We start from the raw sequence: 228,775 nt of genomic DNA on the forward strand, positions 1-228,775 counted from the left end.
GAAATGCGGGCCGGGTCGGCCAGGGGCGAGAACAGGGCGAACAGCACCAGCAGGGTGACGCCGGCAGTGGCCACATTGACGTTGGCGATCAGGTGCAGCCAGTCGCCATACTTGCTGGCCGCCCAGGCATAGCCGGCGGCGTAGCAGGTGGCGACCAGCAGGCAGGCGGCAGCGATCAGGCGGTCGGACGTCCAGCCATGCGACATCACGCGCAGGGTCAGCGCATAGATGGCGATGCCCACCACCCATGGCAGCAGCAGGCAAGCCAGGCGCGTGCCCAGGCGGATGCCGCGCGCCACGCCATGGCCCACTTCGCCATTCTGGAAGGCGGCATTGATCAGCACCACCAGCACGCCGGCCATGCCCAGCAGCACGGACGCCGCATGGCGCGTGGCCCACAGGCGCTCGAAGCCGATGAAGGGCAAGGTCAGCAGGAAACCGGAGACGAGCACGGCGGCGATCGGCATCAGCCACGACAGCAGCACCAGCAGCAAGGTGCGGATGCCGCGCACGATGGACGGACGCACGTCCGTGATGTGGATGGCAAACGAAAACGCGAAACAGATGACGGGAATCACGAACCAGGCCTGGCCCAGCAGTTTTTTCAGGAAACTCAGTTTGATGAGCAGGAACAATTGCCCACCCAGCCACAGCACCAGCCACAGGCCCAGCACGAACAGCAGGGAAAACAGCAGCTGGATGCCGAGCTTCCAGGCGATTTCAAAATAGGTCGGGTAGCGGGCGATGCGCTGGCCATCCTGGGCGCTGGCCAGCACCAGCGCGTGGGCGATATAAAAACCCACGACGCAAAAACCGAACAGCTGGGCGGAGATCACGCGCAGCGGTGCGCCCGGCTTGTAGTTGCCCCATATCACGTGCTCGGCGCCGCGCGCCACGTCATGCCAGGCCAGCACGGCCATCACGACGGCGGCGCCCGCCATCCACAGGCCGATGCGCTTGATCGACATATGGCCCAGGCTGGACACCAGCAGGATCGGTAGAAGCAAGCTGATCAGCATCAACGGACCGAGCAGGTAGGCTTCCGTGGCGGGCCACACCTTGTCTTGCGCCGTGCTGTACAGCCAGTACAGCAGCAAACCTTGCAGCAGGCCCGTCACCAGGCGCGTCACCGCGATGCGCGGCGCCACCACCGGATCGAGCAACGCCATGTTTTTTCCTGCGACATCCTGCTGCATAATCATCCTCTTAATAGTCGTTCATTGCAGTCATTGCTGTACTGCGAGCACGGCCATTATTGCATTTCGTTATCGTCATCTCAACAGCGATTCGCGCGCATGCCCTCCCCGCGCGTCTTCGCTGCGGCGCAATGGCAGGCTTTGCGCGAGGCCCCAGGCCAGTTCCGGCACGAGGAACAGCCACAGCACGGGTTGGCCCGTCACCAGCAGCGCCCACGCCATCCAGGTGGAAAACATATAGCGCGCCGCCGCGTCGTAGCGGCCGAAGCGCGGCTGCGGGTCCAGCATGCGCAGCACCGACCAGACCATCACCACGCTGCCGAACAAGCTGCTGATGAGCAGATGAAACGGTCCGAAGACGGGCAGCGGCAGGCCGCCCAGGCTCACGTTGAGCGCGTTCAAGTGTTCGCGCAGCAGCAAAAATGTCCATGGCGTGGTAAACGGGGCAATCATGAGCACATCATAAATGGCGCTGGCGCGCACCACGCGGCGGAAGGCGGAAACGGACAACATGGGAACTCCTGGTTATGGAAAGCACCCATGATCGAGCTTGGAGTACACTCCATGGTCAAGCATTTTATGAAAGAAATTCCATGCAGATCGGTGAGATGGCGCAGGCGACGGGCTTGAGCCGCGATACCCTGCGCTTTTACGAAAAGCGGGGCTTGCTGCGCGCGCGCCGTGGCGCGAATGGCTACCGCGACTACCCGCCCGAGGCGGCGGACTGGCTGCGCTACCTGCGCACGGCGCAGCAACTGGGTTTTACGCTGGCCGAAATCGAGGCCGACATGCCGCTGCTAGCGGCCGCCGGCGATCCCGCCACGGCGGACCTGCTGCGCGCGGCCTTGGCGCGCAAGCTGGGCGAAATCGATGCGCGCATCGCCGGATTGACGCAATTGCGCGGCGAACTGGTGCTGCGTATGGGGCCGCAGGCGGCCGCGTGTCCATTGCGGGGCGATACCGTTGCAGCGCACTAAATTACTGCCGTGGCTCTTCCTGCTGGACGCAGGCGGCGCGCAGGGCGCCGAACTGGCCTGCGGCGACTTCCTGTCCCGGCTGGGCAAGAAGCCCGCGTATCTCGTCTACCTGGGTTGCCAGCAAAACAGGGAGCGCCAGGACCAGCTGTTCGAGGCCCGCTACGAAGTCGATGGCAAGCATGCGCAGCAGGCGGAAGCGTATCTGCGGCGCTGCCCTGGTGGGATAGGCTCTTAGTCGAGTTCCTGCCGCGCCACCAGGATGCCATCCGCATCGGCGTAGATCCAGTCGCCCGGATGCACGGCCACGCCGCTGATCTGCACGCGCACGTCGCGCTGGCCGGCGCCCGTCTTGTTGCTCTTGCGCGGATGCGTGGCCAGGGCGCGCACGCCGATCTGGCAGACATTGATTTCCTCGCTGTCGCGGATGCAGCCATCGACAACGATGCCGGCCCAGCCGTTGCTTTCGGCCAGCACGCCCAGCTGGCCGCCCACCAGCGCGCGGCGCAGGCTGCCGCCGCCATCGATCACCAGCACATGACCCTGGCCCGGCGTCTCCAGGGTGCTGCGCACGAGGGCGTTATCTTCGAACACGTGCAAGGTGGTGGCGGGGCCGCTGAAACGCACGCGCTGGCCAAAGGCGCGGTACACGGGCGGCAACACGGCCAGGGTGCCGTCGTCCAGCATGGCCGCATAGTCGTCGCACAGGTCGGTGGTGGCAAAGGTCATGGGAATTCCTTTCGTGGCAGATGGCAACGATTCTATGCCTTTTGCAACGCCGCGGCACGTGTTTTGCCGCCCACGCCCACGGCCGTGGCAATCGCCAGCGCCTGGAACAGGCCGATGAAGACGAACAGCATGGCCGGATGGTCGCCATCCATCAGCGCGCCAAAGAACAGGGGGCCGACGGCCAGGCCGCTGTCGAGGCCCGAATACACGACGCCGTACACGCGCCCGGTGGCATTTTTCGGCGCCGCCGCGCGTATCATCAGGTCGCGCGACGGCCCCGCCACGCCGGACGTCAAGCCGATGGCGCCCATCAGCACCACTGCGCCCCAGGCCGGCACGACGGCCATGGCCAGCAGCACGGCCAGCAGCGCGGCGGCGGAAAAGGCGATCGCCACGTTGCGGTCCGGCTGCTTGCTGCGCGCACCCACCACGCCGCCGGCCAGCATGCCCACGGCCGAAGCCAGCATGTAGGCCGTGTAGGCGCTGGTGGCCAGCGCCAGGCTCATGCCATACAGCTTGACGAGGGCCACGCTGGCAAAGCTCTGGATGCCGCCCAGGGCGATGGCGGTAATCAAAAAGAAGGCAAAGCACATCCACACGGCCGGCAGGCGCAGGAAGTCCAAGGTGCCTTCGCCGCCAGCCGCCTGGCCTGGCGCGGCCTTTTTCACGGGCTCGGGGCGGATGGCGTGGCGGTTCAGGAACAGGATCAGCAGCACGCCAAACGGCAGCACGGCCGCGCATTGCAGCGCCACCCGCCAGTCATAATGGGTGGCAACATACGTCATGAACAGGGGCGCCAGGGCCCAGCCGATGTTGCCGCTGATGCCATGCACGGAAAAGCCGTAGGCCACGCGGGCCGCCGACACGCGCTGGTTGAGGATGGTGTAATCGGCCGGATGGAACACGCTGTTGCCCATGCCTGCCAGCATGGCGCCCAGCATCAGCGCCGCATAGCTGTGCGCGGTAGACAGGGCCAGCGCCGACACGCCCAGCAAGAAGATGCCGGAAAACAACACGGCACGGGCGCCGAAGCGGTCGACGACAAAGCCGGCCAGCGCCTGCCCCACGCCCGAGATGATGAAGAACACCGTCATCAGCAGGCCCAGCTCGGCATACGACAGGCCGAAGGCCGGTTTCAGCCAGACGAACAGGGCCGCGAGGATCAAATGGTAGAAGTGCGACACGCCATGCGCCAGCCCCACCAGGCCGATGACGCGGGCGTCGCTGCGCAAGGTGGGAATTTCGGATGCCGAGTGAGTTGTGATCATGTCATACCCTGTCTTATACTGGTGAAGCTCAAGTGTATGCAAAATACCATCGTCTGTTTTCCGACAGAACGACATAATTTATCGAATTAAGGCCAAGCTGATGGGTGTACCTATCCTCCACCATACCCGCATGTGTCCGCCGCGGGAAGCGCCCAGCGCGACCATCCCCGTGACGATGGTCGCGCGCGACCTGCAAACCGATGAATTTCTCTTGCCGCACAGCCATCCATGGGGCCAGGTGACCATGGCGCTCGAAGGCGTGCTGCGCATCACCGCCAACAACAGCAGCTGGGTGCTGCCACCCATGCGCGCCATCTGGATCGCGCCCAACGTGGAGCATGCCGTCACGATACTGGAAAAAACCCGTTTGCGCCCCCTGTGCATCCATGCCGCGCGCGCGCCGTTCGCGGGCCGCGACTGCAAGGTGCTGGAAGTGTCGAACCTGCTGCGCCAGCTGATCATGGCGCTGGAGCAATTGGACCCGGGCCAGGAACCGGCGCGCGAGGCGCTGCTGGCCGAACTGATCCTCGATGAATTGAAACGCTCGGCCACGCATCCCATCCGCGTGCCCTTGCCCAGCGACAAGCGCCTGAAAACCCTGTGCGACAGCCTGATCGAGAAACCGGGTTCGCACCAGACCCTGGAACACTGGGCGCAGCAGGTCGGCGCCTCGGAGCGTACCCTGGCGCGGTTGTTTGAACGAGAATTGGGCATGAGTTTTGGCCAGTGGCGCCAGCAGGTGCGCCTGGCACACGCGGCGCCCCTGATCGCGCGCGGCGTGCCGCTGTCGCAGGTGGCCGAAGAACTGGGCTACGCCAGCCAGTCAGCCTTTTCCGCCATGTTCAAGAAGACTTTCGGCAGCTCGCCGTCAGCCTTCTTTGCCCAGGGCGGGCGCCCTTAGGCCATGAAGTCGAATAAAGAGTTCTTGCCCGTATAACCCGGCAAGGCCGAGTTCGTTCCCATCTGTTCCTGCGCCGAATACGCTTTCACCAGCGCCTGCGCCTGGGCCGTCAGCGCCTTGGCCAGCACGGCTTTCTTGTTGGTCAGGGTGGTGATGTCCTTGCCGACCGTCTGCACTTCCTTGCGGATGATGCTCGTTTCGCCCGTCAGCTCGCCGATCTTGCTGACGAACTGATCCGCCACACCCTTGCCGTTATTGGTAAACATCTTGCTGACGGCGTCCGGATCGGCCGCGATGGCCGCCTTGAGTTTTTTATCGTCGAGCACCAGCTCGCCACTCTTGCCCAGGGTCACGCCGGCGCTGCCCAGCACCGACGAAGGCACACCCGTGCTGGCCGTGCGCAGCACTTGCTCCATCTGCGAACGCACCTGGCCCAGGGCCGTATCGGACTTCAAGTCACCCTGCTGCAGGCTCTGCAGCTTGCTGTTGAGTTCATTGTAGGCCGTGACGAAGCTGGCCACGTTGGTCGCGATCTGACTGCTGTCCTTGGCGATGACGAGGTCCGTCACACCCTTTTTCTTCAATTCGATGGTGGCGCCCTCGACAGCCGTCGTCAGAGTATTCGTTGCGCTCTTGATCCCCTTGCCGTCGACGGTCAGCAGCGCATCCTGCGCCGCGGCCGTCTGCTGCATGCCCTTGCCGGCGCCAGGCGCATAGCTGAGCAGGTTGCTGACGGCCGCGTCGCCGGACACGCTGATGCGCATGCTGCTGTCGGCGCCGCTCTTGCCGTTCAAGGCCAGCGAGTAGCCATCGGGACCCTTGACCACGCTGGCGTCGATGCCCTGCTGCTTGAGCGCGGCGGCGATGCCGTCGAGGCTATTGTTGCTGCTGTCAATCGTCAGCGAAATGATCTTGCCGCTGCCTGGCGTAAATTGCTTGCCGTCAGCCGAGCCCACTTCGATCTTGACCAGCGCGGGCGCACCGGTGCCGATCGGCGCGCTCGAGGATTTCTGCGCGCCGCTGAGCAGGGTCTGTCCCTGCGCCAGTTGCTTGACGTTCAGTTCATGGCTGCCGCTGGCGGCCTTGTCGGTGGTGGTGGCGCTCAGCACATCCTTGCTGCTGGACGTGGCCGACGTGGCCAGGCCGCTGCCGGCCATGTTCTTGGCCACGGTCTGAAATTTCGCCAGCGCCGATTGCAACTGGCCCAGGCCCGAGAACTTGGCCTGGTCGCGCGCCAGGCTGGCGTTGAGCTTGACGACGCCCGTGTTCTGCGACTGCATCTGGCGCTCCACCTTCGCATACACATCGGCCGAGATATTGCCCTGCGTCGTCTGCTGCGTGTTGTTGGTGTAAGCCCTGCTGTTGATGGTCGAATTAAACATGGTAGGCGTTCCCGTCGGGTGTAAGGTCAAGGCACACGGTTCAGGTCGTGACCGTGCTGCGCTGGAGACGGACGGCAGGCGCGCATGGCGCGGCGGCGTCCCTCTTCTGGTTGATAATTATGCAGTATTACCGGAATATCAAAACAGCGAACAGAACAAGTTTTTCCTGACTGCAAACCCATATGCACCATTTTAGCGCATTTCACCTGCAGCACGCTCCCGGCTTTCCTCAGCGCATGAATTTCGAAATGGCGCTGCTGACGGCCATGTCCAGGTGCAGGAAAGTGAGTCCCACCTTGAAACCTGCGCTGCTGAAAATGCAGTGCGAGACGGACACGCGCGCCTCGATGATGTGCGCCGCGCCATCGTAAAACAGCTCGAACAGCACCTTGCCCTGCTTGCCTGTCGGCACCGGCTCCGCGATGACGGCCGCCATCCCGCCCGGCCCCACATCAAGCGTGCGCGCCGCCACGGGACCCGCGCCATCCATTACCAACATTGCCTTGGCACGCAATATCTTGCGTGCGCCCTGCCTTTGCTCAACTGACACTATATTCCGCTTCTCTAACTATGCATTGTCGATGCGGATTCACGGGGTGAATCCATCGGACAAATATTATAGTTCCAAACGGAAATTTTGTTTGACTTGTCTCAAGCTTGGCATTTAAACCATACCAACTGTTACTCCAGATCGCGCAATTTATTGAATGCTTCGTCGATGCGCTCGACGCCGATGACCTTGAGGCCTTCAATGACTTGCTTGGGCAAGTTCGACTTGGGCACCACGGCCAGGGTAAAGCCCAGCTTGGCCGCTTCGCGCAAGCGCTCCTGCCCCCGTGGCGCGGGGCGGATTTCGCCGGCCAGACCCACCTCGCCAAACACGACCAATCCCCGTGGCAGCGGTTTGTTGCGCATCGACGAGTTAATCGCCAGTAACACGGCCAGGTCGGCCGCCGGCTCCGTGATTTTCACGCCGCCGACGGCATTGATGAACACGTCCTGATCAAACGCGGCGATGCCCGCGTGGCGGTGCGCCACGGCCAGCAGCATGGCCAGGCGGTTCTGCTCCAGGCCGACGGACAGGCGGCGCGCATTCGGCAAGTGGCTCGTGTCGACGAGGGCCTGAATTTCCACCAGCAGCGGACGCGTGCCTTCCTGCGTCACCATCACGCAGGAACCGGGCACCTGGTTATCGTGCTGCGACAGGAACAGCGCGGACGGGTTCGACACCCCCTTCAAGCCCTTTTCCGTCATGGCAAACACACCCAGTTCGTTGACGGCGCCGAAACGGTTCTTGATGGCGCGCACCAGGCGGAAGCTGGAATGGGCGTCGCCCTCGAAATACAGCACCGTGTCGACGATGTGCTCGAGCACGCGGGGACCGGCCAGCGCGCCCTCTTTTGTCACGTGGCCGACCAGAATGATGGTCACGCCCGTCTGCTTGGCCGCCCGCGTCAGCTGGGCAGCGCATTCGCGCACTTGCGCCACGGAACCGGGCGCCGAGCTGAGCGCGTCCGAATACACGGTCTGGATCGAATCGATCACCACCACTTCCGGTTTCAGGTCGTTCAAGGTGGACAGTATCTTTTCCAGCTGGATCTCGGCCTGCAATTTGAGTTCCTTGGCGTCGATGACGAGGCGCTTGGCGCGCAGGGCGATTTGCGCGCCGGACTCTTCGCCGCTGACGTACAGCACACGCTTGTGGTGCGACATGTTCGCCAGCGCCTGCAGCAGCAGGGTCGACTTGCCGATGCCGGGGTCACCGCCGATCAGCACGACGCCGCCAGCCACCATGCCGCCGCCCAGCACACGGTCGAATTCCTCGATGCCCGTGCCGAAACGGGGCACGTCGATGGCGTCGATATCGTCAAGCGACAGCACGGGCGCCGTCTGCGCCAGCGACATGTGCTGCGGATTCGAATAGCGGTTGTTGCCGCCCGTTTCGGGCAGGCTTTCCACCATGGTATTCCACTGATTGCACGAGGTGCATTGCCCCATCCATTTATTGCTGACGGCGCCGCAGTCGCTGCAGGTGTAGACGGTCTTGACTTTTGCCATGGTGTACTTTGCCCGGGTAAGGAATAATGCTGTTTATATATACAGTAGAATCACAGTATATACAAACAAGGCGGCGAGGTCACGCCTCGATCACCGGAACGCGGGGCGCCAGTGCGCACATCAGCTCGTAGCCGATGGTGCCCGCGGCCAGGGCCACCTCGTCGATCGGCATGCCCTCGCCCCACAAGGTGACGGCACTGCCGACTTTTGCGCCAGGAACCTGCGTCAGATCGACCATCAGCATGTCCATCGAGACCCTGCCGATGAGTCCCGTGCGCACGCCGTCAACCAGCACGGGCGTGCCTTCAGGCGCGTGGCGCGGGTAGCCATCCGCATAGCCGCAGGCCACCACGCCCACCTTGATATTGCCGGCCGCTTCGTAACGGCTGCCATAGCCGACCACGTCGCCAGCGGCGATATCCTGGATGCCGATGATGCTGCTGCGCAAGGTCATGGTGGGCAGCAAGCCAAACGCCTGCGCCGAGGTGCCGCCTGGAGCGCCACTGGGCGTGCCGCCATACAGCATGATGCCGGGACGTACCCATTCGCTGTCCAGATGGTGCATCAGCAGGCCGGCCGAATTGCACAGGCTGCGCGGCAAGGCTGTGCCAATGCTGGCCGCGCCGGCTTCAAAACGCAGCATCTGCTGCTCCAACGGCAAGCGCGTGGGCGCCGCCTCGTCCGCATTGGCGAAGTGCGTCATCACGGTGATCGTGCCGACGTGCGGGATGGCGCGCAGGCGCGCATACGCACCCGCCACGGCATCCGGCGTGAAACCCAGGCGGTTCATGCCCGTGTTCATTTTCAGGTGCACATCGATGGCGTGCGGCAGGCGCGCCGCTGCCAGCATGGCAATCTGCTCTTCGCAATGCACGCTGCCATTCAGTTTGTGCTGCGCCATGACCAGCAAATCGCTGGCGTCGAAAAAACCTTCCAGCAGCAAGATGGGCTTGGTCCAGCCCAGCTCGCGCAAGCGCACGGCGTAGTCGACCTCGACCAGCGCCAGACCATCGGCCTCGGCAAAGCCCCGCATGGCCCGTTCCAGGCCGTGGCCATAGGCATTCGCCTTGACGACGGCCCACACCTTGGCGCCGCGGGCGCCGGCACGGGCGCGCGCCAGATTGTGTTGCATGGCATCGAGATGGATGGTGGCGATGAGGGGCCTGGGCATATGCGTCGTGTACGGCGAGTGGGAAAGCCGTATTTTACCGGATGCACCGTATGGTGACATGGCAGGCGCCGACGGTCGTGTGCAGAGGACATCATTTATAAAATGCTTACATGTATGTGTATTTTTCTACGGCAGAAAAATTAAGCTTCGCTTAGACAAGACTATGCAAAGCAGCCCCTTCCAAACTTGGGGTTTGCCGTTTTTTCGTGGTATAAAGCAAGCCAGATATGATTTCAGGCATTCCAGAATGAATCGTGGTTTTTATACCATCATGGCGGCGCAGTTCTTTTCCTCGCTGGCAGATAACGCCCTCTTTTTTGTCGCCGTCGATTTATTGGTGTCCATGAAATCACCGGCGTGGATCACGCCGCTGCTCAAACTGTCATTCGTGCTGTTTTACGTGCTGTTGGCCGCTTTTGTCGGCGCCTTCGCAGATGCATTGCCAAAAGGCAAGGTCATGTTCATCGCCAACATGGTCAAGATTTTCGGCTGCGCCCTCGTCTTCTTCCACGTACACCCGCTGCTGGCCTACGCCGTCGTCGGTTTTGGCGCGGCCGTGTACTCGCCCGCCAAGTACGGCATCCTGACGGAACTGCTGCCGCCGGAAAAACTGGTGGCGGCGAATGGCTGGATCGAAGGCTTGACTGTCACCTCCATCATCCTCGGCACCGTCATGGGCGGCGCACTCGTCAGCGGCCACGTGTCCGACATGCTGCTGTCCTTCGACTTCCCCCTGATCGACACGGGCATCACCAACAAGACGGAAGCGGCCCTGTGCGTGGTGGTCGGCATTTATGTGCTGGCAACCCTGGCCAACCTGAAGATTCCCGACACGGGCTGCGTGTATCCGCACCAGGAACGTAATCCTATCAAACTGATTACCGATTTTGCCAATTGCTATTCCATCCTGTGGAAAGACAAGCTGGGCCAGATCACCCTGGCCGTGACGACCCTGTTCTGGGGCGCTGGCGCCACCTTGCAACTGATCGTGCTGGAGTGGGCCAAGCAATCCTTGAACATGCCATTCGACAAGGCGACCAGCCTGGTGGGCGTGGTCGCCATCGGCGTGGCCGCCGGCGCCGTGCTGTCGGCGCGCTTCATTCCGCTGCGCAAATCGCTGACAGTCATTCCGCTGGGCATCGCCATGGGCGTCATCGTCATGATGATGACGCAAGTGCATTCCGTGTGGATCGCCTACCCGCTGCTGATACTGATCGGCGCCCTGTCCGGCTTCTTCGTCGTGCCAATGAATGCTCTGCTGCAACACCGCGGCCACGTGCTGATGAGCGCAGGCCATTCCATCGCCGTGCAGAACTTCAATGAGAACCTGTCGATTCTCACCATGCTGGCCGTGTATTCCATCATGATCCGTCTGCACCTGCCGCTGAACATCATCATCACCCTGTTCGGCCTGTTCGTCGCCGGCACCATGTACATGATCATGCGCAGGCACAAGCTGAACCAGCTGGAGCACGACAATCTGTCGCTGATTGGCGAGCAGAAACATTAATTAGAGTGGTGTCGGATTACGCGGCGTGCCGCCGCTAATCCGACCTACACGACCTACACGACCTAAGCTGGTAGCGCGCCGGTAATCCGCCGCGCGGCAGCCTGCTCAATCCAGGTAGCGGGCACGACAAAACCGCGCGTGCGCTCCACTTCCCAGCCTTCGATAGTATCCACTGTGGCCACCATCACCGGTTGCGCCAGATCAAACAAGCGCGCCCGCAAGGCATCCACGTCCAGCACTTCCTCGTCGCGCCCCTTGAATGGCGCCAGCCATTGCAATCGCGGCAGCACGACGTAGCGCTGCTGCGGCAGTTGCGCCGGCGTGCACCAGAAGCCGTGTCCATGTTCCGGGGAAATACCGTCCATGGCGGGCGTGGCGCCCGGTGCATAAAACAGCCAGCCTTTGACCAGCGCCTGCGCCGCGCGCACGGGCTGCGACAGCAAGCTTTGTGCGGCCGGATGGCGGGACAAGGCCAATTGCTTGTCGAGAATCTTGCGCATCTTCAAGCCCAGGGTATCGGCCAGGTTGGGGCCGATCAAGTGGTTGAAGACACCCGGATCGGGCGCGCCTTCGAGCAGGTAGAACTTGGTGGCGAATTCCCAGTGCAGCAAGCCATCTCCATCATGCAGCAGAAAATCGAATTCGCCCACCGTGTCGTTGCGGTTGACCTGCACTTGCAAGCCATGCGCAGCGAGCACGCCGTGCTGCTCGAAATAAAAGGCCAGCAGCTTTTCAGCATACAGGCCCAGGCGAGAATAGAATTTCGGCCCCAGCGCCGCATCGAGCGGCGACGGGTCATCCTGCAGCGCCCCCAGCCAGACAGCCACGGCAGGCGTGACGGGCGCAAGGCTGGCGATGCGTCCGCCCCAGTGGGGGCTGGACGGATCGAGCAAATCGGGCGAGTCGAGCAGCCAGGCCAGCGCGCGCACGCGAGGATGCGTCAAATGTCCCCAGCGGCGCTCGAAACGGGCCTGGAAGCTGCCGACGTCCGCCTCAATCACCGTGCGTGCTTTTCGCCAGGCACAGGTCGGTCCAGGCACGGGCCTTGGCCTTGCCCGTCTCGTCCTGCAGCAACATTTCCGGATGGAAGGTGGCCACGACGGACGCATTGCCCAGCTGGCGCACCGTGCCGCGCACGGGCTTTTCGCCGGGATTGATGCCGGCGGCGGCCATGGAACCCAGGGTGACGATGGTGCGCGGCTGCAGCAGGGCCAGTTCGCGCTCGAAGTACGGACGGCAAGCGGCGGACTCCGATTCAGTGGGTAGGCGCTCCTGCCCCGCCTCGTCGAGCGGACGGCATTTCAGCAAGTGCGTGATGTACACGCCGCTGCCGGCGTCGACTTCGATGGCCTTGAGCATATTGTCGAGCAATTTGCCCTGCTCGCCCGGCAAGGCGCGCCCTTCGCGCTCTTCCAGGCGCGAGGGACTGCTGGCCAGCATCAGCCAGGCACCCTGGCGGTCGCCACGGCCCATGACGACGCCCTTGCGCGTCTTGCACAAGTCGCAGCGCGCGCACTTGGCGACGGCCGCCGTCAAACCATCCCAGTCGAGGGCGGCGATATCGGCATCGCTCAACTGTTTGACGGGCGGAGGTGGTGGCGCATCGTCGAACCAGGCCGTGTCGTCCGGCTCGGCGGCGGGAACTGGCAGCACGGCAACAGCGACTGGCGCTTCGGCCGGCACCTCGGCGACCGCCTCAGCAACCACCTCATTCACGGCTTCTACGGCTTCTGCCACAGGCGCCGCCACGACGACTTCCACCTCCACGGGAGCTTCGACGACATCAACGGCCTCGGCTGCGGCACCCTGGCGCAAGCGCCACAGGGGACCGACGCCCATTTCATCGAGGAAAACGGCGCTGCGGCTCATAAGGTATAACGCATCACGATGGCGTCCTCACGTTGCGAGTTACTGGCCGGATAGTATCCCTTGCGCCGGCCGATCTGTTCAAATCCATAACGCTGGTAGATGTCGAGCGCGCGCACGTTCGACGGGCGCACTTCCAGCAGCATCGATTCCATGCCCAGCTGGCGCGCGCAGGCGCAGGACTGGTTCAGCAGGAAGCGGCCCAGTCCCTGCCCCTGGATGGCGCCCTCGACGGCCACGTTGAGCAAGTGCGCCTCGTCGACGACCAGCATCAGCAAGAAGTAGCCAAGCAAGGTGCCATCCACGTCGCGCAGCACCCAGGCAGGATAGCCGCTCTTGAGCGAATCGACAAAGTTGCCATGCGTCCAGGGATGCGGATACACGCGCTGCTCCAGCCCCAGCACCTCCAACAGATCCGCTTCCTGCATCGGCTGATAGTCGAGGCGCAGCAAGTCCCAGCCTGCCGCGCTGTCCTTGTCCTTGCCCGCTTCCATCATTGCGCCGACTCCGCAGCGGCCTTGGCGGCCTGCATGTCGAGGCGTTCCGCACTCGTGTAAGCGATCTTGTTGCGCAAATACAGAGGCTGCGCCTCGGCCGCCGTCACAAAATGTCCGGCGGCAAAGGCGATGCGCGCCAGCTGCGCCACTTGCACGGCGTGCGGCATGATGGCGGCGTCAGCCTTGGCGGCGCACGGCAGCGCTGCCAGGGCGTCGGCATAGGCGCTAAAACCGTTGCCACAGCCGGCAACGTCGCCTTGCGGCGCCACGCCGGCCGGCGCGCTCAGGGCCGGTGGCGAAACAATCTGCAAGCCATCCTGGTAATCGTATTGCGCCCAGTACACCTCACTCATGCGGGCGTCGAGCACGGTCACGATGCGTTGCGCGCCATGCTGCTGGTGGCACGCGAGGGCCATGGCGTCGAGCGTGACGACGGGCACGACGGGCAGATTGGCGCCGTAGGCCAGGCCTTGCGCGATGCCGCAAGCCGTGCGCACGCCCGTAAACGAGCCGGGGCCGGAGCCGTAGGCGACGGCGTCGACATCGGCCAGGGTCACGCCCGCTTCGGCCAGCAATTCCTGCACCATGGGCAAGATGGACTGGGAATGGGTGCGCACGCCCGACGAGGCGCGGGACAGGACGACATCGCCGCGCAACAAGGCGCAGGAGGCGAGTTCGGACGAGGTTTCAATAGCAAGCAGTGTGGGAAGTAAGGTAGACATAGCGTATTTTACCTTGCCAGGCCCGGAAGCGGCATGCCGTGCAGGTCAACAACAGCCTACTTGCACAGCCCGTGCGCGAGGACGGCTATAATAAAAGGCTAAGCTGATTGCTTGACCGGCGTCATTGCGCCATGCCCGGCAATCCATACGCGACACTATCACCCCACTCTTGCCCTGGTCCGTTCCGTGAATCCACTTCTTGCTAAACTGCAACCATACCCGTTTGAAAAGCTGCGCCAGCTGTTTGCCGGCGTGACGGTCAACCCCGAATATGCGCCCATCAGCCTGGGCATGGGTGAACCCAAGCACCCGACGCCGGCCTTCATCGAGCAGGCATTGACCGACAATATCCACGGCCTGGCCAGCTATCCGACCACCATCGGTTCGGAAGCCTTGCGTACCGCCATCGCCGGCTGGCTCGAGCGCCGCTATGGCATCCCCAAGCTCAATCCTGCCACGCAAATCCTGCCCGTGAACGGTTCGCGCGAAGCGCTGTTTGCGCTGGCGCAAACGGTGATCGATCCATCGGCCGGTTCGCTCGTGATCAGCCCGAATCCGTTTTACCAGATCTATGAAGGCGCGGCCTACCTGGCCGGCGCCGAACCGTATTTCGTCAATTCCGACCCGGCGCGCAATTTCGGCTGCGACTACGACAGCGTACCGACCAGCGTGTGGGAAAAGGTCAAGCTGCTGTTCCTGTGTTCGCCCGGCAACCCGACTGGCGCCGTGCTCACCCTGACGGACTGGGAACACCTGTTCGCCCTGTCCGAACGCTACGATTTCGTCATCGCCGCCGACGAATGCTATTCCGAGATTTACCACGGCGACACGCCACCGCTGGGCGCGCTGCAGGCGGCGCACATGCTGGGCCTGTCCACCATCGAGCGCCCGTATGCGCGCCTGGTGGTGTTTTCCAGCCTGTCGAAGCGCTCGAACGTGCCGGGCATGCGCTCGGGCTTTGTTGCCGGCGACGCGGAAGTACTGAAAAAATTCCTGCTCTACCGAACCTACCACGGCGGCGCCATGAGCCCCGCCGTGCAGGCGGCCTCCGTCGCGGCCTGGAACGACGAAACCCATGTCGAGGAAAATCGCGCCAAGTACCGCGCCAAGTTCGACGCCATCACGCCGCTGCTGCAATCGGTGATGGACGTGCAATTGCCGGACGCCGGCTTCTACCTGTGGGCCGACGTCAGCCGCACGGGACTGTCCGACACCGAATTCGCGCAACGCCTGTACGCCGAATATAATGTCACGGTATTGCCTGGCAGTTACCTGGCGCGCGACGCGCACGGCATCAATCCGGGCCGCAACCGCATCCGCATGGCCCTGGTGGCCGAAACGGCCGAAGGGCTGGAAGCCGCACTGCGCATAGTAAAATTCTGCCAGCAGCTTTCCGCATCCGCATCAACCAACTAAATAAACAAGACATCATCATGAGCCAACAACTGCAAACCATCATCGACCAGGCCTGGGAAAACCGCGCCGAGATCAATCCAGGCAACGGCACGGCCGAACTGCGCGACGCCGTTTCCCACGTCATCAATGGCCTGGACAACGGCAGCATCCGCGTGGCCGAGAAAACCTCGGGCGACTGGGTGGTCAACCAGTGGGTCAAGAAAGCCGTGCTGCTGTCGTTCCGCCTGGAAGACAACGTCGTCCTGCCGTCGGACGGCACGATGCAGTTCTACGACAAGGTGCCGACCAAGTTCGCCAATTACACCAAGGAAGACTTCGTCAAGGGCGGTTTCCGCGTGGTGCCGCCAGCCGTCGCCCGCCGCGGCAGCTTCATCGCCAAGAACGTCGTGCTGATGCCGTCCTACGTCAACATCGGCGCCTACGTCGATGAAGGCGCCATGGTCGACACCTGGGCCACCGTCGGCTCCTGCGCGCAGATCGGCAAGAACGTCCACCTGTCCGGCGGCGTCGGCATCGGCGGCGTGCTGGAACCCATGCAAGCAAACCCGACCATCATCGAAGACAACTGCTTCATCGGCGCCCGTTCGGAAATCGTCGAAGGCGTGATCGTCGAAGAAAACTCGGTCATCTCGATGGGCGTCTACATCGGCCAGTCGACCAAGATCTACGACCGCGCCACGGGCGAAGTGACCTACGGCCGCGTGCCAGCCGGTTCCGTCGTGGTGTCCGGCAACCTGCCTTCGGAAGACGGCAAGTACTCGCTGTACTGCGCCGTGATCGTCAAGCGCGTGGATGCAAAAACCCGCGCCAAGACCGGCATCAACGAGTTGCTGCGCGGAATTTAATCACTGCACAGTAAAGCATTCGCAAGACCTGAATGTCCCGCTTCGGCGGGACATTTTCATTTCCGCCCAACAACTTCAATCGTCGTGCAGCCATCCCCCATCCTGTCCTATACTGGATGGCATGAATACACCTCCCGTATTGATCGTCGGCGCCGGTCCTACCGGCCTCATGCTTGCCTTGCGCCTGGCGCGCCATGGCGTCGATTGCCGCATCATCGACAGGAACAGCGGTCCGGGACAGGCGTCGCGGGCCATGGCCGTGCATGCGCGCACGCTGGAGTTTTACCAGCAGCTGGGCTTTGCCGACGAGCTCGTCAGCCTGGGCATCAAGATCAATGCCATGCACATCCATGAAGGCGGCGAGGAGCTGGTGAAACTGGCGCTGGGCGAGATCGGCGAAGGCCTGAGCCCCTACCCTTTCGTGCTGAGCCTGCCGCAGGACGAGCATGAGCGCTTCCTGATCAGCAAGCTGGCGGCGGCCGGCGTACACGTGGAATGGAACGTGGCGCTGGACCTGTGGACACAGGACGATAGCGAAGTGCAAGCTATCCTGCTCAAGGACGGCGAACGCCAATATTGCACGTTTAACTATATTTGCGGCTGCGACGGCGCCCGCAGCAAGGTACGCGAGATCGCCGGTTTCGACTTTTCCGGCGGCACCTACGACCACCTGTATTACGTGGCCGACGCGCAAGTGGCGGGCAAGAATACGGATTTGCACGCCCACCTGGGCGCGAACTCGTTTGCGCTGATGCTGCCCGTGCGCACCAGTGGCATGCAGCGCCTGATCGGCATCCTGCCCGACCGCCCCGATGGCGCAGCGGCACCCGTGTTTGACGACGTGCGCAGCGACGTGGAAACCTTGCTGGGCGTCCAAGTCGAGCACGTGAACTGGTTTTCCACCTATAAAGTCCACCACCGGGTGGCCGCGCAATTTCGCGAGCGGCGCTGCTTCATCCTCGGCGACGCGGCCCACCTGCACAGCCCCGTGGGCGGCCAGGGCATGAACACGGGCCTGGGCGACGCCGTCAACCTGGCGTGGAAACTGGCGCAAAAGCTGCGCGGACAAAGCAACGACGCCCTGCTCGACACCTATGAAAGCGAGCGCATCGTGTTTGCCCGCAAGCTCGTCGCCACCACCGACCGCGCCTTCCAGGCCATCGTCGCGCAAGGCATCGCCGGGCAATTCCTGCGGCGCTGGCTGGTGCCGCACGCGCTGCCCTTCCTCTCGGGCTTCGCGCGCGCGCGCCGTTTACTGTTCCAGACCGTGTCGCAAATTCAGATCCATTATGAAGACAGCGCCCTGTCCGCCGGCCATGCGGAATACCTGCGCGGCGGCGACCGCCTGCCGTGGTTCTCGGACGGCACGCAAGACAACTTTCTCGCCCTGCGCAGCATGGATTGGCAATTGCACATCTATGGCGAAGCGGCGCCCGAACTGCTGGACGAGGCGCGCGTGCTGAAACTGCCCGTGCACTGCTACACCTATAACGTGGCCGCCAAGCTGGCCGGCCTGGGCCGCGATGCGGCCTACCTGGTGCGCCCCGACGGCCACATTGCGCTGGCCCTGCACCAGCAGGAAAGCGGCGCCCTGCGCGCCCTGGCCTTGCGACTTGGCCTGCATTTCGGCCCGGCCGACTCGAACAAGGCGGCGCCACGGCCTGTGTAGGCCAGCCAAGGTTTGTGGCAAATCAAAGTGGGGAATTTAATTTCCTTGCTTTGTTTGCTTTGTTTGACTTCGTGTCCTATGCTGAAACATGCGTTTCAAGGAGACAGCCATGTCGAACACATCGAACACACGCTCCCCTGTCAGCGATGGCGACACCAGCACGATTGATGAGGCCGCCACCGGCAGCGGGCATGCTTCAGCCGCGCCCTCGCTGGCCAGGCAGCTGGCGGATGCACTCGCTCCCAATGGCACGGGCTTGCGTTTTAACATTGCACAAGATACGTTCCAGGAAGCCTATGCATCGCTGCTGGACGCCGTGCCGCGCGACGACCGGCCCGCGCTGCTGGCGCAAATGCGGCGCGACCTCGATATCGTCGCCGAACGCGAGCTGAACCTGGCCTCTGATATCGGCGCGCATGCAGGACACATCAATACCCGGCAATTCATGCGCGGCCTGGAAGAGCAGGAGCGGCAGCAGCGTCAAAAAGACCTGGCCTCGCACAGCTTGCTGTCTGGCCCCGAACTGCGCGCCCGGCTGAAAGTCACGCCGCAGGCGCTCAGTGCGGCACTCAAAGCCAGACGCCTGTTCGCCTTGCGCGGCGCTTCGGGCGAATATGTCTATCCGGCATTTTTCGCCGATCCCCGCCACGACCGCCACATCCTGGAAAAAATCAGCAAAATCCTCGGCGACTTGCCGGGCGCCGCCAAATGGGATTTTTTTATCGCTCCGCGCCTGTCGCTGGGCGGCAAGTCGCCGCTCGAAGCCCTGGCCAAAGGCAAACTCGATGCCGTGATGGCGGCCGCCCGCGCCTACGCTGACGAATAACCGCGCGACCGTGGCAACCTTGCGCCTGCCCCGTCTGCCGCAACTGCCCGCAGCGCTACAGACGGTGCGCTGCGATCCCGCAGCGCTGTACCGTGTCTCCGGCCACGCCACGGGCGAACCGTATTTCGGCAGGGCGAACACCTACCGCTTCGACGATCCCCACCCACAGGCGGCGGCCCGCTTCGGCACCTGCTACCTGGGCACGTCGCTGGCTGTGGCGCTTGCCGAAACCTTGCTGCATGACCGCAAACCCATCCATAACCGCTTCGTGATCGAGCTGGCCGTGATACAGGCACGCTTTGTGATTCGCTTCGCCGGCAAACCGCTTATCGTGGCTGATCTGACTGGTGCCGCCCTCAGGCAACTGGGTGGCCATGCGGGGCTCAGCGGCACGTCGTCGTATCAAACGACCAAGGCCTGGTCGGCCGCCATCCATGCGCATCCGGACGCGGTCGACGGCATGCTCTACATGTCACGCCACAAGAATGATGAAACGGCGCTGGTACTGTTCCACCGCGCCGCGCCCAAGCTCGCGATGAAGTCCGCCACGCCGCTTTCTGTCCATCCGGACTTCGGCCAGGTCGCCACACTGCTTGGCATCCGCAGCGCCTGGCACTGAATCTGCCAGGATCATGCAACCTTGTTGCACCGCCGCATCGACTACGCATCGACTGTATAATGTCGGCTAACATCGTATTTTTCCCTGGCGCAAGCGCCGCGATCAAGCGAACCGCATTCATTCCCCTTAGCCCTACCCATGACGACCATTACACTCTACGGTATCCCCAACTGCGATACCGTCAAAAAGGCCCGCACCTGGCTGGCCGCGCAGCAACTCGATTTCACCTTCCACGACTTCAAGAAGCAGGGCCTGGAACGCGCCACGGTCGAGGCCTGGCTGACGCAATTGCCGTGGGATGTGCTGGTCAACAAGAAAGGCACGACCTGGCGCGCCCTGTCCGACGAGCGCAAGGCCGCCACCGTCGACGCGGCCAGCGCGCTGGCCCTGATGCTGGAAAACCCATCCATCATCAAGCGCCCCGTGCTGGACAAGGATGGCAAGTTCAGCGTCGCGTTTTCCGATGCGCAGTACAAAACCATTTTCTCGCTGTAACCCCCTAGTTGACCACGATGTTGCCGGCACGACCATACCCATGACCACCTCCAAAACCCTCGCCCTGACCGAAAAACTGATCGCCCTGTCCTCGGTCACGCCTGACGACAAGGGCTGCCAGCAGCACCTGATCGACATCCTCACGCCGCTGGGCTTTGTCTGCGAGACGATACAGTCGAACGACGTCACCAACCTGTGGGCGCGCCGCGGCACGACGTCGCCCGTGTTCGTCTTTGCCGGCCATACGGACGTGGTGCCGACCGGCCCCGTCGAGCAATGGCGCTCGCTGCCCTTCATTCCCACGCACCGCGACGGCAAGCTGTACGGCCGTGGCGCGGCCGACATGAAGACCTCGATCGCCGCCATGGTGGTCGCCTGCGAGGAGTTCATTGCCGCCACGCCCGGGCACACGGGTTCGATCGCCTTTTTGATCACCAGCGACGAGGAAGGCCCGGCCACGGACGGCACCGTCATCGTCTGCGACAAATTGAAAGAGCGCGGCGAGCAGATCGACTATTGCCTGGTGGGCGAGCCGACCTCGAGCGCGCAGTTGGGCGACATGATCAAGAACGGCCGCCGCGGTTCGCTGTCGGGGCGTTTGACCATCAAGGGTGTGCAAGGCCATATCGCCTACCCGCACCTGGCAAAAAACCCGATCCACGAAGCGGCGCAGGCGCTGGCCGACCTGGTCGAAGAGAAATGGGATGCCGGCAACGAGTATTACCTGCCGACCTCGTGGCAAATGTCCAACATCAACGCGGGCACGGGCGCGAATAACGTGATTCCCGGCGACATGGTGATCGACTTCAACTTCCGCTTTTCCACGGCCAGCACGGCGGAAAACCTGCAGGAGCGGGTGCACGCCATCCTCGACAAGCATGACTTGCAGTACGATTTGCAATGGACCCTGAGCGGCCTGCCCTTCCTCACGCCGCGCGGCACCTTGAGCGACGCGCTGTCGTCCGCCATCCAGGAAGAAACGGGCCTCACGACGGAGCTGTCGACCACGGGCGGCACCTCGGATGGCCGGTTTATCGCGCAAATCTGCCCCCAAGTGATAGAATTCGGGCCGCCCAATGCCAGTATTCACAAGATCGACGAGCACATCGAACTGCGCCACATCGATCCCCTGAAGAATATTTACCGGCGCACGCTGGAGCATTTGCTGCCCGTCTGAACCAGAATACCGAGGCCCGTCACGGCGGGCCAGAACACCGTCTTTTCGAGAATGCCATGACCCCGAACCCGTTTTCCACGCCACGCGACCTGCTGCGCTACGCCGTTACCCGTTTTAATACCGCCAAGCTGTTTTTCGGCCACGGCAGCGCCGAAGCGTTCGACGAAGCGGCTTATCTGATCCTGCACACGTTGAAGTTGCCGCTCGACAAGCTCGAACCTTTCCTCGACGCCAAGCTGCTGCCGTCGGAAGTGGCCAGCGTCATGAGCGTCATCGACCGCCGCAGCATCGACCGCGTGCCGGCCGCCTACATCACCAAGGAAGGCTGGCTGGGCACGTACAATTTCTACGTCGACGAGCGCGTGATCGTGCCCCGCTCCTTCATCGCCGAGCTGATCCCTGAATATTTTTCGCCATGGGTGGCGGAACCGGAAGCGGTGGAAAACATCCTGGAACTGTGCACCGGTTCGGGCTGCCTGTCCATCATGATGGCCGACGCTTTCCCGAACGCCGCCGTCGACGCCGTGGACATTTCCGCCGACGCGCTGGCCGTGGCCAAGCGCAACGTCGACACCTACAAACTGCAGGACCGCGTCACCCTGATCGAATCGGACCTGTACACGAACGTGCCGGCCAAGAAATATGATTTGATCATCAGCAACCCGCCATACGTGAATTCCGCGTCGATGGGCGCCCTGCCCCAGGAATACCTGGCGGAACCGCAAATCGCCCTCGACGGCGGCAGCGACGGAATGTACCTGGTGCGCAAGATCATCGCCGGCGCGGCCGAACGCCTGACGGACGACGGCATCCTGATGATTGAAATCGGCAACGAACGCGAATACGCGGAAGCGGCCTTCGGCGAGCTGGGCCTGACCTGGCTGACGACGAGCGCCGGCGACGACATGGTCTTCCTGCTGACGGCCGAGCAGCTCAAGCTGGCGTAAGCGCAGGCTTCAGCACGCAGCGCCTTAATTTACAACACAAAGAAAAAAATGATACGTTTCCTACAAGTAAGCCTGATGCGCGGCATCAAACCGTTGCTCGAACAAGTCGATGTCACCCTCAATCCGGGCGACAAGATCGGCCTGATCGGCGCCAATGGCGCGGGCAAATCGAGCCTGTTCGCCATGATGCGTGGCGAATTGCACCCTGACCAGGGCGAGATCGATTTCCCGGCCAAGTGGCGCGTGGCTTACGTGGCGCAGGAAACGCCGCCGCTGGACCGTGCCGCGCTCGACTATGCGATCGATGGCGACATCACCCTGCGCAAACTGGAAGCGGAACTGGCGCGCCTGGAATCGGAGCCAGCCACGTCGGAAAACGGCATCGCCATCGGCGAAATCTACAGCGCCATGGCCGATGCGGACGCATATACCGTGCAGTCACGCGGCGAGCAATTGCTGCTGGGCCTGGGCTTTACCCTGGACCAGATGCAGCAACCAGTAGCGAGTTTCTCAGGCGGCTGGCGCATGCGCTTGAATCTGGCGCAAGCGCTGATGTGTCCGTCCGACCTGCTGCTGCTCGATGAACCGACCAACCATTTGGATCTGGACGCCATCATCTGGCTTGAAGACTGGCTCAAGCGCTACGCCGGCACCTTGCTGATCATTTCCCATGACCGCGACTTCCTCGATGAAGTGGTCAACGTGGTCGTGCACATCGACGAGCGCAAGCTGAAACGCTATTCGGGCAACTATTCGAGCTTCGAGCGCCAACGCGCGGCGCAGATGATACTGGCCGCCGGCGCGCTGGAAAAGCAGCAGCGCAAGCGCGCCCACCTGGAATCGTTCGTCAACCGCTTCAAGGCGCAAGCGTCGAAGGCCCGCCAGGCGCAAAGCCGCATGAAGGCGCTGGCGAAGATGGAAGAACTGGCGCCGTTGCGCGCCGCCGCCGAATTCTCGTTCGAATTCCGCGAGCCGCTGAGCGCGCCGAACCCGCTGCTGGTGATGGAAGACGTCGATGCTGGCTACAAGATCGAGAACGAAGCGACGGGCGAAATCACGCATAAAACCATCGTCAACGGCATCAAGTTTTCGCTGCAGATCGGCCAGCGTATCGGCCTGCTGGGCCAGAACGGCGCCGGCAAATCGACCCTGATCAAGACCATCGCCGGCGAACTGATGCCACTGACGGGCGACGCCACCATGGGCAAGGGCCTCAACATTGGCTACTTCGCCCAGCACCAGGTGGAAATGCTGCGCCATGACGAATCGCCGCTGTGGCATCTGGCCAAGATCGCCCCGACCGTGCGCGAGCAGGAACTGCGCAACTTCCTGGGCGGCTTCAACTTCCCCGGCAACATGGTCACCGCCTCGATCGCACCGTTCTCGGGCGGCGAAAAAGCCCGTCTGGCGCTGGCCCTGATCGTCTGGCAGCGCCCGAACCTGCTGCTGCTCGATGAACCGACCAATCACCTGGATCTGGAAACGCGCGAAGCGCTGACGGAAGCGCTGGCCCAGTTCGAAGGCACGCTGGTCGTCGTGTCCCATGATCGCCATTTGCTGCGCGCCACCACCGACGAATTCATCATCGTTGCCGACGGCAAGCTGCAGCCGTTCGACGGCGACCTGGACGACTACAAGGACTGGCTGTTCAAGACCAAGCTGGGTAAAGGTACCGATGTGCTGCCGGCCGCCGGCAAGGCCAACAAGACCGATTTCCCCGTGGTCTCGCCCGTCGTTGCCGCAGCAGCCCCTGCCGCGCCCGTGCGCGACAAGCGCAAGGAAGCGGAAGAGCGCCAGAAAACGGCCGCCCTGCGCAAGCCGATCGAAAACAAGATCAAGCGCCAGGAAGAGCAGATCGCCAAGCGCAATGCGCAAAAGGCGGAAACCGACGCCAAACTGGGCGAGCCGACCATCTATGACGCCGCCAACAAGGCGAAATTGAAGCAATTGCTGGCCGACCAGACCTTCTTCACCAAGGACCTGGCGCAACTGGAAGCGGAATGGCTGGACTTGCAGGACCAGTTAGAGAAACTCGGCTAACGCCAAACACAAAGACGACTCACGGGTCGTCTTTTTTTTAGGCCGCCTGCATGGGGCTGGGGCTGCGGATCGCCATCAGGCGGTCGATGTCGACGAGGATCAATCGGCGCCCCGCCACCGTGCCTAGGCCCAGCAGATAATCGGCTTCCGCCTCGCCCAGGCCTGGCACGGCGGCGATATCGGCGGGCGCCAGGCTGACGATATCGGTGACGCCATCGACCACCATGCCCATCACGCCATTGCTTAGCTGCAAGATGATCACGTCCGTGGCCGGGTCGGGCGCGCCTTGGGCGCTGCCGAACGCGGCGCGCATGTCGACAATGGGGATAATCACTCCGCGCGAGACGGCCACGCTGTGCAGCACTTCCCCTTCCGAGGAAAAACGGTCGAGTTCCTTCAGCGGACGCAATTCCCGCACGCGGCGGTAATCGAGGCCGTATTCCAGGCCGCCCAGCCGGAAGCTCAAGTACTGCGTCAGGTATTGCGCGGTTGCGGCGCCAGGCGTGGTCGTGGGCTGCATGATGTTCCTTTCGTCCGGTAAGCGCTGCCAGGATGCGCAGTGGCGCAATGTTGGCCCCATGCTAACCAGCATCACCGCGAGCGGCGTTGAGAAACATCAACTTTCCCGGAAGACATCATCGGCTGGCCACCCCGCCCTTGCGCCGGCGCAGCCATCTTCCCTTACAATACCCCCATCGTTTCCCCACAGGCAGGCCATGCAACACCTCGTCAATCCCGCTGAAGTTGAATTTTCCGCCATCCGCGCCCAGGGCCCGGGCGGGCAGAACGTCAACAAGGTGTCCAGCGCCATCCATTTGCGCTTTCCCATCGCCGCCTCGTCGCTGCCGGAAGCGTACAAGGAACGGCTGCTGGCCCTGCGCGACAGCCGCATCAGCAAGGATGGCGTGCTGGTGCTCAAGGCGCAGCAGTCGCGCAGCCAGGAGCAGAACAAGGAAGAAGCGTTGCGGCGCTTGCAGGAAATCATCGACAGCGTGACCTTCCTGCCCGCCGTGCGCCGCGCCACCAAGCCCACGCGCAGCTCGCAGCGGCGCCGCCTCGACAGCAAGAGCACGCACAGCGTGCTCAAGCAATCACGCGGCAAAGTCACGGATTGACTAAGGCGGTGGCTGGTAAGTCCAGTCCAGGCTGCCCGTGCTGTCCGCAAACACGGGCTGCGTGGCCGGCGTGGCGCTGCGCAGCAAGGCCTTGATTTCCTTTGGCGGCCGGTCGTAGACCTTGGCCGGTCCAGGCGGCACGACCAGGGCGCGCACCGTCGTCTCGCCATCGATCAGGCCCAAGGTGCAGCGCGACTGGCCCGCCGTTGCCTGCCGTTCCTGGCGCAGCTGCGCCACCAGCGCCAGCATCTGCGCGTGCAGGATTTCCGACTGTTTTACTTCCACGCGCAGGCGCGCCACCTCTTTCAGGACGGGAGCAATGCGCGCGGCCAGCTTGTCGTACTGCACCTGTTGTGCCGGCTGCAACTGCAATTCGCCGCGCCGCAGCTGGCCCGCCAGGGTCAGGTAGTTGCGCACCTCGGGCAATTGCGCGATGGCATCGATCTCCTGCTGGCGCTTGTGCTGCACCTGCTGGTACTGCGTTGCCTTCGCCAGGCTTTCCGCAATCTTTTGATCGAGGGCGCTCAGGTCGGGTACCAAGGGAAAGAGCAGCATCTCCACCTGCCTGCGAGGGCCGGCGCTGCCGATGCGGATGGTGCGCGCCGCCACAGCGCAGCCTTCGGCCAGTTCGATGACGACCTCGTCGGCGATGATTTCGCAATTGCTGGCGCTGTCGATCACCACGCGCGTGCCGGCGATGACGCAGCTTTCCGCGCGTTTTACGTGGATTTCACCGCTCAGCGCCTGCAGCACGGAACCGGACGCGACGCCCTCGACGCGCACGTCGCCATGCTCATTGAAGGCTGTGCCGCCCACCAGGTTGCGCTGCAACCATATCAACCCGCCATGCGAGTGCAAATGGCCATACACGTCGCCATGGATGGTGATGTCGCTGCCGTCGAGCTGGCGCTGCTCCTGCACTTCGCCATATTCCTCGTAGGCGGCGCGCAGCTTCAGATTGCCCGTGGTGCGGCTGCTGACGCCTTCGCGGCTGACGATCTTGTTTTCGATCGACATCTTGCCGTGCTCATCGACATTCACGTAGCCATCCTGGGTGGCGACGAGGAAAGCGCCATCGCTGAAATGCTCGACCGCCGTGCCTGGCCCCGCCACCGTGGCCAGGTCCAGTTCCAGCGGCGCGGGGGGCGGCAGCGCCTTGCCGGCCAGGTCGTAGCCAGGCAAGCCGGGCGTACCAGGCAGCAGACGCAGCAGGCGCGCGTATTTTTTCACTTGCGGAAAGCGGTTCTTGAAACTGAGCAAATCGAGGCGGCCATCGGAGCGTTCGCGCGGCGCATCGTCGCGGTGGATGCCTTGCGACACTTCGACCAGCTGGGCGTCGCGCCCAGGCTGCGGCGGCAGCACCCGCGCCACCGTGATGCGCTCGGCCTTGCCGCTGGCGAGCATGGCGCGCACGGCCACGCTATCGATGCCGTAGTGCACGCCCTTGCACCACAGGTCGGCCACCAGCTCGTCAAACTCGCGGCGCGCCGGCACCTGGCCATCCGCGTCCGCCGTCAACGCTTCAAAGTAAAACTCGGCGCTGTCGCCACGGATCTTGATTTGCTGATACAGCGCGCGGCGCGGGGGTGGGAATGGCGACACGCGCACGGCGATGCGCAGCAAGGCGTCACCCTTGGGTGCGGCGCGGGGAGCGGGGGCATGGAACAGGGTCAGCAGGAACAAGCCGTAATCGAGGCCGGCCAGCAGTTGGCCCGACTGGAACAGCTGGTCGACGGCGGCGCGCAGTTGCGCCGGCGCCAGCGACAGATCCAGGAACACGCCCTCGTCGCGCTGGAGCAGGCCGTGCGGCAGGCCGCCTGCGGGGGCCGCATCCGGAACGCGTGTGTCGTCGTCGCTCACCACTTGCCTCCCCAAAAACCGAGAATTGCCTCATTGCGTTAGAACAATATCACGGGGCGGGGCCGTGTGCCTGACTGAGCAACAATGTTGGCGGCCAAATGCAAACAGGGCCACCTCTTGCGAGATGGCCCTGTCGGAGGGGGATGGATGCCTAGCGGCGCGGCGGATTCGAGTAAATGTCCTGGCCCACTTCGTTGATCTGGCGGCGCAGGTCACGCCGCTCGTCGGGCGTCATGCGGCCCGTGCGGCGCGAAGCGTCGGCGCCTTCGTTGGCGCGGCGCTGCTCTTCGGCACGCGTGTCGAAACTGCGTGCGTCACGCTGTTCGCGCAGTCGCGTATCATTGCTGTTGCTGCGCTGTACCTGCTCATACCGCTGGGCCTGCATTTGCTGCTGGTCGTCACGGCGTGGCGGCGGCTGGTTTTGCGCCGATGCCAGGCTGGCGGCAAACACGGAACAAATGGCAAATGCGGACAGCACAGTCGTGCGTGCGGCGATAGCTGCGCTGGGAGCGGCGTGAATTTTTTTAGTAAAGATATTCATTGAGTTCCTCTTCCGCGATGCCGTATAAACTAAAGCTGATTTCCACTGTGGCCCCAGTGTATGATGCTTTACACGGTGCAGTAAGAGTAATTGGGTAAAGTTTGTAACACTTTGTAATGGGTCGCCACAGCCCCTTGCCGACGCCGCGCGAGGCGTTACTATAGCAACTAATATAAGATAACACGACACCCTAAATGACCACAACCTCCACTTCCGGCAGCAACACAACAACGCAATCGATTCACGGCCACCAGGCAAAAATCATGGTGGTCGATGACGATGTGCGCCTGCGCGACCTGCTGCGCCGCTACCTGACCGAACAGGGCTTCAATGTCTTCACGGCAGAGAGCGCGACGGCCATGAACAAGCTGTGGCTGCGCGAACGCTACGATCTGCTGGTGCTCGACCTGATGCTGCCGGGCGAAGACGGCCTGTCGATCTGCCGCCGCCTGCGCGGCGCGGGCGACCAGACGCCGATCATCATGCTGACGGCCAAGGGTGAAGACGTGGACCGTATCGTGGGCCTGGAAATGGGTGCCGACGATTACCTGCCGAAACCGTTCAATCCGCGCGAGCTGGTGGCCCGCATTGGCGCCGTACTGCGCCGCAAGGGTCCCGATGAAATCCCCGGCGCGCCGTCGGAAACGCCGCAAACCTTCGAGTTCGGCGACTTCGTGCTGGACCTGGGCACGCGTACCCTGAAAAAGAATGGCGAAACGGTGCCGCTGACGACCGGCGAGTTTTCTGTGCTGAAAGTGTTTGCCCGCCATGCGCGCCAGCCGCTGTCGCGCGAAAAATTGATGGAACTGGCGCGCGGCCGCGAATACGAAGTGTTCGACCGCAGCCTGGACGTGCAAATCTCGCGCCTGCGCAAACTGATCGAACCCGACCCGTCGAGCCCGCTGTTCATCCAGACCGTGTGGGGCCTCGGCTACGTTTTCATCCCGGACGGACAGCCGCGCTGATCGCAGGCGAGGCATGATGAAGCTTGTTCCCGATATCAGCCTGGCGCGGCTGAAAAGCGGCCTGTTCTGGCGCACCTTTTTGCTGCTGGGTACTTTGACCACCGTCAGCATGATCACCTGGATCGGCATGATTTCCGTCATCCAGCGCGAACCGCAGGCGCAGCAGATTTCCGCCCAGATCATTTCCGTCGTCACCATCACGCATGCGGCATTGACGCACTCGGCGCCCGAGCTGCGCCGCGAGCTGCTGTTCGACCTCGTCAGCAATGAAGGCATCCGCATCTTCTCGCTGGAAGAGGACGACCGCATCGAGCCGCCGCCCGACAATTACCTGATGCCCGAGATCGAGGCGCAGGTGAAAGCCAAGCTGGGCAAGGACACGCGCTTTTCCGCGCGCGTCAACGGCGTGGCCGGCTTCTGGGTCAGCTTCAAGATCGACGACGACGAGTACTGGCTGATGCTGGACCGCGAGCGCCTGCGCGGCCTGACGGGCTTCCAGTGGCTGGGCTGGGCCAGCCTGGTGTCGCTGCTGTCCCTGCTGGGCGCAGCCATCATTTCCAGCCTGATCAATTTACCGCTGTCGCGCCTGACGGCGGCCGCGCGCGACATCGCCAAAGGCAAGCAACCGGCGCCGCTGCCGGAAAAAGGCCCGATCGAAATCATCGAGGCGAACCGCAGCTTCAACCAGATGGTCGATGATCTGAAACAGGTGGAATCGGACCGCGCCGTGATTTTGGCCGGTATCTCGCACGATTTGCGCACGCCGCTGGCGCGCATGCAGCTGGAAGTGGAAATGGCGAACCTGTCGGACGAGGCGCGTGAAGGCATCCAGTCCGACATCGGGCAAATGGACGCCATCATCGGCCAGTTCCTCGACTATGCCAAGCCGACGGAAGCGTCGAGCTTTACGGACGTCGACCTCAGTGGCTTGCTGACTGACATGACGCGCGAAGCGATGCGCCTGCCGGACGTGAAGATCAACGCCAGCATCGCCGACGGCGCGCATGCGATGGGCAACCCCACCGACCTGCGCCGCGTGCTGAACAACCTGATCGAAAATGCGCGCCGCTATGGCAAGACGCCCGGCAGCGACGTGACGGAAATCGACATCGCCTGCCAGGTGCGCACCAGCCACGGCGCGAAAAAGGTGATCATCGAGGTACAGGACCATGGCACGGGTGTGCCGGCAGAAAAGATCGAGCAGTTGATGAAGCCGTTCACCCGCCTCGACACGGCGCGCGGGCAGGCAAACGGCGCCGGCCTGGGCCTGGCCATCGTCGACCGCGTGCTGCTGCGCCATGGCGCCGATTTACAAGTGCGCAACCGCGAAGGCGGCGGCCTGGCGTTTCAGATCAGTTTGCCAGCGGCGTAAGCGGCGTAGGTCGGCTTAGCGCAAGGCGCGTAAGCCGACACCACCAGTGGCCTTGGCCAACAATGTTGTCGGATTACGCGAGGCAAGGCCTCGCTAATCCGACCTACGCCGCCGGACCGCGGTCAAGCCGACGCCTGCTCCTGCGCCAGCAATTTATTCATCAACAATTCCGTCGCCCCGTAGCCGTACAGGGAATCGCTTTCCATGCCCGGCGTGTCGAAGGGGATCGATTCCTCGCGATTCAGCTTGGCAGGATCGGCGTCCGCATAACTGGCGCGCCAGGCGCGCTGCAGGGATTCATTGCGGCGGATAAAGGCCGGCATGGGCCAGTCGTCGCGGTTCCAGTGGGGGCTGTCGCCCAGCAGGGGCCAGCGCTCGTTGAGCAGGGCCATGTCGCCCGTGCGCAGGCGGCGCACGGCCTGTTCCGGCCGCAAGCCTTCCAGCTCTTCCAGCGTGGGCAAGCTGTCGCGCTTCGGCCCGAACATATACGCCAGCATGATGCGCCCGGCAGGCGCCCTGCGCGCCACCACGCCGACGGCATAACCGCCGCCCGGCAGGGGCACGGCAAACCAGCTGCCTTCTCGGTATGGTAATGATTTCATTTCTGCAAACTCCCCCAAAATCGTGTTCGGGGCACAGTCTACGCGAAGCAAGGCGAAAGTGGCGCATGGTACGCCACGACAACAAACCAATAGTTACAATATTTTCTCGTCATAGTGATACTGGGCAACAATTGGCCCCGCCTTGAACAGCGCTTCCTTCATGGCCGTGTCCAGGCGCGCGTCGCGGCGGCGCATCCATTCGAGCAGCATGGCCGCTTCCTTGCGGCTGGTGTCGCCCGCATGCGCGAGCACGCGGCGCAGTTCCGGGTCCGTGCACGCCTCGAAGCGCTGGCTGTTCAGGTCCAGCGCCTGCAGCGCGGCGATGGTGGCGCCGATGGCGCGGTGCATGTCGAGCGCGGTGGCCGGCAAGCCGGATTCTTCCAGTGGGACGTTGGTCATGCGCATTCCTTTTCGCGTAGTGGTGACATCGGCTGCATTCTCCACCGCGCGGACGAAAAGCTCAAGCGTCCACGACACGTTTCCACCCGTTCGGCCATAATCATGGCTCAGCAACAGCCTAAACCCCAGCGGCAGGAGTCCCATGTTCAATTTCGACTTTTACAATCCGACGCAAATCCTTTTCGGCCAGGGCCAGATCGCCGCCATCACGGCGCTGATCCCGCCGCAGGCCAGAGTGCTCATGACGTATGGCGGCGGCAGCATCAGGCAGAACGGCGTCTATGATGAAGTCAGGGCGGCGCTGGCCGGCCATACGGTGCTGGAATTTGCCGGCATCGAACCCAATCCCAGCTATGAAACCCTGATGCAGGCCGTGGCCATGGTGAAAAGCGAGCGCATCGATTTCCTGCTGGCCGTCGGCGGCGGATCCGTGGTCGATGGCACCAAGTTCATCGCCGCGGCCGCCCTGCACGAAGGCGAGGCGTGGGACATCCTGGCCAAGGGCGGCAAGATCGTCGAGGCCGCCCTGCCCTTCGGCACCGTCTTGACGTTACCTGCCACGGGGTCCGAAATGAATGGTTCGGCCGTGATCACGCGCAAGGCGACGCAGGAAAAGCGCTCGTTCATGAGCCGCAAGGTATATCCGAAATTCTCCGTGCTGGATCCGTCGAAGACCTTTACATTACCGCTGCGCCAGGTGGGCAACGGCGTCGTCGATGCGTTTGCGCATGTGATGGAGCAATACCTGACTTACCCTGTGAACGCGTCCGTGCAGGACCGCTTTGCCGAAGGCATTTTATTGACCCTGATCGAGGAAGGCCCGAAGGCGCTGTCGCACCCGGACGACTACGACGTGCGCGCCAACGTGATGTGGAGCGCCACCCTGGCCTTGAACGGCCTGATCGGCGTGGGCGTGCCGCAGGACTGGTCCACGCACGCCATCGGCCACGAATTGACGGCCTTGTACGAGCTCGACCACGCGCAGACCCTGGCCATCATCCTGCCCAGCATGCTGCGCGTGCGCAAGCAGGCCAAGCGCGCCAAGCTGCTGCAGTACGCGGCCCGCGTGTGGGGACTCGACGGCGGTGACGAGGATGGACGCATCGAGGCCGCCATCGCGCGCACGGAATTCTTCTTCCGGCACATGGGCGTCAAGACGCGCCTGGCCGACTATGGCCTGAACCACGCCAGCGTGGATGCCGTCGTGTCCGCCCTGGAAGCGCACGGCATGACGGCGCTGGGCGAGCAGCGTGAAATCACGCCCGCCGTCAGCCGCAAGGTGCTGGAACTGAGTTTATAGATTCCAGCCACACTGTTGTAAAACGGTCAGCCGGGTGGGACAGCTGGCCGTGGTTCATGCTAAGCTGTCAGTTCGCTAGGGGTCCTGGAGCAGTCATCCGGGTGAGAGATACCCTTCGTACCTGATCTGGATAATGCCAGCGAAGGAAAGCGCAAAGTACCTCCCTCCTTTGATAGCTCCTGCGTTGGCGCCAGCCGAACAAGCAGCCTGCCGTGCTCTTTACCGAGTCGGCTTGAACCACGAGCAATCTATGTCCACACCGAATTTATCTGTTTCTGTATTGACCCTGGCGATCCTGCACGCGTTTGCCGTACCCGCCCTGGCCGCGAATGACACCGCCGAAGCCGTCGACCCGCAGGCGCAAAGCATGGCCGAAGTCGTCGTCACGGCCAGCAAGGCGCCGGCCGCCAGACGCGCCTCCGTCGGCGGTTTTTCCGACGCGCCGCTGCTGCAGACGCCGGCGTCCGTCACCGTCATCGGGCAGAAAGAAATACAAGATCTGCAGATCCGCAACCTCAGCGACGCCGTCAAGCTCGACGCCAGCATCAATGAATCGTACAACGCCGTCGGCTATGCGGAACAGTTCACCATCCGGGGCTTCAAGCTCGATACGAACTCCAGCTACCGCAAGGATGGCGTGGCGATCCCCGGTGACACGCAAATTCCGTTGGAAAACAAGGAACGCATCGAAGTATTGAAAGGCCTGGCCGGCTTGCAGGCAGGCGTGGCCGCGCCGGGCGGCGTGATCGACTTCATCGTCAAGCGCCCGACCGCCGCGCCATTGCGCACCGTCACCGTGGAAACGCGCGAACGGGGTACCCTGTACGGCGCCGTCGACCTGGGCGGCCGCCTGGAAGACACGCGCTTCGGCTACCGCGTCAACGTGGCGGCCGAGCGCCTGCGCTCCTACATCAAGGGTGCCGACGGCAACCGTAAATTCATTTCCGGCGCCTTCGACTGGCAGATTTCGCCGCAAGCGCTGCTGCAACTCGACGCCGACTACCAGGACAAGGCGCAAGTAACGGCGCCCGGCTTCCAGCTGCTGAGCAATGGCAAGCTGCCTTCCAACGTCAGCGCCGACACCATGCTCAACAAGCAGCCCTGGACGCACCCGGTGGAAACCGTCACCAGCAACCTGGGCCTGCGCTTCCAGTACGCCTTCAACGAGGATTGGCGCGCCACCGTGTCGGCCAACCAGCACACGTTCAAGCGCGACGACTACACTGCCTACCCGTATGGATGCAGTCCGGAAGGCTGGATGCCTGTGTTCTGCAGCAATGGCGATTTCTCCGTGTGGGACTTCCGCAGCCTGGGCGAAACGAAAAAGCCCCTGAGCGCGCAAGCCATGATCCAGGGCAAGTTCGCCACGGGCAGCTTGCGCCATGAGGTCACGGCGGGCGTGTCGTATTTCAACCGCAAGGACCGGGCCGGCAAGTATGTGTATGACGAAGTGGGCATCAGCAATATCTACCGCCCCGTCATCGTCGCCCCATCCGACGGTGTCACGGGTCCCGTGCGCCTGGTGCGCAACGACAAGGAAAAATCCGTCTTCGTGCAGGACATCGTCAGCCTGGCACCGAACTGGAAGCTGCATGGCGGCGTGCGCCACATCGATGTCGATGGCTATCAGTACGTGCTCAAGGCCGACCAGGAAATCCGCGCCAGGCACGACTTCCTGCTGCCGAACGTGGCGCTGGTGTACAACCCGCAAGACAATATCGCTGTCTACGCATCGTACTCGCAGGGCATGGAACACGGCGGCACGGCCGACCGCTATGCGGAAAACGCCAACGTGGAACTGACGCCTAGCCGCTCGAAGCAGATCGAACTGGGCGTGAAGGCGGACCTGACGCCTGACTTCATGGTCGCCGCCACCCTGTTCCAGATCCGCAAAGGCCTGGAATTCAACCAGTACCTCGACAGCAGCATGAGCACCTACAACTTCGTGCGCGCAGGCCAGGCCCAGCACCGTGGACTGGAACTGTCGGCCCAGGGCAAGGCTTTCGCCAACCTGAGCCTGGGCGCCTCCGTGACGGCCCTGAACAGCCAGCAATCAGATACGGGCAGTGCTGACTACGATGGCAAGCGCGTGCCCAACGTGCCCGCCTTCAAGGCCGCCGTGCGGGCCGACTATGCCGTGCCGCAAGTGGCGGGCCTGAGCGTGAATGGCAGCTGGGAATATGCGGGCAAGAAGGCGTTCGAGAACAACAATACCACCTTCGTGCCCTCGTACAGCGTGTTCAACCTGGGCGCCGCCTGGGCCACGCGCATCGCTGGCACGCGCGCCGTGCTGCGCGCCAGCGTCAACAACGTGGCCGACAAGTTCTACTGGCGCGATGTGACACCGGAAGCAGGCGGCTACCTGTTCCCGGGCGCCAGCCGCACGTTCAAGGTGTCGGCGCAGTTTGACTTTTAATTGAGGGAAATGGCGGGCGCTGCAGTGAGCGCCTGCCGCAGCAAAGGGGCCGCCTGTTGCAGGCGCGCCTCCAGGCTGTCGTGCAGCACGTGGTAGACGATGCCGCGCGCGTCGAGCTCGTCGAGCAGGTAGCGGTAGATCAGCTGGCGCACGGCTTCCGACTCGCGCTGCAAGCCGTCGGCCACCCACGGGCTGTCGGGCGCCGTCACCAGCGTCACATCGTACCGCGTGGCATCGGCCAGCGCCGCCAGCGGCGCATCGGCACCATGGAAATAATGGCGGCTGTAGACCACCGTCATCAACGGCGTCGTGTCGCAAAACAGGAAGTGACGGGCTTGCGCGGCGGCCGCCGCTTCGCGCTCAACTTGCGTGCGCGCGATGCCGTACTGGTCGGCCGCGACGGGCACCCTGCCCTGCGTTTCGACGAATTCACGCAAATATTCGGGCACCCAGACGCTGCCGTAGCGTTCGGCCAGGGCGGCCGCCAGGGTCGACTTGCCCGACGATTCCGCGCCCAGGATGGCCACGCGCACGCAGTGGCCCATCACTTGAGGACCATCGCGCTCGGCGCGGCCGGTGCCGACTTTCTCCACGCCAGCAAGCCGATGATGGCCATCACGACAAAGAAGGCATACAGCACGGCCGTCAGGGTCAGGCCCTTGTGCAGGTACAGCCACACGTACAGCACGTCGACGATGATCCAGGCGATCCAGTTTTCCAGCTTCTTGCGCGACAGCAGGAATTGCCCCACCAGGCTGCCTGCCGTAAGGAAACCGTCCGCGTGGGGCACGTCCGTGTCCGTCGTCGTCAGCAGCCAGGCGATGAGCAGAAAGCCGACCAGCCAGCCCATGCCGCAAGCCAGCCAGCCGCGGCCATCGAGGCGCGTGACGGGCAGGCTCTTGCCGCCGCTGGCCGGGTGCAGCCACTGGTACCAGCCCCAGAACGAGACGCTGATGAACAGCAGTTGCAAGGCCATGTCGCCATACAGGCGCGACTCGAAAAACACAAAACCGTAGGCGGCCGAGGAAATGATGGCGAACAGCCACGCCCAATGATTCTGGCGGATGTTCAGCGCAACGGTTGTCAATGCCAGGACAAAGGAAATCAGTTCAAGCGGCGTGGTGGCAAAACCCAGCAGGAGAAGCGTATCGTTCATGGGAATCGTGATGAGGCTGGTGGTGCAGTATGCAATACCAGCCCTGAATAAGCAAGATTGCCCGCTCAGTGCGCTTAAGCGAAGCCGCCCTTCACGGCGCGCGCCAGCGAACGCTGCACGATCAGCTTGTGGAAAGGCCGGATCACCAGGATGTAGGCGCGCCCCACCGCATTATGGCAATGCACGACGCTGGACATGGTGATGCGGCCATGCGGTCCCGCGTCCCGGTGGCGCAGCACCGACAGGCGGAAATCCAGGTGACTGTCATCCTCGCCCACGATGATTTCATCGTCGCTGACGGCAAAGATGCGGAAGATGCCGATGCGCTTGCCTGGCCTGGCTTCCATCTGCCTGGCCGTGCGGATGCCGAAGCGCGCCACGATGGCGTCGCGCACCACCATCAGCTTGCGCGCCCAGCCCGGCTGGCTGCCCAGCAGGATGCGCGCCAGGCTTTCCATGTCCATCTGGCGCGCCTGCGCGGTCGGCAGGTCGACGGCATACGCGTCGGCCAGGTGGCTGCCCGGGTACAAGGGGGCGATGCTGGCGCCGGGCGGCAAGGCCACGGCGCGTACAGCGTTGTTCATCTCTTGCATGTGCTCTCCATGTGTTCAGTGATAACATGAGCATCATACACGACAATGTGAACAGCGATAACATAGAATGACAAGCACAAGTACTTACCATCACGGCAACCTGCGCGACACCCTGGTCGCCGCCACCATCGCGCAACTGGCGCAGCAGCACGACGCCACCCTCTCGCTGCGCGAACTGGCGCGCACGGTGGGCGTGTCGATCGCCGCCGTGTACCGCCACTTCCCCAGCAAGGAAGCCTTGCTGGCCGACGTGGCGGCGGCCGGCTTCGCCAGCCTGATCGCCAAGTGGGAGGCACAACTGCCGCCGCAGGGCAGCCTGCCCTCCGAGCAGCGTTTTCAGCTGCTGGGCCAGCAATACATCGAATTCGCCCTGGCCGCACCGGCCCACTACCGGCTGATGTTCGAGCACCAGGACGTGCGCCAGTTCCCCGCCCTGCTGGAAGCGGCGCAGGCGTGCTTCCAGTACGTGCTGCAGACGGCCGGCGCGGCCGTGCGCGAAGCGGGACTCGATGCGCGCTGGGACAAGGCCGCCGCCAGCGCCGGCTGGTCGCTGGGCCATGGCTACGTGATGCTGCTGCTGAGCGGCCGCCTGGCCATGGCGGACGGCGGCGACGATTTATCGCCCGCGATGGTGCCGCGCTTTTTCCAGTTGCCGGTGGAGGCGTTGCGGCAGGCGCATCAGCAAGCGGGAGAACAGCAATGACGGCCATCGCCAGATGCGCCGGCTGATCATGCAACATCCCATGGAACCATCCATTGTCCCGGGCACCGAGGGCTATGCAGACAATGCAGGGCAGCTCATCGCCCGATACGACAGCGTTGCCTTCCTGGACAAATACCGCCCCGTTGCTCATCTCTTGCCGACGCGAGCAAGCAGCGTGCTCGACATCGGCGCCGGGACAGGCGGCGACGCGGCGTGCCTGGCAAGCCTGGGGCACACAGTGGTCGCGCTTGAGCCCATTGCCGCATTCCGCGCAGCGGGCATGCAGGCGCACGCCCCGGCCAACATCGAATGGGTGAACGATAGCCTGCCCGCCCTGTCTGCGATAGGCGCGCGCCAAACCAGGTATGACCTGATTGTCGTCGCGGCCGTCTGGATGCATCTGGCAGCGGAAGAAAGAATGGAGGCGATGGGCAATATCAGCATATTACTCAAGCCCGGCGCAATGCTCGTCATGTCCCTGAGGCATGGACCAGCCCCTGAAGGCCGTCGCATCTTTGATGTATCCGCCAGTGAAACGGCAGAGCTCGCAATGCGGCATCAGCTCAAAGTGATGCTGCATACGCAGGCGCCATCCGTGCAACTGCAGAATCGCCAGGCGGGGGTGAGCTGGTCCTGGCTTGTTTTTGAGAAATGATTCAAGCTGAAGCAGCATGCGCCAGGGAGTTGGCACGGCGCGCAGTCAGCCGAATCTAGCCATTATTTTTGAAACGCCGTCAATTTATGCACAATATATCGATAGACACGCTCTCCGTGATTGCAAGACAATGCATTGCGCTCACCTGTTTGCAGCGCTTTTGCCTGCAGCATGCCCTTGACCACCCCGCCCTGTCCGCGTTCACCGGCCACGTGTGGAAAGTGGCGCAGCTCGCGCCTGGGGATTTTGCTGCGTGGGAATGCGGCTTTGCTGCCCTGGCCGTGAACGGCATGGGTGACCCCTGGCCCGATGACATCCGCATGGCCATTCCCGGGCACCTGCTCGGCACGCTGGAGGAACTTGTTCAGCATGTGCTGGAAACGAGCGCCTGTAGCTGGTATGGCGACGACCTTCCGGCCAGCAGGCGGCAGCTGGAAGCCGTCCTTGCCATCTGTGCCAGGCATGACGTGGCCGTGCCGCAGCTTGCGCACTATGCGCAGCACGATGCGGCGCTGCGCGGCGGCTGGGGGCCGGTGCTGTCGGACGAAGAAGTCAGAGCCTGGCAAGCCCTGATATAACATGCGGCAGGCAACTGATCGGGCAGCCGCTCCTCTTCATGCGTATCGGCATCGACTTGCTTGAACACGGTCGGGAAGCGCGCGCAAGTCCTGATTTGCTCGAAAGCATGGCACAGCTGGCCAATTGCCGGCACGTCGGCTTCCATGCACGCGTTCGTGTCAAAGCTCAGCGAAAGGGACCGGCGTTGAAGGCAAAGGCTGACAATGCCTGACCCTTGAAGGGGGAGGCGCCCAGCACTGCCAGCGACGCGCTGCGGCAAGCGGGTCGTCCATCGTGAGCAATGACCTTGCACGATGGCAGGAATCGGGTAATCTATGCCCATCTCAATGTATAGAACGGCGACGATGAAGCGTGCAGAAGCGAGCGTTGACATGCAGTCCGGGCGCTTGCCGGCCAGCGATGAAGCACAGCGGCAAGGGCTGCTTCCCCTGCCCCTGCCATTCATCCACCAGGCAGAGGACGGCATGGCGCCTGCGCTGCAGATCACCGTCCTGCATTTCCAGCCCTATCCATTCCAGAGCGCCGCCTTCCATGCGCATGACATCGCCCTGCCCGCCGCCATCGCGCGCAGCGTGCCAAAACGGCAAGCGGAGTATTTTTTCGGCCGGCTGGCAGCGCGCGCCGCGCTGGCGCGCCTCGGCATCGCCGACGCGCAGATCGGCACCGGCGCCTCGCGCCAGCCCTTGTGGCCAGCCGGCGTGGTCGGCAGCATCAGCCACGGCGGCGGCTATGCCGCTGCGGTGGCCTTGCCGGCGCAGCGGCACGAAGCCATCGGCATCGACATTGAAGCGGTGGTCGGCGCGGAGATGCGCGAAGCCTTGCTGAGCACGGCGATCGGCCTGCCCGAGCTTGCCCTGCTGCATCAGCTCAACAGTGTGAACGCCCTGGAGTTTTTGATGACGGTGGTGTTTTCCGCCAAGGAAAGTTTTTTCAAGGCCGCCTTTCCCACGGTCGGCTACTATTTCGACTTTACCGCCGTGACACTGACCGCATTCGACGAGGCCAGGCGCACCCTGACGTTTCGGATCAACCAGACGCTGTCGCCGCGCCTGCACGCCAGCGCCCGGTTTTCCGTAGATTACGACTTGCTCGATGCGCACACCGTCATCACGCACTGCGGCTGGCGCGGATGGGTGTGATTCCTGGCTAGGATCCCTGCGACGTGGACGTGACGAATATTTCGCGCATGCACACGCTCTGCGGCAGCTGGTAGGCAAACGCGATGATGCCGGCCACATCTTCCGGAGCCAGCAGGGAGTCGAGCGTGCCCAGCCACTCCTCGAACATGGCGCGGGCGGACGCCGAGGTCGTGCTGCGCAACAGGGGCGTATCGACCACGCCGGGCGAGACGGTGCTGACGCGGATGTTGTGCTCAGCCATGTCCAGCCCCAGCGCCGCCGTATAGCCGTGGACGGCAAATTTGGAAGCGCAATAGCCGGCATGCATGGGAAACGCCTGACGGCCGGCAATCGAGCTGACATTGAAGACCGTGCCGCGCCGCTGGCGCAGCATGCCTGACAACACACTCTGAACCAGGTTGACGCTGCCGACGACGTTGGTATTGAGCATCTCGGCAAACTCCGCCGCGTCCTGCCCGGCGGCCGCGGCCAGCCGCATGATGCCCGCGCTGTTGACCAGGCAGTCGACGGTGCCATGGCGCTGCTCCGCCTGGCGCACGGCTTCCTGGACTGCCTGCGCATCGCCCACGTCCAGCGCGGCACAGATGGACTGCGGCAAGTCCAGCGCCTCCAGTGCCGCCTTGCGGCGGCCGATCAGCAGCAGCGGATGGCCGGCGGCGCTGAACTGCCGCGCCACCGCCGCGCCGATCCCGGAACCGGCGCCGCTCACCACGACGAGCGGGCGGCTCAACTGGCCATCCTGGCCGGACGTTTGCGCTGGGCGCGATCCTGCACGTCGGCATACATTTCCTTGACCGCATTGGCGGTGAAATGCGCCATGTATTCGTCGAAGCCGCCTTTTTGCACGATAGGCAGCGGCGGCACGGGCAGCTTGCCGAGCAGGGCCTGGTACAGCGGGGCAATCGGATCGTTCTTGTGCGCCTGGCGGAAACCGTTGGCCGTCACCGCGGCGTTCTCGGCGCCCGAAATCGACGCGGTAGGCGTCATGTCCTCGGGGCTGACGCCGATCTGCGTCTTGACGAACTGCATGTGCTCGTCGCGCCATGTGCGCACGTATTGATGCATATACACCACCTGGCGCAGTATGTCGGCGCGCGGGTCGCCGTGCTGCTGCAGCAACGCCAGCACGATCTGCTGCAGCCGCTCGTCGTCGCCTGCCAGCTGTTCGTCCATCGCCGCCAGTTGCAGGCGCAGGGCTTTGACCAGCGACGGATAAATCGTCAGGAACAAGCCCTTGCGCAAGTTGTGCGAATGCGAGCCGCTGGTGATGCCGAGCGCCGGGCGGATGGCGAAATACGCTTTCGGGCTGAGCGTGCGGACGATGGGACGGATGTTGTCGGTCACCACTTGCAGCAGCTTGCTGCACAGCGCCAGCGAGCGCGCATGCGTGCCGAACGTGGCTTGCTCGTTGCCCAGCAAGGCAACGATGATCTCGCTGGACACTTCATTGACCAGGCCCACCAGCACTTCGCTGATCTGGTGATAGGCGCGAAATTGCATCAGGCAGGTCGGATCCTTGAGGTCGACGCAGTTGACCGCTTCGCGCACTTCATCATTTTGAATCAGGCGCTGATAGAACACGCCAGCGTCCTCGCCCGCCTCGCGCCGCACGCCGGGCAGGCGCACCTGCTCCATGGCGCTGAGCCAGATCGACTCGTAATTGCTGTTGACGAAGCTGTGGAAGAAGACAAAACGCTGCGGATCGTCGAGATCCTTGTCGCCCAGATCGCTGTACTGCTCGGTGGCCTCGGCCCGCAGGATGGCGTGCATGCGCGCAGCCTGCACCAGATAATCCTGGAAGACGGCCGAATCGCGGATGCTGATGCTGTCGCCCTGCTGGCCGCCCTGGTCCACCTGCACCAGCAACTGGGACAGGCTGTACAGGGTTTCGTGGAAACGATTGGCCCAGCCGATCTTCAGCGACGCGTCGGCGATGTGGCCGCGCTTGACGTCGTCCGTGATGCGGCGCGCCAGCACCACCAGATTATTCAGGCAAATCTCGGCGCCACGGAAGATGGCGATGGCCGCGCGGGCCGGCACTGCATGGCCGCTATTGTTGATCAGGCGGTCCAGGTACTTAATGCCATGCAATAACTCGTAGTTGGCCAGCACGGCAGTACAGTCGATCTCGCCATTCGTGGCGAATGCGGCACGGCGATGGCGGATTTCCTCTTCGTCAAAGGACTTGGCCAGCAGCTTGGTGGTGGCGTGTTCCTCGGTGACCGGCAAATTACTTTTGCTCTGCAAATACGCGCGCACATCGTCCAGAATGGCTTGCGTGGCGGAGACGGTTGGGGTTTCCATTAAATTCCTCATAGGGCGACAAGGTCAGGGCTGCAGGCAGCAGCCGGCGGGCGAATCGCGGACAAGTATAGAAATCTCTCCCCTGCGCCGAAACTGTCATTTCCTCCAGTTATACGGGGAACCCATCTGTAGTCCAATGGCCCGCTCCAACCGCCCCTACTACACTGGATCCCCGCATGAGTTCTCCATCTTCACGCGACACCCTGCAACAACTGCGTCAGCACATGGCGCGGCTGTACGGCCTGCCGGTGCAACTCAGCCTGCTGGCGGCCCTGCTGCACGCCTGCCAGCACATCTACGGACAACGCACGCAAATATTGCTGCACTGGGCGGGACTGCCCTTGACGCCGGCCGGCGACGACGCCTCGGCCTGGCTGCGGCAACTGCTCGACGCCTGCGAAGCGCCGGCGGCGGGCAGCGCCCCCGGCCGCCCCGCGCAGGCATTGACGCTGGCCAGGATCGAAGTGCGCACGCCCCGGCGCAGCGTGATACTGGCGCCGTGCGATCCGATGCCCTCCGACGACTGGAGCATCCGCGGCGCGCCCGGCGGAGAGGCGCTGCAACAGGCCTGGCAACAGGCCGCCGCCACGCTGGCGCAGACGCTGGAGGCCGAATCGCTGGTCGAACTGTCGCGCGCGCTGGGCCTGCCGCCAGCCGCCAAGCCGCAGCCGGCGCTGTACCTGGTGCATGGCGCCGACGGCAGCGCGGCGCCCTTCGCCGCCCTTGCCGCCCGCCTGGATTGCCGCGTGTTCGCGTTCAACCTGCGCCAGGCCGGGCGCCGCCAGCCAAGCATACAGGCCCTGGCGGCGCACTACGTCAGGCGCATGCTGAGCGGCCCGCCCGCGGCGGCCTACCGTATCGGCGGCCATTCCTTCGGCGCCATCGTCGCTGCCGAAATGGCGACGATATTGCGCAGCGTCGGCAAGCAGGTCGACCAGGTGGTGCTGCTGGATCCGTCGCTGGCCATGGCCGCGCGCGACCGCCAGAGCGACGCCGGCAACGAAATGCTGACCCTGTATCTGGCCCTGCATCCCGAGATGACCGAGCAGCAGGTCACAGGACACATGGATGCCGATGAACTGGCCGCGCGCATCGCGCAGCGCATGCCCAAGGGCCGCATCGACGAAGTGTTAAGCAACCGCCACGCCTGCCTGGCCCTGCTGCAGCGCTACCGGCCGACGCCGGGCGGCGCCGACGGCGCCAGCTGCCTGCGCCTGCATGCCCGCCAGCCTTTCATCGCCAGCTGGAACGCGGCGGCCATGGCGCACCGCCAGCCCGGCATCGAAGTACCAGGCAACCATTTTTCCATGCTGGCCGAGCCCCATGCCGGCAGCCTGGCCCAACTGATACAAACGCACCGAGAATCCAACCATGACCACTCCTTACACTCCTGAATATCCCCATCAGCTGGTCGAGCGCCAGGCCCGCCTGACACCCGCGCTGCCAGCCCTGTGCTCGGCCGCCGGCAGCGTGTCGTATGGCGAACTCAATGCACGCGCCAACCGCCTGGCGCGGCTGCTGCAAACGGTGCATCAGGTGCGGCCGATGGACAGTGTCGCCGTCTGCAGCGCGCATGAGCCAAGCCGTTCGCTGCTGTTGCTGGCGCTGGCCAAGTGCGGCGCCGTGTACGTGCCCGTGGATATCGAATGCCCCACCGAGCGCCTGCAGCGCATCGCGCAACAGGCCGGCGTGCGTCTGCTGCTGACGGCGCTGAGCGAGCGCCGCATGGCGGCCGAGACCACGCTGAACGTGCTGCCGTGCGCGCAAGCCGAGCTCGCTGCCCGCGACCTGTCCGACGCCGACATGGCGCCGCTGGTGCCGGTGACGGCGCCGCTGTACATCATCTTCACCTCCGGCTCGACGGGCCAGCCCAAGGGCGTCGCCGTCTCGCACGCCGCCGCCTACAACCATTTCAGCTGGATCGTGCGCTACCTGAACGTCACGGCCGGCGACTGCTGGCTGCAAAGCATACATCCGTGCTTCGATCCATCGATGCATGAATTGATGGCGCCGCTGATGGTCGGGGCCCGCATCGCCTTCCTCGGCGGCGAGCGCAACATCGACGGCGACCGCATCGTCGACGCCATCGAGCGCCACCAGGCGACCCACATGACCACGGTGCCCACCATGCTCACCCTGATCCTGCAAACGCCGGGCGTGGAGCGCTGCACCTCGATGCGCGCGATGTGCGTCGGCGGCGAGGTCTTCCGGCCGGCGCTGGCGGCACGCGCCAGCGCGCTGCTGCCGGCGGCCGGCATCTACAACGTCTACGGTCCCACGGAAGCGACCATCATGGCCAGCGCCTGGCGCTACGACGGCCAGCCCGCCGATTCGCTGCCGATAGGCGAGCCGGTGCCGCACACGCGCTTTTACCTGCGCGACGGGGAAGGCCGGGTGCATCGGCTCAGTCCCTTCCTCGAAGGCGAGCTGTGTATCAGTGGCGCCGCGCTGGCCAACGGCTATGTCAACGATGCGGCCGAAACGGCGCGCAAATTCATCGCCAATCCGCTGCCGGAGCCGGAAGCGCCGCTGCTGTACCAGCGCCTCTACCTGACCGGCGACGTCTGCCGCGTCGACGCCGACGGCGAGCTGCACTGCATCGGCCGCGTCGATGACCAGGTCAAGGTCAACGGCCAGCGCGTCGAACTGGCGGAAATCGAGGCCACGCTGCTCGATTCCGGCCTGCTGGACGACGTCACCGCCCTGCTGGCGGGCACACGCCTGGTCGCGGCGCTGGTGCCTGGCGCGGGCGCCGACGACGACGCCCGCTGGCTCGAGCGCCTTGCCGCCCACGCCGCCCGCGCCCTGCCGCCCGCCTGGTTGCCCAGGCAATACCTCCCGCTACGCGAAATCCCGCGCCAGGCACTGAGCGGCAAGGCGGACCGCAAAGCCTTGCAGGCAATGTTCGCCAGCGACAACGTGGCGGCGCCCCTGCCGCACGCCGCGCGCGACACCGCGCAGGCGGGCGCCTGCATAGAGCGGCTGGCGGCGGCCCTGGCCGACACCCTGGGCATGCCTGGCGCCGCGCTGGAGCACGACCTGCCGTTTGCCGAACTGGGACTCGATTCGCTCGGCGTGCAAGTGTATGCGCTGCGCGTGAGCACGGACTTCGGCGTGCGCCTGCGTGCCGAGGAGCTGTTTGAATTCTTCACGCTGGAACTGCTGGCGCAAGCCATCGCCGCGCGGCAGGACAGCAGCGCCGCCTCCCTGGCCCACGCCGGGGCATAAGGATGAGCATGCAAACCAGCAGCGATATCTGCATCATCGGCGGCGGCATCAGCGGCCTGTATCTGGCGCTGCGGCTCAAGCGCAGCGCGCCGCAATTGCGCATCCAGCTGTTCGAGGCGCTGGAGGCGGTCGGTGGCCGCGTGCAGACCGAACCCATGTTGAGCGGCCAGTTCCGCGCCGAATTCGGCGCCGTGCGCATCGAACCGGACCTGCAGCCCTTGATGGACCAGTTTGTGCAGCAGCTGGGCATCGCCACCAGCGCCATCACCTCGCATGAGGCCTGCTCGGCGATCCGGCCCGACCTGACGCGCCTGACGCCGGCCGAACGCGTCGTGGTCGAGCAGGCCGCCGGCGGCGACGTCGCCTGGGCGCTGCTGTGGCACGGCATCGCGCAGGTCATCGGCGCGCAATGGCCGCTGGCCAGCGACCATCTGGAACGTCCGGCCCGCGCCGTGGAAAAGGCCAGCTTCCGGCGCCTGGCGCAGTTTGGCGGACGCCCGCTGTACCAGCAGGGCATGTGGAACGTGCTGAGCGAGGTGCTGAGCCATGAAGCCGTCGAATTCACCCGCGAAAAAGGCGCGTTCTACAATTTCAAGAACCAGAATCCCAACGCCGCCGACTGGATCTGCCAGCTGCTCGACATGCGCCTGATGCAGCGCCCCTCGTACATTCCGCAGGGCGGCATGCAGGCGCTGATCGACGCCGCCGAACAGGCCGTGCGCGCGGCCGGCGTCGAGATCCATGTGCGCCACCAGTTGCTGGCCTTTGGCGAACGCGCCGATGGCGCACTCGATCTGCAGTTGCTGCATGACGGCGAACGCGTGACGCTGCGCACGCGGCGCCTGATCCTGGCCCTGCCGCGCAGCGCCCTGGAAGCGCTGGCGCCGTCGCTGCCCGCGCCGGTGCAGGCCAGCCTGGACGCCGTGCTGTGCTTCCCCATCGTCTGGGCCTCGTGCGTGATGGCCGATCCCTGGTGGGCGCCCGGTACCCCGCCCGGCAGCGGCGAAGGCGCCACCACCCGCGCCGCCCATTTCGAATCGCATCCCGAGCAGCCCGAAGCCTACGGCCTGGCGATGTTCTACAACGACGACCCCTGGTGCCACTACTGGGCCAACCTGACCGACACGCCAGGCGCGCGCTTCCCGCACAAGGGCCGGCCGGTGCACAGCAGCGACGAGCGCCTGCGGCAAGCCCTGGTGCGCACCTTGCAGCAGACCTTTGGCCGCGACGACGAGCCGCAGCTGCTCGAATGGGGCTTGTGCGACTGGAGCGCGGCGCCGTTCGGCGCCGGTGTGCATTTCTGGAAACCCGGACGCGATTCGGAACAGGTGATGCGCACCCTGGCCGCATTCGCCCTCGGCGACGACGGCCGCGCGCCGCAGGTGCATATCTGCGGCGAGGCCTATTCCGACTTCCAGGGCTTTTTCGAAGGCGCGCTGCGCTCGGCCCAGCGCGTGCTGCAGGCGCTGCCGGCGAACGCGACTTCCTCCCATCAAGGATCAGACCATGAATGCCACTAATCTCCCCTCCCCGAGCGACATCGCCATCGTCGGCATGGCTTGCGAACTGCCCGGCCAGGCCGATACCCTGGCCGGTTTCGAACATGTGCTGATGCACGGCATCGACGCCACCAGCGCCTTGCCGGCCGAGCGCTTCGACAGCGCCACCCGCGACGGCCTGGCCGCCGCCGCCCGCCATGGCGGCTATCTGCAACGCTCGCCATGGATGTTCGACGCCGGCTGCTTCGGCATCGCGCCCAAGGAGGCCGCCTACATGGATCCGCAGCACCGCCTGCTGCTCGAATGCGCCTACCACGCGCTCGAGGATGCCGGCCTCGATCCGGCGGCGCTGCGCGGCAACCCGTGCGGGGTGTTTGTCGGCGTCAGCACCAGCGATTTCGGCCGGCGCATGGCTGCCAGCGGCGACTACAACGGCTACCTCAGCCGCGGTGCGCTGGGCAGCATGGCGGCCGGCCGGCTGTCCTACCATTTCGGCCTGGAAGGCCCCAGCCTGGTGGTCGACACGGCCTGCTCGTCATCGCTGGTGGCGCTGCACCAGGCCATTTCAGCGCTGCGCGAAGGGCGCTGCGGCATGGCCATCGTGGCGGGCGTGTCGCTGATCCTGGCGCACGACTACAGCGCCGACCTCGCCGCTGCCGGCATGCTGGCGGCCGACGGCCGCTGCAAGCCCTTCACCCGCCATGCCGACGGTTTCTCGCGCGGCGAAGGCGTCGGCGCCATCGTGCTGCTGCCGGCCGCCGACGCGGCGGCGCGCGGCATGCGCGCGTACGCCCACGTGCTCGGCAGCGCCATCAACAGCGATGGCCGCAGCAACGGCATCACCGCGCCATCGAAAAGCGCCCAGCGCCGCCTGATGGAACAGGCGCTGCACAGCGCCGGCCTGACGCCGGCACAGGTGTCGCACATTGAAACCCACGGCACCGGCACCGCGCTGGGCGACCGTATCGAACTGGACGCGCTGGGCGAGGTATTCGGCCGGCGCGACACGCCGCTGTTCCTCGGCGCCGCCAAGGCCAACATCGCCCACTGCGAGGGGGCCGCCGGCATTGCCGGCATCATCAAGATGGCGCTGAGCCTGCATCGGCGCCGCATCGCGCCGCACTGCTTTGCGCACGATATCGATGCGGCCGTCGCCAGCGCCCTGCCGCAGGCGGTGCTGCCCGCGCAAGCGCTGGCCTGGCCCGGCGACAGCCGCCGCATCGGCGGCGTCAGCTCCTTCGGCATGAGCGGCAGCAATGCCCACGTGCTGCTGGGCGAAGCGGCCGACGCGCCGCTGGCAGGGCCGGAGGTCGCGGCCGGCGGCCCGCAGCTGCTGCAGCTGTCGGCCCGCAGCACCGGGGCACTGCAGGCCCTGGCGCAAGGCTATGCCGGCTGGCTGGCGCAGCCGGACGCTCCCGCCGCCGCGGCCGTCTGCCACGCTGCGCTGTTCCAGCGGCAACAGTGGAACCAGGCCCGGCTGTCAGTCGCGGGCAACAACGCATCCGAGCTGGCAGCGCAACTGCTCCGGCGCCTGGACACGCCCTTGCGCCCCCGCCCGGCCTCGGCGCGGGTCGCACTGGTATTTACCGGCCAGGGCAGCCAGTACACCAACATGGCGCGCCAGCTGTACCAGCAAAATACCCTGTTCCGCTCGCTGCTGGAGCCGCTGGCCGCCCGCCTCGACCATCTGGCGGGCGAGGATACGCACATCCTCGACGCCCTGTTTGCCGGCGACGCCGGGCTGCGCCAGCCGAGCGGACGCGAGCGTCAACGCAGCGCCCAGCTGTCGCTCTTCCTGATCGAATATGCGCTGGCCGAGTTCTGGCGCGCGCTGGGTTTGCGGCCGGTGGCGGTGCTGGGCCACAGCGTTGGCGAATATGCCGCTGCCTGCGTGGCTGGCGTGATGGACTTCGACGTGGCCGTGCGCATGCTGCTGGCCAGGGCCGACGCCATGGAAGCGGCCTGCGCCGCCAGCGACTCGGCCATGCTGGCCGTGGCCGCCACGCCGCAGCAGCTGGCGCCGCTGCTGGCGCGCATCTGCGCCGACGAACCGGCGCTCTGGATCGCCGTGCGCAATAGCGCGCAATCGGTGGTGGTGGCGGGCCGCGCCACGGCGCTCGCGCAACTGTCGCAGGCCGCCGCGGACGCCGGCCTGGTTTGCACGCCGCTGGCCACGCGGGGTGCTTTCCACACGCCGCTGATGGCGCCGGCCGCCGCGCAATTCGCCGCCGCCTGCGCGGCGATCGCGCCGGCGCTGCGCGCGCCGGCCGCCGCCGTGCGCTTTTATAGCTCGGTCGACAGCGACGACACGGCCGCGCTGGAGCAAGGCGTCGATCAGCTGCGCTACTGGAGCGAGCAGATTCAGACGCCCGTCAATTTTGCCGACGCCATTGCCCGCCTGCTGGCGGACGGGCCGGACCTGGTGCTGGAAATCGGCCCGCGCGCCGTGCTGACCCCGTTGACGGCCAGCGCCGCGCGTCTGGCCGGCCGCGCCATCGTCTGCCTGCCCAGCCTGGACATGCGCCACGACGACGTGCCCACCGTGCTGCGCGCGCTGGGCAGCCTGAGCGAACATGGCGCGCTCGATCCACGCCAGGCGATGCGGCAATTCGCCGTCCAGACAGAACGCCCCGTGCCAGCCGGACTGCCGCTGTACCCGTTCCAGCGCGAGCACGTCCAGCCAGCGTCGTGGCAAACCAGCCTGCCGGCCCTGGGCAGCGCCGCCATGGTGCCAGTGCCGCCCGTCGCGGCGCTGGCGATACGCCATGAACTGAGCCTCGACCCGCAGGCCGGCGACAGCTGGCTGCAGCAGCACGTCATCGATGGCGCCGCCGTCCTGCCCGGCATGTACTACCTGTCCAGCGCCTTCAGCCTGGCGCAGCGCTGGCTGCCGCAGGCGGCGGATGCCGCTGCGCAGCAATTGACACTGCGCGACCTGCTGATCCATCAGCCGCTGGCGCTGGCGGCCGACGCCCCTGCCGCGCTGACGGTGGACATCGGCGGCCCGGATACACGGCAGTCGTATCAGCTGCGCTACAGCGCGCCCGGCCATGCGCGGGCGCTGCACGCCGAAGTGCGCGCCGGCTGGAACGCAATGCCACAGCCCGACAACGCGGACGCCCCGGGAGCGGCGGCGCAGTGGGACGATGCCGCGCCCTTCTATGACCATTACCGTGCCCGCGGCGTCAGCTATGGCCCCCTGTTCCAGCGGGTGCAGGCCAGCCACCGGGTATCGGATAGCGAACTGTGGGGACGCATCCTGCCGCCGGAGGCGCCCACGGCCAGCCTGCCGCTGTGGCATGCGGCCCTGCTCGACAACTGCCTGCATACGCTGGGCATCTGCGCCGGCGACCCGCAGCAGGCCTACGTGCCGGTGTCGGTGGGCAGCGCCTGGTTCGACGCCAGCGCGGCCTGGAACGCCAGCATCCTTTGCCAGGCCGTGCTGCGGCCGGCGCCCGCCGGTTTCCTCGATGGCGAACTGCGGCTGTATTCCGGACAGGGGCGCTGCATCGGCGTCTTGAGCGAAGTGAGCTGCGCTGCTCTGGGCGCCGCGGCCATGCCTGCCGCCCTGCCGCTGCACGCGGTCGACTGGGTGGCGTACACGGCGCCCGCAGGCTTGCCGGCCCGGCCCGCCGCCGGCGAGCAATGGCTGCTGGCAGCGGCCGCCAACAGCAGCTTGCCGGCGGCATGCGTGCAATGGCTGGCAGAGGCCGACGTGCATACCCGCCATGCGCAGTGGGACGCCGATGGCAAGCTGCATGGCGCGGAATCGGCCACGGCACCGCTGCGCACCATCCTGGTATTGCTCGACCCGGCCCACCCGCAGCCGGCGGATGCGGCCGCACTGGCGCACTGGGTACGCAACTGGCGCGAAACGCTGCAAGTGCTGCTGGACCGGCAGCCTGGCCAGCCTTTGCAGCTATGCCTGGCCGACGTGGCCGCGCACGCCGATGGCGAGGCCGCGCACACCCGCCGCGCCTTGGCGCAAGGGCTGGCAACGAATTTGCGCAGCGAACTGCCGGCACTTGACGTCAGTTGGCTGGACAGCGACGCCGATGGCGCAGCCATCGCCGCCGCGGCCTGCGCCGTGCGGGCGCAGCCGGCGGGACTGGCCGACGGCGGCATCGCCGCCAGCCTGTGGCGGCTGCGCGCCGGCATCCTGGCGCAACGGCGCACGCTGCGCGTGGCACAGCCCACGGCGCCGGATCAGCCTTGCTGCCGCGCCGAAGGCACCTACTGGATCAGCGGCGTTTTCGGCGGCATAGGCCGCCACCTGGCCGAGCACCTGGTGCGCCATGCTGGCTGCCGCAGCCTCGTCCTCGTCACCCGCGCGGCGCCAACGGAGGAACAACAAGCCTGGCTCGCGCAACTGGCCACGCAGGGCGTGGCGTTGCAACTGCTGCTGGCGGACCTGAACGATACGGCGTCGGCCAGCGCCGCGCTGGAAGCGTGCGGCGCGCCCATGCACGGCCTGTTCCACCTGGCCGGCAGCCTGGATGACCGCCCCATCGGCGACATCGACGCGGCGCAATTGCAACAAGTGCTCGGCGCCAAGCTGGGCGGCGCATGGCTGCTGCACCGGCACGCCGCGCGGCATGCGGAACTCGACTATTTTGTCCTGTTCTCGTCGCTGGCCGCGCTGCTGGAATCGCCAGGCCAGCTCGCTTATACGGCCGCGAATGCGGGATTGCAGCTGCTGGCGGCGCAACGCCGGCACGATGGCCTGCCCGCCACCGTGATCGACTGGGGACCGTGGGACGGCGCGGGCATGATGCGCGGCCTGGCGCAGGGCAAACGTTCGCGCGCGCTGCGCCAGCTGGCACCGATGGCGCCGGCACGCGGCTGCGCCACGCTCGCCGCGCTGCTGGCCGGCCCGGAACGCGACGGCCATTACGCCGTGTACGCGCTGGCGCCCGCCGCCGCGGCAGGCCAGGAGCAGCCATGCGCCAGCGCCGGCGCGAACGCGGACGGCGACCTGCTGGCCCAGCTGATCGCCAGCGAAACAGGACATGCCGCCAGCACGCTCGACGAGCAGGCGACGCTGGAACAGCTGGGCCTTGATTCGGTGGGCCTGATCCGCATTCGCAGCGAACTGCAAAGCCAGCTGGGCCACAGCATCCCCGTGGCGCTGCTGCTGGCGGGCGGCACGCTGGCGGAACTGCGGCAACGCCTGGCCGGCCTGCAGCCGGCGGCAGCCGCGCAGGCCCCCGAGACCGTCCCGGACGCCGGGCCGGCCACGCCGCGCATTCCCCTGTCGCCCGGGCAGTTTTCGCTGTGGTACGAACAGCAGCGCCAGGATGCGGGCAACGCCTATCAATGCGCCATCGGCTGGCGCATCGACGGCACCGGCCTGGACATGGCGGCCCTGCAGGCCCGCTGGGAGGCACTGATCGCCGCGCACGAATTGCTGCGCGCGACCGTCGATGGCGACGACCAGGAGACGGGTCCCGCCTATGTGGTGCATGCGCCCGCCACGGTCCAGGCGGCCAACGCCATCCGGCAGCAGCCGGTGCAGGATGAGGCGGCGGCGCTGGCGCACATCGCCGACATGCTGGCCATGGCCCCTTCGCTGCACGACAGCTTTGCCACGCGCGTGACGCTACTGCGCGCGCACGACGGCACCGGCTACCTGGTACTGAGTTCCAACCATGTGCTGATGGACGCCAGCGCCATGTTTTACGTCGGCCAGCAACTCGCCGGCGCCTTGTGCGGACTGGCGCCGGCCGACAGCCCCGGACCGGTGGCGCAGTACCGCGACTTTGCCGCCAGCCAGCGCCAGCTCGGCGCCGACGCCGTGGCACGGGCGGCAGACCACATCGCGCCACAGCTGCTGGCGCAAGACGACAGCCTGCTGCGTCTCGATTTGCCGTATGAGCGCACGCCGGCGCCGTCTGCCGCGGGCGACAGCGTGGCGATCCCCCTGTCCGCCGAAGCGATGCAGCGGCTGCGCGCCCTGCCCGCCAGCCGCCGCGCCAGCGTCTGCCTGGCGGCCTGGCTGCTGCTGCTGGCGCGCTACAGCGGCCAGCAGCGCGTGCTCACCGGCGTGGCGTTCAACGGCCGCACCCAGCAACGCTGGCGCCACACGGTCGGCCACTTCGTCAACGTGCTGCCGCTGGTGCTCGACATCGACGAAAACGGCAACAGCACGGCGCTGGAACGCAGCGTGTCGGGCGCCCTGTTCGACCTGCTCGAGTTCCAGGATATTCCGCTGGCCCAGCTGATGCGCGACGAACGGCTGAAGGCGGCCGTGCAGGGCCACGATCCCCTGCAAAGCTATTTCAACTTCTTCGACGCCACGGAAATGCATCTGGAGGCAGGCGCCGCCAGACTGACGCCGCTGACGATCCCGCAACAGCTGGCGCAGTTCGACCTGAGTCTCTGGATCACGCAATACCAGGGGCATTGGGACATGCTGCTGAAGTTCCGCTGCAGCGCCTTCAGCCAGCCCGCCATGGCGCGCATGGCGGCGCACTATGCGGCGCTGCTGGCGCAGCTGGCGGCCGGCAGCGACGACGCCGTGGCGCACCTGTCCATGCTGTCGGCCGCCGAGCAGCACTGCCTGCTGGGCGGCCAGGGCCCAGGCACGGCGCCGCTCGCCGCCGCCACGCCGGCCGGTGCGCGGGCATTGCCGGTATACCAGCAATTCCTGCTGCAGGCCGAACGCCATCCCTCGGCCGTGGCGCTGGAATGGGACGCGCATAGCCTCAGCTATGCGCAATTGCGGCACCATGTCCAGCAACTGGCCTCGCAACTGGCGGCGCTGGGCATCGGCAAGGAGCACACGGTCGGCCTGATGATGCCGCGCGCGGCCTGCCCGGAATCGGTGATCGCGATTCTGGCGCTGTGGCAATGCGGTGCCGCCTATGTCGCACTGGACCTGCAGCATCCGCCGCAACGCTCGCTGTACATGCTGCAGACGGCGCGCTGCGCCTTGCTGCTGACGGCTGGCGAACGCCCCGGCACGGAGATGCAGGCGCTGCTGCGGGCGCAGGCGCAACTGGGCGTGCTGGAAATCGTCCTCGGGCAAGCGCTGTCGGTGCAGGTGCGGCAGGCGGTCGTGGTGCCGCCGGCCGAGCGGCTGGAGCCGAACAGCCCGTATGCGGACGGCGGCGGCGACCTGGCGTATGTGCTGTACACCTCCGGCAGTACCGGCATGCCCAAGGGCGTGCTGGTCGAGCATGCGGGCCTGAGCGAGCGCCTGGCGTGGATGGCGGAATATTTCAGCTTTGGCCCCGGCGACAAGTTCCTGCAAGGCACGGTGCTGACGTTCGACATTTCCGTCCCGGAATACTGCCTGCCGCTGATCTGCGGCGGCACCGTGGTGCTGCTGCCGCATGGCGCCGCTGGCAGCGCGCACGTGGCCGCCTGCCAGGCGCACGGCGTGACGATGATGAGCACCGTACCGTCGCTGCTCAACCTGCTGGTCACCGAGCTGGCCGCCTGCCACAGCCTGCGCCACGTCATCTCCGTGGGTGAGGCGCTGATGCGGCCCGTGGTGGAACAATGGCTGGCCTCGGGCACGGCAACGGTGCTGCACAACCTGTATGGCCCGACCGAAGCCACCATCTACGCCACCTTCCATGCCTGCCGCGCCTTACCGCACGGCAGCGGCGCACTCATCGGCAAACCCTGCCCCGGTGTCAATTGCTGGGTGCTGGACAAGCTGGGACGGCCGGTACCGGCTGGCGTGGCAGGTGAACTGTACCTGGGCGACAGCGGCGTCGCGCGCGGCTACATCGGCACGGTGCGCCAGCCCGATCCGTTCTACGGCAATCCGCAGCAGACGCCGCAGCGGCGCATCTACCGCACGGGCGACATCGTCAGATGGACCGCCGAGGGCGAACTGGACTACATCGGCCGCAATGATTTCCGCGTCAAGCTGCGCGGCCAGCTGATCGAACTGGGCGAGATCGAGCACGCGCTGCTGGCGCAGCCCGGCGTCCAGCATGCGTGCGCGCTGGTGATGGAAATCGGTCAGCCCGGTGCGACGACACGCCAGATCATGGCGGCCGTGATCGCCCGCACGCAAGCCGATGCTGCGCTGCTGCAACGGCTGCGCCAGCGGCTGCCCGAGTACATGCTGCCATCGCAGCTGTTCCAGTTCGACGCCTTCCCGCTCAACAGCAGCGGCAAGGTCGACCGCGCGGCACTGAGCGCCCTGTTGACGCAGCGGCTGGCACAGCAGCGCGAGCAGCGCCTGCCCGCCACGGCGGCGGCCCTGACGCCGCTGCAGCAGCGCATCTGTGCGCTGTGGCAGGAATTGCTGCAAGTGCCAGTGGTGGATGTCGACGAGAACTTTTTCCAGCTGGGCGGCGATTCGCTGGTGCTCACGCGCATGGTGCTGGCCGTGGAACGCACGCTGGGACTGCGCATCCAGTTCGGCCGTTTCGTCAGCAATCCCACCATCAACGGCTTGCTGGCGGCCGATGCGGCCGAGGGCACGGCACCGCCCCGGCGCGCCTACGAGGCCGACCTGGAACGCATGGGCGATCTGCCGCCGTTCCCCGCTGGCGCCACGCCAGGCAAGGCCGTGATGCTGACCGGCGCCAGCGGCCACCTCGGCATGCATCTGCTGCACGCGCTGCTGAACGAAAGTTCGGCCAGCATCGTCCTGCCGCTGCGTGGCGACGACGGCATGGCACGCCTGGCGGCCCGCTATCGCCGCCTGTTCCATGCGGACTTGCCGTCGCAACGGCTGAGCGTGCTGCAGGCCGACCTGGCCTTGCCGTCGCTGGGCATGTCGGCCGCCGATTATGCTGCCTGCCGCGCCAGCGTCGGCCAGGTGATCCACGCGGCGGCGCACGTGAATCACGCCGCCGACTATGGCTCCATGCGCGACGGCAACGTGGGCGCCACCCGCAATGTGCTGCTGTTCGCGGCGCAGGCCGGCGCCGCGCACGTGCATCATATGTCGACCCAGTTCACCGAGCTGGCCGACTTGCCGGAAGCGCCGCTGGCCGCCTCCAGCCTGGAAGCAATCGCTTCCGGCTACGAGCAGTCCAAGCTGGCGGCCGAGCTGCAAGTGACGCAGGCGATGGCACTGGGCTATCCGGCCACGGTGTACCGCCTGCCCCTGATGTTCGACGACAGCGACACGCGCCTGTACACGCAAAACCACTTTGTCGCGCTGGCCGTCAAATGCCTGCAGATGGACGCCTATCCGGATCTGCCGATGCCCGTCACGCTGCTGCCCACGGCGCTGGTGGCCAGTTACGTGGCAAGGCGCAGCAAGTTGTGCACGGCGCCGGGGGTACGCAACCTCAGCCTCGGGCCCTTGGCGTTCGACACGCTCGCCGCAGCCCTGCGCCCCACGCTGCAGGCCACGCCTGCCGCGCGCTGGGTCGAGCGCAGCAGGCAGGAGACGGCGGAAGACGATCCCTTCTTCCGCCTGCTGCCGCTGTATGCCGACCTGGGCGAGCCGCAGCCCGCGCAGGCGGCGTCGCGGCAGGTGGCCAATGACGAGTTCCTGCGCGAACTGGCGCAACTCGAACTGCGCGAGGTACGCGACGCCGCCACGCTGCACAACTTTGCCGTCAGCAGCCTGCGCCGCCTGGCCCAGGCAACCGATTAACGCCTTGCCGGCCGGGGTGCAGCCGCGCCCCGGCCCATTTTTGATGAGTTCATGATGAAATCCAGACTGGTTTATCTCGCCCTGTTCAGTACCATTTTCGCCGATGCCGCCGGCATCGGCATCGTCTATCCGACCCTGACCCCGCTGCTGCTGGGCGATGCGTCGCCGCTGTTCGACGCCAGCCAGGGGCCGGCCTTCCGCTCGGCCGTCTACGGCCTGCTGCTGGCCATCTATCCGCTGATGATGTGCCTCGGCTCGCCCTGGCTGGGCGCCCTGTCGGACCGCAAGGGCCGCAAGCCCGTACTTCTGCTGTGCTTGCTCGGCAATGCCGGCGGCATGGCGCTGACCGCCTTTGGCGTCTGGCAAGGCAGCCTGGTACTGATCTGCTGCGGCCGGGCGCTGGCCGGCATCACGGCCGCCAGCCTGCCGGTGGCGCAAGCGGCCATCATCGACCTGAGCACGACCGACAGCAAGGCCGCCAACCTCGCGCTGGTGACGGCCGCCAACGGCATCGGCTTCGTTGCCGGGCCGCTGCTGGGCGGCATCATGCACCAGCAGGGCGCGGCGCTGTGGCTGCCCTATCTCTGGGCGGCGCTGCTGCCGCTGGCCAGCGCCGTGCTTGTCCTGCTGTGCTACACGGATACCCGCGCTTTGTCGACCGACAACACCCATCCGTGGCGCAATCTGTGGCAGATGCTGTGCCGTCCCGAGCTGCGCCATCCCTTGCTGCTGCTGGCCATCTTTCTACTCGGCTACTACATGTATTTCAACTACATGGCCGCGTTTGCGCTGCTGCATTACAGCTTTGACGCCTGGCAGGAAGCCCAGCTGCTGGCGTATTATTCCACCTGCTTTGCCCTTGCCATGCTGTTTATCGTGCCCTGGGCCACCCGCCGCTTTGCGCTGGAGCGCATCCTGCCCATCAGCCTGTCCATCCAGCCGCCGCTGGTCGCTGCCGTGGCCCTGGGCGATGCGCCTGCCGTGCTATGGCTGCTGACCGGCCCGCTGGCGATCGCCGTCGCCACGACCTATGTCTGTCTGCTCAGCATTGCTTCCAACCGCACGCTGACGGAGCGCCAGGGACAACTGATGGGCTTGATCTCTTCGATCAATGCCCTGGCCTGGGGTGTCGCGCCGCTGATCACGGCGGCCCTGCAGCCCCTGTCGACCTTGCTACCGATCATGGTGGCGGCGCTGGTCTTGCTCGCTGGCGTGGCGTGCATGCTGCTCGCGCGCCAGCGCCAGCTGCAAGCGGGCGGCGCCAAGTGAACGGCGCGCCACCTGTCATTTCCTACAGGGGTGGCGGGCCAGGGATTGCTGATACATTGCGGCTTTGTCCGAATTAACCTGCTGAAAGGACTGCGATGTCTTCGTCCCCCTACGTCCTCCCCCATCCACTCGGCCTGCGCCGCGTGGTCGTTACAGGCATCGGCATGCTGACCCCGCTGGCGGTGGGCGCCGAGCGCACCTGGCAACGGCTGCTGGCCGGCCACAGCGGCATCGGCGTGCTGGACCGCTTTCCCGCCGCCCACCTGCCGGCGCGCATCGCGGGTCAGTTGCCGGCGGCCGGGGAAGAAGGCGGTTTTCGGCCCGAGGACTGGGTCGAACGCAAGGAACTGAAGAAAATGGATCCGTTCATCGTCTACGCCATCGCCGCAGCCACCGAAGCGCTGCGCGATGCCGGCTGGGCCCCGGCCGAGCTGGCGGAACAGGAACGCAGCGGCGTCATGATCGGTTCCGGCATCGGCGGCCTGCCCGGCATCGAAGGCGCGGCCAGGGCGCTGGAAAATGGCAGCCAGCGGCGCCTGTCGCCATTTTTCATCCCGTCCAACCTGATCAACCTGGCAACTGGACACATCGCCATCCAGCACCATCTGCGCGGCCCGGCGCACGCCACCGTCACCGCCTGCGCCTCGGGCGCGCACGCCATCGGCGATGCGGCGCGCATGATTGCGCTCGACGATGCCGATGTTATGGTTGCCGGCGGCACCGAAGGCACGATCTGCGAGCTCGGCGTGGCAGGTTTTTGCGCCGCCCGCGCCCTCTCCACGGCGTTCAACGATGCGCCCGAGCGCGCCTCCCGGCCCTGGGACCGTGACCGCGACGGCTTCGTGATGGGCGAAGGCAGCGGCGTCATGGTGCTGGAAGAGTACGAACACGCGCGTGCGCGCGGCGCGCGGATATACGCCGAAGTGATCGGCTATGGCATGTCGGGCGACGCCTACCATGCCGTGGCGCCGCCGGAAGACGGCAACGGCGCGGCCCGCGCCATGCAGGCGGCGTTGCGGCGCGCCCGCCTGGCGCCCGAGTCCATCGATTACATCAATGCGCACGCGACGTCGACCCCCGCCGGCGACCTGGCGGAAATCGCCGCCTTGCGGCACGTGTTCGGCGCCCATCTGCACGGCGGCGTCTCGGTATCCTCGACCAAGTCGGCCATGGGCCACCTGCTGGGCGCTTCCGGCAGCGTGGAAGCCATCCTGTCGGTGCTGGCCTTGCGCGACCAGATCGTGCCGCCCACCTTGAATCTGGACAACCGCGCCGCCGAATGCGAAGGCATCGATCTGGTGGCCGGCAAGGCATACGCCAGGCCGATCCGCCATGTACTGTCGAATTCGTTCGGTTTTGGCGGCACCAATGCCGCGCTGATTTTTGCCGCGCCGCCGGATGCCGCCCCTTGAAGCCAGCGTCAGTTACAGCAGGCGCAAGGCCATCGCCTTGATGACGGCGGCCGTCTTGTTGACGGTATCGAGCTTCTGCAGGGAGTTGCTGATGTGAAAGGTCACGGTGCGTTCGGTAATGTTCAGGATCTCGCTGATGTCGGCCGAGGTCTTGCCATCGGCGCACCAGCGCAGCACTTCCGCCTCGCGCTCGGTCAGCTGGATTTTGGGCGCATCCTTGGCCGGCACGGCGATGGCGTCGGCAAAATGTTCATGCACGACATTGGCAAGCCAGGCCACGCGCAAGGAGAGCACGTCGATTTCCCGCTCCGTCAAGGGTTTGCAGGAGCGGGAAAAACTCAGCAGGCCAACCTGGCCGCTCATGTCGCAGGACGATTGCCCCCAGCCGTAGCGCAAGCCGTGGGCGTGGGCGTCCTCCCAGAACTCGCGATTCTCGTCCAGCATTTCGCCGCCCCACAGGATGGGCAGCAAGGAGCGGTTGGCGCGGCTGACCGTCGGGTCGGAACGCATGTACGACTGCTCGGAATAACGGCGCTGCCACGAACTCGGGTAATTATTCACCGTAAACACCTTGGGCCTGGACATCGGCAGACGGCCTTGCAGGCCATAGGCGCAATAATCGAACCCCAGGTCGCCGGCCACACCCACCAGCACTTCGAATATGTCATCCGGCGTGCGGGTAGCAGCCAGATTTTCGATCACACCTTGTTTCCATTCTGCTGCCGGAAGACGCGTTTTTGGGGCGTTGTAAGCGAACATAGAAGTCCTTAGTCAGGGGGGAGAATTTGCCGCGGACTCATCGCGCATGATAAAAAGGCACGTCGGCAAGTCGGCGTATGGTATAGCAAAGTCTGCTTCAAATTCTCACCAAAACGCACTGCCAGCAACATAAATCAGCCCCGCTACCTGTGGTTCCCTACAGTTTTGTATCGGCCGCAATTACACTGTAATAGCCATCCCGTCACAGCCGTCAATAATCATGAAACTCCTTTCAGCCAAATCCGATACGCTTTGCAGTATTTTGAAGTCCGAATTGGAGCACTACCGCTACAAAGTGTTTGTGGAAACCCTGGGATGGGATTTGCCATCGCAGGATGGCAGGGAGACGGACCAGTTCGACCATGACGATACCTACTATGTCATCGCGCGCGATGGCGAGGGGCGCATCAACGGCTGCGCCCGGCTCTTGCCCACCGATCGCCAATATTTACTGGGGGAAATATTTCCCCAGCTAATGGCCGGCCAGGCACCGCCGCGCCATCACGAGATCTGGGAATTGTCCCGCTTCACGTCGATGGATCTGCACGACAACCGCAATACCCTGGAAGACACCTTCCGCCTGCTGCGCAAGGCCATCGCCACGGCGGCGACCTTGGGCGCGCGCCGGATTATTTCCGTCTCCCCCGTCGGCATCGAGCGCCTGCTGCGGCAAGGCGGCTTTTCGACGGAGCGCGCCGGGCCGCCGATGCGCGTGAACGGCCACCTGCTGTACGCGTGCTGGATCGATGTGCCGGCCCAGCTCGAGCCGATCAGCGCACTGCCGGCGCGCCTGTGGCGCATGCTCGGCGTGCGCGGCACGGCAGCGCTGCGGGGACAAATCGCCGGCGCCGCTTAGCCGGCTGGCCAGCAATGTGCGGGACGGGGGCTACCCTGCCTTTGCCCCTGCCCGCAATTGCCGCGTCATGCCGGACTTGTCACGGCCGCCAGCCGCACCTGGTCGAGCAGCCGCTCCTCTTCATCGGTGTCGGCATCGACTTGCGTGACCACGGTCCAGAATCGCGCGCAGGTCCTGATCTGCCCGAAAGCACCGTGCGTTTCAAGGCGCACCATGGTTTTCCTGAGGCTGTGCAGATAGCCTTCCTCGATGGCATCGAGCTGCCCGTCATCGGCCGCGTCGACCAGTTCGAGCAGCGCAGCTTCGATCCTTGCATGCCCCTCCTCCCATAATCGCCCGATTTCCGGCACGTCGACTTCCATGCACTCGTTCGACCAGTCCGGCGGGTAATCACCACGCTTTCTGTTATCAGGATCGGTGTCAAAGCTCAGCGAAAGGGACGGGAACGATACGGCGTTGAAGGCAAAGGCTGAAAATGCCTGATCCTTGAAAGCAGAGGCGCCAAGCACTGCCAGCGAGGCGCTGGCCAGCCTGAACCAGGTTGCTTCAACGTCGTAGGCTGTTTCAAACGTTTGCCAATCCGGCTGCAAATCGGGAGTCTGGGGCATGGGGGCCTGTCGAAAATAATAGCGGTGGATAGTGCGAGGAATTATACGTGCTTAGCCTGGCCTACCGGCTGATGTTCGAGCACCAGGAGGTGCGCCAGTTCCCCGCCCCGCAGGACACGGGGTGACGCATCCATCAAATGCCACGTCACATGGTCGTCTGGCAAGTCCAGCAGCCAGTCGCGGCGCGGTCGCGGGAACGGTGCGCCCTGGGTCAGCCATGCCTGGCGCCAGTACTGGTTGACGGTCGCCTGCAGCGGATGGTCGGCCGCTACCCACGGTTGCCAGACGCCGCTGACCGGACAGGCCTGGTCGCAAGCGCAGCTCAACCATGGCTCGGGCCGCGCCACCTCGCGCAGCAAGCCGTGCACCGCGCGCGGTTCCACGGCCCCTTGGTTATGCCGTATCGTCAGACACTGTTCCCACGTCACGCTGCCATAACGGCTCTTGCCATCAGCATCGAGCACGCTGAAATGGCGGAACTCTTCGCCTTTACGGAACAGCCGGGCCGGCTCCGTCAAACCCTGCCCAGCGGCGGGTTGCCAGTATGCGGAAAACGGCGCGGTCGGCGCGTCGCTGTGCAAGCCGGTGGGATGCAGCGCATAGTCGGCTGCCAGGAAATACGGTTTTTGTAACAGCGAGGCGGCGCTTGGTTTTGGGGTGGCTGGCGGTGGACGGACGCCCATGGCGGCGTCGAGCAGGCTCTTTCGTTGACCATCCCACGGCGGCAGATCGGCCGGTGGCAATGGCAGAATTTTATCGAGGTTGGGGAAGCGGCGATTGGGATTGAAACCGAGGGCACGATTAAGTACGCCATAACGTTCCGCCCGTGCTTTATCAATATACGGAACCACCATGTTCGCAAGATCAAATGGATCTCCGAATTCAATCTGAAGTTTGTTTGCACACTTCTCGCAACCCAGGCTTACTCCAACATGTAATACTTGCAAAGCGCGTTCTTTGGTTTCAGCAGTTCTTTCCCCATCAGATGTACCGTCAGGAGTTCTTACTACATAATATAAATAATATAAATAATATAAATCATATGCGGATGGACCATAACCTTGGGCAACCGCACATTCCAGCATTTTGGTCGCTACAGGAATATTGCCCCACATATCAATACCTGGATGATCCTCTCCAGCGGTCAATTTTTCGCCGAGAAAACCCATTGCCTGTGGATTTCCCATCTGCGCCGCCTTTTGCCAGAAGGCATAAGCGCGAGTGATGTCGCCGGTGACGCCCGTACCATTCGCATAATACGTTCCCATCCGGTCATAAGCCGCCGGAATTCCGAGCCGCATCGCCTTTTCCACCAGTTGCACCGCCTCTTCCTCTCCATGCAAGGGATCACGCCCTTCCACATACAGGCTGGCCAGATTGAGCATCGCCTTCCAGTGCAATCGCTCTGCCGCTTGACGCGTCAGATCGACGATTTTTTTGTAATCGCGGTCTTCCACGAAAATTTCAGGGTCTTCCATGGCGCGCGCTTCGAGGAACCAGTCCTCGGCTTGCGCATCGATGGGTGGCACTTTGCTCGCCTCGGCTTCACAGATAAAATCCGCGACATGCGGATTGAAAAGTGGCAGGCTTTGGTTGCGTGGCAGGACTTTGTCGTTAGGCATTTTGCAGGCAAGCAGGCAGCACAAGAAAGTAAGCGACGCGAGGCATCCTCTCGTGGCAGCCATGCTGGATTGAGTGCCATTCATTGTGTCCTCCATCGCTGCGGCATTGCGTTATCCAAGACCAGGAATGGACGCATCCATCAAATGCCACGTCACATCGTCGTCTGGCAAATCGAGCAGCCAGTCGCGGCGCGGTCGCGGGAACGGTGCGCCCTGGGTCAGCCACGCCTGGCGCCAGTACTGGTTGACGATGGCCTGCAGCGGATGGTCGACCGCTACCCACGGTTGCCAGACGCCGCTGACCGGACACGCTTGCCCGCAAGCACAGCTCAACCATGGCTCGGGCCGCGCCACCTTGCGCAGCAAGCCGTGCACCGCGCGCGGCTCCACTGCCCCATGGCTATGCCGTATCGTCAGACACTGTTCCCACGTCACGCTGCCATAACGGCTCTTGCCATCAGCATCGAGCACGCTGAAATGGCGGAACTCTTCGCCTTTATGGAACAGCCGGGCCGGCTCCGTCAAACCCTGCCCTTGGGCCGGTTGCCAGTATGCGGAAAACGGCGCGGTCGGCGCGTCGCTGTGCAAGCCGGTGCGGCGCAGCGCATAGTCGGCTGCCAGGAAATACGGCTTTTGTAACAGCGAGGCGGCGCTTGGTTTCGGGGTGGCTGGCGGTGGGCGCACGCCCATGGCGGCATGCAGCAAGGTATCCCTGTCGCCATTCCAGGGCGGCAAATCGGCGGGGGGCAGTGGCAATACCTTGTCCAGATTAGGAAAGCGCGCGTTGGGATTGAATCCCAGTTCACGATTAAGTACGCCATAACGTTCCGCCCGTGCTTTATCAATATACGGAACCACCATGTTCGCAAGATCAAATGGATCTCCGAATTCAATCTGAAGTTTGTTTGCACACTTCTCGCAACCCAGGCTTACTCCAACATGTAATACTTGCAAAGCGCGTTCTTTGGTTTCAGCGGTTCTTTCCCCATCAGATGTACCGTCAGGAGTTCTTACTACATAATATAAATAATATAAATCATATGCGGATGGACCATAACCTTGGGCAAGCGCACATTCCAGCATTTTGGTCGCTACAGGAATGTTGCCCCACATATCAATACCTGGATGATCCTCTCCAGCAGTCAATTTTTCGCCGAGAAAACCCATTGCCTGTGGATTGCCCATCTGCGCCGCCTTTTGCCAGAAAGCATAAGCGCGCGTGATGTCGCCGCTGACGCCCGTACCATTCGCATAATACGTTCCCATCCGGTCATAGGCGGCAGGTATGCCGAGCCGCATCGCCTTTTCCACCAGTTGCACCGCTTCTTCCTCTCCATGCAAGGGATCACGCCCTTCCACATACAGGCTGGCCAGATTGAGCATCGCCTTCCAGTGCAAACGCTGCGCCGCTTGACGCGTCAGATCGACGATTTTTTTGTAATCGCGGTCTTCCACGAAAATTTCAGGATCTTCCATGGCGCGCGCTTCGAGGAACCAGTCCTCGGCTTGCGCATCGATGGGCGGCACCTTGCTCGCCTCGGTTTCACAGATAAAATCCGCGACATGCGGATTGAAAAGTGGCAGGCTTTGGTTGCGTGGCGGGACTTTGTCGTTAGGCATTTTGCAGGCAATCAAAGGAACACAGAGAAGAACTGCCAACGCAAAAAATGGCAGGCGAAAAAAGACGGTATTTTTTTTACTCATGATCATCCCAAACGTATGGTGGAGCTGCGCGTGTCTTCCAATGGCAACAGGAAACCGGTCATTTTCTTTAAATCTGAATTTCCAGATTTATTGAATTTTTTCTTGCGATTTGCACCCATCAACTCCACCCATTTCCCGAACGCCGACACAATCTCCGCCTTCGTCCCGCCCCCGCCATCGACCAGTCCCCCGCTATGCATGCGCCACACCCGCTTGCGCAAATCGTGGGCCACGCGGCGGTCGATGGTGGCGATATTGATTTCGCTGTCGACGGCCATGCTGCGCTGGTTCAGGTTGGCGCTGCCCAAGGTCATGAACACGTCGTCGACCAGCATCAATTTGGAATGGATGTAGATTTCACGGTAGCGCCAGCGGTCGTTGTCGAACGCGCTGACATTGAGCATCGCCACCGACACCTTCAATCCGAATTCGCTTTCGAGCGTCATCACGCCGGGTTTGTTGATACCGTTGGAATGCCGCACCACGTCGGGCAACTTGACTTCAACCTCGTTGGTGATGCCGAATCCGCCTCTGACAGGCCGGGTTTTCGGCTGCTTGTTGTAGTCGTCGATCATGGTGTTTTGACCCGTCATGCCAGCATGCTGCCCCAGCGCCGCCAGCGTGTCGTGGGTGCGCGGCACCATCTGCGCGCGTTCTGGCACGGGGATGACGATGAATACGTGCATGACTGGCATATCACGCATGGTCTTGCCAGCTTTCAGGCTTCCGGCCTTCCAGGCGGCGACCACCTTCTTGCGCTCGGCCAGCAAGTGCCGGGCCCATTCTTCATACTGGAAATACTGATTTTCCACATACAGGTAGCCGGCCGCCAGGCTGGCCTGGGTCACGGCTCGAAAATAGGTTTCCTTGATCGTCTTGTCCTGCTCCTCGGGCTGGGTCAGGACGATCTGCACGGTGGAGTCGTCCGGCCCGGCCTCGCGCAACAGCTGGGCCGGCGGGTTTTTACATGACGAATACCAACTCACGCATTCCCCGGCGGCCTGATGCGTGCGGTCGTCGATCGCGCGGTCCCATGCCTTCACGAAATTGTTGTACAGCGCGATCAATGCCTTGCCACCGTCGATGCGGCAGGCATAATCCTGGTACGGTTTCAGCGTGGCGAACCCGCCGTCCGCGGCCATTCCCTGCAAACACTCGCGCCGCTCGTTGACACCGCCCTGTTCGCGGCGCGTATCGTCGAGCAGATGGGCCGTCGTATCCCAATAATCGGTCACCGAGTTCAGGCCCATTACATAGCCGACGGCCTTGGATCCCATTTCGTGGGAGAAATCGATCAGGACCGGCTTCTGGTGATGCGTGCCCAGGTATTGCATGCCGGGCTTTTCAATTTCCCCCATCGTCAAGCCGCGCGGCTGGTTGATTTCGGTCGCGATACTCTTGCTGATCGCGGCGCTGTCGCCGTGCCGCAAGCGAATCTCCAGGCCCTCCAACAAGCCATGGAACGCGGCCGCATACCAGCTGTGGCAATATTCTTCACGCGCCAGCATCGGGATATCCTCGGGCCGGACGATATCGCCCCTGAAAGCACTGCTTAAAACAAGTTTTTTCCTGACTGCCTCCTGCAACATCGCCAGGCTGGCTCTGGCGCTGATGTCGTCGGGGCGCTGTCCACCGGTTTTCCATGGCGAGGTGCCGTGCGAATACCCCGGCATAGTGCGCGCTATTGGCGAACCGATCCGGTCATACCAGATCAGCAGGCGCACCCTGACGTGACGCCGTGCGGCGGCGATCAGCAAGTCGCCAAACGTGTCGCCACGCGGCCAGGTGGCGCTGTTGCCGCGCACCAGTTCCATGCCCGGATCGAAGCCCCAGCAGCACAGGTCGATGGAATTTTTAGCCCTGGCGATCTCGGCGGCGATGTCGGCGAACCCCTCCTGTCCGCAAATGAACAGCGTCAGCTTGTTGTTGTGTGTGATCGGGTGGCTGGCCTTGCCCTTCAGGTTGCGGTTTTCCAGCAGCCACTGGAGCGAACTCGTCGCAGTGCGTCCGACTTCGTCGATATGGGTGGTTTCGATGCGGCTGGTCGATTCCGGCATAGTGCTCTCCCGTCAGTGTCGTGAATCATTGAACCCCGCGGCCATCGGCGGTGTCGTCGAACGCGCGCAAGCCGCGGTTCGACAGCTTCTGTTCGCCGTCCGGCGCCGCGTTCGGGTCGAAGCGTGCGCTCGCTTGCAATGAAAACTCTTCGCCATTGCCAAGGACGACACGGTAGCGCGGCGTGCCGTCCTGGTGCGCGATCAGGATGCGGCCGAATTCGTCGGTCAGGCCTTGCTCGACTTCGGCCTCCCCGTTGTACAGCGTGTACGGCACATGCGCGTACTGACCGCCATCCGCATGGGCCTGTATCGTATGCTGCAATTGCCCCGCTACCGGCGCGATGGGCGGTTCCAGCTCCGGTTGCGGCCGGTTCTTGGGCGCCAGCGTTTCCAGGTTTCCATGGAACAGCGTCGGCGACGCGGTAAAAAACTGCACCTTGTCGCTAATTTCAAGCATGCAATCGGCGCCATGCAGGCGCACGCCTTTGCGGCCGCGAATATTCACCCAGTCGGCCTGGCTGATCAACTCCAGCACCTTGTTGGCGACGATATCGACCGCATCGGTTTGCGCCGCGATCTGTACCGGGCCAGCTGCGGCGATCAGTTTCATTCCCGCCTTGTGGACGAACAGGCGCAGCGCTGCGCCGATGCTGGCGAACAGACCGCCGCCGGCCGCCAGCGACAGGTCGCACCCGGCCGTCAGCGCGGTGTGCCCGGCGCTGGCGATGTGCGTCGATTGCGCGGTCGTCGTTTCGATACCGGCCGGACTGGCCAGTACCAGATGCGGCTTTGATAATTCAGGAAATGCGCTTTCGCCACTGCCGCCACCGCCCTTGATCCCGGCATTCTGGGCTTTCAGCACATCGGCGGCGGCGCCCTGCTGGGCGGCGCTTTCTTGCGCGCCGTAATGCTGCGCCAGGGCGGCAAGCGCCTTGTGCCGCTCAGCAGCCTCGGCCAACCGGCGCAAGGTTTCATCCATGCTCTTGATATGCGAAGCGGCGCCAGGGCGTGCTTCGGTGGTCAGCAACATGCCGCGGCCGGCGCGCGCCACACCCCAGGCGTCTGACGCCAGTTCCCAGCCCTCGCCACGCGCATCCTTGCGCCCGCTGGCGTCTTCGATGCGGCTGATGCAGCCGAGCGACAATTGGCTGTGCTGATGATCGCTTTTCAGTTGCGCCTGGATGCGCTGGTGCGTGTCATCGAGCACCAGCTGGTTGCCGCGCACGCCGTAGCCGCCGCCAGGCATCAGCTCGGCGCTGCGCCAGCCGCCCAGTACGCATTGCCCCGGCAAATTCCACGGCGGCGCATGGTTGCCGTTGTACACCGCGCCGACAATGACGGGACGGTCGATATTGCCGTCGAGAAACTGGATCAACACTTCCTGGCCAATGCGCGGCAACGCGATCTGGCCGAACGCCTGGCCCGCCCATGGCGTCATGACCCTGATCCATGGCGAACTGCCCGCGTCGAACTTGCCCAGCCGGTCCCAGTGGAATTGCACCTTCACCCGGCCCAGCGCGTCGGTATGGATGGTTTCGCCTGCCGGCCCGGTGACGATCGCCGTCTGCACGCCGGGCAAGGCACAAGGCGTGCTGTTGAAGTGCCGACCCGGATACCAGCGGATGCTCTTGCGGATGCAGCTAAAACGGTTTTCATACCGCGACTTCGCGCCCGTCCCAGTCTGGTAATTGTTGCTGGCGATATGATCGACCGACAGGATCAGGTATTCGCGCGAGCGGACGTCCGGGCGCGCCGCTTCCCCTCTGGCGGCCATGGCTTGCTCGCCGCTGAAGTGTCCGCCCAGCGTGAAACTGCGCCCGGCCTGGGCGCAGCGGTGATTGCCGCCAGCCTCGAAGTATTGCGCCTGGCAGTTATGCTCCTCCAGGCGGCGTTGCGCCAGTGCTTCGCCGCCGCCCATGTCGGCATAGCCATAGCCGGTGTTTTGATACAGTTCATGGGCAACCACGTCGCCCTGCTGGTGCAGCGCATGGCCGCTGGCGCGGCTGGCATACGGCTGCTTGTAGTTGAAGCTGGCCAGCGTGAGCGAGCCTGAAGCGATCTTCCGTATTGCCTGCCAATCGCGTATGCCGTCGCCCTCCAGCGAGCCTGCGCCGCTGCGAAACACCATCTCGTCGGAGACACTGGCATCGCGGTCGCCTGGATCGATGCTGTCGCTGAGCCAGGTATTGTCGCCCAGACACAGCGTATGACCGTCGGCGCGATGTTCATACCAGTAATGAAGTCCCTGGTCTTCCCAGCGCCGGTGCAGATGGTTGTAATCGGTTTCATTATGCTGGTTGGCGCAGCTTAATATCGCTTTTTCCTCATGCAGCCGGTTTTGCCAGTCGCGCTGCACATAATGATCGAAGGTCGTTTCGCTGATGTCGATGACCGTGCGTTCGTGGAACGAGACGTTGTCCATGCGCAGCCTGGACAACGCCAGCCAGGGTTGCAGCACCATCTGGTAGAACGCGAAACCGCCATCGCTGCGCAACAAGCGAAACTCGCCGACATAACCATTAAAATGGCGCAAGCTGCCGTCATCGCGCACCATCGAAATCGTGACCATGCGTCCCATCATCGCTGTCAGGGGAACGTGGAGATTGTCGGACAGCAGTTCGACGTCGAAGCGAAAGTCGCGTGACATTTCCTCGTGTGCGCGCAAACTGTTGACCAGCAACGCGGTATCGGGCGGACCATCGCCGCGCGGAAAATCCATGCGCAGCAAGCGGCTGTCCTGGTCTCGCCAGTTCGCTCCGAAAAGGCGCGCCAGATCGGCTGCCAGCTCGCCATCATCCATATCGCCTCCTTCGGATAGTTCCCCTAAGCCATGCTAACCATGGTGAACGCTGGCATCTTGATGGAACTCAAACTAGTTGCCTAAACGTAAAAAAGCCGCATCGGCCCTGCGGCGGATGCGGCTTTTATCCCAGCTGGGAAAAATTACTTCTTGGAAGCTTTCGGATACTTGATCGTCATTTCCTTGAGCAAGTTATCGGCGTGGTCCACTTCCTTCATCACCCACAACATGTAACGGATGTCGAGGTGGATGGCGCGCGTGATGGCGGTGTCGAAGTACCAGTCCTTGGTGATCGATTCATACGTCGAATCGAAGTTCAGGCCGATCAGTTCGCCACGCTTGTTCATCACGGCCGAGCCGGAATTGCCGCCCGTGGTGTCGGCGCTGGTGAGGAAGTTGACGGGAACCGTACCCAAGGCCGGGTCGCGGAACTGGCCGTAGCGTTTTTGCTTGACGGCGTCGATCAGCGCTTGCGGGGCTTCGAACGGGGCCTTGCCCGTGACTTTCTCGACGATGCCTTCCACGGTCGTGAACGGGCCTTTGCTGAGGCCGTCGCGCGGCGAGTACGGCGAGACCGTACCGTACGTCACGCGCAGGGTCGAGTTCGCGTCAGGATACACAGGCTTGCCTTGCGACTTCTTCCACGCGATCACGGCTTGCATGTATTGCGGAATCACGCGTTCCAGATTGCCGTCGATTTCCTTGCGGCGCTCTTCCAGCGCCGCCTCGACCGGCTGCAGCTTGATGGCCAGCGCCATGAAGGCGTCGTCGGACTGGGCAACGGCGGCCTGGTCCTTTTCCAGCCAGGCCAGGCGCTTGGCCGTGTCAGCCAGCTGCGTCTGCTGGTACAGGGCCGCCACGGCGCCTGGGGCCGGCAGCAGCGCGTCCAGGCCTTGCGGATGGCTCTTCGCCGCCAGTTGCGCGTAACGCTTCAGGCCGGCTTCAAAACGCGCCTGGTCGACCTTGTTGACGTACGACTGTTCCAGGCGGGTCAGGCGGGCCTTGATGAAGGCCAGGTCGCGCTGCTGGAAGCCCGATTCGCGCTCGGCGTCCGCTTTCTGGCGCTCCAGCGACAAACGGTAGAGGGTGCGCGCGCTTTTCAGCAAGTCGCTGTTGGTGGCCACGCTCCAGGCGAACTCTTCTTCGCTCAGGGCCATGTCGCTGGCGATGGCCGCGTCCAGTTCCGCCAGCAGGGTAGTCGACACGTTCGGCTGTTTCGCGTACCAGGCGCGGAACTCGGCATCCTGCACGTCCTTGATGGCGGCGATGTCCTTGCGGGCGAAACCGTCGAGCAAGCCCTGGGTTTTCTTCAGCACGTTGTTGATGCTTTTTACCACGCTCGCATAGCGCACGGCAGCGACCGCGTCGCCATTCGTGGCGTCGGCCATCACGGCCAGGTCGGCTTGCAGTTCGGACACTTTCAACGGGAAGGCCGTATCGCGCGCAAAACGGATTTCCGCCGGCAGCTTATAGCGGCTGGTGCGGCCGGGATAACCCGCCAGCAAGATGCCGTCACCGGCTTTCAAGCCTTCGGCCGAGACCACCAGGAAATCCTTCGATTTGTACGGTACGTTGTCGGGCGACGGGTCGGCCGGACGGCCATCCTTGCCCACGTAGGCGCGCAGGAACGAGTAATCGCCCGTATGGCGCGGCCATTCGTAGTTGTCGATGTCGCCGCCGAAGTTGCCGATCTTGTCCGATGGCGCGTAGACCAGGCGCACGTCGCGTATCATCATCTGGCGGATGCGGTAGTACTCGAGGCCGCGGTGGAAGGCGGGCACGGAGCAGCGGTACATCTTGTCCGTTTCGCATTCGGCGATCAGGTCCTTGACGCGCTTTTCCACGGCTTCGTGGCGCGCGCGGCCGCTCATGTCGGCCGTCAAGCCTTTCAGCACGCGGTCGCTGACGTTTTCCACCTTGTCCGTCACATACACGAGGCTGTTCGGACCGCCCGGCAGCTCTGCGGCGCGCGTCTTGGCCAGGAAGCCGTTGGTGATGTAATTGTGTTCCGGCGTGGAATTGCGCTGCACGGCGCCATACGCGCAGTGGTGGTTCGTCACCACCAGGCCGGCGTCGGAAACGAAAGCGGCCGAGCAGCCGCCCAGCGACACGATGGCGCTCATCGGGTGTTTGCTCAGGTCGGCCAGTTTTTCCGCAGGAATTTCAATGCCGACCCGTTTCAGTTCGGCTTTCAGCTGTGGCAGCTGGTGTGGTTGCCACTGCCCTTCGTCGGCGTGTGCGCCGGCGAACGCGCCCATCAAGGCGACTGGTAATACGATTGTCTTGAACAAGATTTGCTCCTCCATAAAAAGCAGGCGAAAGTATAGCCTGTCCAGGCGGCATGAGCCGGCAAAAATTATCCCGATGCAATTTCTGTATCAGCCGGCCGGCCGCCCCGTGCCCTGCAGGGGGATCTGCAGGGACAGCCGGCAACCGGCGCCCGAGGCCGGCACGCCCACCTCGAACTGGCCGCCCAGCGCCGTCACCCGCTCGGCGATGCCGATCAGGCCAAAGCACTGTTTTTTACGCTGCTGCTGCGGCGTGATGCCGATGCCGTTGTCGCTGATGGCCACGTACACGGCGCAGGCATCCGAACTGAGCTCGATCTCGACCTGGCTGGCCTGGGCATGGCGCATGACGTTGCTGAGCGCTTCTTGCACGATGCGGAACAGCACGATCTCGACCTGGCTGCCGATGGCGGAAAACAGCGCCTCGTCGCGTATCAGCAGCTGGCAAGCGACGCCGCTGCGCTTGCGGAAGTCGCCCACCTGCCACTCGATGGCGGCCTGCAAGCCCAGGTCCAGCGCCATCGGGCGCAGTTCGTTCATGATGCCGCGCACGCTCTTGATGGTGGTGTCGACATTGCTGAGGACAGCGCCGACCCGGCGGTGCAGGCGCGGATGGGAACCTTCCGTGCGGGCGCTGAGCATGGAAATATCGATGCGCAGCGCCAGCAGGTTTTGCCCCAGTTCATCGTGGATATCGCGCGAGATGCGCTTGCGCTCGTCTTCCTTGGCCGTTTCCAGGTGCAGCGCCAGCTGGCGCAGCTGCGCATGCGACTGGCGCAGGGCGCCGTCCATCAGCTTGCGTTCGGTAATGTCCGTGTGCGCCACCACCACGCGCAGCGGCCCTTCGCCAAGAAAACGGCTGACCCTGGCCTGCGACCAGCGGGGGCCTGAGCGCGTGGCAAACTCATACTCGAGCGCAAACGCGTCCGCATTGCCGGCAATCACGGCGCGGATGCCGGCGGCCAGCTCGCGCCCGGCACTGCGCTGCCAGCGCGGATCCGTCTCGCAAAATTCCAGGTATTGCAGCGGCTGCGGCGTTTGCCCGACGAAGGCCAGGCAAGCCTGGTTGGCATGCACGACGCGCCCCGCCCGGTCCAGCACCAGCACCCGGTCCGTCAGGGAATCGATGGTGGCGTGAAAGAAGCGCTCTGCGTCGCGCAAGGCTTCCTGCGCCCGCTCGCGCTGGTGCACTTCCAGCTGCAGGTGCTGGTTGGCGCGCAGCAATTCGGCCGTGCGGTCGACCACCCGCTGGTCCAGCTCGCGATGCAGCTCGCGCAAGTCCGCCTCGGCCAGCTTGCGCTCGGTGATGTCGGAAAACACGCCGACAAAATGGCTGATCGCCCCATCCGGGCTGCGCATGGGCGTGATCGACAGCGATTCGACGAAGCGCTCGCCATTCTTGCGCCGGTTCACCAGTTCGCCATACCAACTGCCATCCTGGTGCAGGCTGCGCCACATGGCCTCATAAAAATGCGGCAAATGCGTGCCGCCGCCGAGGAAGGACGGATCGCGCCCGATGGCTTCCTCCGCCTGGTAGCCGGTGATGGTGGTGAAAGCGGGGTTGACGGAAATGATGCGGTTGGCGCTGTCCGTCACGAGCACGCCTTCGCGGATGCTGTCGAGTATCACAAACGCGCGCCGCAAGGCCGATTCGCGCACGTGCTCGTCGCCCAGGTCCGTCACCAGCATGCGCGCCGTGGCGCTGTCCGCATCGTAATTGGCTTCGATGCGCACCATGCCGCGCATGCCGCCCGCTTCGCCTTCGAACAGCGGCGCTTCGAGCACCTGGCGCGCGCCACCCGTGAAAACGGCGTCGAGGAAGAGCCGGAAGCCGCCCTGCGCCTGGGGCGCGACGAATTGCTCGAAACGCCGCCCCAGCAGCCGGTTCTTGTCACGTTGCAACAAGCCGCAGGCCGCCACGTTGACACGCGTGATGACGCCTTCGCGCGCCAGCGAAAAATAGCTGACGGGCGCCTGCTCATACAGCTGCGCATAACGGTCGCGGCTGCTTTCATATTCATTTTTCAGCTGCTCCAGTTCGGCCAGGGCCGCGCTCTGCATTTCCAGCTCGATCTGGCTGACCTGCAACTCATGCAACTGGCGCATCACCTCTTCATTCGACTGCGGCAAGGGCTGGCGCTGCTGCGCCGCCAATTGCTCGGCCTGCTCTCGCAATCTGGCCGGCACGTTCTCCTCGTCGAATGGTTCGTTCATGACACGTTCTCGCCGCTATTGCCTGCCGCCGCAGCGCCGGACTGGATCTGGCGCAACTGGGCTTCCAGTACCTTCGACTCGGTAATATTAATAAAGGTCACCACCACGCCATCGATGACATTTTCCACCGTGCGGTACGGCATGATGCGCACGTTGTACCAGCGCCCATTCTTGGTCTGCACTTGCCGCTCGCAAAACACGAGGCTGCGGATCACTTCCAGCGCGTCCGCCTCCAGGTTCGGGTAGGCGAGGTCGTTGACGATGTCGCTGAGCGGGCGGCGCAAGTCCGTCTGGATCAGCTTGTAGATTTGCGTGGCCGGCGCCGTGAAGCGGCGGATGCGCAGGTCGCTGTCGAGGAAGATGGTGGCGATATCGGTACTATTAAGCAGATTTTTCATATCGCTGTTGACCAGCGACAAATCATCGACCTTCGATTGCAGCTCGGCATTGACGGTGTACAACTCCTCATTGAGCGACTGCATTTCTTCCTTCGACGTGGTCAGCTCTTCGTTCGCCGATTGCAACTCTTCATTGGTCGACTGCAATTCCTCGTTGGCCGATTTGAGCTCTTCGCGCGAGGTCTGCATTTCGTCGCGCACGGCCTGGATTTCATTGCGCGCCTGGATCAGCTGCTGCTCCAGTTCCAGCACCTTGGGATTCGGCGAGCGGCCCCGGCGCGGGGCAGCCGCCAGCGGCACGCTGTCAAACGTGACGAAGACCATGCCGCGCAGCGCTTCGGGCTGGCGCAACGCTTCCGCCGTCAAATCCACGCCCTGCGCCTGTCCTGCGTAATCCTTGAGCACCAGGCCTTTCAGGCGTACCAGGCTGTCGCTTTGCAGCGCCTGCTTGATCAGGCTGGCCAGCTCGTAGCGCAAGCCCTCGCGTGCCATGGCGTGGATATTCCAGTTGGCCTTGCCGGCCGCCGGTTCCAGGAAGGCGCCCGTGCGGCCATTGATATACAGGATGTCCCCATCCTGGTTCAGCAGCACGGCCGCAGGCGAATATTTCTGGAGCAATAATTGCTCGACATGGGATTGGATTTTTCCGGGCATGCTGACTTCTCTCGTGTCGCTGGGGGTAGGAGGAGTGGCCGACGACACCTTGGTGGGGAAGTACGTCAGCAGGCGCTGGCGCGCCAGGTTGTCGAGACGGCGGTACAACCGGGTCGATGTCGTCAGCGGCGAAAACAGGTCGGAAAAATGACCGGGCGTGTCGGCGCTGCCCAACAGCAAAACGCCGTCGCGGTTCAAGGCGTAATGAAACAGGGGAATCAAACGCTGCTGCAGCTTGGCATTGAGATAAATCAACAGATTGCGGCAGCACAGGATGTCGAGCTTGGTAAACGGCGGGTCCGAAATGATGTTTTGCTGGGCAAAGATGATCATGTTGCGGATCTCTTTCCGGACCAGGTAATCGTTCTTGTCCTGCAAGAAAAACCGTTCCAGACGCTCGGCCGACACATCGCTGCTGATGCTGTGCGGAAAACGGCCCTGGCGCGCGCGGTCGATGGCGTCGGCCGACAGGTCGGTGGCAAAAATCTGCAGGCTGTATTTCGCCGGCGGGTTGCTGCCGGCCACCACTTCATGGAAGACCATGGCCAGCGAATACGCTTCCTCACCCGTGGAACAGGCAGGAATCCAGGCCTTGAACGCGCGCCCGTCCGGGTGAGCCGCCAGCATTTGCGGCAAGACCACCATCTTCAGGTATTCCCACACTTTCGGATCGCGGAAAAAATTCGTCACGCCGATCAGCAGTTCCTTGAACAGCAAGTCGATTTCCGCGGGATTGTTACGCAGATAGGGAATGTACTCTTCCATCGACGTCATCTGGTACAGGCTCATGCGGCGTTCGATGCGGCGCAGCACCGTATTGATCTTGTAGTCCGAGAAGCTGTTGCCCGTATGTTCGGACAGCAAGGCGACAATTTCCTGCAATGCATTGCGTCCGCTCGGCTCCCTGCCCGGCAACTCCAGGAAGCTGCTGCGAAACAGGTAACTGACGATCTTTTCCGGCATCTTGTCGGGAAAATCGACGAGGTCCACGGCGTCGGCAGCGATAGCGCTTTGCGGCATCATGTCGAACTTGGCCGTATCGGGATGCTGGGCCAGGGTCAGGCCGCCCGCCTGCTTGATGGCCTGCAAGCCGCGCGTGCCGTCGCTGCCCATGCCGGACAGAATCACGCCCACGGCCAGTTCGCCCAGCTCGGCCGCCAGGCTTTCCAAGAAAGCATTGATGGGCAAGCGGTGTCCGCGCAGCTGCAGCGGTTCGCTGAGCAGGAAACGCCCCTTCGACAGGCCGAGGTCGGCATTCGACGGGATCACGTAAATATGGTTGGGCCGCAATGCGGTCTGGTGCGTGATTTCCGTGACGGGAATGCTGGTGGCCCGCTGCAGCAGTTCCGGCAACAGGGCTTTTTGCGTGGGATCAAGGTGCTGGATCACCACATAGGCGATGCCGCTTTCCGGCGGCACATGGGTCAGGAAAGCGACAATAGGGTCGAGTCCGCCGGCGGAAGCGCCGATGGCCACCACGGGAAACCCGATGGTGGGCGCTTCCGTAACAGTAGGCAGGCTGGCCAGACTGGTTTTGCTGCGTTTGCGGGTTATCATCGTCTGCAAGAAACCAGCCTCGGCAAACCTTACCATGGCCGGCAATTGATAATCTTGCATTCTAGCACTCAAGCAGCGCGTAAAAACGCGAATTTGGCGCCGGGGTTTCCCTGCGCCTGCCGACTCCCTTACTGCGCCTGCGGCGCATGCCAGCCGCCGCCCAGCGACTGGATCAGGGCCACGGCCGTCGTCTGGCGGTCCGCCTGCGCCTGCACCAGCGAACGGCGCGCCGACAGGGCCGTCACCTGCGCCGTCACCACGTCCGTGTAGCCGACCTGGCCCGCGTTGTAGCGATTCAGCATCTGCTGCTCGACCTGGTCGGCGGCGGATGACGCCTGCTGGCGCAGTGCCAGCTGCTCGGCCAGCGCGCGCGTGGCCGACAACTGGTCTTCCACGGCGCCAAAGGCACTGAGTACCGTTTGGCGGTAACGGGCCACGGCCGCTTCATGCCCCGCCTTGGCCGCATCCACGCTGGCCGTGGTGGCGCCCGCGTTGAACAGGGTTTGCGCTGCCGACACGCCCAAGGACCACAGGCTCGACGATGCGTTGAACAGGTCGCCCACACGGCTGGCGCCGGAACCATAGGAGCCCGTCAGGTTCAGGCTCGGATAGTAGGCCGAGCGGGCGATGCCGATCTGCTCGTTGGCCACGGCAACCCTACGCTCGGCGGCCGCGATGTCGGGTCGGCGCTGCAGCAGGGTCGAGGGCACGCCCAGCGGCACCTCGGGCACGGTCAGGGTCCACGGCGCCACGGCCAGGCTGAAGTCGGACGGCGCGCGGCCCAAAAGTATCGCGATCGCGTGTTCGAGCTGGGCGCGCGCACGCGTCTGGCTGGACAGGTCGATCTGCGCATTGGCCAGCTGCGTCTGCGCCTGCAGCAGGTCGGACTTGGCGGCGATGCCGGAGTTGAAGCGGTTACCGGTAATCTCGAGCACGCGCTTGTAGCCGTCGATCGTGGCATTGAGCAGCGCGATCTGCGCATCGCTCTGGCGCAGCGAAAAATAATTGGTGGCCAGCTCGCCCTGCGCCGACAGGCGCGCTGCCGCCAGGTCGGCTGCGCTGGCGCTGGCACTGGCGTCCGCCCCCGTCACGCCGGCGCGCAGCTTGCCCCACACGTCCGGTTCCCACGAGGCGCCGATGGCGGCCTTGAAGTTGTTGTTCGTCTGCTGCTCGCCCCCGCCGCCGGAGCGGGCGCCGCTGCCCGTCAGGTTCACCGTCGGGAACAGCGAGGCGCGCTGTTCGCGCACCAGCGCGCGCGCCTGCTCGTACGAGGCGATGGCGGCGGCCACGTTCTGGTTCGATATGTCGATGCCTTCGGCCAGCTGGTTCAGCTGCGCGTCACCGAACAGGGTCCACCACGGCCCCCGTTCCAGGGTATCGGCCGGCACGGCGGGCTGCCAGCCTGCCGCCTCCTTGAACGCTTGCGGCGCGGCGGCCGTCGGCACTTCATACGTGGGGCTGACGGCGCAGCCGGCCAGCAGGACGAAGGCGGCCGCGGTGGCCAGCGACAGCAGATGGCGTGCCGGTGCGGTCGATACGATAGGTTTTACATGCTTCATGATTGTGTGCTCGGGTTATCTGGCCCAGGAATGCGGCTCAATTGCTGCTCGTCGGCGCTGCGCGTGCGCAGCTTGTCGAGCAGGATGTAGACCACCGGGGTGGTCAGCAATGTGAGTAACTGGCTGGCAATCAGGCCGCCGATGATGGCGACCCCCAAGGGCTGGCGTAGCTCCGACCCCTCGCCGAAACCGATCGCCAGCGGCAAGGCGCCAAGCGCCGCCGCGAGGGTGGTCATCAGAATGGGGCGGAAACGCAGCAAACAAGCCTCGCGCACCGCCTCCACAGCTGTCAGCCCGCGCGAACGCTCGGCCTCCAGCGCGAAGTCGATGATCAATATAGCATTTTTCTTGACGATACCGATCAACAGGAACACACCGATCAGGGCGATGATGGAAAACTCCATGCGGAACAGCAGCAAGGCCAGCACGGCGCCCACCCCTGCCGACGGCAAGGTCGACAGCACGGTGACCGGGTGGATCAGGCTTTCGTACAAAATGCCCAGCACGATGTAGATCACCACGATGGCCGCCAGGATCAACAGCGGCTGCTCCTTGTTGCTGTCCTGCGCACTCTTCGCCGAACCCTGGAAGCTGCCGCGCACGTTGACGGGCATGCCGATTTCCGACTCCGCCTGGGCCACGGCCGCCTGCCCGTCGCTGAGCGGATAGCCGTCGGCCAGGTTGAACGACACGGTGGTCGCCAGTTCGCCGCCCTGGTGGTTGATCGACGTGGCCGTCGAGCTTTCCGCGAAGGTGCTGAACGACGACAGCGGCACCATGGTCGTCAGGGTCGTGGACAGGGCCGAGCCGCTGGACGGATCGCGCGCCGCCGTCGTATTCGGCGTCGTCGCGGCAACGCTGGTGCTGGCCGTGGTGGCGCTGGTGGCCGTCGTGCTGGCGGCCACGGCGGCCGCATTCGACGCCGGCACGTACACGGAGCGCAGCGCTTCCGGGCTTTGCGCATAGCGCGGCGCCACTTCCATGATCACGTGGTACTGGTTCAGCTCATCGTAGATGGTCGCCACCTGGCGCTGGCCGAAACTGTTGTACAGCGCATTGTCGATATCCTTGACTTGCACGCCCAGCTGCGTGGCGCGGTCCTTGTCGATGCTGACAAAAGTTTCCACGCCGTTTTCCGCCTGGTCCGTGTCCACGTCGATCAGGGCCGGCTGCAGCTTCATCTGGTCAGCCAGTTTCGCCGCCCACTTCTTCAGGTCCGCCTGGTTGTCGCTGATCAGGGTGTACTGGTAGGTCGAATTACTGGAACGCCCGCCCATGCGCAAATCCTGCACGGGGTTGAGGAACAGCGAAATGCCCGTCACCTTGGCCAGTTGCGGGCGCAGGCGCGCGATCACGGCCTGGCCCTTGTCCGTGCGCTGCGACGCCGGTTTCAAGTCGATGAACATGAAGCCGCCCCCCGCCCTGCCGCCGCCCGTAAACCCGACGACGGTGGCGACGGCCGGATCGTCCTTGATGATGTCGACCAGCTGGCGCAATTTACTTTGCATGGCCTGGAACGAGATGCTCTGGTCGGCGCGCATGCCGCCATTGATCTGGCCCGTGTCCTGCTGCGGGAAGAAGCCCTTGGGCGCGGCAGCGAACAAATACACGTTCAAGCCGACGACGAACACGAGGATGGTCATCACGAGCGCGGCACTCGACAAGGCCCAGTCCAGGCAGTGTTCATACACTTTCAGCATGCGCTCGAAGCCCCGTTCGAACCAGCGCGCGACAAGACCGGGCGGCTTGTGCTGCTCGCCGCTTTTCAGCAGCCAGGCGCACATCATCGGCGTAGTGGTCAGCGAGATCACCAGCGAAATCATCACGGCGGCAGACAGGGTCACGGCAAATTCGCGGAACAATCGCCCCACCTGCCCGCCCATGAACAGCAGCGGGATAAAGACGGCCACCAGCGACAGGCTGATCGACAGCACCGTAAAGCCCACTTCGCGCGCGCCCAGCAGGGCCGCCTTGAAACGGTCCATGCCCGCCTCGATGTGGCGCTGCGTGTTTTCCAGCACCACGATGGCGTCGTCGACGACAAAGCCCGTGGCCACCGTGAGCGCCATCAGCGACAGGTTGTTCAGGGAAAAGCCCAGCACGTACATGACGCCAAAGGTGCCCAACAGCGAGACGATGGTGGCGACAGCCGGGATGATGGTGGCGCGCACACTGCGCAAAAAGGCGCTGACCACCAGCACGACGAGCACGATGGACAGGATCAGGGTGAACTCGATCTCGTGCAGCGAGGAGCGGATGGAATTGGTGCTGTCGGACGCCACTTGCAGCTTGATGTCGCCCGGCAGCTGCGCCTGCAGTTGCGGCAGCAGCGCGCGCACGCCGTCCACCGTGGCGATGACGTTGGCGCCGGGCTGGCGCGTGATCAGCACGATGACGGCCGGGTCGCCATTGAACAGGCCCAGGGTATTGTTGTTCTCTACGCCGTCGACCACGTCGGCCACGTCGTCGAGGCGGATGGCGGCGCCGTCGCGCCAGGCCACCACCAGGCTGCGGTAATCACTTGCTGAGCGCCCGCCCGACGCGGTGGTCGCACCCGAATAGATCTGCAGGCTGCGCTCATCGCCGGAAATCGCCCCTTTCGGGCGGTTGGCGTTGCTGGCCTGGATGGCCGCGCGCACGTCTTCCATCGACACGCTGTAGTGATTGAGCTGATATGGCAGCAGTTCCACGCGTACGGCAGGCAGCGAGCCGCCGCCCAGTTCCACGTCGCCCACGCCCTTGACCTGCGCCACCTTCTGCTGCACCAGGTTCGACACGGCGTCGTAGATCTGGCCCGGCGTGCGCGTTTTCGACGTCAGCGCCAGGATGATCACGGGCGCGTCGGACGGATTGGCCTTGCGGTAGGTGGGATTGCTGCGCAAGGTGGCCGGCAAGTCCACGCGCGCGGCGGCAATCGCGGCCTGCACTTCGCGCGCGGCCGAATCGATCTTGCGGTTCAAGTCGAACTGCAAATTGATGCGCGCCGAGCCCGTGCCCGACGACGACGTCATCTCGTTCACGCCCGAGATCACACCGAGGCGCCGTTCCAGCGGCGTGGCCACCGAGGTGGCCATGGTCGCGGGGCTGGCGCCGGGCAAGCTGGCGCTGACGGAAATGGTCGGATAATCGACCTGCGGCAGCGGCGAGACGGGCAGCACGAAGAAGGCGCCGATACCGGCCAGCGCGATGCCGATGGTCAGCAGCACGGTGGCGATGGGACGCTTGACGAACGGTTCGGACAGGTTCACGCGGCGCTCCCCGCATTATCGGCCGGCTTGTCCAGCTTGACGCCCCGCGTTCTGGAGGCGAAGCGCTGGCCCAGGCGGTCGAAGCCCAGGTAGATGACGGGCGTGGTAAACAGGGTCAGCACCTGGCTGACGATCAGGCCGCCGAAGATGGCCAGGCCCAGCGGACGGCGCAGCTCGGCGCCCTCGCCCCAGCCCAGCATCAGCGGCACGGCCGCGAACAGGGCCGCCAGGGTCGTCATCAGGATGGGACGAAAGCGCAGCAGCGCCGCCTGGTGGATGGCTTCCTGCGGGCTCTTGCCTTCATCGCGTTCGGCCTCGATGGCGAAGTCGATCATCATGATGGCGTTCTTCTTGACGATGCCGATCAGCAGGATGATGCCGATGATGCCGATCACGCCCAGGTCCTGCCCCGAGATCATCAGCGCCAGCAAGGCGCCCACGCCGGCCGACGGCAGCGTCGACAAAATCGTCAGCGGGTGGATGTAGCTTTCGTACAGCACGCCCAGCACGATGTACACGCAAACGACGGCGGCGAGAATCAGCCACAGCTGGTTCGACAGCGAGTTTTCATACGCGCCGGCCGCGCCGAGGAAGGTCAAGGTCACCGATGGCGGCAAGGCGATGTCTTTCGCCGCCTGGCGGATGGCGTCGACGGCGCTGCCCAGCGCCACGCCCTGCGTCGTATCGAAGCCCAGGGTGGTGGCCGGATACTGCGCCACGTGCGTGATTTGCAGCGGCGCCTGTTTTTCGCTGACGCTGGCAAAGGCGGACAGCGGCGTCGACTTGCCGGAACCCGTGCGCACCTGCAGGTCCGACAGGTCGGTCGGCGTGGTGACGATGCCCGGTTGCGCTTCGAGGATGACGCGGTACTGGTTGGTTTCCGTGAAAATCGTCGAAATGATGCGCTGGCCGAAGGCGTTATATAACGCGTCGTCGACGGTGGCCGTGGTGACGGACATGCGCGCGGCGCTGTCTCGGTCGATGGCCACGGTGACGGCGGCGCCCGTGGCGCCCGCATCCGTGACGACGTTGCGCAGCTGCGATTTTTCACGCATGCGCGCGGCCAGCTTGCCGGCCCACTCGGTGACGGTGGCCGTGTCGGCCCCTTCGAGCGAGACGCGGTACTGCGTCGGCCCCGATTCCGCATCGATGGTGAGATCCTGCGTCGGCTGCAGATACAGGGTCACGCCGGCCACCTGGGCCACGCGGTTGCGCAGGCGCTCCATGATCTCGTCCTGGCTGCCGCTGCGCGGACGCTTCAGGTTGATCAGCATGCTGCCCGTGTGCAGCATGGTGTTGTTGGCCGCATCGACGCCAACGAGGGAACTCAGGGTATCGACGGCGGGGTCTTCCAGCAGCGCGCTGGCGGCGGCCTGCTGCAAGGTCGCCATGCGCTCGTACGAGACGGCTTGCGAGGTTTCGATGCGCGCCTTCAGCTGCCCCGTGTCCTGCGTGGGGAACAGGCCTTTCGGAATGGTGACATACAGGATGACGGTCAGCAGCAAGGTGGCCAGGGCGACGAGCAAGGTCAATCCCTGGCGTTTCAATACCCACACGAGCGCATGGTCGTACTGCACAATCACGCGGTCGAGGAAGGCCTGGATGCGCTGGCCCGTGGCGCTGACTTTTTCATCGGCGTGGCTTTTCAGCCAGCGCGCCGACATCATCGGCACCAGGGTCAGGGACACCACGGCGGAAATCAGAATCGTGATGGCCAGGGTCATGGCAAATTCGCGGAACAGCCGGCCCACCACGTCGCCCATGAACAGCAGGGGAATCAGCACGGCGATCAGTGACACGGTCAGCGAGATGATGGTAAAGCCGATCTGCGACGCGCCTTTCAGGGCGGCGGCCATCGGCGTTTCGCCCTCTTCGATGTAGCGGGCGATGTTTTCGATCATGACGATGGCGTCATCGACGACAAAGCCCGTGGCGATCGTCAGGGCCATCAGGGAGAGGTTGTTCAGGCTGTAGCCGAGCAAATACATGACGCCGCAGGCGCCGATCAGGGAAATCGGCACGGACAGGCTGGCGATCACGGTGGCGCGCATGCTGTGCAAAAAGGCGAAGATCACCAGCACCACCAGCAGCACGGACAATAACAATTCCATTTCCACGTGCTCGACGGAGGCACGGATGCCCGTCGTGCGGTCGCTCAGCACGTCGAGTTTCATGGCCGCCGGCAGGCTGGCCTGCAGGTCGGGCAGCAGTGCCTTGATGGCGTCGACCGTCTTGATGACGTTGGCGCCGGGCTGGCGCTGCACGTTCAGGATGATGGCCGGCTGCTTGCCCGACCAGGCGCCCAGGCGCGTGTTTTCCGCGCTGTCGACGACATTGGCCACATCGGACAGGCGCACGGGCGCACCGTTTTTATACGTGATGATCAGGCGCTTGTAGTCTTCCGCCGTGACCAATTGATCATTGGCGTTGATGGTGAATGAGCGCGTGGGGCCGTCGAAACTGCCCTTGGCGCTGTTGACGTTGGCCGCCGCGATGGCCGTGCGCAGGCTGTCGAGGCCCAGGCCGTACGAGGCCAGCAATTTGGTGTCGCCCTGGATGCGCACGGCCGGACGCTGGCCGCCCGACAGCGAGACGAGGCCCACGCCATTGACCTGGCTGATCTTCAGCGCCAGACGCGTGTTGACGATATTTTGCACCTGCGTCAGCGGCATCGTGTCGGACGTGATGGCCAGGGTCAGCACGGGCGCGTCGGCCGGGTTGATCTTCGCGTACACGGGCGGCGCCGGCAAGTCGGTGGGCAGCAGGGAACCGCCCGCGTTGATGGCCGCCTGCACTTCCTGCTCGGCCACGTCCAGGGTCTGGCCCAGCGTGAATTGCAGGGTGATGAGGGAAACGCCGGCCGCGCTGGTGGAACTCATGCGCTGCAAACCCGACATCTGCCCGAACTGGCGCTCCAGCGGCGCCGTCACGGTCTGCCCCATGACTTCCGGACTGGCGCCCGGGTACAGGGTCTGCACCTGGATGGTGGGGAAATCCACCTGCGGCAAGGCGGCCAGCGGCAGGAACTTGAAGCCGACCAGCCCCGCCAGCACGATGGCCAGCATCAGCAGCGCCGTGGCGACGGGGCGCTGGATGAATGGCGTTGATGGACTCATTGCGCTGCGCCCTTCGCTGGCGCCGCGGCTGGCGCACTGGCCGGTGCCGATGCGGCAGCCGATGCGGCCGGCGCGCTGGCCGCGCCCTCAGCGTGCTGGCGGCGGTGGCGGCGTTCGCCACCTGCGGCGCCACCGGCGCCGCCCATGGCCGGCTTGTCGCCCGCCAGCGTGACTTTCGCGCCTTCCTTCAGGCGGTCGGCGCCTTCCGTGATGACTTGCTCTCCCGCTTCCAGACCGGCGCGGATTTCCACCATGTCGGTGGTGGCCTGGCCACGCGTGACCATGCGCACGGTGACGGTTTTATCCGCTTTCAGCACGTAGACGAAATCGCCGTTGTTACTGTGGCGCAGGGCCGTCACTGGCACCAGCACGGCGCCCGTGATGTTGCCCAGCTCCAGGCGCACGTTGACGAACTGGCTGGGGAACAGCGCCATCTTGTCGTTCGCGTAGCGGGCCTTGGCGCGCACGGTGCCCGTCTGCACGTCGACCTGGTTGTCCAGCGCGCTCAAGCCGCCCTTGTCCAAGGTATGCGTGCGCGTGCGATCCAGCGCCAGCGCAGCCAGGGCCGAACCCGCGTTCAGGCGTTCCTGGATCGTTTGCACCTTATCCTGCGGCACGGAGAATTCCACGTCGATGGGCGAGAGTTGCGTCACCACCACCACGCCGCCCGTGTCGCTGGTGCTCACCAGATTGCCGATGTCGACCACTTTCAGGCCCGCGCGCCCGCTGATCGGCGAGACCACCTTGGTGTAGCCCAGATTGAGTTTGGCCGTGCCTTCGGCGGCGCGGTCCGTCATCACCGTGCCTTCCAGCTGCTTCACCAGGGCGGCCTGCGTGTCGACATCCTGGCGCGCGATGGAATCCTGGCCCAGCAAAGTCTGATAGCGTTTCAGGGTCAGGCGCGCGTTTTCCAGCTGCGCTTCATCGCGCTGGCGCTGGCCCGTGGCCTGCATCAGCGCCATCTCGAACTGGGCCGGGTCGATCTGCGCCACCACCTGGCCCGCCTTGACCATGCCGCCTTCCTTGAATTTCAGCTCTTTCAAAATGCCCGACACTTGCGGGCGCACCGTCACGGTGGACGCCGCCGTCACCGTGCCCAGCGCATCGAGCACCACGGGCAGGTCGGACTTGACGGCCGTGGCCACGCCGACGGTGGTCGAAGGGCCGCCGCGGCGCCCGCCGGGGCCTCCCGGTCCTCCAGGGCCACCGGCGCCAGGCTGCGCGCTGACGCCCGAGTGGGTCAGGTACCAGGCACCGCCCCCCAGCGCCGCCATCACGGCCAGCGCGATGACCGTGCCGACGATTTTCGAACGGCGGCTGCGCCGCGGGGTGTTGGGTGTAGTCTGCGAATCCATCGCTTATCCTTGTCTAGGCCGCTGGCACGGCGAGTCTGTGGCGCCGGCCGAGGTGGGACACACTCAGGCCGGACGACCGTTTTTCGGGGTTGTTTCGGTAAAAAGCCGGGGGAGTCAAGAGCTGAAAATCAGCTGAAAAAACATCGCTCCCTAGCGTCAAACGACTCTAGCATAGTCATGTAACTGTTTCATTTCTACTTGAAACAATTACACACAGCCAGGCAGACCTGGGAGGATCGGGCGGGCCGGCAGGTGGGCCGCCACTGTGGGGGAACGGTGGAAAAATCAGGCTTGGCGGGCGTCGCGCCCCGGCGCCAGCGGCGCGCGGGCGACTCGCATGCAGATACAAACTCGCTACAAATCTCCCGCCAGCCGGCTTGACCTGGCGTCACGTGGGCCGTTTGCGCTTACAGCGTCATGCCGAGGATGACGTCCTGGTAGTCGGTGCGGCCCACACGGAAAGTGCGCCGGCCCACCTGCGCAAAGCCGCAGCGCGCGTAGAACGCCAGCGCATCGTGGTTTTCCGCGTACACGCCCAGCAGCACCCTCCCCGCTCCGCTGGCGCGCGCTTGGCTCAGCGCCGCCTGCATCAAACGCTGGCCCACGCGCTGGCCCTGGAAACGGTGCAGCAGGTAGATGCGCTTGATTTCCAGGTCATTCGGCCGCGGATCCGCCACCGGCAGGCTGGCGGGGCTGAGCACCAGATAGCCGACGGGTGCGCCGCCCGGCGTGGCCTCGGCCAGCCAGAGCCGCATGGCCGGCAGCGCCAGCCAGTCGCGGTACAGTTGTACGTCGTGCTGGCGCTGGCAATGGGCGATGATGTCGGCGCCATCGAGGATGCCGGCAAACGCCTCGAGAAAAGTGGCCTGCCCCACCAGCGCCAGCGCTGCTTCATCGCCCTTGGCGCAAGGGCGGATGGTGATCGCCTTGTCAGTGTCTGTATTCATGTCGCTTGGCATATTGCGCTCCTCAAGGAAAACAAGCCGGGCGAAGCCGGCTTGAGGTCATATCACTACTGCGATTACTTGCCGCCCAAGGGCACCTCGCACAGGCAGTGCGTGAGGGCCATGAACGGTTTATGTTCGCGCGTGATGCCCGACAGCCAGGAGAGGTCCTGCGCCATGCCCAGCGCCGCGTCGGCCGGCAAGCCGGTCGTGGCCAGGCCCAGCTTCACGTGTTCGCCCAGTCCCAGCGAGGCCATGGCCTTGGAGCCGAACATGCCGATCAGGCGGTCCACGTTCGACGTTTCTTGCTCCAGGTACGTCACGCGGTAGTCGGCGCCCAGATTGGCGCGCTTGGCGGCCGAGGCCAGCGCATCGCCATAGCTGCCGATGCGGTCGACCAGGTTGCGCTCTTTCGCCTGCAAGCCCGTCCAGACGCGGCCCTGCGCCACTTCATTGATCTTTTCCGGCGTCGTCTTGCGCGCCTTGGCGGCCAGATTCAGGAAGTCGCCATACACGTGGTTGATCGAGCCCTGGATCACTTGCGCAAAGCGCGGGTCGAGCGGACGCAATGGGTTGCCCGCGTCGGCCAGCCAGGTGGTCGGCGAACCGGCCGTGTGGATGCCCAGTTTTTCCACCACCTTGTCGGCCGTCGGCAGAATCGCGAACACGCCGATGGAACCGGTGATGGTGGCAGCGTCGGCGATGACTTCATCGGACGAGGTGCTGATCCAGTAGCCGCCGGAAGCGGCCACGTTGCCCATCGAGACGACCACCGGTTTGCCGGCGGCGCGCGTCAGTTCCAGTTCGCGGCGGATGAGTTCCGAGCCGAAGGCGCTGCCGCCCGGCGAATCGACGCGCAGCACGATGGCCTTGATCGATTTGTCTTCGCGTGCCTGGCGGATCAGGCGCGAGGTGGACAGGCCGCCGATGGAACCCGGTGCCGCGATGCCGTCTCCGATTTCACCGGAGGCGATCACCACGCCGACGGCGTCGCCGATGTGCACGGGACGCAAACGCGCCAGGTAATCGGTGTAGTTCACCTGGCGGAAATTCGTGCCTTCCGTGTTCTTCGCGCCGCGCGCCATCATGAACTGGCGCAGTTCGTCGCGCGTTTTCAGGCCGTCGACCAGCTTGGCGTCCAGCGACAGCTTGCCCAGGTCGCCGCCGGCGGCCGTCATCAGCGCGGGCAGCGCATCGATCGATTGCATGATGGCGCCGGCCGGCAGCTTGCGCGATTTTTCCACGTCCGTCGTGTAGGTGGTCCACAGGCCGTTGTTCAGGTAGCGGTCCGCTTCGGCCGCCGCTTCGGACGGGCCGTTGGCGATGAAAGGCTCGGCCGCGCTTTTATACGTGCCCACTTTCAGCAGGTTGACCGTCACGCCCACTTTATCGAGCGCGTCGCGGTAGTAATTGCGGTAGCGGCCAAAGCCTTCCAGCATGACGCCGCCCATCGGGTGCAGGAATACCTCGTCGGCCTTGGCCGCCACCAGGTACTGGCGCTGGTTATAGCTCGAACCCCAGGCCGTGACTTTCTTGCCCGTGGCGCGGAAGCGTTCCACGCCGGCCGCCACTTCGCGCAGCGAAGCGAGGCCGCCGCCCTGCAATTCGTCGAGCATGATCACCATCGAACCGATGTTCTTGTCCTTGGCCGCCGTGTCGAGCACCGCCAGCACGTCGCGCAGCTGCACGTTTTTCTTGACTTCGCCGCTGACATTGGCCAGCACGGCCTCGCGCACGCCGCCCGGGGTTTCCTCGACCAGCGGGCCTTGCAAGTCCAGCACCAGCGTGGTCTTTTCCGCCAGGGGCTTGGCGCCGCCGCCGAAAATGGCGATCAGGATGGCGATGACGATCAGCAGGAAAATCAGATTGATGACCGCGCGGCGGGTGGCGTCCAGCGCGCGCCAGAATGCGCCAAAACCGCGGCGTAGCGGCGGGAAGGGGTTGAGTGACATTGATGCTCCGTGAGGTTATATACCTAAAGGAAATCAATATAGCTGAAAATGGCCGCGATCGTCTTCGGATTCGTCTTATTTTGACAAGTATTCCACGCCTTGCCCGCCCTGCCCTGGCGGCGTGGAAATGAGGAACAGGCCGCCCAGCACCAGGGCGCCATTCAGGATCAGCAACTCCAGCCCGATGCGGTAATGCTCGAACAGCCGCATCTGCTCCTGCTCGATCAGCGCGCACAGCAGCGGCCCGGCCACGGCCACCAGCGGTACCCAGCGGTCGCGCACGCCGCGCTGGCTCAGCAAGCCGAAGGCAAACAAGCCCAGCAGCGGACCATAGGTATAGCTGGCCAGCTTGAGGATCACGCCGATCATGCTGGGGTCGTCCAGCCATTTGAAGGCCATGATCAGGATCAGGAACAGCGCGGCAAACCCCAGATGCACGCGGCGGCGCCAGCGCATCTGCTGCGCCGCAGTCAAATCCTGCCTGCGCTGCACGCCGAGGATGTCGATGCAGAAGGTGGACGTCAAGGCGGTGAGCGCTCCATCCACGCTGGGGAACAGGGCGGAAATGAGGGCAATGAAGAAAATCAGCTGCACCACGGCCGGGAAATGCCCGAGCACCACGGCGGGGAACAATTTATCGCCCGTGGCCGTCACGCCGGCCAGCGGCGCATACAGGTGCAGCAAGCCGCCGAGGAAGAGGAACAGCAGCAGCACGCCGGTCAGCACCACGGTCAGGCTGAGCATATTCTTTTGCGAGTCGCGCAAGGTCCGCACGGAGATGTTCTTTTGCATCATTTCCTGGTCCATGCCCGTCATGGCGATCGTGATGAACATGCCGGCCACGATGTGCTTCCAGACATAGGCAGGGCTGTCCGGGTCGACGGTGAAGATGCGCGTAAGGCCTTGCGCGCGCATGCGCTCGAGGCTGTCGACGAGGGACAGATCCATGTCGCGCAGCAAAAACACGCTGCAGATGACGAGACCGGCCAGCATGCACGCCGTTTGCAGGGTATCGGTCCAGACGATGGTCTTGACGCCCCCCTCATACGTGTACAGCAGGATCAGCAGCAGCACGACGCACGAGGTCAGCCAGAACGGCACGCCCAGGCTGTCGAGTATGGTGGCTTGCAGGATATTGACCACCAGATACAGCCGCGCCGTAGCGCCCAGCAGCCGCGACACGATGAAAAACGCCGCCCCGCTCTGGTAGGAACGCCGTCCCAGGCGCAATTCCAGATAACGGTAAATCGAGGTCAGCTGCAGCCGGTAATACAGCGGCAGCAGGATGAAGGTGATGGCCAGGTAACCGAGTACATAGCCGATCATCAGCTGGATATAACCGAAACCGTTGCTGCCCACGGCGCCGGGCACGCTGATGAAAGTCACGCCGGTGAGCGTCGTGCCCACCATGCCGAAGGCCACCAGCATCCAGTTGCTGTCCTTGTTGCCGATGAAAAAACTGTCATTGGTGGCATGGCGCGAGGTGCGCCATGCCACGCCCAGCAGGATCAGGAAATACGCGAGGACGACGGCAAACAGGGTGACTGGGGACATGAACGTTGCGCTGGCGGCAAAGGGGAACAGGGGCCGAAATATACAGCAAAGCCCCTATTCACGCCGGCATCAGCAGCCGCTGCGTTTCACGCGCTCCACTTCCAGGCCGAACCACGGACGCAAACGCGTGCCGACGACGTTGCCGAGGAAAGCGCAGACCAGCCACAGCCAGCCGTGCAAGCTGCCCGAGACGATGCCGCTGAAATAAGCGCCGATGTTGCAGCCGTAGGCCAGGCGCGCGCCATAGCCGAGCAGCAAGCCGCCGACGATGGCGGCGATCACCGAACGGCGCGGGATGCGCCACACGGGCGCATAGCGGCCGGCCAGCGCCGCCGCCAGCATGGCGCCGAGCACGATGCCGATGTCCATCACGGACGTCTTGTCTTGCGTCAACGGCGCGGCCAGCGCGGCCGCGTTGGCCTTGGTCGACCAGTAGGCCCAGCTGGCCGTGTCGATGCCGACCACGGACGCGGCCTTGGCGCCCCACAGGGCGAACGCGGACGTCACGCCCCATGGCTTGCCCGACAGCGCCAGGGTGGCGAAGTTCAGCACGACGAGAGCAACGGCGCCCGCCACCAGCGGCCACGGGCCATGCAGCCAGGGCGACGCTTGCGCGGGCCGCAGCGGCGTGGCGACGAGCTTGCCATGGCGGCGCTTTTCAACCAAGACCGTGATGCCGGCGATCAGTGCGAAGACGATCCAGTTCAGCGCCAGCGCGGGCACCAGGCCCAGGGTCGTGACGAGGGAAATCGGCTGGAGCTGCGGCAGCGCCGTCCAGAACGGCATGTGCGCCGTGCCGATCACGGAGCCGACGATGAAGGCGGCCAGGGTGATGAGCATGCGCGTGCTGCCCCCGCCCACCGTGTACAGGGTGCCGGAGGCGCAACCGCCGCCCAGCTGCATGCCGATGCCGAAGATGAAGGCGCCAAAGATGACCGAGGTGCCGGCGGGAGAGACCAGGCCCGCCACAGGCGTGCCGAACAGAGTACCGGCCGACAGCGCAGGGAAGAACAGCGCCACGCCGACGGCCAGCATCAGCATTTGCGCGCGCAAGCCGTCGCCGCGGCCGTCGGCGATGAAGACGCGCCAGGCGGACGTAAAACCGAAGGCCGCGTGATACAGGGTGATGCCGAGCAAGGCGCCCACCACATACAGCGCGGACAGCGTGGCGCCGACGGTTTGCGCCAAATACCAGGCGCCCAGCACGATGAGCAACAGGGCGACGCCCAGCGGTTTCGGATTGATGGCGGCGCGCAGGCGCAGCGGTGACGTTGCTGTATCGGACATGGGGAATATGGGCAAGAAGAAAGTAAACGCCATTCTCGCCCGTTTTGATGTTTTCTGCCAGAAACTTACTGGCAGATCAAGCTGGCTTAGTGCCCCACCGCATGGATCGACTTTTCGCCGCCAGTGCGCACGGGGATGGGATTCAAGCGATCCAGCCGGCCGCTCAAGGCCGTCAAGCCGAACGCCCCGAGCACGACGAGCGCACCGATCCAGCCCGTGTGCACGAGGCCCAGGTGTTCGACGATCAGGCCGCCGCCCCAGGCGCCGCCGGCGATGCCCAGATTAAAAGCGGCGATGTTCAGACCCGAAGCCACGTCCACGGCGCGGGGCGTGAAGTGTTCCGCTTGCTGCACGACATACACTTGCAAACCGGCCACGTTACCGAAAGCCACGGCGCCCCACAGCAGCACGGTGATGACGACGAGCACGGGATGCGGCGCCGTGAAGGTCAACAGCAGCAAAACCAACGCCAGCAGCAGGAAGATCAGTTTCAGGGCACGCACTGGGCCTTTCTTGTCGGCCAGCCTGCCGCCCCAGATATTGCCGAACGCCACGGACACGCCATACACCAGCATCACCACGCCCACGGCGCCGGCGCTGAAACCCGACACGTCTTGCAGGATCGGTGCCAGATACGTAAAGGCGATGAAAGAGCCGCCATAGCCGACGGCCGTCATGGCGTACACCAGCAACAGGCGCGGCTGGCCCAGCACCTGCACTTGCAGCAGCAGGGATGCAGGCTTGCTGTGCTTGATGGTCGACGGCACGTACAGCAGGCTGCCGACAAAGGCGACCAGGCCCAGGGCCGAGACGGCGAGGAAGGTTTCACGCCAGCCGAAATGCTGGCCGATGAAGGTACCCAGCGGCACGCCCGTCACCAGGGCCACGGTCAAGCCCGTAAACATGATGGCAATCGCGCTGGCGGCCTTGTCCTTCGGCACCAGCGAGGTGGCGATGGTCGAGCCGATGGAAAAGAACACGCCATGCGCCAGCCCCGTCAGGATGCGGGCAACGACGAGGGTTTCATAACCAGGCGACTTCCACGCCAGCAAGTTGCCCAGGGTGAACAAGACCATCAGGGACAACAGCAAGGTTTTACGGGGAATTTTGCCCGTCAGGGCAGTCAGCACGGGTGCGCCGACGGCGACGCCCAGTGCATACAGGCTGACCAGCAAGCCAGCCGACGGCAGGTTGACGCCCAGGTCGGCGGCGATGGTGGGCAACAGCCCGACGATGACAAACTCGGTGGTTCCGATGGCAAATGCGCTGAGGGTCAGCGCGAGCAAGGCAATGGGCATGGCAAACTCCGATAAATGATGTTGGCATCCAGTATCGGGGTTTTCTTTGTTTCGAAAAATACCTCGCCAGGCAGAATATAGTTGCGCACAAATCAACAATACGATGCTCTGCTACACTGGCTGCATCAACACGGGGTCACCACCATGAATTCAGAAAAACTGGCGCTGCTGGTCACGCGCGAAATGCCATATGGGAAATATCAGGGACGGCTGCTGGCCGACTTGCCGGGCCACTACCTGGGCTGGTTCGCGCGCGAGGGCTTTCCCTCGGGCGAACTGGGCAGTTTAATCGCGCTGATGTACGAACTCGATCACAACGACTTGCGCAGCTTGCTCGACCCGCTGCGCACGCGCAAGTCACCTTGGCGGCCGGGCGAGTAAGGAGAATAGAAGGCGGGTCTTAAAACTCGCGCACCTTCTTGGCCAGCATGGCGCTGAACTCGCCATTTTCCACGAGCTTGTGCAGCTCGCTGGCGCCACCGATCAGCACACCGTTGACAAAGACCATGGGAAACGTCGGCCAGCCCGTCCACATTTTCAGGGCATTGCGGCGGTGCCACTGGTTCAGATAGCTGCCGTATTGCAGGTACTGGTAGGGCGTGCCCAGCACGTCGAGGATCTTGCGCGCCTTGCGGGGAAACGGATTGAGCGCCATGCCGACCACCACCACCTGGTGCGCGGCGATGGCCGCCTGCACCTCGCGCACGATGTCCTTGTGCTTGCTGCCGATCAAGGGGCGGGCGGCGGGATGGATCTGGGCTTGGTCAAGGAGGGCGCGGGTCATGAAAATCCTGGGGTGAATGGCACGTGGCGTGCGGATCACGCATTGTGCCACGCACACGGGCCGGCGTGGGCTACACTGCGCCCCACCTCCCCTTCTCGTCAAATTCGCGTCAAATATATGCAAGCAATCCACCCCATGCCTGAATGCCGCACCCGCCGCCTGCTGGGCACTCTTCTGCTGGCGACCTGCTGTGCCAGCGCCGCTGCCGATCCCGGACTTGAAAGCGGCCTGCTCCACGCGCTGCACCTGAAAAAGGGCACGACGGACAGGGTGGGCACCTCGGGCAAGGCCATCGCCGCCTACATGCGCGAAGGCTATATCGGCAAGCGTCCCGACCAGCGCTTCGACTACACAGACTATTATTTGCTGAAGAAACCGGCCAGCTTCATGGGACATGAACTGGTGCTCATCGAGGAAGAATACATCACGCAATACATAGGCTGCTGCGTCAGCCCCGGCGCCGGCGTGACGGTGAAGGTGCGCGGCAGCACGCAAAAACTGCAAGCGTTCGCCAGTGCCCAGCGCTGCACCCTGACCGACCCCGTCGATGTACAACATGCCCTGAGCGAGGTTGCCATCAAGGCCCGGCTGCCCAAGGGCCATTACGCGTCATTGAGCTGCCGCGAACGCGATGCGCAGCCCTAGCTGCCCGATAGGGAGCACGGTATGCCAGCTTGAACGATCGTTGCCGTCGAATAGGGTGATTCGCTATGCCAGCCCAGGCTCGCATACAATTTCGCCCCATCGTCCGTTGCCACCAGCACCCGGCGCGCGCTGGCCGATCGTTGCCTGGCCGCCAGCGCGGCCATCAGCGCCCGCCCCAGACCCCGGCGCCGGTGGCCGGCCTCGGTGACGATGCGGTCAAAGACAAAGACACCGGCATATTCGACGGCATGGCCGCTGGCGGCAATACCGCCATCTTCGGCCAGAATATGCGCCGTCGTGATTTCCTGTGATGTTGCCACGTCCAGGCGGTAGCCGGCAGGCAGGTCCGGCGCCTGCAGACTGCCTTCATGGGTCATGAAATAGCCGCAGGGGCAAAGTTGCCATCGCGGCGGCAACAGCCCCAGCAATTGCTCCCCGTCGCCGCACATTTTGATGAAGATATGCGGACCGTGGATAGCGGCTGCCAGCGCGCTGATGCCTGAGCAGGGTCCCGCAAAAACGTGGCGCCGGATTTCGCCCGGCAAGTCCGTATCGACACGCCACCCGCCGTGATCGGGCACGGGCAGCGCCAAGCCGCGCGCAATGGAACGCGCCGCCAGCCAGGCGGCAAGCAGGCCGGGATCGGCCAGATTCGACATTCCTTGTTCTTCCAATTTTCATGCTCCCACATTCGTCCCTGTCCCGCTTATGCCTGGGCAAAATCTTCCCCTAGCCCAGCGGCACGTGCAAGCCCATCTTGAGGCAAGTCAAGGCCACCGAGGTGCGGTAGCGGCGGATATTGTCGTCGCCGCCGAACAAGCGTTCCGTCAGCGCCTCGTATTCGGCCATGCTGCTGGCCGTGATGATCAACAAATAATCAGCCTCGCCCGTGATCCCATAGCACTGCTGTATGGCAGGCTCGGCCATGATGCGCGCGCGCATGGCGGCCGTGCGCTGCGGGTGTTCGTCGTGCAGATGCACTTCCACCGTCAGGATCAGGGGGCGGCCCAGGCGGCTCGCGTCGAGTACGGCCACCTCGTTGCGGATCACGCCGCTCTCGCGCAGGCGGCGGATGCGCCGCTGCACGGCCGGCGCCGACAAATGCACGGCCTGGGCGATTTCGCGCTGCGAAGTTGTGTTATCGCGCTGCAGGATGTCGAGGATCGCCAGGTCGAAGGCGTCGAGGGCAATGGAGGGCGTGAGCGAAAGTTGCGTCATGAAGGTCAAATTGCAGTACAAAACTCGGAGCAGACACAATAAACTTTCACTATTCCGATATCAAGCCTTTTATCACCATGCCATTACGCCGCTATTCCTCGCTGATTCCCTTGCTGGCCATCCTCGGCTCCGTCACCTGCCTGGGACTGGGCACCTCATGGGCCAAGCACAGCCTGTTTCCGCTGGTCGGCGCCCAAGGCACGACGGCCGTGCGCGTGGGCTTTTCCGCCCTGCTGCTGTTGCTGTTCTGGCGCCCGTGGCGCTGGCAGCTGAACCGCGCCGACCTGCGCACGGTGGCCCTGTACGGCGCCGCGCTGGGCTTGACCAACCTGTGCTTCTACATGGCCTTGCGCACGATCCCGTTCGGCATCGCCGTGGCGATCGAATTCTCCGGCCCGCTGGCCGTGGCCCTGCTGGCCTCGCGCCGCCCGCTCGACTTCGTCTGGGTGGCCCTGGCCGTGGCGGGACTGGCGCTGCTGCTGCCGCTCGGCCACGACGTCAGCAACCTCGATCCCACGGGCGTGCTGTTCGCCCTGGGCGCGGCCGTCTGCTGGGCCTCGTACATCGTCTTCGGCAAGCGCGCCAGCCATTTGCATGCGGGTCACTCCGTGTCGCTGGGCCTGACCATGGCCGCGCTGGTGGTCGTGCCCGTGGGCGTGATGCACAGCGGAGCCGCCCTGCTCTCGCCCGTCGTGCTGGGCGTGGGCCTGGGCGTGGCCCTCATTTCCAGCGCCATCCCGATCTCGCTGGAAATGGTGGCCCTGAAGCGGCTGACGCCGCAGGCGTTCGGCATCATGAGCAGCATGGAACCGGCCGTGGCCGCCATGTTGGCGTACATCCTGCTCGACGAGCGCCTCGGTGCCGGGCAATGGCTGGCGATTGCCATGATCATGGCCGCGTCGATGGGCAGTTCGTACATGGCGCAGCGCCAGAGACGCGCTGCGCCGGTGCTCAGACCCGAATATAAATCGTGAAGCGGGCGCCGCCCAGCGGTGAGTCGTCGATGGCGATGGCGCCGCCGTGCAGCGCGACGGCCCTGGCGGCAATCGCCAGTCCCAGGCCGTGGCCGGCGGTCGCATGGTCCTGTTCGCGGGCCAGCCGATAGAACGGGGCAAACACCTGTTCGCGCTGGCCGGCGGGAATGCCGGGGCCATCATCCTCGATCACAATACGCAGCGCATCGCCTTCGCGCACGGCCGACAGCGCGATGCGCGCGGTGGCATATTTGGCCGCGTTGCCAAGCAGGTTGCCGATGGCGCGCGCCAGCAGGCGGGGATCGCCGCGCAATTCGCCCAGGTCATCGGCGATGCCCGCTTCCACTTGCCGCGGCAGGACGGCCGCCATGCAATCGCGCAGCAAGGGCGCCACGGCAAACGGCTGGCGCGGCAAGGCTGGCGCGTGATCGAGCTGCATCAGGCCCAGCAATTCGTTGACCAGCGTTTTCAATTCCTCGACATCGGCGCCCATGGCGTCGACGCGTCGACGCAGGGCAGGGTCAAGTCCCCCATGCCGTTCGTCCAGCAGCGCCAGGCCGAATTCCAGCCGCGCGATCGGCGTGCGCAATTCGTGCGACACCGACAGCAGCAAATGCCGGCGCGCTTCCAGCAGCGAGCCGATGCGCTCGGCCATCTCGTTGATGCGGCCAGCCAGCGGCGCGATGCTCGACGCGGGCTTGACCTGCGCCCGCGCCGCCAGGTCGCCCTGTCCGAAATCGTCGGCCATGCGCGACAGCGCGGCCAGGCTGCGCCCGTGCGCGCGCGTCCACCAGCCCAGCGGCAGCAGCAGGCACAGCGCGATGACCGCAAAGCGGATCGCCTCCATGCGCAGCGCCTGGCCAACGTCGATGGGCAGGTTTTGCGCGTGGAGCACATCGTCCTCGCTGCCGGCATAGCGTGCACCCGTGGCGTCCACGCGGCGATAGAAAGCCTTGCCGCCCACGTCCATCACGACGGCGCCCCGCAGCAGCTGCGCGCGCGCCTCGGTCGGCAGCGCCGGCAGCACGATGGACAGGGGCTGCAATTCCAGCGCGACGTCCGATACTTCGCGCACCTTGTTCAGGCGCGGCAGCCAGTCATCGGCGGGCGCCTGGTCGATGTACTGCTCCAGCAGGAATATCTGGCCGGCGGCCTGGTCGCGCGCGATGTGTTCGAGCGGATCGCCGAACAGGCGGCTGAAGGTGAAGTAAATGACGCAGCTGGCCAGCGCGATGGCCAGCACCACCAGCAGCGCGAAACGCCAGAAAAGACGGGTCATTCCCAGGCGGAGGGCGTGAGCAGATAGCCTTCGCCCCATACCGTCTTGATGCGTTCCGCGCCGCCGTCATCGAACTTGCGGCGCAAGCGCGAGATGCAGTTGTCGATGCTGCGATCGAGGCCATCGAACTCGATGCCGCGCATGCGCACGAGGATCTCGTTGCGCGACATGACCTTGCCAGCGGCGTCGGCCAGGATTGCGAACAACTTGAATTCAGCGCTGTTCATGGCGATTTCCTGCCCGCGCCAGTGCACGGCGCGGTTTTCGCGCGACACGCGCAACTGGCCGATGACGATGTCGCTGCCGCCCGCCGCGCTGCCGCGCCGCTGCAGCGCGCGCAGGCGGGCCAGCAGCACGCGGGGCTGCACCGGCTTGCTCACGTAGTCGTCGGCGCCCTGCTCCAGGCCCGATACTTCGTCGAAGGTGTCTTCGCGCGCGGTGAGTATCAGGATGGGCACGGCGCTGAGCTGGCGCAGCTGGCGGCACACCACCAGGCCATCGACGCCGGGCAAGGTCAAGTCGAGTATGACCAGGTCGGGCTGCAGGTCGCGAAAGCGCGCCACGGCCTGGTCGCCGCGCATCACCACGTCGACCGCATAGTCGTATTCATCGAGGTATTCCTTGACCAGCGCGGCAAGCCGCGCATCGTCCTCCACCAGCATTACACGTTGCATCGCCCCTCCGCGCCGCCATTTTGTCGCGTATTGTAGTGGAGCGCGGCGCACAAGTGGCATATTCGACAATCAGGTACACATTTGTACACTTTCTATACAAATGCGGCCTACAAATTAAGGACAATTCAAGGACAAACCTGGGCGGATTCCGGCACGAGGTTTGCTTAACATGGATAGCTCTTACCTCAACCGGAATCCGAACATGAAAAAAATTGTCTACAGCACCCTGTTTGCCATCGCCGCCACGTCGACGGTCCATGCCGAAGGCCTGTACTTGGGCGCCAACGTCAGCCCTTCCAGCGATGGCAAGATCGAGCGTGCCGAGGGCGGCGCGACGGCGCGGCGCGGCCCCAGCAGCAAGGCGGTGCCCTTCGGCGTCTTTGCCGGCTACGAACTGACGCCGGCCTGGGCGCTGGAAGGCGGCTATCGCGCCAGCGGCGGCGCGACCAGCTTCGACCTCGATCCCGGCTACCAGCTCAAGGTACGCAATAGTGCCGCCTACATGGCGGCGCGCGGCACGTGGCGGCTGAACGACGACTGGTCGCTGTTCGGCAAGGCTGGCGTGGCGCGCAGCCATGCCGAATTCTCCATCGCAGGCAAGAACGCGCCGCCGGGCGAGTCGGCCAGCAAGACCGGCTTGTACCTGAGCGTGGGAGCCGCCTACCAGATCGGCAAGGACGTGGCGCTGCAGCTCGAATGGGAGCACGCCCCGAAAGTCAGATACGAAGGACTCAATAGCACGATGAACCGCCTGGCGCTCGGCGTGCGCTTCGGCTTTTAAAAGGATGGCATGAACAAGTTCGCTCCCCGTTTTTTTCCCTGTTTTTCTCCCCTGCTGTTGCTGCTGGCCGCCTGCGGCCCGGCGCTGGCCGAGGAAGCGAGCACCGGCACCAGCGCGCTGATGATGCCCGATGGGAGCAGGGATATGTACGTGGGAGCGGCGCTCACGGGCAGCTCGGCGGCGGACGATGGCGCATCGCGCGGCGCCGTCCTGCGCCCGCTGCTGCAGGTCCAGTGGAGCAACGGCCTGTTCGTTTCGGCCAGCGGCGTGGCGGGCATGCACCTGTCGGCCACGCCGGGCGTGGAATACGGCCCGTTGCTGGCCGCCAGCAATGCGCGCGCTCCGGAAGACAGCCGGCGCCTGCGCGGCACGCGGCGGATCAAGGGCTCGCCCGACGTGGGCGGCTTCTACGGCTATTACCTGGGCGACCAGGCGCGCGTCACGGCTAACCTGATGCACGACACGAGCGCGCACGGCTGGCGCGGCCAGCTCGGCCTGCAAAAGACCCTGCCCTCGCTGGCGGCCCATCACACTGTGACCTTGTCGGCCGGCGTGTCCCTGGCCAGCGGCGCCGTGATGGACGAGCTGTACGCCGTCAGCGCGGCAGCCGGCGGCGCGCGCGACTACCGCCCGACCGGCGGTGTCGCGTCCGTCGACATGGGCGTCAACTGGAACTGGGCCCTGAGCAGCAAGTGGCTGCTCAACAGCGCCGTGACGGGCACGCGGCTGGGCAACGGACCGGCCCACAGTCCCTTCATCGAACGCCGTAACGTCATCACCTGGTCGAGCGGCCTCGGTTACCGGTTTTAAGCTCCATGCTCAGATCCCTGCTTCTCGCCCTGGCACTGCTGCCCGCGTTCGCCTGCGCGCAGGAAGCGGGCGACTGGATCGCCTACCGCGACGCCTACCGCCACATGATCTGGTTCGAAAAATACGGCAAGCCCAAGCAATTCCTGCAAAACCATCTGCGCCTGCGCCCGCGCGACGCCGGCGTGTCCACCGATGGCTTGCGCCTGACCTTGCACGGCAAGGGCGCGCAGCTGGCGCTGCCGCTCGATGCGCTGGGCCGGGCCGTCTTCCCGTTTTCCCGGGCCGCGTATGACGACAACGCGGAGCTGGCCTGGAACCGCAAGCCGGGCCAGATCACGTCAATCGCCTGGGTCTCCATCGTCACGCGGCCCGATGGCGTGTATGCGGCGGCCGACTTGCGCGCCGCCTGCGAACAGCTGCTCGCCTACCTGCGCTCGACGGGCGGAGCGAACGGCAAGCGCTGCGCCGGCGTGCAGTTTTCGTATGCGAGGATGGAAGCGGCGCAAGTGCGCTACCAGGGCGGCGATGGCGCGCCGGTCCCGCTGGCGGCGCAGGAAGGCCCCGCGTTTCCCGGCGACGCCGTGGCCGGTTTCCGCGTCTTCGCCTACCGTTTCAGCGCGCATCCGGACGCGGGGCAAGTCCTCACCAGCGCCACACCACTGGCCATTGCCGCGCTGCTGGAATAAGCTCACCTCAGCCGCGCCGTGCGCCAGGCCAGCAGCGCCGCCAGCACGAGCAGCGCGGCGCTGGCCGTGAAGGTAGCGCGAAAGCCGTAGCCGTCGAGCAGGATGCCGCCCACGGTGGAACCGAAGCCGATGCACAGCTGGACGACGGCCACCATCAGGCCGCCACCGGCTTCGGCGTCATCAGGCAAGGTCTGCGCCAGCCACGACCACCAGCCCGTGGGCGCGGCCGTCGCCAGCAATCCCCATAGCCCCAGCAGCACGAAGACGGGCGCCAGCTCGTCGCCGAACGCCAGCAGGGCCAGCGCGATGGCGGCCATCAGCAAGGGGATGGCGACCAGCGTGCGGTACAGGCCACGCCGCAGCGCGACGCCGATCAGCGCCGTGCCGATGAAGCCGGCCACGCCGATCGCCAGCAGCAGCATCGACAAGGTGGGCACGCCGACGCGCGTGACGTTTTCCAGGAACGGTCGCACATAGGTAAACAGCACGAACTGCCCCATGAAGAACGCGCCGACGGCCAGCATGCCCAGGGCGACCTGGCGGCGTTCGAGCAGGCGCAAGACCTGGCCGGAACGGGCCGAACGCGGCGCCGCCGGCATCGATGGCAGGCTGCACCACTGCCAGGCCAGCGCCAGCAGCGCCACCGGCGCCAGGCACAGGAAGGCGCCGCGCCAGCCGATGCTGGCGCCCAGATAGCTGCCCAGCGGCGCGGCCACCACAGTCGCCAGCGCATTGCCGCCGTTGAAGATGGCCAGCGCCCTGGGCACGCTGTGGCTGGGCACGAGGCGCATCGCCACGGCCACCGACATCGACCAGAATCCCCCCACCACAACGCCGATCAGCGCGCGCCCCGCCATGTACATCGCGTAGCTGGTGGCCAGCCCCACCACCAGCGCCGACACGCACATCAGGCCCGTCAACAGCAGCAGCAAGGTCTTGCGGTTCATCGATGCCGCCAGGGTAGCGATGGACAGGCTGGACAGCACGGCGAAGGCGCCCGAGATGGCAATGCCATAGCCAGCCAGGCCTTCGCTGACGCGCAAATCCGCCGCCATGGGCGTGAGCAGGCTGACCGGCATGAATTCGGAAGCGATCAGGGTGAACACGCACAGGGTCATGGCAAAGATGCCGCCCCAGAACGCGGGCGCCGCCGCCTCGCTGCGGACCGCGCTCATGCCGCCAGGGCGCGCTGGAAGAACGACGTCAGCTTGTCCCAGGGGATCAGGGGCACGCGGTCATACAGGTCGACGTGGCCGGCGCCGGCAACGTAATGCAGTTCCTTCGGCTCGGCGGCGCGCCGGTAGGCATCCTCGCTGAACTCCTTCGAGTGCGCCTGGTCGCCAGTGATGAACAGCAGCGGACGGGGCGAGATCGTCTCGATATCCATGAAGGGATAGAAATTCATGAACTTGACGTTGCTGCTCAGGGTGGGACGGGTGGCGCGTTCGGGCAGCTGACCGGCCGGGAGGTAGGCGCCGCGCGGCGTGCGGTAAAAGTCGTGGAATTCGCGTTCGATGGGGCCCGCGTTGGCGCTCAACTCGGGCAAGGTGCCGCTCGTGTACGCGGTGGCGCCGCCGGCAAACTCCACCTGGCGCTGGCGCGCGGCCGCGGCGATATAAGCCTGGCGCTGCGCCAGCGTTTGCGACTGGCGCAAGCCGTGGCGGCTGGCGCTGCCCATGTCGTACATGCTCACCGTGGCGACGGCCTTGATGCGCGGGTCGATCTTGGCCGCGCTGATGACAAAGCTGCCGCTGCCGCAAATGCCGATGGCGGCGATGCGTTCGCTGTCGACAAGCGCTTGTGCGCCGAGAAAATCGACGGCCGCGCTGAAATCCTCGGCGTAGATATCGGGCGAGACGGCGTTGCGCGGCCGCCCTTCGCTCTCGCCCCAGAACGACAGGTCCAGCGACAGGGCGACGAAGCCCTGCTCGGCCATTTTGGTCGCATACAGGTTCGCGCTTTGCTCCTTGACGGCGCCCATCGGGTGGCCAACGATGATGGCGGCGTGCCGGCGAGCGGGGTCCAGCTGCGTCGGCAGGAACAGATTGCCGGCAACCGTCATCTGGTACTGGTTCCGGAAGCGCACCGGCTGCACCTTCACCTTGCTGCTCTGGTAGAAATTGTCGGCGCCATCGGGCATGGCCGGCAAGGCCGGCGCGGCGGCGGCGAAAATGGGTGCGCCCAGGACGGACAGGACGCCCAGTGCCGCCATGCCCGTGCCGGCGGCCTTGACGAATTCGCGGCGGCCAGCGGTCGTTTTCATGCGTGTTGTCTTCATGCCCATGCTCCTTTAAAAGTCAGGGCACCATCTTGACGCAGGCAAGCTCTTTTGATTAGCGGGTACAATCTTGATGTAGTTATGAAAAAAATTCAGTAATGAGCCAAAACAAAATCAACGATCTGCAAGCCTTCCTCGCCGTGGCGCGGGAGCGCAGCTTTACCAGGGCCGCCGCCAGGCTGGGCATCACCGCGTCCGCGCTCAGCCATACCATCCGCACCCTGGAAGAACGGCTGGGCGTGCGACTGCTGGCGCGCACCACGCGCAACGTGGCGCCCACCGATGCGGGCGAAAAGCTCATGCTGGCCATCGCGCCCCTGTTCGAGCAGATCGCCGCCGAGGTCGAGGCGCTGGGCGCGCTGCGCGACAAGCCCAGGGGCACCATCCGCGTCACCTGCACCGACGACCATATCGAATTGCTGCTGCGGCCCATGCTGGCCGGCTTCCTGCGCGACTATCCCGACATCAGCCTGGAACTGGTGGTCGACTACGGCTTTACGAATGTGGTCGAGCAGCGCTTCGACGCCGGCATCCGCCTGGGCGAAGCCATCAGCAAGGACATGATCGCCGTGCGCATCGGCCCAGACTGGCGCCTGGCCGTGGTAGGGTCGCCCGCCTATTTCGCGCGCCATGGTGCGCCCGCAACGCCGCATGCGCTGACGGAATACGCCTGCGTGAATATCCGCCACCGGCCCGCTGGCGCCATCTACGCGTGGGAATTCGAAAAGGATGGGCAAGCCTTTGCCGTCAAGGCAGAAGGCCAGCTGGTCTTCAACAGCATCATGCACGTGCTCAATGCGGCGCTCGACGGCATCGGCCTGGCCTACGTGCCCGAGCCGCTGCTGGCGCCCTACCTGGCCGATGGCCGCCTGGTCGAAATCCTCGCCGACTGGTGCCCCACCTTCCAGGGCTACCACCTGTACTACCCGAACCGGCGCCAGGCCACGCCCGCATTTTCAGCCTTCGTGGAGGCGCTGCGCTACCGCGCCTGACTTGGGCACGCTATGGCCACATTTTTGCGCGCCAGCCAGGCCAGCGGCAATAGTGCCAGCAAGGCAGCGGCCACCCCGGCCCACGGCGACGACGCCATCATGTGGCGCGAGACCATCAGCGCACCGAGCATGGAACCGAAGGAAATGCCGAGATTGAACGCGGAAATGTTCAGGCCCGAGGCAAAATCGACGGCTTGCGGCGTGTAGCGCTCGGCCGTGGCCAGCATGCCGGCCTGCAGGGCGGGCGACAGGCCAAAGGCGAACACGCCCCAGACGAACAGCATCACCGTCATCATCCAGGGTGAACTGATGCTCAGCGCCACGCCCGCCTGCGTGACGGCCAGCAACAGCAGCATCAGGCGCAAGGCCTTTTGCCATCCCAGGTGACTGGTCAGGTAGCCGCCCGCCAGGTTGCCGGCAAAGGTGGCGATGCCGAACACGATCAGCAAGGCGCTGGCCATGGTGGCGGAAAAACCCGTCACATCCGTCAGGATGGGCGTAATGAACGTGAAGGCGGCAAAGCTGCTGCCAAAGCCAAACGTCGTCACGGCCATCATGGTGATAATGGGGCCGCTGCCCAGGGCCGCCAGCTGCGTCATGGCCTTGCCGCCCTTGCCCTGCTGCAAACCGGCCGGCAGCCAGCGCGCCATGGCGCCCAGGCCCAGCGCGGCCAGGACCACCACGGCAAAGAAGGGCAAGCGCCAGCCCATCAGGTTGCCCAGAAAACTGCCGAAGGGCACGCCGATCACCATGGCCAAGGTCAATCCCGCAAACATGACGGAAATCGCCCTGCCCGCCTGTTCCTTGCTGACCAGGCTGGCCGCCACGGTGGCGCCGATGGCAAAGTAGGTGCCGTGCGCCACGGCCGTGATGACCCGCCCCAGCAGCAACAGTTCGAACGTATGCGAAAAGGCGGCCAGCAGGTTACCGGCCAGGAACACGCTCATCAGCCCCAGCAGGGCCGCCTTGCGCGGCAGGCGCGACATCAGCAACACCAGCAGCGGCGTGCCGATGGCCAGCGCCAGCGCATACAGGCTCACCAGCGAGCCGGCCGATTCGATGGAAATCTGCAAATCTTTCGCAATGGTGGGCAGGATGCCGACGACGACGAATTCAGTGACGCCGATGGCAAAAGCGCCGACGGCCAGCGCCAGCACGCCGGGCGGCATCTTGCTGGCTTGAGGTGAAACAGGGCTTGCGGTGGTCATGGCAGTTCTCCGGCTGAGTTCAAGTCAGCCAGTGTATCGATGCAAACGCTTTTGATATAGACTCCCATAATGGAAACACCTGTGAAATGGATTCAATAATGGCCAGGCAAGACATCAACCGCGCGTTCGAGATGGCGGTGTTTGTGGCCGTGGTGGAAACGGGGGCCTTTTCCGCCGCCGCGCGCCGCCTGGCCTTGACGCCGTCCGCTGTCAGCAAGCTCGTCAATCGCCTGGAAGCGCGGCTGGGCGCCCGCTTGCTCCAGCGCAGCACGCGCCAGCTGCACACGACGCCCGAGGGCGACGCTTTCTTCGTGCAGTGCAAGCGCATCCTCGACGATATCGATGGCGCCGAGCGCGAAGCATCGCAGGGTGCGGCGCCGCGCGGACGCTTGCGCATCAACTGTTTCGTGCCGTTCGGCGTGCGCCATCTGCTGCCCATCCTGCCCGAGTTCGCGCGGCGCTATCCCGACATCGTGCTTGACGTCGTCGTCAGCGACGCCATCGTCGACTTGCTGGAAGACCGCACCGACATCGCCATCCGCACGGGCAAGTTGAAGGAATCGAACCTGGTGGCGCGCAAACTCGGCGAAGACGCGATGGTCGTGGTGGCGTCGCCCGCCTACGCGGCACGACACGGCCTGCCGCGCACGCCGCAGGATTTGTCCTCACATAATCTGCTGGCGTTCAATTTCCGCTGCCAGAACGAAACCTGGCCCTTCCTCGATGGCGCGGGCGGCACGCTGCAGGTGGCGCCGCAGGGCAATACCTGTGTCAGCGATGGCGAAAGCATGCGCCAGCTAGTGCTGGCCGGCATGGGACTGGGACGCTTTTCACGCCAGCACGTGCTGCGCGATATCGAGCGAGGCGATTTGTTCCCCGTGCTGCAGGACTACAATCCCGGCGACAGGGAACTCGTGCACGCCGTCTTCGTGGGACCGGGTTTGCAAGTACCGGCCAGGGTGCGCGTGATGCTTGATTACCTGCTGGAAAAGGTCAGGCTGGGGTGAACACACATCGCGTCTTATAATCGGCACTATCATTGAACTTCCAGTGAGGCGCACCATGCATGATGACTTGATCCACACCTTGCAAACCCGCTTCAGCCAGCACATGCACCGCCATCCGCAATGGACGTGGGACAAGGTGCTGGCGCGGCTGGACGCCGCTCCCGCCAGCCTGGCGGTATTGCAGCAAATGGAAGACACGGGCGGCGAACCGGACGTCATCGGGCACGCCGGCGACACGGGCGCCGTCACGTTTTGCGATTGCTCGGCAGAAAGTCCGCTCGGCCGGCGCAGCCTGTGTTTCGATGCGGCGGCCCTGGCCGCGCGCAAGGCCAACAAGCCGGCCGGCAGCGCCATGGCCATGGCGCAAACGATGGGAGTCACACTGCTGACGCAAACGCAGTACCGCCAGTTGCAGGATCTGGAGCCGTTCGACCGCAAAACCTCAAGCTGGATCGCGACGCCGGACAGCATCCGGGCGCTGGGCGGCGCCCTGTTTTGCGACCGGCGCTATGAGCAGGTCTTCGTCTACCACAATGGCGCCGACTCGTATTATGCGAGCCGGGGTTTCCGTGGGTTACTAACCGTCTGACAACCGCCGGCTCAGGCCAGCTCTTCCAGCCGCAACTGCCGGCCTTCGTCGAGCATCAGCTCGAACTCGGCCGCCGTCACGGCCGGGCTGAACAGATAACCTTGCAGCTGGTCGCAGCCGAGTTCGCGCAGGAAGCGCATCTGCTCGGCCGTTTCCACCCCTTCGGCGACGATTTCCTGGCGCAGCTGCTGCGCCATGGTGACGATGGCGCGGGCGATGGCGCAATCGTTTTCCTCGAACGGCAAGCCGATGACAAACGAGCGATCGATTTTCAAGGTACTGATGGGGAATTTCTTCAGGTACGCCAGGCTGGAATAGCCGGTGCCGAAGTCGTCCAGCGCCAGTGCCAGGCCCATGGCCACGAGCTGGTTCATGATGTCGATCACCTTGTCGGCGCCGCGCATCAGCAGGCTTTCCGTGATTTCCAACATGATCTGGTCGGGCCGCACGCCGTAGCGTTCCAGCACGGCCGCTATGCGCGCCGGCAACTGTTCATCGAACTGGCGCGCCGACAGGTTGACGGCGATGGCCGGCATGTGCAGGCCACGGTCTTCCCAGTTGCGGATCTGGCGGCAGGCCTCGTCCAGCACCCAGGTGCCCAGTTCCAGGATCAAACTGGTTTCCTCGGCAACGGGGATGAAGAGGCCGGGCGAGACCATGCCGCGCATCGGATGCTTCCAGCGCAGCAAGGCTTCCGCGCCGACGATGCGCCCGCTGGCCAGGCTCACTTTCGGCTGGTAATGCAATTCCAGCTCCTTGTCGCCCAGGGCCAGCCGCATTTCGCTTTCCAGGCGCAAATGCTCCTTGGCCCGGCGGTTCATGTCTTCGCGGTAAAACAGGAAGGTCGATTCGATCGTCTGCCCCGCCTTGGCCACGGCCACGTCGGCAAAACGGAACAGGGCCGGCGCTTCCAGGCCGTCTTCCGGATACACGGTGATGCCGATGCTGGCACCCACGTGCAGCGCGTGGGCATCGATATTGATCGGCGCCTCGAGCAGGTTGAGCAGCTTTTGCGCCACATTCGCCGCGTGTTCGCGCTTTTCGATATGCAGCAGGGCCACGACGAACTTGCTGTTGTCGACGCGCGCCAGGATGTCGGCGTCGCGCAGGGCGCCACGGAACAACTGGCCGATGGCGATCACCAGCTGGTCGCCCACTTCATGGCCCAGAGTGTCGCTGATGGAACCGATGCGGCTGATGTCGATGACCATCAGCGCGCCATGCGTGCCCTGGCGTTTCGCTTCGGCCAGCCCCTGGTCGACCAATTGATTGAGCAGGCAGCGGTTGGGCAAGCCCGTCAGGCTGTCGTAGTTGGCCATGCGCTGCATGCGCGCCTCGGCATCCTTGTGCACCGAGATATCGGAAAACAGGGAAAACACGTGGCTGATTTCGCCGAATTCGTCGCGCACGACGCTGATGGTGACGTCTTGCGGAAACAGTTCGCCATTCTTGCGCTTGCCGATGATTTCGCCGCGCCAGGAGCCGTGCCCGCGCATGGCGGCGCGCACCTTGGCGCGGAAATCCGGGTCGTGCACGCCCGAGCGCAGCAAATCCGGCGTGCGGCCGATGGCTTCGGCCGGCGAATAGCCTGTGATGCGGGAAAACGAACTGTTGATGGAGACGATGCGCTCTTCCGCGTCCGTGATCAGCACGGCTTGCTCGCTGTCTTCGATGATGCGCGCGTGCAACCTCACCTTGTCCACGTCGGACAGCGGCTCGCTCATGGCCGACAGGCGCACGGCCATGCCGCAGGCCTTGCCGGCCTGGTCGTGGATCACGTGGCGGTGCATGCGCAACCACGTCACCATGCCCGACTTCTTGCGCCGGCGCACATCGGTGGCCACGTCGCCCTGGGTGAAATGCAACTCCAGCACGCTCGCTTCCGCGTCGTCTTCCGGATACAAAAACAGGATGTGCTGGCCCAGCGCTTCCAGTTCGGAATAGCCGAACATCTGTTCGGCGCCATGGTTCCAGCCGATCAAAAAGCCGTCGGGATCGATTTCCAGCAAGGCGTCGGGAGGCGCCACGCGCACCACGGGGCGGCTGGCGCCGCGCAGCCGCTCCAGTTCCTCCTCCAGCCGCGCCAGGGTGGCGGCCTGCTGCGGCCCCGCCTGTTCTCGGGCATCCTGGGCCAGGCGCAGGCACAGCGCAACCTTCGCCTCAAGCATGGCAACCCCACTCGTGGGCCAGGTCAGGGGAAGATATCAGGGGCGCTGCGGTGTGTGTAATCATCAAAATCCCACTGTGGGGCATGGAGGTCGGGCAAGAAATACGATTGCAATACTGCGAATATGGTAACTTAAAAATGTTGGCGTATGTCAACATTTTAAGACCTACGCCGAATGGCCCGGCAGATGCTGCGCCAGGCGGGCAAACACATCCGGTTCGCGCATGCGCGCCATCCACCAGCGCAGCGCGGCGCCATCCTCGCCCACGCGCCAGGCCAGATAAAACGTTTCCGACGGTTTCGGTTCTTCCACGGCCTTTTCCACCAGCAAGCCGCGCGCGATGGCGGCCCGCGCGCACGGCCCCGGCAGGAAGCCAAAGCCCAGCCCCAGCACCTGGTAATCGAACTTGACCTGCATGTTCGGCACGCTCAAGGCATCCTGCCCCAGCAGCAAGCCCACCGTGCGCGGCGCCATCTGGCGCGCCGAATCGGCCACCACCACGGCCCGGTGCTGCTGCAGGTGGCCGCGCGACAACGGTTCCTGCACCTGCGCCAGCGGATGCGTGGGCGCCACGGCAAAGACGAAGTCGAGCATGCCGATCGGCTGCGCGATATAGCCGCCGCCGGCCGGCCCGTCGCCGGGCGCACCCACCAGCAAGTCGGCGCGCCGGTCCAGCAGCGCTTCCCACGTGCCCGACAGCGTGTCTTGCGACAGGCGCAGGCGCGTCTGCTGCGCCACGTCGTAAAAGGCGCGCACGTCATCGGCCAGGGCCACGGCGGAAAACATGGAATCGATGCCGATGGACAATTCCGTTTCCCAGCCGGACGCCACCCTGCGCACGCGGTGCTCGAGGTCCTGCGCCGCCTTCAACAGATAACGGCCCTCTTTCAGCAATTCCTGGCCGGCCGCCGTCAGCATGACTTTCGGGCCATTGCGCTGGAACACCTGCACGCCCAGGTCGTCTTCCAGCTTGGCCACGGTATAGGAAATGGTGGACGGGACTTTATGCAATTCCTTGCCGGCCGACGAGAACGAACCGCGGCGGTCGATGGCGTCGACGATTTGCAAGGCTTCCAGGCTCAGTCTTAACATTCGATTTTTTCGATCATAGGTCGCAATATTTTCCGTTTTTCTTTCGCCGAACAGGGGTCTATACTTTGTTCATCGTACAGCGAAGGGCAGAGGCCACGGCACAGCGCCAGGCAACGGTCCTTCGAAATTATCGCACATTAACTTATAGAAACGGAGTCCACCATGTTACAGATTCGTCATAGCGAAGAACGCGGCGCAGCCAACCACGGCTGGCTCAATTCCCACCACAGCTTTTCCTTCGGCAGCTACCACGATCCGCTGCACATGGGCTTTGGGCCCCTGCTGGTGATCAATGAAGACCGGGTCACGCCTGGCCAGGGTTTCGGCACGCACGGCCACCGCGACATGGAAATCATTTCGTATGTGCTCGACGGCGCGCTGGAACACAAGGACAGCATGGGCACCGGTTCCGTCCTGCACTACGGCGATGTGCAGCGCATGAGCGCCGGCAGCGGCGTGCGCCACAGCGAGTTCAACCACTCGGCAACGGATGGCTTGCACTTCCTGCAGATCTGGATACAGCCGAACGTGACGGGCATTCCCCCCAGCTATGAAGAGAAACACTTCACGCCGGACAGCAAACGGGGCAAGCTGCGCTTGATCGCCTCCTCCGACGGCCGCCAGGGTTCGGTGCTGATCCACCAGAATGCGGCCATCTACGCCAGCATCCTGCAGGAAAGCGAACAGGCCGAACATGCGCTCGACGAAGGCCGCCTCGCCTATGTGCATCTGATCCGCGGCAGCCTGGTCGTCAACGGCACGCCCTTGAAAGCGGGCGATGCGCTGAAACTGACGCAGGAAGCGGCCGTGATCATCACTCAGCCGGAAGATGCGGAATTCCTGCTCTTCGACCTGCCTAAATAATTGATAAATACAACGAAAGAGAAAATCATGGAAAACAGAAGCAACGTATTGTTCCCCCTCGGCCGTGCCGCCCTTGGCGTGCTGTTCTTTGTCTCGGGCTTGCTGAAAATCGGCGGCTTTGCCGGTGTGGCCGGCTACATGGCCAGCCAGGGCTTGCCAATCGCCAATATCTTGCTGGTCGGCGTGATCGTGCTGGAAGTGGGCGGCGGCTTGCTCTTGATCACTGGCTGGCAGGCGCGCTGGGCGGCGCTGGCCCTGGCGCTGTTCCTGATCCCGACGACGCTCATCTTCCACGCCTTCTGGAGCGCCGATGCGGCCCACTTCCAGGACCAGCTGACGAACTTCCTGAAGAACCTGTCCATCTTCGGCGGCATGCTCTTGCTGGTGGAGCGCGGTTTTCGCCAGGCCAGGTAAGACCAAGGCTGCCTGACCGGACGGGCCCGTCATCGACGCGGACCGCCCGGCCGGCGGCCTGTCATTGTTTTGTCATCAGGCTGACATGGCGCTGTCACATTAGCTGATTATCATCCGGTTGCCTTTAAATCACGCAACCACAGGACATCGCAGCCCATGAACAAGCCCAACGATCTGGCCATCAGCGCCACCGATCTGAACGACATTGACAGCAACGCGTCCCACGACAACCATTTCAACAGCATCCTGAACGCCCGCCTGAGCCGCCGCAACTGGCTGCGCGGCAGCGCCGTCACGGCCGCTACCGCCGTCATGGGTTCGATGGGCCTGTCCGCCTGCGGTGGCGGCAGCGACGCCATCGCCGTCACGCCGACGCCAACGCCGACCCCAACACCCGAAAAACTGCTGGCCTTCACGGCCGTGCCGAAAAGCCTGGCCGACGTCGTGTCGGTACCAGCCGGCTACACGGCCACGGCCCTGTATGCGCTGGGCGACTCGCTGCGCGCGGCCACGCCAGCGTACAAGAATGACGGCAGCGATACCGATTTCGACAACCGCGCCGGCGACCACCACGACGGCATGGAATACTACGGCCTGTCCGCCGCCGGTGCGCCGCTGGCGTCCGGCGCCGAACGGGGCTTGCTGGCCATGAACCACGAAGCGACCACGGACGAAACACTGTCCTCGCACTTCCTGCACGTCAATGGCGGCACCACCTCGCTGCCCCGCCCCGCCGCCGAAGTCGACAAGGAAGTGGCCGTCCACGGCCTGAGCGTGGTGGAAGTCAAGAAGACGGGCAGCGCCTGGGCCACCGTCAACGATTCCGCCTTCAACCGCCGCGTCACGCCGCTGACGGACATCGAGCTTGCCGGCCCCGTGCGCGGCAACGCCCTTGTGGTGACCAAGTATTCGCCGACCGGCACCAAGACGCGCGGCACCATCAACAATTGCGGCACGGGCAAGTCGCCCTGGGGCAGCTACCTGTCCGGCGAAGAAAACTGGGCCGGCTACTTCACCCGCTCGGCCACCGACAATGCGGCGCGCGGCGACAAATCCGTCGTGTCGCTGAACCGCTATGGCCGTAGCCAGGGCGGCGCCTCGCGCCACGGCTGGGAAACGGGCGGCAGCGACGATAAGTACGCGCGCTGGAATCTGAGCAAGATCGGCGCCTCGACCAACGGCAGCGACGACTACCGCAATGAATTGAACGGCATGGGCTACATCGTCGAGATGGACCCGTACGACAAAACCAAAGCCATCCGCAAGCGCACGGCGCTGGGCCGCTACGCGCACGAAAGCGCCGCCTTCAGCGTGCCGGCCGTGGGCCAGCAGCTGGCCGTGTACATGGGCGACGATTCGCGCAACGAGTACATCTACAAATTCGTCACGACGGCCGTCTGGGCCGCCGCCGATGCGAACCCGGCTGACCGTATCGCCACCGGCGACAAATACCTCGATTCGGGCAAGCTGTACGTGGCCAAGCTGGCCGCCGACGGCACGGGCCAGTGGATCGAGCTGGCCATGTCGAACGCGCTGATCCAGGCCTACAGCGCCTACAAGTTCGCCGACCTGGCCGACGTGCTGGTGAATGCCCGCCTGGCGGCCGACGCCGTGGGCGCGACAAAGATGGACCGCCCGGAATGGTGCTCGGTCAATCCGGCCAATGGCGAGATCTATTACACGCTGACCAACAATTCGAACCGCACCGTCAATCCGAGCGGCTCGTCGCAGCTGGCGCCGGACAGCGCCAACCCGCGCGCCTACACGGACATGAAGGGCAGCAGCGCGCAAAACGGCAATCCGAACGGCCACATCATCCGCTTCAAGGAAGGCACGGGCGCGGCCGCGGCCACCAGCTTTACGTGGGACGTCTACCTGTTTGGCGCCGAGAGCGGCGCCGACGCCAGCAAGATCAACCTGTCGAACCTGACGGCGGACCAGGATTTCTCCAGCCCGGACGGCCTGGCCTTCAGCCCGTACACGGGCATCTGCTGGATCCAGACGGACGATGGCGCGTACACGGACGTGACCAACTGCATGATGCTGGCGGCCATCCCCGGCAAGGTCGGCGACGGCGCCAAGTCGACCCTGAACTACGCCACGGCGGCCGGCGGCAGCCTGGCCGTCGACACCTTCATCGGCAAGAAACCCACGGCCGACACGCTCAAGCGCTTCCTGGTGGGGCCGGTCGGCTCGGAAATCACGGGCATCAGCGAAACGCCTGATGGCAAGACCATGTTCATCAACATCCAGCATCCGGGCGAAAACACCAAGCTGGCCAATATCGGCGATCCGTCCAAATACACGAGCCAGTGGCCGGCCAACGCCGGTTATGGCGCCGGCAAGCGCCCCCGCTCGGCCACCATCGTGATCACCAAGAACGACGGCGGACGCATCGGCAGCTGATGGACCGTGCCTGGCGGAGGCATCCGCCAGGCAACGCCAGCAATTCACCTTGTAAAAGAAGGAAGTGCCCCTAAGTAAGGTTTATCACCAGACATTGCAACGACCGAATGGCAGCCAGGGAAAACGTTTCCCTGCTTTTTGGTATGATGGCAAGGCGCGCCGGCACCGGAGTGGTGTCGCGCGCCTTTTATTTTTGATAATTACTTATATGAGCACAACCATGCAAAGCGGCGCAGACCTCCTGGCGACAGGCGAATTGGATTACACGACTTCCTGCGCACTGCCGACGCCGTGGGCCCAGTTCACCTTGCACGCCTTTGTCGAGCACGCGACGGGCAAGGAACACCTGGCCATGGTGCTAGGCGATATCGGCAACGGCGAACCGGTGCTGGCGCGCGTGCATTCCGAGTGCCTGACGGGCGACGTGCTGTTTTCGCAGCGCTGCGACTGCGGCGCGCAGCTCGAGGGCGCCCTGAAACGCATCGCCGAGGAAGGCCGCGGCATCTTGCTGTACCTGCGCCAGGAAGGACGCGGCATCGGCCTGATCAACAAGATCCGCGCCTACCGCCTGCAGGAAGCGGGCGCCGACACGGTGCAGGCGAATGAACAGCTGGGCTTCAAGGCCGACGCGCGCAACTACACCTTGTGCAAACCCATGTTCGCGCAATTCGGCATCCACAGCCTGCGCCTGATGACGAACAATCCGCGCAAGATCGCCGCCATGGAAGCGCTGGGCATCACGGTGGCCGAACGGGTGCCGCTGCTGGTCAACCGCAACGCCTTCAACCAGCACTACCTGAATACCAAACAAAGCAAGCTCGGTCACATGATGACGCCGGAAACGGCGCCGGCGCTGGAAGACGGCGCCCTGTAGTCCCCCGGGCTGGCGCGGAACGGCGTGTCACCCGGGCGCCGGCCTCACTCCGGCTCACGCACAAAGGATGCATGAAATTATCTGACTACGCCTTCCTGCTGGCCAGCCTGTGCGCTGCGGCAGGCGCACACGCGGCCCCGGCACCTGCGCCAGCCGCGGCCCCCACCGCCTCGACTCCCCCCATCAAACCGCCGCCGGCCACCGCCGCGCCCGCCGCCACCGAACATGCGGCCTTGCCGCCGCCCTCGTCGGCCGCGCAAAAGCTGTACACGGCCGCGCGCGCCGACATCCTGCAAGTGCGCGTGCTGCTGAAGAACGGCCGCACGCAATCGTCCGTCGGTTCGGGCTTCTTGATCGGCACGGGCGACCTGGTGGTGAGCAACTATCATGTCGTGTCCCAGTTCGCGCTCGACCCCGATACCTACGTGGGAGAGTGGGTCGACACGAGCGGCCAGCGCGGTAACGTGGAATTGCTGGCCGTCGACGTGCTGCACGATCTGGCGGTATTGCGCGTGAACCGCCACGGTACTGGCTTCTTCAAGATGCCGGAAGCGCTGGCGCCGCTGACGCAGGGCCAGTACCTGTATTCGATGGGCAATCCGCTGGACCTGGGCTTCGCCATTTCGGAAGGCTCGTACAACGGCGTCGTCACGCGCAGCTTCTACGACCAGCTGATGTTTACGGGGCCGATCAATTCCGGCATGAGCGGTGGCCCCAGCGTCACGGCGAATGGCGACGTCGCCGGCATCAATGTCTCGAAACGCCTCGATGGCGAACTCGTCAGTTTCCTAGTGCCCGCCCGCTATGCCCAGCAATTGCTGGCCAAGGTGGCGCAGCAAGGCAAGCCGCCGAAAGACTTCAAGCCCCTGGTGACGGCGCAACTGCTGGCGCACCAGGAAGTCATGCTGGCGCGCCTGCTCGACATGCCCTTGAGCCTGAAAGCCATGGGCCCGTACCGCGTGCCCGTGCGCGAGTCCGACCAGATGCGCTGCTGGGGCCGCTCCAACGTCAAGTCCGACAAGCCCTACATGCTCGACAACACCAGTTGCGCCATGGAGTCGGCCATCTTCATTTCCGGCGCCCTGCAGACGGGGCAAGTGTCGATGCGCCACGAATTTTTGCGCAGCAGCGAACTGGGCTCCCTGCGCTTTTCCGAACTGGCCAGCGCGTCGTTCAAGAATGAAAGTTTCGGCAGCTACAAGAGCGTGAACCTGACCGGCCCGCAATGCACCGAACAGTTCGTCAAGAACAAAACCCTGCTCCTGCGCGCCGTGCTGTGCGTGCGCGCCTACCGCAAGTTTACGGGACTGTACGACTTTGCCCTGCTGGCCGCCAGCACCGATGAGCCAATGATGAGCCTGCAAAGCCGCATCGACGCGCGCGGCGTGTCGTACGCCAACGGCATGCGCGTCACGCGCACCTTCCTCGAAGCGCTGTCGCGCGCGCCCTCCACCACCAGCAGCCGCAAGCCATGAAGCCGCCCTATTACATCGAAATCCTCGCCGAGAATGGCGAAGTGCGGCAACGCCAGCGGATCGAGTCCTTGCCGATCCGCATCGGCCGCGGCTACGACAACGACTTCATCCTCGACGACGCGCATACGGCCGCAGCGCACGCCATCGTCGAGGACGACGGCGCTGGTGGCCTGCTGCTGCGCGACCTGGGCAGCCAGAATGGCGTGATCCACCGGGGACAGCGGCAATTGCAAGTGGCCATGAGCGGCAACAGCATCGTGCGCCTCGGCCACACGCGCCTGCGCGTGCGCGCCAGCGATCATCCGGTGGCGCCCGAACTGGGCGACACGACCCGGCACGACTGGGAAGGCTTGCGCCCGGCCGTCGCCGGCCTGGCCATGATCGGCGCCTCGGCCGCCTTCAGCAACTGGCTCAGTGATGCGGATGCCTTCGAGCCGATTTCCTACCTGATGGTCATCGCCTACGCGCTGGCCGGCGGCCTCGTGTGGGCGTCGGTCTGGGCCGTGGCAAACCGGCTGTTCGGCCATGTGGCGCGCTTCGGCCGTCACCTGTTCATCATCGGCTGCGGCTTGCTGGCCATGGAAGTGTGGGAACTGGGCAGCAACGTGGCGGCGTATGCGCTGTCGCTGGAAGCGCTGACGCGCTATGGACGGCACATGTTCATCGTCATCATCTGCGTCATGATCTACTACCATTTGTGCACGATCAAGCCGCAGCATCCGCGCCGCTTCGGCCTCGTCGCCGTCGTGCTGGCGATCATTGGCTCGACCCTGATCCTGCTGAGCAACCTGCAGATCAGCGGCCGCCTTGCCGACGAGACATACATGTCGGTCATTTACCCTCCGGTTCTGCGGGTCAGCCCGGATCACACGATGGACGCCTTCTTCCGCGACGCGGCCGGCCTGCAGCGCGCCGTCGACGCCGAGCGGGGCAAGGCGGCCAAGGGCGCCGACGAAGACGAAGACAGCGGCGATTGAGCCGCCGCCATGCAAAAAGCCCGCCGTGTCCTGACAGACCGGCGGGCTTTTTTACGTGCGCCGCGAGGCGCGCAGAAGAGTGCTGCTTAACTTGCGCTTAGAATTTGTCATCCTGCTTGCGGCGCGCCGTAAAACCCAGCAAGCCCAGGCCGATCAGCAGCATGGCGTAGATGGTCGGTTCCGGCACTTCCGACACCAGGCTGTCGCCGCCGGCAACGCTGGCGGGATGGTTGCCGGCCGCCTTGACCGGTACTTGCTCGCCGGCATCGCAACAGTTTTCCAGGCCTAAGAGGCTCAAGGTATGGCTATCGACCAGCAAGGACTTCGAACCGCCGAGGTACTCGCTCGTCGCGCCATATGCGGCGGAAGCGTGTGCGCCAGCGTCCGAGTAACCGGTGGACAAGGGGACGGTGCTGGCGTTCGCCTGGGCAAACACACCGGCAACGATCAAGGACAAGGCAAATTTGGGCAAGTTTTTCATGATGGTCTCCAATCAGTATTCAACGGGCGCAACAGGCGTGAAGGCGCTTGAGCTGAATACACGCTGCATTGAGGCGTGTCGGCGTAGCGCGGGAAGTGCAAGGATGAGCGGTCGGGGACGTGGCTTCCGCAAAACAGCGCGGACTTGCGGCGTGCCATGGCGGCACTGCAAGCGTCCTGGAAAGGGTTCGGGTTCCCGGGACAAAATCAGACAATTGACGGGTCAGGTGAAACGTTGAATCTATTCTATCTTAAATTCCCTGGAGGAAAAGTATTTTTCTTTTAGTCATGCAAGATACTTTTATGGCAAGCACGCCAAAACAGGCTGGGCAATCCTGCCTGCAAGGGCATTGTGCCCCTCGCGCGCCAGCCGGACCTGTCGCGCTAGCGCCACAAACGCGCGCGCCAGTGTCGCATCTTGCGCATTTCTTTTCGCATGCCGCTGCACCACGGGGCGAAACAGCATGGCAAAATGTAGTCACGCTGCTATCTATCCGAACAGGGGGAAAGAGGAATGGTCGACCTGGAAGAACTACGCTATCTGGCACTGTCGTTTCCCGACACCACCGAGGAAGAACACCACGACCGTCCGGCCTTCCGCGTGGGCGGGAAGATCTTCGCCACCCTGCCCGATGACGAGCACATCAACGTACTGCTCGATGCGGAAGCGGCGCATATCGCCACCGTCATCACGCCATCGGGTTGCGAAAAGCTGTGGTGGGGCGAGCGCCTGGCCGGCATCACGGTGCGCCTGGCGGACGCCGAACTGGACATGCTGGCCGCCGCCCTGACGGCCGCCTGGCGGCGCAAGGCGCCCAGCGACCTGGCCAAGACCATCGCCCCGACAGGGTAGTTACAAGGGCCAATTGCGCAGAAGCAAACCCACCATCTGCTGCAACTGTTCGCGCGAGACGCCGGCCGCCGCCTGGATGGCCATGCCCTGCGACAGGGTCACGACAAAGCGCGCCTGCTGCTCGGGGCAGGAATCGGGCGGCAAATCCCCCTCTTCCCTGGCCCGCCGCAAGCGGTCGCGCAGTTTGATTTCACCGCGCAGCCGGCGCGCGAACAATTCATCGCGGATCGGCAAGGCATCGTCGCTGCACGCCAGCGCCGCATTGACGCCCATGCAGCCGTGCGGCCCGTCGGGCATGGTTTGCGCGTCGACATATTGTGTCAGCAAGGCTTCCACCACCTGGCGCGCCGTCGGCTGTTCCAGCGCCGCATCGAAAAACCGCATGCGCGTGTCGCTGTAGCGCTCGAGCGCCTTGTGGAACAGTTGCTCCTTGTTGCCAAAGACGGCATACAGGCTGGGCCGGTTCATGCCCATGGCTTTCGTCAATTCCGGCAAGGAACTGCCTTCATAGCTCTTTTCCCAGAATACTTTCATGGCGCAATCGAGCGCCGCGTCCTCGTCGAAGGTGCGTGGCCGTCCCGTTTTTGCCTTGCCTACCGCCTCTTTTTTATCTTGTTTCATACCGTTCGGTAAAAAATTATTGACAACGATGTCTGCCTGCCCTGATTATATACCGACCGGTTAAAAACCTTCCAGCTTTTCAGGAACCTCACATGCAAACACCTTCCCACGCTACTGCCGACGATACCACCGTGGCGCCATGGCTGGCCGTCCTGTCGGTCGGCATCGGCGCCTTCGCCCTCGTCACCTCCGAATTCCTGCCCGTCGGCCTGCTGCCGGCCATGGCCGCCGAACTGTCCATCAGCAAGGGCCAGGCGGGCTTGATGATCACCACGCCTGGCATCGTTGCCGCGTTTGCCGCCATCTTCGTCACCGTCGGCTCGGGCCGCCTGGACCGCCGCATCGTGCTGCTGGCGCTGACTGCCCTGCTGGTCGCCTCGAACCTGCTGGTGGCGCTGGCTCCCTCGTATACGTGGATACTGCTGGGCCGCGCCATGCTGGGCGTCGGTGTCGGCGGCTTCTGGGCCATCGGCAGCGCCATCGGCCCGCGCCTGGTGGCGCCACAGCATGCGTCGCGCGCCATGTCCATCATCTTCGCCGGCGTCTCGCTGGGCACGGTGGCGGGCGTGCCGGCCGGTGCGCTGGTGGGCGAGCTGGTGGGATGGCGGGTCGCTTTCGGCGCGGCCAGCGCCATCGCCGTGCTGGTCTTCCTCGGCCAGTTGTTGCTGCTGCCCAAGCTGCCGCCGACACAGGCCATCCGCTTGCGCCAGTTGCCGATGATTTTCGGCATCCGCAAGGCACGCCTGGGTCTGATCGCCACGGCCATGCTCTTCACGGGCCAGTTCGCCGCCTACACGTATATCGCACCCTTCCTCACGCAAATCTCGCACCTGGCGGCCGGCACGGTCAGCGCCATGCTGCTCGTCTACGGCGCTTCCGGCTTCATCGGCAACCTCATGGGCGGCTGGGCCGCCGGCCGCTACGAACGGGCCGCGCTGATGGTGACGGGCGCCGTGCTGGGCTTGTCCACCCTGGCCCTGGCCACGTTCGGCAGCCACTCGCTGACCGCCATGCTGCTGGTGGCCGTGTGGGGTTTCGGTTTCGGCGCCATGCCGATCGCCGTGCAGACGTGGATGTTCAAGGCCGCGCCGGAACTGATGGAAGGCAGCAGCGCGCTGTTTGTCGCCATCGTGCAAGTGTCGCTGGCGTCGGGCGCCTTGCTGGGAGGCATGGCCGTCGACCGGCTCGGTGTATCGAGCGCGATGGTCATCGGTGGCCTGTTCGCCCTCGGCTGCGCGCTGACGATCGCCATTTTCGGCAAGCCGCGCGCCAGCGTCAAGACCGCCGCGGCCTGCATGGCCTCGTAGATGTCAAATGCGGCCGCGACGGAATTCGCCAAGGAATTTCGTCACTTCGGCCGGCGTCATGAGCACGTCCGCATCGCCGTGATACGCATACAGGAAAGGCGTGCCGCCCAGGCGGTCCGTCAGCTTGGCAAAGAGCAGAAAGCGGCTGCCCAGCGGGTACTGTTGCAGGTCGACCAGGCGGCGCGAGCACTGCACGGCCAGTTCCGGTGAAAAAGCCTGGCCCGGCACGGGGCGGATTTCCACGTGGCCATGAATCGCGCGCGATTCGACGGCAACGTGCCGGTATGCATAAGTATCACGGGCCATGCCGCCACCTTGAAGGAAGTAAAGGCGCCATCTTAAGCGAAGATGGCGCCTGCCGTGTTACTGGGGCACGATGCGCAACAGGCGGCCGTTGTCTTCATCCGTCAGCGCATACAGGTAGCCGTCCGGCCCCTGGCGCACGTCGCGCACGCGCGCGCCGATGGCCAGACGGTCCTGCCCCGTCACCTTGCCATTCGCATCGACGGCGATGCGGCGGATATCCTTGGCCGCCAGGCCGCCGCTGAAAATGCTGCCGCGCCAGGCGGCAATCTTGTCGCCCGTGTAGACGGCCAGCCCCGACGGCGCTGGCGACGGCACCCAGGCCACGCTCGGATTGAGCATGCCCGCCACTTCGTGCTTGCCGACCGGTTCATGCGTCGTGTAGTCGGCGCCATAGCTTTGCAGGGGCCAGCCGTAGTTGCCGCCCGCCGTTACCAGGTTCAGCTCATCGCCGCCGTACGGGCCGTGTTCCGTCGCCCACACGCGGCCGGAAACAGGATCGAGTGCCATGCCCTGCACGTTGCGGTGGCCGTACGACCAGATTTCCGGCAAGGCGCCCTTGGCCGCCAGCGGATTGCCGGGCGCCGGTTTACCGTCTTCCGTCAGACGCAGGATGGAACCTTGGTGCGTGGCCAGGTTTTGCGCCTGCTCGCGCGCCAGGCGGTCTTTGATGCGCAACGGCGGATTGCCGCCATCGGCCACGTTCATCAGCAAAGTGCCGTCCGGCAGCCACAGCAGGCGTGAACCGAAGTGCTGGCCGCCGCTCTTGTCCGTGGCGACCTTGAACAGGGTCTGGATGCCCGTCACCTTCTTGCCGTCGAACACGCCGCGCACGAGGGTCGTGCGGTTGGCGTCATTCGTGCCCGTCGACACCGTCATGTAGACGCGTGGATTCGGCTTGCTGGCATCTTGCGGGTGAATGACGATATCGAGCAAGCCGCCCTGCCCGCCCGTAAACACCTTGGGCATGCCTTCCAGCGCCACGTCCTCGAATTTCTTGCCGTTCAGCAGGTGCAAAGTGCCCTGCTTGCTGGTGACGAGCGCGCGGCCCTCGCCCAGCCAGGCGATGCCCCACGGCTGGCGCACGCCCTGCGCGACGGTCTCGGCCTTCCAGCCCTGTTTCGCGGTGGGCGGCTCGCCCGTGGCTTGCAGTTCGGCGTGGGCCGATGGCGCGGCGGTCAGTGCGAATGCAAGCACAATGCTGATACGGCGTCGCTGGAACATGCTCTCTCCTGTCAGTGGTCGATGGTCGGTGGCGTATCAGGCCCGCAGCAGCAAGGCCACGGCTTCGGCCGCGATGCCTTCTTCCCGGCCCAGGTAGCCCAGTTTTTCATTCGTCTTGGCCTTGATGTTGACTTGCCCCACACTTACGCCCAAGTCTTCCGCCACGTTGGCGCACATGGCGGCGATGTGCGGCGCCATCTTCGGGCGCTGGGCGATGATGGTGGCGTCGATATTGCCGATGATATAACCGGTCGCTTGCACGCGGCGCACGGCTTCGCGCAGCAAGGTGCGCGAATCGGCACCCTTGAATTGCGCGTCCGTGTCGGGGAAATGACGGCCGATGTCGCCCAGGGCGGCGGCGCCGAAAATGGCGTCCGTGATGGCGTGCAGCAGCACGTCGGCGTCGGAGTGGCCGAGCAAGCCCAGGTGATGGGGGATGTTCACGCCGCCGATGATCAGGTCGCGGTTTTCCACCAGCGCGTGGCAGTCATAGCCTTGGCCAATGCGAAATGGCAATACGGGAGGGGTGATGGTCGTCATGCGGTCTTTCGATTCAGGATTCAAGGATGGGCCAAATACAGCTCGGCCGTGTGTATGTCGCGCGGCAAGGTCACCTTCAGGTTGCGCGGATGACCCTCGACGAGCCAGGGCGCCAGGCCCAGCGCTTCGACAGCGCTGGCGTCATCGGTAATCGCTTGCGGATCGGGCGCTTCGGACAAGGCTTGGTGCAGCAGCGCATAGCTGAACATTTGCGGCGTCTGCGCCAGCCACAGGCCGTCGCGCGGCACCGTCTGCGCTGACACATGGGCAGGGCCGGCCCGCTTGACGGTATCGACCACGGGCAAGGCCAGCAAGCCGCCGGCCGGGTGGTCGCCCACCTCCGTGATGAGTTTTGCGATCAGCGCCGGCGTCAGGCCGGGACGCGCCGCGTCGTGCACCAGCACCTGATCGTGGGCAGCGATGCTGCCGTGCAAGGCGTGCAAGCCATTCAGGATGCTGTCCATGCGCGTGGCGCCGCCGCAGCGCAGTACAGTCACGCCATGCGCCGGCACGACCGTGTCGATCACGCCATCGTCGGCGCTGACGACGACATAGGTGTGCGCGATCAGGGGACTGGCAAGAAAGGCGTCGAGCGCGTGGCGCAGCATCGGTTTGCCGGCGATGGCTAAATATTGCTTGGGACTGCCCGCTTCCATGCGCGCGCCCACGCCGGCGGCGGGAATCAGCGCAAAGTAGCGGATGGTGTTCGGTGCTGCTGTCATGCCATTCCTTGTCTAGTTGGCGGACGCTGTCTTGCCCGTCAGGATGTTCTGGATCTCGCCCTTGCAGGCCTTGCCCAGACGCGCATATTCTTGCGGAGAATCAATGGCCGCCTGCAAGGCTTCCACCTTGCGCATTTCGGCCTTGACGTATGGCAACCAGCCCGTGTCGATCTCGCGCGCCAGCGCCGCCTTGGCCGTGCCGCTGGGCGCATACAGGGGCCGCGCCTCGAAGCGCTTGGCCAGCGACGCGCGCACGGTTTTTTCCACGCGCGGCAAGTGTTCCATATAGGTCTTCATGTGCCGCAGCTCGTGCGCGAGTATCTCATCATACGCGCAAGTGCCTGGCGCAAACTCGCGGCCGATATAGATCACCACGGGCGCATATGTGAGGGACACGGTGATCTGCGGCGCCACGCATTCATAGCCGCTGGCCGGATCTTGCAGCATGGGACCGGCCAGGGCGATGGCGACGCGCGAATCCGTCTTCGTCAAGCCCAGCACCCAGGTGTTGGCGCGCGCCATGCCCTTCATCACCGTCAGCGCCTTGTATGGCAGATGCGTGTCGATGCTGTAGCCGTTCTGCTGCGCCGTCAGCACGGACACCGTCTTGCTGATCGTGTCCTCGCAGCGCACCTGGAACGGCGTGCGCGCGGCCCCGTGCGCACCCAGGCTGGCCGACGCCAGCAGCAGGAAGATTGCCGTGCGCATGCGCTGTATCAAGCCGCTTGCCAGGCGCCGCTGGTGATCTTGTCGAGCCAGAAGATGCCGATGACGGTTTTCACGTCCGTGATCGTGCCATCCTTGACCCAGTCCAGCAGCTGCGGCACGGTGGCCGTGAATGTTTCCAGGAATTCGCCCTCGTCGAGCTGGCGTTCGCCGGCGACCAGGCCGCGCGCCAGGAACAATTCCAGGTGTTCGTCGGAATACGCGATGGCGTTGTGGATGGTGGAGACGAATTGCCAGTCGCTGGCCGTGTAGCCCGTCTCTTCCAGCAACTCGCGCTGGGCGCACGCCAGGTGCGATTCGCCCGCGTCGATCTTGCCGGCCGGGAATTCAATGAAGATCCGGTCCAGCGGATAGCGGTACTGGCGCTCCATCAGCACCGTGCCATCGTCGAGCAGCGGCAGGATGACGACGGCGCCCGGATGCAGGACGAATTCGCGCGCCGTGATCTTGCCGTCAGGCAGGGCGACACGGTCGCGCTGCACGCGCAGGAAGCCGCCTTGGTAGACGAGCTCGCCATCGACCTTGGTTTCAATCAATTGCGTATCAGTGGCTTGCGTATCCATGGAATTCCTTTATTCAATAAAAAACGGCGCCAGAGGCGCCGCTTTCGGAGATGTTGCCTAGCGGCGTTTGCGCAGGTAACGTGTTACGAAACCCGGGAAAGCCAGCACCAGGAACAGACAGCCGGTGATGGCATAGAACTCCCATGTCTGCGGGAAACCGTTGCCGATGCGCGCTTCGAGCGCGAAGGCCACGGCGCCGACGATGAAGTACAGAATCACCATCTCCAGCAGGCGCAGCGCCAGCGGCTTGCGCCAGCCCTGCTCCGCCTGCGCCGCCTTTTTCAGGGGCACGGCGGCAAACAGCTTCTCGTTCAGGAAAGGCAGGTTGGCGCCCAGGATACCCAGGGCGATCACCAGCCAGCTCGAAGCGGTGACATCCATCGGTCAGGACGCCAGGGTCTTGGTGATGGCCGAAGCGCAGGCCGCCAGGATGCTCTCAGGCATCACGCCCAGCGCCAGGACGAACACGCCGTTCAAAGCCAGCACGACGCGCATGTCGCCATGCACGACCAGCGCATTGCTGTCCGTCGGCTCGTCAAACCACATCATTTTCACGACGCGCAGGTAGTAGAAGGCACCGATCAGCGAGAACAGCACGGCAGCGATGGTCAGCCACAGCTGGCCCGTGGCCAGCACGGAAGCCAGCACCGAGTACTTGGCCATGAAGCCCATCAGCGGCGGCACGCCGGCCAGCGAGAACATGAACAGGGTCATCACCAGGGCGAAGATCGGGCTGCGTTTGCCCAGACCCTTGAAGTCGGCCAGTTCTTCTGCTTCGAAACCATTACGTGCCAGCAACATGATCACGCCGAAGGTACCCAGGGTGGTGAACACGTAGGTGATGACGTAGTACATCGACGCGCCGTAAGCGGTCGCTGCGCCAGCCGCGTTCAGGGTGTTGTTCGGTGCGTCAACGGTACCGGACAGCAGACCCAGCAGCACGAAGCCCATTTGTGCGATGGTCGAGTACGCCAACATACGCTTCAAATTGGTTTGCGCGATGGCGGTGAAGTTACCGATGGCCAGCGACATCACGGCCAGCACCAGCAGCATTTGCTGCCAGTCATGCGCCATTGGCAGCAAGCCCTCGCCCAGCAAACGCAGGGTGATGGCAAACGCGGCCAGTTTCGGCGCGCCGCCCAGCAGCAAGGTCACGGCCGTTGGCGAACCTTGATACACGTCAGGCACCCACATGTGGAATGGCACGACGCCCAGTTTGAAGGCCAGGCCGGCAACGAGGAACACCAGGCCAAAGACCATGATGGTGCCGTTGGTCTTGCCGTTTTCCAGCGCCACGCGCAGTTCGCCCAGGTCCAGGGTGCCGGACGCGCCGTACAGCATCGAGATACCGTACAACATGAAACCGGAGGCCAGTGCGCCCAGGATGAAGTATTTCATGGCCGCTTCCGTGGCCTTGGCATTGTCACGGCGCAAAGCGATCAGTGCGTACAGCGACAGCGACATCAGTTCCAGACCCAGGTAGATGATCAGGAAGTTGTTGGCCGAGATCATGATCATCTGACCCAGCAGTGCAAACAGGGCCAGCACGTAGAACTCGCCGCCCAGGTTACCCGACAGCATGTTGCGGTCGGTGGCATAGGCACGCGAGTAGATCAGGGTCAGCGCCACGGCGCCGTACGAGAACAGTTTCAGCAGCTGCGACATCGGGTCCGACACGAACATGTTGTGGAACGTGTAGACGGTGGTGCCCGCGTTGAAGTCGCCCACGGTCAGCAAGGCGCAGCCGGCCAGGGTCAGCAAGGCCAGCACGTAAGTGATCGAACGCTTCGCCGCAGGCAAGAACATATCGATCAGCAAGAGCGCCGACGTGGCGATCAGCAGAAAGATTTCCGCGTACAGCGGTACCAGATTAGGTGCATTAGTCATGTTATCGGTCTTCTATTTAAGGCAACTTGCTGGTGGCGACATGCTGCAGCAGGTCAGCAACCGAAGTTTGCATCGTGTCGGTGAACGGGGCTGGGTACAGACCCATCACGAGCACGGCGATGGCCAGCACAGCAAGCATGAAGAATTCACGTTTGTTGATGTCGGTCAGTTCGGCCACATGCTTGTTCTTGATCTTGCCGAACACCACGCGCTTGGCCATCCACAGCGAGTACGCCGCGCCCCAGATCAGTGCCGTTGCAGCCAGCAGACCGATCCAGAAGTTGTATTTCACTGCGCCCAGGATCACCATGAACTCGCCGACGAAGCCGGAAGTGGCTGGCAGACCGCAGTTGGCCATCGAGAACAGCACGAAGAAGGCGGCAAATTTCGGCATGCGGTTCACGACGCCGCCGTAATCGGCGATATTGCGGGTATGCATGCGGTCATACAGCACGCCGATGCACAGGAACATCGCGCCGGAGATGAAACCGTGCGAGACCATCTGCACGATACCGCCCTGCACCGAAATGTCGTTGAACATGAAGAAGCCCAGGGTGACGAAACCCATGTGCGCGATCGACGAATAGGCGACCAGTTTTTTCATGTCGGTTTGCACCAGGGCAACCAGACCGATGTAGATCACGGCGATCAGCGACAGGGTGATCATGAAGCCCGACAGGTAGTGGCTGGCGTCCGGCGTGATCGGCAACGAGAAACGCAGGAAGCCGTAGGCGCCCAGTTTCAGCATGATGGCGGCCAGCACGGCGGAACCGCCGGTAGGCGCTTCCACGTGGACGTCCGGCAGCCACGTGTGGACAGGGAACATCGGCACTTTCACGGCAAACGCCATCAGGAAGGCCAGGAAGATGAAGATCTGTTCGTTCATCGTCAGCTTGAACGCATGCCAGGCCAGGATGTCAAAGGTGCCCGACACATTGCGCAGGTAGATGATGGCAACCAGGGTCAGCAGCGAACCGAAGAAGGTGTACAGGAAGAACTTGAACGACGCGTACACGCGGTTCGAACCGCCCCAGATACCGATGATGATGAACATCGGGATCAGGGTTGCTTCAAAGAAGAAGTAGAACAACAAGCCGTCCAGCGCGCAGAACACGCCGATCATCAGGCCCGACAGGATCAAAAACGAGCCCATGTACTGGGCGATGCGCTTCTCGATCACTTGCCAGGCCGAAATGACGACGATGACGGTGATGAACGCCGTCAGTGGCACGAACCACAAGGACAGGCCGTCGATACCCAGCGAGTACCAGATATTGAAGGTTGCTATCCACGGTGCTTTTTCGACGAATTGCATGCCGTGTGCGGCGTTGTCGAAATGCTGGATCAGCGGCAAGGTGCACAGCATGCTGAGCACGGCGCCAGCCAGCGACAGCCAGCGGGTAAAGCCCGCTTTGCTGTCACGGCCGAGAGCCAGGATCAGGACGCCGCAAATGATCGGCACCCAGATCGACAGACTCAGGTAAGGAGGTAGTGTAGAAATCGTAGACTGCATCATGGTTCTCAGTATTCTTTTATCAGGTCAGCTTACTTAGCGGGCCAGAATGGCAGGAAATAGATCAGGAAGCCCAGCACGCCCAGGATCATCACGAATGCATAGTGATAGATGTAGCCAGTCTGCAACACTCGCGACAGCGAGGACAGCCAGGCGACGACCTTGGCGCTACCGTTGACCAGCAGGCCATCGATCAGCTTCTTGTCACCGAAGTTCCACAGGCCATTACCCAGCAAGCGGGCACCGCCGGCGAACACGACTTCATTGAACTTGTCCATGTAGTACTTGTTGTCCAGCAGGGTGTGGATCGCGTGGAACTTGGCAAAGAACCAGGCCGGTACACGCGGGTTGACCATGTAGCAGTAGTAGGCTGCCACCACGCCGGACAATGCCAGCCAGAACGGTGCCGTCGACAGGCCGTGGATCGCCATCGCCATTGCGCCGTGGAATTCATGCGACAACTCTTCCATTGCTGGATGGTTTTCGCCGACGAAGATCACGCCCTTGAAGAAATCGCCATGCAGCATCGGGCCGATCGTCAGGTAACCGATGATCAGCGAAGGAATCGCCAGCATCACCAGCGGGAACCAGACGACGAATGGTGACTCGTGCGGCTTCTGGCCAGGTTCCAGACCGTGGTGCGCGTGGTCGTCTTCCTCTTCCTCGTGATGATCGTCATGTGCATCGCCGTGCGCGCCATGGGCCGCTTTCGGTGCGTGATGGTCGTCATGACCGTGCGCGTGCGCCTGGCCGAAACGTTCCTTGCCGTGGAAGACGAGGAAGTACATGCGGAACGAGTAGAAGGCGGTGACGAACACGCCAGCCAGCACGGCGAACTGGGCAAAGCCAGCGCCCCAGATGTGCGTCGCTTCGACGGCTTCGATGATGCTGTCTTTCGAGTAGAAACCGGAGAACAGCGGCGTGCCGATCAGGGCCAGCGAACCGACCAGTGACGTGATCCACGTGATCGGCATGTATTTGCGCAGGCCACCCATGTTGCGGATATCCTGGTCATGGTGCATGCCGATGATGACGGAACCGGCGCCCAGGAACAGCAGTGCCTTGAAGAATGCGTGTGTCATCAGGTGGAACACGGCCACGGAGTACGCGGACGAACCCAGCGCGACGGTCATGTAGCCCAGCTGCGACAGGGTCGAGTAAGCGACGACGCGCTTGATGTCGTTCTGGATGATGCCCAGGAAGCCCATGAACAATGCCGTGATGGAGCCGATCACCAGGATGAAGGACAGTGCCGTGTCGGACAGTTCGAACAGCGGCGACATGCGCGAGACCATGAAGATACCGGCCGTCACCATCGTCGCGGCGTGAATCAGTGCCGAGATCGGGGTAGGACCTTCCATCGAGTCAGGCAGCCACACGTGCAGCGGGAACTGCGCCGACTTGCCCATCGCGCCGATGAACAGGCAGATGCAGGCAACGGTCAGCAGGGCCCAGTCGGTACCAGGCAGGCTCAACAGAGCCAGTTCGTCTTTCTTGGCGAACACTTCCTGGTAGTTCATGGTGCCGGCGTAAGCCAGCAGCAGGCCGATGCCCAGGATGAAGCCGAAGTCGCCCACGCGGTTGACCAGGAAAGCCTTCATGTTGGCCACGATGGCCGTCGGACGCTGGTACCAGAAACCGATCAAGAGGTAAGAAACCAGGCCCACGGCTTCCCAACCGAAGAACAGTTGCAGGAAGTTGTTGGCCATGACCAGCATCAGCATCGAGAACGTGAACAGCGAGATGTAGGCGAAGAAGCGGTTGTAGCCTTCGTCGTCCTTCATGTAGCCGATCGTGTAGATGTGCACCATCAGGGAAACGAAGGTGACCACGCACATCATCATCGCCGACAGCGAATCGATCTGGAAGCCCACTTCCATCTTCAGGGTGCCGATCGTCATCCAGTTATAGATGGTGCCATTGAATGTCGCGCCATCCATCACTGCCAGCAGTGTCTGCACGGACAGGATGAACGCAATCAGTACGCCCAGGATCGTCGCGGTATGCGACGTCTTGCGTCCGACCAAATTACCCAGGAACTGGGTGCCAAGCAAGCCTGCAATCGCGGCACCGGCCAGCGGCGCCAGCGGTACGGCAAGAAGGAGGTTAGGGTTGAGGAGTTGCCCCGCCATGATGAACCTTAATCGTTATTATTCGAGAGATCGAGTCTGAAAAACATCAGCCTTTGAGGCTGTCCAGGTCTTCGACGTTGATGGTATCCAGATTACGGAACATCACCACCAGAATAGCCAGACCGATAGCCGACTCAGCGGCGGCAACCGTCAGGATGAAGAAAACGAAGATCTGACCGGCCGCGTCGCCCATGAAATGGGAGAACGCGATGAAATTCATATTCACCGCCAGCAGCATCAATTCGATTGCCATCAGCAATACGATGATGTTCTTGCGGTTCAGGAAAATACCGACGATCGAGATTGCGAACAGGATCGCGCCCAGGACCAAAAAATGTGTGAGCGATAATGTCATGGTGCCTCCTTAACTTCCGGCTCAGCCGCAGGACGCTCGACTACCGCGTCCATCTTGATGATCTTCAGGCGGTCGTTGCGCTTGACGCGCACGGCGTCGCCTGGAGCAAAGTGCTTGGTGTCCTTGCGTTTGCGCAAAGTCAGTGCAACCGCGGCAACGATGGCCACCAGCAGCACGACGGCGGCGATCTCGAAGGCGAACACATATTCCGTGTAGATCAGCAGGCCCAGTTCCTTGGTGCCGCCCAGGTTGACGTTGACCGGAGCGATGCTAGGCGCAAAGTTGCGGAAACCGTGCCACAGGACAGCGGCCATTTCCAGCACGATGATCACGCCCACCGTCACCGACAAAGGCAGATAGCCCCAGAAGCCTTCGCGCATGCGGTCGATATTGATATCGAGCATCATGACCACGAAGAGGAACAGCACCATCACGGCGCCGACGTACACCAATACCAGCACGATGGCCAGGAATTCAGCTTGCAGCAGCATCCAGATGCCCGCTGCGGAAAAGAACGACAGTACCAGGAACAGTACTGCGTGGACCGGATTACGGGCCGTGATGACGCGCGTCGCTGCCAGAATCAAGATCAGCGCGAAGGCGTAAAACAAAATTGTTTTAAAGTCCATAAAAAACCCAATAGACGTACAGATGAACGAGGGGCGCGCCGCAGCTTTGGGGCTGCGGCGCATCCATCAGCGATAAGGTGCGTCGGCGGCGCGCGCAGCGGCGATGTCATTTTCATAACGATCACCCACGGCCAGCAACATCTCTTTCGTGTAATACAAATCCCCGCGTTTCTCGCCGTGGTATTCCAGGATTTGCGTCTCGACGATCGAATCGACCGGGCAGGACTCTTCGCAGAAACCGCAGAAGATGCACTTGGTCAAATCAATATCGTAACGCGTGGTGCGGCGCGAGCCGTCGTCACGCTGTTCCGATTCGATCGTGATGGCCATCGCCGGGCAAACCGCTTCGCACAGTTTGCAGGCGATGCAACGTTCCTCGCCGTTCGGGTAGCGGCGCAGCGCGTGCAAGCCACGGAAACGCGGCGAGATCGGTGTCTTCTCTTCCGGGAATTGCACCGTGATCTTGCGCGAAAACATGTACTTGCCTGTCAACGCCATGCCCTTGATCAGCTCGCCTAACAAGAGGCTGCTGAAGAAATCTTTTACCTTATCCATTCGTATGCACTCTCTTACTTCCAAATATTCCAGGATGTCTGCATCCAGGCAGCGACGAAGACCAGGTAGACCAGCGTCAACGGGATAAACACTTTCCAGCCGAGGCGCATGATCTGGTCATAACGGTAGCGTGGGAAAGTACCGCGTACCCAGATGAACACCGACACGATGAAGAAGGTCTTGGCGAACAGCCAGAAGAAGCCGCCGAAACCACCCCAGAACTCGAGGAAGGCAAATGGTGCGGACCAGCCACCGAGGAACATGATCGAAGCCAGCGCGCCGATCAGGATCATGTTGGCGTATTCGGCCAGCATGAACATGGCGTAGGCCATGCCCGAGTACTCGACCATGTGGCCGGCGACGATTTCCGACTCGCCTTCGACGACGTCGAACGGGTGACGGTTGGCTTCAGCCAGACCCGACACCATGTAGATGACGAACATCGGCAGCAGCGGCAGCCAGTTCCACGACATGAAGTTCACGCCCTTGCCGGCGAAGTAACCGATTTGCTGGCCGCCAACGATGTCGATGAAGTTCAGGCTGCCCGAGACCATCAGCACGATGACCATCACGAAGCCCATCGGGATTTCATACGAAATCATCTGTGCCGAAGCGCGCATGGCGCCCATGAACGAGTACTTCGAGTTCGAGGCCCAGCCGGCGATGATGATGCCGTAGACTTCCATCGAGGTAATCGCCAGCAGCAGCAGCAAGCCCGCGTTGACGTTGGCCAGCACGGCTTCCGGACCGAACGGCACGACCGACCAGGCGGCCAGGGCCGGCATGATGGTCATGATCGGGCCGATCACGAACAGGCCCTTGGCGGCCTTGGCCGGGATGATGATCTCTTTGAACAAGAGTTTCAGCGCATCGGCGATCGGTTGCAGCAGGCCCAGGGGACCCACGCGGTTCGGGCCGACGCGGATCTGGATCCAGCCGATCAGCTTGCGCTCCCACAGGGTGGCGTAAGCAACCAGGCCCATCAGCGGCAACAGCACGCACAGGATCTTGATCAGGGTCCAGAAGAACGGCCAGGTACCGCCCAGCAAATCCTGGCCGGTACTGTTGATGACGTTTACAAATTCAGGCAGAGCCATCAGATTTTCCCCTCTGCTGTTTCAACTGTGATGTCACCGAACATGCCGCCCAGGCTAGCCGTCGAGGCATGCGCCGCCGACACTTTGACCACATTGGCTGGCAGGCCGGCGTGAATTGCCGCCACCAGGATGGCGCTGCCGGAGCCTTGCGCCACTTTGACCTTGTCGCCCGCCTTGATGCCCAGCTTTTCAGCCAGCGCCAGGGACAGGTGGGCTTGCGGCGCGGCGCCATCGACCGTGCGCAGCAGCGGTTCGGAGCGGCGTACCAGCGCGTCGGCGAAGTAGATGGGCACGTCGGCGATGCGTTGCAGCGCAGACGACGCCGGGGCGTAGCTTGCCGCTTCCGGTGCATTTTTCGCGATGTTGTTCAGCTGTGCCGACAGATCGGTCACGCCGGCACCAAACGCTTCGTCGCGGATCGCTTCGGAGGTGTCGTAGTCGAAACCGGCCAGGCCCAGGATGTTGCCCAGGACGCGCAGCACTTTCCAGGCTGGACGGGTATCGGCCAGCGGTTTCACGGTGCCGTTGAAGCTTTGCGCGCGGCCTTCGCAGTTGACGAAGGTACCCGAGGTTTCAGCGAACGGGGCGATCGGCAGCAAGACATCGGCGTAATCCATGCCGTGCTTGAAGGCGGACATGGCCACGACCATGTCGGCGCCATCCAGGGCGGCGCGGGCCGCTTGTGGATTGGCGGCATCGAGTTCCGGCTCGGCGTGCAGCAGCACGTAGGCTTTTTTCGGTACGGCAAACGCTGCTTGCACGTTGGCGCGCGGCTTGGCGACCAGGTGCGCGCCAACCGTGTTGGCCGCTTCCGTCAGGTAACCCAGCTTGGCACCCGTCTGTTCGGCGATCCATTGCGCGGCAGCATGCAGTTGCGACGCTTGCGGGTGTTGCGTTGCCGCATTACCCAGCAGCACGGCGCCGTTGTCGCCAGCCATCAGGCTGGCAGCGATGGCGACAGCCACGTCCGAAGCGTTGACGGCTTCGAAGCCTGCAGGCGCCGTAATTTCTTTCGCTTTAGCAACAGCGACGACCACTTCCGACAAGGCCGCCAGCCAATCGCTAGGCGCGACGATCATCTTGTTGGCGATGGTGATCAATTGATCATCGTCGGAGGCGTGCAGGATCGACAGCTTGGCGCCGCCCTTGACGGACGCGCGCAAACGCGTGGCCAGCAATGGGTGATCCTTGCGCAGGAACGAGCCGATGACGAAGGCGCGCTTGATCTGGCCAAATTCGTTGATCGGCATGCCCAGCCATGGCTTGACGCCAGCGTCCAGCGCGAAGTCGGTCTGGCGCAGGCGGAAGTCGACGTTCTCGGAACCGAGACCGTTGGCGACTTTTTGCAGCAGTACCAGCTCTTCGACGGTCGAATGCGGCGTTGCCAGCGCGGCGATGGCGTCGGCGCCATGCTCGTGCTTGATATTTTTCAAACCGTGCGCCACGTATTCCAGCGCCGTTTGCCAATCGACTTCTTTCCACTCGTTGCCTTGTTTCAGCATCGGGGAAGTCAGGCGTTCGGCACTGTCCAGCGCTTCGTACGAGAAACGGTCCTTGTCCGAGATCCAGCACTCGTTGACGGCTTCGTTTTCCAGCGGCAATACGCGCTTGACCTTGCCAGCTTTCACTTGCACGATCAGGTTCGCGCCCAGACCGTCATGCGGGCTGACCGATTTGCGGCGCGACAGTTCCCACGTACGGGCGCTGTAACGGAACGGCTTCGAGGTCAGTGCGCCAACCGGGCACAGGTCGATCATGTTGCCCGACAGTTCCGAGTCGACCGACTGGCCGACGAAGGACACGATTTCCGAGTGTTCGCCGCGGCCGATCATGCCCAGCTCCATCACGCCGGCCACTTCCTGGCCAAAGCGTACGCAACGGGTGCACTGGATGCAGCGCGACATCTCTTGCATGGAGACCAGCGGACCGGCTTCCTTTGGCGTGACGACGCGCTTGTCTTCCTTGTAGCGCGATTCGCTCTTGCCGTAGCCCACTGCCAAGTCTTGCAACTGGCATTCGCCGCCCTGATCGCAGATAGGGCAATCGAGCGGGTGGTTAATCAGCAAGAATTCCATGACCGACTTTTGCGCCTGCACAGCTTTATCGCTGGCGGAGCGCACGATCATGCCGGCACTGACCGGGGTCGCACAAGCGGGCAAAGGCTTGGGCGCCTTTTCCACTTCGACCAGGCACATGCGGCAGTTCGCTGCGATCGACAATTTCTTGTGATAGCAGAAGTGCGGAATGTAGGTTCCCAATTTGTTGGCGGCGTCCATCACCATGCTACCAGCAGGGACTTCGACTTTTTTGCCGTCTATTTCGATTTCAACCATGGTGATCGTTACCTGACGCAGCTTAGATATATGCGGGCACTAAGCAATGCTTGTGCTCGATATGATATTCAAATTCTTCACGGAAATTCTTAATGAAGGCCCGTACCGGCATGGCAGCCGCATCGCCCAGCGCGCAAATGGTGCGGCCCTGGATGTTGTCGGCGATCGAGTTGAGCATGTCCAGGTCGTCTGGACGACCCTGCCCCTGCTCGATGCGGTGCACCATGCGGTACATCCAGCCTGTGCCTTCACGGCAAGGCGTACACTGGCCGCACGATTCTTCAAAGTAGAAGTAGGACAGGCGTTCCAGCGCCTTTACCATGCAGCGTGTTTCGTCCATCACGATGACGGCGCCCGAACCGAGCATCGAACCAGCTTTCGCGATCGAGTCGTAGTCCAGGTCGGTCTGCATCATGATGTCGCCGCGGATCACCGGAGCGGACGAACCGCCAGGGATCACGGCCTTGATCTTTTTGCCACCGCGCATGCCGCCTGCCAGTTCCAGCAGGGTCGCAAACGGGGTGCCGAGCGGCACTTCATAGTTGCCCGGTTTTTCCACGTCGCCCGAGATCGAGAAGATCTTCGAACCGCCATTGTTCGGCTTGCCCATCGCCAGGTATTTCTCTGGACCAATGTTCAGCACGAATGGCACGGCCGCGAAGGTTTCCGTATTGTTGATCGTCGTCGGCTTGCCGTACAGGCCAAACGAGGCAGGGAAAGGCGGCTTGAAGCGCGGCTGGCCTTTCTTGCCTTCCAGCGATTCGAGCAGGGCCGTTTCTTCGCCGCAGATGTAGGCGCCATAACCATGGTGCGCATGCAACTGGAACGAGAACTCGCTGCCCATGATCTTGTCACCGAGGAAGCCGGCGGCGCGCGCCTCTTCCAGCGCTTCTTCGAAACGCAGGTATTCCTGGAAGATTTCACCGTGGATATAGTTGTAGCCGACGGTGATGCCCATCGCATAAGCGCCAATGGCCATGCCTTCGATCAGGGCATGGGGATTGTAACGAATGATGTCGCGGTCCTTGAAAGTGCCCGGTTCGCCTTCATCTGTATTGCAGACGAGGTATTTCTGGCCCGGGAACTGGCGCGGCATGAAGCTCCACTTCAAGCCGGTAGGGAAACCCGCGCCGCCACGGCCGCGCAAGGACGACGCCTTGAGGTCGGCGATGATCTGTTCCGGCGTGATTTTCTCTTCCAGGATACGCCGCAGGGCGCTGTAGCCGCCGCGGTTCACATAATCTTGCAAATGCCAGTTCTTGCCATCCAGATCCTTCAGGATCAATGGATCGATATGGCGGTTGTGGAGTGACGTCATTTCTTGAGTTCCTCCAGCATGGCGTCGATCTTCTCGTTCGACATCCAGCTGCACATGGTTTTATTACTGACCAGCAAGACAGGCGCATCGCCGCAAGCACCCATGCACTCGCCTTCAACCAGGGTGAACTGGCCGTCTGCGGTGGTTTCGCGGAAATCGATGCCCAGTTTCTGCTTCAGGTAGTCTGCAGCGCGCACGCCGCCCGACAGGGCGCATGGCAGGTTGGTGCACACAGTGATCTTGTGCTTGCCCACGGGTTTCACGTTGTACATATTGTAGAACGTGGCCACTTCCTGCACGGCAATCGCCGGCATGCCGATGTAATCGGCCAGTTCCTTCATGGTTTCCGGCGCCAGCCAGCCCAGTTCATCCTGGGCATGGGCCAGCGCGGCCATGACGGCCGACTGACGCTGGTCGGCCGGGTACTTGGCCAGCTCGCGGTCAATTTTCTTATAGCATTGCTCTGATAACAACATACTTTTTGCCTCTTAGCGGTCAATACTGCCGAACACGATGTCTTGCGTCCCGATGATGGTCACGGCGTCGGCAAGCATGTGCCCACGCGCCATCTCGTCGAGCGACTGCAAGTGGGCGTAGTCTGGCGCGCGCAGTTTCATGCGGTACGGCTTGTTGGCGCCATCGGACACCAGGTACACGCCGAACTCGCCCTTCGGATGCTCCACGGCGCTGTAGGCCTCGCCTGGCGGCACGTGGAAACCTTCCGTGAACAGCTTGAAGTGGTGAATCAGCGATTCCATGTTGGTCTTCATGTCGACGCGGCCCGGAGGCGCCACCTTGCGGTTGCTGGTCATGACAGGACCTTCATTGTTGCGCAGCCACTCCACGCATTGCTTGATGATGCGGTTCGACTGGCGCAGTTCTTCCACGCGGACCAGGTAGCGGTCGTAGCAATCGCCGTTGGTGCCGATAGGAATGTCGAAGTCCATCAGGTCGTACACTTCGTACGGCTGTTTCTTGCGCAAATCCCACTGCACGCCCGAGCCGCGCAGCATGGCGCCCGTAAAGCCCATGGCCAGCGCATCTTCCGGCGAGACCACGCCGATGCCGACGGTACGCTGTTTCCAGATACGGTTGTCGGTAAGCAGGGTTTCGTACTCGTCCACGGAGTTCGGGAAGCGGCGCGCGAAGTCTTCGATGAAGTCCAGCAGGGAACCCTGGCGGTTTTCATTAAGTTTGCCGATGGCCTTGGCGTTGCGGATGATCGACGCCTTGTGCTGCGGCATCGCGTCCGGCAGGTCGCGGTACACGCCGCCCGGACGGTAGTAGGCCGCGTGCATGCGCGCGCCCGAGACTGCCTCGTAGGCGTCAAACAAGTCTTCGCGGTCGCGGAAGCAATACAGGAACGGGCCCATGGCGCCAACGTCCAGCGCGTGGGTGCCGAGCCACATCAGGTGATTCAGGATGCGCGTCATCTCGTCGAACATGACGCGGATGTATTGCGCGCGCAACGGCACTTCCAGGCCCAGCATCTTTTCGATGGCCATCACGTACGCATGTTCATTGCACATCATCGACACATAGTCGAGACGGTCCATGTACGGCACGGATTGCAAATAGGTCTTCTGTTCGGCCAGCTTTTCGGTGGCGCGGTGCAGCAGGCCGATATGCGGGTCGGCGCGCTGGATGACTTCGCCATCCATCTCCAGCACCAGGCGCAGCACACCGTGCGCGGCCGGATGCTGTGGCCCAAAGTTCAGGGTGTAGTTCTTAATCTCAGCCATTATTTCATCCCGTAATGTTCTTCGCGGATCACGCGCGGCACGTTTTCCCGCGGCTCGATCGTCACGGGCTGGTAAATCACGCGCTTTTGTTCCGGATCGTAGCGCATCTCGACATAGCCGGAGACGGGGAAATCCTTGCGGAACGGATGGCCGATGAAACCGTAGTCGGTCAGCAGGCGGCGCAAGTCGTTGTGGCCTTCGAAGAGGATGCCCAGCAAGTCGAATGCTTCGCGCTCGTACCAGTTGACGGCGCGCCAGATGCTCACCACGGAGGGCAGCAGCGGCATGTCGTCGTCCGGCGCGAACACGCGCACGCGCACGCGCCAGTTGTGCTTGACCGACAGCAAGTGCGAGACGGCCGCGAAACGCAGGCCATCCCAGCTACCGTCGCCATAGGTCGAGTAGTCGACGCCGCACAGGTCGAGCATTTGCTCGAAATGCAGGGCCGGATCGTCGCGCAGGGTCTGCATCACGGCCAGGTAGTCCTCGGCCTTGACGACCAGAGTGACTTCGCCCAGCGCAACCGTCGTGCTAACGCGATCGCCCAGGGCAGTGCCGAGGGCGTTTTGCAATACTTCTAAATGTGTTGTCATAATCTGAAGCGGCCCGGTTAGCGTGCGATCGTGCTGGTACGCTTGATCTTGTTCTGCAACTGCATGATGCCGTACAGCAAGGCTTCAGCGGTCGGAGGACAGCCAGGCACATACACGTCGACGGGCACGATGCGGTCGCAACCGCGCACCACGGAATAGGAGTAATGGTAATACCCGCCGCCATTGGCGCAGGAACCCATCGAGATAACCCAGCGTGGCTCCGCCATCTGGTCGTAGACCTTGCGCAGGGCCGGCGCCATCTTGTTGCACAGGGTGCCGGCAACGATCATGACGTCGGACTGACGCGGCGACGGACGAAACACGACGCCGAAACGGTCCATATCGTAGCGGGCAGCGCCCACATGCATCATTTCGACCGCACAGCAGGCCAGACCGAACGTCATCGGGAACATAGACCCGGTGCGCGCCCAGTTGATCAGCTTGTCGGCCGAGGTGGTGATGAAACCTTCGCTTAATACGCCTTCAATAGCCATGGCTTATTCCCAGTCAAGGGCACCTTTCTTCCAAATGTACCAAAATCCGACCACGAATTCAGCGATGAACACCATCATCGTGACGAAACCGGCCCAGCCCAGGTCGCGCATTGCAACGCCCCATGGGAAAAAGAATGCCGTTTCCAGATCGAACAAAATAAACAGGATTGCGACCAGATAGTAGCGCACATCAAATTTCATGCGCGCGTCTTCGAATGCTTCAAAGCCACATTCGTACGGGGAGAGTTTTGCTGCGTCGGGCTTGTTAGGGCCTAACAGGCGCCCCAGGAGCTGGGGAGCGATACCGACACCAAGGCCGATAATAATGAACAGCAGGACGGGGAAGTAATTTTCGAGGTTCACGATTGATGAGCTTATATTGAACGATCGGTTAAATGAGGACGCTGCGATCATTTGCAGCGTATCTAACGCACGATCCCAATCAAAGCTAAGACCAGGATCGAACGACACATCCTCGTAAAAAAAGCCAGCAACTTTGTACGAGCCATGGCTCGTGCGCCGTTGCTGGCTTCTGATTTCTGGTGCCGACGACGAGACTCGAACTCGTACAGCTTGCGCCACTACCCCCTCAAGATAGCGTGTCTACCAATTTCACCACGTCGGCGGTAAGGCCCGTATTCTACTCTGCTTTGCCGCTAAAGTTAATGCACAAATGCATCAAAACACAGATAAAAACGATAAATTTTTACATCTTCCAGCGCGTCACGATTTTTTCCTGCCGCGCTGCTGAAACATTGAGCAATAATCTGCCCGTAATGAGAATTACTCTCGATGAGGTATCGAGCTGAACCAGAATTACTTCGGAATCGCGCCGGCCGGGGTGCTGGCAACCGGTGCCGCCGCTGCCGGAGCGCTGGCTGCCGGTGCCGCAGGCACCGTCGTCGGGATCGCGCCCGCGCCGGTGACCGGCACTGGCTTGACGACTTTATCCATCACGCCGCCGCCGACCGTCGTGGCGCGCTGATTCGCCATCAGCGACAGGGCCAGGGTGGCGCCGAAGAAGATCGCGGCGGCAACGCCCGTCGATTTCGACATGAAGTTCGACGAACCCGTCGCACCGAACAGGCTGCCCGAGGCGCCCGAACCGAAGGCGGCGCCCATGTCGGCGCCCTTACCGTGCTGCAACAACACCAGCGCGATAATCGACAATGCCGAAATAACCTGTACTACCACTACCAGATTGAACATCATGTTCATTGCAATTCCATTCTTAGTTTAAAGTAATTCAATCAGCGGCGTGAATAATCGCCAGGAAATCCGCCGCCTTCAATGCTGCTCCACCGATCAGACCGCCATCGATATCCGGCATCGCCATCAATTCTTTTGCGTTCTCCGGCTTCATGCTGCCGCCGTACAGGATTTGCACGCCGGTCGCTGCTACCGCATTCTTTGCCACCAGCTGGGCGCGCAATACCTGATGCACGTCCTGCGCCATTTGCGGCGTGGCCGTCTTGCCCGTGCCGATGGCCCAGACTGGCTCATAGGCCAGCACCAGTTTCGCCACGTCGTCGGCGGAAATCGCCGCCAGCACGGCGCCCAGTTGCTGCGCCACCACGGCATTGGTCTGGCCCGCTTCGCGCTGCGCCAGGGTTTCGCCGATGCAGACGATAGGCGTGATGCCCGCCGCCAGCGCCGCAACCGTCTTGGCCGCCACCTGCGCATCGCTCTCGCCATGGTAGGCGCGGCGCTCGGAATGCCCGATCACCACATAGCCGCAGCCAAAATCCTGCAGCATGGCGGTCGAGATTTCTCCCGTGTAGGCGCCGCTGGCGTGCGCCGAGACATCCTGCGCACCCCAACCAAGGGCCGTGCCTGCCAATTGCGCCTGGCACTGCGCCAGATACGGCGCAGGCACACAGACGGCGCTGGCGGCGCCAGAGGCAGCCAGGCCAGCAACTATTTCAGACAATAACACCGCGTTCGAGGTGCGACTGCCGTTCATTTTCCAATTTCCGACGACGAGTTTGCGACGCATAGTAGCCTAAATTCTAATAACCCGTCATTCTAACTCCGGCACCGATGCCGGTCAAACAGGCAGTGCCCCGTTTCAAACAACTTGCAACATGATCTTGCCCACGTGCGTGCTCGCCTCCATCAAGGCATGCGCCTCGTTGGCTTTTTCCAACGGGAAAGTTTTATAGATCACGGGCTTGATCTTGCCCGCCTCGATCAGCGGCCAGACGGTCGTGCGCAAATGGTTCGCGATGGCCGCCTTGAAGGCCACGGAACGGGGACGCAGGGTGGAACCCGTCACCGTCAGGCGGCGGCGCAGCAAGGTGCCCAGATCCAGCTCCGCCTTGGTGCCGCCCTGCACGGCGATCAGGCCGATGCGGCCGTCGTCGGCCAGGCAGCTGATCTCGCGCGGCAGGTAGTCGCCGCCCACCATGTCGAGGATGACATCGACGCCCTTGCCATCGGTCAATTCCTTGACGACGGCGACGAAATCTTCCGTGCGGTAATTGATGCCCCGTTCGGCACCCAGCGCCTCGCAGGCGCGCGCCTTTTCGTCGCTGCCCGCCGTGGCGAAGACGCGATGCCCCAGGGCGGCCGCCAATTGAATGGCCGTCACGCCGATGCCGGACGTGCCGCCCTGCACCAATAACGTTTCACCATCGGCCAGCGCGCAGCGGTCGAAGACATTGCTCCAGACGGTAAAGAAATTTTCCGGCAGGGACGCACCTTCCATCGCCGTCAAACCTTGCGGCAGCGGCAGGCACTGGCCGGCGGGCGCGGCGCAGTATTCGGCATAGCCGCCACCCTGCACCAGCGCACAGACCAGGTCGCCTTTTTTGAATTCAGTGTTGCTGAAATCGCCATCGACGACTTCTCCCGCCACTTCCAGGCCCGGCAAGTCGGAGGCGCCGGGTGGTGGCGCATATTTGCCCAGGCGTTGCAGCACGTCGGGACGGTTGATGCCGGCCGCGTGCACCTTGATCAGCAGCTCTCCGGCTTTGAAGGCGGGAACGGGAGACTCGACGATCTGCAAAACGTCGGCGGGACCTGGCTGGCTGATGGCAACTGCACGCATGGCGGGACTCTTTCAAGGGAAAACGGCGATTGTACGCCAAGCCGCCCTCCCCTGCAGACCACCGCCGCTCTTAACCGGCGCCCGTCTTCGACTGGCGCGGCAAGGGCGTGCCCGGCTTCCATTTCGCCGACAGGGCTTGCCCTTCCTCGACTTGCTCATGCGTCATCTTGCGCACCACGGCGGCGCGCTGGTCGGCCGCATTTGCGTTGCCATTCGCGGCCGCCAGGTTCCACAGCATGTAGGCGATGACGTTGTCCTGCTGCACGCCGCCCATGTGGTAGCGGTACATCAGGCCCAGCACCTGCTGCGCCTCGGCATGGTTCTGCTCGGCCGCCTTGCGGAACCAGCCGACGGCCTGTTTATGGTCCTGCAGCACGGCGTTGCCCGTGTAATACATGGCGCCCACGACATACTGGGCATCGGCCTTGCCCTGCTCGGCCGCCTTGCGGTGCCAGAACATGGCTTGCTTGTAGTCCTGCGGCAAGCCCCGTCCCATGTAATACATCAAGCCCAGCAAATGCTGGGCATCGGCGTTGCCGGTCTTGGCCAGCGGCAATATTTCCTTGTAGGCTAGCGCGTAATTCTTGTTGTTGTAGGCGCTGGCGCCTTCGGCGAAGCCAGCCCGCGCGGGTAGCTGTATCGTCAACAGCATGAGTAATGTAATGATCAGTTTTTTCATCGGAATGGGATGTGGTCTGACTACTTATTCTTGTCCTGCCAAAGGCCTGCGGCAGGATGCTTTTACTTCCAGCTGACTTTGCCCAGGCCCTCGACGCTGACATCGCGGTTGACCGGCTTGCCATACACCACCACCGAACCGAGTCCGCTCAAGTTCAGCTTGGCATTCGTATGGGCGTTCACCGTGGCGTTGCCGAGGCCGCTCAATTCCAGGTTGACGGCATCGGCTTCGAATTGCTGCGCATTCAGGCTGCCCAGGCCGCCAAGGCTGGCTTTCAGGATGCGCCCGCGTCCGCCCAGCACCACCGAGCCGGCGCCCTGCAAGTCCAGTTCGGCCCGCTCATTGTTGCCTATCCATATTTGCATGCTGCCCACGCCGCCCAGGCTGGCATTCAGCTTGCGGTAGTCGCCCACCAGCTTGATGCTGCCCGCCCCTTCCAGCGACAGGGTCAGTTCCTCGCCCTTGAAACCCGTGATGTCCGTGCTGCCGAAGCCTTCCGAACTGAGTTCGCGCAAGTTCGGCAGGACCAGGTCGGCGCGGATCGACGAGGGGCCGATCTTGAAGCCACGCACTTCCGTTTCGATGTGCAGGGTATCGCCGCTTTGCGCCGTGCTGACATCGGCGATGTAGCGTTTGTCGGCCGTGATGCTCAAGGACGCCACGTTGCCCTGGCGAATGCGTACTTCCATCACACCATCGAGCTTGACGCGCACCACGCGGGCGTCGACGTTGCGCATTTCCAGCAAGCGGGTCTCGGCGGCTGCGCCGCGCACCAGGCCCAACGTCGCCAGGAACAGCAGCGCCAGTTGCAGTGTCTTTTTCATGTAGAGCATCCTCGGTATCTTGTTTTTATGTGTCGCGGCACCCTCGTGGGGCTTGCGCGCATTGCCATTGGCTGCCACTGTAGCAGCAGCAAAAATTGCTGACAATCAATTATGCGAAACGGGCTTTTTCGGTAGCGCTCAGGCGCTTGGCCTTGACCACCACCACGTGCATGGCAGCCCTGTCCGCTGGCGCGGCCAGGGTGGCCGTGGAACTGGCCACTTGCAGGGCCGGAGCGGCCGGGGCGGTGGCGTAGCAGCTGGCGCCGAGCAGGATGGCGGCGGCAACGGCGATGACTTCCATGTTTTTAGCGACGTTCATTTGAATCTCCTCGGGTGTCTGGCAGTGGGCTTGCGGTATGGTGTGACTATAGCCATACCGCCCCCGGCAGACACGCCGATTGCGACGAACTGCGCTTTTGGCAGGCTGGCCTGACAAAAACGCGGATGAACGCGCAGATCGCTACGAGTCTTCTTAAAACTCTTCCCACTCGTCGGCGCCGGACTTGGCCGCCTTGACAGGCTTGCTCGGCGACGGCGCGCGGACCGGCGCACGCGGCGCAAGGGCACGAACGGCTGGCGTCGCCTTGAGGCGCGTCACGGGCGCGGGCGCCACGGCGGGACCCGCATCGCCCAGGCGGAACATGCCGACGGCTTGCGCCAGGTCCACGGCCTGCTCCTGCAGGCTTTCCGCGGCGGCGGCCGCTTGCTCGACGAGGGCAGCGTTTTGCTGTGTCATGGTATCCATGTGCGTGACGGCCGTATTGATCTCGCCGATGCCGGCGCTCTGTTCGCGGCTGGCCACCGTGATCTCGCTCATGATGGTCGTCAATTGCTGCACCGACGCCACCACCTGATCCATGGTCTGGCCCGCTTCATCGACAAGGCGCCCGCCGGCATCCACTTTTTCCACCGAATCGCCGATCAGCTCCTTGATTTCCTTCGCCGCACCAGCGGAGCGTTGCGCCAGGTTGCGCACTTCGGACGCCACCACGGCAAAGCCCCTGCCCTGCTCGCCTGCGCGCGCCGCCTCGACGGCCGCGTTCAAGGCCAGGATATTCGTCTGGAAGGCGATGCCGTCGATCACGCCGATGATGTCGACGATCTTGCGCGAGCTTTCCTGGATGCCGGCCATGGTGCCCACCACTTGCTGCACCACCCGGCCGCCCTTGGCCGCAACTTCCGAGGCGGATACGGCCAGCTCATTGGCCGCGTGCGCGTTTTCCGCATTCTGCTTGACGGTCGAGGTCAGCTCGTCCATCGAGCTTGCCGTTTCTTCCAGCGCGCCCGCCTGCGCTTCCGTGCGCGACGACAGGTCGGCATTACCGGCGGCAATGTCGGCCGACTCGCTGCGCACCAGGGTGCTGATGCTGCGGATCTGCACCAGTACGGTGGCAATCTTTTCAACGAACAAGTTAAACGCCTTGGCGATCTGCGCCAGTTCGTCCGAGCCTTCCGCGTCGAGGCGGCTGGTCAGGTCGCCGTCGCCCGTGGCGATCGCTTCCATCGCATCGCGCACCAGGCCCAGGCGGCGCAAGGCGCGCGCCACCAGCACGCTCAATACCGTGGCGGCCAGGGCCAGCACCAGCAAGGCCGTCAAGGCCGAGGCGCGCAGCATGGAGGTCAATGCTTGCGTCGCTTCTGCGCGGTCGAGCACGGTAGCCAGCAGCCAGTCGCTGCCCGGCACTTTACTTACATGCAAGATGCCGTTACGGTCGCCCAGGCGAATGGCGGCGCCATCGCCGCTCTTTTCGATATCGGCCAGCGCCTGCGCGCTCAGGCCAGGGTCCAGCTCGGCCAGGGGCTTCAGGGTCAGCTTGCCGTCCGGGTGAGCGATGATCTTGCCGCCGCCATCGACGAGGAAAGCATAGCTGGACGCCGTCGGCTTGATCGAAGCGACATTTTGCACCACCGCATCCATCATCACGTCGGCCGCCATCACGCCCGTCACGCTGCCCTTGCCGCCCAGCGGCTCGGCAAACGTCACTACCAGTTTGCCCGTGCTGGCGCCGATGTAGGGCGCCGTGATGATGGGGCCGCCCACTTCGGACGCCAGCTTGTACCAGGGGCGCGCCGTGGGATCGTAGTCGGCGGCGCGCTTGCGTTCTTGCGAAAAGACGGCGTGCTTGTCGGCAAAGCCGATATACGCCATGTCGAAGGTGCCGGCCTGCTCGGCCGCCTTCAGGGCCGGCAGCGGGTCGGCCGCCGTGGCGCCCTGCTTGAGCGAGCCCACGACGGCTTGCTTGGAGCGCAGCCATTCGGCGATGGCTTGCGCGTGGCTGTGCGACAACTGCAGCATCTGCGTGTCGAGCGCGGCCAGGGTGCTGGAGCGCGTGGTGAAGAAATTGGCGATGGCGACGGCCAGCATGGCCAGCACGACGATGGAAACGGCGATGGCGATCAGCCGCGCCTTAAGGGAGGACAACATGGTGCATCCAATAAAAAAAGGGGAAATCGGGAGGGATGCACCATGGTCGGGGAATAAGATTTTGTCGTCAAGCAATACTGACAGTCAATTACCCATAAACAACAATTGATACCATATATAAATCAAGTCTCGCCGCGCAGCTTGCGCAGGGCCGGCGAGTCGCCACCCGTCGCCTCGATGCGGAAGCGGGCAAATGCCTGCTCCAGCTCGGGATAGCGGCGCAGACTGCCTTCGTTAAAGTAGCGCCCGCCGGGGATATCGCCCCACGGCAGCGGCGCGCTCAAGGCCCCGCTGCCTGCCAGGGCCAGCAGCGGCTCGAGCGCGCTGCGCAGGTCGGCCACTTCCGTATCGGCGCCCGCCAGGCGCCCCAGCACTTGCTCCAGCTCGGCGGCGCGGGCTTGCAGGCTCTGTTGATCCATCATCGCTCCTCAATTCTTGATCGTACCGATCAGCACAGGGGCCGACCACAAGCTGCGGTTGGGTAATAAATACTGCTGCGCCCCACCCTTGCGCCGCACCAGCCCGCCCAGCTCTTGCGTCGGCGCCACCTGACTGACAAACACGTTGACGGTGCCCTTGGGCATGATCTGATACACATCATACAGCGGCGCCTCGCTCTTCAAGGGCAAGCCGAAACAGTCGGCCAGGGTGGCGCAGCGGCTAGATGCCAGCTGCAATTGCGCGCTGGTGGTGAAATACGGCGAGTATGGCGACACATTCTGGCCATGCGGCACGATTTTGACGAGCGCGGCCGACATGGCTTGCACATCGGGCAAGGTGCTGCCGGAAGCGAGCTGCTCGACCGCGCGCGCATAAATCGTCTCGGCCGGCGCGGCGGGATCGGCGGTGCGCAGCTCGCGCAGGAATTGCTGCCCTGGCCCACTATCGAGATAGAGATCGATGGCTGCGCGCTGCAAGCCCGCCGTCTTGAAGGTGCTGAGGTCATTGATTTCGCGCGCATGCACGGCGCGCAAGGCGTCGATATCTTGCGCCGGCATGGCCGCGGACGCGGCTGCGATGGGGATGGGCAGCGGCACCGGCGTCGGTGCGTTGTCCAGCTGCGCCCAGGCACCGGGCGATACGGCAAGCAGAAAGGCGGCGGCCAGCCCGCGGAATGTGCGCATGCTGCTTCTCCTTGGAAGACTCGTTCAGGGGAATATCCCCTCCCGAATCTACAAGGCGCGGCGGCGGCCGATACGCGCTGGATCAAGGCAGATGCACACGCCGGCATCCACCTTCGATACAGCGCAAACAAGGCGCAAAAAAACCGCCAGGGCTTGCGCGCTGGCGGTTTTGATCATGCGGCCGAGGCCGCAGTCAGGCGAATCTGAAGGAAATTAAGCGGCTGGCGCTTCGTTGCCTTCAGCAGCTTTCATCGACAGTTTCAGGCGGCCGCGGTCGTCCGTTTCCAGAACTTTTACACGCACCAGCTGGCCTTCTTTCAGGTAGTCGGCCACGGCGTTGACGCGCTCGTTGGCGATCTGCGAGATGTGCAGCAAGCCGTCTTTGCCTGGCATGACTTGCACGATGGCGCCGAAGTCCAGCAGTTTCAGCACGGTGCCTTCGTAGGTCTTGCCCACTTCTACGGAAGCGGTCAGTTCTTCGATGCGGCGCTTGGCTTCCTGGCCGGCAGCAGCGTCAACGGAAGCGATGGTGACCACGCCTTCGTCGCTGATGTCGATCTGGGTGCCCGTCTCTTCGGTCAGCGCGCGAATCACGGCGCCGCCCTTGCCGATCACGTCACGGATTTTTTCCGGGTTGATCTTGATGGTGATCAGACGCGGTGCGAAATCGGACAGTTCGGTTTTGACGTGCGGCATGGCTTTTTGCATTTCGCCCAGAATGTGCTCGCGGCCTTCCTTGGCTTGCGCCAGTGCCACTTGCATGATTTCCTTGGTGATGCCCATGATCTTGATGTCCATCTGCAGCGCCGTGATACCGTTGCGGGTACCGGCTACCTTGAAGTCCATGTCGCCCAGGTGATCTTCGTCGCCCAGGATGTCGGACAGCACGGCAAACTTGCCGCCTTCCTTGATCAGGCCCATGGCGATACCGGCCACGTGTTCTTTCATCGGCACGCCGGCGTCCATCAGTGCCAGGCAGCCGCCGCACACCGATGCCATCGACGAGGAACCGTTCGATTCCGTGATTTCCGATACCAGGCGCACCGAGTAGCTGAACTCTTCAGCTGCCGGCAGGGCGGCGATCAGCGCGCGCTTGGCCAGGCGGCCATGGCCGATTTCGCGGCGTTTTGGCGTACCGACACGGCCCGTTTCGCCGGTGGCGAACGGAGGCATGTTGTAATGCAGCATGAACGAATCGGTGAACTCGCCCATCAGCGCATCGATCTTCTGGCTGTCGCGGGCGGTGCCCAACGTTGCCACGACCAGCGCTTGCGTTTCGCCGCGCGTGAACAGGGCCGAACCGTGGGTGCGTGGCAGCACGCTGGTGCGGATCGAGATCGGACGCACGGTGCGCGTGTCGCGGCCGTCGATACGTGGCTCGCCGTCCAGGATTTGCGTACGCACGATTTTCGCTTCGATGTCGAACAGGATGTTGTTCACTTCCGCGCTGTCGATCGATGCGCCGCCGGCGGCAGCCGCTTCGGCCGACAGGTCGGCGATCACTTCCGACGTCGCTGCTTTCAGCTTGGCCGTACGCTCTTGCTTGTCCTTGGTTTGATACGCGTCATTGATCTTGGTGTTGGCGAAATGCGCGACGCGGGCGATCAGTGCTTCGTTTTTCGGCGCAGGCGCCCATTCCACTTCCGGCTTGCCGCCGTCACGCACCAGGTCGTGAATCGCGTCGATGACGACTTTCATCTGGTCGTGGCCGAAGACCACGGCGCCCAGCATGATTTCTTCGGACAGCTGTTTCGCTTCCGATTCGACCATCAGCACGGCCGTTTCGGTACCGGCGACAACCAGGTCCATTTCCGACGTTTTCAGTTGCTGGACGGTCGGGTTCAGGATGTACTGGCCATTCGCGTAACCGACGCGCGCGGCGCCGATAGGACCGTTGAAAGGCACGCCCGATACGCACAGGGCGGCCGATGCGCCGATCATGGCGGCGATGTCCGGATCGATTTCAGGGTTGACCGACAACACGTGAATGATGACTTGCACTTCATTCAGGTAGCCTTCCGGGAACAGCGGACGGATAGGACGGTCGATCAGACGGGATGTCAGTGTTTCTTTTTCGGAAGGACGGCCTTCGCGCTTGAAAAAACCGCCCGGGATTTTACCGGCAGCATAGGTTTTCTCAACATAATCAACCGTCAAAGGGAAGAAATCCTGGCCTGGCTTGGCATCTTTGCGTGCCACCACCGTTGCCAGAACGACGGTATCTTCGATCGACACCAGCACTGCGCCGGATGCCTGACGTGCGATTTCGCCGGTTTCCAGGGTCACTTGGTGTTGACCGTACTGGAAGGTTTTCGTAACTTTGTTAAACATGGGGTATCCCTTTTCTAATTGCCGACAGATTTTCAGGGGCTGTCGTTCACCTCACCACAGGCGACGGAACATCGTTGCCGCCTTTACTACTTTACTTTTAAAACATGATATCGGTAGAGAATACTGCACTTACCGATAAAAATCCGGAATTCAAATGACAAAATGCCCGCGTCAGCGAACTGGCGCAGGCATTTCTGTATAAACCTTGTACGGCAAAAATTACTTGCGCAGACCAAGTTTAGCGATCAGGTCGCGATAACGGGTAGCGTCTTTAGCCTTCAGGTAGGACAACAGGCTCTTACGACGGTTGACCATCATGATCAGGCCGCGGCGGGAGTGGTGATCTTTCGAGTGGGCTTTGAAGTGGCCGTTCAGTTCGTTGATGCGAGCTGTCAGCAGTGCAACTTGCACTTCAGGGGAGCCGGTGTCGTTTTGACCACGTGCGTTGTCCGCGATGATAGCGGCTTTGTTGATGTTTTCTACTGTCATGATAAACCTTTCACATGCGGTGCACAGAGTCTGAACCCTATCCACCGTGAACTACGATTATTAAAATACTGGCCTATGCTGCCAACCAGACGCGCAAGTATATCGGAAAAATGCCCGCCTGTATCCTGCCGTGCGCGCTTTTCTCGGTGCATGATAGGGTTTTCCTGCATTTCAGGAGGTCAACCATGAAAAAACTGCTCAAATCAGCAACACCGCTGCTGTTTGCCGTGCTGGCCGGCTGCGCCAGCTGGAACGCTCCGCCACCCCAGCCGGGCGAACCGCGCGCCGCCGTAGAAGCACGCCTGGGGCGGCCAAGCAATATCTATCAACTGCCCACCGGTCCCGAGCTTGAATACGCCACGGGGCCATATGGCCAGTACACGTACATGGCCCGCTTCGGCCCTGACGACAGGTTAATTTCCTACGAGCAAGTGCTCGACACACCGGGCTTTGCCCGCATCAAGGTGGGCGTGTCGACGCAGCAAGACGTGCTGCACACCCTGGGCCGCCCGACGGAAACCTCGTATCTGTCGCTGCCAAAATTGCACGTCTGGTCCTACCGCTACAAGGAATCGGGCGTGTGGGATTCCATGATGCACGTGCACTTCGACCACGACGGCATCGTGCGCATGATGATGAACGGGCCCGATCCGGCCAAGGAAGAGCGGCGCTTTTTCTGGTGAAGACAGCCTTATGGTTGGGGATCGATACGCTCATCCTTGGCGTGCAGTTTATTGAGCGCCGACAAATACGCCTTGGCCGACGCCACGATGATATCCGGGTCGGCGCCCACGCCGTTGACGATGCGCCCGTCGCGCGACAGCCGCATCGTCACTTCGCCCTGCGACTGCGTGCCCGTGCTGATGGCGTTGACGGAGAACAGGACCAGCTCGGCACCGCTGGCGGCCGCACTTTCGATGGCATTGACGGTCGCGTCGACGGGACCGTCGCCCTGCCCTTCGCAACTGCGCTGCACGCCGCCGACGAGAAACTCCACGCGCGCATGCGGTACGGCGCCCGTCGTCGACTGCTGTGTCAGGGAAATGAAACGGTAGTGCTCACTCTCCTGCGCCTGCTGCTCCTCGCTGACGAGGGCCATGATGTCTTCGTCGAAAATCTCGGATTTCCGGTCCGCCAGCTCCTTGAAGCGCAGGAAGGCCGCGTTGACTTCCGCCTCGGATTCCAGCGCGATGCCCAGCTCGTGCAGCCGCTGCTTGAAGGCATTGCGCCCCGACAATTTGCCGAGGACGATCTTGTTGGCCGTCCAGCCTACGTCTTCGGCGCGCATGATTTCATACGTTTCGCGCGCTTTTAAAATGCCATCCTGGTGGATGCCGGACGCGTGCGCGAAGGCGTTCGCGCCGACGACGGCCTTGTTCGGCTGCACGGCAAAGCCCGTGATCTGCGACACCATCTTGGACGCGGCGACGATCTGCGTCGTATCGATGCCCACCGTCAAGTTGTAATAGGCGGCGCGCGTGCGCAGCGCCATCACCACTTCTTCCAGCGCCGTGTTGCCGGCCCGCTCGCCCAAGCCATTGACGGTACACTCGATCTGCCGCGCGCCGCCGATCATGACGCCGGCCAGCGAATTGGCCACAGCCAGGCCCAGGTCATTATGACAATGCACGGACCAGATGGCTTTATCGGAGTTTGGTATGCGTTCGCGCAAGCGCTTGATGGTGGCGCCAAAGATTTCCGGCACGGCATAACCCACGGTATCGGGGAAATTGATGGTGGTGGCGCCCTCGGCGATCACGCCTTCCAGCACGCGGCAGAGAAAATCCTCGTCCGAACGGCTGCCGTCTTCGGGGCTGAACTCGATATCGTCCGTGAACTGGCGCGCGTAGCGCACGGCGTTTTGCGCCTGCGTCAGCACTTGCTCTGGCGTCATGCGCAGCTTGATCTGCATGTGCAGGGGCGAGGTGGCGATAAACGTGTGGATGCGCTTGCGCTCGGCCGGCTGCAGCGCTTCAGCGGCGCGGGCGATGTCGCGGTCGTTGGCGCGCGACAGCGAGCAGATGGTGGACTCGCGCACGGCGCCGGCAATCGCCCGTATCGACTCGAAGTCGCCTTGCGAGGCGGCGGCGAAGCCCGCTTCGATCACGTCAACCTTCAGGCGTTCAAGCTGCTTGGCGATGCGCAGCTTTTCCTCGCGCGTCATGGAAGCGCCCGGCGATTGCTCGCCGTCGCGCAAGGTGGTGTCAAAAATGATGAGTCGGTTGCTGGTGTTCATGGCTGCTCCTGGCTGGCTGAAGACTGGCGACGCTACCGACTCAACGCATCAATGCTCGGGGTCGGTCTGAATGATGCTGACGGGCTTGCCCTTCGCCATGCGCCAGAAAAACACGGCGTAGCCGGACAGGCCATAGGCGACGAAAATCGGGAACAGCACTTTCGGCGGGTCGATGGAAATGAGCGCAAAGAACAATGCCAGCAGGAATACCACGATGAAAGGCACGGACTTGCGGAAATTCACATCCTTGAAGCTGTAGAACGGCACGTTGGTGACCATGGTCAGGCCGGAGAACAGGGCGATCGTCCACGACACCCAGGCCAGCTGGTTGCCGGCAAATTCCAGGTCGTTCATCAGCAGGATGAAGCCGGCCACCATGGCCGCTGCCGCCGGGCTGGGCAAGCCCTGGAAGAAGCGCTTGTCGACCACGGCGATATTCGTGTTGAAGCGGGCCAGACGCAAGGCGGCGCCGGCGCAATACACGAAGGCGGCCAGCCAGCCCAGCTTGCCCATGCCGCGCAGCGACCATTCATAGATCACCAGCGCCGGTGCGGCGCCGAACGAGACCATGTCGGACAGGCTGTCGTACTGGGCGCCGAATTCGCTCTGCGTATTCGTCAGGCGCGCGATGCGGCCGTCGAGGCCGTCGAGGATCATGGCGATGAAGATGGCCCAGGCCGCGTGTTCGAATTTCTGGTTCATGGCCATGACGATGGCGTAGAAGCCGCAAAACAGGGCTGCCGTCGTGAAGGCATTCGGCAACAGATAGATGCCGCGGCGGCGCAAGGTTTTCTTGCCAGTACCCTCGGTCACCGGCTGGCGCACGAATTTGCTGAAGCGGGACGCTTTGGATGCTGCGGGAGTGCCGTTCTTGCCTCTACGACGGGGGAAGTTTGCCATGTTGTTCCATATCTTGTGTACTGCGGGGGATTCGGTGCCAGATGGCAGGCGCATTCGTCTTGCGGCATGCGCCTGCCGATGTTGCCATTATAGAGGAGCCACCGCCAAAGAAAAGCGCGGCGGCGTCAAGCCGGCAATATTGACGCCTGCTCAAGCATTATTTGAACTTGATCTTGGCCACCAGGCCCATGTTGAGGGTCGTTTCGCCTGCCTCGAAGCTCGGCTCGGCGACCTGGTTGCCGCCATAGCCCATGGAGTCGGCGCTCATGTTGCGCGCGCCGGCCACGCTGACGCGCTGCGCGTAATTGCCCGAGCCTTCGAAATCGATGGTGTCGATCACGGCGTCATTGACAGTGCGGCCCATGGCGCCGGCGATGGCGGCCACGCGCTCGTTGAGGTTCTTGTAGGCGGCGGCGATGCGCTGGTCGTCGAGCTTGCGGATGGTGGCGGGCGCCAGGCCGAAGTTCAGGCGGTTCAGGGTCAGCACGCCTTGCGCCGCGGAAACGGTTTTCGGCAAGGCAGCCAGATTGGTCGTCGTTACCTGCAGATACTGACCCACACGCCAGCCGGTCGGCACTCTAGGCTTGGCCGCGACGCCTGGCGGCAGGGGCGCCGTTTCCGGGTACACGGCATACGTGTAGTAGCCCTGGGTCTTCAGCACGGCTTGCGGATCGGCTTTCTTGACGATGGCCGCGCCCTGGTTCATCTTCTGGTTCACGCGCGAGGCGGCGGCAACCTTGTCCTTGTCCTGCTCTTCGATGGCCAGGGTGACAGTCACCTGGTCGTTCGCATGCACCACTTCGCCATTCGCGGGCACCACCACGAGGGTGCCGGAAGTGGGCAAGGTTTGGGCTTGGGCACCCAGGGCAATGGTAGCGGCGGCGGCAGCCAGCAGCGATTTCATGACGGTCATAATGTTCTCCTGGAAAATAATGGGGCAAAAACAACCATGGGGCCAATAGCCCCATGATTATTAAAACATTTCAATGTGGAATACTTCCACATTGGCGAGCTTACTTGTGCTTACTTGAACTTGACCTTGCCGACGACACGCATGTCGAGCGTCGTTTCGCCCGGCTCGAAGCTCGGTTCTGCAACGGTGCTGTCTTCGGCCATCTTGGCGCTGCGCATCATCATCGGTGCGGCGGCAGCACGGTTTTCGGTGACATAGTTGCCCGAACCTTCGAAGTCCACCGTATCGAGCACGGCGTCGGAAACGTTGCGGCCCATGGCCTTGGCGATGGCGGCCACGCGCTCGTTCAGGTTTTTATACGTGGCGGCGATGCGCTGGTCGTCCAGCAGGCGGATGGTTTCCGGCTTCAGGCCGAAATTCAAGCCATTCAGGGTCAGCACGCCTTGCGCCGCCGACACGGTTTTTGGCAAGGACGCCAGATTGGCCGTCGTCACTTCCAGATACTGGCCGACACGCCAGGCCGTAGGCAAACGCGGCTTGGCCACGGCGCCGGCCGGCAATGGGCGCTCTTCCGGGTACACGGGATAGGTGTAGTAGCCGTACGATTTGAGTGCCGCCGACGGGTCGGCCTGCTTGACGATGGCGATGCCCTTGTTCATCTTCTGGTTGACTCTCGACGCGGCGGCAGCCTTGTCCTTGTCCTGTTCTTCAACGGCCAGGGTAGCGACCACCTGGTCATTGACATGCTTGACTTCGCCAAATGCGGGTACGACCACCAGAGTGCCGTTGGTTGGCAAGGTTTGAGCTTGTGCGCTCAGGGCAACGGTCGCTGCGGCGGCAACAAGGACGGATTTCATCACGGTCATGGGGGTACTCCTAGGTAGTTAATGTGGCTGACAGCCCGCGAAAGGGACGCTTTTGCCATCCCTTTCGCCTGAGAAACTTGTCAAACTGTGTAGATTCTAACGCCTCATTCATTCCTGTGGCGCAAATTAACAAATCGTCACAAAATGTGCTTGCCAGTCACATCTGCTCACATTTCAACACACTGCCATCATAAATAACAATGTTATTAGTGGCCTACGACTGCGCCACCGCTGCGCCGGCCCGGCTTGAAACTGTGGCGGTGCGCGCGCCAGGCGATGGTCAATGCCACCAGCAGCAAGGCCAGCATGGCCCACGGGAACGATGCCGCGCCATAGCCGTCGAGCAGCAAGCCGCCCGCCAGGCCGCCGCCCGCGATGGCCACGTTCCAGATGGTCGCCACCATCGCTTGCGCCACATCCATGCCGTCGCCGGCCGCGTCCGCCGACGCCGTCTGCAGCAAGGTGCCGGCGCCGCCGAAGGTGATGCCCCAGATGGCCATGCTGACATAGATCACGGCAGGCGAGTCCATCGCCAGGCCCAGCGCCACCATCACGAGGGCCAAGGCGGCGATGCAGCCCAGCACGAGCGGACGCAGCCAGCGGTCGATCAGCTGGCTGACCAGCCAGATGCCGGCCAAGGAACCCACGCCATACACGAGCAACACCAGGTCAACGCGGGGGCGCAAGCCGGACGGCGCCAGGAACGGCGCGATATAGGTATACAGAATGTTATGCGCCAGCATCCAGGCGACGATGACAAACAGAATCGGCCGCACGCCCGGCGTCAGGAACACCTGGCGGATCGACAGGCGCTCGCCATTCTTTTGCCCAGGGTAATCGGGCACGACCAGCAGCACCCACGCGACCAGCACCACGGCCAGTCCCGACATGATGCCGAAAATGCTGCGCCAGCCCAGCACGCCGCCCATCAGGGTACCCAGCGGCACGCCCAAGGACAGGGCCAGCGGCGTGCCGATCATGGCAATGGCCATCGCCCTGCCCTGTTGTTCCACGCTCACCATGCGGCGCGCGTAGCCGGCCATCAAGCCCCAGGCCAGCCCGGCGGCCATGCCGGTGACGAAGCGCGAGGCCAGGGCAACCATATAGTTGGGCGACAGGGCCGTCGCCGTATTGAAGATCAAAAAGCCGACGATGGCCAGCAGCAAGACATTGCGCCGGCGCCAGCCGCTCGTCAGTGCCGTCAGCGGGATCGCCGTCAGGATGGAGCCGATGGCGTAGACGGTCACCAGTTGGCCCGTCATGACTTCGGAAATATTCAGGTCGCGGGCAATCTGCGGCAGCAAGCCGGCCGGCAAGGTTTCCGACAGGAGGGCGAGAAACGCCGTCATGGCCAGGGCCAGCAAGGCCAGGACGGGAAGCCGTTCGGAAATGGAAGATTCTGCAGTGCCCGGCATGGGTACTGTGGTGGTAATGCGGTCAGTCATAGGGGTCCTTCAGGTTGCCAAGCGGCTGATCAGTTAGCGCCTGGCGTGCTACAAAAGCGGTGATGCGCGTTGCGGTCGGCAGATACCGAAACAGATGCAGTCCATGTAAAACTGCAAAGGAAGGGCGGGATTATATAGGAATATAAAAAGACAGGAGGCGGGCGAAAAGCGTGCGCGCCAACGTGCGCGCCAAAACAACCGCGCTTACGCTGGCGTCATGCAGGCATCATTGGCTGCCTTGCGTGGCGAAAACCAGGCATTCGATTTCGGACTGTACAGCAAGGCGCAGATGACGGCGAACAGGAGCGCGCCAGGCAAGACGTGCATTTTGACCGGCAAGGTCGCCAGGCAGATCACAATGTCGATCACGCCCCACACCAGATAAACGGTGCGCGCGCCACGCTGCCTTTGCAGCATGGCCAGCGCCGCCACCAGGTTAATGCCCATGCTAAACATCAAAATCGCGTATTGCGCCTCGGCGGAAATCACGCTGTGCCCCATTTCGGCCTGCATGGCGGGATCGTTGCGGCCGAGGTAGGACGACACCAGCGCTGACAGCGAGCCGAAAATCAGAAACCAGCAGCTGATGGTCACCAGGAAGGGGCGCTTGACCACATGAAGATTCCCGACAAAAACTTTAGAAAAAACAAGCATGATGCTGACGGTAGGATTGAATGGGCCTGATTGTAACGGATGTTGCTGGCAAAACGATGCGCATAAAAAAGCCGGCTTGCGCCGGCTTCTTGTAAAGAACGATAACTGCTTAGTTTTTCGACTGGTCAACCATCTTGTTCTTGGCGATCCAAGGCATCATGGCGCGCAGTTTCGCGCCCACTTCTTCGATTTGGTGCTCGGACGTCAGACGGCGGCGCGAGATCAGGGTCGGTGCGCCTGCCTTGTTTTCCAGGATGAAGCTCTTCGCGTATTCGCCCGTTTGAATGTCTTTCAGGCATTGACGCATCGCATCCTTGGTGGCCGACGTCACAACCTTAGGACCGGTCACGTATTCGCCGTATTCGGCGTTGTTCGAAATCGAGTAGTTCATGTTGGCGATGCCGCCTTCATAGATCAGGTCGACGATCAGCTTCAGTTCGTGCAAGCACTCGAAGTACGCCATTTCAGGCGCGTAGCCCGCTTCCGTCAGGGTTTCGAAGCCGGCCTTGATCAGTTCCACGGCGCCGCCGCACAGCACGGCCTGTTCGCCGAACAGATCCGTTTCGGTTTCTTCACGGAAGTTCGTTTCGATGATGCCGGCACGGCCGCCGCCGTTGGCCGAGGCGTACGACAGGGCGATATCGCGGGCGATGCCCGATTTGTCCTGGTACACGGCGATCAGGTGGGGCACGCCGCCACCCTGGGTGTAAGTGGCGCGCACGGTGTGGCCTGGCGCTTTCGGCGCGACCATGATCACGTCCAGGTCGGCGCGTGGCACGACTTGGCCGTAATGCACGTTGAAGCCGTGGGCGAAGGCCAGCACGGCGCCCTGCTTGGCGAACGGGGCGATGTTTTCGTTGTAGACCTGGGCGATGTTTTCATCCGGCAGCAAGATCATGATGACGTCGGCCGCTTTCACGGCGTCGTTGACTTCCGCTACTTTCAGGCCGGCTTGCTCGACCTTGGTCCACGAAGCGCCGCCCTTGCGCAGGCCGACGGTGACGTTGACGCCCGAATCGTTCAGGTTTTGGGCGTGTGCATGGCCTTGCGAACCGTAGCCGATGATGGCAACGTTTTTGCCTTTGATCAAGGAGAGGTCAGCGTCTTTGTCGTAAAAAACTTTCATGGTATTTCCTATAATTTGATGATGCGTTGTTGTTTTAAATGCGGCGCCAGGGCCGCGTAGAGCTGCTTATATTTTTATACTTTGAGGATGCGTTCGCCGCGGCCGATGCCGGAACCACCCGTACGGACGGTTTCCAGGATGGCGGCGCGGTCGATCGAATCGATGAACGCGTCGAGCTTGACCTTGTTGCCGGTCAGCTCGATCGTGTACGTCTTTTCGGTGACATCGATGATGCGGCCACGGAAGATATCGGCGGTGCGCTTCATTTCCTCGCGCTCCTTGCCCACGGCACGAACCTTGATCAGCATCAACTCGCGTTCGATATGCTGGCCTTCGGTCAGGTCCACCACTTTCACCACTTCGATGAGGCGGTTCAAGTGCTTGGTGATCTGCTCGATGATGTCGTCCGAGCCGCTGGTGACGATGGTCATGCGCGACAGGGTCGAGTCTTCCGTCGGCGCCACGGTCAACGTTTCGATGTTGTAGCCGCGTGCCGAGAACAGGCCCACCACGCGCGACAGGGCGCCCGCTTCGTTTTCCAGCAAGACAGAAATAATATGGCGCATGATTAGAGGTCCTCCGAGCCGAGCATCATTTCGGACAGGCCTTTGCCGGCTTTCACCATGGGCCACACGTTTTCGGACTGGTCGGTAATAAAGTTCATGAATACCAGCCTGTCTTTCATGCCAAACGCCTCTTTCAGGGCGCCGTCGACGTCGCCCGGTTTTTCAATTTTCATGCCCACGTGGCCGTAGGCTTCCGCCAGCTTCTCGAAGTCGGGCAGCGAATCCATGTACGACTCGGAATAACGCGAACCGTAATCGATTTCCTGCCACTGGCGCACCATACCGAGGAAACGGTTGTTGAGCATGATGATCTTCGGCGTCAGGTGATACTGCTTGCACGTCGCCAATTCCTGGATGCACATCTGGATCGAACCTTCGCCCGTGATGCAGGCAACGGTGGCGTCCGGATTGGCCATCTGCACGCCCATGGCGTATGGCAAGCCGACACCCATGGTGCCCAGTCCGCCGGAATTGATCCAGCGGCGCGGCTTGTCGAAACCATAGTATTGCGCGGCCCACATCTGGTGCTGACCCACGTCGGACGTGATGAAAGCGTCGCCCTTGGTGATCTGGAATACTTTCTCCACCACCGACTGCGGCTTGATGACCAGGTCGGAAGTCGGGTATTTCAGGCATTCGCGGCCACGCCATTCGGCGATCTGCTTCCACCAGTTGCTCAGGGCATTGACGTTCGGCTTGGCTTCGGCCGCGTCCAGTTGCGCGAGGAACTCGATCAGCACGTCCTTGACGTTGCCGACGATGGGGATATCGACCTTGACGCGCTTGGAAATCGACGATGGATCGATGTCCACGTGGATGATCTTGCGCGGATGCGAGGCGAAATGTTTCGGGTTGCCGATCACGCGGTCATCGAAACGGGCGCCGATGGCGATCAGGACGTCGCAGTTCTGCATCGCCATGTTCGCTTCATAGGTGCCGTGCATGCCGGGCATGCCGACATACTGCTCGCTCGAGGCGCGGTAGCCGCCCAGACCCATCAAGGTGTTGGTGCACGGGAAACCCAGGCGGTCGACCAGCTTGTTCAGCTCGGGAGCCGCATGCGCGAGGATGACGCCGCCACCCGTGTAGATCATCGGGCGTTCGGCTTGCAGCAACAGCTGCACGGCCTTGCGGATCTGGCCCGAGTGGCCCTTGTCGACGGGACGGTAGGAACGCATCTCGACTTCCTTCGGATAGTCGAAATGGCATTTGTGCATGCTGATATCCTTGGGGATATCGACCAGCACGGGTCCCGGACGGCCGGTACGCGCGATGAAGAAGGCTTTCTTGATCGTCGATGCCAGGTCCTTGACGTCCTTGACGAGGAAGTTGTGCTTAACCACGGGGCGCGTGATGCCGACCGTGTCGCATTCCTGGAACGCATCCTGTCCGATGGCGTGGCTCGGCACCTGGCCGGAGATCACCACCATGGGAATCGAGTCCATGTACGCGGTGGACAGGCCCGTGACGGCATTCGTGACGCCCGGACCGGACGTGACGATGGCGACACCGACTTTGTTCGAGCTGCGCGAATAGGCATCGGCGGCGTGGATCGCGGCCTGCTCGTGGCGTACCAGGATATGCTGGAATTTGTTTTGCTGGAAGATGGCGTCGTAGATGTAGAGTACGGCTCCGCCCGGGTATCCAAAGACGTGCTCGACGCCCTCTTCAGCCAGACAGCGCACGACAATTTCTGCGCCGGTAATGGGTCCTGCTGCTGCTTCGGTATTCATGAAACATTCCTTTCAAGGTCCATTGGAGATTGATCGGATGTTCTTTCCTGACGAAGTTCGCCGTGCGCGACAGTGCTCCTGCTTCCCTTTTCATGCGGTCACGACATTTCTTTGGGCACCCATAGATACCTTACAAAACAACGCTTAACGCAACTCGTTTGGCCGGAGTTTCTGTGGCGCCTGTACGAACCGCTCGCGCTTGTGGCGCGGGTTAGAACAAACTGCCTACAAATGAAAGCGCGTCTTGCCGCGGATGGCCTTGTGTGCCGGTCGCGACCTGACCATAGGGCTTTGGGGTGTTCAAAGCGTCCCATACGTTATCGCGTTGCACCATTATGGTCAAGGAAAATGTCGGCCGAAAGGCCATTTCGCCCGCACGCCGTGCAAAAACCCTGCGGAAACGCACATTTTTTGCTAGCATGCACGGGGTTGCAAAAAGCATACCCGCCCCAATTCGCCCACCGCCCCCGCAGCCGCTAAGATCCCCAATACCGCATGGCAACAGACAAAGAATTATCCGACTTTCTAGAAAATGTCGAGCGGCGCGCCTTCAAGCAAGCCGCCTACGCGGTCCGCAAGGAAGAGTCGGCACTTGACATCGTGCAGGACGCCATGATCAAGCTGGCCGAAAAGTACGGCGACAAGCCGGCCGCCGAACTGCCGATGCTGTTCCAGCGCATTCTGCAGAACACCATACTCGATTATTTCCGCCGAGAAAAAGTTCGCAACACCTGGGTCAGCCTGTTTTCCGGCATGAAGCCCTCGGGCGACGAGCATGAAGATTTTGATATACTTGACACATATGAATCGGAACAGGGCTCCAGCGCCGCCGAATCGTCGGCCGACCAGGTCGAACGCGCGCAAATGCTTGATTTGATTGATGCAGAGGTACAAAAACTGCCTTCACGTCAACGCGAAGCCTTCCTCATGCGTTACTGGCAGGACATGGATGTGGCTGAAACAGCGGAAGCGATGGGTTGCTCCGAAGGTAGCGTGAAAACACATTGCTCTAGAGCTACCCACACGCTCGCCGAATCGCTGAAAGCCAAGGGAATTAAATTATGAACACCGACGATCTCAATTTCGCTTACAAAGTGCGCCATGCACTGAACGAAAAACTCGACGACCTGCCCGCATCGGCCACCGATCGCCTGGCGGCGGCACGCAAGCTGGCCCTGTCGCGCAAGAAGGCGGACGCGCCCGCCTCCGTCGCCGTACGCAAGGACGTCTTCGCCGGCATCGCCAGCAGCCTGTTCGTCGAACCGCTGTCGTGGCTGGGCCGCATGAGCGTCATCATCCCCCTGCTGCTGCTGGTCGGCGGCCTGGTGGGCATCTATCAGTTTGAGCAGGAACAACATATTGCCGAACTGGCAGAAATCGACGCCGCCGTCCTGTCGGACGAATTGCCGCTCTCCGCCTATATGGACCATGGCTTCAACGCCTACCTGACGAAACGCGAGCAATAAATGGCACGCACGAGCGTACGCAAAGGCTGGCTGGCTGGCGGCGTCGGCCTGGGTGCCTGCGCCCTGGCGGGCGCCGCCTGGGTAGGCGCGCAGCAACATGCCGCCCCCGCCGCCCCTCCCGTGGCCGCCGCGCCCGTGGTGGCGCCAGCCCCGGCCGCCAAGCCCGGCTCGCCCCGCACGGCCGGCAAAGGCGGCACGCCCAAGGCGGGCGAGAATCCATCGTGGAACAAGCTGTCGCGCGCGCAGCAGGAAGCCCTGCAGCCGCTGGCCGGCGAATGGAACAAGCTGGAACCGCTGCGCAAGCAGAAATGGCTCGATATCGCCAACCGTTTCGCGTCCATGACACCAGACGAGCAAACCCGCGTGCATGACCGCATGCGCGAATGGGTCAAGCTGACGCCGGAACAGCGCCGCCTCGTGCGCGAAAACTATACGCGCACAAAGAAGATTGATCCGGGTCAAAAAACCGCGCAATGGGAGCAATACCAGCAATTGCCGGAAGATCAAAAGAAAAAGCTGGCGACGGAACTCGTGCCGAAAAAACCGCTGGGTAAAGTGCCGGCGATCAATTCAAATACGAGCAAGCCGCCCGTGATACTGCCGCCTGCCACGCCGGCAGCGCCTGCCGTCGCCGCGCCAGTCCTGCCGCCCGCTCCCGCAGCGACGGCCGTGCCGGCAGGCGATCCTGCCGCCACCACACCACCCGCCGCCGCCGCCGTGCCCGTCACGCCACCTGTTACGCCTGCCCCACTGCCAAGCAATGTCAAATAGCACGCCTGCCGCCAGCACCACTTCCCATCCCACGATCAAGCGCCGCCTGATTTCCATGGTCTACGAGTCGCTGCTGGCCCTGGCCGTGCTCTTTTTACCGTTCCTGCTGTTTGAACTGGCCGTGCAAGGCGCACATACGCCGTTGACGGAACACATGCGCCAATGCCTGGCCTTCCTCGTCATGGGCGCGTATTTCATCCATCAGTGGAGCCGCGAAGGGCAAACCCTGGCCATGAAGACGTGGCGCCTGAAAGTCGTGCTGCCGGGCCAAGCCCACGTGCCGCTACGCGTGGCCGCCTACCGCTATGTCCTGTCATGGATGTGGCTGCTGCCCGCGCTCGTGGCGGCGTATGCCTTCGACCTGCAGCACTGGACAGCTCTGGGCGCCATCGGCGTCGGCATCCTGGCCTGGTCCAGCACGGCCCTGTTCACGGGCAACGGGCAATTCCTGCACGACAAGCTGGCGGGCACGCAAATCGTGCAATTGCCGGCACCGGCGAAGAAGTCAAAGAAAGTCGCCGCCTGAGTTTTTTATGCGGCTTGACCTGGGTCATTGAAGCGTCACGGGGGCTCTGCGATCATGGCATGCCATGAATAATACCGCCCCCCTCCCCCACACACGCTTCGCTCCCTACCGCGAGGAAGTCTGCAGCGAAGACGAAGTCAAACACCTCGTCCACACCTTTTATGCGGCCGCGCGCGACGACGCCATGCTGGGCCCCATCTTTGCCGCCGAGGTCAAGGATTGGGATGCCCACCTGGCAACATTGGTCGATTTCTGGTCAGGCTTGCTGCGCGGCACCATGCGCTACCACGGCAAGCCGCTGGCCCAGCACGCGCAAATGGGAAATTTGACGCCCTGCATGTTCCGCCGCTGGCTGACCCTGTTCTTCGCCACGACGGAAAGCATGGGCAATGCGGCCCTGCAAGAGAAGGCCGATACCATTGCCTTGAATATCGCCGAACGGCTCTGGAAAAGCTTTGCGGAAAGCCACGCGAGCAAATGCAGTCCGCAGCAAACAGCCAGCCTCACGACGCCTGAGAAAACCGTAGCGAGCGGAAGCTAGTTGTGGCTAAGAAGCGCAACTGTACTCTAGTACAGTGAGCATCGCAGGCCGCAAATAGCGACGCGCAGTAGGTTTGCTCAGGTGTTACTAGAACCGTTCGTAGCCTTGCAGATAGCGCCACTGGCCTGACGGCATGGCGCCCATCGAAATACGGCCAATGCGCAAGCGTTTCATGGCGACGACGTCCAGTCCCACCATCTTGCACATGTGGGCGATCTGGCCTGGCTGCACGTTTTTCAGGGCAAAGCGCAAGCGCGTTTCATTTTGCCAGCTGACCTTGATCGGCGGCAAAGGCTTGCCATTGAAGGGCAAGCCGTGATTCAGCAGCGCCAGGCCATTCTCGGCGATGGCGCCCGACACTTCCACGATGAATTCCTGCTCCACCGTTTTCGCTTCGTCGACCAGCTTGCGGGCCACGCGAAAATCCTGCGTAAACACCAGCAGGCCGGAAGCCATGGTCTCGAGCGGATTGGTGATGGTCAGGCCGATCAGATGACGCTTGAGAAAGCGCGTGACTGAGCTGGGCGCCACATTTTCCGGCGTGAAAATCTCTTCGGGACGCAAACAGCTCAATGCCGGCTTGCCTTCGCTGCCCACGCCGCCGTTGATCCCAGCCGGCTTGTGCAGCAGAATCGTCACGGGCGGCATTTCTTCCAGGGTTGCATTTGGCAGCAGCACCACCGTTTGATTGTCGGCCACGCGCGCGCCCGACTCTTCCACCAGCACGCCATCGACCGTGACCCAGCCGCCCTCGATATACAGCTCGGCCTCGCGGCGCGAACAAGGTACGTCTTCAGACAGGCGCTTGGCCAGGCGGACGGTGGGCATTTCGATTGGTGTGGTCATGGGGAGGCGCAAAAAGCAAGGGAGGAGAAAGCCGGTATTGTAACCGACCGGCTCCTCCCCTTTTGTTGACGTTGTTGCTGACTGCCTGGTGGTTGTCGGATTACGCTGCGCTAATCCGACCTACGCGACCGGCGCGGCGGTGGCGGGTTTGGTAGGTTGGATTAGCGGAACGCGTAATCCAACAAGTCAGGCCGTCGCCTTGGCCAATTCCTCGGCAAAGAAACGGTGGCCCATTTCTTCCAGACCCAGGGTCTGCAGCACTTCCTGCAGGCGCTCCGTCGGACGCTGGCGCGGCAGGTTTTTATAGCTGGCGATGATCAGTTCATTCTTCATCGAATGCTCCCAGCCCACCAGTTCCGTCACGCTGACCTGGTAGCCATGGGCTTCCAGCTGCAGACAGCGCAGCACGTTGGTGATCTGGCTGCCGAACTCGCGCGTGTGCAGCGGGTGGCGCCACAATTCCGTCAAGACACTCTTGCCCAGGCTCTTGCCCTTGTTCTTTTTCAGCACGGACGCGACTTCCGCCTGGCAGCATGGCACCAGCACCATGAATTTCGCCTTCTTTTTCAAGGCAAAGTGGATCGCGTCATCGGTGGCCGTGTTGCAGGCATGCAAGGCAGTGACGATGTCGATCTGCTGGGGCAACAAATTCGATTCCGTCGATTCGGCCACGGACAGCGGCAGGAACGACATGCCGGGGAACTTGAATTTCTTCGCCAGCTCTTGCGAGCGCTGCACCAGCTCTTCACGCGTCTCGATGCCGTAGATGTGCGAACCGTCGTTGCCGTTCTTGAAGAACAGGTCGTACAGGATAAAGCCCAGATACGACTTGCCGGCGCCATGGTCGACCAGGGAAACGCCGGGGTGGTCGAGCTGCACTTCACGCAGCAGCGGCTCGATGAACTGCGTCAGGTGATACACCTGCTTGAGCTTGCGGCGGCTGTCCTGGTTCATCTTGCCGTCGCGCGTCAGGATGTGCAATTCCTGCAGCAAGGCGACCGACTGGCCATCCTTGATCTCGGGCATGTTGCTGGCGGCCGTGATGACGTCTTTCGGCGCAGCGGCTGCGGTGGCGGCGGGTGCCGCGCCCTTAGCGCGCTTCATCGATCCACGCCATCTGTATCGCTTCGAGCACTTTTTCGCCGCCGCGCGTGTGGTCATCGTCGAAGCCGTCCAGTTCCACCACCCAGTTATGCAGGTCGGTGAAACGCACGGTCAGGGGATCGATGTCCGGATGCGTGTCGAACAAGGCTTCGGCAATCGCGGTGATGTCGGACCATTTCATGTTAGTGACTGCCTTCGCTGACCTGGTTGATCGTGTATTTCGGGATCTCGACGACGAGGTCGGCGTCGGCCACGATGGACTGGCACGACAGGCGCGACACGGCTTCCAGGCCCCAGGCCTTGTCCAGCATGTCTTCTTCCAGTTCCGTCGCTTCGTTCAGCGATTCGATGCCTTCGCGGACCAGCACGTGGCAAGTGGTGCAGGCGCACGATTTTTCGCAGGCGTGCTCGATGTCGATGTCGTTCTCCAGCAGGATGTCGCAGATGGACTTGCCGGCAGGGGCTTCGATGACGGCGCCGTCCGGGCAAAGCTTGGCGTGCGGCAGGATAACGATTTGTGGCATGGTTTCTTCTTTCAGTCTGTCATTCGGAGCGCGGCCGCAGCTTCGGCGGCGCGCTGTTCAATTAGTCTTGTACGACCTGGTCCAGCGATTTGCCGGTGAGAGCCGTGCGCACGCTGCGGTCCATGCGGCGCGAGGCGAAATCCTCGGTGCCGTCGGCCAACGCTTCAATCGCCAGCTTCAAGGCCTGGTGGTCGATGGCGCCGCTTTGCGATTGCACGATGGCGTCGCGCACCTTGTTCATCAGGCCATCCACGGTGACGCGCTCGGCGTCATCGAGCAAGCCGCCGTCTTCATCGAGGGCCGACTGCGTGGCCAGCAGGATGCGTTCCGCTTCCACCTGCTCTTCGCGCAGCGCGCGCGCCACCATGTCGACGTCGGCCGACGTGTACGAGTCCTGCAGCATGCGGGCGATGTCGTCATCGCCCAGGCCGTAGGCCGGCTTGACGCTGATCGACGCTTCCACGCCCGAGCGCAGCTCGCGCGCCGAGACGGACAGCAAGCCGTCCGCATCGACCTGGTAGGTGATGCGGATGCGCGCGGCGCCCGCCACCATCGGCGGAATGCCGCGCAATTCAAAACGCGCCAGCGAGCGGCAGTCGCTGACCAGTTCGCGCTCGCCCTGCAGCACGTGCACGGCCAACGCCGTCTGGCCATCTTTAAACGTCGTGAATTCCTGCGCACGCGCGCACGGGATCGTCGAATTGCGCGGGATGATCTTTTCCACCAGGCCGCCCATGGTTTCGATGCCGAGCGACAGCGGGATCACGTCCAGCAGCAGCCAGTCGTCGCCGGCGGCGCGGTTGCCGGCCAGCAAGTTCGCCTGGATGGCGGCGCCCAGCGCCACCACTTTGTCCGGGTCGATGTTCGCGTGCGGCGTCGTGTGGAAGAATTCGCTCACGGCGCGCTGCACGTGCGGCATGCGCGTGGCGCCGCCCACCATCACCACGCCGTCGACGTCGTCCGCATCCACGTTCGCGTCGCGCAGGGCTTTCTTGATGGCGTTCATGGTCTTGGCCACCAGGTGCTGCGTCATGGCGGCAAAGTCCGCTGCCGTGATGCGCAGGTGGATCTCTTCGTCCGAGTTCAGCTTGGCGTCGATCGTCGTTTCCGACTTGGTCGACAGCAATTCCTTGATCTCGCGCGCCTTGACCATCAGGATGGCCGTGTCTTCGTCGGACAGGGGCGCCAGCTTGGCGTGCTCGCTGATCCAGCAGAACAGGCGGCGGTCGAAATCGTCGCCGCCCAGGGCCGAGTCGCCGCCCGTGGACAACACTTCGAAGACACCCTTGCTCAGTCGCAGGATCGAGATGTCGAAGGTGCCGCCGCCGAGGTCATACACGGCGTACACGCCTTCGGAAGCGTTGTCGAGGCCATACGCGATGGCGGCGGCCGTCGGCTCGCTCAGCAGGCGCAGCACGTTGATGCCGGCCAGCTGCGCCGCATCCTTGGTGGCCTGGCGCTGCGCGTCGTCAAAGTAGGCCGGTACGGTGATCACGGCGCCGACCAGGTCGTCGCCCAGCGAATCTTCAGCGCGCTGGCGCAGGGTGGCGAGGATTTGCGCCGACACTTCGACGGGGCTTTTCACGCCGGCCACGGTTTTCAGCTGCACCATGCCAGGCGTATCCTGGAAATCGTAGGGCAGGTTTTCCGCGTAGGCGATGTCGGCCAGGCCGCGGCCCATGAAGCGTTTCACGGACACGATGGTATTCTTCGGGTCGGTCGTTTGCGCGGCCAGGGCCTTGTAGCCGATATTGGCGTGGCCGTTCGGCAGGTAGCGCACGACGGACGGCAGCAGGGAGCGCCCGTCTTCATCGTTGAGCACCTCGGGGATGCTGTTGCGGACGGTGGCGACCAGGGAATTGGTGGTGCCCAGATCGATGCCGACGGCCAGGCGGTGCTGGTGCGGCGCGGTCGACATGCCTGGTTCGGAAATTTGCAGAAGTGCCATTGTATTCGTGCCTCGATTAATTTTTTGCGTGATGCGGTTGATGCCTGTCGCGCATTATAAGACGCGCGCCAGACTGGCGCTTGGCACGCCGGTCAAGCTATCCGGAGATCAAACTTCAATCGCCTCATAGGCAAAACGGACTTCCTCGCCGAATTTGTCGAGGAACATCAGGGCGCGCACGCTTTGCGCCGCATTCACATAGTCGGCGGCGTCGAGCTGGGCCGCCACCTGGGCCAGCAAGGCCTTGCGTTCGCCGCGCAGCTGGCGGTCCAGGGCGTCGAGCGCGTCGGCATCCTTGCCGGCACGCGCGTCGCCCAGTTCTTCGCGCCATTCCATCTGCTGCATCAGGAAGCTGACCGGCATGGCCGTGTTCGACTCCGTCTGCAGGTCGACGCCATTGAGCTCGCACAGGTATTGCGCGCGTTTTTGCGGGCTTTTCAGGGTTTGGTAGGCTTCATTGGCGCGCGTGGCCCATTGCATCGCCACGCGCTTTTCAGCGCTGCTGGCGTTGATGAAGCGGTCCGGATGGACCTTGCCCTGCACGTCGCGGTAGGCTGCGTCGAGCGCGCTCATGTCGAGCGAGAACTGCGCCGGCAACTGGAATAATTCGAAGTGGTTTTGCATAATGGTCAGTGGTCGCTGTACCGCAATCGATGGGTACAGCGCACCGACCGGGGTCTTGCCAGCTGTTTAAATCCTGAAGGACTCGCCGCAGCCGCAGGCGTCTTTTTCGTTCGGATTGTGGAACTTGAAACCTTCGTTCAAGCCTTCGCGCGCGAAATCGAGTTCCGTGCCGTCGATGTAAGGCAGGCTTTTCGGGTCGACGAAGACTTTCACGCCGTGCGACTCAAAAACGCTGTCTTCGGCCGCCACTTCATCGACATATTCCAGCTTGTAGGCCAGGCCCGAGCAGCCCGTGGTACGCACGCCAAAGCGCAGGCCCATGCCCTTGCCGCGCCGTTCGATATAACGGTTGATGTGTTTCGCCGCTTTTTCGGTCAGTGTGATCATGTATTTCTCCGTAACTGCCCCGGCCTTGCGGCTGGGGCGGGCTACCAACGTTTAAGCTGCTGCCGGGTGACGGGTCTGGTAATCCAGAACAGCTGCCTTGATGGCGTCTTCCGCCAGGATGGAGCAGTGGATCTTCACTGGCGGCAGGGCCAGTTCTTCGGCGATCTGCGTGTTCTTGATGGCCAGCGCCTGGTCCAGGGTTTTACCCTTGACCCATTCGGTCACCAGCGAGCTCGACGCGATGGCCGAACCGCAGCCGTAGGTCTTGAATTTCGCATCTTCGATCAGGCCATCGGCGCCGACCTTGATCTGCAGTTTCATCACGTCGCCGCAGGCGGGCGCGCCGACCATGCCGGTGCCGATGGTTTCATCACCCTTGTCGAAAGCGCCCACATTGCGCGGGTTTTCGTAGTGATCGAGTACTTTGTCCGAGTAAGCCATTTTGATGCTCCTTTAATATTCTTGCCGGCCCCGTCAACAGGGGCCACGGTGTTGGTTAGTGGGCTGCCCATTGAATCGAATTGATGTCGATTCCATCCTTGAACATGTCCCACAGCGGCGACAGTTCGCGCAGCTTGTGTACTTTCGATTTCAGCAGGTTCACGGCGAAGTCGATGTCTTCCTCGGTCGAGAAGCGGCCGATGGTGAAACGGATCGAGCTGTGCGCCAGTTCGTCGCTGCGGCCCAGGGCGCGCAGCACGTACGATGGTTCCAGGCTGGCCGAGGTGCAGGCCGAACCGGACGACACGGCGATATCCTTGATCGCCATGATCAGCGACTCGCCTTCGACGTAGTTGAAGCTCACGTTCAGGTTGTGCGGCACGCGGTGATCCATGTCGCCGTTGATGTAGACTTCTTCGATCTCTTGCAAGCCCTTGGCCAGGCGGTCGCGCAAGGCCAGGATGCGGCCGATTTCGCTGTCCATTTCTTCCTTGGCGATGCGGAACGCTTCGCCCATGCCGACGATCTGGTGCGTTGGCAGGGTGCCCGAGCGCAGGCCGCGCTCATGGCCGCCACCGTGCATCTGCGCTTCCAGGCGCACGCGCGGCTTGCGGCACACGTACAGGGCGCCCACGCCTTTCGGGCCGTAGGTTTTGTGCGCGGTGAAGGTCATCAGGTCGACCTTGGTCTTTTGCAGGTCGATGACGACCTTGCCCGTCGCTTGCGCGGCGTCGCAATGGAAGATGATGCCTTTCGAGCGGCAGAATACGCCGATCTCGTCGATCGGCTGGATCACGCCGATTTCGTTGTTCACCAGCATGACCGACACGAGGATGGTGTCCGGGCGCACGGCCGCGGCCAGCTGCTCGACGGTGATCAGGCCGTTGTCCTGCGGTTCCAGATACGTCGCTTCAAAGCCGATGCGTTCCAGTTCACGCACCGTGTCCAGTACCGATTTGTGCTCGGTCTTGACAGTGATGATGTGCTTGCCCTTGGTCTTGTAGAACTGCGCCGCGCCCTTGATGGCCAGGTTGTTGCTTTCCGTCGCGCCGGAGGTCCAGATGATTTCGCGCGGATCGGCGTTCACCAGGGCCGCCACGTGGCCGCGTGCCTCTTCCACGGCTTTTTCCGCCGTCCAGCCATACATGTGGCTGCGCGATGCCGGATTGCCGAACTGCTCGCGCAAGTAAGGAATCATCTTGTCGGCGACGCGTGGATCGATCGGCGTCGTGGCCGAGTAATCCATGTAGATCGGGAAATGCGGTGCGGTTTCAAAGTGCACTTGGCCTACGTTTTTTTCTGGGGCGTTCATCAATAACTCCTGCAATCAGCAACTGGTATTTTTGTCATTATCAACCGAGGGCGGCGTGGTTACGGTGCATCACCATCACGCTTTGTTCGGCAATCTTTTGTCTCTGCTGGTCGACCAGGTCCTGCAAGGACACAGAATCCAGATAATCGACCATTTTTTCGTTGAGTGTGGACCACAATTCATGCGTCATGCAGCGCGCACCCGTGGCCGCATCGGCGCCGTGGCAATGCTCCTTGCCGCCGCACTGCGTGGCGTCCAGCGGTTCGTCGACGGCGATGATGATGTCGGCCACCGTCACTTTGTCGGCACGGCGCGCCAGGCTGTAGCCGCCGCCGGGACCACGGATCGATTCGACGATCTCATGGCGGCGCAGCTTGCCAAACAGCTGTTCCAGGTAGGACAGGGAAATCGACTGGCGCTGGCTGATGCCGGACAAGGTGACCGGACCTTTACCCTGGCGCAGGGCAAGATCGATCATCGCGGTCACGGCAAAACGGCCTTTTGTAGTCAGACGCATACATCCTCTGGTCAACTGGTTTAAAATATTGCGGTTTTTCAACTCCTCAAACCCCGAGTAGTTGAATGATTTAGTCAAGTATAACAAATTCGGCGGGGTTTGTCAGAGCGCCCCTCGATGACCACAGGGCTGGAAGGGGCATGGCCGGCCGCGCCAGGCGCGGCGGCATCAGGAAAACAACAGTACGGTTCAAGCGCGCAAGGCGCTCCTCACTTTCATCAACTCGAAACCCAACAAGTTCAAGCCGTCCCAGGTGGCGGGATCCAGGATGCGCGGATTGTCCGACGCCAGGCCCACGCCCCAGATGCGGTCGACGGGACTGGCTTCGACGATCACGCGCTCGCCCGTGCCCAGCAGAAACTTGCGCAGCGCCGCCTTTTGCGAAAACTTGGCAAAGTTGCCATCGAAGACGATGCCGGCGCGTGCCGCTTCCCATACTTTGGCGTCAAAATTCGCCACTTCGCGCCCCAGCTTTTTCACTTCCGACGGCCGCGCGGCCGCCACGATGCGCGCCTGCACGGCCGTGTCGCCAAACAGGGCCGCCTTTTGCGCCATCATGTAGTGCTCGGCCGTCGCATACGTCACGCCGGCCAGGCTGAATGGCGATGGAAACCACTGGCTGAAGCAGCTTTTGTCGGGCACCTGCGGCTGCGCCGGCGTGTGTCCCCAGAAATACAGATAGTCGGGCACGCCGCACGCCGCGATCCACACCTTCAATTCTTCCACGTTACTGATTTGCATATTCCCCGCACTTCCGCCAGATGGCGTCAATTCAATCTCAAGCACGCAATAGTTGCATCGGGCCAAACAAGGCCTGCATGTCACGATTGCCGATAAAGGACAGATTATACGGATGTTCCGCCGTCACCTGCGGCAAGGCCGCCGCCACCGGCAAACGTTTGATGAGCTCGGCGATCTTGCCCCACAGAACCAGTTGCGGCAAGGCCGCCCCGCCCTGCTGCGCCAGCGCTTCGAGCACCACCTGCAGGAAGGGCAGCCAGCCGCGCGCATCCTGCACGGGCGGCACGTGGGCACGGAACACCAGCGCCGCGTTGAGCAGCAGGAAGCCCTGTTCCGTCATCTTGCGCTGCAAGTCGGGCAAGGTCTGGATCACGCCGCTGCCCGGCAGTTGCGCGGCGGCCGCCACGGGCGCCATGGCCACGCCGGAAGTATCTCCGGCCTGCAGCTGGCCATCGGCCACCAGCAGCATCTTCATGAAGTTGCGCAGCGAGGTGGCGCGGTTGACGGGCTTCGACAGGCCCGTGGCCGACCACAGACTGCCGACTGCGCCATCCATGAAGCACACGCCCGTGGCGCTGTCGGCGCGCGGATACGGCCCCTCACCTACCAGCACGTAGCGCACCTGCGCCAGCGGCAGGGCAAAAGCGGCGAACAGCCGGCCCTGCGTGGGCAGGTAGTCGTCGATGGCCAGTGCCGGCAGGTAGGCGGGATCGGCCGCCATCACGGCGTGCAAGCCGCGCAGCAGGATGGGACGCCAGGAATCATGCGCCAGGGACAGGGCATCGATGATGCTGGCAGGAACGGTTGTTGCAGTCATGGCGCGTAAAGTATTTGGGCAAACGCAAATTGTAGCGCACCGGCACGCATAAAAAATCCCCGACCTGTTGCCAGGCCGGGGATCTCGGTATTGAGCTACTTCCAGTCTATTCGGCGTCAGGCTGCCGCGACGGATGGGCGGCCGCAAACGCGGGCAAGCCGGCGCAATGGGCATGGATGCGCGCCACGCGCGGGTATGGCGCCAGGTCGATGGCGAAGCGCTGCGCATTGAATACCTGCGGCACCAGGCAGCAATCGGCCATCGTCGGGCCGTCGCCATGGCAGAACAGGCCCGTGCCGGCCGGATCGCCCTGCGCCAGCAGCGCCTCCACGGCCGCCAGCCCCTCGGCCATCCAGTGGCGGTACCACTCCTGCTTGGCCTCGTCCGACAGGCCCAGGGTGTTTTTCAGGTATTTCAACACGCGCAGATTCGTCAGCGGATGGGCGTCGCAGGCAATCGCCAGCGCCAGCGCGCGCACCCTGGCGCGGCCCAGCGCGTCCGCCGGCAGCAGCGGCACGTCAGGGCGCGTCTCGTCCAGATACTCGAGCATGGCAAGCGACTGCGTCAGGATGGCGCCGTCGTCGTCGAGCGCCGGCACCAGGGCCGACGGATTGACGGCGCGGTAGGCTGGCAGCAGCTGCTGGCCGCCATCCTGCAGCAGGTGCACGGGGATGCTGTCGTAGGCGATGCCTTTGAGATTCAAGGCAATGCGCACGCGGTAGGCGGCCGAACTGCGGAAATAGGTGTACAGCTTCATGGGGCGCCCTCCCCTCAGGCGCGTGTGGCGCCAGCGTACAGGGCCACGGTCTGCTCGATGCTGCCGAAGATGCTGGCGCCGGCCGCGTCGCGCATTTCGATGCGCACCGTGTCGCCGAACTTCAGGTAGGCCGTTTTCGGCGCGCCATGTTCGATGGTTTCATACATGCGCACTTCGGCCAGGCAGCAGTAGCCCACGCCGCCGTTCTCGATGCTGGAACCAAACAGGTTGCCCTGCTTGTTCGACACGGTGCCGGAACCGATGATGCTGCCGGCGCCCAGTTCGCGCGTCTTGGCCGCATGCGCGACCAGCTGGGCAAAGTCGAAGGTCATGTCTTCGCCCGCGTTCGGCTTGCCGAAGGGCTTGTCGTTGAGGTCCACCAGCAGCGGCAAATGCAGCTTGCTGCCGGCCCAGTCGGCACCCAGTTCATCGGGCGTGACGGCGACGGGCGAAAACGCGCTGGCCGCCTTCGACTGGAAGAAACCGAAACCCTTGGCCAGTTCGCCCGGAATCAGGTTGCGCAAGGAGACGTCGTTGACCAGCATGACGAGGCGAATGGCTTTCGCCGCGTCGTCCACGCCGGCGCCCATGGCCACGTCGCCCGTAATCACCGCCACTTCCGCTTCCAGGTCGATGCCCCACTCTTCCGACAAGGCGAAGATCGGGTCGCGCGGGCCAATAAAACTGTCCGAGCCGCCCTGGTACATCAGCGGGTCCGTGTAGAACGAGGCCGGCACTTCCGCGTTGCGCGCCTTGCGCACCAGTTCCACGTGGTTGATGTAGGCGGAACCGTCGGCCCACTGGTAGGCGCGCGGCAGCGGCGAGTGGCACAGCGCCGCATCAAACGGCTGCGCGTCCGGCGCCTGGCCCGCATTCAGGTCGGCATACGCCTGCTCCAGCTTGGGCGCGACAGCGTCCCAGTTGTCGAGCGCCGCCTGCAGGGTGGGCGCGATGGCTGCCACGCGCTGGTACTGGCGCAGGTCGCGGCTGACGAGGATCAGGGCGCCGTCGCGGCTGCCGTTTTTCAGGGTTGCGAGTTTCATGGTCTTCCTTGTTCGGTGGTTGTTTCAGAGAGGTTGCCGGTCTGGGGCGCTCAGGCGTCGGCCGGCGCGTGCATCCAGGCGGCGTGCTTGGGAGCGCGGCGGGTCTGCGACCATTCTTCCAGCATTTCCCATTTGACGGCGTCCAGTTTGGCCTTCATCTCGGGCGTGCCCACGTTGGCCGCCAGTTCCAGGCGATGGCCGTTCGGGTCGAAGAAATAGATCGACTGGAAGATGGCGTGGTTGACGGGGCCCAGCACCTCGATGCCGCCGGCCACCAGGCGCTCCTTGGCGGCCAGCAGTTCTTCCATGCTGCCCACTTCCAGCGCCAGGTGCTGCACCCAGGCCGGGGTATTGCGGTCGCGGTCCATCGGCGGCTGCGTCGGCAGTTCAAAAAAGGCCAGCACATTGCCCTGCCCCGCGTCGAGGAAGACGTGCATGTACGGGTCCGGCGCCTTGGTCGACGGCACCAGGTCTTCGGCGATGGCGAGGACGAAATTCATGTTCAAATGCTTGACGTACCACTCGACGGTTTTCTTCGCGTCGATGCAGCGGTAGGCGACGTGGTGGATTTGCTTGATCTTCATGTGCTTGTCTCCAATGGATGGCGCCGTGGGCGCGTTGGCTGGCCTGTTTTTCAGCTTTTCACCATTAGAATCGAGTTACAGCTATCATACAAACAATTTTTAACCATTGATTTATCGGATTATCTTATGAGTCCCAGCCTGCGGCAAATGCGCGCCTTCGTGGCGCTGGCCAAGACCGGCAGTTTTACCCTGGCCGCCGAATACCTGCACGTGACGCAGTCCGCCTTGAGCGGCTTGATCAAGGAACTGGAAAGCGTGCTGGGCGTGCGCGTGGTCGAGCGCAGCACGCGCAAGACGCAGCTGTCGGAAATCGGCCGCGAGCTGTATCCGCTGTTTGAAAAGATGATCGAAGACCTCGATGGCGCCATGGCCGGCATCGCCCAGCGCAAGGCCCTGAAAACGGGGATGGTGCGCATCGCCGCGCCGCAGATGATGGCCTGCACCCTGCTGCCGGAAGTGATCGCCGCCTATCGCCAGGCGCACCCGGACGTGCAACTGCGCCTGGTCGACTGCCCCGTGGAAAACGTGTCGGCGCGTGTCTTCAGCGGCGAAGTCGATTTCGGCATCGGCCCCGAGCGCGACCCGACGGCGGAAATCGCCGCACAAGTGCTGTTCGAAATGCCCTTCGTGCTGGTCTTCCCCGAGCAGCACCCGCTGCAGCAGAAAGAGCGCGTCACCTGGGCCGACGTGGGCGACTATCCGTTCATCTCGCTGCAAGGCCAGTTCACGGAACGCCTGCTGCGCGACATGCACGGCGCGTTTCGCGAGCTGTCGCTCAATCCCTACAACGAGGTGACCTTCATGACAACGGCGCTGGCCATGGTCAGCGCCAACCTGGGCATCACGGTCTGCCTGCCGTACGCGGAACCGATGGTCAAACTATATCAATTGCAGATGCGCGCCCTGCACGAGCCGGAACTGACGCGACGCTTTTTCGTCTACACGAAGACGGGGCGGTCGCTGTCGCCGGCCGCCGAAAGCTTCATGGCCTTTTTGTTCCGCTTTGTCGAGACGCACGAGTGGAACGTGGGAGCGGGCGGCACGGCTGGCGCCGCTTTATAATCGGGCATCGTCCTTTCACCGCTCGCACCATGACTCAGCCTCACCAGAACGATCTGTCCGCCATCGACGCCGCCACCATCGCCATCAACCAGCGCATGAACAAATTCGACGGCCATGCACAGGTCTGGCTGTTCGGCTATGGCTCGCTGATCTACAAAGCGGACTTTCCCTATATTGAACGGCGCCCGGCCAGCATCGCCGGCTGGACGCGGCGCTTCTGGCAAGGCTCGCACGACCACCGGGGCACGCCGATGGCGCCGGGCCGGGTCGCCACCATTGTGCCGCAAGCGGGCGCCGTGTGCGACGGCATGGCTTACCTGATCACGCCCGAAGTCTTCGCCCACCTCGACCACCGCGAAAAGAACGGCTATTTGCGCCTGGCCACCGACATCACCTTCGACGATGGCGGCAAGGTCGAAGGCCTGGTCTACATTGCCAACGAGGAAAACGCCGCCTTCCTCGGCGCCGCCCCGGAACTCGACATCGCGCGCCAGATCGCCCGCTCTGCCGGCCCCAGCGGCCCGAACAGCGAATACCTGCTGCACCTGGCCAGCGCCCTGCGCGAGCTGGGCAAGAGCGATCCGCACGTCTTTGCCATCGAGCAACATCTGGCGCAATTGAAGGATGCGCCGCCAGCAGCGCAGTGAGTGACGGCGGGCAAGCAGCTTGCATGATGCAAGCGATGAATATATTTTCATTGTGACAATTGGCGACTATCGCCGTTTTATTAGCGGCCATAATCGGAACGCGCGATTCCTTTATGCATGAGTGGAGCAACGGTACGCGTCAGCAGGCAGCGGGGCAGAACAAAAAATACGGCCCTGCATGATCGGAGCGAAATCACCGGAGCGAGACGACCATGTCCGAAAGGTCTATGCTGCAACAGCATGGGAGGCAGCCGCATTGCATGCTTCCCGGAGCAGGCGCTATTGCCCCTGTGCATGTCCCCGTCCACTGCGGCAGCGCCGGGGGCGGGCTGAACATCATTGGCAGTTCCCCAATATTCCAACGCCTGCTGCGCATGGTCGAAGCCGTGGCGCCGACCCGCTGCACGGTGCTCATCAGTGGCCCAACCGGTTCCGGCAAGGAAATCATCGCCCAGCTCGTGCACCGGCACAGCGGCGATCCCGCTGCGCCCTTTGTCGATCTCAACTGCGGCGCACTGCCGGAACACCTGATCGACGCGGAACTCTTCGGCCATACCAAGGGCGCATTTACGGGAGCGCTCAACAGCCGCACCGGGTTCTTCGCCCAAGCGGGGCAAGGCACGCTGTTTCTCGATGAAATAGGCGAATTGCCGCTAGGTGTACAAAGCAAGCTGCTGCGCGTACTCGAAGCACGCTGTTTCAGGCCACTGGGCGGTGGTGATATCCAGCCGTTCAACGGCCGCATCGTGGCCGCCACCCACTGCGACCTGGCCGCGATGGTGCAAGCGGGCCGTTTCCGCGAAGACCTGTATTATCGGCTGGCGGTATTGAAACTCGACGTGCCGGGCCTGGACCAGCGCCGCGGCGACGTCGCCGCCCTCGCCACTCACTTTGCCAGCCTGCAGAAGCGGCCCATCCGCTTTACCGCCACCGCCATGGAACGCCTGGGCCGGCATGCCTGGCCCGGCCATATCCGCGAACTGCGCAACCTGGTTGAACGGCTGTCGATACTGGCCGAATCGGCGCTGATCGATGCCCACAGCCTGGACGCCTTCCTGTCGGCGGGCATGCCTGAAGACGCGGATCACACGCTGCTGGCGGAAGCCCTGATGCGGCTGGAAGGCGACAACAAGCTGGAGGCCGCGGAACAATTGCTGATCGACTATGCGATGCGCCTTGCCGATGGCAACAAGACGATCGCGGCGCGCCACCTGGGCATCAACCGCAAGGTCATCGAACGCCGCGTGCATGGCGACGAGGAGCGCAGCAATTTTGCCCGCGTCTGCCTGCTGGAGGGACGTGCGCTGATCGAGGCGGCCCGTTTCAAGGAAGCCATCGAAGTATTGCGTCGCGGCCTCACCTTGCTGGCCGCCGACGCCCACCCCTGCACCGCGCGCCGCCTGAGCTGCGACCTGCACCGCTGGCTCGCCATTTCGCACCGCGGCATCAGCGGCTGGCAAAGCGCCGAAGCGCTCGCCTGCTACCAGCAGGCATTGCAGGAAGCGGCGGCGCTGGGCGACGAGGTGGAAATCACCGCCCTGCGCTTCGGCATCTGGAGTTCGCAACTGATGGCGCTGGACCTGGTGGCGGCGCGGGCTACGGCGCAAGACATGCTGCAGCGGGCGCAAGCCATAGGTGACACGGACTTGCTGTCGCAGGCCCATCTGGCCCTGGCCAACACGCTGTTCTGGCTCGGCGATTACCGCGAGACGCTGGCCTGCCTGGAGCGCGGACACCTGCTATGCGGCGCGGCATCGGCCGACACCGGGGGACAGGGCCTGGACATCGCCGTGCTGTCGAGCACTTTCGAAGGCCTGTCCTGCTTCCAGAGCGGCGCCTTCCGGCGCGCGCGCCAGGTAATGGACCACCTGGCATTGCGCGGCGGCGCCGACAACCCGCATCCCTTCCATCGCGCCATCGCACTGCAGGGCGCCGCATGGCTCGCCTGCATGTTCGAGGACTGGAGCCGGCTGGCAAACCTGGCGGCGGACCTGCAAACCGTCGCCAGCGAATATGGCTATCAGTTCTACCTGGGGGTGGGCCAGATATTCCATGCCTGCGCATTGGCGTCGGGCAACATCCATGTACAGACCGAACAGCGCATCGCCGATGGCTACCAGCAATACATGCTGTGCGAAGGCGGCATGCTCTTCCATTCATTCCAGGCCTGGAAACGGGGCGAACTGCTGCTGTCGGCAGGCCAGCCATCGCAAGCCCGGCAACTGCTGCACGGCGCCATCGAACTGGCGCTGGAACATGGCGAACGGGCCTACCTGGTCGAACTGCTCGACATGCATGCGCAGACGTGGATCGCGGTGGGTGACCTGGACAACGCGGAACGCGAACTGGGCAGTGCACTGTCGACCGCCAAGGCGCTGGGCGCGATGGCCGGCGGCCTGCTGGTGGCGACCCGCCTGGCGCAACTGCTGCAGCAGCGCGGACGCCGGCCCGAAGCACTCGAACACCTCACGCGCGCCTTGCGCGGCGTGGAACGTGACACGGCTTTCCCCCGGTTTGCCCAGGCGCTGCAGTTGCAGACCACCCTGGCGCAAACCATTTCCATGCCATGCCAACCTGAGGATCCGCAACATGAGCTATGTGCTGAATCACGATGACCTTGAATCGCTACTGCTGGGAGCTTGCTTCTTCGGCAGCGGTGGCGGCGGCACGCTCACTTCCGCGCGCAGCCTGCTGACCCAATTCCACGCCGGCGATTACTATCCGGATGCCCAAGTGCGCGTGGTCAGCGTCGACGAAGCCACCGATGGCGAGACAGTCATGGTGGCTTACCTGGGCTCGCCCGTGGCGATCAATGGCGCCCAATTTCCGCAAGGTCCCGTCGATGCCGTGATCGCCGTCAGGGAGCGCCTGGCGCTGGAAAACCGCACCCTGGCCTACCTGGCGCCGCCCGAGAGCGGGGCGCTGGGGTTTCTCGTCGCCTGCCTGGTCGCCGCCCACCTGGGGCTGGCGGTGATCGACGCCGATGGCGCCGGCCGCGCCGTTCCCTCGCTGCCGCAGCTGACGTATGCGGCCGAGCAGATTAATCCGCGCCCGGCCTTCCTCGTCAGCCAGTCGGGACTGCGCGTGGAACTCGACGTCCAGCCGAGCCAGGGCGTGAACGGCGCCCGCGCCCACCAGCAGGACGTGGCAACGATCATCGACCAGATGATGCGCCCCATCGTCTCGCAGGCCGATTTCAAGCAGTTCGGCGGGCTGGCCATGTGGATCATGGCGCCGGCGGAACTGGCCCGGGCGCTGCCCGTGCGCGGCACCTTGGGACGCGCCCTGCGCCTGGGCCGCGAACTGCAGGCAGGCCGCTTGCGCAGCGCGGACGAACTGGTCGACTATCTTGCGCGGCAATGCGACATGCGCGCCTGGGCCCTGTTTCCTCAGGGTACATTCGTCGCCGCCGAAGTCGACTCGCGCAATGGCTTCGACCTGGGCAAGATCACCATCCGCGCGGGTGAACGGCTATGCACGGTCCTGTACCAGAACGAATCGCTGCTGGCCTGGGATAGCAGCCGCAGCACGCCCCTCTGCATGGCGCCCGACACCATCAGTTACTTTGTCGAGGGCGATGGCCAGGCCGTGTATTCGAATGGCGACTTGCTGCTGCCTGACGGCACACTCAACCCGGCCCTGCTGCAGCGCAAGGTGACGCTGCTGGGCCTGCAAGCCCACCCGGCATTGCGGGAACGGGGCGGCCTGATACTCGACAGCTTCATGCAACTGCTCAACACCATCGGCTACCTGGGACCCTATGTGCCGCTGGCGGGCAACGCCGGCGCAGCGGCAGGGAGCGCCGCATGAAGCCGCTGCGCATCTGTATCGTGGCGCCGGTGGCCACGGCCGCCTACAACCAGCGCCTGCTCGCCGCCATCGAACCCGTGATGCCGCCCGATGTCGAAGTGTCCGTGCGCAATATTTCGAGCGGGCACGACTGCATCGAATACCGGGTCGACTGGCTGCAAAACGGTTATCCGGTGGTGCAACTGGCCAGGGAAATCGAAGGCGAAGGCTATGACGGCATCTGGCTCAGCGACTTCGACATGTGCGGCGTGGAGGCCGCGCGCGAAGTGATCGACATCCCCATCCTCGGCGGCTTCCCGCCCGCCGCCTTTACGGCGCTGGCCCTGAGCCAGCGCCTGTCGATCATGACGATACTGCCCAGCACGCTCGCCATGCAGCGGGGCCACATGCAGGCTTACGGCTTGCAGGACAGCTTCGCCTCGATCCGTTCCATCGACTGTCCCGTCGCCGACCTCGGCAAGCTGGACACGGTGGTCGAAAAAACTTTCAAGGCCGCCATGCTGGCGATACAGGACGACGGCGCCCAGTCCATCCTGCTCGGCTGCACAGGATTTGTCGGCGTCGCCGCGCGCGTCAGCGCGCTGCTGGAGGACGCGCTGCACACCTACGTGCCGGTGATCGATCCGAACCAGGCAGGCTTCAGCTTCCTGGTGTCCCTCGTGCGCATGCGCCTGCGTCCCAGCCGCGCCTGCTACAGCAAGGATAGCTGAAGCGCCGCACGCGCCCGCGTCACGCCATGCGGTGTCCCGGGCGCCCCCTCCCCGTCCTTGCCGCTTGCCGTTTTCGTCCATCACGCTCAAAAAGAGTGGACGATATCCGCCATCATTGTTGCGTCACGACAATGTAAATCAGCGCCATCCCTTGAAAATCAAGCACTTGGCCTTCTGGCACACCCCTTGCTAAAGATCATGCTATCGGCGCTAGAGCAACAGGCGCCGCAGCAGGCGGGCGGAGCACCTCAAGCGGTGAGCCGCACGCCCTCCAGGACCCAGCAAGGAGCGCCGCCGTGCCGACGACCATGGAAGTATCCACCACCCACGACAGTCTGGCCAATCATGGCTTGCTGCCCGGCCTGGCTGCCTTGCAAGATGGCAACACCGGCTGTGCCGACATCTGCATCGCCGTGCTCGACGGTCCCGTCGATACCAGCCATCCCTGCTTTGCCGGCGCCAGGCTGCAACTGCTCGACACGCTCGCCACGGGTGCCAGCGGCAGCGGCCGGGCATCGCAACATGGCACCCATGTCGCCAGCATCATCTTTGGCCAGCCCGGCAGCCCCGTCACGGGCCTGGCCCCCCATTGTCGGGGCTTGATCCTGCCCATCTTTGCCGACCGCGCCGACGGCGCACTGACACAATGCACGCAGCTCGACCTGGCCCGCGCCATCACCCAGGCCGTCGAGCACGGCGCGCACATCATCAATGTCAGCGGCGGTGAACTGTCCGACAGCGGCAGCGCCGATGGCCTGCTGCAAAAAGCCATACAGCTGTGCCATGAACGCAACGTCCTGCTGATCGCGGCGGCGGGCAATGACGGCTGCGATTGCCTGCATATTCCCGCCTCCATCGAGTACACCCTGGTGGTCGGCGCCCTGGACCGGCAAGGCGCGCCCATGCCCAACAGCAACTGGGGCGAAGCCTATCGCGCGCGCGGCATCATGGCGCCCGGCACCGACATCCTCGGCGCCGCTGCCGCTGGGCGCGTCCGCGTCAACAGCGGCACCAGCTTTGCCACCCCGATCGTCTCGGCCATCGCAGCCTTGCTGCTATGCCGGCAACACCAACATGGGGATCGTCCTGACCCTCGTGGAGTTTGCAGCGCATTGCTGCAGAGCGCAACGCGTTGCAACACCAATGGCGAGCTGGACTGTCGCCGCCTCCTGACTGGGACATTGAATGTGCCGGGCGTCACTCAACTATTATTAAAAGGGAAAATTGAAATGTCAGACGATACTGTGATTGAAGCGAGCCCAGCCAATGCCGACACTTCCGCGCAGGCGCATCCGCTCAGCATTCCCATGCTGGAAACCCCCTCCCCGGCCAACTTCGCGGGCCCTTCCGGCGCGACGCGGCAAGGCATCGGCGCTTCCGGCATCGATGCCTCCGATTGCGGCTGCGGCGGCGGTGCGGCGAAGGGCCCGACGCTGGTGTATGCGCTGGGCAACCTGGGCATCGACTTCGGCAGTGAAGCGCGCCGCGATTCCTTCGTCCAGGCCATGCCACCAGGCAGGGACAATCCTGGCGATCCGCAGCAATTGATCGAATTCCTGCGCGCAAAGCCATATTTCCGCCAATCGCTGACCTGGACCGTCAACCTGGACGCCACGCCGATTTATGCGATCGTTCCCGTCGGCCCATATGCCGACCTGACCTATGAACTGCTGTTCGAGGCCTATGTCGGCACCATCGATGGCCTGGTCGTCATGAATTCGTTTCCCGGCGTAATCTCGGGCGCCGCCAGGCTGATGTCCGGCCAGGTCGTTCCCGTGATCCAGCCGGCCATCCGGGGCATGTTCAGCTGGAATGTGCCGCAGCTGATCGACAGCCTGATGGCGGTGCAGGACAGCCTGGAAATCAACAGCAGCAACACGGGCGCGCGCCTGGAAAACTTCCTGAACCGCATCTATTACGACTTCCGCAACCTGGGCGTCACGGGCATGGACCGCGCGCTCAACTTCTCGGCCACGAATGCCATGCAAGCGGCGGAAATGCTGGCCAAGACCACGGGCATGCAGCTCGATACCATCGTCGTGCAACAGAGCCCTGTCTGCCGCCCGGGCTCCGAATGCTACGACATCATCATGACCTTCTTCAACCCGGAAAACCTGCAGGTAGCCAACACGGTCGCCCGCTTCGCCGTCGACGTCAGCGACGTGATACCGGTCAGCGTCGGCGCAGTGCGCTACTGGTCGCAACGCTAACGTCAACAGCATTTGAATTGTCGGGGCACGTGGGCGCAGCGATGCGTGCACGCGCTTCAGCATACGGTCGTTGGCGGGAAACGATCAGCACCGTACTTCGGTACGCACACCCATTGCCGCTGCCCGCGGCGGCGCCACCACAAGGAGTTTCGAAATGAACAATCTGCCATTGCAAGCCAAAGCCGTACAACGCAGCCCCAGCATCTCCGCCATCAGCCAGGGTGTCGCCCCTTCCGGCATTGCCTGCACCCTGTGCCAAATGGGTTGCAGCGCTTTGAGCGGCACCGCAAAGCAACTCTGCCTGATGGCTTGCAACGCCACCGTTTGCTGATCAAGCCAGCAGGATCGAGCCATCCCGGCTAAACCCGGCATGCCTGCGGGCGATGAGTGTCTCGTCGCCCGTTCAGCCAGCCGGCGTCACCCACGATTGAGGAAGGACAGCGATGCGACTCCCACTACAAAGCCCGCCTGTTTCGCGCAGCGCGCGTGGCCCTATCAACGCACAAGCCAACGTACAAGCCAGCGGCATGCAGCCGTCCGCCTGCGGACCGACCAACACGGGCCAAGGCCAGTGCTTCGATACACACGGGCCGATAGGCGGACCGACAGCCCATAATTGCAGCGCCTGCTGCGCCCGGCGCGGCGCGATTCATTGGCAAGGCGTGAATGGCACCTTTGCCATCTGCCACTGAGCACCGATTCCGCTCGCCAGATTCCCGCCTCCTGCCCTCTGCCGGAAGCGGGAACTGCATTGACCGCAGTCCGGTCACGCCATGCGCTAGAACAAATCCAGCTGTCCCGCATTCCCCCCTTTTACCTTGATTCCCAGCGGCGGCACCACCAGCGGCCGGCGGAACTGCGTGCAATCGAGCTGCTTGAAGCGGCCGCCCTTGCCGTGCAGCCCCAGCCGGTGCACGGCCTTTTCAAAACGCTGGCGGATGAGGTCGGCCCACACGCCTTCGCCCCGCATGCGCGCGCCGAACGCGCTGTCGTAATCCTTGCCGCCACGCATTTCGCGCACCCGGTTCATCACGCGCTGGGCCCGTTCCGGGAAGTGCGCTTCCAGCCATTGCTGAAACAAGGGACTCACTTCCCACGGCAGGCGCAGCACCACGTAATGGGCGTGGATGGCACCCGCGTCGCGCACGGCTTCGAGCAGCTGTTCGATTTCCGGCTCCGTCACGAACGGGATGATGGGCGCAATGCTCACGCCCACGGGAATGCCCGCCTCCGTCAGGGTGCGGATGGTGCGCAGGCGCCGTGCCGGGGCGGCCGCGCGCGGTTCCAGAGTACGCGCGATGGCCGGGTCAAGCGTGGTGACAGTCACGGCAACGGCTGCCAGGCGCTTGGCCGCCATGGGCGCCAGAATGTCGATGTCGCGTTCGATCAACGACGATTTCGTGATCAGCGCCACGGGATGGTCGCACTCGTGCAGCACTTCCAGCACGCGCCGCGTCAGCTGCCGTTCGCGTTCGCACGGCTGATACGCATCGGTATTGACGCCCAGGGCGATCGGTTCGGGCACATACGAGGGCCTGGCCAGTTCGCGCCGCAACAGTTCGGGAGCGTTCACCTTGGCGTAGATGCGGCTTTCGAAGTCCAGGCCCGGCGACAGGCCCAGATAGCTGTGCGTGGGGCGGGCAAAGCAATAAATGCAGCCATGTTCGCAGCCGCGATATGGGTTCAGCGAGACGTTGAACGGCAAATCGGGCGAAGCGTTGCGCGTCAGGATGGTGCGCGCCTGCTCGTCGCTGACCTGCGTCTTCCAGCCCGGCGCCGGCGCCTCACCATCTGCCGCATCCAGGCCGCCCACGCTCCAGCCATCATCAAAACCGGCGCGCGCGTGCACTTCGTAGCGCCCCTGCAGGTTCGAGACGGCACCGCGCCCCTTGTGCGCTTTCAGCGATTGCGGCGGCAACATGGCTTGCCCGGCGAAGCTGTCATCATGCTCTGGAATGATTGCTTTCATGAACGGCCCCATCAACTGTATATACATACAGTATACTATGCCGCTGTGCGGCCAATATCAAGGGCTGCCATGGTGCTATTTCAAGCTTTTTCCCCCTGCGGCATGACATAACTCAACTGCTGCGCGACAAAACCGTCAAATGCCGTGATCAGGGGAACGAAGCGGGCCTCGTCCTGCTCCAACTGCATCAAGGCATAGCACGTCGCTTCCAGTGTCGATAACTGGTCTGGCGCGTGCGCCTTGCGGATCAGGTAATGGGAAGCGGGCGTATCGCGCAGGGGCAGGCGCGGCAGCTGTTGCAACAGGGGATTCAGGTACAGCATCTTGCGGCTCTTGCGCCAGGTGGCGTCCAGCACCACCAGCCGCAATAAGGTGGGATCGAGCAAGATGGCGGGGTCGAGCGCTGGCGGCGGCGCGATGCCCAGCGAACGGTCGCCGGGCGTATCCGGGTATAGCAGCACGTTGTGCTTGCCGGCCAGTAGTCCGGCGAGCGTATCGGGGGCAAACTGCTCGCCCGTCAGCATGCGGCTGTTGGGCAAGCTCAGGTGCAGCAAGCGGGCGCTGCCCTTGGCATTGTGGACTTCCAGCGGATGCTGCAGGATCAGCACGTCCACCGCGTGGGCAACGGGGGCGATCCAACGGCAGATGCAGCTGGATGCGGCGCGCAGGCAGGCTGGGCAGCGCGCGCGTTTGGCGGATTCCCCCTGGGAGGTCGATGCAGCGGTAGAGCTAAGAGTAAGGCTGGAGGTACGGCGGGTGGTCATGGCGGAGCGCGTTCACGGCTGTCTTCAAGCCGCGATTGTAGCGCCCGCGCCATGCTAGGAGGAAACTGCGCTTAAAACTCTTCCCATTCGTCGGCGCCCGATGCCACTGGTGCCTTCGGCGCGCGTGCGCGCGCAGCGTCCGCTTGCGCCGCCTTGCCCGGCGTAGGCGCAGTCACGGCAGGCGCTGGCGCGCGTCGCTTGGCAGGCTGAATGGCGGGACGCATGGCAGCTCGCATCGCAGCTGGTGCAGGCGCCGTCACGGACGGGCCAGCACTGGCCGATACATATTGTTGCGTTGCATCGAGCTTGAACACGCCCACGACCTCGGCCAGCTTGGCGGCCTGTTCCTGCATGGATTCGGCCGCCGCGGCAGCCTCTTCCACCAAGGCCGCATTTTGCTGCGTCACCTGGTCCATCTGGCCAATGGCCTGGTTGACTTGCTCGATGCCGGCGCGCTGTTCATCGCTGGCATCCGTGATCTGGTTCATGATCTGCGTCACGTGGCTGATGCTTTGCACGATTTCATCCATGGTGCGGCCCGCCTTGTCCACCAGTTGCGAACCGGCCTCGACCTTTTGCACGGAATCGTCGATCAAGCCCTTGATTTCCTTGGCCGCCGCGCTGGAGCGCTGCGCCAGGTTGCGCACTTCGGAGGCGACGACGGCAAAACCACGGCCCTGCTCGCCGGCCCTGGCCGCTTCCACGGCCGCGTTCAGGGCCAGAATATTCGTCTGAAAGGCGATGGCGTCGATGACGCTGATGATGTCGACGATCTTGCGCGAGGAATCGTTGATCGAACCCATGGTGCTGACCACTTCCGACACCACCACGCCGCCCTTGCTGGCGATCTGCGAAGCGTCGATGGCCAGCTGGTTGGCGCTGCGCGCATTGTCGGCATTGAGTTTCACGGTGGAGGTCAGCTCTTCCATGGACGACGCCGTCTCTTCCAGCGAACTGGCCTGCTCTTCCGTGCGCGACGACAAGTCCAGGTTGCCGGCGGCAATTTCGCTCGACGCCGTGCTGATCGATTCGGTGCCGGCGCGCACCTGGCCCACGATACTGACCAGTTTATCGTTCATGTTTTTCAGCGCATGCATCAATTGCCCCGTCTCATCGCGGCTTTCCACGACGATATGGCTGGTCAGGTCGCCAGCGGAAACGGCTTCCGCCACCTCGACGGCGCGCGTGATGGGACGCGTGATCGAGCGCGTGATCCAGTACGCGCAGGCGATTCCCAGCAAGATGGCCACCCCGCCCAGCGAGATCAGCAGCAAACGGCCGCTTTCGTAGCGCGAACGGATTTGCGCGGCCGTTTCATCAAGCAATCTGGCTTCCAGCAGTTCCAGCTTCTTCAGCGACGCCAGGTAGATGTCGCGCTTGACGGCCATGTCGCCTTCATACAGGCGCTTGCCCAGTTCCAGGTCGCCCGCATTCTTGGCTTTGAACACATTCTTGCGCACTTCCGTGTAGGCCTTGCGCGTGCTCAACACTTCCTGGTACAGCGATTGCTCTTCGGCATTCAGCTCGCTCTTGCCGATATCGTTCTGGATTTCCGTGGCGCGTGCTGACGAGACCGCCATTTCCTTTTCAAACTGCTTCTGGTGTTCGGGATCGCCCACTTTCCAGGCGGCCGCCGTGCGCGCCGCGTTCACCTCGATGACCTTGGTCCATTCAGCGATCAGTCGTTCATTGCGCACCTTGACGTTGACGAGCGCATCGGTTTCCTTGCTGGCGCTTTGCATCTGCACGATGCCCACCACGGTCAGGCTGGTCAACAGGAGCAGGACGGCGGCAAAACCGCCACCGAGACGTACGCCGATTTTGAGGTTTTTCATTGCGTGATTCCTATCTGAAGAAAACGATGCACAGACGCCACGAAACCGACCTGCTGCTACGTATCAATATAGCAGGCATCTGCCGTGCGGCAATCACGAACGGTGGCGCGACGGACACGTCGCCACCGGAATGGCAGCGCGCCGCAGCGCACTACTTTGGAGCAGATTGTGAGTGAATCAGAATGGTATTGCAAGAAATAACATGCAGAAAAGCAACAATCATAAGGTGAAATGCCGCCACGAACGGGCGGCAGGCAAGCAGTGTCAGTTTTGCTTCACGTAAATCAATTTTGATGTATCGAAACCCAGGCCAGCGGCTTTCCCGATCAGGCGCTGCTGCAAGGCCGGATCCATGGTTGGCGTGCGCGACAACAGCCAGAAGTAAGACTTGTCGGGACCGCTGATCATGGAATAGCTGTAATCTTGCTGGTCCAAATCAAAAACGATGTAGGAACCATAGAAGGGGCCGAAAAACGACACTTTCAGGTAGCCCACGTCTTTCTTGTCAACGAAATACGCCTTGCCTTCCGCGTCCTTCCAGACGGCGTCCGCATCCTTGTAGCCGCGGTTGAGCACTTTCAGGCCGCCATCCTGTCGCAGGCTGTAATCGGCCGTCACCTGGCTCAGGCCGCGTTCGAACGAATGGTCGAGGCGCGCGATCTCATACCATTTCCCCAGATAGCGGGTCGTGTCGAAGTTGCTAACAGGCACAATATTCTCGGGACGGCCCACGCAGCCGGCCAGCACAAGCACACTTAGCAATAACAGTTTTTTCATGTTTTTCTCCGTCCGGTTGAATCAGGGTTGCAGCGCGCGGTCAACGATGCGGCGGATCGCGCCACTGTTCTGCATGCGCACGATGGCGGCATTGAATTGTTCGATAAAGTCATCGCGATAAGGATAGGCGGCAAGCTGGCGCGCCGTAAAACCCAGGTGGCCCTGCTGGCTGGCCAGCTGCGCCATTTCCTGTATCGCCTGCATCGGCGTGCCAGGCGCCCCCTCGCGCCGGATGCGCTGCAATTCCCACTGCGCCGACAGGCGGTCGCTGACATAGCAATCGATGCGCCCGCGCATCAGCTTGAGCAGATTCGTGCGCGTTCCCTTGGCAGGGTCGAGCACGATTTTTTCAGCGCGCAAGGATGCCATCAAGCCCGCGTCGCCTGGCAGGAAACCCGCGTTCACGCCGATATGCAGGCCACCGTAATCGGCGGGCCAGTGCCGCAGCGCGCGTTTGGCCAGCACGTCCTGGTTGCACAGCACCACCAGCTGCTCCATCAGCAGCGGCACGGAATAGCGCACGTACGGCCGCTCGCTGCGCCACGAATACGGCGGATACAGGGCGAAGGCATCGCCCGTCTGCAGCATCAGCAAACCCCGTTTCCAGGGCACGGGACGCAGCTGCACCGCATACTGCGGCATCGATTGCATCGCTTCGCGCACGATCTCCGTGTAAATGCCTTTCATCTGGCCGTTTTCAACATAGGAGTACGGCGGATAATCGTCGTCGCCATAAATCACCAGCGGCGTGACGCCTTCGGCCTGCGCGCTGGCAGCAATGAACAGGCATAGCGCGGCAGGCAAGATGAGCATTCTGAACATGCCCGAAGAGTAGCATGGAAGGGGCCAAGGCCATCATCCGTTTGCACTGTTCGTGCCCAGCATTTCGTCGAGCTGCGCCAGGGTGCTGGAGTCCTTCACGACGGCGCGCAACCACAGATGCAGCGGCAGCTCGCCCCAGCTGGCTGCCTTGTCCGCCAGGTAGGCGACGGGGCTGTGCGGCTCCGTGCGGCGGAAGAAATCGGCCACCTGACGCAGCTGGGCCAGCGCCTGCTGGCGCTGTACGATGGCGCCCCCACTGCCGCCGGCGCCCTGGCCAGCGGCGGGCGGCGCGCCGGCAAAATCCGCACCGGGCGACAGCGGCGCGATGAAGTGAATGGCGTTTTCCAGCACTTCGCGCGCGGCGCGAAAACTCGGGCCGTCGGCGCCGAAACGCGCATCGACGCTGCGCTCGAACGCCAGCAGCGACTGCATGCAGTACTGCGCATCGGCCAGCAGGCCGTCGGAATAGGCACGCGTGTTCCTTTGCCGCGCCGCCTCCATCTGCGCCAGGGTCGTGCCCTCTTCGTGACGCGCATCGCCCCAGCCCTGATCCGCCGCGCCCTGCGCCAGGCTGGCGGTCGCGCGCTGGCGCGCCGCATCGAAGTCCTGCAGCGAATACAGGCCGTCGGTGCCGTCGGTCAGCGGGATCTCGCGCAGCAGCTGCGGCGTGCGCGACAGCAGCCAGAAGACATTGCCGATGCGCTGTTCCTGGTCGCCCTCTTCCGCCGGCGGGTACAGGCCATCCCAGTAACGTTCGCACAGGCCGGCCAGCAACGCGTAGCCATCGCCCAGGCCACGGAAGTGGCGCGTCTTCGCGTGCGCCTCGGCCAGCCACACGGCCACGCGCAAATCCTTGCTGCGCGTGGCGATCAGCTGTTCGCAGCGCGTCGACACGAACGGCCAGTCGGCTTCCTTCAGCGCCGTCACCCATTCGCCCTGGTCCAGGCTGGGATCATCGTGCTGGCGCGCGCGCGCGATGGCGTCGAGCTCCTGACTGAAAGTGAGGTCTTCGCCGCAGGGACTGACGGCGCTGACGGGGTGCAGCAACTGCTCCAGATTGAACATGGCGCTCTCCGGAAGGTGGATTATCGGATCGTGTACTTGAACTGCCCCTGTTTATTTGCGCTGACGCGTATCGACGCCACCGGCTCGCCTGCGGCCATGCGCGCCAGCACCGCTTCGGCGATCGCCGGCAGCAGGCTGCCGTTGAGGATCTGGTCGACGTTGCGCGCGCCCGAATCGACCTCGGTGCAGCGCGCCAGCACGGCGTCGACCAGGCCCGCGTCATGGCTGAACTGCGCCTGGTGGTTGCGCGCGATGCGCGCGCCTATTCGCGCCAGCTTCAGCGCGATGATCTCGGCCAGCACCGCGTCGTTGAGCGGATAGAAAGGCAGCACCTTCAGGCGCCCCAGCAAGGCCGGCTTGAAGTGCGCCACCAGTTGCGGGCGCACCAGTTCTTCCAGCGCGGCCGGCGTGGGCAAGTCCTGCGTCGCCCGGTTCAGGCAGGCGGCCATCATCGCGCCGGACCCCAGGTTCGAGGTGGCGATGATGATGGTGTTGCGAAAATCGACTTCGCGCCCTTCCGCATCATCGAGCACGCCCTTGTCGAAGACCTGGAAGAACAGCTCCAGCACGTCGGGGTGGGCTTTTTCCGCTTCATCGAGCAGCACCACGCTGTAGGGCTGGCGCCGCACGGCTTCCGTCAGCACGCCGCCTTCGCCATAGCCGACATAGCCGGGCGGCGAGCCTTTCAGACCGGCCACGCTGTGCGCCTCCTGGTACTCGCTCATGTTGATGGTAATGAGCTTGCGCTCGCCGCCATACAGCAGGTCGGCCAGCGCCAGCGCCGTTTCCGTCTTGCCCGTGCCGGACGGCCCCGTGAACAGGAACACGGCTTGCGGCTTGTTCGGGTCGTCCAGGCTGGCGCGCGCCGTGCGCACGCGCTGCGCCACCGCCTCGATGACGTGCTCCTGTCCCAGCACCCGTTCGCGCAGCGCCCCATCGAGGGTCAGCACCGTGCGGATTTCATCCTTGAGCATTTTCCCCAGCGGGATGCCGGTCCAGCCGGCGACGATGCCAGCGACCACCTGCGCATCGACTTCCAGTGGCGACAGCGGCGCTTCTCCCTGCAGGGCCGCCAGTTCTTCCTTCAGCGCCAGCAGGCGCGCCGCGCCGATCTCGCCCGGCCGCTCGCCGCGCAGCTGCACGCGCAAGTCGCCGATCTGCGCCACCAGCGCCTTTTCGCGCTCCCAGCGCTGCGCCAGCGCCGCGACCGCCGCCTGCCCTTCCTCATGCTCGCGCCGCAGCTGCGCCAGGCGCGCGGCGCCGGCTTTGTCGGGCACTTCGCCATCGGCCGCCTCGCGGGCCAGGGCGGCGATTTCCGCGCCGATGCGTTCCTGGCGCCGGTGCGCGTTTTCCAGCTGCGCCGGCGTGGCGCGCTGGCCCAGCGCCACCTTGGCGCACGCCGTATCGAGCACGCTGATGGCCTTGTCGGGCAGCTGGCGCCCGCTGATGTAGCGGTGCGACAGGCGCACGGCATCGACGATGGCGGCGTCGCGCACGCGGATGCCGAAATGGCGCTCCATCAAGGGCGCCATGGCGCGCAGCATGGCGCAGGCGATGTCTTCGCTCGGCTCTTCCACCTTCACCACCTGGAAGCGCCGCGCCAGCGCCGCATCCTTTTCAAAATACTTTTTGTACTCGCTCCAGGTGGTGGCGGCAATGGTGCGCAGGGCGCCGCGCGCCAGCGCCGGTTTCAGCAGATTGGCCGCGTCGTTCTGCCCCGCCTGGCCACCGGCGCCGATCATCGTGTGCGCCTCGTCGATGAAGAGGATGACCGGGTGCGGGCTTTTCGTCACCTCGTCGATGACGTTTTTCAGCCGGCTTTCGAATTCGCCTTTTACGCTGGCGCCGGCCTGCAGCAGGCCCATGTCGAGCGCGTGGATGTGCGCGCCCTGCAGCACCTCGGGCACGTCGCCGGCGGCGATGCGCAAGGCCAGGCCTTCCACCACGGCCGTCTTGCCCACGCCCGCCTCGCCCGTGAGTATCGGATTGTTCTGGCGCCGGCGCAGCAGGATATCGACGGCCTGGCGTATCTCCGCCTCGCGGCCGATCACGGGGTCGAGCTTGCCATCGCGCGCCAGCTGCGTCAGGTCGGTGGTGAACTGGTCCAGCGCCGGGGTTTTGCTGGCCAGGGTAACCACAGGATCGTCGGACGTGCCGGCAAGCCGCGGCACTGCCGCGCTTTCCTCTTCGGAGCCGGCCGTGAGCTTGTCCGGATGGTGCTTCAATTGCTCCACGCTGAAGCGGGCGAACAGCTTCGAGCCGCGGTACGCGAGCTGCGCCAGTTCCGGCTCCGTCAGCAGTGCCAATAACAGGTGGCGGCTGCGGATGGGTCCCGGCTGCGCCGTGTCCAGCGAGGCGATCAGCCAGGCATGCTCGAACAGCAGCGGCAAATGGGGAGAAAAGACGGGCGTGCGCGCGCTGCCCGTGCGGAAGCCGCCGATCTCGCGCCGCAGGTCCGCCTCCAGCGCCGTCAGGCTGATTTCGCTGCGCTTCGCGATGGTGACGAAATCGCTGCGTTCCTGCTCCAGCAGCGCCAAAAACAGGTGTTCGATATCGACTTCATACTGGCCCAGTCCCACGCAGATGGCGGCGGCGCGGGTGGCGGCCGTGCGCGCCGTGTCATTCAGTTTGGCGATCAGGGTTTTCAGGTTATTGCTCATGCGGCGGCTCCCTTGCGGTTGATCGAATAACGCAGCGACGATGGCTGCAGCACGGCGTCGAAATTGACCGTCTCCCCGCCGGATCTCACGGCCAGCGTGCCGCTGATGACAAAACCCACGCGGTTGATGGCGCCCGCCTCGCGTTCCAGGCGGGCGCGCACATTGCGCAATCGCGGTTCGTGGCGTTCGATGGCGGCCTTCAACGCGGCGCAGATGCGGGCGCGGTCATCGCTGCTGGACAAACACATGCCGGCAAAATCGATCAGGCCATAGTTGACGATGGAGGCTGCGCATTCCGGATAGGCGTCGAGCGCGCCGGGCGGCAGGGCCACGCGCGTGTTGAGCAGCTCTTCCAGATCGCGCGCCACCGCATCCTTCAATTGTTCCAGCGACAGGCGCACGGCCACGCCGCCCGCCGCACCGCCGTCGCCCATCAGGCGGTCGAACAGGCCAGGTACATAACTGTCCATGCGCTCTCCTGAAAAGTCGGCGCGGCGCGCGCAGGAGGATGTCCGCCGCGCGCCGCGCAAGGATGGATCAGGCCACGCGGTTCGCGGCCAGGTCCCAGCCGCCCGAGGTATTGCCGCCGGCGCCGCCCGTCACTTTTTGCTGCGTGTATTTCCACTTCACTTTCGAGAACTTGAAGCCGACGTGTTCACCGAGGATGTCGCCCTCTTCCACGTTCGGCGTGACGGCGCCGATCAAGACATTTTCGATTTCGATTTCAAAGTACTTGACGCGCTCGCCCTGGCCGTCGGCACGCATGAATTCGAAGCGCGCCTTGGGGATGGTCTTGCCGGCCGAGCAGGTCTGCAGCAGCACCGGCGAGGCCAGGTCGGCCAGCTTGGAGATGACGATGTCCTTGTGCTCGCAGCGTTCGGCCGTGTGACCGCCGCCCGTCGAAGCGGTGGCGGACTTCGGCTGCTCGACGCTCCAGCTGACCGATTTGCACTCGATCCAGTCCTTGTGCTTGTCATCGGTGGACTCGCCCTTGATGCCGTCTATCTGCAGATATACATCGATTGCCATGGTGTGCTCCTGTGGTTGAAGGATGGGTGAATCAGGAATTGGTCGACTTCGGCAACTCCGCGACCAGTCGGAGCGAAACGGATAATTCATCGAGCTGGAAGTGCGGCCGCAGGAACGACACGGCGCGGTACACGCCGGGCCGGCCCGGCACTTCATGCACCTGCACGGACGCCTCGCGCAGGGGGAACTGCGCCTTCTGCTCCTGGCTGGCGTTATCGTCGAGCAGCACGTACTGCATCAACCAGCGGTTCAAAAAATCTTCCACGTTGGAGGCGGCGGCAAAGCTGCCGATCTTGTCGCGCATCATGGCCTTCATGTAATGGGCAATGCGCGAGACGGCAAAGATGTACTGCAGCTGCGACGACAGCACCGCGTTCGCGTTGGCCGCGTCGCTGTTGTACTTGCGGCTTTTCTGCGCCGACTGCGCGCCGAAAAACGCCGCATACGCCGTGTTCTTGCAGTGCACCAGCGAGATGAAGCCCAGGTCCGACAATTCCTTTTCGCGGCGGTCGGTGATCGCCACTTCGGCCGGGCATTTCAGGGCCACGTCGCCCTCGTCCGTCTTGAAGGTGTGAGTCGGCAGGTCGTCCACCAGGCCGCCGCCTTCCACGCCGCGGATGGCGGCGCACCAGCCGTAGTCGGCAAAGGCGCGCGTCAGCTTGCAGCCGAACGCATACGCGGCGTTACACCACAGGTATTTGTGATGGTCGCTGCCGTCGACGTCCTCGACAAAATTGAAACCTTCGACCGTGGTGCCGTCGACGGGATTGAAGGGCAACCGGCCCAGGAAACGGGGCAAGGTCAGGCCGACGTAGCGCGCATCCTCGGATTCGCGGAAGGCTTTCCATTTCGCGTACTCGATGGTGTCGAACACCTTGGCCAGGTCGCGCGGCTTGCCCAGGTCGCCGTAGCTTTCCAGGCCAAACAGTTCCGGCGCGGCCGAAGCGATGAACGGCGCGTGCGCGGCGGCGGCGATGTGCGACATCTGCTCGACGAAATACATGTCTTCCGGCTGGCGCGAGATGGCGAAGTCGCCTAGCAGCGCGGCGAATGGCGCGCCGCCGAAGGTGCCGAATTCCTCTTCATACACTTTCTTGAACATGCTGCTCTGGTCGAACTCCAGCGCGGCCTGGAAATCCTTCACCAGTTCGCGCTTGGTGGCGTTGAACATGCGGATCTGCAGGCGCGTGCCCGTATCGGAGTTGCCGACCAGGTAGCGCAGCCCCGTCCAGCTTTGTTCGAGCTGCTGGAATGGCGCCGCGTGCATGATTTCGCTGAGCTGGGCCGAGATCAGGCGGTCGATTTCCGCCACGCGCCCGTCCAAGGTCGCCGACAGGCTGGTCGACATCAGCACCGTGCCGTCGAGCACCTGCGCCACCAGTTCCGAGATCAGATCGCGTGCGCGCGCATGTTCGGCGCCGGACTTGGCGACGCGGCTTTGCTCGACGATCTGATCGAGCAAGTCGGTGGTAGCCGGCGCGTCCGGCGTGGATACCGCAAGGACTTCTGGGGCTTCTGCCTGGGCGCTCATCTCAATCCTCCTGCGCTGGGAACTGCGGTTTCAGGGTGGCCAGGCTGTCCGTGTTGTTCAGCACTTCCGTCAGCAAGTCTTCCAGCTTGTCGTTGCCGGCCAGCTTGTTGCGCAGGTCGGCCAGCTTGGTGCGCGCTTCGAGCAGCTTGCGCAAGGGGGCGACCTGGCGCACCACCGATTCCGGGCGGAAGTCGTCCATCGAGCGGAAGTGCAGGTCGACGGCGAACGTGCCGCCCGCCTCGCTGAGGCGGTTCGGCACGGCGAAACGAGCTACCGGCTCCACGCCGGCCAGCACTTCGTCGAAGTTGTCGCGGTCGATGGCGACGAACTTGCGATCCTTCAGGCGCTTTTTTTCGCTGTCCGGATTGCCGCCGAAGTCGCCCAGCACGCCGACCACGAAGGGCAGCTCCTTGTTTTCAATCGCGTCGCCAATCTCGACGTCGTAGGTCATTTGCACGCGCGGCGCGCGTATCTTTTGCAGGCGTTTTTGCACGCTGTCGGACTTGGGCATGGCGCTTCCTTTGCAAGGGGATGGTGGGGATGCTCGCTTATTTCAGGCCGCTGAACGGGTCGGCCGCACTGGCTGGCGCTGCCGCGCCCTTCGCCGCCGGCGTGCCGGAGCTGGCGCTGGCGGCACGCTTGCCGGCCGCCGGCGGGCGCCTGGCCGGCGGCACCAGCACCTCTTCGCCGATGCTCGCGCGCAGCAGCTTGGCCAGGTCCTGCGCTTCCGAGCGCAGCGAGCCATTCAGATTGTTTTGCCGCGACAGGTCGGCCAGCGCCTTGCCGGACAGGCGCAAGCCGCTGACGGCGACGATGCTGTTGGCGACCTTGTCGTCCGGGTCGCGCTCCAGCGCTTCAAGCGCATGGCCGATGGCTTCGCCGTACTGGGCGCGGTCGAACTTCATCTGCGCCATTTGCAGCCACGGCGCCTTGTCGGCCGGGTAGCTGGCACCGCCGCCCTTAAGCAGGGTCATGGCGCGTTCGTACTGGCCGGCGCGCGCGGCCGCATCGGCCTCGCTCATCACTTGCGCCAGGGTCGGCGCGGCAGGTTTCTTGGGTGCCGGCTGGTCCGGCGTGGCGCAGGCGGACAGCAGCAAGGCGCTGGCGAGGCAGGCAATACGGGGCAATATCGTGGCTGGCTTCATCGGGGCATTCCTTCACGTGGAGGACGCTACCGCTGGGAAAGATGGGCGGCGCCTTGGTGGAGGCCATTATTGATCGCCAATTTTTTTGCCAAATTGAGATTAATCAGCAAAGAAGAAGTTCCACATCACAGCCGCGTACAGCGACATCAAACCTGATCTGGCGCAGTAATTATCTTGATCGCAGGTGGACTTTGTGCCAACGCAAGCAGGCCGCCCGTGCATGCGCTTAAATGACAGCAACACTTTTATTTCCATCCTTCACCTTGCAAAGATCGCCCATGCCTCCTGACGCCCCGCTCCGCCGCCTGATCCGCGCCACCGCGCCACTGCTGCTGGTGCTGCAGCCGCTGCTGCTGGCCGGCTGTGCGGGCGGCGCCATCGGCACCCTCGCCAACGCGGCGCTGCAGATGGCCGGTGTGGCCAAGCCGCCGCCGGAACTGCCCGACGCGCAAAAGCCGCCGCGCAACGTCAGCATCCGCCTGCATGCGGCGCAGCGCCTCAACACGGATGCGGACGGACGGCCGCTGGCGCTGGTGGCGCGCATCTACAAGCTGCGCCAGAGCGCCGCCTTCGAACAGGCGCCCTACGACAGCTTTCTCGATGCGCAGCGCGAAAAGGCCGCGCTGGGCGCCGACCTGATGGAAGTGAAGGAAGTGCTGCTGGTGCCGGGCCAGCGCTATGAAGTCCAGGAGAAGGTCAGCAAGGAAGCGTATTTCATCGGCGTCGTGGCCCTGTTCCGCGCGCCGGCGGCGCAGCGCTGGCGCGCCACCTTTGCCGCCGCCGACGCGGAGCGCGGCGGCATCACGGTCGGCCTGCACGCCTGCGCGCTGAGCGTCAGCGGCATGGCCGCGCTGTCGGCCCCGCGCTGCCAGTAGCACACACAAACACGCCACACATTCAAGGAGAAACGAGATGGGCATGGCAGCGAAAGTCTTGTGGGGAGAGGGCCTGTTCCTGCGGCCGCAGCATTTCCAGCGCCAGGATCAATATCACGAAGCGCGCCTGCATCACACGGCCAGCGCGCTGCATCCCTATCTGTGGGGCGTGGCGCACATGGAATGGGACCTGGCGGCGCTGAAGACGGGCAGCCTGCGCCTGCACGCCCTGTCGGCGATCTTCCGCGATGGCGAAGTGTTCGAATCGCTGGGCGACGGCGCACCGGGCAGCGATACCCTGCCCCCGCCGGTGGACCTGGAAGCGCTGCCGCCGGCGGTGCAGGAAGTGACGTATTACGCGGCGCTGCCCATCCTCAACCGCGAAGGCATGAATTACACGGCGCAGGCATCAACGGCAGGCACGCCGGCGGCCACGCGCTTTGCGCACGCCATGCGCGCCACGCCCGACCTGTTCACGGAGTCCGCCGTGGCCGACGTGGCTTACCTGAAGAAGACCGTGCGCCTGATTCCCGACAGCGAGGCGCGCGGTTCCTACGACTGCCTGCCGCTGATCGCCCTGCGGCGCACGGTATCGGGCGGCTTCGAGCCCGTGCCCTCATTCATGGCGCCCAGCCTGGCGATCGCCGGCGCGCCGCGCCTGCAGGGCGTGCTGGAACACCTGCTCGACGCGCTGCAGGCGAAAGTGAGCGCGCTGCACGGCCACCACCGCGAGCCGAGCCGCAACGTGATCGAGTTCCGCTCGGGCGACGTGTCGTCTTTCTGGCTGCTGCATACGGTCAGCACGGCCGCCGCCGCGCTGATGCACTATGTGCGCCATCCGGCCCTGCATCCGGAGCGCCTGTACGAAGCGCTGCTGGGCCTGGCGGGCGGCCTGCTCAGCTACTCCAAGCATTACACCCTGGCCAGCCTGCCCGCCTACGACCACGCGCAGCCAGGCGCCTGCTTCGACGCCATCGATGCCATCATCCGCGAACTGCTCGACACCGTCATCTCGTCGAAATACTTTTCCATCGCCCTGCTCGAAGACAAGCCGTCGTACTACCTGGGCAAGCTCGATTCGGGCAAGATCGACCAGCACACCACCTTGTACCTGGCCATTCGCGCCGCCATGCCCGCCATCGAACTGGTCGACGTGGTGCCGCTGCGCGTGAAAGTGGGCGCGCCCGACGACGTGGAAAAATGCGTGCTCACGGCCATGCCCGGCCTGAAGCTGTCGCATGCGCCGCAAGTGCCGGCCGCCATTCCCGTGCGCCCCGACACCTATTATTTTGCGATTGAAAACCGCGGCGTGCTGTATGAACAGATGCTCAAGGCGCAGTCGATTTCCGTCTACGTGCCGGCCGGCATACGCGACCTGCAGCTGGAACTGATCGCGGTGACGGCATGAGCCAGCTCATCGAACGGCGCGCGGCGCCCTCCCTGCTGGGACAACGCGGTTCCGCTCCCGCAGGCAGCGGCCGGCATGCCGGCAGCGCCCTGCTGGACCTGATGCACGAAGGCTTTTATATGCTGTTCATGCTGAAGCACGGTTCGGCGCCGGGCGACGAGCAAAGCTTCATGGACCGCATCACAACCTTCCTCGACGACTTCGAACGCGAAGCGAAAAAGATCCGCGCCGATGGCGACGATATCGAGGCGGCCAAGTATGCGTTCTGCGCGGCCGTCGATGAAATCATCCTGGCCTCGCCTTTCACGCTGCGCAAGCAGTGGGAGCGGCGCCCGCTGCAGTTGCTGATCTTTGGCGACCAGCTGGCCGGTGAACACTTTTTCGACCGCCTCGACGCCTTGCGCGGCAAGGGCGCCATGCGCGTTCAGGCGCTGCAGGTCTTCCACATGTGTTTATTGCTGGGCTTTCAGGGCAAGTATGCGATCGACGGCGGCGAAAAACTCAGCTACCTGACGGCGCGCCTGGGCGACGAAATCGCCCACATCAAGGGCAAGAGCCGCGGCTTCGCGCCACGCGCGGAACGCCCCGACCAGGTGGTCAACAAACGCGGCAGCGACGTGCCGCTGTGGGCCTTGTCGAGCTTTTTCGCCCTGCTGGCCATCTGCGCCTACCTGGGCCTGAAAACGCATCTGACGCGCGGCACGCAAACGACCCTGGCGGCCTACGCTGATCTGGTCAAACTCGCGCCACGGCCAGCGCACCTGACCATCACACTACCCTGATCACTGTGCGATCCTGAACTCGATGCGCCGGTTTCTGGCCCGGCCATCGGCCGTGGCGTTGCTGGCCACAGGACGGTCCGGTCCCTGGCCCGACACCAGCACCGAATCGGCCGCGACGCCCTTGCTGGCCAGGTAGGCGCGCACGGCTTCGGCGCGCGCCTGGCTCAGGGCCACATTGCTGGCGCGCAGGCCCGTGTCGTCCGTGTGGCCGATCACCTCCACCTTGCGGCCCCGCAGCCGGAGCATGGCTTCCGCCATCTCGTCGAGAATGGCCAGGCCGGCCGGCGTGATGGAAACCTTGCCGCTGTCGAATTCGATGATGCGTTTATCGAGCGCCGCATCGAGCAAGCCCTGCTCGGCCTCGGCCGCCCTGACCCGCAAGCCATTGTTGACGACATACGTGGGATTGAGGCTGGTGGCGATGTCGCTGGCGATCTGCTGGCGCTGCGCCTCGTTCGCCACTTCGCCGCGCACGCTGACGTTGTTGCCGTCAATGCTGATCTGCCCCCGTGAAATGAGCTTCAGGTTCGGCGCGATCAGCTTGTGCACGTAGCCGTTCCAGTTGGCCGGCACGGCCACGTTGCCGATGGCGATCTGGTCGACCACGCGCTCGGCGCCATACAGTTCGCGCAGACGGGCCAGCACGGCCGCCTTGCCCGCCTCGTCGGCCAGGGTGCCCGTGACGAGGATCTGTCCCGGCATCGGCGTCTGGGGCGCTTGCGCCTGGGCGTGGCAGGCAGTGGCCACAGCGAATAGCAACAGGAAAATAGGTGACTTCATCGCAATCCTTCAGACAAAGGTATCGGCAAACATGGCGCAGGCCGAGCGCAGCGACAGCTGCTCCTGCTGCAGGCAGGCGGAAAACCGGCGCAGCGCCGCCTCGTGTCCCAGCTGCTCCTCGACCCAGTCCAGCTGGTCGAAGACGATCAGCCGTTCGCTGCCGGCCTGCGGATCGATCAGCGCGCGCAAGCCATGCGGGTCGGCGCCGCAAAAGCCGATCACCAGCACGGGCGCCTCGTCGAGGTGGGAAAAGAACAGCGCCAGTTCGAAATCGGCCTGGTGCAGGAAAGGCGCAATCAAATGCAGCCAGAAGCTGGCCACCAGCTCGCGCAGCTGCGCGTCCTGCGGCAGCGGCAGCACCAGGCTTTTTTCCAGGCGCGGCAAGCCGCTCTGGCGCACCGGCTGCAGCAGCAGGCCCAGGCCCAGCAGCAATTCGCGCACCGTCACCGGGAAGGCGGGCGAAGCGAGCAGCGTTTGCAGGCCATGCACGGTCTGCGCCTGCAAAAAGGCGGCCAGCCGCGCCGCGTGATCCGGTGCGGCCGGTTCGACTTCGACCACGTTGCCGGCCAGCGCCAGCAACGCCGGCCCCGGTTCGGCGCTGGCCACGATGCCGTGCGACAGCTGCTCCACGCGCTGCCACAGGGGCGCGAGCGCCAGCGGGCTGCAGGCGACAAAGGCTTCGGCGTCATCGACTTCCAGCGCGCCCATGGCCATGAAGGGAAAGCGCCGCAGCGACTGGTCGTTGCTCGCTTCCAGGCGCCCGGCGATGGCGCGCCGGCTGCGCGTGCCGACAAAGGCAAAGCGCAGCGGCGGCAAGGCGTCGTAATTGAGCTTCCAGCGCGGTTCCACCGTCAGGGCCGTCATCACCTGCGCCAGCCAGTCGTCGAGCAGTTGCACCAGCGCGTGATTGTCGCAAGCCTTGATGAAATCGCCGCGCGCGGGGATCTTGCCAAAGTAACCGAGGCGCACCTGCTGTTGCGCGCGCATCATGGCGCCACTCCGGTCGCCGCAACTGCAGCGACGACTGGCACAGGCGCGCCCGGCATGCCGACGATGGTCTCGGGCAGCTGCATGCCGCGAAAACCCTGCTCCTGCAGCGCCGTGGCGGATCCCGCGCCCGAGGTTTCGGCGCTGCTGGTGATTTTCAGGTCGACCGCCACGGCCACCTCGCCGCGCGCCCAGCGCAGTTCGAACACGCCGCCCTCCTTGCGCTTTTTGCTCGCCGCGTCGATCATGCGCTTCAGGCCGAATTGCCCTGGCTCGTTGAACAGTTCCACCGTGCGCCCGTCGAAGGTGACGGCCGTGATGCGCGCGCCTTGCTGGCCCGCCGCGCCCTGCGGACCCGGATGCACCATGTTCGTCCACTGCGCCGGCGTATTGCGGTAGCGTAGCTGCTGGCCGTCGATCTCCACCGTGTATTCCAAGGTGCCCGGCGCGGGCGACGGCTGGATCTGGAAGACGGTTTGCGCCGCCGTCGAGGTGGCCGCCACGCCGCCCGCGCCCAGCGGCGCGATCCAGCCGGGAAAGCGCGCCACCACCTGCGGCGACAGGCTGATGCCCATGTCGGCCCAGGTGCGCGGCGCCAGCACGTCGCCGCGCCGCACCACCAATGGCCCCATCGACGTCGTGACGAATTTCGCCACCAGTCCTTCCGGGCCGAAGAACTGGCCGATTTCCAGGTTGCTCGCCTCGATGCGCGCCGTGGGCGCGAACGGATATTTGTTGGCCAGCGATTTCTGGAACGGTTCATACACCTGCGCCGCCCAGGTCTTGTTGATATCGAGTTCGGCCGGCGCGACGATGACGGCAAAGGTCTGCATCAGCGGGCGCACGAGGATGGGGCGTATCGCCTGCTTTTGCGCGTCACTCATCCCCGTGAGCACCTGCTCGTCGACCAGTTTCAGGGCGTCGGCCAGCTCGGAACCACTGCCCTCCAGGGTCTGCTGCATGAACTGGCGCGCGCCCGGTCCCGCGTCGCCCTGGTTCTTCAGCTGGTTCAAACGGCTGCGCAGTTTCGACAGCGCTTCCAGATAGGCGCGCATCAGCGAGGCATTGTTGTCCCTGGCCGCCACCAGCTTGCCCACGCCGGCAAATTCGCGGCCCACGGGGCCCATGGGCTTGTCCAGGCGGGCCGGGTCGAGCTGCGCATTGACGCCGGGATTGGCCGTCAGCTGCGACGGCGCGCGGCGCAGCACGGTTTCCTTGAACCAGGCGATGAGGCCCCGTTCCGCCTTGCGCAATTGGGCGTTCTGCAGCGCCGGATTGTCCCACGAGGTTTCCTCATAAATGGTCGTCAGCAGCTTGGCGATCGGCGACGACTGCGGGTCGCCCAGGCGGTTCATCGCCTGCACGGCGCCGTCAAAACCTTTCAGGTCGGCGACGGCCACGCCCTGCACGAATTTCTGCCACTCGCGCGCATAGTCGGCCTTGTACATGGCCACCAGGTTTTTCTCGATCTGCTCCGGACTGCCTTCCAGGGTCAGGTCGTCGGTCGAGGCGCTTTTCAGCACCCAGTCGGCGCTTTGCAGCTCGCGGTTGGCGGCGTCGCGAAACGCGCCCTCGACGAACTTGTCCCACGCCTGGCGCGTAAAGGCGCCGGAGACGGCGTAACTGCCAGCCAGCAGCGCCTGATCCTGCTCGCCGACGATGCGCGCCACCGTCATGCCGGGAAAACGCGTCGAGGCGCGCGCCTTGACGTCGGCATACACGCGCTCGCGCGCCGGCATGCCGCGTACCACGCGGCGCAGGTTTTCGCGCGCCTGGTCGACCAGCGCCAGCTTCTGCTCGATGCGCGGCCAGGACGGGTCGCCGATCTGCGCCAGATAAAACGTCAGCAGCCGTTCGGCGCTGCGTATCATCTGTTCGCGCGGCATGGCGCCCCGGTTGCCCTCCAGCCAGGCGCGCCAGAAACGCGTCAGCTGGTCGTTCAGGTGGCTGCCTTCCGCATGCGATTTATCGGCCAGCATCAGATAGGTTTTCAGCGCGTTGTAGGCGTCTTCCACATTCGTCGCGCTGGCCGCCTGGTACTGGACATTGCGTGGCGAAGAAGATGCGGCGGCTGGCGTCTGCGGCGTGCGCGCCGTGGGCTGCAACTGGTCGGCGCTGGCGTTCATCTCGAACAGCAAGGCTTCCAGCGCGCCCGCCACGGGGGTCAGCATGACCTGGCGCGCGCCGGCGAAATATTCCTCGCGCAGCTTGCGTTCAAGCAGTTCGCCCTGATACAGGCCCAGGCGCAATGACCAGGGACGCTGCGTGCGGTACGCTTCCAGTTGCTCGATGCGGTCCTGCAATATTTCAAGCGCTTCCAGGCGCGACTGCAAGTCCAGGCGCCGCTCCTGCAGCTTCACCACTTTATTCAAGTCGGCCTCGACGTTGGCCACCAGTTGCCGGTTGCCCAGGTAGGACCAGCTCCAGCCGCCCAGGCAGGCGCCCAGCGACACGGTGGCGGCAAAGAACACGGCATATTTGAAGCGCAGCCTGGCGCGGTTGGCATAGTTGGCCACCAGATGCTTATCGGCAAAAATCACCTTGCGGAACAGCTCCAGCAGGAAATAGCCATGCTGGCGCGCACCCGTGGGCAGCACGGCCGGGGCCGGCGCAAAGGCCAGGTCGAAGCGGCGCGCCACCTGCTGCGAGGAGGCGCTGACGGGCTCGCCTTCCTGCAGCGCGCTGGTAAAATAAAAGCCGCGGAACACGGGCTGGAACTGGAACGGGTTTTCCTCGAACAGGGTGGCAATAAAAGCGCGCAGGGCCGGCTTGATGGCGGCAAACTCCAGCGGAAAGGTGAACACGCCGGGCGCCATCGTCTTGCGTTGCCGGTGAGCCATATTGGCCAGGCTCAGCTCCGTCAAGCCATCGTGCAATTCATCGAAACTCTGGTCGAAAAACGCCAGCAAATCCGCCGTCGGCAGCTTGCGCTGGTAGGGCATGGTGGCGCCCCAGACGCGCTCACGCTCGCTGCGTTCGGCATCGGCGAAAAACTCCGTGAAGCCGGCGATCAGGTCCGCCTTGGTAAACACGATGTACAGCGGCGCGAATACTTCCAGGCGCTCGATGACGTCCTGCACACGCTTGCGCAGGCTGCGCGCCAGTTGCATGCCGACATCAGGATCGCCACCCAATTCGGCGATGCTGACGGCGATGAGGATGCCGTTGACGGGCGCCTTGCGCCGGTATTTTTTCAGCAGGTCGAGAAAGCCGAACCACTCACCGCGGTGCTCGTCGACGACGCAATAGCGCCCTGCCGTGTCGAGCACGATGCCGTCCGTGGTGAAAAACCAGTCGCAGTTGCGCGTGCCGCCCACGCCTTGCACGACCTTGCCGTCGGCGAAAGGAAATTGCAGGCCCGAATGCAGGATGGCGCTGCTCTTGCCGGCGGCCGGATTGCCGATGATCATATACCACGGCAATTCGTACAGGGCGGCGGCGCCCGACTTGAGGCCCAGCTTGGATGTCTTGATGGTCTCGATGGCGGCCAGCATGCCCGTGCGCACGGCGCCGAGTTCACCCTGCTGGGTGCTGCTGGCCGTGGACGCCGAGGCCGCTTGCGCGGCGGCGATCTCGGCCTCGTTGAGGATGGCCTGGCCCAGCGCCTGCGCATCGCGCCGCGCGCGGCGCCGGCGCCACAGCCACAGGCCCAGCCAGGTAAGAAATGCCAGCAGCAGCAAGGCCAGCGCCCAGATCAGCGCCACTTCCAGCACCTCGGCGCCCAAGTACAGGGACACGGCCAGCGCCACGAACCCAAGGATGGTCAGATTGCGGCTGTCGGTAAGGAAATGCCAGATTCTTCGCAGCATGATGAGCCCAGGGTGAGGTCGCAAAGCAGGAGGAACGCCGCCGCGCAGCGAGGCGGAGTCGGCCCATGCTGACAGCAATGCGGCGCGCCTTTGTTGACATATGACAAGTACCAGGCGCCAGTGCGCGGCAGGCGCCGGTGTGCCCTTGACGCTGCGCAAGCAAGCTTGCAGCGGTGAAAATCTAGCCGCCGCGCGGCGCTAGAATGGCTGGCGCGGCTTACTTGCCCAGCACGCGCGGTTGCGGCAATTCCGTGTGGCCAAAATCCATCATGGTCCAGCGTCCGCCCCAGCGCAGGCCCACCGATTCGGCCGTCACGCCATATAAACGGTAACCGCGCATGGCCCAGGCATTTTTTTCAGAAATGATGAGCTTTCCTTCATGCATGAATGCGCAATCGGCCGCCAGGCCATACTGGTGATAGCTTTGAAACGCCTTCGCGTTCGTCACGTTCGGGCCGGCCGCCGCCAGTTGATCCTGGCGCGCGGGGCTGCGATAGCCTTCCAGCAAGACCATGTCATAACCATGCACGTCTTTCATGATCTTGAAGACCAGCAGCAAACGCTGCGCGAAATCGTGGTCGAGCAATTGCCAGTTGCGGCTGGCGCCGCCCAACAGCGGACGCAGCTGCGTGACTTCCGCCGTGGAAAACAGCAGCGGCGGCAGGGTTGGCGGCGGCACCAGCTGCTCGCCTTTCAGCAGGACGCTGACCTGGTCGTTGATGACGTGTTGCTGATCGGCATAGCCGCGCAGGGCGATGCGGTCGCTGGACAGCCAGGCCAGCAGCGGCGGCACGATCACCAGCACGCTGCCTGCCAGGCTCAGCCAGCGGTGCCGCCACAGCAGCTGCCAGGCGCGCGCCATGCCCGAGCCCGTATGCCGCTGCACCCGCTGCCACTGCGCGCCGCTGCCACCCTTCAGGTGCTGCGCGCGCCGCTGCATGCGCCAGCCCAGGTTGACGAGCGTGTGCAGCACGGTGGCGCGGCCGCCGGGAAACAACAGCAGCCAGCAGGCAAAACAGGCGAGCAGGAAATACATCAGGACCAGGGCGACGAACATGGGGCGCTCCGTGACGGAAATCGGCGGGACCGGGCAATCCATTGCTCGGTGGTATCGCTAGATCGTAGGCGTGCGCGGCCCGCATGAGCGCGGTTTACATCAAGGTCAGTCGAATTTGATCCACTACGGAGGTGATATTTTGTCTTTACTGAAAACCGGGGATGGCCAGGCGCGCGGTCCCGACCTGTTGAGCAAGGCCGGCGCGGCTGGCGCGCGCATCGAAGGCAAGGGCATCCTGTCGCAGCTCGAACACGGCGTCGCCGCGCCTGCGGCCATGCCGGCGCTGCGCTGGCGCCCCGCCTGGCGGCACTGGGCCGCTGGCGCGCTGTGCCTGACGGTGCTGATCACGGCCGTGCTCGCCTACGATACGGACGTCATCCTCCTGCCGCCCGCACCCGCCACGGCCATGGTTCCGCCCATCATGCCAGCGCCAGCCGTGCTGCAACAGGCGGCGCAGGCGGCGCAGGCGGCCACCATCGTCAATACGGCGGCACCGCCCTTGCCCGAGGTGGCCGCCGCGAGCGCGCCGCGCAAGACGCCGCCGCCCGCGCGCCAGACGGCCGCGCGGCCACAAGGGACAAGGCCGGCTGCCGCGCCCGGCGACAGCGACGTCACCCTGCTGACGGCGATGGTGGCGCATGCGCACCGGCAAGAAGGCACGGCGGCACCCGCGCGCGACGTGGTGCTGCGCAGGCAGGAAGAAGAAACGGCGGAACTGTTGCAGCGCTGCAAGCAGCTGGGCCTGATCGAAGGCATGCTGTGCCGCTCGCGCATCTGCTCGGGCCGCTGGGACAGCGATCCCGCCTGCCATTGAGGAACTCATGTGTGTCTGGGATGCGTGGCCGCGTCCATGCGGCCTTGCAAGAAGCCTTCCATCAGCGCCAGCAATGCCTGCGGCTGCTCCTGGTGCGGCGTATGGCCGCATTGCTCGACCATGGCGGGCACGGCGTTGAGCGCCTGCGCCACGATGGTGTCGACCTGGGCCGCGCTGCCGTACTGGTCCTCGCTGCCCTGCAGCACCAGCGCCGGGCATTCGACGGAGGGCAGCAGATACTCGATGTTCCAGAACTGGAAGCCATAGCTGAGCCACGTGTCCGACCAGGCCTTGAAGATGGTCTCCGTCTTGTCGCCATGGTATTTCGCCAGCGCGCGCAGCTTGCCCGCGCCAAATGCCGCGTCCGCCACGCGGATGCCATCGAGCGTGATGTCCTCGACAAACACGTGCGCCGCTTCGGTGATGATGCCGCGCAAGCGCGGTGGCTGCTGCGCCGCATAGATCAGGGCGATGCTGCCACCATCGGAGTGGCCGACGAGAAAATGGTCCTGTCCCGGCAGCAGTGCCGCCAGCACTTGCGGCAGCTCGCACAGCGCGTAGTCGTGCAAATAATGGAGCTGGCGGCGCGCCGCCAGCGGCGACGACTGCCCATAGCCGTGGCGGTCATACAGCAAGCCGCGGCACCCCGTCGCCTGGCATAGCTGCGCGGGAAAATCTTTCCACATCGCACAGCAGCCGAGTCCCTCGTGCAGGAATACCAGGCAGGGCTTGGCGGGGTCGCCCTCGATCAATTCGTAATAGATATCGGTTTCGGCACTCAGGTTCAGTATCGGCATGGGCTAGGCTCGCAACGGGTTCCGTATCGGCAGGTGGCTGGGCCTATTGTGCCATTGTCCTGCCCGGCCTGCGTAGCGCCCCGTAAAAATAGCCTGCTGGAAAAGATATTGCCGCTTGTCTGCAAAGTGTTTGCGCCAGCACAAGCGAACGCTGCTTTTCCGGCCGCCCGCCGCGCTTTCGCCTCCTGTGTACGCCTAGAATGAATTACTCCAACAGCATGGAGCAGGCGGCTACCTTATCAGCCAGGACGTGACACTGGCCGTCACGGCAATATAGATAGGGCGTCTTGCCGCACGACGACAGGCGCGGCGTCCAAACTATCAGGAGTACATCATGGAAATGAAAGTAGAACACCGTACCGGCAGCAACCTGGCCCCGGAAACCACCGATCTGCCGCTGGAGCAGGACGGCCAAGCCGCGAAAGGTGCGGCCGCACAGGACTTGAACCTGAGCGCCGCCGCCTTCACCACCTACTACACGTGGACGGCCAATGGCGTCAATCCTTCGGTCAACTTCACCAATGCCAACGTGCACGCCAATTCGCGCGTCTTCGTCAACATCAGCGAGTATGCCGCGACGCCGCAAGACCGTTTCATCGGCGCCGCCCGTATGGCCGTGTACAACATCGCGCCCTATAACGGCGGCTTCCGCGCCTGGGTGGATATCTCATGGGGCAGCCCGCTCAAGGTGCGTTTCGACGTGTTTGTCGATCCCTGATCCGGGAAACACCGCGCACGTCGCTGACGCATTGAAGCGATGACTGGCGTGAATGGGAAACCATGCGCGCATGACAAAAGGGCCACGTGTTGCCACGTGGCCCTTTGCTGCTGCTTGTTCTGGCTCCCCGACCTGGACTCGAACCAGGGACCTGCGGATTAACAGTCCGTCGCTCTACCAACTGAGCTATCAGGGAAAGGAGGCCGAATTATATACGTCAAAATTTCTCATGTCCAGTTTCAATCTGCATGACCGGCAAAACAGGCCGCCAGGAAGGACGCTTCACCGGGCGGTTGCGCCCGTCTGCGCGGCGCCACGCAAGATAGTAGAATAGCCATGCCTTGCCGACACGCAAGGCGCACAACGGCATGCCGGCAGCGGAGCGTCACCACGCCGCCGCGCGGACATGCGCTTGCAAGGCTCACCTTGCTCCTGGCTTACTGCTCTCATCCGACATGACAGAATCAAGCGCAACCCTGGTGGACAAACCCGGCAGCGGCGACAGCTCGGCGGAAATTGCCCAGCATATCGCGGCCGCCATCGTGGCGCGCCAATTGCCGCCCGGAACGCGGCTGCGCGAAGAAGCGCTGTGCCGGCTGTATGGCGTCAGCCGCACGAAGATCCGCGCCGCCCTGCTCATCCTCTCGAAAGACAAACTCATACGCATGGTGCCCGACAAGGGCGCCTTCGTCAGCCAGCCGACCGAAGCGGAGGCGCGCGACATCTTTGCCGCGCGGCGCATCATCGAGGCGGCCCTGGCGCGCGAATTCGTCGCGCGGGCCAAGGCTGCCGACTACAGGATGCTGGAGCGCCACCTGAAAGCGGAACGCCTGGCGCTGACGCAAGCGACGCCGCTGCGCTCGCAACTGCTGGGCGACTTTCACGTGCTGCTGGCCGATATCGCCGGCAATGCCGTGCTGCGCGATATCGTGCGCGAACTGGTGGGCCGCAGCTCGCTCATCACCATGCTGTACCAGTCGGGCCACGCCGCCGCCTGCTCATACGACGAGCACGGGCGCTTTCTCGAGGCGGCGCGCAGCGGCGATGCGGATCTGGCGGCGCGCCTGATGGTCGAGCATCTGACGCACGTGGAAGCGGCCCTGCGCTTCGACGGCAGCGCCGGCGAGGCCAAAAAAGATCTGGTGGCCGCTCTGCTGATGTAGGCGGCGCCATCAAAAAAGGCCGCCGGTGCGGATGCACGGGCGGCCTTGCCTTTTTACATGTCAGATGCAGCGGCAAGGCCGCTATTCGCCCACGCTACTCACCCAGGTAGATAAACTTGAACAGGAAGATGGCGGCGATGATGTAAGCCACCACGGATACCTGCTTGCCCTTGCCCGTCAACAGTTTCAAGACGGCATAGGTGATGAAACCAAACGCGACGCCGCTGGCCACGGAATAGGTAAACGGCATCATCAAGGCCGTGATGGCGGCGGGAATGCTTTCCGTGCTGTCATCCCAGTCGATGAAGGTCAGTTCGCGCAGCATCAGGCACGCCACGTACAGCAGTGCTGGCGCCGTCGCGTACGGCGGCACCGTGTGCGCCAGCGGGGCGAAGAACAGGCTGCCCAGGAACAGCAGCGCGACGGCCACGGCCGTCAAGCCCGTGCGTCCGCCCGCTTGCACGCCGGCCGCGCTTTCCACAAAGGCCGTCGTGCTCGACGTGCCCAGACAGGCGCCGGCGGCAATCGCCGTGCTATCGGCCAGCAAGGCCTTGTTCATGCGCTCCATCTTGCCGTCTTTCAGCAAGCCGGCGCGGTTGGCCACGCCCATCAGGGTGCCCGTCGCGTCAAACAGTTCGACCAGGAAAAACACCAGCACGACGTTGACGATGCCGATCGACAGCGCGCCCATGATGTCGAGCTTGAACAGGGTCGGTTCGATGGCCGGCGGCGCCGAGACGATGCCGTTGAACTGGTTGCCGCCAAAGAAGAAGCTGGCAATCGTGATGGCGAGGATGCCGATCAGGATGGCGCCCGGCACTTTCAGGCGATCCAGCGCGACGATGATGAAAAAGCCGAGGATGGCCAGAATAGGCGCCGCCTGGTGCAAGTCGCCCAGGGCGATGATGGTGGCCGGGTTCGACACCACGATACCGGCGCTTTTCAGCGAAATGATCGCCAGGAACAGGCCGATACCCACCGTGATGGCCGTGCGCAGCGCGGGCGGGATGCTGTTGATGATCATCTCGCGCACCTTGAACAGGCTCACCAGGATGAACAGGCAGCCGGAAATGAAAACGGCGCCCAGCGCCACTTCCCAGCTCATGCCCATGCCCTTGACCACCGTGTACGAGAAATACGCATTCAAGCCCATGCCCGGCGCCAGCGCGATCGGGTAGTTCGCATACAGGCCCATGATCAGGGTGCCGATGGCGGCCGCCAGGCAGGTGGCAACGAAAACGGAGTCTTTCGGCATGCCCGCGTCGCCGAGGATGGACGGGTTGACGAAGATGATGTAGGCCATCGTCAGGAACGTGGTCAGGCCGGCCAGCAGCTCCGTGCGCACATTGGTTCCGTTGTCCTTCAGTTTGAAATAGCGTTCCAGGAACTGCATGATTAACCCCTTGTTTTGGTAAAACTGCGCGCCTGGTCTTGGCCAAGACGCATCTTTTTTTCTTGCAATAACCAGTTACTTGGTCGCTGCGCCTGCCGGCTTGAAGGCCCACCAGCGGCTGCCCGCGAAATTCCAGACCAGCCCGATGCCCGTCGCCAGCACCTGCGCCAGCCAGTAATACCAGCCCAGCTGGTGCACCAGCAGCCACATCAGGCCCGTATTGATGCACCAGCCGATGCCCAGCAAGGCAAAATACTTGCTGGCCGCCTCGCCATGGCCCTTGTCGCTTTTAAACGTGAAAAAGTAATTGAGAAGGTAGTTGACGACGGAACCGAGGATGTAGCCGATGCCGGACGCGGCGGCGGCGCTGATGCCGGCCCATTCCACGCCACCCCACAGCACGCTGTATTGCACGGCCGTGCCGGAAGCGCCGACGGCGGCGAAACGTAAAAATTGGTGATGCAGGGAATGGGACATTGTCAATTTTAAAATAAGGCGAACACACTCGCCAGGATAGTGCCAGAATAAAAAATGGCTACGATTGCTCGTAACCATTTTTCAGCCTGCATTTTACTGCAAGTTGCGCCCAACGTTCATATTCGCCGCCGTTTCAGTACTTATTCCTTGCGCTGACGGCGCCGGCGCAGCCATACGGACAGCGCGATCAGCAGCAAGATGCCCACGATGCCGCCCGGCAGCATGAACGGCTGAGCACGGGCCAGCACGGGCTTCTCGCCACCGCTGCGCGCCTGCGCCACATACGCGGGCGTGACGGACACATCCGGGTTGCCATACTGTTTCAATACGTAATTGGCGATCGAAGCGATCTGCTCGTCCGTCAACGGTTGCACGTAGGAACGCTGGTCGAAACGGGGCATGAACGCTTCGTGCTCCTCCCCTTCGATCTTGCGCTCGACGCCAAACAAAATGGCCGACACCAGGTTGGCAGGCGTATTGCCGCCCGTCGCCGTGTTGTTGAACAGGGCGGGGTAGCTTTGTCCCGTGCTGCCCGCGCCGCTGGCCGAATGGCAGCTGGCGCAGTAGCCGGAAAACAGCACGGCGCCGCTGTTGAGCGAGTGATGTTCGGTGGAACTGGCCATGCCGCGCAAGGCGGCCTCTTCGCTGGCGGCGCTGCCGTGGCTGAAGGCAGCCTTGGCCTGCCCAGGCGCGCGCACGGGCGGCACCGTGCGCAGCCAGGCCACGATGGCGGCCACGTCGTCGTCGCGCAGGAACTGCAGGCTGTTCTGGATGGCTTCAGCCATGCCGCCCGCCGCCTGCCCCTTGCCTTCCACGTGGCCCGTCTTCAGGTAAGCCGTAAGTTCCGCATCCGTCCACGCGCCGATACCGCTGACCTTGTCGGACGTGATGTTCGGCGCATGCCAGGAACCGAGCGAGGCGCCGGCCAGGGTCTGGCTGCCGATTTCCGCCATCAGCGCATTGCGCGGCGTGTGGCAGGCGCTGCAGTGCGCCAGGCCTTCGGCCAAATAAGCGCCCCGGTTGATCTGCGCGCTCTTCGCCGGATCCGGCACGAAGCGCTTATTGTCGAGGAATAAGGTATTCCAGCCCAGCATGGACAGGCGCACATTGAACGGGAATGGCAACGCCGTCTGGCGCGCCGGCTCGTCGACAGGCTTGACGGCCTGCATGAAGTAGTAATACAGGTCGCCCACGTCCGCATCCGTCAGCTGCGCATAGCTGGTGTAAGGCATGGCCGGATACAGGTGGCTGCCATCGGCGCGCACGCCTTCGCGCAAGGCGCGCGCAAAGTCGGCTTCCGTGTAATGGCCGATGCCGCCTGTTTTCGACGGCGTAATATTCGTCGCGTAAATCGTGCCCAGCGGCAAATCGATGGCGTAGCCGCCCGCATACGGCTTGCCGCCCGCTGCCGTATGGCACGCCATGCAGTCGGCGGCGATGGCCAGGTAGCGGCCCCGTTCGAGGCGCGCATCGGGCTTGGCGGCCACGGGCGCGGCTGGCCGGTCCGGCGTCAGGGTAACGGGAGGCGCCGGCGGCACAGCGTGCGCAGCCAGCGGCAAGCCGGCCGCCAGGGTCAGCGTCAGCAAGAGGCGGCGCATCATGCGGCCTCCCTTGCCAGGGTACGGGCGATGTCGTCGGCCGCGCGCAGGCCGAGCGCGGCCATGCTGAGGGTGGTGTTGACGACGCTGGCCGACGGCATGGCGCCGCCGCCCGGCAGCCACAGATTGGCATGATCGTGGGCGCGGCAATTGCCGTCGACCACGGAGTCAAGACGATTTGAACCCATGATGACGCCGCCCATGATGTGGTTATTCGCGTTCAGGCTGTCGGTGATGTGGAATTCCACGGCGCCGAGCAGCTTGCCGATGTGCTTGAGCTGCGCATGCGCGGCCTTCGCGCCATCGCGCACATAGTCGCCCACGTCATAGTAAATGTCGGGGCAGGCCAGGCCCAGCGGGTCCTTGCGCGTCTTGCTCAATGTCAGGCGGTTATGCGCTTCGGGCAAGGGTTCCAGGCTGATCGACAAGTCCACGCCGAACGCGGCGCGGCGGCGGATCTCGTCATCGAGATCCTTGCCTACCAGGCCCAGCTTCAACGACTGCTGGGTAGCCGGTCCGACACGCGTGATGTTATTCAGGATCATCTTGTTGGCCGAATACTGCGCACGGAAGGCGCCGTCGCGCGGGCCCACCAGGCAGCTGCTTTGCGCGGGGCCACGGCCCGTCCAGATCGGTTCATTGGCGAGGAAAGTACAGTGGAAACCCGAGTGGTCCATCATGTTGCGGCCCACCTGGTCGGAACTGTTGGCGATGCCGTTCGGATTGTTCTGGTTGGCCGCCAGCAACAGCAAGCGCGGTGTTTCGATGCCATTACAGGCGATCACGAAGGCCTTGCCGGTCGCCATGTGCGACTGTTTCTTGGCGTCGTACCAGTGCACGGCGGTGACTCTGTTGTTCTGGTCCGTGTCGATGCGGTAGACGACGGCCTCGGCCAGCACACCCGCACCCTTCAGCTCGGCCCGTTCCACGTGGTGGATGCCGTTGTACATGGCGCCGATGGGGCAGATCGGCTGGCAATTGTTATTGCCGCAGCAGGTCGGGCGGCCCTGCCATGGGCGGGTCGAACGGCCTTGCGGGATCGGCACGGAGCGGTAGCCGTGCGGGTTGACCACTTCGGCAAAGCGCTTGTCGCCATAACCCCAGGGCACCATGTCCATCGGATACGGCGCACTGCGCTCGCTCGGCGATTGCAGGGCGGGATCGTTGGGGCCGGCCACGCCCATTTCCTGCTCGGCGCGGCAATAGTACGGCTCCAGCTCATCGTAGGAAATGGACCAGTCGCGCCCTACCCCGTAATCGCTCTTCATGCGCATGTCGGACGGCAAATGGCGCCAGCACGACGCGGCCCAGTGCCAGGTTGTGCCGCCCACCGTGCGCAGATAGCCCTGCTGGAAACTGCTGCCGTTGGGGCCGGACACTTCCACGTAGTTATTCTTCGGGAAATACAGGGGTGCGGGCGCGTTTTCCGCCTGGGGATACAGGCCCTGGAAGTCGGAGCCGACGCGGTTTTCGAACGGCATGTTGCGCCAGTTTTCCACGGCTTGTCCCCGCTCGATGCGCAGGCCCGCTTCCAGCATGATCACGGAATGGCCTTGCGCAGCCAGCTGGTCGGCCATCATGGCACCGACGACGCCCGTGCCGACGATGACGACATCAGCGACGACGTCGCCATTACTCTTGAATTGGGGTGATTTCATTTTGCTTGCTTGCCTTTAGTTTCAGGGGTGCCGGTGGTGGCCGGGGCCGGTACGGGTTTCGGTTCCACGGGCGCGGAAACGCGCACGGCCGGCGGCGCCTTCAGCCACCACAGGGGGCCGTAGTTGCAATAGGTCGGCACGACCTGGCCATCGGCCACCGTGCGGTACATCAAGGCCTCGGCGTAGGCGACGACGATGGACTTCGTGCCCTGCGCCGCGTTGCCGGCGACGGTGCCCGTGTACCAGGCGGCAACGATGGCCAGCGCCAGTTCGCGCAGGCCGGCATCGGCGGCGCTGGCGGCCGCCAGCAGGGCTTTCGCTTCCTGGCCCGTGACGAGCAGCGCGCCCAGCTGCGGCAAGCGCTCGGCGAAGCCGGGCACGTTCGTACGCATGGCTTGCTCGATGCGCGCCGCCGTCGCGGCGGACAAATCGCGGTGGCCCGTGATCGTTTGCGACAGGGTGTAGAACAGCATGGTGGCGGGCGCCAGGCCCGTTGCCGGCCCGCTAGCCGGCGCCTGCATGGCGGCCGACAGGGGATTGCTCCAGAAACCGGCCTGCGCCAGCAAGGCGGCCAGGCCGATCAGGGCGTGGCGGCGGCTGATACGGGGAAAGGATGAAACGGATGTTGCAGATGGATCGCTGTCTGGATGGTTCATGAGACTCCCGCAAGACTTGTTGTTTTATTGACTTCGATGATTGCGCCACATTGCATTTGCGCATATATGGAACCGGTTCCATAATTATCCTACAGAACTGAATTATTTGCTGATGGAGTATGACTACCGGAAGTCTGGCTTGGGCAATGCCTGCGTGAATGCGGGCGTTTCGCGCAGGGAAAATACCAGTCCCGGCTGGCCGCCCAGGCGGTACTGAAAATCGAGCACGCTGCCGCCAGCCAGACTTGGCTTGCCCGGCAAGGCCAGTGGCAGGTTCAGGCTGCACGCATGGTCGCCCAGAACGATGTCGCCATGCACGCGGATGCGCGTGAGCAAGCGCGGCGCCTCGTCCAGCACGTCGGGCAGGCGGATGCTGGCGGCCGGCAGCGTGTCGCCCGGCTCACCCTGCCAGGCGCGCAAGGCGGCCGCATCAAGGGTAAATACGCGGCCCCAGTCCGTGCACGGCTCGCCAGGGCTGCGCCGATCCAGGCCCAGGTGCACCGTGACGGCCGCCGGCAGCAGCGCCGCCGCAGGCGCTTGCGCATGCAGATTGCGCAGGATGGCCACCTGCGGCTCCTTGCCCAGCGCCGTATTCATGGTTTCGCTGACGATGACGTCCGGCATGGCGCCGGCAGGCATTTGATAGGCGGCCGCGTCGGCGCAAATATACTCAGCGACGTGGCTGTCGAGGCCCAGGGCGGCGATCAGCTCGCGCGCATAGTCCAGGGTTTCCGCATGCACGTCGAGGATGGCAAACTGCACTTCGCTGGCGTCCAGCACGGCCATCACCGGCAGGGCCAGCAGCGCAAACGGGCCGCAGCCCGCATATAGCACGCGCACGGGCCGCCCGCCGCTCACGGCCAGCCGCTCGCGCACGGCCAGCGCCAGGCCCTGGATGAAGGCGGCGCTGCGGTAGGGCTCGCGCGCGCACAGTCCCGCCTGCACGGGCGAGATGGCCCAGCCGCTGGGCAGAAAACTCTCGCCATCGCGCAAGCCGTCCTGCCGGTCCATGGCCAGGCCCGAATGGCGCTCGACGAGCTGGCGCAGCTGCACGGTTTCGCCGACCAGGCTGGCCAGGGAACGCCGCGGATCGCACAGCGCGGCCGCCATGGCGGCCAGTTCCGCGCGCGCCGAAGTCACGCGCGGCTCCACGGGCAAGGCAGGATAAAGACAGAATGCATGGCGGCTTCCCTGAAATGATTGCAAGTACGCGGAAAAATTGGCAGCATAGCAAATAAATATACGCCTGCGCATTTGCCACCACCTGCCGGAGCACCGATGCACGACTTGCCGCTTTCCGCCCCCTACCAGTTGCGCCTCCAGCGCGACGACGACGATGGCTTTGCCGCCGCGCTGTACAGTTCCACGCGCGACGACCTGCGCCAGATGCCGGCCGATCCCGCCGTCATCGAACAGCTGATCGCCATGCAGCGGCGCATGCAAAGCCACGGTTACCGACAGGCGTATCCGCACGCCGTGTACCTGGTGCTGCTGCACGGCGACACGCCCATCGGCCGCCTGATCCTCGACCGCCAGGATCAGGTGCTGCACCTGGTCGACATCGCCATCCTGCCCGCCGCACAAGGCCAGGGCGCCGGCAGCGCCGTGCTGCGCGGCCTGCAGGCGCAAGCGGGCGCACAGCAATGCCGGATCCATCTTGCCGTCAACAAAAGCAACACGGCAGCGCACGCCCTGTACCGGCGGCTGGGCTTTCGATTGCGCGGGGAAAACGACGTCCAGGAGCAGCTGGAATGGAGCGCGCCATAGTGCCGGCACCGAAGCCCCCGAGCACCTGGCTGCGACTGCCGCTGCGCTTCGACGTGGCGCGCATGCAGCGCGAGAGCGACCAGTTCGCCGCCGGCGAGTGGATCAATCATTTCAATACGGGCGCCTATGAAAACGGCTGGAGCTGCGTGCCGCTGCGCTCGCCCGGCGGAGCAGCCGGCGACATCATGCCCGTCGACGGCGCCGCCTATGCCGACACGCCGCAACTGGCGCGCTGCCCCTGCCTGCGCGAAGTGCTGGCCAGCTTCGCCTGCGAGATCCGCGCCGCGCGCCTGATGGCTTTGGCACCGGGCGCCGTCATCCGCGCGCACCGCGACGCCGGCACGTCACTGGCCGATGGCCTGGTCCGCATCCACATCCCCGTCCACACTACGCCGCAGGTCGTGTTCAGCATCGACGGCGAGAACGTCCACTTTGCGGCCGGCCACGCCTGGTACATGGACGCCAGTTGCCTGCACGCGGTGCACAACCAGGGCGCGGCGCCGCGCATCCACCTCGTGCTCGACTGCGTCACCAATGCCTGGCTCGAAGCGCTGTTCGCCTCGGCCGGCTTCGTGCCGAAAGCGGCCCCGAAATATGGCGACCCCAGCATCAACGATGGCAATGTGCGGGCCGTCATCGCCCAGCTGCGACTGTCGCCCTCGCCTGCCAGCCTGGCGCTGGCCGGCGAATTGGCCGCCTTGGCCGACGGGAGCGCGCCATGAGCGCCGCGCCGGGCCTGGCGCAGCAGGAACGCTTGCTGGCCAAGGGGAAGTCGGTGGCATGGCACGAAGGCATGGACTTGCGCGGCTGGTATCCGCTGTACGTGGAGCGCGGCGAAACATTGGCGGACGCTGCCATATGCTGGCGCGACTTGGGGAAAACGGCTTTCAGCGACGCCTTCTTTGTCGATACCCTGGCGCGCCAGCCGCATGAGGAGCGCCGCGTCTGCCGCACGCCGCTGGCGGCGCTGGCCACGCTGGGCGATGGCCTGGCGCCCGACGCCTTCATCTTCCACGTCTCGCGCTGCGGCTCAACCCTGCTGAGCCAGCTGCTGGCGTCCCTGCCGCAATGCATCGTCATGTCCGAACCGCCCGTGATCGATTCGCTGCTGCGCCTGCATCACGATGGCCTGGCGGGCAGCGACAACATCGCCCTGCTGCGCCAGGCCATCCTGGCATTGGGACATCGCCGCTCCGGCACAGAGACGCATTTCATCATCAAGTTCGACTGCTGGCACATCCACAGCCTGGACTTGCTGCGGCAAGCGTTTCCCGGCACGCCCTGCCTGTTCGTCTACCGCGAACCGCTGGCCGTGCTGGCCTCGCACCAGCGCCAGCGCGGACCGCAAATGGTGCCCGGCATGCTGCACCCGGCGCAGCTGCCGCTGCCCGCGCACCAGCTGGAACCCGGCGAACTCGATGGCTATACGGGCCTCGTGCTGGCCAGCCTGTTCGACGCCGCCCTGCCCCATGCGGCCGCCGGCCAGCTGCAGTTAATTCACTACAAACAATTGCCCGACATCCTCTTCAGCGATGTATTGGCCCGCTTCGGCATCACCGCCACGCTGGCACAGCTGCAAGCGATGCGCGCGCGCGGCGGCGTGCATGCGAAATACGGCACGGCTTACCACGGCGATCCGCCAGTGACCGCGGCAAGCGGCCTGGCCGCCATCGCCGCGCAAGTGCAAACGAGTTATCTGGCGCTGGAAGCATTGCGCACAGGGTAATACTCACAGCGCAGCGGCATTGTCCTCGCGCCACTTGCGCACCATCTCGCTGCTGATTTCGCGTTCATAGCAGATGGGAGCGTAACCGCCCTTCCGGCTCCATGCGCTGCGTCCTCCGCAGGCGCTGCCATTTTTGGCCGCATTGTAGGGACAGGGGCAGCGGCCCGGATAGGCCGCAATCGACTCGGCGATGATCTGCTGTTTGACCTTCGCTTCGGCTGGCGCCTGGCGTCCCTGGCCGCCGGCAAGGGGCGCATAGGCCGTGCCGGCGGTCAGCATCAGCACCAGGGCGCAGAGATTCTTCATAGGAAAGGTTGTTTTCATCGAGAGGCAGTAAACAGACTCTGCAAGTATGGCAGATGCTTTTCGGCAAATCTGCGTGAAATGTCACGCACGCCATGGCCGCAACGCAAAAAGCCCAACCGTGAAGGCTGGGCTTTTCGATACTGCTGATGTTCTGGCTCCCCGACCTGGACTCGAACCAGGGACCTGCGGATTAACAGTCCGTCGCTCTACCAACTGAGCTATCAGGGAAAAGAGGCCGCATTCTATAGGGCAAATTTTCAGTTGTCCAGATTTACGCCAAAAAATTTATGCGCGGCGCCGCTCAGCCCGGACTTTCCCTGGGCTGATAGTCAAATACCAGCACCCGCCCCAGCCATGGCTTGAGCAGATCGACAAAGGCCAGGTGGGCCGGATGGGCCAGGTACACGTCGCGCGCGCTGGCGCCATCGAAGGTCAAGGTAAAGCAATCGGTAAAGCCGTCATCGAGGCCTTCCGGACTGACATTCGGCCCCCATTCGAATTGCAGCACGCCGGGAATGCGGTGTTTAAGCTGGGAAAACTCATGGACCAGCTCGGCATGCTTGGCCGGTGTGATGTCCTCGAGAAAATCACACAGGACGATATGGCGCAACGGGATAGAACAGGTCATGGTGGCAGCTCTCCTATGGGGTTGCATTCAGGATAGCGCAAAACGAAAAAGCACACAGGCAGCGGCCAGCCACGCCGCACATATTTTCTATATGCAACATGTTATTCGGATAATATCGTCCATGGACACCCCCTACCTCAGGCAACCATCCATCTCAAACCATGACAAAGTTACTGGCAGTGCTATTCATCACCTTGATGCCATTTTCCGCATGCAAAGCGCAAGCGCTTGCCATCGACACGCTGCTGACACCGGACATCGGTGGCATCAAGCAGTTTGTGGAAATCAAAACAGATGACTCAAAAAAACCTGTTCTGCTCTTCTTATCGGGCGGGCCGGGAAGTTCGATGATGAAGAATGCGGATGCCTTTACCGCCATCCTGAAAAACAGATTTACGCTGGTGCAATGGGATCAGCGCGATGCGGGAAAAACCCTGAAACTGAATCCGTCGCCTAGCCAGCCTTCCGTCGCGCAGATGGAACAGGACACCTACCAGGTCATCACGTTTCTGCAAAAAGAGCTCAAGCAGGAAAAAATATACTTGCTGGGCAGTTCCTGGGGCAATGTGCTCGGCTTTCATATCGTCAAACAGCATCCGGAACTGCTGCATGCGTATTTCGCCGTCAATCCCGTCATCAGCCAGCTGGCCAGCGAAAAGGAATTACTGAAAACCTTGAAAGTGCATTTCAAGGACAATGCCGTCGCCAGCCAGGAACTGGGAAGCATCACTTTCCCGTTTACCAGTGACGAAAGCATGTTTTATCTAAGGAAATGGCTTTTTTACAAGGATGGCAAGGAATTTGCGACGAGTGAGGGCTTCAAGACGGGTTTTCTTCAATGGTCGAAAACCTGGTCGCCAGTCTGGAACGAAGTCATGAACATTGATCTGCCCAAGACCTTGCAAAGCGTTGACTGCCCCGTGTATTTCTTCGTCGGCAAGAACGACATCCAGACCTCCACTCGCATCACGCAAGACTATTTTGAGCAGTTGCAGGCGCCAAGGAAGGGGCTGTTTTTATTTGAACAGTCGGGACATCAGATACACCAGGATGAACCGGAAAAATTCCAGCGATCGATCATCGGGACCCTGCCCGCGCCAATCGCGTCGCGCTGAAATGCAAAAAGCCCAACCGGTAAAGGCTGGGCTTTTTGCTACTACATGTTCTGGCTCCCCGACCTGGACTCGAACCAGGGACCTGCGGATTAACAGTCCGTCGCTCTACCAACTGAGCTATCAGGGAAAAGAGGCCGTATTATATAGGCCAAACCTGACGCTGTCCAGATTTCCATAGGGAAAATCTTATCTTGCGGCAAGCTATGCGCCGGCGGCGCAAAAACAAAAAAGGCCACGTTTTTCAACGTGACCTTTCGAATTCTGGCTCCCCGACCTGGACTCGAACCAGGGACCTGCGGATTAACAGTCCGTCGCTCTACCAACTGAGCTATCAGGGAAAAGAGGCAATATTATATGTCGCTTGTTCCATATTTGCAAGACTGATACTGCATCGCCACAAACACGGCCATCGCCGACTTTCTACCGCCATCAGCGCCGCACTTGCATGCAGCGCCGAAGAAGCAAGATATTAAAGTACTTTGGCGATCGCGTCAATGACGATGTCGATATTGCGCGAATTCAATGCTGCCACGCAGATACGGCCCGTGTCGACGGCGTAAATCGATTGCTCGCGCAAGGACGCAACCTGCTCCTTGGTGAGGCCCGAGTACGAGAACATGCCGATTTGCTGGCGCACGAATTCGAAGTCGTGGGCTGGCGCCTTGGCTTTCAGCTTTTCCACGAAGGCATTGCGCATTTCGCGGATGCGCACGCGCATGCCGGCCAGTTCCTCTTCCCACAGCTGGCGCAGTTCCGGCGTGGCCAGGACGGTGGCGACCACCTTGCCGCCGTGGACTGGCGGGTTCGAGTAGTTGGTGCGCACGACGCGCTTCAGCTGCGACAGCAATCGGGCCGCCTCATCGGCGCTCGATGCGACGACGCTCAGGGCGCCCACGCGCTCGCCGTACAGCGAGAACGATTTCGAGAACGAGTTCGACACCAGCAGCGGGCCGCCCGCGTCGGCGAAGCGGCGCACCACGGCGCCGTCTTCGGCGATGCCGTTGGCGAAGCCTTGATACGCCATGTCCAGGAACGGCACCAGGCCGCGCGAAGTGACGACAGCGATGATCTGATCCCATTGGGCCACGCTCAGGTCGGCGCCAGTCGGGTTGTGGCAGCACGCATGCAGCACGACGATGGAGCCGGCCGGCATGGCGTTCAGGCTGGCCAGCATGCCGTCGAAGTTCACGCCATGGGTGGCGGCATCATAGTAGGTGTAGTTATTCACGACGAAACCGGCGTTTTCAAACAGCGCGCGGTGGTTTTCCCAGCTTGGGTCGCTGATGTAGACTTGCGCGCCCGGCGCGAAGCGCTGCAGGAAGTCGGCACCGATCTTCAGTGCTCCCGTGCCGCCGATGGCTTGCACGGTCACGGCGCGGCGCTCTTGAATTACGGCGCTGTCGGCGCCAAATACGAGTTCTTGCACAGCCTTGTCGTAGGCGGCGAGGCCTTCGATCGGCAGATAGGTGCGTGGCGCCGCCTGTTCGATCAGGATGGCTTCCGCCTTGCGTACGCAAGCTAACAGAGGCACTTTACCGTTGTCGTCATAATAGACGCCAACGCCCAGATTGATTTTGGCGGGATTCTGGTCCGCGTTAAATGCTTCGGTGATGCCCAGGATCGGGTCGCGTGGGGCCATCTCGATGGCGCTAAACAGACTGGCAGAAACAGTTGGGTTCGTCATGATAAGATTGGATTCGATTGGAAGCAGGTTCACAGCGGAGTTGTAGACAGCGCCCCAAAATACAACGCCAGGGCCGCCAGCAGAGCACTATTCTAACAAAGGTCTGATTCACATGCCCGAATTATCTACCGCCAGCGAGGCGGAAAGCGCAATTATCTCTTTCCCGGACTCCCCCTTCAAGCTGCACCAGCCCTTCCCTCCGGCCGGCGATCAGCCCACGGCGATCGACCAGTTATCCGAGGGGATCGCCGACGGACTGGCCTTCCAGACCCTGCTGGGCGTGACCGGTTCGGGCAAGACCTACACCATGGCCAACGTCATCGCGCGCATGGGCCGGCCCGCCATCGTCTTCGCGCCGAACAAGACGCTGGCCGCGCAGCTGTACAGCGAGTTCCGCGACTTTTTCCCGCAAAACGCGGTCGAATACTTCGTCAGCTACTACGATTACTACCAGCCCGAAGCCTACGTGCCGCAGCGCGACCTGTTCATCGAAAAGGACTCGTCGATCAACGAGCATATCGAGCAGATGCGCCTGTCGTGCACCAAGTCGCTGATGGAACGGCGCGACGTCATCATCGTCGCCACCGTCTCGGCCATCTACGGTATCGGTAACCCGAACGAATACCACCAGATGATCCTGACGTTGCGCGTAAAAGACAGGGTCGCCCAGCGCGACGTCATCGCGCGCCTGATCCAGATGCAGTACACGCGCAACGAAGTCGATTTCGGCCGCGGCACCTTCCGCGTGCGCGGCGATACCATCGACATCTTCCCCGCCGAGCATGCGGAACTGGCCGTGCGCCTGGAAATGTTCGACGACGAGATCGAATCGATCCAGCTGTTCGACCCGCTGACGGGCAGAGTGCGCCAGAAAATCCCGCGCTTCACCGTGTATCCGGGCTCGCACTATGTGACGCCCCGCTCCACCGTGCTGCGCGCCGTGGAAACCATCAAGGACGAGCTGCGCGAGCGCCTCGAATTCTTCCGCAAGGAGAACAAGCTGATCGAGGAGCAGCGGCTGGAGCAGCGCACGCGCTTCGACCTGGAAATGATGGCCGAAATCGGTTTTACCAAGGGCATCGAGAACTACTCGCGCCATTTGAGCGGCGCGCTGCCGGGCGAACCGCCGCCGACCCTGGTCGATTACCTGCCGCCCGACGCATTGATGTTCCTCGACGAGTCGCACGTGCTGACGGGCCAGCTGAGCGCCATGTACAACGGCGACCGCTCGCGCAAGACGAACCTGGTCGACTATGGTTTCCGCCTGCCGTCGGCGCTCGACAACCGGCCCTTGAAATTCGAGGAATTCGAGCAGAAGATGCGCCAGACCGTGTTCGTCTCGGCCACGCCGGCCGAATACGAAAAGACGCATTCCGACCAGGTGGTCGAACAGGTCGTGCGTCCCACGGGCCTGGTCGACCCGCAGATCATCGTGCGCCCGGCCAGCAGCCAGGTGGACGACCTGATGTCGGAAATCGTCGAGCGCATCAAGAAGGACGAGCGCGTGCTGGTGACGACCTTGACCAAGCGCATGTCCGAGCAATTGACGGAATACCTGGGCGACCATGGCATCAAAGTGCGTTACCTGCACAGCGATATCGAAACGGTGGAGCGCGTGGAAATCCTGCGCGACCTGCGCCTGGGCACCTTCGACGTGCTGGTGGGGATCAACCTGCTGCGCGAGGGCCTGGACTTGCCGGAAGTCTCCCTGGTCGCCATCCTCGACGCGGACAAGGAAGGCTTTTTGCGTTCCGAACGCAGCCTGATCCAGACCATCGGCCGCGCCGCGCGTAACCTGAACGGCACGGCGATTCTGTACGGCGACCGCATCACCGATTCCATGCGCCGCGCCATCGACGAGACGGAACGCCGCCGCAACAAGCAGATTGCCTTCAACACAGCCAATAACATCGTGCCGATCGGCGTGAAAAAATCGATCCGCGAAATGATCGACGGCGTCTACAGCCCGCAGGAAGCGCGCGAAAACCTGCAAGTGGCGCAGGAAGCGGCGAAGTTCGAGTCCATGAGCGAGAAGCAGGTCAGCAAGGAAATCAAGCGCCTGGAAAAACTCATGGTCGACCACGCCAAGAACCTCGAGTTCGAAAAGGCGGCGCAAGTGCGCGACCAGCTGCATATCCTCAAGCAGCAGCTGTTCGGCGCACCGGGTACCGACAATGTGACATCGATACTGGGTAGGTCGGATTAGGCCCTGCGGGCCGTAATCCGACAACATCGTTGGCGCTGGTGGCGTTGTCGGATTACGCGGCCTTGCCGCTAATCCGACCTACTTGAAAAGCCTTGACCGCACGAGCGAGTACAGTTTTGCTGCCCATGGGCTTTGCCCTACTCCGGCAGCGAATAGTCGATGTCGTAGAAATGCTGGCCATCGACGATGCGGATGGCCAGCGTCCCGCTGATGCCCGTCAGCTGCCCCGTGCCGGAATGCGGCACGATGACGATGGACAGCGTCTGCTGGCCGTCGGCCATCGTGCCCGCATGCTGCGCCACGAAGCTGCCTTGCCGGCCCTGCAGCACGCCCGTGATGGCTTCCATGGCGACATAACCGGCCGCGCCTTTGGTATCCGTCACGGCGCTGAGCATCTCCCCTTTGGCCGTGGCGACCAGGTCGCCAGCATATACTTTGTCGAGCAGCACCTTGCCCAGGGTCGTGCGCCCCGAGCGCTGCGGCGCCGCGGCTGGCGTCATGGTGATGCTGAAACTTCCCGTAGCGTGCACTTGCATGCGATGATCTCCCTCTGCAGATGAGGCGGCGCCGGCCGGCGCCACCGATAGACAACATGCGGCCAGCATCAGGCCCGGCAAACTGTATGATTTCATGATTCCCTTTCAATCGATGCGAGAGAGCCATCCTAGTGCCGCGCAGGAGACAAATATTGGATAAAGCCGACAGCACGATGAATCTGCTCGCCACGCGCGGCCAGGCGCCCAAAGGCATCGTCGACCCGCAGGCGGCGGCACGCCGCATACGGCTGGCGACCTATCCGCCGGCTGGCGCGCTGGCGCCGTTCGTCGAGTATTTCTGGGTGGTCGAATGGGACAGGCGGGACTGCGCGCCGCAGACGCAGCGCGTGCTGCCCTACCCGAACGCCCACCTGGTGTTCGACCTTGGGCGCACGGCCATCCATGGCGTCGTGCGCGGCGCCTTCGACCGGCCATTGAGCGGAGCGGGCAAGGTGCTGGGCGTGCGTTTTTCGCCGGGCGGCCTGCGCCCGTTCATCAGCCAGCCCTTGTCGTCATTCACCGATACGACCATCGCCGCCGACGCCCTGCTGGACATGCCGGCCGCGCAAGCCGAGGCGCTGGTGCTGCTGCAAGCCGACGATACGGCGATGGTGGCACAGGCACAGGCGCTGTTGCTGGCAAGGCTGCCGCAGGTCGATGACGCGGCCCTGCTGGCCGCCAGGCTGACGGCCGCCGCGGCGGCCCGCAATGGCCCGGCGAGCGTGGCGCAGCTGTGCGAAAAAATGGGCATCGGCGAACGCCGGCTGCAGCGCCTGTTCGCCAACTATGTGGGCGTGCCGCCGAAGTGGGTGATCCAGCGCTACCGCCTGCAGGAAGCGATCTGGCGCCTGGCGCAGCCCGATGCGCCCGACCTGGCCAGCCTGGCGCAGGAACTGGGCTTTTTTGACCAGGCCCATTTCAGCCGCAGCTTTGCGGAACTGGTGGGCAGCACGCCGCTCGACTATCGCCGCTCGCAGCGAGAGGCAGCCGCCTAACTCTGCGCTTACCCCCGCCGCCCCTGCTTGCCGATGCTCGCGTTCATCATGTCGAACAGGGTGCGCGACGCGGGCGGCATCGCGTGCTGATGCCGGCTGATCAGGCCCAGCGTCCGTTTCACGGCGGGATTGACGAGCGGCACGCCGACCACCGTGCCTTGCCGCTCCGGCAAAATCGACAGCCCCGGCACCGCCGCCACACCCAGGCCCGACTCCACCAGCGCCAATATGCCTGACACGTGGTTGATCTCGCACGAGATCCACGGGTGCTTTTCCACGCCGGCCAGCGCCGCATCGAGCACGCTGCGGTTGCCGCTCGACTTGGCCACCGAGATATAGCGTTCGTCGACGGTGTCTTTCCAGCTCAGCTTCTTGCGCTTGGCCAGCCGGTGATCGTTGCGCATCGCCAGCACGTAGGTCTCGACGTAAATGGGCTGGAAATGGATTTCCGGATTTTCCGCGCCCGTGAAGCTGATGCCGAAATCCGCCTCGCCTGTCAGCACAAGATTGAGCACGTCCTGCGCACTTTCGTCATGCACGCGCACGCGGATTTTTGGAAACTGCGCGCTGAAGCGCTTGAGCACGTCCGGCAGAAAATGCCACACGGCCGATGGCACGCAGGCGAACGTCACCGTCCCGGTGCGGTGCGCGGCCAGGTCGGCGACACCGAGCACGGCATCCTCGAGGCCGTTGAGCGCATCGCGCACGTTCACCAAAAACACCTGCCCCACATTGGTCAGCTGCACGCGCCGGGTGGTGCGTTCGAACAGCTTGACGCCCAGCGCATCTTCGAGTTTTTCAATGCGGCGGCTGAGCGCCGGCTGCGACAGGAACAGGTCGGCCGCGGCCTGGCGAAAGCTGTTGCGCTCGGCCACGGCCACGAAGGCCTGCAAATCATGAAGTTCGTAATTGATGCGCTGCATGCATGAATCCCCGGAAAAATTGCAATTATCAAATTATGCCATTTCAACGATGATGGGGTCTTAATGCTGAGCCTCGCCAAGAAGGCATCACCCCGAGGGAGACACCATGCGACATTGTTCCACGTTCGCGCTATTGTTCGCGGCCAGCGGCACCTGCCTGGGCCAGAGCGGCGCGGTTTTGTATGGCATCGCGGATGCCGGCATCCGTTATGGAAAAGGCTTGACCGCCGCCAACGCACCGACGGCTGGCGGCGCCACGCCCGCCATCAGCAGCGGCATCAACAACACGAGCCGCTGGGGCCTGCGCGGCCAGGAAGACCTCGGCGGCGGCTGGCAGGCGCTGTACCGTCTCGAGGGCGGGCTGAATCTGGACACAGGCAGCGCGGCCAAATCCGACAAGCTGTTCGACCGGCAAGCGTGGGTGGGACTCAAGTCGCCGCTGGGCTCCGTGACCCTGGGGCGCCAGGCAACCTTGCTGGCCGACGCCATCGCGCCGGTGGATCCGCTGGGCATCCGCTATGCCTCATTCAATCCGAACGTCAACATCACAGGATTGAGCAACACGGCTTTTGGC

General features: G+C 63.6%; 207 protein-coding genes, 5 tRNA genes and 1 riboswitch (2 of these 213 cut by a window edge). Of the genes, 71 read left to right on the forward strand and 141 right to left on the reverse strand.

The annotated features are described in order from the left end of the window. Together P9875_RS20805 and P9875_RS20810 are read right to left on the reverse strand one after the other, a co-directional pair. Positions 1-1,169, reverse strand: partial view of a DUF4153 domain-containing protein gene (locus P9875_RS20805; protein WP_099400682.1) — the 5' portion only. It extends 649 nt beyond the left edge of the window; only the first 1,169 of its 1,818 coding nucleotides appear in the window; the start codon lies at positions 1,167-1,169; its stop codon lies off the left edge, out of view. 102 nt (positions 1,170-1,271) lie between these two features. Then, positions 1,272-1,709 carry a hypothetical protein gene (locus tag P9875_RS20810; RefSeq protein ID WP_099400449.1) on the reverse strand — a complete coding sequence of 146 codons (438 nt, stop codon included), beginning with the start codon at positions 1,707-1,709 and terminating at the stop codon, positions 1,272-1,274. Positions 1,710-1,789: 80 nt separating this feature from the next. On the opposite strand from P9875_RS20810, the gene P9875_RS20815 reads away from it, so the two are divergent. Further along, positions 1,790-2,173 carry a MerR family transcriptional regulator gene (locus P9875_RS20815; protein WP_099400448.1) on the forward strand — a complete coding sequence of 128 codons (384 nt, stop codon included), beginning with the start codon at positions 1,790-1,792 and terminating at the stop codon, positions 2,171-2,173. Continuing rightward, the gene (locus P9875_RS20820) at positions 2,160-2,408 is read left to right on the forward strand and encodes a DUF4952 domain-containing protein (protein ID WP_158299998.1); all 249 of its coding nucleotides are present in this window, start codon (positions 2,160-2,162) and stop codon (positions 2,406-2,408) included. The genes P9875_RS20815 and P9875_RS20820 overlap by 14 nt, the downstream gene beginning before the upstream one ends. On the opposite strand, the gene rraA is transcribed toward P9875_RS20820, so the two are convergent. Beyond that, the gene (rraA, locus tag P9875_RS20825) at positions 2,405-2,899 is read right to left on the reverse strand and encodes a ribonuclease E activity regulator RraA (protein ID WP_035820358.1); all 495 of its coding nucleotides are present in this window, start codon (positions 2,897-2,899) and stop codon (positions 2,405-2,407) included. The genes P9875_RS20820 and rraA overlap by 4 nt on opposite strands. Positions 2,900-2,931: 32 nt before the next feature. Further along, positions 2,932-4,167, reverse strand: a complete 1,236-nt coding sequence (locus P9875_RS20830; protein WP_278316483.1) for an MFS transporter — start codon at positions 4,165-4,167, stop codon at positions 2,932-2,934. Positions 4,168-4,267: 100 nt separating this feature from the next. On the opposite strand from P9875_RS20830, the gene P9875_RS20835 reads away from it, so the two are divergent. Then, positions 4,268-5,068, forward strand: a complete 801-nt coding sequence (locus tag P9875_RS20835) for an AraC family transcriptional regulator (protein ID WP_278316484.1) — start codon at positions 4,268-4,270, stop codon at positions 5,066-5,068. On the opposite strand, the gene fliD is transcribed toward P9875_RS20835, so the two are convergent. The 4 genes from fliD to alr form a co-directional block, all read right to left on the reverse strand. After that, positions 5,065-6,450 (reverse strand): flagellar filament capping protein FliD, encoded by a 1,386-nt coding sequence (gene fliD, locus P9875_RS20840; RefSeq protein ID WP_278316485.1) that lies wholly within the window; start codon positions 6,448-6,450, stop codon positions 5,065-5,067. The two genes, P9875_RS20835 and fliD, sit on opposite strands and share 4 nt — an antisense overlap. A gap of 229 nt (positions 6,451-6,679) precedes the next feature. Further along, positions 6,680-6,940 (reverse strand): PilZ domain-containing protein, encoded by a 261-nt coding sequence (locus tag P9875_RS20845; RefSeq protein ID WP_423221790.1) that lies wholly within the window; start codon positions 6,938-6,940, stop codon positions 6,680-6,682. 191 nt (positions 6,941-7,131) lie between these two features. Continuing rightward, complete coding sequence (gene radA / locus P9875_RS20850) at positions 7,132-8,508, reverse strand: DNA repair protein RadA (protein WP_035820366.1); 1,377 nt, start codon at positions 8,506-8,508, stop codon at positions 7,132-7,134. A 79-nt stretch (positions 8,509-8,587) separates the two neighbouring features. Next, positions 8,588-9,679, reverse strand: a complete 1,092-nt coding sequence (alr, locus tag P9875_RS20855) for an alanine racemase (protein ID WP_278316486.1) — start codon at positions 9,677-9,679, stop codon at positions 8,588-8,590. Positions 9,680-9,926: 247 nt separating this feature from the next. Here alr and lplT point away from each other — a divergent pair, with 247 nt between their 5' ends. Then, the gene (lplT, locus tag P9875_RS20860) at positions 9,927-11,189 is read left to right on the forward strand and encodes a lysophospholipid transporter LplT (RefSeq protein WP_278316487.1); all 1,263 of its coding nucleotides are present in this window, start codon (positions 9,927-9,929) and stop codon (positions 11,187-11,189) included. Between the two features lie 62 nt (positions 11,190-11,251). Here the strand turns inward: lplT and P9875_RS20865 are convergent, their stop codons facing one another. The 4 genes from P9875_RS20865 to tsaB are packed head-to-tail and all read right to left on the reverse strand — an operon-like array spanning position 11,252 to position 14,274. After that, entirely contained in the window at positions 11,252-12,187 is a 936-nt protein-coding gene (locus P9875_RS20865; protein ID WP_423221858.1) for a DUF1853 family protein, read from the reverse strand. After that, positions 12,183-13,058, reverse strand: coding sequence for a uracil-DNA glycosylase (locus tag P9875_RS20870; protein ID WP_278316489.1), 876 nt, complete (start codon positions 13,056-13,058; stop codon positions 12,183-12,185). The genes P9875_RS20865 and P9875_RS20870 overlap by 5 nt, the downstream gene beginning before the upstream one ends. Continuing rightward, on the reverse strand, positions 13,055-13,552 hold the full coding sequence (gene rimI / locus P9875_RS20875) for a ribosomal protein S18-alanine N-acetyltransferase (protein WP_278316490.1): 498 nt from the start codon (positions 13,550-13,552) through the stop codon (positions 13,055-13,057). The genes P9875_RS20870 and rimI overlap by 4 nt, the downstream gene beginning before the upstream one ends. Then, on the reverse strand, positions 13,549-14,274 hold the full coding sequence (gene tsaB, locus P9875_RS20880) for a tRNA (adenosine(37)-N6)-threonylcarbamoyltransferase complex dimerization subunit type 1 TsaB (RefSeq protein ID WP_278316491.1): 726 nt from the start codon (positions 14,272-14,274) through the stop codon (positions 13,549-13,551). The genes rimI and tsaB overlap by 4 nt, the downstream gene beginning before the upstream one ends. 186 nt (positions 14,275-14,460) lie before the next feature. Between tsaB and dapC the strand changes: the two genes are divergently transcribed. The 9 genes from dapC (at position 14,461) to P9875_RS20925 (ending at position 24,308) form a co-directional block, all read left to right on the forward strand. After that, complete coding sequence (gene dapC, locus P9875_RS20885; RefSeq protein ID WP_176389999.1) at positions 14,461-15,690, forward strand: succinyldiaminopimelate transaminase; 1,230 nt, start codon at positions 14,461-14,463, stop codon at positions 15,688-15,690. A gap of 17 nt (positions 15,691-15,707) precedes the next feature. Further along, complete coding sequence (gene dapD / locus P9875_RS20890; protein WP_278316492.1) at positions 15,708-16,535, forward strand: 2,3,4,5-tetrahydropyridine-2,6-dicarboxylate N-succinyltransferase; 828 nt, start codon at positions 15,708-15,710, stop codon at positions 16,533-16,535. A 121-nt stretch (positions 16,536-16,656) separates the two neighbouring features. Continuing rightward, on the forward strand, positions 16,657-18,204 hold the full coding sequence (locus tag P9875_RS20895) for an FAD-dependent oxidoreductase (protein ID WP_278316493.1): 1,548 nt from the start codon (positions 16,657-16,659) through the stop codon (positions 18,202-18,204). A gap of 109 nt (positions 18,205-18,313) precedes the next feature. After that, positions 18,314-19,030, forward strand: a complete 717-nt coding sequence (locus P9875_RS20900) for a hypothetical protein (protein ID WP_278316494.1) — start codon at positions 18,314-18,316, stop codon at positions 19,028-19,030. A gap of 10 nt (positions 19,031-19,040) precedes the next feature. After that, positions 19,041-19,649 (forward strand): RES family NAD+ phosphorylase, encoded by a 609-nt coding sequence (locus tag P9875_RS20905; RefSeq protein ID WP_278316495.1) that lies wholly within the window; start codon positions 19,041-19,043, stop codon positions 19,647-19,649. Between the two features lie 138 nt (positions 19,650-19,787). Continuing rightward, positions 19,788-20,144: an ArsC family reductase gene (locus P9875_RS20910; RefSeq protein WP_278316496.1), complete on the forward strand. Its 357-nt coding sequence runs from the start codon at positions 19,788-19,790 to the stop codon at positions 20,142-20,144. A gap of 40 nt (positions 20,145-20,184) precedes the next feature. Beyond that, entirely contained in the window at positions 20,185-21,321 is a 1,137-nt protein-coding gene (dapE, locus tag P9875_RS20915; protein WP_099400433.1) for a succinyl-diaminopimelate desuccinylase, read from the forward strand. A 56-nt stretch (positions 21,322-21,377) separates the two neighbouring features. Next, positions 21,378-22,268, forward strand: a complete 891-nt coding sequence (gene prmB, locus P9875_RS20920; protein ID WP_099400432.1) for a 50S ribosomal protein L3 N(5)-glutamine methyltransferase — start codon at positions 21,378-21,380, stop codon at positions 22,266-22,268. 48 nt (positions 22,269-22,316) lie between these two features. Beyond that, a complete protein-coding gene (locus P9875_RS20925; protein ID WP_035820391.1) occupies positions 22,317-24,308 on the forward strand; it encodes an ATP-binding cassette domain-containing protein in 1,992 nt (663 codons plus the stop codon). Positions 24,309-24,345: 37 nt separating this feature from the next. Here P9875_RS20925 and P9875_RS20930 read toward each other — a convergent pair whose 3' ends face one another. Continuing rightward, the gene (locus P9875_RS20930; protein ID WP_099400431.1) at positions 24,346-24,828 is read right to left on the reverse strand and encodes a chemotaxis protein CheW; all 483 of its coding nucleotides are present in this window, start codon (positions 24,826-24,828) and stop codon (positions 24,346-24,348) included. Positions 24,829-25,024: 196 nt separating this feature from the next. Between P9875_RS20930 and arfB the strand changes: the two genes are divergently transcribed. Next, positions 25,025-25,423, forward strand: a complete 399-nt coding sequence (arfB, locus tag P9875_RS20935; protein WP_034749850.1) for an alternative ribosome rescue aminoacyl-tRNA hydrolase ArfB — start codon at positions 25,025-25,027, stop codon at positions 25,421-25,423. On the opposite strand, the gene P9875_RS20940 is transcribed toward arfB, so the two are convergent. Both P9875_RS20940 and P9875_RS20945 read right to left on the reverse strand, forming a co-directional pair. Continuing rightward, on the reverse strand, positions 25,424-27,283 hold the full coding sequence (locus P9875_RS20940; protein ID WP_278316497.1) for a flagellar assembly protein A: 1,860 nt from the start codon (positions 27,281-27,283) through the stop codon (positions 25,424-25,426). It lies immediately after the preceding gene. 151 nt (positions 27,284-27,434) lie between these two features. Beyond that, positions 27,435-27,824, reverse strand: coding sequence for a hypothetical protein (locus tag P9875_RS20945; protein ID WP_099400429.1), 390 nt, complete (start codon positions 27,822-27,824; stop codon positions 27,435-27,437). Positions 27,825-28,087: 263 nt separating this feature from the next. Here P9875_RS20945 and ompR point away from each other — a divergent pair, with 263 nt between their 5' ends. Next, positions 28,088-28,789, forward strand: coding sequence for a two-component system response regulator OmpR (gene ompR / locus P9875_RS20950; protein ID WP_223278807.1), 702 nt, complete (start codon positions 28,088-28,090; stop codon positions 28,787-28,789). Positions 28,790-28,802: 13 nt separating this feature from the next. Continuing rightward, positions 28,803-30,161, forward strand: coding sequence for a sensor histidine kinase (locus P9875_RS20955; protein WP_035820395.1), 1,359 nt, complete (start codon positions 28,803-28,805; stop codon positions 30,159-30,161). 122 nt (positions 30,162-30,283) lie between these two features. On the opposite strand, the gene P9875_RS20960 is transcribed toward P9875_RS20955, so the two are convergent. Both P9875_RS20960 and P9875_RS20965 read right to left on the reverse strand, forming a co-directional pair. Continuing rightward, a complete protein-coding gene (locus P9875_RS20960) occupies positions 30,284-30,763 on the reverse strand; it encodes an Imm26 family immunity protein (protein ID WP_278316498.1) in 480 nt (159 codons plus the stop codon). Between the two features lie 93 nt (positions 30,764-30,856). Further along, complete coding sequence (locus tag P9875_RS20965) at positions 30,857-31,162, reverse strand: hypothetical protein (RefSeq protein WP_035827789.1); 306 nt, start codon at positions 31,160-31,162, stop codon at positions 30,857-30,859. Positions 31,163-31,304: 142 nt separating this feature from the next. Between P9875_RS20965 and P9875_RS20970 the strand changes: the two genes are divergently transcribed. Both P9875_RS20970 and P9875_RS20975 read left to right on the forward strand, forming a co-directional pair. Next, the gene (locus tag P9875_RS20970) at positions 31,305-32,462 is read left to right on the forward strand and encodes an iron-containing alcohol dehydrogenase (RefSeq protein ID WP_099400426.1); all 1,158 of its coding nucleotides are present in this window, start codon (positions 31,305-31,307) and stop codon (positions 32,460-32,462) included. Positions 32,463-32,529: 67 nt separating this feature from the next. Then, positions 32,530-32,627: riboswitch (TPP riboswitch) on the forward strand. Between the two features lie 85 nt (positions 32,628-32,712). After that, positions 32,713-34,878 carry a TonB-dependent siderophore receptor gene (locus P9875_RS20975; protein ID WP_278316499.1) on the forward strand — a complete coding sequence of 722 codons (2,166 nt, stop codon included), beginning with the start codon at positions 32,713-32,715 and terminating at the stop codon, positions 34,876-34,878. On the opposite strand, the gene P9875_RS20980 is transcribed toward P9875_RS20975, so the two are convergent. From P9875_RS20980 to P9875_RS20990, 3 genes are all read right to left on the reverse strand, one after another. Beyond that, on the reverse strand, positions 34,875-35,423 hold the full coding sequence (locus P9875_RS20980; protein ID WP_278318859.1) for an ATP-binding protein: 549 nt from the start codon (positions 35,421-35,423) through the stop codon (positions 34,875-34,877). The genes P9875_RS20975 and P9875_RS20980 overlap by 4 nt on opposite strands. Then, positions 35,423-36,034, reverse strand: a complete 612-nt coding sequence (pnuC, locus tag P9875_RS20985) for a nicotinamide riboside transporter PnuC (RefSeq protein ID WP_278316500.1) — start codon at positions 36,032-36,034, stop codon at positions 35,423-35,425. Before pnuC ends, P9875_RS20980 begins: the two co-directional genes overlap by 1 nt. Before the next feature lie 74 nt (positions 36,035-36,108). Continuing rightward, a complete protein-coding gene (locus tag P9875_RS20990) occupies positions 36,109-36,627 on the reverse strand; it encodes a DUF2867 domain-containing protein (protein WP_219307062.1) in 519 nt (172 codons plus the stop codon). Between the two features lie 67 nt (positions 36,628-36,694). Here P9875_RS20990 and P9875_RS20995 point away from each other — a divergent pair, with 67 nt between their 5' ends. From P9875_RS20995 to P9875_RS21010, 4 genes are all read left to right on the forward strand, one after another. Then, on the forward strand, positions 36,695-37,330 hold the full coding sequence (locus tag P9875_RS20995) for a TetR/AcrR family transcriptional regulator (RefSeq protein ID WP_278316501.1): 636 nt from the start codon (positions 36,695-36,697) through the stop codon (positions 37,328-37,330). 40 nt (positions 37,331-37,370) lie between these two features. Continuing rightward, a complete protein-coding gene (locus P9875_RS21000; protein ID WP_278316502.1) occupies positions 37,371-37,985 on the forward strand; it encodes a class I SAM-dependent methyltransferase in 615 nt (204 codons plus the stop codon). A 68-nt stretch (positions 37,986-38,053) separates the two neighbouring features. Beyond that, positions 38,054-38,563: a hypothetical protein gene (locus P9875_RS21005; protein WP_278316503.1), complete on the forward strand. Its 510-nt coding sequence runs from the start codon at positions 38,054-38,056 to the stop codon at positions 38,561-38,563. A 345-nt stretch (positions 38,564-38,908) separates the two neighbouring features. Continuing rightward, a complete protein-coding gene (locus P9875_RS21010) occupies positions 38,909-39,703 on the forward strand; it encodes a 4'-phosphopantetheinyl transferase family protein (protein WP_278316504.1) in 795 nt (264 codons plus the stop codon). Positions 39,704-39,710: 7 nt separating this feature from the next. Here the strand turns inward: P9875_RS21010 and P9875_RS21015 are convergent, their stop codons facing one another. Beyond that, positions 39,711-40,433, reverse strand: a complete 723-nt coding sequence (locus P9875_RS21015) for an SDR family oxidoreductase (RefSeq protein WP_278316505.1) — start codon at positions 40,431-40,433, stop codon at positions 39,711-39,713. Further along, positions 40,430-42,007 carry a hypothetical protein gene (locus tag P9875_RS21020; protein WP_278316506.1) on the reverse strand — a complete coding sequence of 526 codons (1,578 nt, stop codon included), beginning with the start codon at positions 42,005-42,007 and terminating at the stop codon, positions 40,430-40,432. The genes P9875_RS21015 and P9875_RS21020 overlap by 4 nt, the downstream gene beginning before the upstream one ends. 176 nt (positions 42,008-42,183) lie before the next feature. Here P9875_RS21020 and P9875_RS21025 point away from each other — a divergent pair, with 176 nt between their 5' ends. The 6 genes from P9875_RS21025 to fabF all read left to right on the forward strand — a co-directional run bounded on the left by P9875_RS21025 (position 42,184) and on the right by fabF (position 58,986). Then, positions 42,184-43,401, forward strand: a complete 1,218-nt coding sequence (locus P9875_RS21025; RefSeq protein ID WP_278316507.1) for an alpha/beta fold hydrolase — start codon at positions 42,184-42,186, stop codon at positions 43,399-43,401. Beyond that, positions 43,379-45,235: a non-ribosomal peptide synthetase gene (locus P9875_RS21030; RefSeq protein WP_278316508.1), complete on the forward strand. Its 1,857-nt coding sequence runs from the start codon at positions 43,379-43,381 to the stop codon at positions 45,233-45,235. The genes P9875_RS21025 and P9875_RS21030 overlap by 23 nt, the downstream gene beginning before the upstream one ends. A gap of 8 nt (positions 45,236-45,243) precedes the next feature. Then, positions 45,244-46,755, forward strand: a complete 1,512-nt coding sequence (locus P9875_RS21035) for a flavin monoamine oxidase family protein (protein WP_278316509.1) — start codon at positions 45,244-45,246, stop codon at positions 46,753-46,755. Beyond that, positions 46,742-56,305 carry a non-ribosomal peptide synthetase/type I polyketide synthase gene (locus tag P9875_RS21040; RefSeq protein ID WP_278316510.1) on the forward strand — a complete coding sequence of 3,188 codons (9,564 nt, stop codon included), beginning with the start codon at positions 46,742-46,744 and terminating at the stop codon, positions 56,303-56,305. Before P9875_RS21035 ends, P9875_RS21040 begins: the two co-directional genes overlap by 14 nt. Before the next feature lie 51 nt (positions 56,306-56,356). Further along, the gene (locus tag P9875_RS21045; RefSeq protein ID WP_081922513.1) at positions 56,357-57,574 is read left to right on the forward strand and encodes an MFS transporter; all 1,218 of its coding nucleotides are present in this window, start codon (positions 56,357-56,359) and stop codon (positions 57,572-57,574) included. 95 nt (positions 57,575-57,669) lie between these two features. Next, positions 57,670-58,986: a beta-ketoacyl-ACP synthase II gene (gene fabF, locus P9875_RS21050; RefSeq protein ID WP_278316511.1), complete on the forward strand. Its 1,317-nt coding sequence runs from the start codon at positions 57,670-57,672 to the stop codon at positions 58,984-58,986. 12 nt (positions 58,987-58,998) lie between these two features. On the opposite strand, the gene P9875_RS21055 is transcribed toward fabF, so the two are convergent. Then, entirely contained in the window at positions 58,999-59,688 is a 690-nt protein-coding gene (locus P9875_RS21055) for a LuxR family transcriptional regulator (protein ID WP_158299994.1), read from the reverse strand. Positions 59,689-60,007: 319 nt separating this feature from the next. Between P9875_RS21055 and P9875_RS21060 the strand changes: the two genes are divergently transcribed. Beyond that, a complete protein-coding gene (locus P9875_RS21060; RefSeq protein ID WP_225241929.1) occupies positions 60,008-60,601 on the forward strand; it encodes an acyl-homoserine-lactone synthase in 594 nt (197 codons plus the stop codon). Positions 60,602-60,666: 65 nt separating this feature from the next. On the opposite strand, the gene P9875_RS21065 is transcribed toward P9875_RS21060, so the two are convergent. From P9875_RS21065 to P9875_RS21145, 17 genes are all read right to left on the reverse strand, one after another. Then, positions 60,667-61,209, reverse strand: coding sequence for a hypothetical protein (locus P9875_RS21065; protein WP_278316512.1), 543 nt, complete (start codon positions 61,207-61,209; stop codon positions 60,667-60,669). A 41-nt stretch (positions 61,210-61,250) separates the two neighbouring features. Then, on the reverse strand, positions 61,251-62,831 hold the full coding sequence (locus P9875_RS21070) for a tetratricopeptide repeat protein (protein ID WP_278316513.1): 1,581 nt from the start codon (positions 62,829-62,831) through the stop codon (positions 61,251-61,253). Between the two features lie 111 nt (positions 62,832-62,942). Next, positions 62,943-64,535, reverse strand: coding sequence for a tetratricopeptide repeat protein (locus tag P9875_RS21075; RefSeq protein WP_278316514.1), 1,593 nt, complete (start codon positions 64,533-64,535; stop codon positions 62,943-62,945). Positions 64,536-64,537: 2 nt separating this feature from the next. Next, positions 64,538-66,592, reverse strand: a complete 2,055-nt coding sequence (locus P9875_RS21080; RefSeq protein ID WP_099400408.1) for a phospholipase D-like domain-containing protein — start codon at positions 66,590-66,592, stop codon at positions 64,538-64,540. 25 nt (positions 66,593-66,617) lie between these two features. Next, entirely contained in the window at positions 66,618-69,392 is a 2,775-nt protein-coding gene (locus P9875_RS21085; protein WP_278316515.1) for a type VI secretion system Vgr family protein, read from the reverse strand. Positions 69,393-69,535: 143 nt separating this feature from the next. Continuing rightward, positions 69,536-71,683 (reverse strand): S46 family peptidase, encoded by a 2,148-nt coding sequence (locus tag P9875_RS21090; protein WP_423221791.1) that lies wholly within the window; start codon positions 71,681-71,683, stop codon positions 69,536-69,538. Positions 71,684-71,770: 87 nt separating this feature from the next. Next, positions 71,771-73,894, reverse strand: a complete 2,124-nt coding sequence (locus P9875_RS21095) for a PAS domain S-box protein (RefSeq protein ID WP_278316517.1) — start codon at positions 73,892-73,894, stop codon at positions 71,771-71,773. Beyond that, positions 73,891-76,503 (reverse strand): chemotaxis protein CheB, encoded by a 2,613-nt coding sequence (locus P9875_RS21100; RefSeq protein WP_278316518.1) that lies wholly within the window; start codon positions 76,501-76,503, stop codon positions 73,891-73,893. The genes P9875_RS21095 and P9875_RS21100 overlap by 4 nt, the downstream gene beginning before the upstream one ends. Positions 76,504-76,631: 128 nt before the next feature. After that, positions 76,632-78,062, reverse strand: a complete 1,431-nt coding sequence (locus tag P9875_RS21105) for an efflux transporter outer membrane subunit (protein ID WP_278316519.1) — start codon at positions 78,060-78,062, stop codon at positions 76,632-76,634. After that, on the reverse strand, positions 78,059-81,310 hold the full coding sequence (locus P9875_RS21110; RefSeq protein WP_278316520.1) for an efflux RND transporter permease subunit: 3,252 nt from the start codon (positions 81,308-81,310) through the stop codon (positions 78,059-78,061). The genes P9875_RS21105 and P9875_RS21110 overlap by 4 nt, the downstream gene beginning before the upstream one ends. Then, on the reverse strand, positions 81,307-84,426 hold the full coding sequence (locus P9875_RS21115; protein WP_278316521.1) for an efflux RND transporter permease subunit: 3,120 nt from the start codon (positions 84,424-84,426) through the stop codon (positions 81,307-81,309). Before P9875_RS21115 ends, P9875_RS21110 begins: the two co-directional genes overlap by 4 nt. Then, positions 84,423-85,781: an efflux RND transporter periplasmic adaptor subunit gene (locus P9875_RS21120; RefSeq protein ID WP_278316522.1), complete on the reverse strand. Its 1,359-nt coding sequence runs from the start codon at positions 85,779-85,781 to the stop codon at positions 84,423-84,425. Before P9875_RS21120 ends, P9875_RS21115 begins: the two co-directional genes overlap by 4 nt. A 407-nt stretch (positions 85,782-86,188) precedes the next feature. Further along, complete coding sequence (locus P9875_RS21125; RefSeq protein ID WP_278316523.1) at positions 86,189-86,728, reverse strand: GNAT family N-acetyltransferase; 540 nt, start codon at positions 86,726-86,728, stop codon at positions 86,189-86,191. Between the two features lie 74 nt (positions 86,729-86,802). Further along, positions 86,803-88,677, reverse strand: a complete 1,875-nt coding sequence (sppA, locus tag P9875_RS21130) for a signal peptide peptidase SppA (protein WP_278316524.1) — start codon at positions 88,675-88,677, stop codon at positions 86,803-86,805. Positions 88,678-88,752: 75 nt separating this feature from the next. Next, on the reverse strand, positions 88,753-90,231 hold the full coding sequence (locus P9875_RS21135; RefSeq protein ID WP_278316525.1) for a sodium:solute symporter: 1,479 nt from the start codon (positions 90,229-90,231) through the stop codon (positions 88,753-88,755). A 69-nt stretch (positions 90,232-90,300) separates the two neighbouring features. Beyond that, the gene (locus P9875_RS21140) at positions 90,301-91,518 is read right to left on the reverse strand and encodes a YeeE/YedE family protein (RefSeq protein WP_278316526.1); all 1,218 of its coding nucleotides are present in this window, start codon (positions 91,516-91,518) and stop codon (positions 90,301-90,303) included. An 86-nt stretch (positions 91,519-91,604) separates the two neighbouring features. Continuing rightward, positions 91,605-92,816, reverse strand: coding sequence for an MFS transporter (locus P9875_RS21145; RefSeq protein ID WP_278316527.1), 1,212 nt, complete (start codon positions 92,814-92,816; stop codon positions 91,605-91,607). Positions 92,817-92,960: 144 nt separating this feature from the next. Between P9875_RS21145 and P9875_RS21150 the strand changes: the two genes are divergently transcribed. Next, entirely contained in the window at positions 92,961-93,197 is a 237-nt protein-coding gene (locus tag P9875_RS21150; protein WP_034749909.1) for a DUF3820 family protein, read from the forward strand. A gap of 19 nt (positions 93,198-93,216) precedes the next feature. Here the strand turns inward: P9875_RS21150 and P9875_RS21155 are convergent, their stop codons facing one another. Next, a complete protein-coding gene (locus P9875_RS21155; protein ID WP_035820452.1) occupies positions 93,217-93,600 on the reverse strand; it encodes a glutaredoxin in 384 nt (127 codons plus the stop codon). A gap of 135 nt (positions 93,601-93,735) precedes the next feature. Here P9875_RS21155 and P9875_RS21160 point away from each other — a divergent pair, with 135 nt between their 5' ends. After that, positions 93,736-94,245, forward strand: a complete 510-nt coding sequence (locus P9875_RS21160; RefSeq protein ID WP_278316528.1) for a hypothetical protein — start codon at positions 93,736-93,738, stop codon at positions 94,243-94,245. Here P9875_RS21160 and P9875_RS21165 read toward each other — a convergent pair. Further along, the gene (locus P9875_RS21165) at positions 94,242-94,904 is read right to left on the reverse strand and encodes a GNAT family N-acetyltransferase (protein ID WP_099400396.1); all 663 of its coding nucleotides are present in this window, start codon (positions 94,902-94,904) and stop codon (positions 94,242-94,244) included. The genes P9875_RS21160 and P9875_RS21165 overlap by 4 nt on opposite strands. A 70-nt stretch (positions 94,905-94,974) precedes the next feature. Beyond that, on the reverse strand, positions 94,975-95,463 hold the full coding sequence (locus P9875_RS21170; protein ID WP_035827813.1) for an Lrp/AsnC family transcriptional regulator: 489 nt from the start codon (positions 95,461-95,463) through the stop codon (positions 94,975-94,977). Positions 95,464-95,540: 77 nt separating this feature from the next. Here P9875_RS21170 and P9875_RS21175 point away from each other — a divergent pair, with 77 nt between their 5' ends. Then, the gene (locus tag P9875_RS21175) at positions 95,541-96,437 is read left to right on the forward strand and encodes an EamA family transporter (RefSeq protein WP_099400395.1); all 897 of its coding nucleotides are present in this window, start codon (positions 95,541-95,543) and stop codon (positions 96,435-96,437) included. On the opposite strand, the gene P9875_RS21180 is transcribed toward P9875_RS21175, so the two are convergent. Together P9875_RS21180 and P9875_RS21185 are read right to left on the reverse strand one after the other, a co-directional pair. Further along, a complete protein-coding gene (locus P9875_RS21180) occupies positions 96,415-97,716 on the reverse strand; it encodes an ATP-binding protein (protein WP_278316529.1) in 1,302 nt (433 codons plus the stop codon). The two genes, P9875_RS21175 and P9875_RS21180, sit on opposite strands and share 23 nt — an antisense overlap. Beyond that, positions 97,713-98,390: a response regulator transcription factor gene (locus P9875_RS21185; RefSeq protein WP_035820458.1), complete on the reverse strand. Its 678-nt coding sequence runs from the start codon at positions 98,388-98,390 to the stop codon at positions 97,713-97,715. Before P9875_RS21185 ends, P9875_RS21180 begins: the two co-directional genes overlap by 4 nt. A gap of 202 nt (positions 98,391-98,592) precedes the next feature. Between P9875_RS21185 and P9875_RS21190 the strand changes: the two genes are divergently transcribed. Genes P9875_RS21190 through P9875_RS21200 form a run of 3 tightly spaced genes read left to right on the forward strand, consistent with a single transcriptional unit; the run spans position 98,593 to position 100,667 of the window. Beyond that, entirely contained in the window at positions 98,593-99,171 is a 579-nt protein-coding gene (locus P9875_RS21190; protein ID WP_035820461.1) for a porin family protein, read from the forward strand. Positions 99,172-99,180: 9 nt separating this feature from the next. Continuing rightward, positions 99,181-99,981: a MipA/OmpV family protein gene (locus P9875_RS21195; RefSeq protein ID WP_099400394.1), complete on the forward strand. Its 801-nt coding sequence runs from the start codon at positions 99,181-99,183 to the stop codon at positions 99,979-99,981. A 5-nt stretch (positions 99,982-99,986) separates the two neighbouring features. After that, on the forward strand, positions 99,987-100,667 hold the full coding sequence (locus tag P9875_RS21200) for a hypothetical protein (protein ID WP_035820463.1): 681 nt from the start codon (positions 99,987-99,989) through the stop codon (positions 100,665-100,667). A 2-nt stretch (positions 100,668-100,669) separates the two neighbouring features. On the opposite strand, the gene P9875_RS21205 is transcribed toward P9875_RS21200, so the two are convergent. Both P9875_RS21205 and P9875_RS21210 read right to left on the reverse strand, forming a co-directional pair. Then, the gene (locus P9875_RS21205) at positions 100,670-101,842 is read right to left on the reverse strand and encodes an MFS transporter (protein WP_423221792.1); all 1,173 of its coding nucleotides are present in this window, start codon (positions 101,840-101,842) and stop codon (positions 100,670-100,672) included. Next, positions 101,839-102,945, reverse strand: a complete 1,107-nt coding sequence (locus tag P9875_RS21210; RefSeq protein ID WP_278316530.1) for an alpha/beta hydrolase — start codon at positions 102,943-102,945, stop codon at positions 101,839-101,841. The genes P9875_RS21205 and P9875_RS21210 overlap by 4 nt, the downstream gene beginning before the upstream one ends. Positions 102,946-103,043: 98 nt before the next feature. Between P9875_RS21210 and P9875_RS21215 the strand changes: the two genes are divergently transcribed. After that, positions 103,044-103,937 (forward strand): LysR family transcriptional regulator, encoded by an 894-nt coding sequence (locus P9875_RS21215; protein WP_278316531.1) that lies wholly within the window; start codon positions 103,044-103,046, stop codon positions 103,935-103,937. Here the strand turns inward: P9875_RS21215 and P9875_RS21220 are convergent. Continuing rightward, complete coding sequence (locus P9875_RS21220; RefSeq protein ID WP_278316532.1) at positions 103,925-105,145, reverse strand: MFS transporter; 1,221 nt, start codon at positions 105,143-105,145, stop codon at positions 103,925-103,927. The genes P9875_RS21215 and P9875_RS21220 overlap by 13 nt on opposite strands. A 98-nt stretch (positions 105,146-105,243) precedes the next feature. Between P9875_RS21220 and P9875_RS21225 the strand changes: the two genes are divergently transcribed. Together P9875_RS21225 and P9875_RS21230 are read left to right on the forward strand one after the other, a co-directional pair. After that, positions 105,244-106,152 (forward strand): LysR family transcriptional regulator, encoded by a 909-nt coding sequence (locus tag P9875_RS21225; protein ID WP_278316533.1) that lies wholly within the window; start codon positions 105,244-105,246, stop codon positions 106,150-106,152. Between the two features lie 55 nt (positions 106,153-106,207). Further along, the gene (locus P9875_RS21230) at positions 106,208-106,741 is read left to right on the forward strand and encodes a DUF4256 domain-containing protein (protein WP_278316534.1); all 534 of its coding nucleotides are present in this window, start codon (positions 106,208-106,210) and stop codon (positions 106,739-106,741) included. An 11-nt stretch (positions 106,742-106,752) separates the two neighbouring features. On the opposite strand, the gene P9875_RS21235 is transcribed toward P9875_RS21230, so the two are convergent. Then, entirely contained in the window at positions 106,753-108,909 is a 2,157-nt protein-coding gene (locus P9875_RS21235; protein ID WP_035820474.1) for a putative bifunctional diguanylate cyclase/phosphodiesterase, read from the reverse strand. Positions 108,910-109,074: 165 nt separating this feature from the next. Then, positions 109,075-110,001: a LysR family transcriptional regulator gene (locus P9875_RS21240; RefSeq protein WP_251351450.1), complete on the reverse strand. Its 927-nt coding sequence runs from the start codon at positions 109,999-110,001 to the stop codon at positions 109,075-109,077. Between the two features lie 162 nt (positions 110,002-110,163). Here P9875_RS21240 and P9875_RS21245 point away from each other — a divergent pair, with 162 nt between their 5' ends. From P9875_RS21245 to P9875_RS21270, 6 genes are all read left to right on the forward strand, one after another. Beyond that, positions 110,164-110,865: a pirin family protein gene (locus P9875_RS21245; RefSeq protein WP_099400388.1), complete on the forward strand. Its 702-nt coding sequence runs from the start codon at positions 110,164-110,166 to the stop codon at positions 110,863-110,865. A 27-nt stretch (positions 110,866-110,892) separates the two neighbouring features. Beyond that, entirely contained in the window at positions 110,893-111,279 is a 387-nt protein-coding gene (locus P9875_RS21250) for a DoxX family protein (RefSeq protein WP_099400387.1), read from the forward strand. Between the two features lie 156 nt (positions 111,280-111,435). Beyond that, positions 111,436-113,685, forward strand: a complete 2,250-nt coding sequence (locus tag P9875_RS21255) for a PhoX family protein (RefSeq protein ID WP_099400386.1) — start codon at positions 111,436-111,438, stop codon at positions 113,683-113,685. 220 nt (positions 113,686-113,905) lie between these two features. Then, positions 113,906-114,559 (forward strand): GTP cyclohydrolase II, encoded by a 654-nt coding sequence (gene ribA, locus P9875_RS21260; protein ID WP_070224093.1) that lies wholly within the window; start codon positions 113,906-113,908, stop codon positions 114,557-114,559. Positions 114,560-114,630: 71 nt separating this feature from the next. After that, entirely contained in the window at positions 114,631-116,034 is a 1,404-nt protein-coding gene (locus tag P9875_RS21265) for a S1 family peptidase (protein ID WP_099400385.1), read from the forward strand. Beyond that, positions 116,031-117,011, forward strand: coding sequence for an FHA domain-containing protein (locus tag P9875_RS21270; RefSeq protein WP_099400384.1), 981 nt, complete (start codon positions 116,031-116,033; stop codon positions 117,009-117,011). Before P9875_RS21265 ends, P9875_RS21270 begins: the two co-directional genes overlap by 4 nt. A 97-nt stretch (positions 117,012-117,108) precedes the next feature. Here the strand turns inward: P9875_RS21270 and P9875_RS21275 are convergent, their stop codons facing one another. Beyond that, positions 117,109-117,492 (reverse strand): PEP-CTERM sorting domain-containing protein, encoded by a 384-nt coding sequence (locus P9875_RS21275; RefSeq protein WP_099400675.1) that lies wholly within the window; start codon positions 117,490-117,492, stop codon positions 117,109-117,111. A 513-nt stretch (positions 117,493-118,005) separates the two neighbouring features. Between P9875_RS21275 and P9875_RS21280 the strand changes: the two genes are divergently transcribed. After that, a complete protein-coding gene (locus P9875_RS21280; protein WP_034779482.1) occupies positions 118,006-118,344 on the forward strand; it encodes an MmcQ/YjbR family DNA-binding protein in 339 nt (112 codons plus the stop codon). Here P9875_RS21280 and P9875_RS21285 read toward each other — a convergent pair whose 3' ends face one another. After that, the gene (locus tag P9875_RS21285; protein ID WP_035820491.1) at positions 118,345-118,965 is read right to left on the reverse strand and encodes a TetR/AcrR family transcriptional regulator; all 621 of its coding nucleotides are present in this window, start codon (positions 118,963-118,965) and stop codon (positions 118,345-118,347) included. Positions 118,966-119,057: 92 nt separating this feature from the next. Between P9875_RS21285 and P9875_RS21290 the strand changes: the two genes are divergently transcribed. After that, complete coding sequence (locus P9875_RS21290; protein WP_278316535.1) at positions 119,058-120,272, forward strand: MFS transporter; 1,215 nt, start codon at positions 119,058-119,060, stop codon at positions 120,270-120,272. A gap of 3 nt (positions 120,273-120,275) precedes the next feature. Here the strand turns inward: P9875_RS21290 and P9875_RS21295 are convergent, their stop codons facing one another. The 33 genes from P9875_RS21295 to rpsO all read right to left on the reverse strand — a co-directional run bounded on the left by P9875_RS21295 (position 120,276) and on the right by rpsO (position 149,919). Then, entirely contained in the window at positions 120,276-120,578 is a 303-nt protein-coding gene (locus P9875_RS21295; protein ID WP_099400381.1) for a hypothetical protein, read from the reverse strand. 57 nt (positions 120,579-120,635) lie between these two features. Then, the gene (locus tag P9875_RS21300) at positions 120,636-121,799 is read right to left on the reverse strand and encodes a PQQ-dependent sugar dehydrogenase (protein WP_278316536.1); all 1,164 of its coding nucleotides are present in this window, start codon (positions 121,797-121,799) and stop codon (positions 120,636-120,638) included. Between the two features lie 36 nt (positions 121,800-121,835). After that, positions 121,836-122,339 (reverse strand): 2-C-methyl-D-erythritol 2,4-cyclodiphosphate synthase, encoded by a 504-nt coding sequence (ispF, locus tag P9875_RS21305; protein WP_278316537.1) that lies wholly within the window; start codon positions 122,337-122,339, stop codon positions 121,836-121,838. 20 nt (positions 122,340-122,359) lie between these two features. Further along, positions 122,360-123,061 (reverse strand): 2-C-methyl-D-erythritol 4-phosphate cytidylyltransferase, encoded by a 702-nt coding sequence (ispD, locus tag P9875_RS21310; protein ID WP_278316538.1) that lies wholly within the window; start codon positions 123,059-123,061, stop codon positions 122,360-122,362. A gap of 12 nt (positions 123,062-123,073) precedes the next feature. Further along, positions 123,074-123,769, reverse strand: a complete 696-nt coding sequence (locus P9875_RS21315) for a hypothetical protein (RefSeq protein WP_278316539.1) — start codon at positions 123,767-123,769, stop codon at positions 123,074-123,076. An 8-nt stretch (positions 123,770-123,777) separates the two neighbouring features. Continuing rightward, positions 123,778-124,350 (reverse strand): NUDIX domain-containing protein, encoded by a 573-nt coding sequence (locus P9875_RS21320; protein ID WP_035820504.1) that lies wholly within the window; start codon positions 124,348-124,350, stop codon positions 123,778-123,780. Between the two features lie 57 nt (positions 124,351-124,407). After that, a complete protein-coding gene (locus tag P9875_RS21325) occupies positions 124,408-124,731 on the reverse strand; it encodes a DUF2818 family protein (protein WP_070288753.1) in 324 nt (107 codons plus the stop codon). 3 nt (positions 124,732-124,734) lie between these two features. Continuing rightward, positions 124,735-126,237: an NADH-quinone oxidoreductase subunit NuoN gene (gene nuoN, locus P9875_RS21330; protein WP_278316540.1), complete on the reverse strand. Its 1,503-nt coding sequence runs from the start codon at positions 126,235-126,237 to the stop codon at positions 124,735-124,737. 16 nt (positions 126,238-126,253) lie between these two features. Further along, positions 126,254-127,753 (reverse strand): NADH-quinone oxidoreductase subunit M, encoded by a 1,500-nt coding sequence (locus P9875_RS21335; RefSeq protein WP_035820511.1) that lies wholly within the window; start codon positions 127,751-127,753, stop codon positions 126,254-126,256. Positions 127,754-127,782: 29 nt separating this feature from the next. Next, positions 127,783-129,882 carry an NADH-quinone oxidoreductase subunit L gene (nuoL, locus tag P9875_RS21340; protein WP_034749978.1) on the reverse strand — a complete coding sequence of 700 codons (2,100 nt, stop codon included), beginning with the start codon at positions 129,880-129,882 and terminating at the stop codon, positions 127,783-127,785. 46 nt (positions 129,883-129,928) lie between these two features. Then, entirely contained in the window at positions 129,929-130,237 is a 309-nt protein-coding gene (nuoK, locus tag P9875_RS21345; protein ID WP_010399724.1) for an NADH-quinone oxidoreductase subunit NuoK, read from the reverse strand. Continuing rightward, complete coding sequence (locus tag P9875_RS21350; protein ID WP_034749981.1) at positions 130,234-130,866, reverse strand: NADH-quinone oxidoreductase subunit J; 633 nt, start codon at positions 130,864-130,866, stop codon at positions 130,234-130,236. Before P9875_RS21350 ends, nuoK begins: the two co-directional genes overlap by 4 nt. 66 nt (positions 130,867-130,932) lie before the next feature. Beyond that, complete coding sequence (gene nuoI, locus P9875_RS21355; protein WP_010399726.1) at positions 130,933-131,421, reverse strand: NADH-quinone oxidoreductase subunit NuoI; 489 nt, start codon at positions 131,419-131,421, stop codon at positions 130,933-130,935. Between the two features lie 14 nt (positions 131,422-131,435). Continuing rightward, positions 131,436-132,518 carry an NADH-quinone oxidoreductase subunit NuoH gene (gene nuoH, locus P9875_RS21360; protein ID WP_278316541.1) on the reverse strand — a complete coding sequence of 361 codons (1,083 nt, stop codon included), beginning with the start codon at positions 132,516-132,518 and terminating at the stop codon, positions 131,436-131,438. Next, complete coding sequence (gene nuoG, locus P9875_RS21365; RefSeq protein ID WP_278316542.1) at positions 132,518-134,851, reverse strand: NADH-quinone oxidoreductase subunit NuoG; 2,334 nt, start codon at positions 134,849-134,851, stop codon at positions 132,518-132,520. The genes nuoH and nuoG overlap by 1 nt, the downstream gene beginning before the upstream one ends. 22 nt (positions 134,852-134,873) lie before the next feature. Beyond that, a complete protein-coding gene (gene nuoF / locus P9875_RS21370) occupies positions 134,874-136,169 on the reverse strand; it encodes an NADH-quinone oxidoreductase subunit NuoF (protein ID WP_010399729.1) in 1,296 nt (431 codons plus the stop codon). After that, positions 136,166-136,645 carry an NADH-quinone oxidoreductase subunit NuoE gene (gene nuoE / locus P9875_RS21375; protein ID WP_034749989.1) on the reverse strand — a complete coding sequence of 160 codons (480 nt, stop codon included), beginning with the start codon at positions 136,643-136,645 and terminating at the stop codon, positions 136,166-136,168. Before nuoE ends, nuoF begins: the two co-directional genes overlap by 4 nt. A gap of 12 nt (positions 136,646-136,657) precedes the next feature. Then, positions 136,658-137,911, reverse strand: coding sequence for an NADH-quinone oxidoreductase subunit D (locus P9875_RS21380; protein WP_034749992.1), 1,254 nt, complete (start codon positions 137,909-137,911; stop codon positions 136,658-136,660). Then, the gene (locus P9875_RS21385; RefSeq protein ID WP_099378293.1) at positions 137,911-138,504 is read right to left on the reverse strand and encodes an NADH-quinone oxidoreductase subunit C; all 594 of its coding nucleotides are present in this window, start codon (positions 138,502-138,504) and stop codon (positions 137,911-137,913) included. Before P9875_RS21385 ends, P9875_RS21380 begins: the two co-directional genes overlap by 1 nt. 17 nt (positions 138,505-138,521) lie before the next feature. After that, positions 138,522-138,998, reverse strand: a complete 477-nt coding sequence (locus P9875_RS21390) for a NuoB/complex I 20 kDa subunit family protein (protein ID WP_010399733.1) — start codon at positions 138,996-138,998, stop codon at positions 138,522-138,524. Positions 138,999-139,001: 3 nt separating this feature from the next. Next, positions 139,002-139,361 (reverse strand): NADH-quinone oxidoreductase subunit A, encoded by a 360-nt coding sequence (locus P9875_RS21395; protein ID WP_010399734.1) that lies wholly within the window; start codon positions 139,359-139,361, stop codon positions 139,002-139,004. Positions 139,362-139,538: 177 nt separating this feature from the next. Next, positions 139,539-139,623, reverse strand: a tRNA-Leu gene (locus P9875_RS21400). A 191-nt stretch (positions 139,624-139,814) separates the two neighbouring features. Continuing rightward, complete coding sequence (gene secG, locus P9875_RS21405; protein WP_035820525.1) at positions 139,815-140,216, reverse strand: preprotein translocase subunit SecG; 402 nt, start codon at positions 140,214-140,216, stop codon at positions 139,815-139,817. A 28-nt stretch (positions 140,217-140,244) separates the two neighbouring features. After that, positions 140,245-140,994, reverse strand: coding sequence for a triose-phosphate isomerase (gene tpiA, locus P9875_RS21410; protein WP_278316543.1), 750 nt, complete (start codon positions 140,992-140,994; stop codon positions 140,245-140,247). A 72-nt stretch (positions 140,995-141,066) separates the two neighbouring features. Continuing rightward, positions 141,067-142,047, reverse strand: a complete 981-nt coding sequence (locus tag P9875_RS21415) for an NAD(P)H-quinone oxidoreductase (RefSeq protein WP_278316544.1) — start codon at positions 142,045-142,047, stop codon at positions 141,067-141,069. A gap of 70 nt (positions 142,048-142,117) precedes the next feature. Beyond that, a complete protein-coding gene (locus P9875_RS21420) occupies positions 142,118-142,726 on the reverse strand; it encodes a tetratricopeptide repeat protein (protein ID WP_077407077.1) in 609 nt (202 codons plus the stop codon). Positions 142,727-142,788: 62 nt separating this feature from the next. Beyond that, a complete protein-coding gene (locus P9875_RS21425) occupies positions 142,789-143,550 on the reverse strand; it encodes a GIN domain-containing protein (protein ID WP_278316545.1) in 762 nt (253 codons plus the stop codon). 109 nt (positions 143,551-143,659) lie between these two features. Then, positions 143,660-143,869 (reverse strand): hypothetical protein, encoded by a 210-nt coding sequence (locus tag P9875_RS21430; RefSeq protein ID WP_278316546.1) that lies wholly within the window; start codon positions 143,867-143,869, stop codon positions 143,660-143,662. Between the two features lie 153 nt (positions 143,870-144,022). Beyond that, positions 144,023-145,975, reverse strand: a complete 1,953-nt coding sequence (locus tag P9875_RS21435) for a methyl-accepting chemotaxis protein (protein ID WP_278316547.1) — start codon at positions 145,973-145,975, stop codon at positions 144,023-144,025. A gap of 122 nt (positions 145,976-146,097) precedes the next feature. Next, positions 146,098-146,397 carry a hypothetical protein gene (locus P9875_RS21440; protein ID WP_278316548.1) on the reverse strand — a complete coding sequence of 100 codons (300 nt, stop codon included), beginning with the start codon at positions 146,395-146,397 and terminating at the stop codon, positions 146,098-146,100. 6 nt (positions 146,398-146,403) lie between these two features. After that, complete coding sequence (locus tag P9875_RS21445; RefSeq protein WP_051958864.1) at positions 146,404-147,099, reverse strand: hypothetical protein; 696 nt, start codon at positions 147,097-147,099, stop codon at positions 146,404-146,406. 213 nt (positions 147,100-147,312) lie between these two features. After that, positions 147,313-149,430, reverse strand: coding sequence for a polyribonucleotide nucleotidyltransferase (gene pnp / locus P9875_RS21450; protein WP_099400376.1), 2,118 nt, complete (start codon positions 149,428-149,430; stop codon positions 147,313-147,315). 219 nt (positions 149,431-149,649) lie between these two features. Beyond that, positions 149,650-149,919, reverse strand: coding sequence for a 30S ribosomal protein S15 (rpsO, locus tag P9875_RS21455; protein ID WP_010399743.1), 270 nt, complete (start codon positions 149,917-149,919; stop codon positions 149,650-149,652). Between the two features lie 185 nt (positions 149,920-150,104). Between rpsO and bamE the strand changes: the two genes are divergently transcribed. Next, entirely contained in the window at positions 150,105-150,602 is a 498-nt protein-coding gene (gene bamE / locus P9875_RS21460; RefSeq protein ID WP_278316549.1) for an outer membrane protein assembly factor BamE domain-containing protein, read from the forward strand. 8 nt (positions 150,603-150,610) lie between these two features. On the opposite strand, the gene P9875_RS21465 is transcribed toward bamE, so the two are convergent. The 9 genes from P9875_RS21465 to P9875_RS21505 all read right to left on the reverse strand — a co-directional run bounded on the left by P9875_RS21465 (position 150,611) and on the right by P9875_RS21505 (position 160,358). Then, the gene (locus P9875_RS21465) at positions 150,611-152,155 is read right to left on the reverse strand and encodes a 2-isopropylmalate synthase (protein WP_278316550.1); all 1,545 of its coding nucleotides are present in this window, start codon (positions 152,153-152,155) and stop codon (positions 150,611-150,613) included. A 48-nt stretch (positions 152,156-152,203) separates the two neighbouring features. Next, entirely contained in the window at positions 152,204-153,055 is an 852-nt protein-coding gene (gene pssA, locus P9875_RS21470; protein WP_099378283.1) for a CDP-diacylglycerol--serine O-phosphatidyltransferase, read from the reverse strand. Positions 153,056-153,212: 157 nt separating this feature from the next. After that, positions 153,213-153,968, reverse strand: a complete 756-nt coding sequence (locus P9875_RS21475) for an SIMPL domain-containing protein (protein WP_278316551.1) — start codon at positions 153,966-153,968, stop codon at positions 153,213-153,215. Between the two features lie 110 nt (positions 153,969-154,078). Then, positions 154,079-154,834 (reverse strand): SIMPL domain-containing protein, encoded by a 756-nt coding sequence (locus P9875_RS21480; protein ID WP_099378281.1) that lies wholly within the window; start codon positions 154,832-154,834, stop codon positions 154,079-154,081. Positions 154,835-155,040: 206 nt separating this feature from the next. Next, positions 155,041-156,279 (reverse strand): MFS transporter, encoded by a 1,239-nt coding sequence (locus P9875_RS21485; protein WP_278316552.1) that lies wholly within the window; start codon positions 156,277-156,279, stop codon positions 155,041-155,043. Positions 156,280-156,483: 204 nt separating this feature from the next. Further along, positions 156,484-156,894, reverse strand: coding sequence for a hypothetical protein (locus P9875_RS21490; RefSeq protein ID WP_278316553.1), 411 nt, complete (start codon positions 156,892-156,894; stop codon positions 156,484-156,486). 148 nt (positions 156,895-157,042) lie between these two features. After that, entirely contained in the window at positions 157,043-158,059 is a 1,017-nt protein-coding gene (ilvC, locus tag P9875_RS21495; RefSeq protein ID WP_034750044.1) for a ketol-acid reductoisomerase, read from the reverse strand. Positions 158,060-158,133: 74 nt separating this feature from the next. Next, positions 158,134-158,625, reverse strand: a complete 492-nt coding sequence (gene ilvN, locus P9875_RS21500; protein WP_010399754.1) for an acetolactate synthase small subunit — start codon at positions 158,623-158,625, stop codon at positions 158,134-158,136. Positions 158,626-158,627: 2 nt separating this feature from the next. Next, positions 158,628-160,358: an acetolactate synthase 3 catalytic subunit gene (locus tag P9875_RS21505; RefSeq protein ID WP_051958867.1), complete on the reverse strand. Its 1,731-nt coding sequence runs from the start codon at positions 160,356-160,358 to the stop codon at positions 158,628-158,630. 495 nt (positions 160,359-160,853) lie between these two features. Here P9875_RS21505 and P9875_RS21510 point away from each other — a divergent pair, with 495 nt between their 5' ends. The 5 genes from P9875_RS21510 (at position 160,854) to P9875_RS21530 (ending at position 163,662) form a co-directional block, all read left to right on the forward strand. Then, positions 160,854-161,423 carry an RNA polymerase sigma factor gene (locus P9875_RS21510; RefSeq protein WP_034750048.1) on the forward strand — a complete coding sequence of 190 codons (570 nt, stop codon included), beginning with the start codon at positions 160,854-160,856 and terminating at the stop codon, positions 161,421-161,423. Continuing rightward, the gene (locus tag P9875_RS21515; RefSeq protein ID WP_278316554.1) at positions 161,420-161,824 is read left to right on the forward strand and encodes a DUF3619 family protein; all 405 of its coding nucleotides are present in this window, start codon (positions 161,420-161,422) and stop codon (positions 161,822-161,824) included. Before P9875_RS21510 ends, P9875_RS21515 begins: the two co-directional genes overlap by 4 nt. Then, a complete protein-coding gene (locus P9875_RS21520; protein ID WP_278316555.1) occupies positions 161,825-162,595 on the forward strand; it encodes a DUF3106 domain-containing protein in 771 nt (256 codons plus the stop codon). Beyond that, a complete protein-coding gene (locus P9875_RS21525) occupies positions 162,585-163,121 on the forward strand; it encodes an RDD family protein (RefSeq protein WP_278316556.1) in 537 nt (178 codons plus the stop codon). The genes P9875_RS21520 and P9875_RS21525 overlap by 11 nt, the downstream gene beginning before the upstream one ends. A 64-nt stretch (positions 163,122-163,185) precedes the next feature. Then, the gene (locus tag P9875_RS21530) at positions 163,186-163,662 is read left to right on the forward strand and encodes a group III truncated hemoglobin (RefSeq protein ID WP_278316557.1); all 477 of its coding nucleotides are present in this window, start codon (positions 163,186-163,188) and stop codon (positions 163,660-163,662) included. 87 nt (positions 163,663-163,749) lie between these two features. Here P9875_RS21530 and P9875_RS21535 read toward each other — a convergent pair whose 3' ends face one another. The 15 genes from P9875_RS21535 to P9875_RS21605 form a co-directional block, all read right to left on the reverse strand. Next, positions 163,750-164,508 (reverse strand): rRNA pseudouridine synthase, encoded by a 759-nt coding sequence (locus P9875_RS21535; protein WP_035820567.1) that lies wholly within the window; start codon positions 164,506-164,508, stop codon positions 163,750-163,752. 186 nt (positions 164,509-164,694) lie between these two features. Continuing rightward, positions 164,695-165,612 (reverse strand): class I SAM-dependent methyltransferase, encoded by a 918-nt coding sequence (locus tag P9875_RS21540; RefSeq protein ID WP_423221793.1) that lies wholly within the window; start codon positions 165,610-165,612, stop codon positions 164,695-164,697. Then, complete coding sequence (iscX, locus tag P9875_RS21545; RefSeq protein ID WP_034750067.1) at positions 165,599-165,793, reverse strand: Fe-S cluster assembly protein IscX; 195 nt, start codon at positions 165,791-165,793, stop codon at positions 165,599-165,601. Before iscX ends, P9875_RS21540 begins: the two co-directional genes overlap by 14 nt. 1 nt (position 165,794) lies before the next feature. Then, the gene (gene fdx, locus P9875_RS21550) at positions 165,795-166,136 is read right to left on the reverse strand and encodes an ISC system 2Fe-2S type ferredoxin (RefSeq protein WP_035820570.1); all 342 of its coding nucleotides are present in this window, start codon (positions 166,134-166,136) and stop codon (positions 165,795-165,797) included. 61 nt (positions 166,137-166,197) lie between these two features. After that, entirely contained in the window at positions 166,198-168,084 is a 1,887-nt protein-coding gene (gene hscA, locus P9875_RS21555) for a Fe-S protein assembly chaperone HscA (protein WP_035820572.1), read from the reverse strand. Between the two features lie 108 nt (positions 168,085-168,192). Beyond that, complete coding sequence (hscB, locus tag P9875_RS21560; RefSeq protein WP_035820574.1) at positions 168,193-168,708, reverse strand: Fe-S protein assembly co-chaperone HscB; 516 nt, start codon at positions 168,706-168,708, stop codon at positions 168,193-168,195. Between the two features lie 66 nt (positions 168,709-168,774). Beyond that, entirely contained in the window at positions 168,775-169,095 is a 321-nt protein-coding gene (gene iscA / locus P9875_RS21565; protein ID WP_010399774.1) for an iron-sulfur cluster assembly protein IscA, read from the reverse strand. A 51-nt stretch (positions 169,096-169,146) separates the two neighbouring features. Next, on the reverse strand, positions 169,147-169,536 hold the full coding sequence (gene iscU / locus P9875_RS21570) for a Fe-S cluster assembly scaffold IscU (RefSeq protein ID WP_034779562.1): 390 nt from the start codon (positions 169,534-169,536) through the stop codon (positions 169,147-169,149). A gap of 55 nt (positions 169,537-169,591) precedes the next feature. Continuing rightward, complete coding sequence (locus P9875_RS21575) at positions 169,592-170,848, reverse strand: IscS subfamily cysteine desulfurase (RefSeq protein ID WP_035820576.1); 1,257 nt, start codon at positions 170,846-170,848, stop codon at positions 169,592-169,594. A 40-nt stretch (positions 170,849-170,888) separates the two neighbouring features. Continuing rightward, entirely contained in the window at positions 170,889-171,365 is a 477-nt protein-coding gene (iscR, locus tag P9875_RS21580; protein WP_034779566.1) for a Fe-S cluster assembly transcriptional regulator IscR, read from the reverse strand. Between the two features lie 189 nt (positions 171,366-171,554). Further along, the gene (locus P9875_RS21585; RefSeq protein ID WP_278316558.1) at positions 171,555-172,106 is read right to left on the reverse strand and encodes an NADAR family protein; all 552 of its coding nucleotides are present in this window, start codon (positions 172,104-172,106) and stop codon (positions 171,555-171,557) included. A 37-nt stretch (positions 172,107-172,143) separates the two neighbouring features. Further along, on the reverse strand, positions 172,144-172,923 hold the full coding sequence (locus P9875_RS21590; RefSeq protein ID WP_278316559.1) for a uracil-DNA glycosylase: 780 nt from the start codon (positions 172,921-172,923) through the stop codon (positions 172,144-172,146). Between the two features lie 106 nt (positions 172,924-173,029). Then, on the reverse strand, positions 173,030-173,680 hold the full coding sequence (maiA, locus tag P9875_RS21595) for a maleylacetoacetate isomerase (protein ID WP_035820582.1): 651 nt from the start codon (positions 173,678-173,680) through the stop codon (positions 173,030-173,032). 14 nt (positions 173,681-173,694) lie between these two features. Further along, positions 173,695-174,723 carry a fumarylacetoacetate hydrolase family protein gene (locus tag P9875_RS21600; protein WP_035820584.1) on the reverse strand — a complete coding sequence of 343 codons (1,029 nt, stop codon included), beginning with the start codon at positions 174,721-174,723 and terminating at the stop codon, positions 173,695-173,697. Positions 174,724-174,773: 50 nt separating this feature from the next. Next, on the reverse strand, positions 174,774-175,307 hold the full coding sequence (locus P9875_RS21605; RefSeq protein ID WP_278316560.1) for a VOC family protein: 534 nt from the start codon (positions 175,305-175,307) through the stop codon (positions 174,774-174,776). 126 nt (positions 175,308-175,433) lie between these two features. Here P9875_RS21605 and P9875_RS21610 point away from each other — a divergent pair, with 126 nt between their 5' ends. The 6 genes from P9875_RS21610 (at position 175,434) to P9875_RS21635 (ending at position 183,746) form a co-directional block, all read left to right on the forward strand. Then, positions 175,434-176,369 carry a LysR family transcriptional regulator gene (locus tag P9875_RS21610; protein WP_099400359.1) on the forward strand — a complete coding sequence of 312 codons (936 nt, stop codon included), beginning with the start codon at positions 175,434-175,436 and terminating at the stop codon, positions 176,367-176,369. A 29-nt stretch (positions 176,370-176,398) separates the two neighbouring features. Beyond that, positions 176,399-177,016 carry a gamma-glutamylcyclotransferase gene (locus P9875_RS21615; protein ID WP_263635117.1) on the forward strand — a complete coding sequence of 206 codons (618 nt, stop codon included), beginning with the start codon at positions 176,399-176,401 and terminating at the stop codon, positions 177,014-177,016. A gap of 290 nt (positions 177,017-177,306) precedes the next feature. Continuing rightward, entirely contained in the window at positions 177,307-179,631 is a 2,325-nt protein-coding gene (locus tag P9875_RS21620; RefSeq protein WP_278316561.1) for a sigma 54-interacting transcriptional regulator, read from the forward strand. Further along, on the forward strand, positions 179,606-180,826 hold the full coding sequence (locus tag P9875_RS21625; protein WP_278316562.1) for a DUF917 domain-containing protein: 1,221 nt from the start codon (positions 179,606-179,608) through the stop codon (positions 180,824-180,826). Before P9875_RS21620 ends, P9875_RS21625 begins: the two co-directional genes overlap by 26 nt. Continuing rightward, complete coding sequence (locus P9875_RS21630; protein WP_278316563.1) at positions 180,823-181,536, forward strand: aspartate/glutamate racemase family protein; 714 nt, start codon at positions 180,823-180,825, stop codon at positions 181,534-181,536. The genes P9875_RS21625 and P9875_RS21630 overlap by 4 nt, the downstream gene beginning before the upstream one ends. 296 nt (positions 181,537-181,832) lie before the next feature. Beyond that, a complete protein-coding gene (locus tag P9875_RS21635; RefSeq protein WP_278316564.1) occupies positions 181,833-183,746 on the forward strand; it encodes a PatA/PatG family cyanobactin maturation protease in 1,914 nt (637 codons plus the stop codon). Positions 183,747-184,524: 778 nt separating this feature from the next. Here the strand turns inward: P9875_RS21635 and P9875_RS21640 are convergent. The 12 genes from P9875_RS21640 to P9875_RS21695 form a co-directional block, all read right to left on the reverse strand. Then, on the reverse strand, positions 184,525-185,715 hold the full coding sequence (locus tag P9875_RS21640) for a PA0069 family radical SAM protein (protein ID WP_423221794.1): 1,191 nt from the start codon (positions 185,713-185,715) through the stop codon (positions 184,525-184,527). Between the two features lie 80 nt (positions 185,716-185,795). Further along, complete coding sequence (locus tag P9875_RS21645; RefSeq protein WP_176388411.1) at positions 185,796-186,479, reverse strand: tRNA-uridine aminocarboxypropyltransferase; 684 nt, start codon at positions 186,477-186,479, stop codon at positions 185,796-185,798. A 71-nt stretch (positions 186,480-186,550) separates the two neighbouring features. Then, positions 186,551-188,314, reverse strand: coding sequence for a methyl-accepting chemotaxis protein (locus P9875_RS21650; RefSeq protein ID WP_035820608.1), 1,764 nt, complete (start codon positions 188,312-188,314; stop codon positions 186,551-186,553). Positions 188,315-188,578: 264 nt separating this feature from the next. Then, complete coding sequence (locus tag P9875_RS21655; RefSeq protein WP_176388412.1) at positions 188,579-189,091, reverse strand: lipocalin family protein; 513 nt, start codon at positions 189,089-189,091, stop codon at positions 188,579-188,581. Between the two features lie 21 nt (positions 189,092-189,112). Continuing rightward, on the reverse strand, positions 189,113-189,913 hold the full coding sequence (locus tag P9875_RS21660) for a substrate-binding periplasmic protein (RefSeq protein ID WP_278316565.1): 801 nt from the start codon (positions 189,911-189,913) through the stop codon (positions 189,113-189,115). 33 nt (positions 189,914-189,946) lie between these two features. After that, entirely contained in the window at positions 189,947-190,978 is a 1,032-nt protein-coding gene (tssA, locus tag P9875_RS21665) for a type VI secretion system protein TssA (RefSeq protein ID WP_278316566.1), read from the reverse strand. A gap of 20 nt (positions 190,979-190,998) precedes the next feature. Beyond that, positions 190,999-193,638, reverse strand: a complete 2,640-nt coding sequence (gene tssH, locus P9875_RS21670) for a type VI secretion system ATPase TssH (RefSeq protein ID WP_278316567.1) — start codon at positions 193,636-193,638, stop codon at positions 190,999-191,001. Next, positions 193,635-194,108 carry a type VI secretion system baseplate subunit TssE gene (tssE, locus tag P9875_RS21675; protein ID WP_035820620.1) on the reverse strand — a complete coding sequence of 158 codons (474 nt, stop codon included), beginning with the start codon at positions 194,106-194,108 and terminating at the stop codon, positions 193,635-193,637. The genes tssH and tssE overlap by 4 nt, the downstream gene beginning before the upstream one ends. 67 nt (positions 194,109-194,175) lie before the next feature. After that, the gene (locus tag P9875_RS21680) at positions 194,176-194,667 is read right to left on the reverse strand and encodes an Hcp family type VI secretion system effector (protein WP_034750126.1); all 492 of its coding nucleotides are present in this window, start codon (positions 194,665-194,667) and stop codon (positions 194,176-194,178) included. 31 nt (positions 194,668-194,698) lie between these two features. Continuing rightward, complete coding sequence (tssC, locus tag P9875_RS21685; RefSeq protein ID WP_099400349.1) at positions 194,699-196,198, reverse strand: type VI secretion system contractile sheath large subunit; 1,500 nt, start codon at positions 196,196-196,198, stop codon at positions 194,699-194,701. 1 nt (position 196,199) lies between these two features. Continuing rightward, positions 196,200-196,709 (reverse strand): type VI secretion system contractile sheath small subunit, encoded by a 510-nt coding sequence (gene tssB / locus P9875_RS21690; protein WP_099400348.1) that lies wholly within the window; start codon positions 196,707-196,709, stop codon positions 196,200-196,202. Between the two features lie 37 nt (positions 196,710-196,746). Continuing rightward, positions 196,747-197,343, reverse strand: coding sequence for a hypothetical protein (locus tag P9875_RS21695; RefSeq protein WP_099400347.1), 597 nt, complete (start codon positions 197,341-197,343; stop codon positions 196,747-196,749). 278 nt (positions 197,344-197,621) lie between these two features. Between P9875_RS21695 and tssJ the strand changes: the two genes are divergently transcribed. Genes tssJ through icmH form a run of 3 tightly spaced genes read left to right on the forward strand, consistent with a single transcriptional unit; the run spans position 197,622 to position 200,408 of the window. Next, positions 197,622-198,218, forward strand: a complete 597-nt coding sequence (tssJ, locus tag P9875_RS21700; RefSeq protein ID WP_099400346.1) for a type VI secretion system lipoprotein TssJ — start codon at positions 197,622-197,624, stop codon at positions 198,216-198,218. A gap of 37 nt (positions 198,219-198,255) precedes the next feature. Continuing rightward, positions 198,256-199,626 carry a type VI secretion system baseplate subunit TssK gene (gene tssK / locus P9875_RS21705; RefSeq protein WP_278316568.1) on the forward strand — a complete coding sequence of 457 codons (1,371 nt, stop codon included), beginning with the start codon at positions 198,256-198,258 and terminating at the stop codon, positions 199,624-199,626. Then, positions 199,623-200,408: a type IVB secretion system protein IcmH/DotU gene (gene icmH / locus P9875_RS21710; protein ID WP_035820633.1), complete on the forward strand. Its 786-nt coding sequence runs from the start codon at positions 199,623-199,625 to the stop codon at positions 200,406-200,408. Before tssK ends, icmH begins: the two co-directional genes overlap by 4 nt. Here the strand turns inward: icmH and P9875_RS21715 are convergent, their stop codons facing one another. From P9875_RS21715 to P9875_RS21730, 4 genes are all read right to left on the reverse strand, one after another. Continuing rightward, a complete protein-coding gene (locus P9875_RS21715; protein WP_278316569.1) occupies positions 200,409-201,188 on the reverse strand; it encodes an OmpA family protein in 780 nt (259 codons plus the stop codon). It lies immediately after the preceding gene. 9 nt (positions 201,189-201,197) lie between these two features. Next, positions 201,198-202,178: a type VI secretion system-associated protein TagF gene (tagF, locus tag P9875_RS21720; protein WP_278316570.1), complete on the reverse strand. Its 981-nt coding sequence runs from the start codon at positions 202,176-202,178 to the stop codon at positions 201,198-201,200. Beyond that, positions 202,175-205,984 carry a type VI secretion system membrane subunit TssM gene (tssM, locus tag P9875_RS21725; protein ID WP_278316571.1) on the reverse strand — a complete coding sequence of 1,270 codons (3,810 nt, stop codon included), beginning with the start codon at positions 205,982-205,984 and terminating at the stop codon, positions 202,175-202,177. Before tssM ends, tagF begins: the two co-directional genes overlap by 4 nt. Positions 205,985-206,201: 217 nt before the next feature. Then, positions 206,202-207,041: a M15 family metallopeptidase gene (locus P9875_RS21730; protein WP_099400341.1), complete on the reverse strand. Its 840-nt coding sequence runs from the start codon at positions 207,039-207,041 to the stop codon at positions 206,202-206,204. A gap of 139 nt (positions 207,042-207,180) precedes the next feature. Here P9875_RS21730 and P9875_RS21735 point away from each other — a divergent pair, with 139 nt between their 5' ends. Next, positions 207,181-207,855: a hypothetical protein gene (locus tag P9875_RS21735; RefSeq protein WP_158299989.1), complete on the forward strand. Its 675-nt coding sequence runs from the start codon at positions 207,181-207,183 to the stop codon at positions 207,853-207,855. A 5-nt stretch (positions 207,856-207,860) separates the two neighbouring features. Here the strand turns inward: P9875_RS21735 and P9875_RS21740 are convergent, their stop codons facing one another. After that, positions 207,861-208,652: an alpha/beta fold hydrolase gene (locus P9875_RS21740; protein WP_099400339.1), complete on the reverse strand. Its 792-nt coding sequence runs from the start codon at positions 208,650-208,652 to the stop codon at positions 207,861-207,863. A 334-nt stretch (positions 208,653-208,986) separates the two neighbouring features. Between P9875_RS21740 and P9875_RS21745 the strand changes: the two genes are divergently transcribed. After that, complete coding sequence (locus P9875_RS21745; protein ID WP_278316572.1) at positions 208,987-209,370, forward strand: hypothetical protein; 384 nt, start codon at positions 208,987-208,989, stop codon at positions 209,368-209,370. 120 nt (positions 209,371-209,490) lie between these two features. Here the strand turns inward: P9875_RS21745 and P9875_RS21750 are convergent. Further along, positions 209,491-209,566 (reverse strand) — tRNA-Asn (locus tag P9875_RS21750). Between the two features lie 259 nt (positions 209,567-209,825). On the opposite strand from P9875_RS21750, the gene P9875_RS21755 reads away from it, so the two are divergent. Continuing rightward, a complete protein-coding gene (locus tag P9875_RS21755; protein ID WP_278316573.1) occupies positions 209,826-210,533 on the forward strand; it encodes a GntR family transcriptional regulator in 708 nt (235 codons plus the stop codon). A 94-nt stretch (positions 210,534-210,627) separates the two neighbouring features. Here P9875_RS21755 and P9875_RS21760 read toward each other — a convergent pair whose 3' ends face one another. From P9875_RS21760 to P9875_RS21785, 6 genes are all read right to left on the reverse strand, one after another. Further along, the gene (locus tag P9875_RS21760; protein ID WP_099400337.1) at positions 210,628-211,926 is read right to left on the reverse strand and encodes an NCS2 family permease; all 1,299 of its coding nucleotides are present in this window, start codon (positions 211,924-211,926) and stop codon (positions 210,628-210,630) included. 75 nt (positions 211,927-212,001) lie between these two features. Beyond that, positions 212,002-212,403, reverse strand: coding sequence for a GtrA family protein (locus P9875_RS21765; protein WP_099400336.1), 402 nt, complete (start codon positions 212,401-212,403; stop codon positions 212,002-212,004). 140 nt (positions 212,404-212,543) lie between these two features. Continuing rightward, positions 212,544-214,004 carry a c-type cytochrome gene (locus P9875_RS21770; RefSeq protein ID WP_341353806.1) on the reverse strand — a complete coding sequence of 487 codons (1,461 nt, stop codon included), beginning with the start codon at positions 214,002-214,004 and terminating at the stop codon, positions 212,544-212,546. Further along, positions 214,001-215,659, reverse strand: a complete 1,659-nt coding sequence (locus tag P9875_RS21775) for a GMC family oxidoreductase (protein ID WP_278316574.1) — start codon at positions 215,657-215,659, stop codon at positions 214,001-214,003. Before P9875_RS21775 ends, P9875_RS21770 begins: the two co-directional genes overlap by 4 nt. Beyond that, entirely contained in the window at positions 215,656-216,315 is a 660-nt protein-coding gene (locus P9875_RS21780; protein ID WP_176390289.1) for a sugar dehydrogenase complex small subunit, read from the reverse strand. The genes P9875_RS21775 and P9875_RS21780 overlap by 4 nt, the downstream gene beginning before the upstream one ends. 123 nt (positions 216,316-216,438) lie before the next feature. Beyond that, positions 216,439-217,455, reverse strand: coding sequence for a hypothetical protein (locus P9875_RS21785; protein ID WP_278316575.1), 1,017 nt, complete (start codon positions 217,453-217,455; stop codon positions 216,439-216,441). Positions 217,456-217,593: 138 nt separating this feature from the next. Between P9875_RS21785 and P9875_RS21790 the strand changes: the two genes are divergently transcribed. The 3 genes from P9875_RS21790 to P9875_RS21800 are packed head-to-tail and all read left to right on the forward strand — an operon-like array spanning position 217,594 to position 219,808. Continuing rightward, positions 217,594-218,082 (forward strand): GNAT family N-acetyltransferase, encoded by a 489-nt coding sequence (locus P9875_RS21790; protein WP_099400332.1) that lies wholly within the window; start codon positions 217,594-217,596, stop codon positions 218,080-218,082. After that, on the forward strand, positions 218,067-218,804 hold the full coding sequence (locus P9875_RS21795; RefSeq protein WP_099400331.1) for an aspartyl/asparaginyl beta-hydroxylase domain-containing protein: 738 nt from the start codon (positions 218,067-218,069) through the stop codon (positions 218,802-218,804). The genes P9875_RS21790 and P9875_RS21795 overlap by 16 nt, the downstream gene beginning before the upstream one ends. Next, complete coding sequence (locus tag P9875_RS21800) at positions 218,801-219,808, forward strand: hypothetical protein (protein ID WP_278316576.1); 1,008 nt, start codon at positions 218,801-218,803, stop codon at positions 219,806-219,808. Before P9875_RS21795 ends, P9875_RS21800 begins: the two co-directional genes overlap by 4 nt. Positions 219,809-219,811: 3 nt before the next feature. Here P9875_RS21800 and P9875_RS21805 read toward each other — a convergent pair whose 3' ends face one another. The 3 genes from P9875_RS21805 to P9875_RS21815 form a co-directional block, all read right to left on the reverse strand. Beyond that, positions 219,812-220,114 carry a hypothetical protein gene (locus P9875_RS21805; RefSeq protein ID WP_278316577.1) on the reverse strand — a complete coding sequence of 101 codons (303 nt, stop codon included), beginning with the start codon at positions 220,112-220,114 and terminating at the stop codon, positions 219,812-219,814. A gap of 152 nt (positions 220,115-220,266) precedes the next feature. Further along, a tRNA-Asn gene (locus P9875_RS21810) sits at positions 220,267-220,342 on the reverse strand. A 73-nt stretch (positions 220,343-220,415) separates the two neighbouring features. Further along, entirely contained in the window at positions 220,416-220,742 is a 327-nt protein-coding gene (locus P9875_RS21815; protein WP_278316578.1) for a Dabb family protein, read from the reverse strand. A gap of 347 nt (positions 220,743-221,089) precedes the next feature. On the opposite strand from P9875_RS21815, the gene P9875_RS21820 reads away from it, so the two are divergent. Continuing rightward, a complete protein-coding gene (locus P9875_RS21820; protein WP_423221795.1) occupies positions 221,090-221,857 on the forward strand; it encodes an alpha/beta fold hydrolase in 768 nt (255 codons plus the stop codon). A gap of 51 nt (positions 221,858-221,908) precedes the next feature. Here P9875_RS21820 and P9875_RS21825 read toward each other — a convergent pair. The 3 genes from P9875_RS21825 to P9875_RS21835 form a co-directional block, all read right to left on the reverse strand. Continuing rightward, positions 221,909-221,984, reverse strand: a tRNA-Asn gene (locus P9875_RS21825). Between the two features lie 135 nt (positions 221,985-222,119). Next, positions 222,120-222,195: transfer RNA gene (locus P9875_RS21830), tRNA-Asn, on the reverse strand. A gap of 131 nt (positions 222,196-222,326) precedes the next feature. Next, the gene (locus P9875_RS21835) at positions 222,327-223,541 is read right to left on the reverse strand and encodes an aromatic amino acid transaminase (RefSeq protein WP_278316579.1); all 1,215 of its coding nucleotides are present in this window, start codon (positions 223,539-223,541) and stop codon (positions 222,327-222,329) included. Between the two features lie 112 nt (positions 223,542-223,653). On the opposite strand from P9875_RS21835, the gene uvrB reads away from it, so the two are divergent. Then, positions 223,654-225,747 (forward strand): excinuclease ABC subunit UvrB, encoded by a 2,094-nt coding sequence (gene uvrB / locus P9875_RS21840; RefSeq protein WP_278316580.1) that lies wholly within the window; start codon positions 223,654-223,656, stop codon positions 225,745-225,747. A gap of 137 nt (positions 225,748-225,884) precedes the next feature. On the opposite strand, the gene P9875_RS21845 is transcribed toward uvrB, so the two are convergent. Beyond that, positions 225,885-226,379 (reverse strand): DUF3224 domain-containing protein, encoded by a 495-nt coding sequence (locus tag P9875_RS21845; RefSeq protein WP_257626084.1) that lies wholly within the window; start codon positions 226,377-226,379, stop codon positions 225,885-225,887. A 56-nt stretch (positions 226,380-226,435) separates the two neighbouring features. Here P9875_RS21845 and P9875_RS21850 point away from each other — a divergent pair, with 56 nt between their 5' ends. Further along, positions 226,436-227,278: a helix-turn-helix domain-containing protein gene (locus tag P9875_RS21850; RefSeq protein WP_278316581.1), complete on the forward strand. Its 843-nt coding sequence runs from the start codon at positions 226,436-226,438 to the stop codon at positions 227,276-227,278. Positions 227,279-227,286: 8 nt separating this feature from the next. Here P9875_RS21850 and P9875_RS21855 read toward each other — a convergent pair whose 3' ends face one another. After that, on the reverse strand, positions 227,287-228,201 hold the full coding sequence (locus tag P9875_RS21855; protein ID WP_176390298.1) for a LysR family transcriptional regulator: 915 nt from the start codon (positions 228,199-228,201) through the stop codon (positions 227,287-227,289). 106 nt (positions 228,202-228,307) lie between these two features. Here P9875_RS21855 and P9875_RS21860 point away from each other — a divergent pair, with 106 nt between their 5' ends. After that, positions 228,308-228,775 carry the 5' end (the start) of a porin gene (locus P9875_RS21860; RefSeq protein ID WP_278316582.1) on the forward strand. 624 nt of this gene lie beyond the right edge of the window, so the window shows 468 of its 1,092 coding nt (coding positions 1-468); it begins with the start codon at positions 228,308-228,310; the stop codon falls past the right edge of the window.

This window comes from Janthinobacterium rivuli (genome assembly GCF_029690045.1).
Taxonomy (GTDB): Bacteria; Pseudomonadota; Gammaproteobacteria; order Burkholderiales; family Burkholderiaceae_D; genus Janthinobacterium; species Janthinobacterium rivuli.

Excerpts from the sequence above, each read along its gene's own strand:
- P9875_RS20810 (WP_099400449.1), bottom strand. The coding sequence starts at position 1,709 with ATGTTGTCCGTTTCCGCCTTCCGCCGCGTGGTGCGCGCCAGCGCCATT.
- P9875_RS20815 (WP_099400448.1), top strand. The coding sequence starts at position 1,790 with ATGCAGATCGGTGAGATGGCGCAGGCGACGGGCTTGAGCCGCGATACC.
- rraA (WP_035820358.1), bottom strand. The coding sequence starts at position 2,899 with ATGACCTTTGCCACCACCGACCTGTGCGACGACTATGCGGCCATGCTG.
- P9875_RS20830 (WP_278316483.1), bottom strand. The coding sequence starts at position 4,167 with ATGATCACAACTCACTCGGCATCCGAAATTCCCACCTTGCGCAGCGAC.
- P9875_RS20835 (WP_278316484.1), top strand. The coding sequence starts at position 4,268 with ATGGGTGTACCTATCCTCCACCATACCCGCATGTGTCCGCCGCGGGAA.
- fliD (WP_278316485.1), bottom strand. The coding sequence starts at position 6,450 with ATGTTTAATTCGACCATCAACAGCAGGGCTTACACCAACAACACGCAG.
- P9875_RS20845 (WP_423221790.1), bottom strand. The coding sequence starts at position 6,940 with ATGGATGGCGCGGGTCCCGTGGCGGCGCGCACGCTTGATGTGGGGCCG.
- radA (WP_035820366.1), bottom strand. The coding sequence starts at position 8,508 with ATGGCAAAAGTCAAGACCGTCTACACCTGCAGCGACTGCGGCGCCGTC.
- alr (WP_278316486.1), bottom strand. The coding sequence starts at position 9,679 with ATGCCCAGGCCCCTCATCGCCACCATCCATCTCGATGCCATGCAACAC.
- lplT (WP_278316487.1), top strand. The coding sequence starts at position 9,927 with ATGAATCGTGGTTTTTATACCATCATGGCGGCGCAGTTCTTTTCCTCG.
- P9875_RS20870 (WP_278316489.1), bottom strand. The coding sequence starts at position 13,058 with ATGAGCCGCAGCGCCGTTTTCCTCGATGAAATGGGCGTCGGTCCCCTG.
- rimI (WP_278316490.1), bottom strand. The coding sequence starts at position 13,552 with ATGATGGAAGCGGGCAAGGACAAGGACAGCGCGGCAGGCTGGGACTTG.
- tsaB (WP_278316491.1), bottom strand. The coding sequence starts at position 14,274 with ATGTCTACCTTACTTCCCACACTGCTTGCTATTGAAACCTCGTCCGAA.
- dapD (WP_278316492.1), top strand. The coding sequence starts at position 15,708 with ATGAGCCAACAACTGCAAACCATCATCGACCAGGCCTGGGAAAACCGC.
- P9875_RS20895 (WP_278316493.1), top strand. The coding sequence starts at position 16,657 with ATGAATACACCTCCCGTATTGATCGTCGGCGCCGGTCCTACCGGCCTC.
- P9875_RS20900 (WP_278316494.1), top strand. The coding sequence starts at position 18,314 with ATGTCGAACACATCGAACACACGCTCCCCTGTCAGCGATGGCGACACC.
- P9875_RS20910 (WP_278316496.1), top strand. The coding sequence starts at position 19,788 with ATGACGACCATTACACTCTACGGTATCCCCAACTGCGATACCGTCAAA.
- dapE (WP_099400433.1), top strand. The coding sequence starts at position 20,185 with ATGACCACCTCCAAAACCCTCGCCCTGACCGAAAAACTGATCGCCCTG.
- prmB (WP_099400432.1), top strand. The coding sequence starts at position 21,378 with ATGACCCCGAACCCGTTTTCCACGCCACGCGACCTGCTGCGCTACGCC.
- P9875_RS20925 (WP_035820391.1), top strand. The coding sequence starts at position 22,317 with ATGATACGTTTCCTACAAGTAAGCCTGATGCGCGGCATCAAACCGTTG.
- P9875_RS20930 (WP_099400431.1), bottom strand. The coding sequence starts at position 24,828 with ATGCAGCCCACGACCACGCCTGGCGCCGCAACCGCGCAATACCTGACG.
- arfB (WP_034749850.1), top strand. The coding sequence starts at position 25,025 with ATGCAACACCTCGTCAATCCCGCTGAAGTTGAATTTTCCGCCATCCGC.
- P9875_RS20945 (WP_099400429.1), bottom strand. The coding sequence starts at position 27,824 with ATGAATATCTTTACTAAAAAAATTCACGCCGCTCCCAGCGCAGCTATC.
- ompR (WP_223278807.1), top strand. The coding sequence starts at position 28,088 with ATGGTGGTCGATGACGATGTGCGCCTGCGCGACCTGCTGCGCCGCTAC.
- P9875_RS20955 (WP_035820395.1), top strand. The coding sequence starts at position 28,803 with ATGATGAAGCTTGTTCCCGATATCAGCCTGGCGCGGCTGAAAAGCGGC.
- P9875_RS20960 (WP_278316498.1), bottom strand. The coding sequence starts at position 30,763 with ATGAAATCATTACCATACCGAGAAGGCAGCTGGTTTGCCGTGCCCCTG.
- P9875_RS20965 (WP_035827789.1), bottom strand. The coding sequence starts at position 31,162 with ATGACCAACGTCCCACTGGAAGAATCCGGCTTGCCGGCCACCGCGCTC.
- P9875_RS20970 (WP_099400426.1), top strand. The coding sequence starts at position 31,305 with ATGTTCAATTTCGACTTTTACAATCCGACGCAAATCCTTTTCGGCCAG.
- P9875_RS20975 (WP_278316499.1), top strand. The coding sequence starts at position 32,713 with ATGTCCACACCGAATTTATCTGTTTCTGTATTGACCCTGGCGATCCTG.
- P9875_RS20980 (WP_278318859.1), bottom strand. The coding sequence starts at position 35,423 with ATGGGCCACTGCGTGCGCGTGGCCATCCTGGGCGCGGAATCGTCGGGC.
- pnuC (WP_278316500.1), bottom strand. The coding sequence starts at position 36,034 with ATGAACGATACGCTTCTCCTGCTGGGTTTTGCCACCACGCCGCTTGAA.
- P9875_RS20990 (WP_219307062.1), bottom strand. The coding sequence starts at position 36,627 with ATGCAAGAGATGAACAACGCTGTACGCGCCGTGGCCTTGCCGCCCGGC.
- P9875_RS20995 (WP_278316501.1), top strand. The coding sequence starts at position 36,695 with ATGACAAGCACAAGTACTTACCATCACGGCAACCTGCGCGACACCCTG.
- P9875_RS21000 (WP_278316502.1), top strand. The coding sequence starts at position 37,371 with ATGGAACCATCCATTGTCCCGGGCACCGAGGGCTATGCAGACAATGCA.
- P9875_RS21010 (WP_278316504.1), top strand. The coding sequence starts at position 38,909 with ATGAAGCGTGCAGAAGCGAGCGTTGACATGCAGTCCGGGCGCTTGCCG.
- P9875_RS21020 (WP_278316506.1), bottom strand. The coding sequence starts at position 42,007 with ATGGAAACCCCAACCGTCTCCGCCACGCAAGCCATTCTGGACGATGTG.
- P9875_RS21025 (WP_278316507.1), top strand. The coding sequence starts at position 42,184 with ATGAGTTCTCCATCTTCACGCGACACCCTGCAACAACTGCGTCAGCAC.
- P9875_RS21030 (WP_278316508.1), top strand. The coding sequence starts at position 43,379 with ATGACCACTCCTTACACTCCTGAATATCCCCATCAGCTGGTCGAGCGC.
- P9875_RS21035 (WP_278316509.1), top strand. The coding sequence starts at position 45,244 with ATGCAAACCAGCAGCGATATCTGCATCATCGGCGGCGGCATCAGCGGC.
- P9875_RS21040 (WP_278316510.1), top strand. The coding sequence starts at position 46,742 with ATGAATGCCACTAATCTCCCCTCCCCGAGCGACATCGCCATCGTCGGC.
- P9875_RS21045 (WP_081922513.1), top strand. The coding sequence starts at position 56,357 with ATGATGAAATCCAGACTGGTTTATCTCGCCCTGTTCAGTACCATTTTC.
- fabF (WP_278316511.1), top strand. The coding sequence starts at position 57,670 with ATGTCTTCGTCCCCCTACGTCCTCCCCCATCCACTCGGCCTGCGCCGC.
- P9875_RS21065 (WP_278316512.1), bottom strand. The coding sequence starts at position 61,209 with ATGCCCCAGACTCCCGATTTGCAGCCGGATTGGCAAACGTTTGAAACA.
- P9875_RS21070 (WP_278316513.1), bottom strand. The coding sequence starts at position 62,831 with ATGCCTAACGACAAAGTCCTGCCACGCAACCAAAGCCTGCCACTTTTC.
- P9875_RS21075 (WP_278316514.1), bottom strand. The coding sequence starts at position 64,535 with ATGAGTAAAAAAAATACCGTCTTTTTTCGCCTGCCATTTTTTGCGTTG.
- P9875_RS21080 (WP_099400408.1), bottom strand. The coding sequence starts at position 66,592 with ATGCCGGAATCGACCAGCCGCATCGAAACCACCCATATCGACGAAGTC.
- P9875_RS21085 (WP_278316515.1), bottom strand. The coding sequence starts at position 69,392 with ATGGATGATGGCGAGCTGGCAGCCGATCTGGCGCGCCTTTTCGGAGCG.
- P9875_RS21095 (WP_278316517.1), bottom strand. The coding sequence starts at position 73,894 with ATGAACGAACCATTCGACGAGGAGAACGTGCCGGCCAGATTGCGAGAG.
- P9875_RS21100 (WP_278316518.1), bottom strand. The coding sequence starts at position 76,503 with ATGATAACCCGCAAACGCAGCAAAACCAGTCTGGCCAGCCTGCCTACT.
- P9875_RS21105 (WP_278316519.1), bottom strand. The coding sequence starts at position 78,062 with ATGAAGCATGTAAAACCTATCGTATCGACCGCACCGGCACGCCATCTG.
- P9875_RS21115 (WP_278316521.1), bottom strand. The coding sequence starts at position 84,426 with ATGAGTCCATCAACGCCATTCATCCAGCGCCCCGTCGCCACGGCGCTG.
- P9875_RS21120 (WP_278316522.1), bottom strand. The coding sequence starts at position 85,781 with ATGGATTCGCAGACTACACCCAACACCCCGCGGCGCAGCCGCCGTTCG.
- P9875_RS21125 (WP_278316523.1), bottom strand. The coding sequence starts at position 86,728 with ATGAATACAGACACTGACAAGGCGATCACCATCCGCCCTTGCGCCAAG.
- sppA (WP_278316524.1), bottom strand. The coding sequence starts at position 88,677 with ATGTCACTCAACCCCTTCCCGCCGCTACGCCGCGGTTTTGGCGCATTC.
- P9875_RS21135 (WP_278316525.1), bottom strand. The coding sequence starts at position 90,231 with ATGTCCCCAGTCACCCTGTTTGCCGTCGTCCTCGCGTATTTCCTGATC.
- P9875_RS21140 (WP_278316526.1), bottom strand. The coding sequence starts at position 91,518 with ATGTCCGATACAGCAACGTCACCGCTGCGCCTGCGCGCCGCCATCAAT.
- P9875_RS21145 (WP_278316527.1), bottom strand. The coding sequence starts at position 92,816 with ATGCCCATTGCCTTGCTCGCGCTGACCCTCAGCGCATTTGCCATCGGA.
- P9875_RS21150 (WP_034749909.1), top strand. The coding sequence starts at position 92,961 with ATGAATTCAGAAAAACTGGCGCTGCTGGTCACGCGCGAAATGCCATAT.
- P9875_RS21155 (WP_035820452.1), bottom strand. The coding sequence starts at position 93,600 with ATGACCCGCGCCCTCCTTGACCAAGCCCAGATCCATCCCGCCGCCCGC.
- P9875_RS21160 (WP_278316528.1), top strand. The coding sequence starts at position 93,736 with ATGCCTGAATGCCGCACCCGCCGCCTGCTGGGCACTCTTCTGCTGGCG.
- P9875_RS21165 (WP_099400396.1), bottom strand. The coding sequence starts at position 94,904 with ATGTCGAATCTGGCCGATCCCGGCCTGCTTGCCGCCTGGCTGGCGGCG.
- P9875_RS21170 (WP_035827813.1), bottom strand. The coding sequence starts at position 95,463 with ATGACGCAACTTTCGCTCACGCCCTCCATTGCCCTCGACGCCTTCGAC.
- P9875_RS21175 (WP_099400395.1), top strand. The coding sequence starts at position 95,541 with ATGCCATTACGCCGCTATTCCTCGCTGATTCCCTTGCTGGCCATCCTC.
- P9875_RS21180 (WP_278316529.1), bottom strand. The coding sequence starts at position 97,716 with ATGACCCGTCTTTTCTGGCGTTTCGCGCTGCTGGTGGTGCTGGCCATC.
- P9875_RS21185 (WP_035820458.1), bottom strand. The coding sequence starts at position 98,390 with ATGCAACGTGTAATGCTGGTGGAGGACGATGCGCGGCTTGCCGCGCTG.
- P9875_RS21190 (WP_035820461.1), top strand. The coding sequence starts at position 98,593 with ATGAAAAAAATTGTCTACAGCACCCTGTTTGCCATCGCCGCCACGTCG.
- P9875_RS21195 (WP_099400394.1), top strand. The coding sequence starts at position 99,181 with ATGAACAAGTTCGCTCCCCGTTTTTTTCCCTGTTTTTCTCCCCTGCTG.
- P9875_RS21200 (WP_035820463.1), top strand. The coding sequence starts at position 99,987 with ATGCTCAGATCCCTGCTTCTCGCCCTGGCACTGCTGCCCGCGTTCGCC.
- P9875_RS21205 (WP_423221792.1), bottom strand. The coding sequence starts at position 101,842 with ATGAGCGCGGTCCGCAGCGAGGCGGCGGCGCCCGCGTTCTGGGGCGGC.
- P9875_RS21210 (WP_278316530.1), bottom strand. The coding sequence starts at position 102,945 with ATGAAGACAACACGCATGAAAACGACCGCTGGCCGCCGCGAATTCGTC.
- P9875_RS21215 (WP_278316531.1), top strand. The coding sequence starts at position 103,044 with ATGAGCCAAAACAAAATCAACGATCTGCAAGCCTTCCTCGCCGTGGCG.
- P9875_RS21220 (WP_278316532.1), bottom strand. The coding sequence starts at position 105,145 with ATGACCACCGCAAGCCCTGTTTCACCTCAAGCCAGCAAGATGCCGCCC.
- P9875_RS21225 (WP_278316533.1), top strand. The coding sequence starts at position 105,244 with ATGGCCAGGCAAGACATCAACCGCGCGTTCGAGATGGCGGTGTTTGTG.
- P9875_RS21230 (WP_278316534.1), top strand. The coding sequence starts at position 106,208 with ATGCATGATGACTTGATCCACACCTTGCAAACCCGCTTCAGCCAGCAC.
- P9875_RS21235 (WP_035820474.1), bottom strand. The coding sequence starts at position 108,909 with ATGCTTGAGGCGAAGGTTGCGCTGTGCCTGCGCCTGGCCCAGGATGCC.
- P9875_RS21240 (WP_251351450.1), bottom strand. The coding sequence starts at position 110,001 with ATGTTAAGACTGAGCCTGGAAGCCTTGCAAATCGTCGACGCCATCGAC.
- P9875_RS21245 (WP_099400388.1), top strand. The coding sequence starts at position 110,164 with ATGTTACAGATTCGTCATAGCGAAGAACGCGGCGCAGCCAACCACGGC.
- P9875_RS21250 (WP_099400387.1), top strand. The coding sequence starts at position 110,893 with ATGGAAAACAGAAGCAACGTATTGTTCCCCCTCGGCCGTGCCGCCCTT.
- P9875_RS21255 (WP_099400386.1), top strand. The coding sequence starts at position 111,436 with ATGAACAAGCCCAACGATCTGGCCATCAGCGCCACCGATCTGAACGAC.
- ribA (WP_070224093.1), top strand. The coding sequence starts at position 113,906 with ATGCAAAGCGGCGCAGACCTCCTGGCGACAGGCGAATTGGATTACACG.
- P9875_RS21265 (WP_099400385.1), top strand. The coding sequence starts at position 114,631 with ATGAAATTATCTGACTACGCCTTCCTGCTGGCCAGCCTGTGCGCTGCG.
- P9875_RS21270 (WP_099400384.1), top strand. The coding sequence starts at position 116,031 with ATGAAGCCGCCCTATTACATCGAAATCCTCGCCGAGAATGGCGAAGTG.
- P9875_RS21275 (WP_099400675.1), bottom strand. The coding sequence starts at position 117,492 with ATGAAAAACTTGCCCAAATTTGCCTTGTCCTTGATCGTTGCCGGTGTG.
- P9875_RS21280 (WP_034779482.1), top strand. The coding sequence starts at position 118,006 with ATGGTCGACCTGGAAGAACTACGCTATCTGGCACTGTCGTTTCCCGAC.
- P9875_RS21285 (WP_035820491.1), bottom strand. The coding sequence starts at position 118,965 with ATGAAACAAGATAAAAAAGAGGCGGTAGGCAAGGCAAAAACGGGACGG.
- P9875_RS21290 (WP_278316535.1), top strand. The coding sequence starts at position 119,058 with ATGCAAACACCTTCCCACGCTACTGCCGACGATACCACCGTGGCGCCA.
- P9875_RS21295 (WP_099400381.1), bottom strand. The coding sequence starts at position 120,578 with ATGGCCCGTGATACTTATGCATACCGGCACGTTGCCGTCGAATCGCGC.
- P9875_RS21300 (WP_278316536.1), bottom strand. The coding sequence starts at position 121,799 with ATGTTCCAGCGACGCCGTATCAGCATTGTGCTTGCATTCGCACTGACC.
- ispF (WP_278316537.1), bottom strand. The coding sequence starts at position 122,339 with ATGACGACCATCACCCCTCCCGTATTGCCATTTCGCATTGGCCAAGGC.
- ispD (WP_278316538.1), bottom strand. The coding sequence starts at position 123,061 with ATGACAGCAGCACCGAACACCATCCGCTACTTTGCGCTGATTCCCGCC.
- P9875_RS21315 (WP_278316539.1), bottom strand. The coding sequence starts at position 123,769 with ATGCGCACGGCAATCTTCCTGCTGCTGGCGTCGGCCAGCCTGGGTGCG.
- P9875_RS21320 (WP_035820504.1), bottom strand. The coding sequence starts at position 124,350 with ATGGATACGCAAGCCACTGATACGCAATTGATTGAAACCAAGGTCGAT.
- P9875_RS21325 (WP_070288753.1), bottom strand. The coding sequence starts at position 124,731 with ATGGATGTCACCGCTTCGAGCTGGCTGGTGATCGCCCTGGGTATCCTG.
- nuoN (WP_278316540.1), bottom strand. The coding sequence starts at position 126,237 with ATGACTAATGCACCTAATCTGGTACCGCTGTACGCGGAAATCTTTCTG.
- P9875_RS21335 (WP_035820511.1), bottom strand. The coding sequence starts at position 127,753 with ATGATGCAGTCTACGATTTCTACACTACCTCCTTACCTGAGTCTGTCG.
- nuoL (WP_034749978.1), bottom strand. The coding sequence starts at position 129,882 with ATGGCGGGGCAACTCCTCAACCCTAACCTCCTTCTTGCCGTACCGCTG.
- nuoK (WP_010399724.1), bottom strand. The coding sequence starts at position 130,237 with ATGACATTATCGCTCACACATTTTTTGGTCCTGGGCGCGATCCTGTTC.
- P9875_RS21350 (WP_034749981.1), bottom strand. The coding sequence starts at position 130,866 with ATGGACTTTAAAACAATTTTGTTTTACGCCTTCGCGCTGATCTTGATT.
- nuoI (WP_010399726.1), bottom strand. The coding sequence starts at position 131,421 with ATGGATAAGGTAAAAGATTTCTTCAGCAGCCTCTTGTTAGGCGAGCTG.
- nuoH (WP_278316541.1), bottom strand. The coding sequence starts at position 132,518 with ATGGCTCTGCCTGAATTTGTAAACGTCATCAACAGTACCGGCCAGGAT.
- nuoG (WP_278316542.1), bottom strand. The coding sequence starts at position 134,851 with ATGGTTGAAATCGAAATAGACGGCAAAAAAGTCGAAGTCCCTGCTGGT.
- nuoF (WP_010399729.1), bottom strand. The coding sequence starts at position 136,169 with ATGACGTCACTCCACAACCGCCATATCGATCCATTGATCCTGAAGGAT.
- nuoE (WP_034749989.1), bottom strand. The coding sequence starts at position 136,645 with ATGTTGTTATCAGAGCAATGCTATAAGAAAATTGACCGCGAGCTGGCC.
- P9875_RS21380 (WP_034749992.1), bottom strand. The coding sequence starts at position 137,911 with ATGGCTGAGATTAAGAACTACACCCTGAACTTTGGGCCACAGCATCCG.
- P9875_RS21385 (WP_099378293.1), bottom strand. The coding sequence starts at position 138,504 with ATGACAACACATTTAGAAGTATTGCAAAACGCCCTCGGCACTGCCCTG.
- P9875_RS21390 (WP_010399733.1), bottom strand. The coding sequence starts at position 138,998 with ATGGCTATTGAAGGCGTATTAAGCGAAGGTTTCATCACCACCTCGGCC.
- secG (WP_035820525.1), bottom strand. The coding sequence starts at position 140,216 with ATGAACATGATGTTCAATCTGGTAGTGGTAGTACAGGTTATTTCGGCA.
- tpiA (WP_278316543.1), bottom strand. The coding sequence starts at position 140,994 with ATGCGTCGCAAACTCGTCGTCGGAAATTGGAAAATGAACGGCAGTCGC.
- P9875_RS21415 (WP_278316544.1), bottom strand. The coding sequence starts at position 142,047 with ATGCGTGCAGTTGCCATCAGCCAGCCAGGTCCCGCCGACGTTTTGCAG.
- P9875_RS21420 (WP_077407077.1), bottom strand. The coding sequence starts at position 142,726 with ATGAAAAAACTGATCATTACATTACTCATGCTGTTGACGATACAGCTA.
- P9875_RS21425 (WP_278316545.1), bottom strand. The coding sequence starts at position 143,550 with ATGAAAAAGACACTGCAACTGGCGCTGCTGTTCCTGGCGACGTTGGGC.
- P9875_RS21430 (WP_278316546.1), bottom strand. The coding sequence starts at position 143,869 with ATGAACGTCGCTAAAAACATGGAAGTCATCGCCGTTGCCGCCGCCATC.
- P9875_RS21435 (WP_278316547.1), bottom strand. The coding sequence starts at position 145,975 with ATGTTGTCCTCCCTTAAGGCGCGGCTGATCGCCATCGCCGTTTCCATC.
- P9875_RS21440 (WP_278316548.1), bottom strand. The coding sequence starts at position 146,397 with ATGATGGATCAACAGAGCCTGCAAGCCCGCGCCGCCGAGCTGGAGCAA.
- P9875_RS21445 (WP_051958864.1), bottom strand. The coding sequence starts at position 147,099 with ATGCGCACATTCCGCGGGCTGGCCGCCGCCTTTCTGCTTGCCGTATCG.
- pnp (WP_099400376.1), bottom strand. The coding sequence starts at position 149,430 with ATGTTTAACAAAGTTACGAAAACCTTCCAGTACGGTCAACACCAAGTG.
- rpsO (WP_010399743.1), bottom strand. The coding sequence starts at position 149,919 with ATGACAGTAGAAAACATCAACAAAGCCGCTATCATCGCGGACAACGCA.
- bamE (WP_278316549.1), top strand. The coding sequence starts at position 150,105 with ATGAAAAAACTGCTCAAATCAGCAACACCGCTGCTGTTTGCCGTGCTG.
- P9875_RS21465 (WP_278316550.1), bottom strand. The coding sequence starts at position 152,155 with ATGAACACCAGCAACCGACTCATCATTTTTGACACCACCTTGCGCGAC.
- pssA (WP_099378283.1), bottom strand. The coding sequence starts at position 153,055 with ATGGCAAACTTCCCCCGTCGTAGAGGCAAGAACGGCACTCCCGCAGCA.
- P9875_RS21475 (WP_278316551.1), bottom strand. The coding sequence starts at position 153,968 with ATGACCGTCATGAAATCGCTGCTGGCTGCCGCCGCCGCTACCATTGCC.
- P9875_RS21480 (WP_099378281.1), bottom strand. The coding sequence starts at position 154,834 with ATGACCGTGATGAAATCCGTCCTTGTTGCCGCCGCAGCGACCGTTGCC.
- P9875_RS21485 (WP_278316552.1), bottom strand. The coding sequence starts at position 156,279 with ATGACTGACCGCATTACCACCACAGTACCCATGCCGGGCACTGCAGAA.
- ilvC (WP_034750044.1), bottom strand. The coding sequence starts at position 158,059 with ATGAAAGTTTTTTACGACAAAGACGCTGACCTCTCCTTGATCAAAGGC.
- ilvN (WP_010399754.1), bottom strand. The coding sequence starts at position 158,625 with ATGCGCCATATTATTTCTGTCTTGCTGGAAAACGAAGCGGGCGCCCTG.
- P9875_RS21505 (WP_051958867.1), bottom strand. The coding sequence starts at position 160,358 with ATGAATACCGAAGCAGCAGCAGGACCCATTACCGGCGCAGAAATTGTC.
- P9875_RS21510 (WP_034750048.1), top strand. The coding sequence starts at position 160,854 with ATGGCAACAGACAAAGAATTATCCGACTTTCTAGAAAATGTCGAGCGG.
- P9875_RS21515 (WP_278316554.1), top strand. The coding sequence starts at position 161,420 with ATGAACACCGACGATCTCAATTTCGCTTACAAAGTGCGCCATGCACTG.
- P9875_RS21520 (WP_278316555.1), top strand. The coding sequence starts at position 161,825 with ATGGCACGCACGAGCGTACGCAAAGGCTGGCTGGCTGGCGGCGTCGGC.
- P9875_RS21525 (WP_278316556.1), top strand. The coding sequence starts at position 162,585 with ATGTCAAATAGCACGCCTGCCGCCAGCACCACTTCCCATCCCACGATC.
- P9875_RS21530 (WP_278316557.1), top strand. The coding sequence starts at position 163,186 with ATGAATAATACCGCCCCCCTCCCCCACACACGCTTCGCTCCCTACCGC.
- P9875_RS21535 (WP_035820567.1), bottom strand. The coding sequence starts at position 164,508 with ATGACCACACCAATCGAAATGCCCACCGTCCGCCTGGCCAAGCGCCTG.
- P9875_RS21540 (WP_423221793.1), bottom strand. The coding sequence starts at position 165,612 with ATGAAGCGCGCTAAGGGCGCGGCACCCGCCGCCACCGCAGCCGCTGCG.
- iscX (WP_034750067.1), bottom strand. The coding sequence starts at position 165,793 with ATGAAATGGTCCGACATCACCGCGATTGCCGAAGCCTTGTTCGACACG.
- fdx (WP_035820570.1), bottom strand. The coding sequence starts at position 166,136 with ATGCCACAAATCGTTATCCTGCCGCACGCCAAGCTTTGCCCGGACGGC.
- hscA (WP_035820572.1), bottom strand. The coding sequence starts at position 168,084 with ATGGCACTTCTGCAAATTTCCGAACCAGGCATGTCGACCGCGCCGCAC.
- hscB (WP_035820574.1), bottom strand. The coding sequence starts at position 168,708 with ATGCAAAACCACTTCGAATTATTCCAGTTGCCGGCGCAGTTCTCGCTC.
- iscA (WP_010399774.1), bottom strand. The coding sequence starts at position 169,095 with ATGATCACACTGACCGAAAAAGCGGCGAAACACATCAACCGTTATATC.
- iscU (WP_034779562.1), bottom strand. The coding sequence starts at position 169,536 with ATGGCTTACTCGGACAAAGTACTCGATCACTACGAAAACCCGCGCAAT.
- P9875_RS21575 (WP_035820576.1), bottom strand. The coding sequence starts at position 170,848 with ATGAACGCCCCAGAAAAAAACGTAGGCCAAGTGCACTTTGAAACCGCA.
- iscR (WP_034779566.1), bottom strand. The coding sequence starts at position 171,365 with ATGCGTCTGACTACAAAAGGCCGTTTTGCCGTGACCGCGATGATCGAT.
- P9875_RS21585 (WP_278316558.1), bottom strand. The coding sequence starts at position 172,106 with ATGCAAATCAGTAACGTGGAAGAATTGAAGGTGTGGATCGCGGCGTGC.
- P9875_RS21590 (WP_278316559.1), bottom strand. The coding sequence starts at position 172,923 with ATGACTGCAACAACCGTTCCTGCCAGCATCATCGATGCCCTGTCCCTG.
- maiA (WP_035820582.1), bottom strand. The coding sequence starts at position 173,680 with ATGAAGCTGTACACCTATTTCCGCAGTTCGGCCGCCTACCGCGTGCGC.
- P9875_RS21600 (WP_035820584.1), bottom strand. The coding sequence starts at position 174,723 with ATGAAACTCGCAACCCTGAAAAACGGCAGCCGCGACGGCGCCCTGATC.
- P9875_RS21605 (WP_278316560.1), bottom strand. The coding sequence starts at position 175,307 with ATGAAGATCAAGCAAATCCACCACGTCGCCTACCGCTGCATCGACGCG.
- P9875_RS21610 (WP_099400359.1), top strand. The coding sequence starts at position 175,434 with ATGAGTCCCAGCCTGCGGCAAATGCGCGCCTTCGTGGCGCTGGCCAAG.
- P9875_RS21615 (WP_263635117.1), top strand. The coding sequence starts at position 176,399 with ATGACTCAGCCTCACCAGAACGATCTGTCCGCCATCGACGCCGCCACC.
- P9875_RS21625 (WP_278316562.1), top strand. The coding sequence starts at position 179,606 with ATGAGCTATGTGCTGAATCACGATGACCTTGAATCGCTACTGCTGGGA.
- P9875_RS21630 (WP_278316563.1), top strand. The coding sequence starts at position 180,823 with ATGAAGCCGCTGCGCATCTGTATCGTGGCGCCGGTGGCCACGGCCGCC.
- P9875_RS21640 (WP_423221794.1), bottom strand. The coding sequence starts at position 185,715 with ATGAAAGCAATCATTCCAGAGCATGATGACAGCTTCGCCGGGCAAGCC.
- P9875_RS21645 (WP_176388411.1), bottom strand. The coding sequence starts at position 186,479 with ATGACCACCCGCCGTACCTCCAGCCTTACTCTTAGCTCTACCGCTGCA.
- P9875_RS21650 (WP_035820608.1), bottom strand. The coding sequence starts at position 188,314 with ATGAAAAACCTCAAAATCGGCGTACGTCTCGGTGGCGGTTTTGCCGCC.
- P9875_RS21655 (WP_176388412.1), bottom strand. The coding sequence starts at position 189,091 with ATGAAAAAACTGTTATTGCTAAGTGTGCTTGTGCTGGCCGGCTGCGTG.
- P9875_RS21660 (WP_278316565.1), bottom strand. The coding sequence starts at position 189,913 with ATGTTCAGAATGCTCATCTTGCCTGCCGCGCTATGCCTGTTCATTGCT.
- tssA (WP_278316566.1), bottom strand. The coding sequence starts at position 190,978 with ATGTTCAATCTGGAGCAGTTGCTGCACCCCGTCAGCGCCGTCAGTCCC.
- tssH (WP_278316567.1), bottom strand. The coding sequence starts at position 193,638 with ATGAGCAATAACCTGAAAACCCTGATCGCCAAACTGAATGACACGGCG.
- tssE (WP_035820620.1), bottom strand. The coding sequence starts at position 194,108 with ATGGACAGTTATGTACCTGGCCTGTTCGACCGCCTGATGGGCGACGGC.
- P9875_RS21680 (WP_034750126.1), bottom strand. The coding sequence starts at position 194,667 with ATGGCAATCGATGTATATCTGCAGATAGACGGCATCAAGGGCGAGTCC.
- tssC (WP_099400349.1), bottom strand. The coding sequence starts at position 196,198 with ATGAGCGCCCAGGCAGAAGCCCCAGAAGTCCTTGCGGTATCCACGCCG.
- tssB (WP_099400348.1), bottom strand. The coding sequence starts at position 196,709 with ATGCCCAAGTCCGACAGCGTGCAAAAACGCCTGCAAAAGATACGCGCG.
- P9875_RS21695 (WP_099400347.1), bottom strand. The coding sequence starts at position 197,343 with ATGAAGCCAGCCACGATATTGCCCCGTATTGCCTGCCTCGCCAGCGCC.
- tssJ (WP_099400346.1), top strand. The coding sequence starts at position 197,622 with ATGCCTCCTGACGCCCCGCTCCGCCGCCTGATCCGCGCCACCGCGCCA.
- tssK (WP_278316568.1), top strand. The coding sequence starts at position 198,256 with ATGGGCATGGCAGCGAAAGTCTTGTGGGGAGAGGGCCTGTTCCTGCGG.
- icmH (WP_035820633.1), top strand. The coding sequence starts at position 199,623 with ATGAGCCAGCTCATCGAACGGCGCGCGGCGCCCTCCCTGCTGGGACAA.
- P9875_RS21715 (WP_278316569.1), bottom strand. The coding sequence starts at position 201,188 with ATGAAGTCACCTATTTTCCTGTTGCTATTCGCTGTGGCCACTGCCTGC.
- tagF (WP_278316570.1), bottom strand. The coding sequence starts at position 202,178 with ATGATGCGCGCGCAACAGCAGGTGCGCCTCGGTTACTTTGGCAAGATC.
- tssM (WP_278316571.1), bottom strand. The coding sequence starts at position 205,984 with ATGCTGCGAAGAATCTGGCATTTCCTTACCGACAGCCGCAATCTGACC.
- P9875_RS21730 (WP_099400341.1), bottom strand. The coding sequence starts at position 207,041 with ATGTTCGTCGCCCTGGTCCTGATGTATTTCCTGCTCGCCTGTTTTGCC.
- P9875_RS21740 (WP_099400339.1), bottom strand. The coding sequence starts at position 208,652 with ATGCCGATACTGAACCTGAGTGCCGAAACCGATATCTATTACGAATTG.
- P9875_RS21745 (WP_278316572.1), top strand. The coding sequence starts at position 208,987 with ATGGAAATGAAAGTAGAACACCGTACCGGCAGCAACCTGGCCCCGGAA.
- P9875_RS21755 (WP_278316573.1), top strand. The coding sequence starts at position 209,826 with ATGACAGAATCAAGCGCAACCCTGGTGGACAAACCCGGCAGCGGCGAC.
- P9875_RS21760 (WP_099400337.1), bottom strand. The coding sequence starts at position 211,926 with ATGCAGTTCCTGGAACGCTATTTCAAACTGAAGGACAACGGAACCAAT.
- P9875_RS21765 (WP_099400336.1), bottom strand. The coding sequence starts at position 212,403 with ATGTCCCATTCCCTGCATCACCAATTTTTACGTTTCGCCGCCGTCGGC.
- P9875_RS21770 (WP_341353806.1), bottom strand. The coding sequence starts at position 214,004 with ATGATGCGCCGCCTCTTGCTGACGCTGACCCTGGCGGCCGGCTTGCCG.
- P9875_RS21775 (WP_278316574.1), bottom strand. The coding sequence starts at position 215,659 with ATGAAATCACCCCAATTCAAGAGTAATGGCGACGTCGTCGCTGATGTC.
- P9875_RS21780 (WP_176390289.1), bottom strand. The coding sequence starts at position 216,315 with ATGAACCATCCAGACAGCGATCCATCTGCAACATCCGTTTCATCCTTT.
- P9875_RS21790 (WP_099400332.1), top strand. The coding sequence starts at position 217,594 with ATGCACGACTTGCCGCTTTCCGCCCCCTACCAGTTGCGCCTCCAGCGC.
- P9875_RS21795 (WP_099400331.1), top strand. The coding sequence starts at position 218,067 with ATGGAGCGCGCCATAGTGCCGGCACCGAAGCCCCCGAGCACCTGGCTG.
- P9875_RS21800 (WP_278316576.1), top strand. The coding sequence starts at position 218,801 with ATGAGCGCCGCGCCGGGCCTGGCGCAGCAGGAACGCTTGCTGGCCAAG.
- P9875_RS21805 (WP_278316577.1), bottom strand. The coding sequence starts at position 220,114 with ATGAAGAATCTCTGCGCCCTGGTGCTGATGCTGACCGCCGGCACGGCC.
- P9875_RS21815 (WP_278316578.1), bottom strand. The coding sequence starts at position 220,742 with ATGACCTGTTCTATCCCGTTGCGCCATATCGTCCTGTGTGATTTTCTC.
- P9875_RS21820 (WP_423221795.1), top strand. The coding sequence starts at position 221,090 with ATGATGAAGAATGCGGATGCCTTTACCGCCATCCTGAAAAACAGATTT.
- P9875_RS21835 (WP_278316579.1), bottom strand. The coding sequence starts at position 223,541 with ATGACGAACCCAACTGTTTCTGCCAGTCTGTTTAGCGCCATCGAGATG.
- uvrB (WP_278316580.1), top strand. The coding sequence starts at position 223,654 with ATGCCCGAATTATCTACCGCCAGCGAGGCGGAAAGCGCAATTATCTCT.
- P9875_RS21845 (WP_257626084.1), bottom strand. The coding sequence starts at position 226,379 with ATGAAATCATACAGTTTGCCGGGCCTGATGCTGGCCGCATGTTGTCTA.
- P9875_RS21855 (WP_176390298.1), bottom strand. The coding sequence starts at position 228,201 with ATGCAGCGCATCAATTACGAACTTCATGATTTGCAGGCCTTCGTGGCC.